A 228,585-nucleotide genomic window follows, 5' to 3' on the forward strand; every position below is an offset into this window, starting at 1 on the left:
AGATGTCTTGGCAGAGGGCGGTGATTCCTACCGGTTTGACGCCCAAGAACACGACGTCAGATTCTGCGGCGACCCGGGCGTTATGCTCTGGGTTTTCGCCGGTGACCACGACGTTGATGCCGAGCTCTTCAAGCTCTTGGCGACGAGTCTCGCTGCGCACGGTGGCGGTAATGTTCTGCGGATCATGTCCTGCGCCAAGAATGCCGCGCAGGATGGCGCCATTCATCGATCCGGCGCCAAGGAATGCTAATTTCAGGTTCTGTGTAGCGTCGCTCATAGGGCTATTGTGTCAAAGCCTGAGTGTCGGAGGTGACATTAAGGTACTTCCGGGCATAGTCCAAGGTCTTCGCCAGCCATTCCTCCTTATGCCCCATCTGCTTGGCTCGGCGCGTCGAAACTTCCACCGCGACCACGCCGTCAAAGTCGCTTTCGCGCAGGTAGGTCAGGGATTCGGCCACCGGCTGCGTGCCCAAACCCGGCACCAAGTGTTCGTCCTTGCCGTTATCCAAACCGTCGCAGAGGTGGACGTGGCTGAGCCTAGAACCGAGCTCTCGCATGGCGGCATGCGAGTCCATATTGGCAATCGCGGCATGTGAGAAATCCCAGGTCACGTGCTGGTAGTCCTGAGGTACCGGGTTCCAGTGCGGCAGATACATCTTGGCTTCGCGTCCCCGCGCCCGCCACGGATACATGTTCTCCACGGCGATCTTCATACCCGTGGATTCGGTGATCCGGCGGACGCCAACGGCGAATTCTTCGGCGTAGTTACCTTGCCAACGGAAGGGTGGGTGAGCCACCACCACGCTGGCCCCGACGGCTTTGGCCAGAATGACCGACCGCTCGATTTTGGCCCACGCCGAACCCCAGACCTGCTGCGTGAGCAACAGCGTTGGTGCGTGGATGGCCATGATCGGCAGTTCGTATTTGTCGCTTAACGCCGCGAGGGCCGTGGCCGACTGTGTGGCCTGGTTACCGGTGACCAGTACCTCCATACCGTCATAGCCAACGTCTTTGGCAATGGCGAAGGCGTCATGAACGGTCAACGGGTACACCGAGGCGCTCGAGAGTGTCACAGGGATTGCTGCGGCGCTGTCATTCTGATTCATACCTTGCACGCTCCTGCTCTCTTGTGGCCCGTGTGGGCTCTGCGGTGGTGCTATTCGCTTCCGGCCGGCAGCATTTGGCTGAATCCGGAACCGAGCGCAACCTCGCCTACTCCCACGCTACTACTAAGCGGTGTCGCAGAATCATAGATAACGTGATCAAAACGCCGCAACATCAGACCTTCACGCAATGCCCAGGGGCAGATGCGTACGGTCTTCAATTTCAGCGCGCTCATGGCTTCGGCCGCAACAATGGCGCCCGCGAGCAACTGCGGGGCACGGATCTCCGAGACCCCGGGCAGTTCGGCGCGTTCGGACCAACTCATGGCGGTGAGCCGATTGGTCCAGAGTTTCAACGCGTCGCGCTGTAGCACCCGTTTGACGTATGGCCCCTCAATACTGGGGGCGGCGCCGGTGATGCGGGCCAGCGAACGGAAAGTCTTCGAGGTGGCGGTGGCCAACGTGGGCTTTCCATATTGTCGAAGTTCCGTGGCCGGATCCTCCAACACATCACGCACGTAGGTGCGTAGCTCTTTGACCTGCTTGATACTGGGCAGGTCATCGGGTAACCACTCACGGGTCAACCGGCCGGCTCCCAACGGCACCGAAAAGGCCTTTTCCGGGAATTCGTCGGAGCCTCGTGCCAGTTCCAGCGAACCGCCGCCCATGTCCAAGTTGAGGATCGAGTCACTGGACCAGCCAAACCAGCGGCGCACCGCGTAGAAGGTCATTCCAGCTTCCTGCTCACCGGTGAGCTCCATGAGCACCACGCCGGTCTCCGCGTTGACGCGTTCCAGCACGGCGCTACCGTTCGAGGATTCGCGGATCGCCGAAGTACAGAAGGCCATGAAGTCCTCAACCTGATGGTTGCGGGCGAACTGCGAAGCCTCGTTGATGAAGCTGATCAGTTCGTTCTGGCCTTCTTCGGTGATCGCACCATATTCATTGAGATAACGCACCAACGATAGCGGTCGCTTATGCGAGGCGTAGGGTACCGGTCGAGCACCGGGGTAAGCGTCCACCAGCAAGAGGTGCACGGTGTTCGAACCGATATCCAGTACGCCAAGTCTCATGATGCGATCCTACTTGTCCGTTTTCTTTGCCGGAGCCTTCTTGGCGGTGGTTTTCTTCGCGGTTGTCTTCTTCGCCGGAGCCTTCTTCGTGGTGGCGGCGCTCCCCTTACGCTTCACCGGTCCACGAGCTCGTTTCTCGGCGAGCAGCTCGATCGCGCGCTCGCGGGTCAGCTCCTCGAGAGAGGTACCGCGTGGCACCGTGATGTTGGTGACTCCGTCGGTGATGTACGGGCCAAAACGGCCGTCCTTGACCACGATGTTCTTTTCGCTGGTCGGATCCACTCCGAACTCGGCCAGCGGCGGTACCGCGGCCCGGCGGCCACGCTGCTTGGGCTGCGCGTAGATCGCCAAGGCTTCCTCGAGCGTAATGGTAAAGATCTGCTCCTCGGATTCGATGGAGCGCGAATCGCTACCCTTCTTCAGGTACGGACCGAAGCGGCCGTTCTGCACGGTGATCTCTTCACCCTCGGCGTCCGTTCCCAGAACTCGCGGCAGGCTCATCAGCTTCAGCGCCTCTTCCAAGGTCACCGTCTCGATGCTCATGGATTTGAACAGCGAAGCGGTCCGCGGCTTGATCTTGGCCGGCTTCTTCGGGGGCTTCGGCTTACCGTTTTTGTAGTACTCCACCGGTTGCGCGGCGAGTTCTTCGGCGGTGGGTTCCTCGATGATCTCGGTGACGTAGGCACCGTAGCGGCCGTCCTTGGCCACGATCTGCCGCCCGGTTTCCGGATCGCGGCCCAGTTCGCGTTCGGAGACCTGGGCGTTGGCGAAGAGTTCTTCTGCCTTCGCTGCGGTCAGTTCGTCGGGAGCCAGTTCTTCTGGAACATTCGCTCGTTGCGGCTCGGTGCCCTCTTCGGCGTCGGCGGGCAGAGCGCGCTCCAAATACGGACCGAACTTGCCCACGCGGAGCGTGATGTCATCGGTGATCTTGATGGAGTTAATTGCACGCGCGTCAATGTCGCCGAGGTTATCCACCACATGCTTGAGGCCCTCGACCTCGCCAGCACCGAAGTAGAACAGGTTCAGCCAGTCGGTGCGGGCACGGTGTCCCTTGGCGATCTCATCGAGGTCGTCTTCGAGACGCGCGGTGAAGTCGTAATCCACGTACTGCGCAAAATGCTCCTCGAGCAAGCGCACCACCGAGAAGGCGATCCAGCTCGGAACCAGGGCCCCGCCCCGCTTGGTGACATAGCCACGGTCCATGATCGTGGAGATGGTCGGCGCATAGGTCGAGGGACGGCCAATTTCTCGGCGCTCCAGTTCCGCAACGATCGATGCTTCGGTGTACCGCGCCGGCGGGGTGGTTTCGTGGCCAAGGGCCTGCAGCTCATCACCGATCAACTGCTGTCCCACGCTGAGCTGCGGCAGACGCGTCTCGGAGTTCTGCTCGTTGCTTTCGGTTTCGGACTGGTCCTTGCCCTCCTCGTAGGCGGCCAGGAAGCCGCGGAAGGTGATAACCGTACCGGAGGCCGAGAACTCGGCCACGCGCTGGTCGCTGGCGGTGCCGGAGAGCTTGATGGTGGCGGTGAAACCCTTGGCATCGGCCATCTGGCTGGCAACGGTACGCTTCCAGATCAACTCGTAAAGGGTGTACTCATCCTTACCCAGCGACGAGCGGACGTCGGTGGGGCGACGGAACATGTCACCGGCGGGACGAATGGCTTCGTGCGCCTCCTGCGCGGCGTCGCTCTTCGCCTTGTACACGCGGGGTGCCGCCGGAACGGCATCCGCACCGTAGAGCTCAGTAGCCTGCTTGCGTGCGGCACTGACGGCTTCGTTCGAGAGGAACACCGAGTCGGTACGCATATAGGTGATGTAGCCGTTTTCATACAGGCGCTGGGCAACCTGCATGGTGACGCGCGAGCTCCAGCGCAGCTTGCGGCTGGCTTCCTGCTGCAGGGTCGAGGTGGTGAACGGTGCAGCCGGACGACGCGTGTAGGGCTTGTCCTCGACGCTGGTCACCGCAAAGTCGGCCTCGGCCAGATTGCTCACCAGCGATTCGGCGCCCTCACGGTCGAGGTGCACCAGCTTGGTGCGTGCCGACTTCAGTTGGCCCTTATCGTCAAAGTCGCGTCCCGAGGCCACACGAGCCCCGTCGACGGCGGAGAGCTTGGCGGCAAAGCCTTCACCCTCGGTGGTGGCGAAGTTGCCTTTAATATCCCAGTAACCGGCCGGGACGAAGGCCATGCGTTCGCGCTCACGCTCCACGACGAGTCGGGTGGCCACCGACTGCACACGGCCCGCCGATAAGCCTCGGGCGATCTTACGCCAGAGCACCGGTGAGATTTCATAGCCGTAGAGTCGGTCGAGCACTCGCCGGGTTTCCTGGGCATCGACCAGGTCGGTATCCAGCTCGCGCATATTACCCAGGGCGCGTTCGATACCTTCCTTGGTGATCTCGGTGAAGGCCAGACGGCGCACCGGCACCTTGGGCTTCAGAACCTGCAACAGGTGCCACGCGATGGCCTCGCCTTCGCGGTCCGCATCGGTGGCCAGGTAGAGTTCGTCGGCCTCTTTGAGCTTGGCCTTGAGTTCGGAGACCCGCTTCTTCTTATCCGGGTAGACCACGTAGTAGGGCTCGAAGTCGTTCTCGAGATCTACGGCGAATTTGCCCACGGAGGTCTTTTTCAGCTCGGTGGGTAGCTCGGAAGGCTGCGGCAAGTCGCGGATGTGCCCGACAGAGGCGTCCACGTCGAAGCCCTCGCCCAAGTACTTGGCGATTGACTTCACCTTGGCAGGAGACTCCACAATAACGAGTTTCTTACCGGTTGGTTCCTTAGCCTTTGCGGGCACAGCTCTCCTTCAACGTTGCTTCACCGCGTGCGAGGCGCGTGGCAGCTTGGGGTCTCGCGCAACGGCGCAATTCCCGATGATCTTACACCGTTCGCTGCCACGGCCCGTCGAAGGTTCCTACTGTTCTGTTTCGTTCGGGTACTCGGGCAGCAATGAGATTAAGTAGAACATACGCCGCGAGTCGATGCTGCGCTGCTCGTCGGTGGCCATGGCTTCATACTCATAGACCAAGTCCAACAACCGGCGGTTGAATTCCTTTTGCTTATCCTCCGGAAGGAACACCAGACCGGTGCTGAGCAGGGGTGGGCGATCCGGGTCAGGGACGATGCCGGCCTGGGCCTCGCGTTGGCGGCGTTCGACCTCGGTATTCAGCCGGGTGCGAAATGCGTTTAACTGCACATTCAGGTAGGCAGTTTTCGCATTGGCCGACCCTTCATGGGTATTTAGTTCTAGCCGTTCGCCTGCGGCCTTCCAGCGGCGCTCACGGGCATCGCCCTCGCTGGCGGCGCGCACTACGTACCCATATTTCTCCAGAGCTCGCAGGTGATAGCTCATGGCGCTGGGGGTCAGGTCGCATAGCGAGGCCAGCTCGGTGGCCGTACGGGTGGTCTGCGAAGCGAACAGTTCGTCCAGCACGATCAGTCGTGCATCGTGGGCCAAGGCACGGATGGCCTGCGGGTCCGTAATGGACACCAATGTGGGCGCGTCGGCAGACTGTTGCTCGTCTTCGGGCGACTGCGTCTCGGGTGTGCTGCGTGTCATACCGAAAAACTTTAGTCTTTGTTTCACACTTTGCGTAGTAGCCCGTGCACTATTAAGCGTTCAACGCCCGAATAGAGACGTTGCGTGAACTCCGGATCCCCCTCGCCGATCAGGGATTCGAGGGCTACGCCAAGTTGTCCCACGGACAATTCACCGTCGCATGCGGAAACAAATCCGGCCAGAGCCGAGTCGAGTAATTCGGTGCGCCGCAGGCCTGCACCTTGGCGCAACAGGATCACCCCAGGATGCTCGGCTCCGGGGCGCTGGTGGCGTTCCTCCGTCACGTCCTCGGCTACTTCCAAGTGCCAGTCGGTGATGTCCGCTTGGTCTAGTTCATCGACCGTGGCGATATCGCGCTGCAACGTCGGCCCCAACGGTTGTTGGACGGGGTGGGTAATCTCTTCAAAGCGGCGAAGCACCGGCTTACCGGCCAGTGGACGACGCACCCAGAGGTATCCGAATCCAACGGCCCCCACCTCGCGGGAGTCAAAGTCTTCCAAATAGGCGTCATAGGCAGCGGCGTAGGCCGACTGATCGCTGTGTTGCGAGGCGTCGCGCAACCAGGTTTCGGCATAGCTTGCCGGGCCGGTCTGCTCCCGCTGAATTGCCCAAACATCCAGTTCGGGGGCGAACCAGCTCGCAACGCGTTCGTCCCACGGACGCAACTCGCCCGAGGGCTCGCGGCGGATTTCCCAGTTCGCCAGCAGCTGCAGCGTGCCACCCGGGCTCAGGTAGTCCGCGGCCTGTGTCAGGAGCGTGCTCACCAGCTGGTCCCCGGCCATGCCACCATCGCGGTAGGTGAAGCGGTCACTGTCGCGTTCCAACGGCTTTCGCGGGGTAATCACGAACGGTGGGTTCGTGACGATAAGTTCGAATTGTTCGGCGGCGACCGGCTCGAATAGGCTACCTTGGCGCAAGCTGATCCGTTCGCCCAGGTTCTGCGGATCCAGGTCCAGAGCTCGATGGTTGAGCAACAGGTTGAAGCGCGTAAAAGCCAGGGCTCGTTCGGACAAGTCGGTTGCCGTGACATGTTGGGCGTGTCCGAGCAGATGGAAGACCTGCACCCCGCAGCCGGTACCCAGGTCCAGGGCCCGTTGCACCGGACGGCGAATCGTTACCTGGGCCAACGAAAGCGAGGCGTGTCCGATGCCCAATACGTGATCGGTCCGCAGCGTACCGGGGCGCTGATGCGCACCAAGGTCGTGTGCTACCCACAACCGACCCGCCACATCGGATTCGTGAATGGACAGCGCCACCCGTGCTCGAAAACCTTCGCCGTAGGATTCAATCAACCCCAGTCGGCGCAGGCCCTCGATGCGCGTGGCAGGGAAGGCGTTCGTCACGCCACCGGCACTGACCTTCAGACCCAGTTCGAAAAGCCGCACGGCGTCGGCCAGCGGACGTTGCGCTGGCTCTGCCCGATCGAGGGCGCGTAAAGCCGGACGGGTCTGATCACGACCCAACGCTTCCATGGCCTCGGTGCCGACTAGCTCGGCGAGCCGCTCGTTGCCATAATCCAGGGCGCTGAGATCCTCGTACAGGCGGTGCAGCAGCTCTAGATTGTCGCTGTGCGGGGCATCGGTAATGGTGGCAAATTCGGCGGCGTTCACGGAATTAGTCTATGTGAGTCAGCGGCCGGTTGCGTGCCTAGGATAGTGCCATGACCGATGTGACCGTCAGCTTTTTACAGCAGCTTTCCCCCGAGGATCTTCGTCCCAGCGCCAAGCGCCTGCCCGATGGGGCGCGTATCGAACTGGCCCGAAATATCAGCCCCGAGTTCTCTCGGTTTCTCTACCGGAGCGTCGGTAGCCACCTGAATTGGTCCGACCGGCTGACGCAGACGCGTCAGCAGTGGGACTCGGTCCTACGCAAGGAGGGGTCGGAGACCTATGTGCTCTACCGCGAGGGTTCGCCGGCGGGCTATGTGGAGTTATGCAGCGAGGCCGAAGCTGGGGGCACGGCCGTCGAAATTTTCTATTTTGGGCTCTTCCCCGAAGCCACCGGTCAAGGACTCGGCGGTGTGCTGCTCACCGAGGCCTTGCGCAAGGCGTGGAGCATGCACGAACGTTGGCCGAACCTCGCCGCGGTGAGTCGGGTGTGGCTCCACACCTGCGATTTAGACGGACCGGCCGCGCTGCCTAATTATCTGGCGCGCGGATTCCACGTCTACCGGACGGAAACCGAAGACAGCGTCGTGACCGACGCCTCGGTCGGACTCTGGCCCGAACCCGAGGCGCAGCACTAGCCGGTAAACCGCGTGTCGCGGTCGGGCGTTAGGCCGAGGCCACCTCGGCCTCGGTGCAGTCCGGGCAACGGCGCAGGGTCTCATCGGTGGCACAGTCTGCGCAGAACAGTCGCAAGTTCCGGCAAGAGAGGTTAGCGCAGTTCTCGAACTTGTTGGTCGGAGCCTGACAGCCCACGCAGGTTCCGACGGTGACGGCCTTGTCGGAGAACTCCATGTGCATGCGCTCATCGAAGACATACAGCGAGCCTTCCCAGAGTCCCTCGTCACCATAGGTTTCGCCGTAGCGGACGATGCCGCCCTGCATCTGGTACACCTCTTGGAAACCACGCTTGACCATGAGCGCGGATAGGACCTCGCAACGGATACCGCCGGTGCAGTAGGTGACCACCGGCTGGTCCTTGAGGTGGTCATACTTTCCCGAGTCCAGCTCGGCCACAAAGTCACGGGTGGTTTCCACCTCGGGAACAATGGCGTTCTTGAAGCGGCCGATCTGCGCCTCAAAGGCGTTGCGCCCGTCGAAGAAGTGCACCTGGGTGCCCTCTTTTTCCTTGGTTTCCACTAGTTCGTGGACTTCTTCCGGACGCAGGTGGGTTCCGCCACCGACAACACCGTTAGCATCGACTTCCAGTTCACCCGGAGCGCCGAAGGTCACGATTTCCTCGCGCACCTTCACGGAAATACGTGGGAAGTCTTCGGCAGAACCCTCGGACCATTTGATGTCCATCTTGCGGAAAGCAGGGTATTCACGCGTGGCCTTCACGTAACGTTTCACCGCGCTAATTTCGCCGCCGACGGTACCGTTGATGCCGTCCTTGGAGATGATGATGCGTCCGCGCAAGCCCCAGCGTTCGAGCAACGAGCGCTGCCAGAGACGAATCGCTTCGGGGTCGGGAAGCGGAGTGAACGCGTAATACAAGACGATGCGATGAATAGCCACCCAACTAGGGTAGTGCGTTTCACTGGTTCACGGTCCGTAGAACGATGAAAATCACAGGATTCGCCGTCAATGATTTCCGTGACTTCTAATTCTGCGTAGAGTTTCAACTAGGCAACGAATAGCCAAAGTCAGGCATTCCACAGCGATTTCAAGGTAGGGTCAAAGACATGGCATCTCAAGCAAGCGATGAACTGATTGGCACCTGGGTCAACGGCTGGGCCGGTGCACGCGGCTACGAAACCCGCCACGAGGGACGCGTCCACGCGGCCCTGCGTCACGACACCACCGATGACTGGGAATACGTGATCTTCGAGCCAACCAACGAGGAACTGGCGGCCGTTGCCGAGACGCTGAAGAAGCACCCAGACCGTCGGCTCACCGCATTCAACCACACTCCGGGCTCGTTGCTCTCCACCGCCACCGAAGTGGGGCTACAGACGGTCAGCGACGATGAGGCCCTGATGGTCACCGATATGACCGTGCACGATGTCGAGGTGCCGCTACCCCCGGATGGCTTCGTCTTCCAGATCGAACGCGATGGAACCCACGCTTACGTCTCCTTGCACCCAGAGGAGAATCAAGAGATTGTCGCCGCCTCCGGCCACGTATCGGCCGTTGAAGGGTACGCAATTTTCGATCGCATCATCACCGGTCCTGACTTCCGCCGTCGCGGTTTGGGCACTTTAGTTATGCGAGCACTGGCCTCTCTGGCACAGGAGCATTTCGTCGACGAAGGTCTGCTCATTGCTTCCTACGACGGTCAGCAGCTCTACGCCTCCCTAGGGTGGACCTCGCTTGGCCAAGTGTACGTATTCAAGGCCTAGCTCTTTTCCGACCATCCACTCACGGCACCTTCGCCGCGCATCGACCCCATGGGCCGTTGCGCGGCGATTGCTAGGTTAAGCCACGAAAGGAGCACGCCTTGACTCGCACGGTTCGCGCCTTGCTCGATCCCTATGACCGCAGCAACGACCCCGAGGCGCTGGTTCACCGCAGGGTTGTCCCGGCCAAGGATGCCATCACCGCGCCCTGGCCAGAGTGGATCGATCCGATGGTGCGCCAGGTGTTCGTGAATCAGGGCATCGATCGTCCCTGGCTGCATCAGGTTCAGGCCGCAAACCTCGTGCACGAAGGGCAGCACGTTATCCTCTCGACCGGCACCGCCTCGGGCAAGTCATTGGGCTATCTCCTGCCCGGGCTGGATCTGCTGGTGCGCACTCGCGAGGCGGACGCGAATGACGCTCAACAGCAGGGCACGATCTTGTACTTCTGCCCCACCAAGGCCCTCGCGGCCGATCAGCTGGCCGCCGTGACCGAATTGGATCTGCCCGGGGTTCGCGCAGCCAGTTATGACGGCGATACGGATGTGGCCTCGCGCCCCTGGATTCGGAATCATGCCAATTTCGTGTTTACCAATCCGGATATGTTGCACCGAGGCATTTTGCCGAATCATCCTGGCTGGGCACGTTTCCTCAAGCGTTTGCGCTATGTCGTGGTGGACGAGGCCCATTCGTACCGCGGTGTGTTCGGTGCACATGTGGCCAACCTCTTGCGCCGTCTGCGCCGGGTCTGTGCCCAATACGGTAGCGACCCGGTGTTTATCGGTGCCTCGGCAACCAGCGCCGATCCGGCGTCGTCGTTCTCCCGCCTGATCGGCGCCGACGCTACCGCCGTCGAACATGATTTCTCGGCCTCGGGCAACCTCGTGATCGGGCTCTGGGAGCCGCCGCTGGGTGAACGCCGTGGCGAAAACGGTGCCCCGCTACGTCGCACCGCGATCGCCGAGAGCGCCTCGATCCTGACAGACTTGATGGCCGATCACGTGCGGTCGATCGTGTTCATCAAGTCTCGGCGCGGTGCCGAAACCATTGCCACGCTCACCCGCAAGCACCTTGAGCAGTTCGCTCCAGAACTCTCCGTGCGTCTGGCCGCCTACCGCTCTGGATATCTGCCGCAGGAACGCCGCGAAGTAGAGCAGGCTCTGCGCGAGGGCAAGCTGTTGGCCGTCACGTCGACTTCCGCCCTCGAGTTGGGCATCGATATTGCGGGATTGGATGCGGTGATCGTGGCCGGATGGCCGGGCACACGCGCCTCCTTCTTCCAGCAGATCGGCCGCGCCGGGCGCTCTGGCCAAGATGCGCTGGCCATCTTTGTGGCGGCCGAAGACCCACTGGATACGTATCTCGCACATCATCCCGAAGCGATTTTCGAGCTGGGCGTGGAGGCAACCGTCTTTGACCCCACGAATAAATACGTGCTCAGCGGGCATCTGTGCGCCGCGGCCCAAGAATCGCCGTTGCGCCCTGAAGAAGTCGATCTTTTCGGACCGCAGACCCCCGCGTTGCTCGAATCGTTGGTTGAGCGCGGATACCTGCGTCGACGCCCTGCGGGATGGTTCTGGACCCATCCGCAGCATGCCGCAGCGATGTTCTCCATACGTGAGGATGGTGGTGGTCCAGTCGACATTATCGATGCCGACACCGGAGCACTTCTGGGCACGATGGATTCGCCGCAGACGCACTATCAGGCGCATCCCGGGGCGATCTATGTTCACCAGTCCGAAAGTTATTTCGTGGAGGAACTCGACGAAGAGAATCACGTCGTGCTGGTTACCCGCGTCAACCCGGATTACTACACCACGGCACGAGATCTAACGACCATCGCCATCACCGAGACCGAACGCAATTCGGTGCATCGCGAACTGAGCATCAGCTTCGGAGAGGTTATCGTCACCACTCAGGTGGTCTCCTACCAGCGCAAGTCCATCGCCAGCAACGAGGTCCTCTCCGAGGAGCCCTTGGAGTTGGAGGCTCGCGACCTGCACACCAAGTCGGTGTTCTTCACTCTCACCCCCGAGGTGCTGGTGCGCGCCGGGTTGAGCACCGACCAGTTCCCCGGCGCGCTCCACGCGGCGGAACACGCCATGATCGGGCTGCTTCCGCTCGTGGCGACCTCTGATCGTTGGGACATCGGCGGCGTCTCCACGGCCTTGCATATGGATACCGGGCTCCCGACGATCTTCGTCTACGACGCCCAGCCCGGCGGCGCCGGCTTCGCCGAGCGTGGCTACGAGCGCTTCGTAGATTGGGTGCGTGCCACCCGGGACGCCATCACGGCCTGCGAATGTGCCCACGGATGCCCCAGCTGCGTGCAGTCCCCCAAATGCGGTAACCGGAATAATCCGTTGGATAAAGCCGGGGCCATAACCCTGTTATCCACGGTGCTCGAGCTGATCGAGCCGGCACACCGACGTTAGTTCATTAGAGTCAGTCACTGCAGCGGCGGCGGACCTGCATGAGCTCGGCCGGTGGCATGGTGCACCACGAACTGCGGAGACAAGATCGTGACCGGCACACTCACCACAACTTTCGCGTGACGACCATCGCCGATGATCAGGCACTGCTGTAGCGTTCCTCCATTGGCTTGGGCGACCTGTGCTGCTTGTTGGCAGGGTTGGCCGTGCCGGAGTCCACGCGCCGTGTCGGCGGCCGCCAGAGCCGCAAGATCTGCAGCCCCGGCGGCCCGCACCGCACCGTAGGACACCGCCAACCAGGCCAGTAAGGCGCCGAGGAGGAAAAGTCCGGCGGTCACCAAACCCACCGTCGTTACCGTACTGGCACCGGAGGATGCGGATAGCCGTACGGAGCAACTCATTGTTCGCCCGCCACGCTGGCATGGCCACGCACCGGTAAGCTGCCCAGAACCGGCAAACTCACCGTCGAAGTGACAGTCACGGTATTGAGCTCGCCGGTGCTGTTCAGCGAAATACTGGCCTCGGTTCCTGCCAGTCGGGAGCCTGCGGCCCGTGCCACCGAAGGGTCGCTTCCACGGGCCAGTTCTCGTGCCACGGCCGCGGCTGCCTGTTGGACTCTGATCTGTTGCGCACCTAGTGCTCCACAACCGAGCACGAGACCCAGCACGAGGGCAATGATCGGGAGCAGCACCGCGAACTCGGCGGTGCTGCTCCCGGACTCGTCACGGAGATTCATGAGCTCAGAGCGAGAGAGCCTTGGTGATCAGGCCCATCAGCATCCCTCGCACGTCTCCGCTGGATAGGATGCTGATCAAGAGCCCGGCAAAAGCCACCGCTGCCAGGGTGACCATTGCGAATTCGGCGGTTGTCGATCCCTCGTCATCGAGTACCGCGGTTCGTAGGGTTCCGGATGGTTGAATACTCATGATGTATTCCTTTCTGTACTGATTCCCGATAGACCCGCGCATGCTACGCGGGTGGTGTTTCCACTTTCTGCCCGTTGCCCCAAAGGTCCCGCGTAGCGCTAACGGACTGGGGATTATCGGCGCTAAAGGCTCGGCAACAGGGCAATAATCAGCGGCACCACGCCTAAGGCAATGAATGAGGGTAGGGCGCAGACGCCTAACGGCAAGACCAGCTTGGTAGCGAATTGAGCTCCAAGTTCGCTCACCGCCGCCAGCCTCTCACCGCGCCGTAGTTGGGCCTGATGATGTAGCAGCGAGCCCGCCGGAGCCCCGGTGCGTTGTGCGAAGTGCAAGGCCTTCGCCAGCGGTTGAAGCCATGGTTCGACCGGTTCCCAGCAACGCTCCCAGTCCATGCCCAGCTCAATGCACCGCGCCACGGTACTCAACGCGCGGCACGGGCCAATGCTGCGTCCAAGGTGGTCGAGTACTTCGGTGACCGGCAGACCTGCGGCCAGCAAACTGGCGGCAAGGTCCAGCACCAGCTCGATGGGTACCCGCGACGCCTCGCGATTCGCGCCTTGGGCCGCTTTGGGCTTTGTCTCGGCTTGTGGTGTACTAGCGCTCCACAGCCCAACTGCTAGAGCGAGCACCGCCAGCGAAAGCCAGATCATTGTTCGGCCTTACGTCGGGTGGCTGCCAGCAAACGTGCGCACCACCAACGATTCAGCGCCCAGAGTGCGAGTCCGAGCAACACGCTGACCTGTGCGGCGGTCGAACCGCCAAGCACCGGGAACACATCGATTCCAAAAAGTAGGCCGACGGTCAGCCCGGCCAGAGGTAACCAGGTCAACAGGCGCGCGGTGGCCCGTGTTCCGGCCATGGCTGCCTCAAATCCACGACGCGCGGTCAAGGTGGCCTCCAAATCATCGGCGAGATGCTCGAGCACCTGCGCTAAGGCGGCGCCGCTTTCGGCGCAAAGCGTCAGACACCACGCCAGTCGTTGGACGCCTAGCGACCCCGTGACCACCGGCGGAGCCTGGACGCTCTCTGCGCCCAACGGCTGCTGGGCGTGTAGCGTTCGCAAATACCGTGTGACCGGGGATGCCGGTGGGCTGGCTTCGAGCAGCAATTCAATGGCCGGGTAGAGCGTAAGTCCACTGCGCAGGAGCGCTGCCAGCTCTCGGACCACATGGGCATCTTCGCTCAACGGGTCAGACCTGTTGCCGGTTCGACGCCTCGGCCACCTGCTGGGGCGCTCCACGGTTACCTTGCTGCTAGCCGGGATGGTAACCCGCGGGAAGTACAGCCAGAGCGCGAGGGCTAGTAACCCGGCGATGAGCATTGGGATCACTCCCTTCTGAGTTCAGCTGGCAGGGCGGCAGCTGCGGCGGCACCGAGTTTGTCCGCCACCGCACTACGATCGAGGACCGGTGTCGGAGTTTGCAGGTCGATGAGCCGCTGGACTCTCATGCGCGCCGATTCATCGACACTTATGGTCGCGAGCGCTACCGGCGAGCGTCGCCCATCGTGCCCACGACTGACGTGGATGATGAGATCCAGTGCGCTGGCCGCTTGAAGTGCGGTGGCCTGTAACGTCCACCCGGCAACCGCGCCCAAGGCGGCCAGTCGGGCCGGGACCGCATCGGGATTGTTCGCATGCAGCGTCCCCGCCGCACCCTGATGACCGGTGTTCATCGCGGATAGAAAGTCACGAATTTCGGCTCCGCGGCACTCGCCGACCACCAGCCGGTTCGGTCGCATGCGCAAGGCCTGCACGACAAGCTGCTGCAGTTCGATTCGGCCTTCGTTCTCCACGTTGGCACCACGTGTTTGTAGCCCAACCACATGTGGATGATCGATCGCCAGTTCTTGGGAGTCTTCGACCACCACCACGCGTTGCTGCGGATCGACCAGGCCCAGCATGGCCTGAAGTAGGGTGGTCTTGCCGCTGCCGGTTCCACCGGTGATCAAGAAGTTCAATTCGCGCTCCACAATGGCACGCAGTACCGGTTCCCAATACTCGGCATGGGGTCCTAGTAGCTCGGCAAGCGGGCGATGGCGCCGTTCCTTGACGCGTACCGAGATCAGTGGCCCCTCGGTCGCGATCGGCGGAAGTACGGCATGTACCCGATAATTTTTCAGGCTCACGTCCACAAAGGGAGCGGAGGCGTCCAAACGCCGACCGGCCATCGTCGCTAGGTGCACTGCCAGTGAACGAACTTCATCGGGGCCGGAAAAGGAGTACCCGGTGTTCTGGAGTCCCGCGGATGAATCCACCCAGACCTGTCCGTGACCGTCCACCAACACATCGGTCACTCCGGGTTGCCGGGCGAACCGTTCGAGGACCGATAGGCCCGAGACTTCATCATGCAGTGCGCGCAGCGACTCGGCCGCTCCCGATGCTCCGAGGGTCTCGCCGGAGTCGTGAACCGCACCAGCTAGCTCCACGGCGTCGAGTCGTCCTCCGGTGGCTAGTGCCCGGGCCCGGACCGAGTCCAAGATGCGCTCATCCACGCGCCGTTCGAGCCGTTGGGTCGGTTCGTGTTCGCGGTGCCGTCCCGGGCTCATGGTGCACTCCGTGCGGTCAGCGGAAGTAGCTGATAATCGGCGATTCGTTGGCGAAGCGTGCGGGAACGGAGCGCGTCAAAGACCACTCCCCGTGCCAAGGCTCGGGGCACTCGCGCAGAGGCGGAGAAATGTCCGAGCTGACCCGGTATCGGTTCTCTGGGAGCCTGACCGCACCGTATGTGCTCGGCGCCGCAGGGGTCGATCCCTGCAGGACAGGTCAGCACGGTGCGATCCACGAAGTGCCCCAGTTGCCCTTCGAGTCGGTCGCATAGGCGGCCGGTGTCCAACACCAGGAGGTCAAAGCCTTTGCGGGCGGCGGCGAGCAATCGGCCGATCAGCTGCTCGGGCAGCGGCTGGGCCGCGCCCTGCCAGGACAGTATCGAGGTTCCGGAGAGCGACGGCAGACTTTGCACGAGCTGATGGGACGAGAGGCTGCCGCCGGACCGCAACAGTTGCTCCCAGCCCAGGCCCGGTACGCTGCCCGACGCCAAACGCGGCCAGAGCGATTGCGAGTGCGGGTCCAGGTCAATCACGAGACTTCGCAACCCGCTGAGTGTGCCGGCCTGTCCCAGCAACCCGCAAAGGGTGCTGGTGCCGATACCGCCGCCTAATCCGGCGAGCGCTAGGGTGTGGCCTTGTCCGGACTGCATCCCCCAGAGTCCGAGGTACTCCCCTAGCCACCGATTGGCGCTGGGGAGCACCGCGACTCGTGCCGAGGGCCAGCGGCTGGCGACCTGCCACAGGTCGACGGACGTGGCCTCCGTGCCCAGTAGCACCTCGCAGCGTGGATGCTCGTCCACCCATTGGCGTGCCAGATCAATTCCCCAAAGCACCGGGCCCTGGCCGAAGTCTTCTGGGCTCGGTGGCCGGGTGAAGTGCCGAATCCGCACCGAGGCACCGAGCGCAATGCCAGCGCAGAGTTCAAGCAGTTGCTCATCCGTGCTGAGCACCGTGCAGTACAGTTCCTCACCCGGCTCGTCGATCGCGTGGCGAGCCGCGGACAGGGAGAACTTTTCCGGCGAGGCCGCGAACGATTGCGCGCGTTCGCTGACCGGTGTGGCCGGGTTCGATATCTGGGGCTGGGCGACAAATCGACCGTCTGTCGTTGGCGGTTGCTGATCGCGCCGAAATCGATCGGGGATGTTCATACCCCTAGGCTCACCGCGTGCGCCAGAACCACCGCCGGGAAACCTGCCAACTGGGGATATTCTCCTCCCACACGGCACAATAGGTTTATGAGCGCACGGAAGAACAGTGTGTTGGCTTTTCTGGCCACCACCACAGAGGGAACGCCGTGCCTTGAGTTACGCGATGGACACAGCGCCGAGCCCCTCGCGGCACGTCGGCTCATCGCCGAAGACCAGCTCGCGCAGACCGTGGCCCAGGTGGAGCGCGAGTACCGCCCCCGCTGGGTGATCGTGCGCGCCTCGCGCTGGATACCGCAACTCCTAGACGCCGGGGTTCGCCTCTCGACCGCCTATGTGCTGGATCTGGCCGCGCGCATTTTGCACCGCAGCCCCTTTGCCTCCGCAGAGATCCCCGACGCACCGGCCGATCTTCCGCGCCCGGCGACCGAGGCACACAATTTGCAAGATGCGCTCTTTGCCGAGCCGGCCAGCGCCGAGGAAACCATGGAGTATCTGCTCCAGGGATACCGGGAACAGCGGGCGGCCATGCCACATGACCAGCTAAGGGCCCAGCGCCTACGCATTCTGCTCAATGCCGAATCCACCGGCGCACTGATCGCCTGCGAAATGGAACAAGCAGGTTTGCCCTGGGATGAGCGGGCGCACCGTGCGCTACTGCGTGAACAACTGGGCGAACGGGTGCCCGAGGGGGTCCGCCCACCACGGCTGGCAACCCTGGCCGAAGAGCTCGGTCGCGAGCTGCAATCCCCGGGATTGAACCCGGACTCCCCGCAGGAATTATTGCGGGCGCTGCATCGGCGCGGGATCAACGTCGCGAGCGTGCGGGCGTGGGAGTTGGAACGGGTCGGTGGCCCGGTGGTGGAAAAGATCCTGCACTATAAGAAGCTGGCGCGGCTGGCCAGTGCCCACGGGGATCAATGGCTCGACGCCTGGGTGCAGGATGGGCGTTTTCACCCGCACTACGTTTTGGGCACGGTGGCTTCGGGCCGCTGGGCGGCGGCCGGCGGCGGGGCCTTGCAGCTGCCGCACAGCATCCGCTCAGTGGTCCGCGCCGGTGCGGGACGGGTTTTGGTGGTCGCCGATGGGCGACAACTCGAACCGCGGATTCTGGCCGCGATCTCCCACGATGAACGGCTACTGGCCGCCGGTGAACAGGATGATCTTTACCAGTGGCTGATCGACCAGCGGCTCGTGCCGGATCGGCAACAGGCCAAGCTGGGTATGCTGTCGGTGATCTACGGCGGCGGGGGTGGCGGTTCCGGACAGGTGCTGGCCGCTTTACGTGCCGGATTCCCCAAGGCCATGGCCTTTGTCGACGCCGCGGCTGAGGCCGGCGAGCGCGGGGAGGGTGTGCACAGCTTTCTGGGGCGCGGTTGCCCACCGGCCGATGCCGACTGGCTACGCGCGCAACGAGGCACCTCCGACGCGGCCGGGCAGGCGGCCGCCGATGCCGCGGCTCGGGCCCGGGGCCGCTTCACCCGGAACTTCGTGGTTCAAGCCACCGCCGCCGAGTGGGCGCTGGCCTTCATGGGCCACGCCCGTCATTTGGTTCATTCGGCGGGCTGGGATCAGCAGGTACGCCAGGTCTTCTTCGTCCATGACGAGGTGGTCTTCGACGCTCCGCAGGAATTGGCCACGCAGTTGGGACAGTTGCTGCGTCACGCGGCCGTATTGGCTGGGCGTAGCCTCTTCGGAGATTCCAGTCCGAACTTCCCGTTGAGTATCGCCGCCGTGCAAAGCTACGCGGAAGCGAAGTAGCGCCGCTAGCGCAACACCAGTTCGCGATCCGCGTTCCACGGACGCGTCCAACCCAGCTCATTGAAGAGCCGATCCAGCACGATGGCCGTGAAGCCCCAGATAAGTTTGCCGTCGTAGTCGAAGGCCGGGGAGGCGAAGCGTTCCGACCCGCGGTGTACCACCGCCGAAAGCCGACGCCGCGGATCGAGTAGCTGGGCGACCGGCGCACGGAAAACCTCGGCCGATTCGGCCTCGTCCACCGCGTGCACCGGGCTTTCGCTCTTCCACCAGCCAATCACGGGGGTGACCAAAAAATTGGTGATCGGCAGCTCGGCGTCCATAAGCTGTCCGAGTACTTCGATTCCCTCGGTGTCCACTCCGGTCTCCTCCACGGCCTCGCGTAGCGCGGCGGCCGCCGGCGAGTCATCGCCGGGGTCGATCCCACCACCGGGAAAGCCGATCTGACCGGCGTGCTTTCGCAGCGTCTCGGCGCGCCGGACAAAGAGCAGATCCAGGTCTGACGGGGAGCTGTGCCCATCGACGGTGTGCCCGCCGGCGCCGCCGAAGAGGATCAACACCGCGGCACGACGGACCGAATTCGCGTCGATCTGGTTAAAGACCCACGTCTCGGGCATGCTTTGCGCGGCACCGGCCTTGCGCCGGTGGGCCGCCAGCACGTGGCGTAGTTCCTTCAGTGCGCTCATGCGTCCAGCCCATAGCCTTGGGCGCGCAATTCACGGCGCGTGGCCCCGGCCTGCATTTTCGCCAGTAGGTCCTCGCGCCCGGGCGCGAGCTCGTACTTTAGCAACTTCGCCGCCTTGGCCGGGATCTCTTCGCCCACCCCGAAGGAGGGGCACAGATCCGCGACCACGCAAACACCGCAGGCCGGCTTGCGCGCATGGCACACCCGGCGGCCATGGAACACCACCCGGTGGCTGAGCATCGTCCAGTCCTTCTTTTCAAAGAGCTCCCCCACCGCGTGCTCCACCTTGACCGGGTCGGTTTCCATGGTCCATCCAAAACGGTTGGCCAGCCGCCCGAAGTGAGTGTCGACGGTGATCCCGGGTACACCGAAGGCGTTACCCAGCACCACATTGGCGGTTTTCCTCCCCACTCCCGGTAGCTTCACCAGATCGGCGAGCCGCCCCGGCACCTGCCCGTTGTGCTGGTCGACCAGTGCGGTGGCCAAGCCGAGCAGCGAATTCGCCTTGGCCCGGAAGAAACCGGTGGGTCGGATCAGCTCTTCGAGTTCGCTGCGTTCGGCCTGACTCATCGCCAGCGCGTCCGGGTAGCGGGCGAACAGCGCCGGGGTGATCGCATTGACGCGCACGTCCGTGGTCTGGGCCGAGAGCACGGTAGCTACCAGCAGCTCGAAGGGGTTCTCGAAATCCAACTCGGCGACCGCATAGGGGTAGGCCTCGGCCAGTCGCCGGTTGATCTTACGGGCCCGGCGCTTGCGCCCAAGTTCGGTCTCGGTTGTTTTGTTCACTGCCACGTGTTGATCGTGCCATGAGCGGGGTCGAAAATCACCCTCGAGACCATCGCCCGGCGCATCCGGCATGCCGTTCAACGCATTAAATATGCCTCTGACACGGCTGGGCGTGACATAAATCGGCGCCGCCCCGGCACGGCGTGTAACTTTAGTCACAGAGCACTTTGAGCGACGAAGCGGAAGGATGCGATCACCGGTGAGTGAAGCAAAAACCCTAGACAACCTGTCGAATGAGACCCGTTCGTTCCCCCCGAGCGACGAGTTCCGCGCCCAGGCGGTGGCCGGCGAGGACACCTATGCCAAGGCCTCGGCCGACCGCCTCGGGTACTGGGCCGAACAGGCCCGTAGCGTACTGACCTGGGACAAGGATTTCAGCGAAACCTTGGACTGGTCCGGCGCCCCGGTGGCCAAGTGGTTCGTCGGTGGCGAATTGAACGCCGCCTATAACGCCCTGGACCGGCACGTCGAAAACGGTCTGGGTGACCGGGTGGCCATTTACTTCGAGGGCGAGCCCGGGGACACCGCCAGCTACACCTACGCCCAGCTCACCGAGCAGGTCAAGCGCGCCGCCAATGCCTTCGAGGAGCTCGGCGTGGGCAAGGGTGACCGCGTGGCGGTGTACCTGCCGATGATCCCCGAAGCCGTCATCACCATGCTGGCCTGCGCCCGCATCGGTGCCATTCACTCGGTGGTCTTCGGTGGGTTCTCCGCCGACGCCCTGCGCAGCCGCATCGATGACGCAGAGGCCAAGCTCGTGGTCACCTCCGACGGCACCTACCGCCGCGGCAAGCCCAGCCCGCTGAAGCCGGCCGTCGACGAGGCACTGGCCGCCGAGGGGCACAGCGTCCAGAACGTGCTGGTCGTCAAGCGCAACGGCGAAGAGGTCGCCTGGAACGAGAAGCTGGATAAGTGGTGGCATGAGGTCGTGCCCGCCGCTTCGGCCGAGCACACCGCGGTGCCGCACGACTCCGAGCACCCGCTGTTCGTGCTCTACACCTCGGGCACCACCGGTAAGCCCAAGGGCATCGTGCACACCACCGGTGGCTACCTCACCCAGACCGCGGTCACCCACCGCGACACCTTCGACCTGCACCCCGAGAGCGATGTCTACTGGTGCACCGCCGATATTGGCTGGGTGACCGGCCACTCCTACGTCACCTACGCCCCGCTGATCAATGGTGCCACCCAGCTGATGTATGAAGGCACCCCGGACACCCCGCACCAGGGCCGCTGGTGGGAACTGGTGCAGAAGTACAAGGTCTCCATCCTGTACACCGCCCCCACCGCCATCCGCACCTTCATGAAGTGGGGACGCGAAATTCCCGATGGCTACGACCTCTCCTCGCTGCGCGTGCTGGGCTCGGTGGGCGAACCGATCAACCCCGAAGCATGGATGTGGTACCGCGAGGTGATCGGCTCGAATAACGGAGCCAACGGCCAGAAGAAGGAACACCCCACCCCGATCGTGGACACCTGGTGGCAGACCGAAACCGGCGGGCATATGATCGCCCCGCTACCCGGCGTGACGGCCACCAAGCCCGGTTCCGCCCAGGTCGCGGTGCCCGGCATTAGCGTGGATGTGGTCGACGATGAGGGCAAGCCGGTCGCCAATGGCGAAGGTGGCCTGCTGGTCATCCGCGAGCCATGGCCCTCGATGCTGCGCGGCATCTGGGGCGATATGGAACGCTACAAGGACACCTACTGGTCCCGCTTCGAGAACATGTACTTCGCCGGCGACGGTGCCAAGAAAGACGACGACGGCGACATTTGGCTCCTCGGCCGAGTGGATGACGTGATGAACGTATCCGGTCACCGCCTGTCCACCACCGAGATCGAATCCTCGTTGGTCGCCCACGAGTACGTGGCGGAGGCCGCGGTGGTCGGTGCCAAGGATGACACCACCGGAGAGGCCGTGGTGGCCTTCGTGATCCTGCGGACCGAACCGGCCGAGGGCGAAGATGTGGTGGCCACCTTGCGCAACCATGTGGGCAAAGACATCGGCCCGATCGCCAAGCCGAAGCACGTGCTGGTGGTCCCCGAACTGCCCAAGACGCGTTCGGGCAAGATCATGCGCCGCCTGCTCAAGGACGTGGCCGAGGGCCGCGAGGTCGGGGATGCCACCACGCTCTCGGACTCGACGGTTATGACGCAGATCGCCGACACCCTGCGCAAGTAACACGTTTCTACCGCGACCGAGCCCCCGCCAGAGATCTCCGGCGGGGGCTCGGTCGCGTGGTGCGCTAGTATCCTTCCACGCGGTCAGTTTAAAGCGAGCAGGCTTTTGCGAGAGCCGTGCACTCTCCAAGCAGTGGGCCGTTATTGATGGGCTTGTAGCGCCACATCACAGGTAGATGTTCCAGAGATCTCGCGGTAGCTTGGCGAAGATCGCGCCGGCAGTCGCCTCGGCCAATCGACTACCCGACCACCCGGTAGCGCAGGGCAACCAACTGCGAGTCAACCAGTTTCTCAACGGCAAGCAGCTCGAACCGATGCGCATGATCGGCCGGGAAGACACGCAAACCGTTGCCCAGCGATCCGGGGCCGATGAGCAGATGGATTTCATCGACCAGCTCGGCGTTCAACAATGCGTGCCAGAGCGTGAAACTACCGAAGACCAGAACCGTTCCGGCACCGGTTGCTCGTAGTTCGGCGACCGCCGACACTGCGTCGGCCCGACCGATCACCTGCGTGCTGTTCTCCCACGGTGCGGCGTCGGCAGGCGCAAGATGGTCGGAGACGACAAGTTTAGGCAACCGATCATAGAGCGCGGCGATCTCCCGTTCCTCCGTCGGAGCCGCCGCGTCAATCGCTACCGAGGGCCAATACTTCCGCGCGCCACCGAAAGTTCGCGCGCCCAATAGTAAGGTGCTCGCCTGGCGCATACGTTCGAGGTTGTACCGATCGAACCCGAAATCGAGCGGCATTTCAAAAACATTTCCGTCTTTCCCGGCCGCAAATCCATCCACCGTTGATGCGGCCACCACGATGAGTTGTCCCATCGGTCTTCTCCATTCCTGGGCGCCGCGGGGCTTTCCAATTGGCCGTCATGCAACAGGCGGGACCGCGATACTACGCTCACATAGTCCGGTTGGGTACGCGACAGCCTAGCAAGGCCCAAGTGGAGACAACACCCATGGACGAATGCTCGTCCTAGAACGGCGCGCGTCACGATGCACACGCAACAACTCACGGCACAGTAGATTTATCCCATGAGCGATTCACCGAGCATCCTGCTACTCAATGGGCCGAACCTGAACCTACTGGGAACCCGTGAACCGGACATCTACGGGGCCAGCACCCTAGATGACGTGGAACATCTGGTCACCGAAACGGCCGCGGCGGCTGGCTACGGTGTGAACGCGCTGCAGTCCAATCATGAAGGTGTGCTGATTGACGCCATCCATGAGGCCCGAAACACTTCCCGCGGCATCATTATTAACCCCGGCGCTTACACGCACACGTCCTTGGCAATTGCCGATGCGTTAGCAGCGGTGAATTTGCCGGTGATCGAGGTGCATATCTCCAACGTGCATCGCCGCGAAGCGGTGCGCCACCATTCCTTCGTCTCCCCCGTGGCCTCGAGCATCATCATCGGTGCCGGCATCAATGGGTACCGGCTAGCCACGCTCCAATTGATTGACCTGCTCAGCGAGGCCTCACCGCGCGCTTAGTCGCTGATGCACCCACCGGTGTTGATGGCGCGCGTGCGTTGCGCGCCCGCGTCCAGAGCCTCCTCGAGCTCCTCTAGGCTCAAGGCGAAGCCGGTCTCAGCGTCATTGCGCGACTTTGCGAAAATCATTCCGACGGCTTGTCCCTGTTTGTTGACTAGGGGGCCACCGGAATTTCCCTGCTGAATTTCGGCGGTCAGCTGGTAGATCGAAATTGCGCGCGGATTCTCACCGTAGATATCGGCCAGACTAACCTTCGCCTGCGAGGCTACGACCGCTCCACCCATCTGGAATGGACCACCGGCGGGGTGACCGAGGAAGGCCGCGGAATCTCCGCGCTCCAAGTCTTCTTGGGCGATAGGTAGCGCCGGAGCTTCGAGCCCTTCGACACGGAGCAAGGCAATATCGGTTTCCGGATCGAAGTACACCACATAACCGCGGTGGATACGACGATCTTCGGTTTCTACCGTCGCGCTGCTCAAGCCGGCGACAACGTGGGCATTGGTCATCACCAATTGGTTCCCCACCACGAACCCGGAACCGGTCTGGTTTACGCCACACTGAATCGCGGTACCGGAAATCTTCGTTGAGGAGTCTTTAGCCGCCAACTGCGCGTCGGTGGCTTTCCACTGTCCCTCCGGAACTGGCTGTACCGGAGGGGCGAAGGGTTCGAGAATAGTGGGAATGGTCTCAGCCAAGACCGCCGAACGAGCGTTGGAGATCGCGCGATTCACGGCATCCGGGGTGGCCTTGCGAATCATGTCGATCATCCGTGAGTCGCCGATCTCTGCAGAGAGTCGAGGCATACCCATGCTGGAGACCGAGAAGGCTAGTGCACCGATCACGGTGGCGGTAATAAGCACGGAGATAATTCCACCGGCCAGACCGTCCACCGCCCGCAAGATGTCGAAGTTGAGCCAGCGTCGGATGGCCGTGGCGATGACGCGGCCGAACCACTGCCCCAGCAGAATCAATACCGCGGCCGTACCGATCATTAATCCGACACGCCACCACGGATTCTCGGCAAAAGTCGAAACAATCGGGATGGCGAAAAAAGCCGCCACACCACCGGCGATCAGGCCAAGCATATCTCCGAGGGTCCGGATGAAACCACGGCGAACACCGGCAATGAAAAACCCAAGCAGTACGACAAAGATGACGGCGTCCAGCCAGCTAAAAACTACGGGCACCCAAACTCCATCTCGATTGATATGCTTCCTAAAATCCACGGTACAGTGACAGGCTGACGGAATACTGAGTCACGCGGAGCAATCCCGTGGTTTTTGAGTGATTCGCAACATTTGCCTAGAAAAACCGTGTGGAAACTGTCACATTGTTACTTGATACGGCACAATGAAGTGAGCGCTTACTACATGTTGACAGGAGATTTAATTGGATATCGAGGTTCTGCGCCGTGCACCGCTCTTCGCGTCGCTGGGTGATGAAGTTTTTGCCACGCTGACCGAAGAACTGACCGAGGTTGACCTTTCCCGCGGCGCCTCTGTGTTCCGCGAGGGTGACCAGGGCGACCGTCTCTATTTCATCGTCTCCGGCAAGATCAAGCTGGGCCGCACCTCCGCCGATGGTCGCGAGAACCTGATCGCCGTTCTCGGCCCGGGTGAGCTCTTCGGCGAAATGGCTCTGTTTGACCCACACCCGCGCAACGCTACGGCCACCGCCGTATCGGAAACTCGCTTGGCTGGTCTGAGCCACGAGAACATGCGCAAGGCCATCGTTAACTCCCCAGAGGTTTCGATCCAGCTCTTGCAGGCACTGGCAGCCCGCCTGCGCCGCACCAATGAGTCGCTGGCCGATCTGGTCTTCTCCGACGTTCCCGGTCGTGTGGCCAAGGCACTGTTGGACTTGGCAGACCGCTTCGGTCGTCCGGCTACCGACGGCATCTTGGTTGCCCACGAGCTGACCCAGGAAGAACTGGCTCAGCTAGTTGGCGCTTCCCGCGAAACCGTGAACAAGGCACTGGCCGAGTTCGTACAGCGTGGCTGGCTCCGACTGGAAGCCCGCGCCGTGGTCATCCTCGACATCCAGCGTCTGCGCCAGCGCTCGCGCTAGGTAGCGGCACTTCACTGTCAAAGAAGGGAGCTACGGGCTTTGGCCCGTAGCTCCCTTCTTTTCATGTCGTCACGCCTCTAGATTGGCCTGAGCGACTCGCTGTTCGAAGACAGCGTCAGATCTAGAAGATACTTCCCTTCACGAACCACCAGACCCGGATGATTCAGGTCGAGGGCTCGAACACGGGATAGATAGGCGATAACACCGTTTGCATCGGCCATTTTCTCCAGCATGATCTCTACTGCCGGATTGCTGATCTGGCTTAGATTCAGTCCCTTGGTGTCTTCCTGATTGACCTCGTCACCCAAGGTGGACTGTGTGCGCTGCGCCAGGACCTCCTGGGCGTTACACCAGCGCGCCCAACGGCCCTTGGCGCGCAATAGGCTCGGCTCCTGGCGCAACGGGACGGTGGCCGCAAAATACCAGGTGTCAAAACGCCGAATAGCAAAGTTGGGGCTCAACCAGTGACCAATGGGACGTAGCAAATCGGTACGCAAACCGAGTCCACGCCGAGCCAGAAAATCGTCAAAGGTCAGGTCCTGCACCGCGATCGCTTCGCGGGACTCCATCCATTCTTCCGGGTCGGTCATTTCGATGACGCTCTGGTCATCGGTGCCGGCCAGTAAGACCCCGGTCTCCTCGAAGAGTTCACGGATTGCACAGACAAGGTGGGCTCGAACCACCTGCTGATCCAACACGCGCAGGCGTTTGGACCACTGTGAGAGGGTCGGACCGAACCAGGTGTAGTCCGCCGATTGATCGCTGGCCTCGAAGCTTCCTCCGGGAAAAGCCACCGAACCCAATGGAGAGGCGCCCGGGCGATAGCCGAGGTAGGTCTCCACGCCAGTGGTTCCGTCGCGGACCAACGCCACGGAGGATGCGCGGCGGACCGCACGCGGAGTCCGATCCCCGAAGGCAAACCAATTCTCCGCCGCAGCCATCTGCTGCGGCGGCAATTCAAAGTACCGTCTGGTTAGCCCAGCGCGCGGGCTACGAATCGCACCCCGCGCGCCGGACGGACCGAAAGTGCTACGCAAACTCGACGATGACCTCAACCTCGACGGCAGCGTCTAGCGGCAGCACCGATACTCCGACGGCGGAGCGCGAGTGCTGACCGGCTTCACCGAAAAGTTCGCCGAAGAATTCGGAAGCACCGTTGATTACGCCCGGCTGCCCGGTGAAGCTCGGATCCGATGAAACGAACCCGACGACTTTCACGATGCGCTGGATGCGATCGAGGTCGCCGATTTCGGCCTTAATCGCGGCCAAAGCGTTCAGGGCGCAGGTGCGTGCCTGGGCCTTGGCGTCTTCCGCCGTAACCTCGGCGCCGACCTTTCCTACGGCTGGGAGTTCACCATTAATCAGCGGAAGCTGACCTGAAGTGTAGACGTAGTTCCCGGTCACAATGGCCGGCTGGTAAGCAGCGACCGGCTTAGCAACCGGAGGAAGGCTTAAACCAAGCTCCGCTAGACGGCCTTCGATCCGCGAAGAAGTGGCTTCTTGCATGGAGTTTCTCCTTAAGTAGTGTTAGTCCTTGGGGCGCTTAAAGAAGGCGAGCAGGGCACCGGATTCGGCCTTGGTAATGACCGAAACAAGCTCCCATCCGTCTTCTCCAAAGTTGTTCAGCGCTAGGCCTTCATTGTGCAGTGGCAGGGGTGCAACTCTGTATTCCCAGTTAGTCATAACCGATACGTTATCGCGTCCTTGTAAACTGGTGGGTATGGCAGCCAAGAAGTCACCCTTTTTTGATACCGCCACCACCATGGGGAAAGTCGTTGCGTTCTTTGGAATCAGCGCCCTATGTGGTGTGCTCGCCGCCGGCATGCTTGTGCCCGTGGCAGCGATCGCGAAAACCGGTTTGACCACCGGTTCGAACATTTTTTCGGCGCTCCCGTCGGACTTTGAGAAACTTCCTATCTCTCAGCCCTCCGAGGTGCTAGACCGAAAAGGTAGGGTCATTGCATCCTTCTATGACCAGAACCGTGAACCGGTCAAGCTCAAAGATATTTCGCCCTACATGCGCAAGGCAATTGTGTCGGTGGAAGACGAACGATTCTACGAGCACAGCGGCATCGACCCGCGAGGTATCGCCCGTGCCCTCGTAAGCAACTTAATGTCGTCTTCGCGTCAAGGCGCTTCGACCCTGACTCAGCAGTACGTCAACAACCTCTTGATCAACAATGACGAAATGCGGGGGGAAGAGGCCGATACCGTCTCCGGCGATAAGTCCTATGCAGCCAAGATTCGTGAGTTGAAGTATGCGGTAGCCATCGAGAAGGAAATGTCTAAAGACGAGATCCTCGAAGGGTACTTGAACCTCGTATTGTTCTCCGGCCGAGAATATGGCGTGCAGGCTGCCGCTCAACGCTTCTTCTCGGTCGACGCTAAGGATCTAAACCTGCAGCAGTCGGCCATGTTGGCTGGCATGGTGCAGCTTCCAACTGTTTACAACCCGCTCACGAATCCAGAGCGCGCGCTAGATCGCCGCAATAAGGTGCTGGCAAATATGTACCGCACCGGTGCGATCGACAAGAAGGAATACGAGAAGGCCGTCAAGTCGGATCTGGGCACTAAGCCAAGTGTTTCGCGTTCCGGTTGCATGGCTGCCAAGGAAAACGCCTACTTCTGCGATTACGTCTCCGCTTTGATTTTGCAGGACAAGGAATACGGCAAGACTCTGGCTGACCGTCGTAACTTGCTCTACCGCGGTGGCCTTCAGATCAAGACCACTTTGGACGCGAAGCTGAACAAGAAGGCACACAAGGACGCGAAGAAGGCCATCGACCCCACCGCTAAGTCCAACGACGATGTGTACGCCTCCATCGTTTCCGTGGAACCGGGCACCGGAAATATTCTCGCCATGGCGCAGAACACCAACTACGATCCGGACGCAAAGCGTGGAAACACCACCTACAACCTCAACGTTGAGGCCTCCAAGGGTGGCGCTGGTGGCTTCCAGGGTGGTTCGACTATGAAGCCGTACACGACGCTGGCGTGGCTGAAGGAAGGCCACAGCATGTACGACAAGATTAATGCGAAAAAGCAGACCTTCATGCCGGGTTACAAGTTCAAGGCGTCCTGCCTGCCGGGCGGCACAGCGACCGTCGGCAGCAAGTGGACACCAAAGAATGCTTCATATGGTTTCTACAAAACCATGCCCGTGAACACCGGCCTGTTCTGGTCAATCAACTCGGCTACGGTGCAGGAAGCCACCAAGCTGGACCTGTGCAATATCGCTGGCTACACCGAAGCTGTGGGACTGCGTGACGAAAAGGGTAAAAAGAACGAGGATGGCACCTACACGCCGACTCCGATTAGCCCGACCAACCCGTCCTTCATTATTGGCTCGGCCAGCATTACCCCGCTGCGCCAGTCGGCCGCTTTTGCTGCTTTCGCAAATAAGGGCGAATACTGCGAACCGCGCGCACTGACCTCGGTCAAGGACTCTAAGGGCAACTCCTACAAGATCAAGAAGGAGACCTGCTCGCAGGCAGTCGAAGAGCAGTACGTTGCCGACCTAAACGGAACGTTGCAGAAGATCGCTAAGCAGCGTGTGTCCAAGGGTCGCGTTCCAGGCACCATCGCCGGTAAGACCGGTACCAACAACGGTGCGACCTCGACCTGGTTCGTGGGTTACACCACCGGTATTTCCACCGCTGCTTGGGTGGGCCGCCTGAAGGGTCAGAACGAGACCGAAGAGAATGCGATGCACGGCACGATGATCAACGACAAGCGTGCTCCACGCATGGTTGACTCCTCGACCTATGCCGCTCCACTGTGGGTGGACTTCATGGAAGAGGCCGTGGGTCAGTTCGAGCAGAAGTCCTTCGGCAGTGCCCGGTCGGCACCGAAGCCAAAGCCCGCTCCGAAGACCGATGAGGACGACGATAAGTCGTCATCGAGCGACAGCAAGAAGGAATCCTCGGACGATAAAAAGGAATCCTCTAAGTCCGACAACAAGAGCGAAAAGAAGTCCTCGACTTCGGAGACTAAGAGCGAGAAGAAGAAGTCCGCGAGCGCTGGGAACAACGGCAATCAGGACTCCTCCGGCACCAACGGCTGGCAGGCAAATCACAATAACTCGGGTGGCGCCCAAGGATCTCAACGAGAATCTGACGGCTAACTCACTTGTTTGAAGGCCGCGCCCGATATTTCTCTCGGGTGCGGCCTTTGGCATAGATTGGCAGTGGCACCTGGCTTAGGGTGACGGCTCTTGAAAGGACGATGACGGTAAAGTCATGGCAGCACACGCGAACTTCCTCAACACGTTGCGCGAAGCTACCGGCAAGGGATTGCTCGTGGCCTCGGGCGCGGCCGCAGTCGGCGGTGCGCTCTTTGGATACGGCATGCACGAGGCATCGCGTTTCGAACTACGTCGCGAGACTCTGCCGATCCTCCCCCGCGGCAGCGCCGATCTTCGGATCCTGCACCTTTCGGACATTCACATGGTGCCCGGTCAGCAGCTGAAACACGACTGGCTACAGTCGCTGGCGGCCGAGGAACCAGATCTGGTGATCAACACCGGCGACAACCTCAGCCACCATGACGGTGTTTCCGCCCTGCTCGATGCCCTCGAACCCTTGATGCAGTTCCCCGGACTGTTCGTTCCGGGGTCGAATTGCTACTTCGCACCCAAGCTCAAGAACCCGCTGCGGTACCTTGCCCGCTCCAAGGGCACCCCGAGTCCTAGCGAACGTGATTCATTGGATTTCACTCGGATGCACCGCGCATTCGGTGCCGCCGGCTGGATCGATATGAGCAACCGCAACTACGCCACCGTCTTCCAAGGAATGCGACTGGAATTCTCCGGGGTCGACGACCCGCACATCGACCGCGACCACTTCGCGGGGTGGCCCGCCGGGTCCTCGACAAGCCACGAGGCCCCACATGTGCGTATCGCCCTGACCCACGCCCCCTACCAGCGAGTGCTTGATGAGTTCACCGAGTCGGGCGCCCACATCATCTTCGCCGGGCACACACACGGCGGCCAGGTCTGCATTCCCGGCTACGGGGCGCTGGTTTCAAATTGTGACCTGCCAACCTGGCGTGCCCGAGGACTGACGTACTGGGAATACGCCGGACGGGAAGTCCCACTGGAAGTTTCCGCGGGAATCGGCACCTCCCGCTTTGCACCGGTTCGCATTGCCTGTCGCCCCGAGGCGGCACTGTTGACGCTGACCGCGCGTAGCTGAGGACCAGCAACCCTATTTGTCGATTGAACTTTCTCAACTACTCCGGATAATCTAGTTGTCGATCAAAGAATTCGGTATCGACAAGGGGTTGTATTGTGCCGCGGGTAGAAACGACAAGAACTAGCTCCCCGGCAACGCTCCGCGTTACCTTGCGGCGTCTGGCCCCCTTCGTCAAGCCAGTACTCCCCCGGCTGTTCGGTGGTTTCCTCTGTGCACTAGGTGCCGGTATCGTCGCGTTGGTCATTCCTCAGGTGTTGTCCTGGTTGGTCAACGAGGTGCTCCAAGTCGGCGGGGCAAGCCAGCAGGTCTGGATCGCCGTGGCCATCGTCGCGGGTTTGGGGTTGCTCGAAGCCTTCTTCATTTACATGCGTCGGCAATTTGTGCTCAACCCGGCCGCACGAGTAGAAACTACTCTCCGTACGCGTTTCTATCAGCACCTGCAGCGCTTGCCGGTCGCATTCCACGAACGCTGGGGCTCCGGGCAGCTGCTCTCCCGATCCATGTCGGATCTCTCGCTGCTACGACGCTGGTTGGCCTTTGGCGCGATCATGCTCATCGTGGAAACGGTCACCGTGATCACCGGCCTGACGCTCATGTTCTTCCACTCCTGGCAGTTGGGCCTGCTGTACTTGCTGGGCGCGATCCCCATCACCGTCAAGGCCTTTCGCTTCCGTAATGACTACCGGGCGGCCAGTCGCCTGAGCCAGGATCAGGCCGGTGACCTAGCGACCGCGGTTGAAGAATCCGTGCATGGGATCCGCGTGATCAAGGCCTTTGGCCGTGGTCGTCATTTGTATGAAGGATTCAGCTCGCAGGCCCAAACGCTTCGCGAAACCGAACTGACAAAGGCCAAAACCCTAGCCGGCTTCTTGGGCATAGTTGTCACCGTGCCACAGGTCGTCCTCGGCATCGGTCTGGTTCTGGGACTTTGGCTATGCGCTCGAGACGAAATTTCCGTGGGCTCGCTCGTAGCATTCTTTGCCACCGCGGCCGTATTGGCGCGACCGGTGGAAGGCATGGGCATGCTGCTGGGCATGACGCTCACCACGAAGACTGCGCTGGACCGCCACTTCGAGGTGATGGACGCCCACAATGACATCACCTCCCCAGAGAATCCGCGCACGCCGGAGAAGCTCGAGGGTCGCGTTAGTTTCGAGCATGTGCGCTTTGGCTACCCGGACGAGGCGGGTCTAGCCCGCCCCATTCTGCAAGACGTCGACTTTTCGATCCGTCCGGGCGAGACCATGGCTCTGGTCGGTATCACCGGTTCGGGCAAGACCACATTGCTGAATCTGGTGCCGCGGCTTCACGATGTCAGCGCCGGCAGCGTACTGATCGACGGGCTTGATGTCCGCGAATGGGATCTCGATGCGCTTCGCACCCACATCGCGGTGGCCTTCGAGGACACCACGCTCTTCTCCTCCTCCATCCGCGAGAACGTGCTCATGGGTGTCGAGGATGGGTTAGATGAGACCGCAGCCCAGCAACGCCTCGACGAGGCCTTGGACGTCGCACAAGCGGGTTTCGCCCGTGAACTGCCCGAAGGAGTGGACTCCGTCATTGGCGAGGAAGGACTCTCGCTCTCCGGCGGCCAACGGCAACGCATTGCTCTGGCCCGCGCCATCGCCGCCAAGCCGCGCGTCCTCGTGATGGATGATCCGCTCTCGGCCCTCGATGTGCGGACCGAGGAAGCGGTTAGTGCACGGTTGCGTGAGGTGCTAGAGGGCACCACCACGATAGTGGTCGCCCACCGTCCCTCCACCGTGATGCTCGCCGACCGGGTGGCAGTTCTGCGTGACGGTCGAATCGATGCGGTCGGTAGCCACGCGCATCTGATGAGCACCAATGAACATTACCGCTACGTGATCGCCAGCCTGGACGAGAACGATTCGAGCATGGAAGTGAAGGTCTAAGCAGATGCAACACACCGGAGTTTCCAACGAAGATGCCATCACGCTCAGCCGCGAACAGCGTAAAAGCGTGCGTCGCCGTTCCTTCCATTTGCTCGGCAAGCTCGCGGCACCACAGAAGCGGCTGCTGACGCTCACGGTCACGCTGGTGTTGCTTTCCAACGCCGCACGCGTGGCGCTGCCGATGCTCATCGCCTATGCCATCGACCACGCCCTCCCCGCCCTACGCCAAGGCGACTTTGCGGCCCTTGGTTTAGCCGGCGGGGCTTACATCCTCTGCGCCATCCTCGGTGGCGTCCTTCTGGGCTGGTACATCAACTGTGCCGCTAAGATGTCGCAGGCGATGCTCCTAGATCTACGGTTGCGCGTCTTTAGGCATACCCAGCGGTTGAGCCTGGAGTTTCACGAGAACTACACCTCGGGACGCATCATTTCGCGGCAGACCTCAGATGTGGAGACACTACGCGAGCTGCTCGATCAGGGTGTCTCCGAACTGGCCTCGTCCTGCGTGTTCATCCTCTTCACGCTAGCCTCGATCTTCATTCTTGATTGGCGCAGCGGGCTGGTGATTTGCGTGGCCGTGATTCCCCTGGTGCTGCTTTTCCGCTGGTACCAGAAGAACTCCGAAGTGCTCTACCGTGAATCGCGTGTGGTCTCGGCGAGGGTGATCTCCACCTTCGTGGAAACCATGACCGGAATCCGCGCGGTGAAGGCCTTCCGCCGGGAGAAGAGCAACGACGAAAAATACACGACCATCGCCGAGGCCTACCGCGAAAACTCGGTGCGTTCCTTCAACCTCTTCGGCATCCTGCAACCGGGGTTGATGCTGATCGGCAACCTAGCGGTGGCCTCGGTCTTGGCCTACGGTGGATTCCGGATCCTGGAAGGCAGCATGGCCGTGGGTGTGCTCGTGGCCTTGCTGCTAGCCTCTAAGCGCGTCTTCCAGCCCGTGGAAGGCATCGCCATGTTCTACTCCTCGCTCCAGTCGGCAACGGCAGCGTTGGAGAAAGTTTCCGGCCTTTTGGAAGAGGAACCGACCGTGGTTGAGCCGGAGCATCCCAAGTCCATCGAGACCGTCGCCGGCCACCTCGAATTCAAGGACGCCGTGTTCGGGTACGGTGACGGCCCGGTAATCATGGATCGCTTCAGCCTCGACATCCCGGCCGGGCAGACCGTGGCGGTCGTGGGTCAAACCGGCGCGGGAAAGTCGACGCTCGCGAAACTTATCGCACGCTTCTATGACCTACGCTCCGGAACGCTGAGCCTGGACGGGGTGGCCATCGAGCAACTGTCCAATGCCGAGCTTCGCCGCCACGTGGTTATGGTGACGCAGGAGGCGTTCCTGTTTTCCGGTTCGGTGGCCGAAAATATCGCTTTGGGTCGCCCCGGGGCGAGCCTCGCCGATATCGAGGCTGCCGCGCGGGCGGTGGGCGCCCATGAGTTCATCACCGAGCTTCCCGAAGGCTACGACACGGATGTGAACAAACGCGGTGGACGCGTCTCCGCCGGACAACGCCAGCTCATTTCCTTCGCACGAGCCTTCCTTGCAGATCCGGCCGTACTCATTCTCGATGAGGCCACCAGCTCACTGGATATCCCCTCCGAGCGTGCCGTGCAGCGGGGTCTGCAAACCTTGCTTGGAAACCGTACGGCGCTGATCATTGCCCACCGTCTGTCCACGGTGCAGATTGCCGATCGCGTGCTTGTGGTCCATGACGGGCAAATCGTCGAGGACGGAACCCCTGAGGAATTGATCGGGGCCGAGGGGCGTTTCGCCGCGCTACACAAAGCCTGGCGCGACTCGCTGGTCTAGGAGCCCCGATTTGGATAACAACTTCCCGGATTTCACCCCGGCCCCGAACCAGGGTGGTGACCCGGCACTCTACGAGCTGGAGAACGCCGCGATTGATCCGGAGGGCGTGCTGTGGGAGCGCCTGCGCGGGCTTGCGGATTGGACCGGACAGAGCATTCTGGATTTGGGCTGTGGGAGCGGTTTTTGGCTTGAACGTTACTCCGCGCGGGCCGCGACGGTCTTTGGCGTAGAGCCGGATCCGAGGCTGCTACCGCTCGCTCGGGCGCGTACCGGGGACTCGATCGTGCAGGCCGGCTCCGCCGAACATATCCCCCTGCCCGACGCCAGCGTAGAAATTGTCCACGCCCGCTTCGCGTACTTCTTCCCCAGTACCAGCAATGACTGCTCCGCCGGGCTCGCGGAAGTGCTACGCGTGCTGAAGCCCGGCGGAAGTCTCGTCGTCATCGACAACGACCACCACAACGGCGACTTCGCCCATCTGCTGGCCGCAAGCCACTGGGCCACCTCGCAAGGCGAGGAGAGCTACATTCGAGACTGGTGGGCGCAGCACGGCGCGCAACGCCACGAGGTGCTCAGTGCTTGGCGCTTCGACTCGGCCGCCGACTGTGAATCCGTCCTGCGTCTGGAGTTCCCGGCGGCCGTGGTCGATAACTGGGTGCGGCAGCATCCTGAGCGACGGGAGCTGAGCTACGGATACGTCTTGTACCACCTGCGCCGTCCCCAAGCGGAGACCGGATCCTAAGAGCCTCAAGGCAAAACAAAGGTCCCGTCTCGTTGGGCACCCATTGGGTGCTCAACGAGACGGGACCTTGTTTAGTGAGCGCGACTTAGCGGTCGGAAGCCGGCTGCGGGGTGCGCTCCCGCTCCTCGTCGGCTCGTTGCTCCCAGAAGGTCGCCCCGACGATATTCAGCGGACGTGGATCGAACTGCGGATCCAGGCCCTTCTTCTTCTGGCGCTCGTAGTCACGTAGCACCTTGAAGGCCGGCTGCTGCAGGATCAGGATGCCGATGATGTTCAACCAGGCCATCAGGCCCACACCGATATCGCCCAAGGTCCACGCCTCGGTGGCGGTACGGACCGCGCCGAGCGCCACGGCCACCAGGATCAGCATCTGCAGTGCGAGGGTGGACAGGCGACCCAGGCTGGTTTTGATGCCCGGAATCATGAATGTCGCGCCCTTGCCCAACAGGAAGCGCAGGTTGGTCTCGGCCATGTAGTAGTAGGCGATGATGGTCGTCAGGCAGAAGAACATCAGCGAGACCGCGATGAAGGATGCGCCGAACCCGGCAAAGGTACCGTCGAAACCCGCTTGGACAAAGGTCGGACCCACGGCAATGTCGGAAGGCAGCAGGCCGCCTTCGCCCAAAATGCCACTGTCCTCGGTGCCGCCACGGAAGACCCGGTAAGCGCCGGTGGAGAGGATCAGGAAGCCGGTGGCCGAGCAAACGAAGAGGGTGTCGACGTACACGGCGAAGGCCTGCACCAGACCCTGCTTACCCGGGTGCGATACCTCGGCGGCAGCTGCGGCGTGCGGGCCGGTGCCCTGACCGGCTTCGTTGGAGTACACGCCGCGCTTCACGCCCCACATGACGGCCAAGCCGAGCACCGAACCGAAGGCCGCGTCCATGCCGAAGGCGCTGGCGAAAACCATCTTGATAACGCCAGGCAGTGCCTCGGCGTTAGCGAAGACCACGATCAGGGCCAGCAGGATGTAGGCCACGGCCATGAACGGCACCACGAAGGTAGCGAAACCGGCGATGCGCTTCACGCCACCGATGATCACGAAGGCCAGCACGATCACGGCGCCGATGGCGACAACCCACGGGTTGACGGCCCAGGCACCTTCGATGGCCACGGCCATCGAGTTGGACTGCACGCCAGGCAGCATCAGGCCACAGGCCAGCACGGTCACGGCGGCGAAGATGTACGCATACACGTTGAAGAAGGCCTTGCCGCGGGTGTGTGCCAGCGCCTGCTTCAGGTAGTAGGCCGGGCCACCGCGGTATTCGCCGGTGAGCTGGTCGCGGGACTTGTAGACCTGACCCAGCGCGGATTCGACGAAGGAGGTCGAGGCGCCCAAGAAGGCCACGGTCCACATCCAGAACAAGGCGCCCGGGCCGCCGAAGGCGATGGCGGTAGCCACGCCTGCGATGTTACCGGTACCCACACGGCCAGAGAGTGACAGGGCCAGTGCCTGGAAGGAAGAAACGCCAGAAGGTGAACGCTCGCCGCGGAAGAGCAGGCGGATCATTTCCTTGAAGTGACGTACCTGCAGGAACCGGGAACGGATCGAGAAGTACACCCCCGTTGCCAAACAGAGATACACCAGAGCGTCGCTCCAGATCACCCCATTGATTTCGTCTAGAACTGCTTGCACGTTGGTCCTTCCTTAGTGCTGCCAGTTCGCCGGATCCGGCCCCTGACAGTGCGTTCGCGAGTGTTGTGTGATGAACAGCACATAAGTGTAGCGTGAAACGAGTGCGTATCATATTCGGGCTGCTGACATGACAAAACGCCCGTGCACTCGGCGGAGGAACCACTAAGTGCACGGGCGTTTTCACGATCGCTACGAGGCGCTAAAGCTACGTCCCGTCAGACGCTCGTAAGCCTCGATGTACCGGGCGCGCGTTTTCGCCACGATGTCTTCCGGCAGCTGCGGCGGCTGCTCGCCGGAGTTCTTGTCCCAGCCCGATGCATCGCTGGAGAGCCAGTCGCGCACGAACTGCTTGTCGAAGCTGGCCTGCGGCTGGCCTGGGGCGTAGCTGGCGGCATCCCAGAAGCGCGAAGAGTCCGGGGTCAGCACCTCGTCGCCTAGGGTCAAGGTTCCGGTGGCCGGATCGGCACCGAATTCGACCTTGGTGTCGGCCAGAATAATGCCACGCTCGCGGGCGATGCGTTCGGCCTGCGAATACAGGGCCACGGTCTGCTCACGCAGCTGCTCGGCCACTTCGGCACCGACCTTTTCGACGGTCTGGGCGTACGAGATATTCTCGTCGTGCTCCCCTACCTCGGCCTTCGCAGAGGGAGTGAACAGTGCCGGTTCGAGGCGCGAGCCATCCACCAGCCCTTCGGGCAACGGCAATTCGCAGACGGTGCGGGACTGCTTGTACTCTGCCAAGCCGGAGCCGGTCAGGTACCCACGCGCAATGCATTCGATCGGATACATATCCAGCTTCTTGCAAACCATGGCCCGGCCGGCCACGGCTGCTGGAACGTCGGTGGAGATCACGTGGTTCGGGAACTGTTCGAGCTGCTCAAACCACCACAGGCTCAGCTGAGTCAGTACCTTGCCCTTGTCCGGGATTTCGCTGGTCAAGACATAGTCGTAGGCGCTGATGCGGTCCGAGGCGACCACCAGCACACGATCGGTCTGCTCGAAGCTGCTGCCTGCCGGAATATACAGGTCACGCACCTTGCCGGAGTAGAAGTGGTCCCAGCCCTCGAGGACGGGCACGTCGGTCTGATATCCGCTCATTTACTGGCCCTCCGTTGCGACGCTGATTTCACCGTTGGCGGCCTTCAGGGCAATATCGCTACGCGACTGCGCCCCGGGCCAGGAAATCTCCGCGACACCGGCGTAGGCCTTTTCGCGTGCTGCGGCGAGATCGTCGCCGAGTCCGACAACTGCCAAGACGCGGCCACCGGCGACCGTAATGTCGCCCTCCTCGTTGATGCTGGTCCCGGCGTGCATCACGTGTACGCCATCGAGTGCGTTGGCCGCGTCGAGGCCGGCGATCGCCGAGCCCTTCACCGGGGTGTCCGGGTAGTTTTCGGCGGCAATCACCACGTCCACGGCGGTCTGTGGCGACCAGCGGAGCTGCTCGGCGTCGTCCAGCTGGCCCTTCGCGGCGGCCAGCAGAACCCCGCCCAGCGGGGTCTTCAAGCGAGCGAGCACGGCCTGGGTTTCCGGATCACCGAAGCGTGCGTTGAACTCGATCACGCGGATGCCCCGGCGGGTGACGGCCAGACCGCAGTACAGCACGCCGGTAAAGGGGGTGCCGCGGCGTTCCATTTCGCGCAGGGTCGGGTAGGCCACGCGCTCCATCACTTCATCCACGAAACCGTCCGGGAGCCATTCCAGCGGGCTGTAGGCACCCATGCCACCGGTGTTCGGGCCCTGATCGTTGTCGAAGATGCGCTTAAAGTCTTGGGCCGGGGCCAGAGGCACGGCATGTTTGCCATCGCAGATCACGAAAAGAGAAACTTCGGGGCCGTCGAGGAACTCCTCGATGACGACGCTGCCGCCGAGGGCGAAGCAGGCCTCTGCGTGCTCAAGGGCAGCCGCGCGATCTTCGGTGACGACAACGCCCTTGCCCGCGGCCAGGCCATCGTCCTTCACCACATAGGGTGCGCCAAAGCTGTCCAGGGCGGCTGCGGCCTCGTCTGCGTTGACCGCGACCTTAGCCATGGCGGTGGGGACCTGTGCTTCGGCCATCACATCCTTGGCGAACGCCTTGGAGGCTTCAAGTTGCGCGGCGGCACGGGTGGGTCCAAAGACCGGGATATTCGCTTCCAGCAGCGCATCGGCCACACCGGCGGCCAAGGGCGCCTCGGGACCGATGACCACAAGGTCGCTGTCCAGGTCGCGAGCCAGCTTGAGCACGGCCTCGGGATTCTGCGCGTCGAGCGCGTGAACCGTTACATCTTGCGCGATACCGGCGTTTCCGGGGGCACAATGAACCTGTTCAACATAGGGATCTGCACTAAGTGCGCGGACAATTGCATGTTCACGGCCGCCTGGGCCAATAACCAGTACCTTCACAGGCCCCAAGTTTACCGGAGGGCCGGGCTACGACCATCGTCGATGACCCGCCGCCTCACGGCTGGATAGACTGCACCCTATGTCCGAAGAAATAACGCTCGCCGACTGCCAGGAACTCGTGCGTGTCACCCGCAACGGCCACGTGGAATCACGGCATCTGGGGATCGCGGTGGTCCTCGCCCCCGACGGTACGACAAAGTTCGCCCTGGGCAATCCCGACGCATGGATCTTTCCGCGCTCCGCGCTCAAACCCTTCCAAGCGCTCGGGTCGCTGAGCAGCGGCGCCGAGCTCACCGCCGAACAGCTCGCGATCGCCTGTGCCAGCCATAGCGGCACCGACGCTCATCAGGCGCTGGCCGAGCAGATTCTCGCTGCGGCCGGGCTGTCCCCAGCGGCATTGGGGTGCCCGGCGGCTTGGCCGGCGGATTCGGCCACGCGCAGTGCGCTCACCGTCCGCGGTGGTGCGCCCAGCTCGCTGGCCTTCAATTGCTCGGGTAAGCACGCCGCTTTCTTGGCCGCGGCGGTTGCCCTTGATGAACCCACCGCAGGATATTTGGATCCCGAACACCCGGTCCAGCGGGCCGCATTGGCCGCGATCGAACGATGGTGCGGGCCGCTGGGCGCCATCGGCGTCGATGGTTGCGGGGCACCGGCTCCCATGCTGCAACTGATCTCGCTGGCCCGCGGCTTCAGCGCCTTGTCCTCCGATGAGGATCCCCAACTGGTGGTGGTGCGCGAAGCCATGCTGAGCCATCCGTGGGCTGTTCAGGGCGAGCATCGGGCCAACAGCGTGGTGATGCGTGAGACCGGGGTTCTGGCCAAACTCGGCGCCGAAGGTGTGCTGGCGATGGCGGCCCCCGACGGCACGAGCGTGGCGCTGAAAATGCTGGACGGTTCGCAGCGCGGCACCGACGAGCTGGCGCTGTCGCTACTCGTCCAAGCCGGTGCCTTGGAGCCCGCGGCCCTCGAACGTCTGCGGCCGCTGCTGCGTCCGGAGGCCAAGACTGCAGGAGCGCGGGCCGCCGGGCTGGAGTTCGCGACGGTGGATTTCTAGTGCGTTCCGCTCGTTAAAAGCAGAGATTCGAGGGGTACACCACATTTGTGGTGTACCCCTCGAGTCTCTAGCTGCGAGTGTCGCCTAGTGCTTGGTGCGGCGACGCATGATCAGGCTTACTGCACCGCCGAGCATCAGCAGCCCGGCACCCACGGCCAATACGCCGGTAGCGGTGGAGGCACCGGTCTCGGCCAGCACATCGTCTTCTTTCTTGCTCGGGGCCGGGGCCTTGCTCGAGGAGGAAGGCGCTGGCGTCTGCGACTCGCTTGGTTCGTCGCTTGCGCTCGGCTCGGTGGACTCGCTCGGTTCCGGCGAGACGGACGGCTCCTCGGAGGCACTTGGCTCAGGTGATTCAGATGGCTCAGGTGACTGGCTCGGCTCTTCGGACGCGGTCGGTTCTGGAGTCTCGGAAGGCTCCGGCGACTGGCTCGGCTCCGGGGTTTCGGAGGGCTCAGGTGACTGGCTCGGCTCCTCGGACTCGGTTGGTTCCGGGGTTTCCGATGGGCTCGGTTCGGTGCCCGGGTCCTGCTCCACCACGACGGTCACCGTGGTCGGCTCCGATTCCTTGGATCCATCGGACACCTTGTAGGTGAAGGTCACCTCGCCGGTGAATCCTTCGGCCGGCGTGAACTCGACCTTGTCGCCGTTGATCTCGCCCAAAGTGCCCTCAGAGGCGTCCGGGCCCTCGACTACGGAGTAGGTCAGTTCATCACCATCGGGGTCGCTGCCTAGCAGCGTGATGGTCTTCGCCGTATCGATCGGCGTCGAGGTCGTGATTTCCTCGGCCACCGGCGCTGCGTTGGACTTGAAGCTTCCGGCCGCGATCACCACGGCGGAATCCAACATCAAATCAGAAGTATCGGCAATGGCCAACTTGATGTGGTTGACCTGACCTTCTTTAACCGGCGCTTCAAACTTCAGCACGGTAGTGAACCCATCGAGCTCAACGTTAAACTTCGGGTCAGCATCCGAGTTATCCCGGTAGAAACCGCTATTTAGCTCATCGTTAATCGTGTTCACGGTGATCGGCTGAGCGCCGTCGGCCGTGGAAATCAGAGCGTGGTTGGTGCCGTTGACGAAAAATCCGAATACATCGTTGTATTCGGTGCCAACAAATTCGGTGTATTCCTCGGAACCGAACACATAACTGAAGGTAACGGTCTTTGCATCCGGCACGAAGTCGAATTCAAGGACGGCCGCATCGCCGGTCGAGTTTGGGTCCACGATGGCATCCAGATCGGCGTCGCCAGCGGCCCCGACAAATACCGACGTACCGTCGTCGTCATTAGGGCCGAGCAAGATACTGTCCTCGCCGGAGACGGCGCCACTCGTTAAGACCACGCCCTCGTCGATACCCAAGTCTGCGCCAAAACCCTGCACCGTGCCGGCGCTGATCGGGTCACCGGTGTACTTGACGTTGGAGATTTCGGTGTTGTCTCCAACGAGCGACTCGGCAAGCTTCTGCGCGGAAAGCACGGACGGGTCGGAAAGGTCGGTGACCTTCTGCTCGGCTGCCAGGGCGGCCGGAGCCACAAGGCTCGTCACGGTCAAAGCGGCAGCGCCAAGGCTTGCGCCCAAGGTACGTCGTAACGTCATGAAGTGTCCTTCGCGTGTGATGTTCGCAACGGTTAATGGTGATGATCCACACTCCAGATTACCGGACCTTGGTGTTACCGAACAGAAACCTGCGAAAATTCTCAACGCTAATTTCCGCGCAATTCCGCGCAATTCCGCGCTTTTTCGCTTCGGTGAGCCTTCAGCAAACTATCCACTTTGTCGATTAATCGACCTCTGGCAAGGCCATTGATAAGCAGCGTGGCCACCGGCACCGACCCAGAATAAGGTGGTCTGCGGGGCCCAACGAACGGCCGTAACATTCCCTCACCGAGTGAGTGCTCTACGGTCTTAGCCCACAGTGCGGACGAACGAAAGGATGCTGATTGCCTATGGCTATCAAACGGCGCATCGATGAAGCGGCAGGTCGCACGGCGCTCCGCGAATGGGTTGATGCAACAGCCGCTGGAGAAAAGCTCCCCCGCGCGCAGCTGGCCACCGCCGTGCGCTTTGCTCTTGAGGAGCTCGCCTCGCGTGCCGAAGGCAACTCCGTCGAGGTGCGCGTCCCGCCCTTTGGTGTCACCCAATGCATTGCCGGACCTCGACATACCCGTGGCACCCCACCCAATGTGGTCGAGCTACCTGCCGATCTCTGGCTGGCCCTTGTCACCGGGCGCACCCACTGGCAGGAAGCCCTCGCCTCAGGGCATTTGCATGCCTCCGGTCTTAGGGCAGACTTGGCGGCGCACTTGCCACTGATTGAGTACCCTTAACGGTATGGAGCAAGCCAATAACAGTCCCGCGGCACAGAACGATTCGATCCCCGTTGTGGTGCATCGAGTTCCGCGGTTTTGGCCAGTCATTCTCACCTTTACCGCGTTGGGCGTGGTAGCCGGTGCGATCACTGGTCTCATTGGTCTCCCCTCGAGCGAGTACACCCGCGCTGCTGCGATGGGTTTCTTCGCAATGTTCTTCGGAGGACTGGGCGCCGGAATCGGCGCCGTGGTTTACGTGGTGATTGACTGGCTCGCGGCCCGCAAGGGCTCCAAGGGTCAAGCCGTCGCCATGGCCGAAAACACCGACAGCGGGCAACCGGAGAGCTAGGGCTACTTCCGCATGTTCACCGGGCCGCATCCCACCACACAAACGGTCGGCAACGACCAACAATCGTGAAAGAATAAAGACATGGCGCGTGGCGATGGAATGCTTAATCATGACCTGCTCCCGGACGAGAAGGGACCGCAGGACGAGTGCGGTGTTTTCGGCGTTTGGGCACCTGGCGAAGAAGTCGCCAAGCTGACCTACTACGGACTGTATGCCTTGCAGCACCGTGGACAGGAATCCGCCGGCATCGCCACGAGCGACGGGGCGCGCATCAATGTCTACAAGGACATGGGGCTGGTCTCTCAGGTCTTTGAAGAGACCACCTTGAACTCCATGAAGGGCCACCTGGCCATTGGCCACTGCCGCTACTCCACCACCGGAGCCAGCCACTGGGCCAACGCCCAGCCCACCTTGGGCCCAACCCCTAACGGTACCGTCGCCCTTGCGCACAACGGCAACCTCACCAATTCCGCGGACTTGGCGGATATGGTGCGCGGCAAGATCGAGGCCGATGGTGGCAAGGTCCGCGGCGAAATCGCGCAGGGCAACACCACCGACACCGCGCTGGTCACCAATCTTCTGAACGGTGACCCCGGCCAGACTCTGGAGCAGACCGCGCTGGAACTGCTGCCAAAGGTCGAGGGCGCATTCTGCTTTGTCTTCATGGACGAAGACACCCTGTACGCCGCGCGCGATCCACATGGCGTTCGCCCACTCGTGCTTGGACGCCTTGACCGCGGCTGGGTAGTTGCCTCCGAGCAGCCGGCACTGGCCACCGTGGGTGCCTCCTTTATCCGCGAGATCGAACCCGGCGAGCTGATCGCCATCGACTCCAACGGTGTACGTTCCACCCATTTCGCCGAAGCCACCCCCAAGGGCTGCGTCTTCGAGTACGTCTACCTCGCCCGTCCCGACGCCGCCATTGCCGGCCGCTCGGTGTACGAGTCCCGCGTGGAAATGGGCCGTGTGCTGGCCCGCGAAAACCAGGCCGAAGCCGACATCGTCATCCCGGTGCCCGAGTCCGGTACGCCTGCGGCCATCGGCTATGCCGAAGAGTCCGGCATCCCCTTCACCCACGGCTTCGTAAAGAACGCCTATGTGGGGCGCACGTTCATCCAGCCCAGCCAGACGCTGCGCCAGCTGGGTATCAAGCTCAAGCTCAATGCCTTGGAAACGGTGCTCAAGGGCAAGCGCGTGGTGGTCGTGGACGACTCGATCGTCCGTGGCAACACCCAGCGCGCCGTGGTGCGCATGTTGCGTGAGGCCGGCGCCTCCGAAGTACACGTGAAGATCTCCTCGCCACCGGTGAAGTGGCCCTGCTTCTACGGCATCGACTTCGCCACCCGCGCCGAGCTCATCGCCAACGGTGCCGCCGTGGACGAGATCGCCGCCTCCATCGGAGCCGACTCGCTGGCCTACATTTCCGAAGACGGCATGATCGATGCCACGCGTCAGCCACGCGAGCGCCTGTGCACCGCCTGCTTCACCGGCGACTACCCCATTGCCCTGCCCGATGACAGCCGCCGCGGCAAGAACCTGTTGGAGAAGGCGAACCAGCCAGGCTGTGAGCCGGGCCCCGATGCCGACCTGCAGTCCGTGCTCTAACCCACGAAACGAAAAGGACCGAAAGATCCATGAGCGAAACCCCAGCGCAGCCAACCTCCATCACCTACGCCGGAGCCGGCGTGGACGTCGAGGCCGGCGATCGCGCCGTTGAGCTGATGAAGGACGCCATCAAGGCCACCCACAACTCCTCCGTGATCGGCGGAGTAGGCGGCTTTGCCGGGCTGTTCGACGTTTCCTTCCTGACCGGGTACCGCAAGCCGTACCTGGCCACCTCCACCGACGGCGTGGGCACCAAGGTCGCCATCGCGCAGAAGCTCGATGTGCACCACACCATCGGTCAGGATCTGGTCGGCATGGTCGTGGATGACATTGTCGTCGTGGGTGCCAAGCCGCTGTTCATGACCGACTACATTGCCTGCGGCAAGGTTGTTCCGGAGCGTATCGCGGACATTGTGCGCGGTATCGCCACCGGCTGTGAACTGGCCGGGACCGCACTGGTCGGCGGCGAGACCGCCGAGCACCCAGGGTTGCTGGGGGTCGACGAGTACGATGTGGCCGGTGCCGCCACCGGCGTGATCGAGGCCGACGCCCTGCTGGGCCCGGACCGCGTCAAGGCCGGCGACGTGGTGATCGGCATGGCGTCCTCGGGTATTCACTCCAACGGCTACTCGCTGGTGCGCCGCGTCATCGCTCACGCTGGTTGGGAACTGGACCGTGAGGTCGCCGAATTCGGACGTACCCTCGGCGAGGAGTTGCTCGAACCGACCCGCATCTACACCTCGGCCTGCCTCGAGCTGGTCGATTCGCTCAACGCGGGCGACACCTTCGGGGTCCACGGTTTCAGTCACGTCACCGGCGGTGGCTTGGCCGCAAACCTGGCCCGCGTGCTGCCACAGGGTCTGATGGCCCGCATCGATCGTTCCACGTGGTCGCTGCCGGCGATCTTCGCAACCATCGGCCAGTTGGGCAACGTGCCGCAGGCTGACCTGGAACGCACCCTGAACCTGGGTGTGGGCATGGTAGCCGTGGTCGATCAGGCCGTCGCCGATCGTGCCGTGGAACTTCTCAATGCCGCCGGTATGGGTGCTTGGGTGATGGGCTCGGTTGAAGAGCTCACCGACCAGGCCACCGGAGCCGGTGCCGACTTCGTGCAGGGCGCCAAGGGTGTCGATGGCGGCGCGGTGCTGCTGACTGGCGAATACGCCAAGTAGATTCGCGCCATTTCTTTGGCTCACTTCGATGTGCCGCGCCGCGAGGGCGCGGCACATCGCTCGTTAACCGCCGCGCACCGGCGCACAACACGTCGCACGGCCTCGGCTAGGGCTGGCCTCTCTGGCCTTCCACCGGGCGTGATCGCGCGGAAAGCTACGCCGACCTAGCTCAGTCGGGCGAGGGCCGTCTCGAGCGGCTCACGCCAACGCCACGTAGCCTTCTGTTCGCCGCGCACGTGCCCGTTGGTGACCAACGCGACCGGGAGTTCTCGTTTCACGAAATTCAGCAGGATCTTGTAGCCGCTCATCACCGCCAGCGAGGACCCCAGGACGAGCAGGCTGTCGCTGCGCTCTTCGAGTAGCTCAATCTGCCGCTTCCGTTCGCTGGGTACGTTCTCCCCGAAGTACACCACATCGGGCTTGAGCGCATAGGAGCCGCAGTTCAGGCAGGGCACCATCACGAACTTGTCCACGAGATACTGCGGCAACTCCACGTCGCCATCGGGGTTCACCGCCGTGGGATCGAGATCGACCTGTTGCAGGTAGCCGATATTTGCCGCTTCGAGCCGCGCGTCGAGGGCCGTACGCTCCTCGCTGGCGTGGCAATCGAGACAGCGGACGATTCCAAGATCCCCATGTACCGAGATCACATGCCGCGACCCGGCCTGCTGATGCAGCCCGTCGACATTCTGGGTGATGATGCCGCTGATTTTTCCGTCATCTTCCCAGCGCGCGAGGGTGCGGTGGATGTTGTTGGGTCGTGCCGAGTCCATATGCCGCCACCCCACGAACCCGCGGGCCCAATAGCGGTGGCGAGCTTCCGGCCGGTACTTGAACTCTTGATAGGTCATCGGTCGGTGGCGCTGCAGGGAACCGTTGGGACCTCGGTAATCGGGAATTCCCGAATCCGTAGAGACTCCGGCCCCGGTCAATACCAGAACCCTACCGGCCTCGAGTAAGCCCTGCACCGCAGCGGCCGCCTGAATCGGATCGTGCGCTGGGGCTTGTTCGGCGACCACCCGCTGCATGGACCGGATAGCCGACTGATGTGCCATCCGGATCGAGAGTTCCTCTTGGGGGTTCATCCGCAGACCTTTCGCACCGGTTATTTAGGGACGACAAAGACCGCAACGACCCTTGCTGAATTCAGCGTAGTCGTTGCGGCTTGTCGTGAAGGTGAAGGAAGAGCTGAACTTCCGCTAGCCCGGTATGGAGACCTTAGTCTTCCTCGGGGTCGCTGGAATACTTCTTGGCCAGCTCATCGTAATCCGAGTACTCCTCGTCATCATACGATGTCTCGGCAGGTTCTACCCCCTGCGCGTGCGGATCGGGCCGCACGCCGAGTTCGCGCTCGAGTGCGGAGAGATCTGTCGCCGGCGAGTAGTACTTAATGTCTCGCGCCTGGCGTTGTGCTTTAGCCTTTTGACGGCCGCGCCCCATGGCGTGACCCCCTCTTTTCAGTAGAGTCGGGAGGTGGTCTACCTAAATGGTAGAGGCCCCCGAATATGTGATCAGTTCTTTCGTAATTAAAGGTTAACACGATTCAGCGACGTCCGCTGAACGCAACACGTGACGTAGCGGCTAGACTTGGTATTAGTCCACTGACTATGTTTTGTATGTGACTTAGCTCGCTCGACAACTATGAAGGAGCCGACCCGGTGGCCGAAGAGAACCTGCCAGAGCCCAAGGCGGCGCTGCCGGCGCTCCAGCCCGGGCCGCCCGAACAGGAGCGCCCCAATCGTCGCATCGGACAGTGGTTTCTTTTAGTCGTCGCCGTGGTAGCTCTCAGTGCCGCTTTGGTCTATGTGATCCTTCAGTTCCTCACCCCGGCCGAAGACCCCGGGGTCCGAGAAGTACCCCGCAATGAGCGGCCCGGCCTCGACGGTGTCATTGCCACCGAGATGCCGCCCGAGCAGTTAATCGTCGGGGACTGTCTGCGTGGGTTCACCGGCCCCTTGAATCTGCAGACCGTGGTGACCTGTGACAGCTCGCATAACGCTCAGCTGATCGGCACCTTCACCTTGGAACATGACAGCTTCCCCGGAGCCGACGCGCTGCTCACCGAATCCGAAGACCTGTGCAAGTCGGTGGCCATCGACCCGTCCGCGGGCCTGGATTCCACGTGGACCTACCATTTTTCGCGTCCTTCGCAGAGCACCTGGTCCGAAGGTGACCGCCTCGTCTCCTGTTTCCTGAGCCTGGATTCCGGAACCGTACGCAGTTCGTTGTTGCCGGAGGCGGAGCAGAGCTAATGCCCTGCCCCGCCTAAACGAGTGAGAACCCGCTACGCCTTGGCGACGGTGAGCTGATCGCCGGCCTCGTTGAGGCGCACCTTGACGGTATCGCCGTCCACCACCGTGCCGGAGAGCAGTTCCTTGGCCAACCGGTCCCCGATTTCGCGCTGGACCAGTCGACGCAACGGACGAGCTCCGTATGCCGGGTCATACCCGGTCAACGCGAGCCATTCGCGGGCCGCATCATCCACGTCCAGCTCCAAGCGACGCTCCGAGAGTCGCGCGGACAGTGCGTCGATCTGCAACTGCACGATCGATCCCAGCTCCTCCAGGCTCAGCGGGTCAAACATGATGACCTCATCAAGCCGGTTCAGGAACTCTGGCTTGAAGGACGCGTTGACCACGTTCATCACCGCTTCCTTCTTGGCCGCCTCTTCCAAGGCCGGATCCACCAGGAACTGCGAGCCGAGGTTCGAGGTGAGGATCAGGATGGTGTTCCTGAAGTCCACGGTGCGCCCCTGTCCATCGGTCAGGCGCCCATCGTCCAGTACCTGCAGCAGGATGTCGAAGACCTCAGGGTGGGCCTTCTCCACCTCGTCGAGCAGCACCACCGAGTACGGCCGGCGGCGCACAGCCTCGGTCAGCTGTCCGCCTTCTTCGTAGCCGACGTAGCCCGGAGGGGCACCGACCAGTCGCGCCACGGCGTGCTTCTCCGAGTACTCCGACATGTCGATGCGCACCATCGCTCGCGGATCGTCGAAGAGGAAGTCCGCTAGTGATTTGGCCAGCTCGGTCTTACCCACACCGGTGGGACCCAAGAACAGGAAGGAACCGGTGGGACGGTCCGGATCGGCAATGCCTGCCCGCGAACGCCGCACCGCATCGGCCACGGCGCCAACGGCCTGCTGCTGCCCGATCATCCGCTGTCCGATGACCTGCTCCATCTGCAACAACTTCTGGCTTTCCCCTTGAAGCATCCGGCCGGCCGGAATACCGGTCCAGGACGAGATGACCTCGGCGATGTCATCGGCGGTTACCTCGTCGGCGACCATCGCTTCCTCACGGTTCTGATCGGCCTCCGCGGCGGCGGCCTGTTCGAGTTCGCGCTGCAGGGTCGGAATATCCCCGTAGAGCAATCGGGAGGCCTTTTCGAGGTCTCCTTCGCGCTGGTGCTTCTCTGCCTGCGAGCGCATCTCATCGAGCTGTGCCTTGAGGTCACCGACTCGGTTAAGCCCCGCCTTTTCCGCTTCCCAGCGGGAATTCAGGGCATCAAGCCGTTCCTTCTTATCGGCCATGTCGCGGCGCAGCGCCTCCAGGCGCTGCATCGAGGCCGGGTCGGTCTCATCACTCAGCGCCAGCTCTTCCATGGTCAGTCGGTCGACCTCGCGACGCAGCTGGTCGATTTCCTCAGGGGCGGAGTCGATTTCCATGCGCAAGCGGCTAGCGGCCTCGTCGACAAGGTCGATGGCCTTATCCGGTAGCTGGCGGCCGGTGATGTACCGGTTGGACAGCGCTGCCGCGGCTACGAGGGCACTATCGGAGATCGTGACCTTGTGGTGCGCCTCGTAGCGTTCCTTCAAACCACGCAGAATGGCGATGGAGTCATCCACGCTGGGCTCGCCGACGTAGACCTGAGCGAAGCGGCGCTCGAGAGCCGGGTCTTTTTCGATGTTTTCCCGGTACTCGTCGAGGGTCGTCGCACCGATCAGGCGCAGTTCTCCGCGGGCGAGCATGGGCTTGAGCATATTGCCTGCGTCCATGGCACCTTCGGAGGCTCCGGCGCCGACCACGGTGTGAATCTCGTCGATGAAGGTCACAATCTGCCCGTCGGAGGCTTTGATCTCCTCGAGCACGGCCTTCAGCCGCTCCTCGAACTCGCCGCGATACTTGGCTCCGGCCACCATGGCGCCTAGATCAAGCGAAATCAGCGTCTTGCCGCGCAAGGATTCGGGCACATCCCCAGCGACCATGCGCTGGGCAAGACCTTCGACCACCGCGGTTTTACCGACACCCGGTTCACCGATCAACACCGGATTGTTCTTCGTGCGGCGCGATAGTACCTGCACCACGCGGCGAATTTCTTTGTCGCGTCCGATGACCGGGTCGAGCTTGCCGCTGCGCGCCAGTTCGGTCATGTCGGTGCCGAACTTCTCCAGCGACTGGAAGGTTCCCTCCGGGTCCGGGTTATCGACCTTGCGATCGCCGCGAATGGCCGGAAGAGTTGCCGCCAGCAGTTCGCGGGTGGCCCCCGCCTCGCGCATGGCTTCGCCGGCCTTGGTGACATCGCTGGCCAAGGCCATGAGCAGGTGCTCGGTGGAGACATAGCTGTCCCCTAGTTCATTGGCGGTTTCCTGAGCGGTGCTGACAACCTGCAGCAGCTGGCGAGAAAACTGTGCTTGCGCGACCGAGCTTCCCGATCCGGCTGGCAGGTTCTTAATGATGGAGCTGGCCTTGACGGAGAGCGAGTCCACGTCGATGCCGGCGCTCTTGAGCAAGGCAACGGCGACCGAGTCACGCTGGTCGAGCAGTGCCTTCAGTAGGTGAGCCGGTTCGATTTGCGGGTTGCCGGCGGTTGAAGCATTCATCCCCGATGCCGACAGGGCCTCTTGGCTCTTGGTGGTGAGTTTGGTGTCCACGCGCATCCTTTCCTTAGTGGGGTGAACCCATAAACTTGAGTCTACTTAACTCAACTCTGCGATTCGTGTCTATATTCCCATGGGACGCAAACTTAATCGCGGCGACACGGCCTGCCGGATCTAGGTCTCATCCCCCACCGGTGAACTATCGAGAATTTCAACCGTCCCGTGTGTGCCATCGATACTGAGCATGTCGCCGGTAGCGATTCTGTGCGTGGCATCCGTAATGCCAATGACCGCCGGAATGCCGTATTCGCGAGCGACCGTGGGCCCATGGGCCATCGGTGATCCGGTTTCGGAAACTAACCCGGCGGCAGTCATAAACAGCGGCGTCCACCCGGGATCGGTGGTTGGCGCGACCAGAATTTCTCCCGGCAGCACGCGGGCCGTTCTGGGGTCGGTGACCACGCGTGCTGGCCCAGTGACGCGTCCTGGCGCAGCGGCACGTCCTCGAATCGTTGCTCCGGTCGTCTCGGGAGTCGATTCCGGGGTGCTACCGTCGCTCAGCAACACGGCGGGGACCCTGACCCGGCGCATTTCACGCTCATAGGTCGCGCGGGCGCTAGCCACCGCTTCCATCTGGGGTTCACCGGCCACGGCACGCCGGGCCTGGTCGAGCTCTAGGTAAAAAATGTCCTCGGCCGCTTCGAGCACACCACGTTGAACAAGACGTTCCCCCAGTTCCAGCAGATAGTTCCGCGCCTGCTCGATGGACTGCACCCAGGCGAATTTCGGCCACTCACGGAGCCCCGCCAACCGCCGGCTTCGCCGAAGCAACCATGTGGCCGCGATCCCGCGCAGGGTTCTACCATGTAAGCGAGCACGGCGCGCGAGCTCATCGATCGTCGACTCAGCAACGGCTGCGGCCCGGGCAAAACGTGCATCGGGAGCCTGGGTCAAGTCCTGCAGCTGCAGATAGCCGGTAATGGCAGCGAATACCGGCGCCGGATCCTCACGCCAGCGCGCAATACCAGCATCCACTTCCTGTGCGCACCGGTGCCCGAAACGCGCTAAGAAGTCCTCCATGCCGATGGCTGGCAATGTGCCGTGACGCCACTGTGACGCCAGGTCCTCGGGCTCACGATCAGCGAAGAGATCTTCATGCGCCCTGGCACGCTGCGCCAGCTGCCACAGTTGAAGATCCATACCGGTGGTGGGGTTGTGCGGCATGCCGCCCTTGGTCAGGTCTACTTCTCCGGGCTCGGCGATGCCGCGAAGCAAGAATTCGGCGAGGGCCGCGGCCGCTAGCCCACCGTAAAGCGCAGGTAGCATCTGCCACATCCCGCGGCGCATCACCAGGTCTTGGGCCTGCTCGGCCGCATTGAGCACATCTTCTAGGCTCTCGCCGTGCGGCGCATCCGAAAGAATCGGCGCCTGGAAAGCTCTTCGCCGTCCCCATTCGGGTTGCAACAGCGCGCGGATAACTCCGGTCAGCGTGCTCGGTGCGAGCGCCACGAGACGCAATATCAAGGGAACGGCCCGAAGCCTTGCGCGCAAGGGTGCGCGGCGAGCCTGCAGTTCGGGGTGCTCCATGAGCTGCTCAGCGACGCGAGGATCCGAACCGTAGATCTCGAAAAGTTGCGGGAGATTCTGACGCATCCGATCGCTACGGAACATGAAGGTCATGTCGAGGTACATCCGGCCACCGGCGAAGACCATCATGCGCTCAAGCACATCGGAGAACGCTCCGCCCATGGCGGCTACTGCCCTACTGAGCAGTTCGGCCCCCATGGGGGTGACCGGGTTACGCAAACCCTGCATGTGCCCGACCTCGAGATACACATGCAACTGACCATCATCGGTGGCGGGCAAGGGGTAAAGGGTCGTAATGGCCCGCGACTGCAAAAACCACAGTGTGCCCTCACGGTCGAAGGCAAACTCAATATCCTGTTCGCTACCGAGTGCGGCTTCGATACGGCGTCCTGCACGTTGTAGCTCTGCTAGATGCGTGGTGCTCAGGCATCCGATCGGCTGGGACACCTGATCATCATCTAGGGTCGCGTGGTCGGCTTCCACAGTGCCCTGTACGACCGCGTCGCCAAGTCCGGCGACGGCGTCGACCACCTGTCGGCTACGTAATCCGGTGAGCGGATCAGCCGTAAAAAGCACGCCAGCCACCGAAGCGTCCACCATCTGCTGCACCACAACTGCCATCATCGGTGGCGGTGCCCCCGGACGCATGCGCTCGCGGTAGGCGCTGGCACGTTCACTGGTCAACGAGCTCCAGCAGTTACGTATGGCCTCCAGTAGCTCGTCCGGTTCACGAACCCCCAAGGTGGTGTCCTGCAGCCCGGCAAAGCTTGCATCATCGAGATCTTCGGCCGTCGCCGAGGACCGTACCGCGACCGGCTGACCACCACAATGCGTGGCCCACCATTGCAGAATCTGCGCTTCGGGCAGTTCATCGCGCTGGTAGGCCCGCGTGGTAATCACAAACCCCGCCGGGACCTTTTCTCCCGCGGCAATGAGCGCGGCAAGCCCGGTGGCCTTGCCACCGACCAGCGACATATCGGTGGCATTCTCCAGTTCGATCAAATCCATGCTCAGCCTCCTAGCCTAACTAGCACTAGTCTGTCGCCTGAGCGCCGTACTGGCTAGCGTGGAGTTTTGAGCCGGATTTCCTTAGCGGCGCAAGCTACCAATGTAGTAGTCGGAGGGCACGATGACCTTACCCAGGGGCATCAAGGACACCGGAATCATCTTGAGATTTGCGATCCCCAGCGGAATGCCGATGATCGAGATAAACATCGGGATCGCTGTGACCACGTGGCTGATGGCGATCCAAATCCCGGCGAAGATCACCCAGATGACGTTTCCCAACGTCGAGAATGCCCCCACCGGTCCCCGATCCACGACGGTGCGCCCGAAAGGCCAGAGGGCATAGCCGGCAATCCGGAACGAAGCAATGCCAAAGGGAATGGTCACGATCAATAGGCAACAGATGACACCGGCCAGCATGTAGCCCAAGGCCAACCACAAGCCGCCGAAGAGCAGCCAAATAACGTTCAGGATTCCCCGCACTAAATCAGTCATGAATTCATTCTTCCAGCCGCTGAACCTGACGTCTATCAGTGACCACCCCCACTAATCCCTGACCTTTTGATAACGTCTCGTTAACGATTGATCGTGTCAGGCCGTTTCGGTTCGGGAAGAGCCATGCAGCGGTTGACACTGGAATACATGCCTTCCGTTTCTCAGGCAATGCCGCGCGCCCTTGCGCTGCTCACCGCCGCCTGCCTCACCCTGTCCAGCTGTGCCTCCGCAACCCGGTCGCCTGCCGAGGGACAGGACCTGCCCAGCACCTCCGCCAGCTCCACCGCCGACAACTCAGGGGCACCGCTAGCGGGCCTGAATCGGGTCTCGAACACCAACGAGGCCTTGCACCTCTACACATCGCACATTGAGTTGGCCGAGCACCCGGGTATTACCGACGCATCGCGTAGCGCGGTTGAAGCTCAAATGCGCGCCTACGTGAATGAGCACCGGGACTCTGCGGTCCGCGGCACGGACTTCGCCGGAGAACTCAACGTCAGCGCGAAGGTGACCGCCGCGAGCAAGGCCATCCTGGGTGTTTCACGGGATACCTATGAATTCGCCGGTGCCTCGGGCAGCGAAAGCTTTGCTACCCAGTGGTTCTCCGTGCCTGAGGATCGTCGGATTGACACCGAGGAGCTTTTTTCGAGTTCTGAAGCTTGGGATCATGTGAAGGCCATGCTGGCCGAGGAAGCCACCCGGACGAAGAACACCACGATCCTGCCTCATGATCAGCTTCCCGAGGAAGTGCTCGATGACCTTCGGTTCGGCGCAAATGGTGATCTTATTGTGCGGGCCGATGAATACTCCATCGCTCCGGGATCCGTCGGCAGTGTCACGCTGACCTTGCCTTCCAGCCGCATCAAGGCGTTGCTCTCGGACTATGGACGTCAGGCCCAACAGGCTATCCTCAACGACGACTCGCCGCAGGAAGACGATCCCGAGGAGCAAGAGCCCACCGAAAGCGCCTCACCCTCTGAGGCATCCTCGGAACCGGCAGTGGATTGCCGCCGCACCAAATGCGTTGCGTTGACCTTCGATGACGGACCCGGCCCGAAGACCGGGGTGCTCCTAGATACCTTGAAGGACGCGCAGGTTCCGGCCACCTTCTTCGTCGTCGGTCCAAACGCCAAGACGCGGCCGAAGTTCCTCAAACGCATGGCGGCCGAAGGGCATCAGATCGGCAACCATACCTATACCCACCGTTCGCTCAGCGGGCTGAGCAAGGAGCAGGTCTCCAAGGAGCTGCAGTCCACCGATGCGGCCATCTCGGACGCCACCGGCGCCTCGTCTGCCGTGATGCGTCCACCCTATGGAGCACACAATGCGCAGGTCGACCGGCTGAGTACGACACCGCTCATCATCTGGGATGTAGACACCGAAGACTGGCACCATCGTAATTCAAAGAAGACCGTGAAAAACGCGATGGCACAGGTCAAGCCGGGGTCTGTGATCCTGATGCACGACATTCACGAAAGTACCGTCAAGGCCGTGCCGGAATTGATCAAGAAGCTTAAGGCCGCTGGATACACTCCGGTGCGCATTGACACGCTGTTCGCTCATTCCAAGCTCACCGCCGGTAAGGCGTACTTTCGCGGTGAACACCCGAAGTCCTAGCCGCGGCTCCGATAGGATTAACGCATCATGACTGAACCCATCGACCCCGAACTGTACCGTTCCGAACCGGTCTCCTTTGTCCGCCGCGGCAACCGCCTGCAGGGCCGTCGCGCCAAGGCTTGGGAACGCAACGCCGAGCAGTACGTCATCGAGCCCCCACGCAAAATCGCCGACACCTCCGTCGCCGAAGATTTCCGCTTGGACGCTACGCAAACCTTTGGCCGCGAGGCCAAGCTCATCGTTGAGATCGGAAGCGGTCTGGGCGAGTGCATTGCCAATGCCGCCAAGGAAGACCCGGAGAGTAATTACCTGGCCGTCGAGGTGTATCGTCCCGGGCTGGCACAGCTCATGTTGAAGGTCGAGGCCTTTGAACTCGAAAATGTTCGTGCGATTCAGGCCAATGCCCCGGAAGTACTCGAAACCGTGCTCGAGCCGGCAAGTGCCGATGAAATCTGGATCTTCTTCTCCGACCCATGGCACAAACCGCGACACCACAAGCGCCGCCTGATCAAGGAGTCCTTCCTTGATAAGGTCGCCCGGGTACTCAAGCCCGGCGGCACCCTGCGCCTTGCCACCGACTGGTCGAATTACGCGGAGCAGATGCGTGAGGTTCTCGAGGCGCACCCGGCCTTCGAGAATCAATTTCCAGGACATCAGGCAGGACTGGAGAGCAGTCTGACCACGGTGTACCGCCAGGGTCTGGAGAACCGCGAAGCCGATCCGGCGTTCTTGGACGAGCAGGGCGGGTGGGCCCCGCGCTTCGAACGCCGTGTGCTGACCAGTTTTGAGGGCAAGGCGCTCAAGGCCGGTCGGTTGATCTTCGATCTGGCTTACACCAGGAGTTAGCCCACCCAGGTAACGACGCCCGACGGCGGCCGCGCACAGCACACCCTGCTGTGCGCGGCCGCCGTTTGCGCGTGGGTGCCTTGGCCCAACGCTGGGCGGGTTTCACCCCTCGTACGCGGCTAGATGCTCCGTAGTTCTTGATGGGTGGCCCCTCGACATTAGCCTGCGCAACCGTCGCTCTCTGGCCAATCGCTCGACGCGGGCGCCAAGCATGGTCGCGATCACCACCAGCACAATGCCCAGCCCCTGTATACCTGTCACGTGTTCTCCGCCGAGGCTTAGTCCAATGGCTACCGCCCATACCGGCTCCGTGCCCATCAGCAGACTAGCGCGGGCCGCCGAACTTCGCCGCACGGCCCACGCCTGCACCAGAAATGCGAAGACGCTACAGGCCAAGCCCAAGAAAATGGCGTTGAGCCAAGATTCGGCCCCGAGCCTCGGAAGAGTAGTGGCAAGCCGTGGAGTAGCCAACGCTAAAAAGAGTAGAAAGCCGGCAAGGATCTGCAGGGTCACGATCTGTGGGAGATCATCGTTGGCACGCAGCAACTTGGCCGTCGCTGTCACATGCAGCGCCCGGACCACCGCCGCCATGAGCACCAGCAGATCCCCAATTCCGGGGGCACGCAGTGCCGCACCGCTGGATAGGAGCATGGCCCCGACCACGGCCATTAGGGCCAGAAGATAGAAACGGCCAGGCAAGGCACGGCGCAACACCATCACTTCCAACAGTGGGGTGAAAATCAGACTCAGGCTAATCAATAGTCCCGCGTTCGTGGCACTGGTTAGGCCGACACCCGCGGTTTCCAACCAGAGGATCGCCGCTTGGCTCAGCCCTAAACCGCCGCCAATAAGTGCGGTGCGCCGCGAGATGCGCCATGCACCGCGACGCCACGCGATATAGCCCAGCATGCCGGCAAAGGCCATGGCATAGCGCAGAGTCAGCGCCGTCTCCACGTCGGTGGCGGCCACGAGGTGCTTGGCCGCGAGATAGCTTCCTCCCCAGATCATGGCCACGCCGATCAAAAGAAGATCCGGGATCAGCGCCCGGTGCTGCAGTTGCTGTTTCACACTTTCAAGTGTTCCGAGCCGCTGGATAAAGAACAATCTTCACTTACTGAAGAAACACTTTAGAATCATCTTATGCAACTGTATGAGCTGCGAATTCTGCGCGAACTCGGTGAACGCGGCAGTGTCGCCGCCGTGGCCGAGGCACTCTACGTCACGCCTTCGGCGGTATCGCAACAACTCGCCGCACTCCAAAGAGGCTTCAACACTCCGCTGACGAGGCGCCGGGGGCGACATTTAGAACTCACCGAGGCCGGGTGGGCGCTAGCCGCCGCCGGTACCAAGGTTGCCTCGGCCATGGCCGACGCGGCATCTGCGGTGGATGCATTTCTCGACGACTCCTTGGCACCGGTGAGCCTCTCGGCCTTTCATAGCGCCGGACTAGCATGGTTCGCTCCGCTCCTGGATGCCAGCGCCGGCCGTGCTCAGCTCAAACTCTCCGATGAGGATGTTCCGCGTGCGGATTTCCCCGCGTTGACCTTGGAACATGACATTGTCATCGCACATCGCTTGCCGCATGATAATCCGTGGCCGCAGGGGCGCGTGGTGGTTACCGAACTACTCACAGAGCCTCTGGACGTGGCGGTCTCGGCGCACCACCCATTGGCCTCGTCCGGCAGTCTCAGCGCCCGCGACCTAACCAATGAACGCTGGATTTCAGTACATGAGGGCTTCCCGCTGGCCGAGCTCCTAGCCCCGATCGCGGTTCATCACGGGCAACCGTTGGACATTGCCCATCGGGTTAACGAGTTCTTCGTCGCCGCCACGATCGTGCGCACGGGCCAGGCCATCGGTCTGATGCCGCGCTACACCATGCAGGCCGACAGTCTTGACGGGGTGGTGCTACTGCCCTTGCGGGATCTTCCGCTAGCACGACAGATCGACGCACTCTCGCGTCCCGAGGCCCTTCACCGCCGCGCAGTCCGCGAAGTCCTAGCAATTCTGACCGAGCTATGCGCTGGAATACCCCCACGCGGCTAAGCCCTACCGGCCACCTTTCCGGCACGGTACATGGCGGGGTGCACGCGAAAAAGCTCCGGGGACCGGTCCATTGGGACCGACCCCCGGAGCTTTAGACCCGCCGCCGTCTGTTGCGTGCCCGAACAGGCGGTAGCCGCAAATTAGCGGCCGATCGCCCGACGCGCCGCAAAGAAGGTGACGGTGGGTTCACGTCGCCCGGGACGGGCGCCGCGGGCCATGGACACCACATCTCCGGCGGTTGTGCCGGCCGCAAAGATCCGGCTCTGCGATTCGCGTAGCTCCTGTAGTTCGCGGCCGAGGTAGTCCACCTGGGCGCGAAGCCTTTCGACTTCGGCCTCCAGGTTCAGGATCCTGCGGATCCCCTCCAGCGATACCCCGTCCTTACTCAGCGCTTGCACCTGCCGGAGCAACGCCACATCGCGTAGCGAATAGCGGCGTTGCTTTCCCGCCTGGCGGCTGGGTGAAACCAGACCCAGACGGTCGTACTGGCGCAGGGTCTGCGGGTGCATATCGGCCAGTTGGGCCGCGACCGAAATGACAAATACCGGTTGCAGGTAATCCCCGTTCACGCTGCGTCTCCTTTCCTCTCCGGCAAGGCCTGAGCTGTTCTATGATCCTCTAGAGCTTCGCCTTGTTGAGCAGATCGGCGCGTGGGTCCTCGCCCTCGGTGGCGGCGGCGAACTCTTCGATGGCCTTGCGGGCCTCATCGGAGAGATTCTGCGGAACCACCACATCCAAGACGATGAGCAGGTCACCGGTGGCCTTGGAGGTTTTCACTCCCTTGCCTTTCAGGCGCAGGGTGCGTCCGGAGTTAGAACCGGCCGGAACCTTCACCGACACATGACCGCCGTCGAGGGTCGGCACCGAGAGCTTGGTGCCCAGAGCCGCCTCGGCGAAGGTCACCGGCACGTGGATCCGGATGTTGTTCTCTTCGCGTTTGAAGAAGGGGTGTTCGGCCACCTTCACCTTCACGATGAGATCCCCGTTGCCTGCCGGGCCGGGTTGCCCGCGACCACGCACGCGCACCGACTGGCCATCTTTGATGCCGGCCGGAACCCGCACGTCGATGACCTCGCCATTGGATTCACGCAGACCGATGGTGGTCCCGTTGATCGACCCGGCGAAGGAAATCGAGGTCGTCGCGGTGCGATCGGCACCCTTGCGTGGCGGGGCCTGCTGGCCAAAGCCGCCGAAGCCGCCCTGCCCAAAGCCTCCGCCGCCCCCAAAGAGGTTGGAGAAGTCCGGTTGCCCGGCCGACTGCGGGCCGCCGAAGAGGTTCGAGAAAATATCCTCGAATCCGGCCTGACCACCGGCACCGCCGGGCCCACCGGAGGTGAACCGGGCGCCGGAGCCCATGGCACGAATAGCGTCGTACTGCTGGCGCTGCTCCGGATCCGAGAGCACCGAATTAGCTTCGGAGACGTCCTTGAACTTCTGCTCGGCAACGTCGTCGCCCGGGTTGGTATCCGGGTGATACTTGCGGGCCAACTTGCGGTAGGCCTTCTTAATATCCGCCTCGCTGGCGTCCTTGGCGACGCCCAGGATGGCGTAAAAGTCTTTTTCGATCCAGTCCTGACTTGCCATCAGGGCATCATCCTTTCATCGACCGATCCAAAACTGCCCACTGGCGTTGTACGACAGTGGGCAGTTTCGATGGGTTATATCTCGGTAGGCTGGCTATTCTCCGGTGGAGACCAGCACCTGCGCGGCACGTAGCACGCGCTCCCCCTTGCGGTAACCGATGCGCAGCACCTGGCCCACATGGTCGGCGGCGATATTCTCGACCGGCTGACGCAGCAGGGCCTCGTGCACGTTCGGGTCGAACTCCACACCCGCCTCGGCGATGCGCTCCAGCCCCAGAGACTCGAGTACCGAGTTCAGCTTGCCGGCGATGGCCGCAAACGGGCCATTGTCCAGGTCACCGTGCTGACGGGCAGCTTCGATATCATCGAGCACCGGCAGCAGGCTGCTGAGCACCGACTGGACCGCGTTCTCGCGCACAACCTCACGGTCACGCTCCACGCGCTTGCGGTAGTTCACATACTCGGCTTGCAGGCGCAGCAGGTCGTTGCGTAGTTCGGCTTCGACCTCGCTGGGCTGAAGCGTCTGAGCGTCAACCTCGGCCGCCGCATCATTCAGAATCGCTTCGGCCTGTCCCAGCGCGTCGGCGTTTTCTTGAACCTCGGACGCAGGCTGCTGCTCGGACTCCGACTCGGAGTTCGGGTTCGGGTTCTGATCCTCTGCCTCGGACATTGCGTCTACGACTCCCTACTTCTTGGCGTTTTCGTCGTCTTCGTCGATAACCTCGGCGTCGACGATGTCTTCCTCGGCGTTCGGGGCCTCGGCGGAATCGGCGGCTGCGGCATCGGCCTGGGCGTTGGCGTAGATTGCCTCACCCAGCTTGGTCTGCGAAGCCTGCAGCTTCTCAAACGCGGCCTTGACCTCGTCGTCGTTATCCTGCTTCTCAAGGGCGGCCTTCAGCGCGTCGACGTCGGCCTGAACCTCGGTCTTGACCTCTTCGGGCAGCTTGTCCTCGTTGTCCTTGATCAGCTTGTCCACGGAGTAGGCAGCCTGCTCGGCGGCGTTGCGGGTTTCGGCAGCCTCACGGCGCTTCTTGTCCTCTTCCGCGTGAGCCTCGGCGTCCTGCACCATGCGCTCGATGTCTTCCTTCGACAGCGAGGAGCCGCCGGTGATGGTCATCGACTGCTCGGTGCCGGTGCCCTTGTCCTTGGCGGAGACGTGCACGATGCCGTTGGCGTCGATGTCGAAGGTGACCTCGACCTGCGGGATGCCACGCGGTGCCGGAGCGATACCGGTCAGCTCGAAGGTACCCAGTGCCTTGTTATCGCGGGTGAACTCGCGCTCGCCCTGGAAGACCTGGATGGAAACCGAAGGCTGGTTGTCCTCGGCGGTGGTGAAGGTCTCCGAACGCTTGGTCGGGATCGCGGTGTTGCGCTCGATGAGCTTGGTCATCACGCCACCCTTGGTCTCGATACCGAGGCTCAGCGGGGTCACGTCGATGAGCAGCACGTCCTTGCGCTCACCCTTGAGCACGCCGGCCTGCAGGGCAGCGCCCACGGCCACGACCTCATCCGGGTTCACGCCCTTGTTAGCTTCCTTGCCGGAGAGCTCCTTGACCAGTTCGGCCACGGCCGGCATACGGGTGGAGCCGCCAACGAGGATCACGTGGGCGATGTCCGAGACCTTGATGCCGGCTTCGGCGATCACGTCGTGGAACGGCTTCTTGGTGCGATCCAGCAGGTCCTTGGTCAGGTCCTGGAACTTGGCACGCGAGAGGTGCTCGTCCAGGTGAACCGGGCCTTCGGGGGTCACCGAGAGGTACTGCAGCGAGATGTTGGTGCTGGTGGCGCTGGACAATTCCTTCTTGGCCTGCTCGGCAGCTTCCTTCAGACGCTGCAGGGCGATCTTGTCGTTGGACAGGTCCGCACCCTTGGCCTTGGCCTGAGCCAGCAGCCAGTCAACGATGCGCTGGTCCCAGTCGTCGCCGCCGAGGCGGTTGTCACCGGCGGTGGCGCGCACCTGAATGGTGGAGAAGCCGTCGTCATCCTTGCCAACTTCCAGCAGGGACACGTCGAAGGTACCGCCACCGAGGTCGAAGACCAGGATGAGTTCGTCTTCCTGGCCCTTGTCCAGGCCGTAGGCCAGTGCGGCTGCGGTCGGCTCGTTGACGATACGCAGCACGTTCAGGCCTGCGATCTCGCCGGCTTCCTTGGTGGCCTGACGCTCGGCGTCGTTGAAGTAGGCCGGGACGGTCACGACGGCGTCGGTGACCTTTTCACCCAGGTAGGCTTCGGCGTCGTTCTTCAGCTTCATCAGCGTACGAGCCGAGATTTCCTGCGCGGTGTACTTCTTGTCATCGATGTCGATGCTCCAGTCGGTGCCCATGTGGCGCTTGACCGATGCGATGGTGCGATCGATGTTGTTGACTGCCTGGCGCTTGGCGATGTCACCGACGAGCACCTCGCCGCTCTTCGAGAAGGCGACGATGGACGGGGTGGTGCGGTTACCCTCCGCGTTGGCGATAACGGTGGGCTCACCACCTTCGAGCACGGATACGACGGAGTTGGTGGTTCCGAGGTCGATACCTACGGCACGCGACATTATGGCTCTCCTTTGCCTTGGTTGCTAAGTCCTAACGCTCGGGGCCGCTGCCCCAGTTGAGCGTTCTGCACTCAAGTCTACTCAGCCGTAAATGGCTGTCAAATTAACTTGAGCGAACCTGACTCAACTTTGCGTTCTGCCATAGTCAACGAGGCAGACCACGGAATCATTCCCGGATCCGCAAAATATTTTCAACGCCCTCGGATACGACCACGGGGCCGCTGGCCGGGAGCTTTCGCTCCCGGCCAGCGGCCCCGTTACGTGGCACTTTAGTTCGCCGAATCCTCCGCCTCGACCAGTACCGCCGCGGTGCGCGCCGGAATGGTCAGGGTTGCGGACTCAAGGTCCCAACTAGTGGATTTGACCACCGGATCGGAGCCCTTGGCCAGCGCGTCGGCGAGCCGATAGTCATGCCCCACGAGCTCGTCGAGCTGCTGCGTGCTCTCCTGCGGCGACGCATTGAAGACCACCAGCGCACCGTCGTGCTCCGGATCCGCGTCGTCACCGGCGCGGTCATCGATCCGCATGACGATCACCCCGGCCGTGGCCTGCGGGCCATTGAGCGGGAAGGAGACCTTCTGCTCAATCAGCTCGGCAGACCCCAAACGCAGCAGGTCCACTTCCCCGCGGGTCCGCAGCAGATCCAGTGCCGCACCTTCCGCCGCGGCCATATCCTCGGCCTGCGGCTTCAGCGACGGATCTTCCAGCAGCGGCGCCATAATCTTCCACTTGGATCCGTTATCGGCCTCGGGCGGTAGCCCCGAGCCGAAGGTATTGTGCGTGCCGGTGAAATCGATGCGGTTGAACCAGTCACCGGAGTTGTAGCTATTGCGGTCCAAAGACTTCGAGCGCAACAGTTCGGTGCCGGCATGCCAGAACGGAACGGCCTGCGAATACATCACCGTGGCTTGGGCCAAGGTGTTCATCCGCACCCGGTCGGCCATAGCGGTCTCCCGGGGCAACTTGAGCACGGTCAAGTCGTAGAGCGTCTCATTGTCATGCGCATCAACGTAGTTGATCACTTCCCCGGGCTGCGAAGCATAACCAGCCGGTGAGCCACGATAGTCCAGTGCGTCGCCGCGTTGCACGGAACCGTCGGATGCCACGAACTCGAAATCGGCGAGGTTGCCGGCTAGTCCCAGACGGACCAGATCGCTCTCGTGCGCCAGATCGGCGAGCGCCTGGTCCTCGGTACCGTTGACCGGATCCCCGTTGGGGTCGGTGCCCAGACCAGTACCAAAACCCTGTCGGAAGGTGGAGGAGGAATCCACCGGACTTCCTCCGTGCACCGCGTCACGCAACCGGTCGTTGAAGGTACCAATGCCGGTGCCGTTCAGCTGCCCCTGTGTCGCTTGGTAGAACCGTGCGTTATCGGCCACCTCACCGAAGTTCCAGCCTTCACCGTAGAGGTAGATCGAAGACCCATCGACGCCATCGCGGTCCATGGTCAGTTCATCCAAGGCCGCGCGTACCGCTTCCATGGTCTGCCGGGAGTGATGCCCCATCAAATCGAAGCGGAAGCCGTCGACCTTGTAATCGCGGGCCCAGAGCACCACCGAATCGACCATCAGCTTTTCGGCAGCAGCGTGTTCGGTGGCCAGATTCTGGCAGCAGGTGGAGGTCTCTACCTTGCCGCCGGCATCGAGCCGATGGTAATAGCCGGGCACGATCTTATCGAAGACGCTTTGCTCGGCTTGACCCGAGGCGGCCGTGTGGTTGAAGACCTGATCCAGCACGACCTCCAGGCCCATCCCGTGCAGCGCTCCGACCATGGTGCGGAACTCTTCAACGCGTGCCGCCCCGTTGGGGTGGTGCGCGTAGGAGCCTTCCGGCGCCATGAAGTGGAAGGGGTCATACCCCCAGTTGAATCCGTCGCGATCGGCTACGGCGCTCACACAGGCCTGCTGCTCCTTGCCCGCCGGCCCGTAGGAATCCAGGTCGCATTCGGGTTCGCGGCGCTGCGCGGGATCTTCCTCGATGCTTGCTATATCGAAGCTCGGCAACAGGTGCACCGTGGTCAAGCCGGCCTCGGCCAGTTGCCTGAGCTGCTCACTACCGGCGCCCGAGGCGGCGAAGGCGCCATAGCGTCCGCGCAACGGCTCGGGCACGCTGTCATCGGCGATGGAGAAGTCTCGAATGTGCAGCTCGTAGATCGACCGGTCCACGTCCTTGTCCACCGGCTTGGCAGCGGCCTTGCGCCACTGCTTGGGCTGGTGCTTGGGCGAGTCCAGGCTCACGGCCACCGAGGTGGTGGAATTGGTGCTCAGCGCCACCGAGTATGGGTCGGTGACGATATTGGTTTCGACCTTCCCGGTCTCGGGCACGTAGACACGCACCTCCCAGCGGTATTCCGCGCCGTCGAGTTGCGGCTTGCCCTTCACCGACCAGACGCCGGTGGCTGCATCGCGGCGCGCCTCATAACGCGTTGGGGTGCTGCCAGCTTCCCCGATCAGCAGGGTTGCTTGCTGCGCCGTCGGCGCCCAGAGGCGGAACGTTGGGCGTTTACCGGTGTATTCCACACCCAGCGTCACCTTGCTCAACGCCTTGGCATAGAGCTCATCGATAACTCCGGGGCTCTGCACCCCGGTGAAAACCGTGGGACGTGATATCTGCTCATCGGTTTCGAAGCGGGCCAGTACCAACTGACCGCGCAGTGCTTCGGCAATGTCCTCGCGCGGGAGGTCAACTCGAAGCGCCCGGTAGTTAGCCAAGTGCGGGAAGCTCTCCCGCTGCGCCTGACTCAACCCGCCGTCAACCAGCGACAGCTCAATTGGGTCGGCGCCGGTGACGGAGCCATCTTCCAGCTTCACCTGGCCCTCGGGTGAGGCGTACAAAGCGTAGCTATCTCCGCTACCAAGGTCCGCTGGGACGGCTAAGGTATCGGCGGAGATCCACTGGGCCCGCAGCTCACCGAGGCCAGCGACCTTGGGGCCTTCGGCACCGATCTGCAACACGTGGGTGTCCAGGTCGTAGCTGAAGCTCACCGGCTGGCCGTCGTCGACCGAGAGGCTGTAATTCGCTCCCCCGGCGGCTCCATCCACCCCGTAGTTCTCGGCCCAACCCAGCGCATGGGCCACCTTGAGTTCATAGCTGCCAGCCGGAATCCGGTCGGTGGTGAATTCATAGGTGCCATCGCCGTCCGCGTCGGACATGAGCGTGGCCAGACAGGCCGGATCCCAGTCGCTCGCGCAACCTAGTTCGTCCTGGAAGCTACCGGGCAAGGTGATAATTGGGCCCTGCGCGTCGCTCTGCACGATGTTGGTGCGCGGATCGAAGTAGAAGCTGACCTTTCCACCGTCATGCGTGTACTTAAGGTTGGCCCCTCCGGGCTGCCCTTCGGCACCGTAATTCACATCCCAGGTGCCGTTGAGCGCCACCTTATATTCGTAGTCACCGGCCGGAACGTCGAAGCTTCCGGTGTAAACCCCTCCGCTGGCTTTGCTCAGCTTGGCCGCTTCACAGGCCGGGTCCCAGTCCGTTACGCAACCCATTTCGGTGTTGTGGCTACCCGGTACCGTCACCAGCGAAATCTCCGGCTCCGGTTCCTGCTCGTCGACAGCACCGGAAACGTCATTGCCCACCGATGCGTAGCTCGATGCTGCCTGACGCTCGCCGGCGGCATTGACGCTCACCGCGCGGTACTCGATCAGGGTGCCATCGGAAAGCTCCGAGACGTCGTGGAAAACCCGCGGTGTAGCGTCCTCGGCGGTACCCAGTGATTGCCACTGCTCCGAGCCAACCACGCGCCACGCGAAGCTGGTTTCGGCCCAAGCGCCGGCACCGAGATCGGCCGCAACCGGCGAGACCCCGCTGAGACCGGCCCCGGGAGCCGGTAGCTTCAGCTCCGGGTTCAGGCTACGTGCATCCACCGGGCGGTCCGCGGCGTAAACAACGGCCGAAAGCGCCGGTACGCTAATGCTCGCCTTGGCCTCGGCGTTGCTCGTGACCTGAGCATCGGCCCCGTACAGCGGACGGTACGATGCCGAAGCGGTCAGGGTGGGCACTTCCAGCTGCTGCTCGGTCTCGGCGTTGTTCACCGCCACCAAGTATTCGGTCTTTTCCTCCCGGTCTACGCGGGAGAATGCATAAATACCCGGCCCGTCCTGCGCATAGAGTTCAACCTGGGCGCCGCTACGTAGCGCCGCATGCTCCCCACGCAGCTTCGACAGTTCGGCAATGTGGGTATAGAGCGGTGCGTTGGTGTCGTAGTGATCCGTCTCGCCCAGCGTCTGACCGGTGATCAGTGGCTGGTTTTGATAGTCACTGACCTGTGAGGCGAAGAGCGACTGGCGTGAGTCCTTATCGCCGCCGGTCCCGGCGAATCCTTGTTCATCGCCGTAGTAGACCACGGGCTGGCCGCGGGTCAGGAACATCAGTTCATGCGCCAGTTCGTCGCGCTGCAGCGGCTGCTCGCGGTTCTCCAAGAAGTAACCGATGCGGCCCATGTCATGGTTGCCCAAGAAGGTCGGCAGCGCATCGGCCGAGGTCTGAGCCGTGGTGTAGTAGTCGTCACCGGCAAAAAGTGCTGCGAGGGTTTTGGCAGAGTTGCCGCCCGCATATCCGGTTGCGGCCGACTGGAAAGAGAAGTCCAGCACGGAAGCCATGTCCGTCTCACGCACGTAGGGGGACAGCTTCTTCGGGTCGGCGTCATACACCTCGCCGAACATGAAGAAATCGTCCTTGCCCTTGGACTGGGCGTACTGCTGAATCTGAGCGCTCCACTGCTCCCAGAATTCGAAGTTCACATGCTTGGCGGTATCGATGCGGAACCCGTCGATGCCCAGATCCACCCAGCTTCGGTAAATATCGGCGAAGCCGTCAACGACCTTTGGGTTCTCGGTCATCAGATCGTCGAGCCCGACAAAGTCGCCATAGGTCACCGATTCCCCTTCCCAGGTGGAATCTCCGCGGTTGTGATAGAGCGTGGGGTCATTGAGCCACTCGGGCACCTTGACCTCGGGGTCGCGTACCACCGGAGTGTAGGGGAAGGAAGATTCGGCATCCATCGCCGGGAACGTATCGGTGCCGGCATAGTCGGCCGGGTCGAAGGCGTTGCCCTCGGCGTCACGGTACGGTTTCGTGGACTGATCCACGTAGTCGTACTTCTGCTCCGCGTAGTCGATCACGTCGGCGGTGTGGTTCACGATGATGTCGAAGTAGACCTTGATACCGCGCTGGTGCGCATCGGCGATCAGCTCGGAAAGCTCTTCATTGGTGCCAAGGTGCGGGTCGATCTGCGTGAAGTCGGTGACCCAGTAGCCGTGGTATCCAGCGCTAGCCTGATCCCCGGTGCCCTGTACGGGCATATTTTTAAAGCTCGGCGTCAACCAGATGGCGCTGGTGCCCAAACCCTGAATGTAATCAAGTTTCGAGCGCAATCCGGCGAGGTCACCGCCGTTGAAAAATCCCTTGTCGCTGGGGTCGAAACCGGTGCTGAGCCGATCCCCCTCGAGGCCGCCGGTGTCATTGTCCGTCGAGCCGTTGGCGAAGCGGTCGGTCATCACAAAGTAGAACTGTTCGCCGGAACCGGGTTGGCGCGCCGGAGCGGCGACCAATTCGTCATCGGCCTCGGCGTAGTCGCCGCGTAGCTCAACGGGGGTCACCTGGGTGCGCCCGGTATTGGTGTCGAAGGTGAAACGCAGCCGGCTCTCGCCGCCGATGGTCAACGGGATGTTCTGCTCGCCACCGTCGAGGCCATAGGAGGTATCGAAGCTGCCGTCGAGTGCAACCTTGTATTCATAGGTTCCTGCCGGGATCGTCAGCTCTGCGCTGTAGCGCCCTTCGCCGTCGGATTGGCTGAGCTCGGTGGCGGCACAGTCCGGTTGCCAGTTCTCCGTGCACCCGAGCTGTTGCTGGAAGGACCCGGCGAGGGTCACCGTAGGTTCTGCGGCCCCGGCCGGCGCTACCGCCGCGGGTGCTAGCGGCGCGAACAACACGGCGGGTGTCATGGTCACGGCGGTGAGCCAACGCCGCCAGTGGCGCCGGGGCGTATCGGGTGGTGAATGAGGACTGCTGGCGGCAGCGAAGGCGCTGAGGCTACTCACGAGTTGCTCCGTTGGATGTCATGGTGCGGATGGCGCGCCAAGAGAAAGGCGAGCCAGTGATCTCGACCACATTACACAGTCCAGAGACACCCCTGCAATCGTTTACAGAATTTACAGTGAAACTGAAAATCCTATGAAAAAGATTCCCGTATCTACAGGAATTAGCCTAACGGAAACGCTTGCATAGTGATTGAAGTTCTCGCCCATCCCGGCGATCCTCCGCGTGGGGCCGCGGAGTGCAAACCCGCTCATTAAACGGCCCCGGGGGCCGATCCTTAGCAAAGGATCGGCCCCCGGGGAAGGGCTTGAACTGAAGGCTTAGCGGCCGCTACGCGTGGTGGGGCTGGTCGCCCGACGCGGTCCGCGTCCGGTCGTTGCAGCACCTGACGAACGACCACCCTGGCGGGAGCCGCGACCGGCAGCGCCGGCGCGTTCGGTACTTGATGCACCCTGACCGGCGCGCGCAGGTCGCTCGGACCCTGCGCTACGTGGCGGACGGGCGCTTCGCTCTTGACGGCGACCACCTTCGGAGCGACGAGCCTCATCGGAGACCGGACGGCCGCTACGAGCTCCGCGGCCCGCACGCTGGCTCCGGCCGGAACCGGACTTGCCCGCTTCGCTCGATTTACGAGGTGACTGACGCTGCGGCTGCTTGACCGGGGCTACATAGGGCACAAGTTCGGCGACTTCGCCAACCACATCGAGCACGGCCTTCGAATCCAGGCCGACCTTCTCGAAAGGAACCTTCAAACCGGCCTGCTTAAGCAACGTTGCCACATCCCCCTGCTGATCCGGGGTGCAAATCGTGACCACGGTGCCATCCGAGCCGGCGCGTGCGGTGCGTCCCGAACGGTGCAAATATGCCTTGTGCTCGGCGGGCGGATCGATGTGCACCACCAGTTCCACGCCATCGACGTGGACGCCGCGGGCGGCAACGTCGGTAGCCACCAGCACCTTGGCCTCACCGGAGGAGAATGCGGCCAGGTTGCGATCGCGAGCATTCTGCGACAGGTTGCCGTGTAGATCTACCGCGGGAACCCCGGCCTTGGACAAGGCCAGGGCCATCTTCTTGGCATGGTGCTTGGTGCGCATGAACATGATGCGGCGACCGGTGCCCTGCGCCAAGACACGCACCAGTTCCTTCTTATCGTCATTCGGGATCACGAATACGTGATGCTCCATGGTGTTCACCGCTGCCTTGGGGGCATCCACCGAATGCACGGTCGGGTTGCTCAAGTAGCGCTTGACCAGCTTGTCCACGCCGTTATCCAAGGTGGCGGAGAAGAGCATGTGCTGAATGCCGGTGGGCATCCGGTCCATGATGCGGCGCACCACGGGAAGGAAGCCCATATCGGCCATGTGATCGGCCTCGTCCAATACCGAGATTTCCAGCTGCGAGAGATCCACGATCTTCTGCTGGATCAAATCGTCTAGGCGTCCCGGGCAGGCGATCACGATGTCGACGCCCTCGGCCATGGCCTTTTCCTGCCGCGACTGGGCGACGCCACCGTAGATGACGGTGGTGCGCAGCGAAGCGGCATGAGCCAGGGGGTCCACGGTTTTGGCGATCTGCGTCGCCAACTCACGGGTGGGGGCCATGATCAGCGCGCGGGGGAAGCGTGCCTTGCGTCGCTTCGGGGCCTGCGACAGGCGGGCCACCATCGGCAGCGAGAACGCTAGGGTTTTGCCCGAACCGGTCTGGCCGCGTCCGAGCACGTCACCGCCGGCCAAGGTGGAGGGAAGCGTCGCCTCCTGAATCGGGAAGGGCTGCTCGATGCCGCGAGCGGCTAGCACTTCACTCAGTTCTGCGGGCACGCCAAGGGCGCTAAAAGTTGTACTCATAGTCCAGACTTTCTGTTCGTATCTGCACACCGACATATCGGTGTCGATCAATCGCCGATACATCAAAAAGTCCACTACTGCGGTACATCTAAGCTGTCGACGCATGCCCTGCGATGCAGGAGCACAAGGTATAAGTCTACGTCCTAGGGCCGGTTATCCGCTGTGATGCAGCGGATACTCTGGCCCTAGAAACGGAGATCTTAGACACGCCGCATCAATTTGGAGGGCCACCAGATAGCGCTGCCGACCTGATGCACCAGCGCCGGGACCAGCAACGAGCGCACGATCAAGGTATCGAGTAGCACGCCGAAGGCCACAATGAACCCCAGCTGCACCAAGAACATGATCGGGATGACCCCTAGCGCCGCAAAGGTCGCCGCGAGCACCACGCCGGCTGAGGTAATGACCCCACCGGTGGCACGCAGACCACGGCTCATCCCCTCGGTGGTGCCATGCTGCAAGGTTTCCTCACGCACCCGTGTCATGAGGAAGATGTTGTAATCAACCCCGAGTGCCACCAGGAAGACGAACCCAAAGAGCGGCACCGACGGATCCGCCCCGGGGAACTTGAAAACGTGATTGAAGACCAGTGCGCTCACCCCCATCGCGGTGCCGTAGGACAGCACCGTGGTGACGATCAACAGCACCGGGGCGAGGATCGAGCGCAGGAGCAGCATCAGGATCAGAAGAATCGCCGCCAATGTCAGCGGAATGATCTTCACCAGATCCTCTTCGGCGGTCTGGGCCGTATCGAGCATGGTGGCGGTACTGCCGCCGACGAGAATCTGCGGGTCTAGCTCATGCAGCGTCTCTCGCAACCCCAGCACGGTTTCCTTGGCGGCCTCCGAGTCGGCGGCATCGCTCAAGGTAATAGACCCCAGGACCATACCGTCAATGACCTGCGGCTGGGCACCTGGCCGACTACCCACCGGCGCGCCGCCTTCGGCCTGCAGAGTCACCGAATCAACACCGGCTACACCGTCAATGAGTTCCAGCGCCGACTGCGCCTGCGCTTCGGGTAGCACCACGCTGGCCGGAGAGCCCGAACCGGCCGGGAAATGTTCGCCAAGCACCTGCTGCCCGGTACGCGCCTGAGATTCACCGAGTACCAGTTCACTCTGCGCCACACCATGAGCCCGCAAGCCGGTGATGCCTGCGGCACCGATCAGCAGCACCGCGCAGCAGCTGATCCACACCGTTCGATTACGCCGACGGACCAGTCGGGCCACCCAAGCCCACAGGCCGCGGTCGGCCGCCGCATGGTGGGCCGATGAGGGCTTAGGCAGTAAGGGCCAGTAGGCCGAACGACCCACCAGGCCGAGCGCCGCCGGCAGGAAAGTCAGGGCCGCGATCACCGAGAACACGATGCCGCTGGCCCCGATCGGACCTAGTGCGCGGTTGGAGTTCAAGTCGGAGAACAACAGGCAGAGCAGCCCCACCGTCACGGTGCCGCCGGAGGCCAGCACCGGCTCAAGGCAGCCGCGCCAGGCCTGAGTAACCGCCTGCCAGCGCCCCGCTCCTTCACTCAGTGCCTCGCGGTGTCGTGCAACGAACAGCAGGCTGTAGTCGGTTGCCGCGCCGATCACCAAAATGGACAGGATGCCTTGAGATTGCCCATCAAGCCGAATCCACCCGGCGAGCGCCATGAAGTACACGGCCAAGATCGCCGCACACAATGCCATCACGGAGGTGCTAAGAACGATGAGCGGTAGCAGCACCGAGCGGTAAACCAGTAACAAGATCACGAAGACCGCGGCTAGGGCCACGCCGAGAAGTACCCCGTCGATCCCCGAGAAGGCTTCCTTGAGGTCGGCGCTAAAACCCGCCGGGCCGGTAACATAGGCGCTCGCAGAGGCCGGAAGTTCTTCCTCGAGTAGCGCGCGCACCTCATCCACCGCCGCAGCCGTATCCGCCTGCGGGTCGAGGGGCACAATGATTTCAAGGGCCTTGCCGTCTTCCGACGGGATGGGGCCGATGACCTCACCTTCCAGCGCATCGAGCGTATCGAGGCTTCCAAGCGCGTCGGGGACGTCCTTCGGGGAGATTCCGGCCTCGTCGGCAATCACCACCACGGCCGGGATGGCCTCGCTATCTCGGAACTTTTCCTGCCAATCCAAGGCCTTGGTGGCCTCTGCACTGGCGGGCAGGAAACTCGCCTGATCGTTGCTCTGCACCTCGGAGAGCTTGCCAAAGGTTGGGCCACCGACGCCGGCGATGGCAAACCAGACAATCACCGCCACCAGGTACAGTGCGATGCGCCAGAGCACGGCCCGGGGTTTCGCCGTGGAACGAGTGCGGTCTTCCATGCGGATCTTTTCTCCCTAGAACTCAAGGTTAGGTTGCCTGCCAGTTATAGTTTACTCATAAAGTTACTCTATGATGGAACTACTTTCTGGCAGATAAGATGTCACCCATGGAAAATGCGGCGCGCAGCGGGTTGGTCCTCCAGCTCCAGGAATTCACCCAAGCTACCGAGCGCTACGTGGAATCCACGTCACGCCATTACGGAACGCATCGCACGGATATGCACGCACTGGGCGTCATCATGCAGTACCAGCGACGCGGCCAGCTACCGGCACCGCGCGACCTTAGCCGCGAATTGAAGCTCAGTTCCCCAGCCACCACGGCCATGCTGGACCGGCTCGAGCGCCTCGGCTATATCCAACGCCAACGCAGCGACAGCGACCGTCGAATCGTACGCATAGCGCTGACCCCCTTGGCTCGCGAACACGGACAACTCATGTTCCGTCCGCTGGCGGAGTCCATCGGTGAAATTTTGCAGGATTACAGCGCAGAGCAGCTGGCCTTGATTTCCGGATTCATTACCGAGGCGACGGCCGCCACCGAGCGAGCCGCGAAACACGCCTCGTCACAGCCGGACCAGCAGTAGCTCAACGAGGCGCGGCCTCAGTAGGCTAGCGAAGTGAGTTTTACCTTATGGCTCTCCCTCTTAGGAGCCAGTACGCTAATCAGTTTCACTCCCGGCGCCGGGGCCATCAACACGATGACCAACGCGATGCGTCAAGGGTACCGACGGTCCATTTGGGGCATTCTGGGCCAGCAGATCGCCCTGCTGATCCATGTAGTGATCGTCGCCGCCGGAGTGGGCCTCCTGGTCGCCAACTCCCCCACCGCGTTTAATCTCATTCGTTACGCCGGGGCGGCGTACCTGGTGTATCTGGGCGTGCGCATGATGCTCTCCGTACCCGACGTTGCTTCTCCCGGCCACGGCAGCGGCCACGCGCTCACCCGCTGGCAAATGATCCGCCGCGGGATCCTGGTCAACCTGCTCAACCCCAAGGCCATCATTTTCTTTCTGGCCTTCACCCCGCAGTTCATCGATCCAGCGCAACCGTTGCTGGGACAGTACCTGGTGTTCATCGGCACGATTGTGACCGTTGATGTCTTAGTAATGTTTTTCTTTTTTGCCGCCACGGCGCGAAGCTTTCAACGCTTCACGGCCACCCAGCGCGGGGCCAAAGCGCTGAACATCCTCTTTGGGATCTTGTTCATCGTGGTCGCCGCAATGCTGGTTTTCGTCCACCAGTGAACGAGCCGTGGATCTTCTCCAAATTGTTGCAGTGAAGTGAGCATTAACACTTAGACTGGTGCCATGTTCCAGATCATGACCGTCTGCACCGGAAACATTTGCCGCTCCCCAATGGCCGAGTACATGTTGCGTCACGCACTGCAGGAGGCTGGAGTGGAACAAGTGGCCGTTATTTCCCGCGCCGTCACCGACGGAGAGATCGGCAACCGCATCGATCCGCGCGCCGCCGCACTGTTGACCGTGGCCGGCATCGACGCCTCGGCACACCGTGCAACGGGCCTACGCGCCGAAGAATTGGCCGGCATGGATCTGGTGCTCGCCATGGATATAGACCACTTCGAAACTCTCGTTCCGTACCTGGCCGAGCTGGACCCCGAACAGCGCCCGCAGCTGCGCATGGTGCGTTCCTTCGACCCAGAAGCCGCGGCACAACCGCATCAAGAGCAGGGCATCTACGACCCGTGGTACGGCGACGCCGCCGACTTCCAGCAGACATATTCGATGATTGAACAGGCCCTGCCTGCACTTGTGAACTACGTGCGGAGTAACATCTCCTCTCGTGGAAACCGCTAAACCCTTCATCATCGCTCTGGACGGTCGCTCCGGAGCGGGCAAGACCTCGCTGGCCGCCGACCTGTCCAGCTTCCTTGCCTCCTACCTGCCCACCAGCATCCTGCACCTCGAGGATTTCTACCCTGGGTGGGACGGTCTCCACGAGGCCATCGAACGCTATGCCCAGGTGCTTCCGCGCCTTGCCCAAGGCCAAAGCATTCACTGGCCGCGCTGGGATTGGGAACGCTCGGCGCCCGGCGAGCTGGCGAGCTACTTCCCCACCTCGATCGTCATCGTCGAGGGGGTGGGCGCTGCGGCCGCCGCGGTCCGTGACCAGCTGGACCTGACCATTTGGGTGGGGGCCGACGAAACACTGCGCAAGCGTCGCGCGATCGCACGTGATGGCGATACCTACCTGCCTTATTGGGAACGCTGGGCCGCCCAGGAAGAACGCTATATGGACAGCGACCAGCCGGCCGACGCCGCCGACCTCGTGATCGATAACGGGTCGATCGCCAGCGGCTTCGCGCAGTTGCGCGAACTGCTGCATCTGCTCCCGGCGACCCGACGCGGGAACCTGCCGATCACCAGCCCCGAAGCCTTGCCGGCGGCCAGCACGCTCGTCCCGGCACCGGTTGACGCCGCCGCCCTGTTCGAGCAGCTCGCGCAAGGGTGTACCTATGCGGCGCTCCTCGAATCCACGAGTCATCACCTCTCCGACCCGTTGGGGCGTAACCGCTACACCTTGCTGGCCCTCAGCCGCGGCGAACACCCCACGGTGCTTCAGGCCACCGCCGCCGGCACGGAGCTACGTTACGGCCCGGGTCGGTTACGCCTGGGAGCGGAATTTTTCGAGGCCCTCGGAGAGATTTGGCCGGGACCCGAGGCCGCTTTCACCGTCAATAGCGACGACGGGCCAAACCCACAGTGGGTCGGCTACCTCGGCTACGAACTCAAACGCGAGCTCGGCGCCGCGAACCTGCAGGCGCGGCTTGCCGATGGGCAGATACGTCCCGATGCGGTCTTTTTCAAGCCCGACACCATTCTGGTCGTCGATCACCAGCAGCAGAGCCTGCGGGTCACCGCCCCGCAGGAGCACCTCGATCAGGTGCTGGCCATGGTGCGTACCGCAACGCCGGGCCCCCGCGCCGAATTACCGACTCTGGACTTTCGGTGCGCCGATGACGCCGCCGGCTACATGGACAAGGTTCGACGCGCACAATACGAAATCGCCGAGGGCAACAGCTACGAGGTTTGTCTCACCACCCGACTCAGCGCCACCGTCTCCGGCACGGACTTTTCACCCTTCGCGGCCTACCAGAGCATGCGTGAGACATCCCCGGCGCCTTTCGCGCATTTCCTGCGCCTCGGTGCCTTCGAGGTAGCCAGCATCTCCCCGGAACGCTTCCTCTCCCTGGACTCCAATGGCCGGCTTCGGGCCGAACCGATCAAGGGCACCCGGCCCCGCGGTGCGACCCAGGAAGAAGACCAAGCGCTTGCCCACGATCTGGCCACCCACCCCAAGGACCGGGCCGAGAACATCATGATCGTAGACCTGTTGCGCAATGACCTCTCGCATCACGCGGTACCGGGCTCGGTCGGAGTGCGCCGGTTATGTGCCGTGGAAAGCTACGCCACGGTGCACCAGATGGTGTCGACCATCGATGCCCAGCTCTCGGCCCCGCAGCTAGCGGCGGCCGCGCTGCGCGAGGCCTTCCCTCCGGGCTCGATGACCGGGGCCCCGAAACTCTCGACCATGGCGATCCTCGACGAGCTGGAGGACGGGCGCGCCCGCGGGTTGTATTCCGGGGCCGTGGGCTATCTCGGGGCCGATGCGGCCGCCGACTTTAGCGTGGTGATCCGCACGCTGACCTGCGACAGGCTCAGCGACGGGCGCTGGTCCCTCGAACTGGGTCTGGGCGGGGCGATTACCGCCGACTCGGATCCGCAGGCCGAATGGGATGAGGTCATTACCAAGTCGCGTGGCGTGCTCGGGGCCTTAGGCACCAGTTTCCCGGCCTAACTTCGGGGCGGTTACTGCAAGGTGGCGCTGAGCCGAGCCACGTTATCGATCCAGCGTTGGAAGCGTGGGCGGCGGCGCCAAGCCGCGAGGCTCAGTTCGGTCGAAATCTCCCGGTACTGATCGTGGACGGCGTTGACCTTATCGACCATCTCCTTGCCCAAGAGCATGACCGAAATTTCCATGTTCAGGCTAAAGGAACGCATATCCATATTGGAGGAACCGACCACGGCCACCTCATCGTCGACAGTGAAGCACTTGGTGTGCAGCACCATCGGCGCCGGATACAGGTGAATCCGCACCCCGGCGGACAGCAGCATCTGGTAGTAGGACTGCTGTGCGTGATGGACGAAGAACTGATCGCCCTCGGCACAGACGAAGAGATCCACCTCGACCCCACGCTGTGCCGCGGTGGTGATCGCGTAGAGCATCGAGTCGTCCGGGACGAAATACGGGCTGGTGATCTGCAGCCGGTCCGAGGCCGAGTAGATCAGCGTGTTGAACAGCCGGAGATTGTTTTCCGATTCATAACCGGGCCCGCTGGGCACCACCTGGGCCATCGTGGTACCGGGCTGGTCGTTCGGTGACAGCGGGTGACTGGTTTCGGCCAGATCGCTGAGCACTTGGTCGGAGTCGTCTTCCTGCCACCAGTCGGTGGCAAAAATAACGTCGAGGCTACGCGCCAGCGGGCCTTCGACACGGATCATCAATTCGACCCATTCGCGGCCCACCTTATGTGCTGATTCGCGCTTATAGCCCGGCTCGATCAGGTTCTGGCTTCCGGTGAAGGCGACCTCGCCATCGACCACGAGGATCTTGCGGTGGTTGCGCAGATCCGGGCGACGCCAGCGTCGCTTGAACAGGTCGATCGGCAGCATCCGACGCCAGGTGATCCCGCCGCGGGTCAGCCGCTTGGTGAGCTGGCGATACCCCTTCACCCGCAAGGTGCCTAGGTGGTCGAAGAGCAAACGCACGGTCACCCCACGCTGCACCGCCCGTTCAAGGGCCTCGAGCACCGGGGAAACATATTCGGGGTCATCGCCCATGATGTAGAACTGGATGTGAACGTAGCGTTCGGCCTTCTCGATCTCCTCGCACATGGCTTGCAAGGATTCGCGGTAATCGGAGATGACCTCGATGGTGTTACCGCCTTCCAACGGCATCGCACCGAGTTTGCGGTTTAGTTCCACCGCATCCTCCACCCATTCTTCGGTGGAGTGAAATTCTTCGGGGAGCTTCATATGCTCGGTGCCCGCCAGAATGGCCTCGTTGGCGCGCCGTTGCTTTTGCAGCCGGCGGCGGGAGAGCCGTGGATTGGCGAAGAGCAGGTAGGCCAACAGGCCGATGACCGGAATGAAAAAGATGGCAAGTAGCCAGGCCATGGCCGTGGTGGGTCGCCGGTTGCCCGGCACAATGCCGATCATCAGCACGCGCACGATGACGTCGATAGCGACCGCGATCGGATACAGGAAAGGACCGGCCTGCCACACGAACTCTAGGCTAGGTATCACGCAGCTCCTCCCGACCGGACCGTCCATATCCCGAACCGTCTCACCGTGGGCGCCCAGGTCGCCCTTTGTCATTGTGCATAGACTATCCAATCCCGGCACTTACCGCCCGTTGCGTGACCAGCTGAAATGAAGAGATCGCGAATTCTTCGATAATCTATCCTCTATGAGCTCTCTGGTATTCCTCGACCCCGCTTATCCCGCCGGTCGCATTGCCGACATTGACGCACCGCATCTTCCGGTCACGCTGCAAGGCGTCAACCGCGGTGACGGGGTTTTTGAGTCTCTGCTGTACACCCGCAACACCGTACGTAAGCTCGATGCCCACCTAGCGCGCCTGCAGGAATCTGCCGCAGCCTGCGCCCTGACGATCCCCGACGAGCTGAGTTGGCGGGCGGCCATCGACACCGCCATTGCGGACTTCGACGCCGACGGTGGCGCCGATGAAGCGGTGGTCAAGCTGGTCGCCGCACGCGGCGTCGCCGACAGCGACCCGGCCTGGTGCTGGATCAGCGTCAGCCCGGCGCCGGCGCTCGGCCGCGAACAGCGTGCTTCGGGCATCGACGTGCTGTTGCTTGACCGCGGCTATGACTCAAAATTGGCTGACCGAGCACCTTGGCTCCTGATGGGTGCCAAGACGCTGTCCTATGCGGTGAATATGGCAGCGCTACGTTACGCGCACCAGCATGGTGCACACGACGTCATCTTCACCTCGGCCGACGGCATGGTGCTCGAGGGCCCCACCTCAACCGTCCTGGTGGCGCAGCGTGATGGCGACACCAAGCGGCTGATCACCCCCTTGCTCGAAACCGGCATCCTGCCCGGAACCACGCAGGCCGCCATCTTTGCCGCGGCGGAACAGGCTGGCTGGGAATTGGGCTATGGACCCTTGCAGCCCTCGGATCTGTACCAGTCTTATGGCGTCTGGTTAGTGTCCTCGGTCCGTCTGCTGACCCCGGTACGTTCGTTGGATGCCAAGCCTCTGCATTTCGATGCCGAGCTGCATGAAGAACTGAGCGAACTGAGCCAGTCGATTCGCTAATTTCCTCCAGCCAGCACGTTGAACGTTGGCGGATAACCCGGCGGGCACTTCCGTGTCCGCCGGCCGCTGACCTAGGCTGGCGCTATGGAGATCATCAATTCACTCGCCCTGTCCGTGGTGGCCGCCGCCATCTTTTTCTACCTGCTGTATACCGTGATTCGCGCGGCCGTGCGCCGCGCCCTGTTGGATGTGGCCGAACAACGCGAAAAGAGTTCGCCCACCAATCAGATAAAAGCCAGTGAGATCGAGTAGGATGTAGTTAATCGACCCTAGGCAAAGAAGAGGCAGGGCTTGAGTAAACTACACCGCGTGTACCCAGCGCTCGCCGCCACGGCGGCGCTGACCTTCTCACTTGGAGGATGCACACCCGCACCGCAGGCCCAAGCACCCGAACCGACGGAAATGCACACCGGCACCATCAAGCTCGATGCCGAGGTCGATAAATTAGATCACCTGCTTGACGACGGCGCCGAACACCTCGTTGCCAGTGTTGCCCACCCCACCGCCACGGGGAGCACAGCCGAACCGCGGACCATCCCGCTCATCAACCAGGATGCTTCCACCTGGTCACCGGGGAAGTATGAGTTGGTGGTGCGGTGCGTAGGCAGTGGGCAGATCTACCCGGTTTTGACCATCGGGTCGCAGACCATAGCCGGAGAGATCGCCTCCTGCGCCGAACCCGGTGGGGAACAACAGCTGAACCTCACCCTTGAACAATCGGCCGAGAATTCACGAGTGACAATCATTCCCGTTGGCGATACCCGCGCCGCGGTGGGATATGTGATCGATCGCCGCTAGCCCGCCAGCTACCCGAGCCTAGTCGCGCGTTTCGCGGTGGATCCTCTCCAACCCTTCGGCATGGCTAGTGACCGCGAAGTCGGGGAACCGGGCGCGGAATTTGGAATCGTCGAAGAGATTGTCGGCCGCGTAGCGCGGCAATAGCTCGCGAATCTCGCGTGCCTGCGGATTGATAAGCCCCGCGGCGTTCAGGGCCCAGCGGGGCACCACGGCATAGCGGCTACTGACCCCAAAAACGGTGGCGGCAAGCTCAACAAACTCACCATAGGTGGGGTGCACATCGCTAACCGGCAGATGCCAGGTCTGGCCGTAGGCGTCTGGAGTGGTACCCAGCCTCGCCAGCGCACGACTGGCGTCCGGGGTCCAGATCAGCGTGCGCCGCCGATCGGCACGCACGGGCACCAGTGCCCGCTTTCCGGCTTTCATCCGCTCAATCACAAGCGAGTTGGTAAATCCTTGGGTACGACCCGGCCCACAGAATTCCGGAGCCCGGGCGATCAGCACGGGAATCTCGCCGCGTTGCATTTCCTCGAGCACCAGCTGCGCCATCCGCGCACGCACCTGGCCCTTGCGCCCCACCGGTTCGAAGGGAGTCTGTTCTGTCTGGATCCGATGATCCTGCGGGTACATGTAGGTGTTATCGAAATACGCGAACCGTGCCCCGGCGGCGCGCGTCGCATCGAGCGCGTTGCGGAGCATCGTGGGAAATTCGGCTTCCCAGCGTTCGGTATCTGCAGGCAGCCCGGCGGTGAAGTAGACGATGTCACTGCCGGCGACGGCCTGGTGAGTCTGCACGGCATCCAATAGATCGGCGCGGTGCAGGGTGTCACTGTCGTTGACCTTGCGCGGGTTACGGCTGACCAGTCGTAGCGGCCCGGCCTGGATGCGCTGTAGTTCGCGGGCGAGCTCGGTGGCAATCTGTCCACTGGCTCCGAGGATGGTCTGCATGGTGTAGGTTCTCCCGGTCGGATGCTTGATCGCTGGGTCGCCATGCAAAGTAGCGTGGCGTGTACTGCACCTCGCGCTCGCTAAGGGGTGGGCGAGCCTCGACTCCAAGGCTCCCGTGCGGCCACTGCCCCAGCGGGCTAGCTAACCATCACGATCGGCATGACTTCCCCAAGCACATGCGGTATGTTTGCAGTGCTCACATTTGAGCGTAGACGGGAAGGTTAGCAGTGTCAACATTGAAGAGTTCGTACCACCATGGGGATCTACGTACCGCGCTCATTAGCGCGGCGGTCGACATACTCGAGTCGGGCGAGCCTTACTCGCTTCGCGCCGTCGCGCGACGAGCCGGAGTCTCCCCCACCGCGCCCTACCGTCATTTCACGGATCGAGAAGCGTTGGATTCCGCCGTGGCCGTCGAAGGATTCAAGGACCTGCGCGAGCAGCTAGCACAGACACTGGCCTCGCACACCAACGTGACTGCAGCACCTGAAGCACTGGCCGAGCTCGGGGTCGCCTATGTGAACTTTGCCTTGCGTCGCCCCGCGGTCTTCCGACTCATGTTCGGCAACGAATGCGATCAAAGCGATAGCGCGCGCGTCCAAGCCTCTCAGGCACTCCACACGGTCCTCAACGAGGCACTTGAGCGCATGCTGCCGGCGAAGGCCTCAGCGGAACTGGCCACCGCCCTCTGGGGTTTAGCGCACGGGCTGGCGTTCCTCCACCTCGACGGGAAGTATCGCCCTGCCCCGACCGAGGAGGTGGCCGCTCGGGTGCGAGATGCAGTACTGGCGATCCTTGCGCTGGGCCAGCCTTAGCGAGCCGAGTAGTGCAGGACGCAAGGTGTTGACAGCGCTCACATCCATTCGTAGTCTGCCGATACGCACTGCAAATTTCTTCGGGACGCCTCGTGCCACCGTTGGCTGTGCCCGCCTTGCGAGTTATCGAGACACCTAGCAACTTGCCCCTCAAACGAGTTACTGTCCACCCATCGCCGCATCATCCGGTTCTGCACCAACGCCACCCCACGATCATCGAAACGAGATCCTCATGACCAAACGCATTCTGCACGTCGTCACGAACGTTGCACACTACGACGATGAGTCGCACCCGACCGGGCTCTGGCTCTCGGAGCTCGCTCACGCCTGGGAAGTCTTTGCCGGGCATGGTTTCGCGCAGGATATCGTCAGCCCGCTGGGCGGAGCCTCGCCGCTAGAACCGCGGTCGTTGAAATTTCCGAGCTATGACAAGGCCACCAAGGCTTGGCACCACGATCCGCAACGCATGGCGCTACTAGAAAACACGCTGCGCCCCGAGCAGATCGACTCCTCAGCCTATGACGCGATCTACTTCACCGGGGGCCACGCCGTCATGTTTGACTTCCCGGATAGCGAGGGATTGCAGCGCATCACCCGCGAGATGTGGGAGCAAGGTAAAGTCGTCTCCTCGGTCTGCCATGGATACTGCGGGCTGCTCAACACGACGCTTTCCGATGGTTCCTTGCTCGTAGCCGACCGCAAGGTCACCGGCTTCGCGTGGACAGAAGAAGTGCTGGCCCGGGTCGATAAGCTCGTGCCGTATAACGCCGAGGAAGAAATGAAGAAGCGCGGCGCGCTCTACGAGAAGGCGACGCTGCCCTTCGTCTCCTACGCCGTAACCGACGGTCGGCTGGTCACCGGCCAAAACCCCAGCTCCGCCAAGGAGACCGCGCAGAAGGTCACCGCACTGCTCGAAACACCGGCCAGCGTATAAAGACACAAAAATGCGGCACCCGAGCCTTTTGAGGTACCGGGTGCCGCATTAGTTGTCTGTCATTGCTCCGAGCGCATCGCTGGATTAACTCCACACCAGGTGGAAGGTCCCAGCGCCCAACGCCGCGGCAATGGCTCCGGCGCCGAGCACCACTCCGGCCACGATCACCAGAAGATCTCGCAGCCCAAAGTGCACGCTACGAATCCAGGTGCGTTCCCCGGTACCGAAGCCCTTGGCTTCCATGGTGACCGCCAGCCGCGAGGCACGCCGTACCGCCTGCACCAATAGCGCCAGACACTGACCCAATTGAGCTCGTAGGCGTTGCCGCGGCGAACCGAAGTTCCCGACACCTCGGGCCCGCCGGGCCAAGGCCAGCGTGGTGAATTCCTCGGTGAGCAGGCCCAGTAAGCGCATCCCTGCCAGCGCGCCCAACACGAAACGGTGCGGCACTCGCAGTTGTTGAGATAGCGCCCCGCCGAGATCACTCGGATTGGTGCTGGCCACGAGTAGCACCATGGGAATCGCCAAGCCGATAGCTCGCAGCCCGGTCGCCGCACCGGCGGCCACCGAGCCCTCGGTCACCGTGAACACCCCAAGATGCAACAGGATTCGGCCGGCGTCCTCGCCCACCAGCGCCACACCCCAGCCGGCCACCGCGCCAGCGGCCAGTAGCGGCCACGCCCGGCGCAGGAACGAGAGCAGGCGCAGTCCGGCCAGCGGGAGTGCCACCAGGGTCGCCACAATAATCACAGAGGCAGAGACCCAGTCCATGGTGGACACCAACGGCAGGGTGGCGGCAGCCACCGCGGCAAGCTTCGCCAGCGGATTGATACCGGCCAACCATGACTCCCCCAACGGCGCATCGAGCATTGGGCCCGGCCGTCCGGTGGCCTCAGAAGTTTCACGTGGCGCCGGCAACTGCAATTCTTGGGAGGCTAGGGCCGCGGAGAACTGCTCATCGTGGGTTACCGCAATGACCGCGGTGCCGGCTTCGAGAGCCTCGATGAGTAGCTGCACCAGTTCTCGCCAAGTATTGGCGTCCTGTCCAAAGGTGGGCTCATCGAGGATCAGCACCTGCGGGTCGGCGGCCAGCACGGTGGCAACCGACAGCCGACGTTTCTCCCCACCGGAGAGGGTGAAGGGATTCGCCTCCGCGAGGTCTTCGAGGCGCAAGCGGCGCAGCAACTGATCAACTCGGGCGGCGATCCGCTCTTCGTCGAAGGCCGGCGCCGCGGGATCGGCGGCGTGGGCCCGGCGCGGGGCAAACTCCAGCTCTTCACGCACGCTCTGCGTGACGAACTGGTGCTCGGGCTCTTGGAACACCGTTCCAATGCGCGCAATGAGCTTTCCGGCCTTCCAACTAAAGGGTTGCTCGGAAAGTTCCCCGGCAAGGTCCTCGCTGGCTCGCAAGGTGCCGCTGGAAGGCTCGAGCAGCCCTCCGAGGGTCAGCGCCAGGGTGGATTTCCCGGCTCCGTTGGCTCCTCGAATACAGTAGGCAGCTCCGGCCCGAATCTGCAGATCCACTGCGGCGGTCTTCGGTGCCTGCGCCGAGCGTGCGGCAACGAGATCTTGCGCATGCAATAGCTCCACCCCCGGGGTGCCGGCAAACACGGTGGTCTCCGGGACGATGCCCGGCACCCAGAGGCCGGCAGCGCTCAGCTCGGCGCGCAACTGCCGGTCGCTGAACAGTGCCTGCGGGTCAACATCGTGGGCAACGCCGCCTCCGGGGGCCAGCACCACCACGCGGTCTACCGCATCGGCCCAAGCCTCGAGCCGATGCTCCACCACGATCAACGTAGCGCCGGTACTCTCGGCGGCCGAAAGTACCGCATCGCGTAGGGCGGGCACACCCTCGGGGTCGATATTGGCCGTGGGTTCGTCCAGCAGCATCAACCCCGGCTCCATGGCCAAGATCCCGGCGAGCGCTAGGCGCTGTTTTTGTCCACCGGAGAGGTGCGCGGTGCGGTGCTCCCCGTCGAGGGCGCCCAGGCCCACGGCCTGCAGCGCCGGGGTGATCCGTTCGCGAATGAGTTCCGGGTCCATGCCAAGATTCTCGGCGCCGAACGCAACATCGTCGACAACCCGAGATTGCACAATCTGCGTTTCCGGGTCCTGCTGCATGAGCCCGACCGGTTGCTTGGCGCTAAAGACATCCTGGCCTCCCACCCGTAAGGACCCAGTGGCTTCGCTCAGTTCATCGACTTCGAGGATGCCGGCCAGAGCATAGAGCAGCGTGGACTTTCCGGCCCCCGAGGGCCCGAGCAGCAGCACCTTCTGCCCTGCGGGAATACGAAGGTTGAGGCCTTGAAGTGCGGGCTGCTCACGTTCGGCATGACGCCACCCGAAGTTCTCGGCAGAGACGGCCAAGGCTTGGGTGCGCACCGTCGCAGGACGCTGTTCCCCCAGCCCGGCACTCATCGACTCTGTCCCCGCCAGGCCCCTTCAAGGTGGGCTCGACGACTAGCTAGCGCACCCAACGCACCGGTGCGGGCCAAGCCACGCGTGGCCAGCCATGGCAATAGTCCAGCGATGATCATGCCGGAGATCGACATGGCCAGTACGTGGAAGAACTTCATGAACGGGGTGTAGGCCTCGTAGTAGGCCAGTACGTAGGCCTCGGTGAACCCTCCAAAGAATCCGGACATCAACCCGGCAATAAGTGCCACGGGCAGGGCGAATTTCCGGTAGCGCACGGCCGCGAAGACTACTTCGGCGCCCAGACCCTGTACGAGCCCGGAGAGCAGGACGGTCAGTCCCCATTGGGAACCCAGCAAGGCCGAGATGATTGCGGCCAGCATTTCACAGTACAAAGCGGCACCGGGCTTGCGGATAATCAAGGCGCCCAGGGCTGCCGGGAAAAGCCACATGCCCGAAACGAAGGCGGCGGCTGGCGGGAAGGCGACGAAGCCTAGGGATACAAAGCCGTAGCTCGCGTTCCACGCCCAAAAAACCACACCGGAGGCCACTGCGATGGCCGAGGCGATGACGATATCTACCACGCGCCAACTGGCACGGGGCTTAATTGCTGAAGTACTCATGATGGTCTCCTCCTGAGATAAGGAGGGGGGATGTACGCAAACCGCGCGTCCTATTAAATGGGCCGAAACGGGTTTCCGCATCCGAGATGCTCGACTTCCTTCGCCGGTATTAGCCGGAGCAGGTTCGAGGGTCTGCGATCTATCGCACTCTCAGCGCCTTTGGTCCTTGTTAAAGGACATGGCGCTCCCCTGTCGGAATGGTTCTGCGCCCCAAGCTTAGCGCAGGTAAGCTGGAGACGGGTAAGCAGAGGACCGGATATGAACAAGAGGGAGCACGATGAACGCCGTTTCTAAAATCGTCACCATGTTGGTTTCACTCGGTGCCGGTGCACTGGCCACGAAGCTGGTGGATCGCACCTGGAAGGGTTTCACCGGCAACGATGCCCCACGCGGAAAGGATGCGCAGGCCGAGGCCACGATGCGTCAGGCAATCTCCTTTGCCGTATTCTCCGCAGCGGTGGCCGCAGTCATTCAGGTGATCGCCGACCGCGGCGCAAATAAGGCGCTGTCGAAGCTCACGAAGAAGTAGTTTTTACGTAGCCTAAGGCCCGTCACTGCTGTTCCGGTGGCGGGCCTTGGTCATGCCGCTGTTCGGCTTCAACCGCGCGGATCGCTGCGGCGAGCTCATCACTATAGATCGACTTGTGACTCACGTGCTTCGTGCGGTAGCCCGAGCGGCCGATCATATGGGCGGAGACCGGTGCGGTCAGCAACTGCATCCCCCAGGCCAAGGCCAGCACGGGCACCACGGCCCAAGAGCGTAGGTGGATGGCCAGGGCAATGAAGATCAGCAGAAACCCCAGTACCTGTGGTTTGGTCGCGGCATGCAAGCGGGTGAGCAAGTCGGGGAAGGTCATTAAACCGATACCAGCCACCAAAGACAGCAGACAACCAATGATTAGGAAGACGGCAGCGAGCACATCCAGAAAGGCGTCCATCAGGCGTTCCTCTGATCGGTTACATAGCGTGAGACGGTCACCGAACCGATGAAGCCCACCGTGCACGCGACCACGACGAAAAGCACGTTATCCAGGTGCCGGTTGTAATACATTTCCAGGCAGACCGCGGCCGAAACGATCAAAAGCATCACGTCCAAGGCCAACACTCGGTCGAGGATCGAGGGGCCTTTCGCCACGCGAATGACGCATAGGATCAAGGCGACCGATAACACCGAGCCGCATACCCACATCACTATCTCGGTCATCATTGTGCCTTCCTCGCCGAAAACTTCGGTCCGCACTCGGCTTTGATTGCCTCGTACTCGCTCTTACTGCCTATGGCCATGATCAATCGGCGTTCGATATCGCGAATCTGGGTTCGCGCCCGCTCCACGGCCTGCTCATCCTCGGTATCCGCGTAGTGCAGATACAACGTGGAGCTGCGTCGGTCCACGTCAACGACGAAGGACCCGGGGATCAGGGTGAGCACATGCCCCACGGTCATCACGATCAGATCCGACTCGGTGCGCAGCGGTACCGCGATCAACGAGCTACGAGTCGCCCGCCCCTTGAACAGGGCCAGGTACGCAACATGGACGCTGGCGGCTACCACTTCACCAATGAACCACACGAACAGTTTGAGGCAGTACCAAAGGTTCAAGCGTCCCGGCAGCACCACCGGGGGCAAGGGGAAGAGCGTGGTGATCAGCACCGCGATAAGCGCACCGAAGAGCAGATTCCCCGGCGAAAAATCTCGCCAGAGAGCACCCCACACCAACACCAGCAGGATCAGTAGCGGCCATTCTTCGCGCAGGGTGGCACGGTGACGTATGCCAACGGGATCGAGCGCATCATCGATGCGTTGATCTTTGCTATTTGGAGTCTCCATGGTTCCCACTCCCTTCCTACTGCCCGGTCAAGATCGAGGTGATGTACGGTTCACGTGCCAGCAGTTCTGCGGCGACGCGCTGGCAGAATGCGAAAACCTGTGAGGCGAAAACCGTCAGGGCCAATCCCGCGACCACCAGTGAGGCAGTTGCCCAACGCATTCCCCACGGCAGGGCGTTGGCTTCGACTTCCCGCGCCTTGGTCGAGCCCAACTGTGGGCGCTCGGCGCCACCCTGGAAGGTCAGGTCGCTGATCTCCTTGGCTTCGGCCACCAGTGACTCGGTGGGCTCCTCGGCATCGGCGGCACGTCGCCAGAACACACGGGCCCACACGCGAATAATGGCCAGTAGGGTCAGCAGGCTGGTGAGCAAACCAGCGGCGATCACCAGCCAGTTCAGCGCTCCCCCGGTCTCCACCGCGGCATGCAGAAGTCCAAGCTTCCCAAGGAAGCCCGACAATGGTGGAATGCCGCCGAGGTTGATCGCCGGGATGAAGAACAAGACGGTCAACGCCGGAGAAATCTTCGCCAGCGAACCCAGCTTGCGCACGTTGGCGCTGCCGGCACGACGTTCAATCAGCCCCGCCACCATGAACAGTGAGGTCTGCACAATGATGTGGTGCCCGACGTAGTAGATCGTTGCGGCGACGGCCAATTCGGTGCCCACCGCAACACCAAAAATCAAATAACCAATGTGGCTGGTCAGGGTGAAGGACAACATACGTTTGAAGTCCGTCTGCGCCAGGGCACCGAGGATACCGACCACCATGGTCAAGGCGGCGACCACCAGTAGCGCCTGATTCAGCGCCCCTCCCGGGAATAGGAGCGTTTCGCAACGCACAATCGCGTAGACGCCGACCTTGGTCAGCAATCCGGCGAATACCGCGGTTACCGGCGCCGGGGCGGTCGGGTAGGAGTCAGGTAGCCACAAGGAGAGCGGGAAAACCGCCGCCTTAATGCCGAAAGCGATCAGCAGCAAAGAGTGCAGGATCAGCCGCGGACCTTCGTCTAGTTCGGGCAGTTTCACCGCCAAATCAGCCAGGTTCACCGTACCGGTTGCCGCATAGACCATGGCGATGGCCGTGAGGAACAAAACCGAGGAAACGACCGATACCACCACGTAGGTGACACCGGCACGGATTCGCTCGGCGGTGCCCCCAAGGGTCAACAACACATAGCTGGCGGTCAGCAGGATCTCGAAGCCAACATAGAGGTTGAACAGATCCCCGGCCATGAAGGCATTCGACACCCCCGCCAGCAGGATCAGGTAGGTCGGGTGAAAGATCGACACCGGCCCTTGCTCGTCACCATCGGCGATACCCTGGCTCGTGGCGTAGAGGAGCACCGCCATGGACACCAGCGTGGACACCAAGAGCATGAAGCTTGAGAAGCCATCGACCATCAGGGCGATGCCGAAGGGAGCGTCCCATCCTCCAATATGCACCGCATAGGTTTCGCCATTCCAGGTGGCGGCCAGCATCCCGGCCTCCAGAAGCATGGTGACGGCGAGGATGCCGATGGTGATGGCGCGCTGTTGGCGAATCTTCCGGCGCACCAAGAAGGCGGCACCGGCGCCGAAGATCGGTAGCACGACGGCCAGCGGGGCGAGCTGTGCAACGTTCACTATTCTTCTCCCTCACGGACCGGACGACCCTCTTCGTCAACGAATTCGGTGGTGTCCGCGGCGACCGGGGCATCTTCCTCTTCGTCGTAGGCGCTGGAGAGCGAGACCTTAATATCTTCGGTGTCATCGGCCACCACATCGGCCTGGTTCAGCATCCATGAGCGATAGATCATGGCTAGCAAGAATGCGGTGACGGCGAAGGTGATGACGATCGCGGTCAAAATCAAGGCCTGCGGCAACGGGTCGGCATAGACGTTCGGGTCGAGCCCCGCTTCAAAGAGTGGTGCTTTGCCTAGCCGTCCGGCGGTGGTGAGGATCAGCAGATTCACCCCGTTGCCGAGCAACATGATGCCCAGCAACACTCGGGTCAGGGTGCGTTCGAGCACGAGGTAGAAGCCTGCGGCCAGTAGCACCCCGGTAATAGCCAGGAAGGTGATGTTCACGCTCATCGGCCGACTCCCGTCTGTGAAGAGGCCACGACATCGTGTGGCTCGACCGGTGAACGCCCTTCGGAGAGCATATCGATTTCGCTACCCAGCGACCGCAGGACATCCTGTACCAACCCGAGAACCACGAGGAACACTCCAATGTCGAAGATGGTCGAGGTGACGAACTTGTGCTCGCCGAAGATCGGCAACCAGAATTCCCACGCGTAGGTGGTAAAGATTGCGTCGCCCGCTAGCAGCGGAATGATGCCGGATATGCCCGCCAGTACCAAGCCACCACCGATCAGTAGACCCGGGGCGACTCGCATGGATTCGGCCAGCTCCACGCGTCCACCGGCCAGGTAGCGAATCGTCAGTGCCAAACCGGCGATGAGCCCACCGGCGAAACCGCCGCCGGGCGTATTATGCCCGGTGAGCAGGGCGTACACGCTGAGCATCAGTACCGAGTGGAACATCAGGCGGGTAACCACCTCGAAGATGATCGAGCGTCGTTCGGCGACGAGCGTACTACCGGCCATCAACCAGTCACGGTTGGCGGAACGGCCGAATTGGCGGGCCACATGCAGGCCAAGCTCTCGCTCGGCACCCCGACTGCCAATCGGTTCGGATCCGTGATCGATCGACCCGGGTTGAACCTCGTGAGCACGTAGGCGCTTCGCACCGAAGCTGCGGGTCACGAAGATCAGCGAGGCCACGCCGGTGGCCGCCGCGGCGAGCACGGTGATTTCTCCGAAGGTGTCCCACACACGGATATCCACCAGGGCGACATTCACGATGTTCTTGCCGTACCCCTCGTGATACGCCAAATCCGGATAGGCCAAGGAAATGGGGGCCTCGGTACGTGCGGCCATCATGCCGATAGCGATGTACACAACCATCACCGCCAGGCTGATGGCAATCGCCGCGCGACCCCAATGAATCTTGGTCAACCCGACCCAGAGACGCCGCGGCAGGGCACGCAAGGCCAGCACAAAGGAGACCAAGACAATGGTTTCGACCAGAAGCTGAGTCAACGCCAGATCCGGTGCCCCCTGTAGGGCAAAGATGGCCACCATCCCGTAGCCACTGACCGAGGCCATCAGCACGGCCATGAAGCGTTTCGGGGCCACGATGGCAATCAGTGCCCCGGCCATAATGATTGCTCCGATAACGGCCTGTGCCGGATGGTCGAATAGCACCCACTCGGTCGGCCAAGGGGTGGCCACCAGTAGTGCGATACCGAGCGGCACCACGAGCGCCACCAGCAGAATCACACCCAGGTAGAAGGACAGCGAACCACGTTGCGTGCGACCGGTGACCCAAATCGCGACCTTGTCCAGCAGGTTTACGCTACCGCGATACAGTTCCTCGGCGGATACCACCAGTCGACGCAGCGGCGCTCCGGTATCACTACGCTGCCGAAGCCAGAAGAACAGCACGCCCACGGCGACGCTGACTACGCTGAGTGCCAAGGCGGTGTTGAATCCGGAGAAGGCAGCCAGATGGACTTCCACCGGCCCGCCGTATGCCCCCGCAGCGCTGTGCACCAGGTGCTCGACCGGAGCCGGGAAGAGGCCCAGCACGATCGTCGCGGCCGCCAGCACAAATAGCGGGGCGAGGAAGATCAGGGTGGGTCGTTTGCAAGCGGTGGGCGTTTTCTGCCGTTTCGACGGGCCGAAGGCCCCGATGATGAAACGTAGCGAATACGCCATGGTCAGCGCCGATCCCAGCACAATCACCGGTAGCACCCATAGTCGTAGCGTGGCGTCGAGGTGCAGCGCCGCCTCATACACCGATTCCTTGGCCACAAACCCGAGCATGAGCGGCAGCCCAGCCATCGAAGCCGTGGCAATGCCCGCGGTCACGGTCAAAACCGGCATGCTCTTGGCCAGACCGGAAAGCTGGCGGATGTCGCGCGTACCGGTGTTGTGGTCGATGATGCCAACGGCAAGGAACAGCGTGGCCTTGAATAGGCCATGAGCGAGTGTCAACGCGAGCGCAGCGAATCCGGCATCCGGGGTCCCCAAGCCAAATATGGCAATAATAAACCCGAGCTGCGAGACGGTTCCGAAAGCAAGAATCAGTTTGAGGTCGTACTGACGAAGAGCCCGGTAACCGCCCACCAGCATGGTGACCAAGCCCAGTCCCACGGTCAGCGGCAACCAGAAGGTGGTCTCCGCGAATCCAGGGGCCAAGCGAGCCACCAGATATACGCCGGCTTTGACCATGGCCGCTGCGTGTAGATAGGCCGAGACGGGGGTGGGCGCGGCCATGGCCCCCGGTAGCCAGAAATGGAAGGGTACCAGTGCCGACTTGGACAACGCGCCCAACAAGATCAGCGCCACCGCTACGTCGATGTAACCGCCCTCGGCCACCAGCTGACTCGATACGGCCAGGATTTCGGAGAGTTGGTAACTTCCGGCTTGGGCTCCAAGCATGAGTAACCCAGCAAGCATGGCGAGGCCGCCGAAGGTTGTCACGACCAGTGCGCTCAACGCGGAGCGGCGCGCGCTGATCAGTGACTGGCTGAAGCCGATAAGCAGGTAGGACAGCACCGAGGTGATTTCCCAGAAGATGAACATGATCATCACGTCATCGGCGGTGACAAGTCCGGTCATGGCGCCGGCAAAGGCTACGAGTTTTGCGGCGAAGGAACCGATCTGCGGATCGTCATTTTTGAAGTAGCGCCCGCAGTAGATCAGCACGAGGGTGCCAACACCAAGAATCAGCAGCAAAAGCACCGCGGAAAGGGTGTCTAGGCGGAAGTTAAAGCCGATGTTGAGGGCCACAATCCAGTCGATGCTGATCGACGGTGGTGCGTTCGGGGCTGCATGTCCGGCGCTCGGGTCGGACGCCAGAACTTTCGGAAGCTGGGTGAGCAACCAGATAAATCCCGCGGCCGGAACCACTGCCACCATGTAGAACGCGTTACGCTTGGCGAGACGGAAAATCAACGGGCTCAACAAGGCGCACGCGAAAAGGGCTGTCAGTAGCAGAAGCATGCGTCTCCTCTGTCGACGGTGAGCGGGGTCAGAGTCCAACGTCCGGAGTGCTCCGGATTATCTATTTTATCAGCCAGATGGGCAAGTTTTCCGCTGCGACTGGGAGTTACGGGTCCCAGCCTTGTTCGGGTGCGTCACAATTCGACCGAAAATAGCCCGGCCACTCCACCGCTGCGGCCCGCTAGCCCTACGCAGATGAGTCTCACTAGGTTAGGCTCCCAGAAGATAGGTACCGCACCCAGTACGTCGGTGCGCTGGCGGACGCTCACGATCCGCCACGGACGAATCGCAGGCTAGCCGAACACAACATCAGCAAAGGATGGACCCATGACCGCTAATCACGGCACCTCGGATGGCCGTTTACGTTGGGGCATCCTGGGCACAGGGCTCATTGCAGGACTACAAACTCAGGATTTGCTCGAGAACGGGTTTAGCGTTCAGGCCGTCGGTTCCCGAACCAAGGACGCAAGTGAGCGTTTTAGCCAGACATTCGGCATTCCCACCGCGCATGAAAGCTATGCACAGCTCGTGGCAGACCCCTCGGTCGACATCATCTACGTAGCCACACCACATCCTTTTCACCACGAGCACGCACTCCTCGCCTTGAACGCAGGGAAGCATGTTTTGGTGGAGAAACCTTTCACCATGAACGCGCGCGAAGCCCGGGAGGTTATCGGCCTAGCCCAGCAGCGCAGCCTCGTGGCACTGGAGGCCATGTGGACTCGCTTCCTGCCACATATGGCGCGCATTCGGCAGATCGTGGCCGACGGCATGATTGGCCAGCTACGTAAGGTCGTCGCTAGCCACAACCAGAGTTTGCCCACCGATCCAACGCATCGGCTCAACGCGCTGGAGCTTGGTGGCGGCGCACTGCTCGATCTAGGAATTTACCCGGTCTCGTTCGCGGTGGACTTGTTGGGTACTCCCAGTTCGATTCAGGCCAGTAGCGCGATGACCGTCACCGGAGTTGACCGCCAAACCGCGACGATCTTCCAGTACCCCACGGGCGAACAAGCGATGCTCGACTGCGAACTCGATGCGCCCGGGGCGAACCGGGCCGTGGTCATCGGCACCGAGGGATGGATCGACATCGAATCCGTGTGGTACACGCCGACCTCGTTCACGGTCTACGACCGGATGGACAATGTTCTCGAGCGCTTCGAACAGTCAGTCACCGGCCGGGGCATGCAATTCCAGGCGGCCGAACTCGAACAACTCATTCAGACCGGACGCACCCAGAGTGACTTGCTGCCGTCCGCCCAAAGCATCGCCATCATGGAACTCCTCGATGAGATTCGCCGGCAGATTGACTTGCGCTATGCCGCGGACCGAAGCTAGGACTCACCGGCTCGAGCATGCGAGGGTACCGGCGGACACCCGACAGGCACCGGCTATTCACCATCCCGACGCTTCTAGCCGGTAGCATTCGTCCATGGATAATCGGATGACCGCAGCACCCACCCCAAGCCCCACAGCAGGTTGGATGAACCGCGTGACGTGGGCCTGGGCTAGCTGGGACTGGGGCCAAGCAGCCATCAACGCGGTCATGACGACGTTTGTCTTTACCGTCTACCTGACCAGCAACGCCTTCGGCGGTAGCGATCATGCAACGTACGTCCTGTTTCAAGCCATGACCTTGGCAGGGATCTGCATAGTGTTGCTCGTGCCGGTCACCGGCATGCGTTCCGATGCGGCTGGCAGCCGCAATCGGTGGCTGATCATTAATTCGATTCTGGCAGTTGCCGCCTGTGCTGCCTGCTTCTTTGTACTTCCCGATGAGCGCTTCCTGTGGCTGGGCGCGGCGCTGATCGCCCTCATGTCGCTATTCTCTGAATTTGCGACGGTTAACTACAACGCGGTACTCAACCAGATTTCCACACCGAACACCGTTGGCAAGGTTTCGGGTTTCGGATGGGCGATGGGTTATGTCGGCGGGATATTGGCCCTGACAATCGTGCTTTTTGGTTTCGTGAAACCACTCTTCGATTGGCCCGGCGCAGACACCGAGGCCTCCTTGAATATCCGTTTGGTAGCGCTCTTTAGCGCTGGCTGGTTCCTGTTGTTCGCGTTGCCATTGTTCTTTATCATCCCGAAAACCTCAGCCACGCACAGCGAGAGGATCCCGCTCTCCCGCTCCTACTCAGTGCTTTTCGGCAAAATCCGCGATCTTTGGCGCGAAGACCGCAACGCCGTATTTTTCCTTGGATCCTCGGCGGTATTTCGCGATGGGTTGGCAGTGATATTCACTTTCGGTGGGGTCCTAGCTTCAGGCACCTTCGGGTTCAAACCGGAAGAGGTGATCATCTTCGCGATTATCGGCAACGTGATCGCAGCCGCAGGCGCACTCATCGGCGGCTGGTTGGATGACCTCATCGGCCCTAAGGCGGTCATCACCGGTTCGCTCATCGGGCTGCTCATCGCCGGGCTTGGTGTCTTTTTCTCCCCCGGCCCCGCCGGATTCTGGATCTTCGGGCTACTACTTACCTTCTTCGTGGGACCTGCACAGTCCTCTTCGCGTGCCTTCTTAGCACGCTTAGCTCCGGCAGGACGTGAGGGCGAACTTTTCGGCCTCTATGCCACAACGGGGCGGGCCGTATCGTTTTTAGGGCCGGGACTTCTGGCCTTGGCGATTGGGTGGGCGAGCAGTGTCGTCGCCCCGGGCCATGCACAGCGCTACGGGATCCTCGGGATTCTGACAGTACTGCTCCTTGGCCTCGTACTGTTGCTCCCGATACGTTCCCCGCAGCGCGCTGCGGCCTAGTTTTCCAGTGTGGTCAGGTGGAAGTTCAGATGACTACGCGAAGCCGTGGGGCCACGCTGTCCCTGATAACGGTTGCCGTAAGCCCCCGAGCCGTAAGGGTGCTCGGCATCTGAGGTGAGCCGGAAGAAGCAGAGCTGGCCGATCTTTGAACCGGGCCATAGCTTAATGGGCAGCGTCGCCATATTGGATAGCTCCAAGGTGACGTGACCGGAGAATCCCGGATCAATGAAGCCTGCGGTGGAGTGCGTGAGCAAGCCGAGGCGACCTAGCGAGCTCTTACCCTCCAAGCGTGCGGCCACGCCATTTCCCAGGGTCACCACCTCGTAGGTGGAGCCGAGCACGAATTCGCCGGGGTGCAGAATGAAGGGCTCGTCCGGATCGACCTCGACCAAGCGAGTCAGCTCGGGCTGGTCGGTGGCCGGGTCGATGTGTGCGTACTTGTGGTTATCGAAGAGCCTGAAATAGCGGTCTAGGCGCACATCCACGGACGCCGGCTGGACCATCGCCGGGTCATAGGGTTCGAGCCCAATATGACCGGCGGAAATTTCTCGTTTAATGTCACCATCTGAATACAGCACGCTCTAAATTTACCTGCCGATGGGGCTTTCTAGGTAACAGAGTCGTCGCTGGTCGGCACCGGCGACCCTTACGGCCAAAATTTGTTCACCCGATCCCAAGGTTTGCCCGGTATTCTAGGCCTGCACATCACCGCGCTGAGTCACCTAGGAATATAACAACGATGCGATTGAAGTCCACGGCTGCCGCCACTCTTACCAGCGTCGCCCTGCTCTTGGGTTCGGCGAGCTTGGCGCAGGCCGCACCAACAGACTTACCTAGCGTTGGACAGTCCGATTTCAGCGACCCGTCGAGTCTGATCGCGCTGATCAACCCCACCACGCAGCTGTCCCCGGAAGATTACGTCCCGGAGAATCTGGTCACGGTCCCGGGTTCCAGCGACAAACTTCGTGCCGACGCCGCCAAAGCCGTTGAGCAACTCATCGCCGACGCGCGTGCTGCAGGTCATCCCATCAAGCTCATCAGCGCCTACCGCTCCTACAACCGTCAAGCGACGCTCTTCGCGAAGTACCAGAATCAGTACGGCACCGCTTACGCCGAGCGCATCTCGGCCCGCCCCGGCACGAGCGAGCACCAGCTCGGCCTCGCCGCAGATGTTGGATACAGCAGCGGGAAGTGCCAGCTTCACGCCTGCTTTGGGGATACCGCCGCCGGCCTCTGGGTTGCAACGCATGCCATCGACTATGGGCTGATCATCCGTTACCCAGAAGGTGAAGAAGCTACCACCGGTTATAAGTACGAGCCGTGGCACGTCCGATACATCGGTACCGAGCACGCCCAGGCGATGGAAGCTAGCAAGGTGTCAACCTTCGAGGAATATATCGATCTGCTCAAGGGGCAGGCGAAGGAAGATACGTCGGCCAAAGACGCCGAAAAAGCGGGCGAGAAGTCCGAATCCTCGAAACCAGCCGAGCCAAAGAACGAGAAGGACGAGCAGGAGGAGTCCACCACCGCGCGGCAGAAGTCATCCGAGAACTCCTCCATCGACGATCTGCTCGTTCTGCGTTTCTTGCCGCCCTTCCGTGACTGGAGCTTCGGCTTCTAAAGGTAGCGACAGATTCTTCTATGTCTGTCAAGGCGTAACTGGAGCTTGGTCAAATGTTGCTGAAACACTGAAGATCTTGAAAATTCGACGGACGAGATAGCGTTTGATGCATCGGCGGATCTCCCGATCAGTTTTCCCCTGAGCCTGACGCTTCTCGACATAGATACGTGTCTCTTCGTCATGAGTCATACGTGTCACCGCCGCCAAGTGTAGGGCAGCATTCAACGACCGATCACCGCCTCGATTAAGTCGGTGCCTGATCGTATTCCCGGACGATGCAGGAATCGGATTTACTCCTGCCAAACAGGCAAATGCCGCTTCATTGCGCACCCGCCCTTCATGGGACCACGCGACGAAGCATTTCGCTACGGTGATTGCCTTGAACCCGATTTCATTTAGTAAGGGTGCTGCTTCGCTGGCTTTGACCAGCTCGTCTAGTTGCTGCTCATTGGTCGCTAGGTGCTGGTCCAAGTCCATGACATGTTTGGCCAGGCGTACTGCTTCAGACCGTGCAATCCGCAGCGACAGCTCTTCTTCCCGCTCTCTCCAGCGGCTGATCTCAGTGATCTGGCTGCCGGTGAGCTTCTTGCGGGCATCAATCCCCAACTCGTTGCTGCGTACCAGGGCGTTTAGAGCGTTCATGGCCCTGGTACGGTCTTTCGCCATCGAGCTGCGTGCCGTGACGAGGATCCGTAATCCTTGGCGGATCCCTTCAATCAGCCGTGGATGGCGTAGCTTCTCTACCGGTAACGGCAGGGAAGCTGCCGCCATTCGGTGGGCGTCTAAAGCATCAGTTTTTCCCACGCCACGGTTCTGTTTCTTGCTCATGCGCGGTGCCTCGGTGACGGGGAATCCATGGGCGGCGACCGTGCCGGCAAGGATTGCCCCGTAGGTGGCGGTCCCTTCGATCACCCACAGGGTGTCTGCGTTGCCTTCGGTTCGTCGCGCGACCCAGGCGATGGCCCGGTTAATCCCAGTACTGGTCACTGGAAATGACTGCGTATCGAGCAACGCACCGTTGCTTGCGTTGATGATGGCGTAGACATGGTTGCGTGCGTGAGTGTCGACACCCACGACAAATGGATAAGAATGAGCGACGATAGGTTGTGCGGTCACCGTACTTTCCTTTCCTGGATTTTCATGGTCGGCCGTGAACGGCCGGTACCAGTCCGGGTAAGGGTCACTACGGAACAGCACTGTGATGGGTCACGCCCCTAGAAAGGGGTGGACAATCTTCTGATCAAGTCACCGTGGTGGGCCGGATTGGTTCCGGCCGACCCACCCCGATCAGATGGACAGATCCATCGGATGACACCTTTCGGGTCAGCGTTTTAATGAGTCACATCCTCGGGGTGGGGCGGCTGGTTCTTATCCTGCCAGCTAGTCCCAGACCAGCTACCTCCATACTCACAGCGTTTTAACAGCGAAGGGGTACCCAAACCATCTGGTTTGGGTACCCCTTCGTTGTTTACCGCCTACTTGGCACGCACCGGAATTCCAGTGAAAGTGGGCTTGCTGGTGGCTTCAAAGAAGTCATTGCCCTTGTCATCCACCACGATGAACGCCGGGAAGTCCTCGACCTCAATGCGCCACACGGCTTCCATGCCGAGTTCTTCGTACTCGATGACTTCGACCTTCTTGATGCAGTCCTGCGCCAAGCGTGCGGCCGGACCACCGATCGAACCGAGGTAGAACCCGCCGTGGGAGTTGCAGGCGTCGGTCACTTGCTTTGAACGGTTGCCCTTGGCCAGCATGACCTTCGAACCACCGGCGGCCTGGAACTGCTCCACGTAGGAGTCCATGCGCCCTGCGGTGGTTGGTCCGAAGGAGCCAGAAGCCATGCCGTCTGGGGTCTTTGCCGGACCCGCGTAGTAGACCGGGTGGTCCTTCAAATATTGCGGCATCTCTTCACCCGCATCCAGCCGCTCCTTGATCTTTGCGTGCGCGATATCGCGGGCAACAACCAAGGGACCGGTCAGCGACAAGCGGGTCTTGACCGGGAACTGGGTCAGGAGCTCGAGAATCTGATCCATCGGCTGGTTCAGGTCAACCTTTACCACCGAGGATCCTCCGGTACCGGTGACACCGTCGGTGGCATCATCGTGCTCTGCCACGGCCGGGTGCGAGGCCTCGGGCATGAAGCGCGCCGGGTCGGTTTCCAGCTGCTCGACGAAGAGGCCTTCCTCCGTGACCTTGGCGAGCATCTGCCGGTCGGCCGAGCACGAAACGGCAATGGCTACCGGCAGCGAAGCGCCGTGGCGCGGCAAACGCACCACGCGGACGTCATGGCAGAAGTACTTGCCGCCAAACTGAGCGCCGATGCCAAAGTTGCGGGTCAGTTCGAGAACCTTCTCCTCCAGCTCGGTATCGCGGAAGCCGCGTCCGGTCATGGCACCTTCGGTAGGCAAGTTGTCCAGGTACTTGGCCGAACCGTATTTTGCGGTCTTCAACGCCATTTCGGCGCTGGTGCCGCCGATCACGATCGACAGGTGGTAGGGCGGGCAGGCCGCGGTACCCAGCGACCGAAGCTTCTCATCGAGGAACTTCAGCATGGCATTCTCGTTGAGAATGGCCTTGGTCTCCTGATACAGGAAGGACTTGTTGGCGCTTCCGCCGCCCTTGGCCATGAACAGGAACTTGTAGCTGGTGTCGTGACCGACCTTGGTGTCGGCATACAGATCGATCTGCGCGGGCAGGTTGTTACCCGTCTGCTTCTCCTCCCACGTCGTCAGCGGAGCCAACTGGGAGTAACGCAGATTCAGTTTCGTGTAGGCGTTGTAAATGCCGCGGGAGAGGGAAATCTCGTCCTGCTCCTGGGTCAATACTCGCTGACCGCGCTTGCCCATCACGATGGCGGTACCGGTGTCCTGGCACATAGGCAAGATGCCGCCGGCGGCAATATTTGCGTTCTTCAGCAGGTCTAGGGCCACAAACTTGTCGTTTGCACTGGCTTCCTCGTCATCGAGGATGTTGCGCAGTTGCTGCAGGTGCGCCGAGCGCAGGTAGTGCGAGATGTCGTGCAGGGCGGTTTCTGCCAACAGTTCGAGCGCCTCGGGAGACACCTGCAGGAAGTTCTTACCGTCCGGTCCGGCGACGACGCTGACGCCCTCGGAGGAAATCTTGCGGTATTCGGTCTGATCTTCGCCGATCGGCAAAAGATCCTCATAACGGAATTCAGGCATGCTCAGTCCTTGAAATGAATATGAATGCTCATCGTCCAGTCTAGCGATTCACCCGTCGTTTCCTTAGTTGGCGTTTGCGTCGCTGGTCACGTACGCGACATGCTGGGGGTTATGAGCACCGAGCATAACGACGCCGACGCGGCACAAGACAGCGACCAGCAGCCTCCCACGGAGCAGGATCGTTCCAAGGCAGCCACGCACTTCGAAATGATGATTCAGGCCGGGCAGAACAAGCCTGAGCTTTCCGGTTCGGTGATGAGCGCATTCATGACCGCTGAGGTGTACTTCCTCAGCCGTGAGCCGGTAACGGGCGAGAACAAGAACGCTCAGCCCATGGTGGTGACGAACCCTGCCGGCGAAAGTCTCGTCGTGGTATTCACCTCCCCCGAGCGCATCCCCGACGCCTACATTGACGAATGCCCCTATGGGGTGAAGATTCAGGGGGCGAATATCGTCAAGTCCCTTGATTCGGTGGGATTCGTGGTCAACCCCGGTGACAGCCTCAGCTTCGAAGTGCCCGCTAGGGGTGTCCAGGCGCTGAAGGAGCGCTTCTTCAACCCACCTACGGCCTAACCGAACTCCAGGATCTACGCTCGCGCTTTTCCTAGTGTGAACCCAGCGTGAAGCGACGTTAACCAATGGATGAACGGAGGATTTCGCCGACCGCGAACCTTGGGTTATCCTAAAGTTGCCTGGACCGCCATTAGGCCGTCCGGTGCCTTGCAGGCGGGAACCGAATAGGTTCCCGCCTGCTCCTCATTAAGGCGCCACATAGCCTTGTGAATTTGCGCGCCACCTACCGATCGACTAGTGTTTTCGATGTTGCCTCAGGAAACGATAGGCGGCATGTGCGGGCGTAGCTCAATGGTAGAGCGCTAGCTTCCCAAGCTCGATACGCGGGTTCGATTCCCGTCGCCCGCTCGCATACTAGATGCCGGAACCGCCAAGGTTCCGGCATTTTTTTGGTTTCGGCTGGTCGATAGCGTCCAGGCCGCCCGTTCGAGAGGAGCGGTGCATGACCGGGGTGTTATCCGGCTTTTCCATTATTTGGATTGTGATCGCCGTTGGCTATCTTGTGGGCCGCACCGGGGTGCTGGGCGATCAAGGTCGCTGGGTCTTGAATCGCCTGACCTTCTTCGTGGCCAGCCCCGCCCTGCTGTTCCTGACCTTGGCGGAGTCCGACCCGGTCGCAGTGCTCGGCCCGCTGCTATGGATTGCGACACTGTCCGCCTTCGCCACTGCTGCGGTTTTCCATCTGATCACCGCCAAGTGGCTCAAACGTAGTGCCAGTGAACGCATTGTCGCGGCCATGGCCTCGTCCACCGTGAACTCCGCCAATCTGGGGCTACCCATTGCGCTCTACGTGCTTGGCGACGCGGCGCAGGCTGCACCCATCATTCTCTTTCAGCTGGCGCTCTACCAGCCGATCAATCTGGCGATGCTCGATGCTACGACCAGTAAAAGACGGACTACCGTCTTGGCCATGATCGCCTCGACGGCCCGTAACCCGATGATCATTGGTTCCCTGCTGGGGCTCATTGTGGCGTTGACCAACATACAGCTACCCAAACAGATCCTGCAACCGATCGAACTGATCTCTGGAGCCTCTATTCCCGCCATGCTGCTGGCCTTCGGCATCTCGCTCGTGGGTTCGAAACCATTGGAGAAGGCGCAGGGTCGACGGGCCGATGTCTTGATCGGCACCCTCTGTAAATTGCTGATCCAGCCGGCGATCGCGTGGGTTCTTGCCACGCTCGTCTTCGGGCTACCGATGCCGCTGGTTGTTGCCGCTGTCATCATGGCCGGTCTGCCGACTGCGCAGAATATCTTCGTGACGGCATCCCGCTACGAACGGGGCGTGGTGATCGCGAAGGATACCGTACTGCTGACCACGGTCTGCGCCATCCCAATGATGATGCTTTTGGCGTGGTGGCTAGGCATCTAGCCGCTTAGCGGCAGATAGCCGACGAGCTCATATTGAGAAATATGACGTCATCTTTGCCCTAGTGGGGTGCGACAGAGGAATCTTGCGGAATACTGGCGACGGCTTGACCGTTCTCAGCGGTACACCTTTGATTCATTTACGACACTGCGAGGCACCTAATGAAGCGCACCCTTTCCCTGATCGCATCGGCGGCCACCTTGGCCTTGGCCCTGACCGCTTGCGGTTCTTCGACAGGCGAAGGTAACTCGGCATCGCCAGGAACCAACTCGTTGGAGCAGGTCAAAGAGTCGGGCGTGCTCACCGTCGGCACCGAAGGCACCTACCGCCCTTTTAGCTACCACGAGGGCGATAAGCTCACCGGTTACGACGTTGAGGTGATGCAGGCGGTGGGTGAGAAGCTCGGCGTCAAGGTGGATTTCAAGGAAACTCAATGGGATGCGGTGTTCACCGGCCTGGAAGCAAAGCGTTTTGATGCCATTGCCAACCAGGTCACCATCAACGAAAAGCGCCAAGAGAGCTACCTGTTCAGCGAGCCCTACTCGGTGACCACCGGCGTCGTGGTCACCGCCTCGGATAACACGGAGATCAAGTCCTTCGAGGATCTCAAGGGCAAGCGCACCGCCCAGTCGCAAACCAGCAACTGGTACGAAGCGGCCAAGGAACTTGGCGCCACAGTGGAACCGGTCGAAGGCTGGGCACAGTCCCTGACCCTGCTCAAGCAGGGCCGTGTCGACGCCACCATCAACGACAAGCTCTCCTACTTGGACTCGCAGAAGCAGCAGCCGGATGAGTCCATCAAGATTGCTGCGGAAGCCCCGGAGAAGAACAAGGCGGGCGTGGCCCTGCGTAAGGACTCTGCCGAGCTCCGCGATGCCATCGATGACGCTCTCGATGAGCTTCGCTCCGAGGGCACCTTGGCAAAGATTTCCGAGAAGTACTTCGGCGAAGACATCAGCAAGTAACAGCGCACGATCTAACGCGGCGCACTACACTGGCCCCACGGACTCGATCCTGGGGCCAGTGGCACGTGCACCTGAATTTTGAGGAGATACATGGACTCCATTGGGCAGCTTGCGCTTGATTCCTTGTGGCCGCTGCTGCGCGGGGCACTGATCGGCACTATTCCGCTAACCCTGCTGAGCTTCACGCTGGGCATGGTGCTGGCACTGATCATCGCCCTCATGCGCATGAGCTCCAACGCGGTGCTTTCCGGTATTGCTAGGGCCTTCATTTCAGCGGTTCGCGGCACCCCGCTGCTCGTGCAGCTCTTCGTGATTTTCTATGGCCTTCCCTCGCTCGGTGCAACCATCGACCCGTGGCCTAGCGCCATCATTGCCTTCAGCATCAATGTCGCCGGTTACGCCGCTGAAATCATTCGCGCGGCGATCTTGTCGGTACCCCGCGGGCAGTGGGAGGCGGGCTACACCATCGGCATGTCGCATACCCGCACGCTGTTTCGGCTGATCCTCCCCCAAGCCCTGCGCGTGGCGACTCCGCCACTGTCGAACACCTTCATTTCACTGGTCAAAGACACCTCGCTGGCCTCGTTGATCCTCGTTACCGAGATGTTCCGCAAGGCCCAGGAAATCGCGGCCAGCACCCTACAATTCATGGTCCTCTACATGGAGGCGGCAGTAATCTACTGGGTTATCTGCCTGCTGCTGTCCATGTACCAGAACCGTCTCGAAGGCCGATTGGAAAAGTATGTCGCCCACTAGCCCGCTGCTGTTCGTCGAGAACATTCACAAGTCCTTTGGCGCAAATGAGGTGTTACGCGGCATCTCCTTTAGCGTCGGTTCCGGTGAGGTCGTGGCCCTCATCGGCCCCTCTGGTTCCGGGAAGACCACCGCGCTTAGATGCCTCAACGGTCTGGAACGCCCGGATCAAGGCACCGTGGGGTTTACCGGCGGGCCAGAGGTCACCTTCGGCGCCAAAACCACAGCCAAGCAGGCCACGGTGCTGCGTCAACGTTCGGCCATGGTGTTTCAGGGCCATCACCTCTTCCCCCACCTCACGGTGCTGCAAAATATCACCATCGGTCCTCTTGAGGTGCAGCAGCGCCCCAAGGACGAGGTGATGAACGAAGCCCAAGCGCTTCTCAATCGGGTGGGACTGGCCGAGAAGGCCAATGAGTACCCTTCATCGCTGTCCGGCGGACAGCAGCAGCGCGTCGGTATTGTGCGTGCGCTTATGCTCAAGCCCGATTTGTTGCTCTTCGATGAGCCCACCAGTGCGTTGGATCCAGAGCTCGTTGGCGAAGTGTTGCGCGTGATCAAGGAACTTGCCGCGGAAGGGTGGTCCATGGTGCTGGTCACCCACGAGCTGGCCTTCGCCCGCGATGTCGCCGACCGTGTGGTCTTCATGGACCAGGGTGTCGTCGTCGAGGAGGGGCCCGCGGCACAGGTGCTGACCGAGCCGCGTCAAGAGCGTACTCGAAACTTCATTCAACGCCTGCTCAACCCGTTTTAATAGCGCGTTGGCTTAGCACACGCCGGGCAAATGCGTAAGCTATGTCACATGAGCGAGAATGTTCCGGCACACGCAGCCGAGTCGTTGAAGCAAAGCTTTTCCTTTACCGACCCAGCCCTTTTTCTTGGCGCCGCCCTACTCGACGGTCAGCCCGACCCGAAGGCAGGCATCCGGCTGCCCTTGCGCATGCTCAACCGGCACGGGTTGATCGCCGGGGCTACCGGTACGGGAAAGACCGTGACCCTGCAGGTGATCGCCGAGCAGCTCAGCACCGCCGGGATTCCTGCCTTCCTCGCGGATATTAAAGGGGATCTCGGCGGCTTAGCCCAGGCGGCCAAACAGAGCGAAAAACTCACGGCCCGGCTCTCCTCGATTGGTGTCCAGTTCGAAGCTCGCGCTAACCCGGTGCAGTTCCTTTCGCTGGCCGGTTCCGGCAACGGTGCGCCGATTCGGGCCTCGCTCGATTCCTTTGGACCGATTTTGCTCTCGCGTGTGATGGAACTGAACGACACGCAAGAACAATGCCTGCAATTGGTATTTCACTTCGCAAACCAGCGCGACTTGCCACTGGACGATCTCAAAGACCTCAAGGCCGTTATCGCTCACTTGCTTTCGGACGAGGGAGAAGCGGACCTACGCGAATTAGGAGGGTTACCGGCCTCAACCGCCGGGGTCCTGTTGCGCGGCGTGACCATGCTTCAAGCGCAGGGGTTGGAGCAATTCTTCGGGCAACCGGAATTCGATGTGCACGACCTGATCTCGCTGACCGATGACGGGCTCGGGGTGCTGAACATCCTGGAAGTTGACTCGCTACGATCCAAGCCTCTGGTCTTCTCAAGCTTCATGATCTGGCTGCTCGCCGAGCTCTTCGAAGAACTCCCCGAAGCCGGAGATCTTGAAAAACCGAAACTCGTGTTCTTTATCGATGAAGCACATCTCGTGTTCGAAAATGCCTCGAAGGCATTCATGGACGCAATTACCTCCACGGTGCGGCTCATCCGGTCCAAGTCGGTGGGACTCTTCTTTATTTCACAATCTTCCAGCGACATCCCCCAAGAGGTTCTGGGGCAGCTCGGCCATCGCATCCAGCATGCGGTGCGTGTATTTACGCCCAAGGATGCGCAAGACCTCAAGGCCGTGGTCTCCACCTTCCCCACCGGGCCCCTAGACCTTTCCCGTGCCTTACGCGAGGCCTCGGTCGGCGAAGCGGTCATCTCGGTTTTAGACCCACGTGGCGTGCCAACACCCAGTGCGCTGACTCGGCTAAGTTCGCCGGGCTCACGTATCGGGGTACCCGATGCCGGGCTCAAGACCGAGCTCATTGCATCCTCGGCGCTCACCGCACGTTACGCTGCAGTGCAAGACCGTGACTCTGCCCATGAATTACTCTCCGGCACCCGGGTAACACCAGCGTCCCCAACCGCGCCACCCGAAAGCGAGCCGGCGGCCCCGAACGGGAGCGGTGGTGCCGGATCCATCGACGAGGAAGCTCAACGTATCGCCGAATCGATCCTGGGCCGCCGTGTGTCTATTCCCCCGGCCGGCGAAATCCCTAATGATGCGCACAGCGCGCCGGAACGAGCTGGCAACACCACCGAGCAACGTCCGCGTCCACCCGCTCAGGGAAAGCCTCAGGAGCAGGGCAATCCCATCATGGACTTTGCCATGGACGCGGCCAACACCCTCGGTCGCGAACTATTGCGCGGTATGTTCGGCACCCGCCGCCGGCGCCGGCGGCGCTGGTAATTGCGATGCGTGACCCGGCCGTTTAGCAACTCGGACGCACAAACCGTTAGCCTAAGAGGTAATGAAGACTCGAAATTCCGTGCCCAGTCTTGCCCTGCGCTGGGTTATTGTCCTGGTTGCGATCTTGGTGTTGGCCATTGCCGGCATCCTCATCGCAAACCGCACAATATTTTCTGCACAGCATCAGGTCAAGGTCTTGCAGCAGCATATGGCCGCCGGTGAAGGCGGCAAGGCGCTGGGACTGCTACGTGCCTCCGTGCCGGAGGGCAATGCGGTCGCCCTCAATGGCGACGTGCTCAAACATACGCAGGAGGGCATTACCGATTTCTCGGTAGAACCGGCCGTCACCGACGAGCATGACTCGGATCTGGTCGAGGTCAAGGCCACCTACCAAGCCGAAGGCACCGAGCACTCTTCGACCTACCGGTTGCACCGCGCTGGCAAGTCCTGGTTGTTCTTTGACCAGTGGGAGTTCGTCCCCGATAGCTTGCCAACCATTCAGGTGCGGGCCAATACGGTGAACGAGGTCAGCCTGAACAAGGAAAAGATCCCGCTGGATCAGGGCATCAGCACCATTCCGGTCTTCTATCCTGCGGTGATCAACGCGAGTTTCGAAACGAAGAACTTCAAGGCCGATACACGTGGAGTGGTGGTCACCGGTCCAACTAAGGACCCGGTTCCGGTGAAGCTGACGACCGAACCAACCAAGGCATTCCTCTCGGCGATCAATAAGAAGCTCAAGACATATGTCGATGGCTGCGCGTCGCAGAAGGTGTTGATGCCGGCTGGATGCCCCATGGCGTATCACACCTCGGCACGCGTGAATTCGCAGAGCATCAACTGGACGATCACTGACTATCCCAAGGCGAAGGTCAGTTACTACAACGGCGCGTGGGTCCTAGCGCCCCTGGAATTCGAGGCACAGCTGCAGCTGACCGAACAGGATCTGCGCACCGGTGCCACGGAGAAGAAAACCGTCAAGGAAACCTATAACTTCACCGCCCAGTTGACCACCAGCACCACGAAGGTCTCGGTGGTTCCGGTCGCCGCGGTCGAGAATGCGGCGAACTAGCTGCGGGTAAATATTTCTCGAAAATGTGCACGTAGCGGCGGGGCGTCGCTACGGTACTTTTGCCACAGCACGAGGGCCGCCGTACTGACCACGAGCGACGCAATCGCGCCAATTGCGACTGCCGCGCGCACGCCCATGAGCTCGGCCATCCAACCCACTAACGGTGCCCCGAGTGGGGTTCCGCCCTGCACCACCATTAGGTACAGCGCCAACACTCTGGCCCGGTACTGGCCGGGGACGGTGGTTTGCACCATGGTGTTGCAGGAATTCAGGAAAGTCAGCGCACTCAGGCCGACGCCGATCAGGCTGAGCGCAAAAAGCCACACGGTGGGCATCAGGGCCGACAGTAGCGCGCACAGTCCAAAGGCGATGCCGCCACCGATCACATAGCGCCAGCGTGGTCTGGAGCGTCGTGCGGCCCACATGGCCCCGGCGAAGGTTCCGACGGCCATCACCGTGCCTAGGAAACCGTATTCGCTGGCGCCCAAGCCGAACTCTTCGGCCGCCATCATCGCGTTGGTGAGCTGGAAGTTCAGGCCGAAGGTGCCAATGACAAAGGCCATGGCAAAGAGAAGCAACAGATCTCGCCGCGAGGTGAGGTAGGTGATGCCCGCCCGCACCTGACCACGACCGCGTTGGGCCCGGGGCGCATGGCTGATCGCGGAGTCCTTCATCAGGGTCAGCGAGCCCAATACGGCCAGGAAGGATAGCCCGTTGATCAGGAAGGCCGGCCCGGTCCCAACCAAGGCGATCACCACTCCGGCGATCGCTGGTCCGGCGAGCCGGGCCAGATTGAAGTTAGCGCTGTTCAAAGCCACCGCATTGCTCAGATGGCTCGAGGGCACGATTTCGGAGACAAAAGCTTGGCGTGCCGGGGCATCGAAGGCGGAGCCGATGCCCAGCAGGGTTGCCAATACGTACACGTGCCAGAGTTGGGCTCCCCCGGCCACGACCAGCCCGCCGAGAACTAGCGCGCATAGCCCCATAAAGCTTTGGGTAATGAGCAGGACCTTGCGCTTGTCGTAGCGGTCGGCGATAAGTCCGGCGTAGGGTCCGAGCAGAAGGACCGGAAGAAACTGCAGGCCGGTGGTGATGCCGGTAGCGGTGCCATCGTGGTGGGTCAGTTCGGTCAATACCAGCCAGTCTTGGGCCACACGCTGCATCCATGTGCCGATATTGGAGACCAGGGCACCGAGCACCCAGTACCGATAGTTGGGAATCTCTAACGCTTTAAATGTTTTGCTGGCCACTACATTGTCACCGGCCCCGAGGAGCCGGTACCTCCCATCCTCGACCAGTCTAAACCCTTGAGGAATCTCCGGTTAATAACTCGTCACTCGAATGTAGGGCGAAGTCCCGTGTGCCGATACACCACGAAGGCCCGTGTCGTGGGCGCAAAGCGCGCCCTCGACACGGGCCGTTCATGGCGGAAGGATCCGCCGACTTAGTTCAGGCCGCGCAGGTCAAGTACCAGTTCGTTATCGCCGCTAGCGTCGAGCACAACCGGGATTCCCCAGTCCTGCTGGTACAGGTGGCAGGCTGCGTGATCGGGGATCTCGCCGCCGGGCTCACCATCACATGCCGCAGCACGGGCGGTCAGGTGCAGCACGCCCTCGGAAACCTCGGGGTTGATGACGAGCGTGCGGGTCAGCCCGAGTGAGGTTCCGGCGCCCTCGAGCAGCAGGTTCTCCGGGCTGGCGGAGATCTTCAGCTGCGTTGGGTCACCCCAGCGGTCATCGAGCTTCTGCCCCTTCGGCGCGCTGAAGCGTACGGTGATCGCGTGCTCGCCGGGCTGGATCTTGGTCTTCGGGCGCTGCGTCTGGCTGGCGCCCTCGTCGACGACCAGTGCCTCGGCGGGCACCGGGATGCGCACCAGCTGGTGGGCGTTGGTTTCCACGACCAGTAGCACCGGGTCCCCGTCAACGCTCTCGTCGAGGAGCACATCTGCTGGCTCCTTCAACCCCTGTGCCAGCGTGGAGACGGTATTGCTGTTCGGGTCGAAGCGGCGCACCGCACCGTTGTACGAGTCGGCAATAGCCACCGACCCATCGGGCAGCGCGGCAACACCCAGCGGGTGCTGCAGGCGTGCCTCGGCGGCCGGGCCATCGCGGAACCCGAAGTCGAACAGGCCGGTACCAATAGCGGTGTGCACCGCCACGGCCTGGCCCTGCTCATCGGTTTCGATCCGCCGTAGCGCGCTGGTCTCCGAGTCGGCGATCCATACGTCGTGGTTCGCGTCGATGCTCAACCCCGAGGACTGGGCGAACCAGGCTTCGTTCGGGGCTCCGTCGGTCAGGCCTTCCAGCCCGGTACCGGCGTAGACGGCGACCGCGTGGGTCAACGGGTCGTAGCTGAAAATCTGGTGGGTACCGGCCATGGCGATCAGGACCTTGCCACTGGGGTGGTAGATGACATCCCATGGAGAGGACAACGACAGGTTCAGTGCGTCGGTCCCCAACTCGGTCGGTTGAGCTTCGTTTCGGGCCGACTCGGCGTCCAGTAGGCGCTGCACACCGTTTCCGGCCAGGGTGCCGACCTCCCCGGTGCTCAGGTTCACCGAACGCAAGCGGTGGTTAACCGTGTCGGCCACGATCACGTCGTAGCCCAGCTTTTCGGCCAACTCCTGCGGCAAGGCGGTTAGCCCCTGCAGCTCGTTGAACTTGGCGCTCTGCGCGTCGCCATCGGCGTAACCCTTGACCCCGGAGCCGATGGTACGTACCACGGTGCTCAGGTCCGCTCCGAGTTCGAGCAGACGGTGGTGGCCCGAGTCGGCGACGAGGAACGTGCCACCCGGCAGCGGGACGACCTTGCCCGGGAAACGCAGGTCTCCCTCGCGTGCCTCCGGTGCGACATAGGGGCCGTCACCGCGGTGCAGCGTGCCCTTGGCCTCATGTTCGGCGATCAGCTCTTCGATCAGCGAGCCCAGACCCTGAGCGTGTCCTTCACCGGAAAGGTGGGCGACGATGTAGCCCTCGGGATCGAGCACCACGAGGGTCGGCCAAGCGCGTGCGGAGTAGGCCTGCCAGGTGACCAGCTCCGGGTCATCGAGCACCGGGTGATGAATTTCGTAGCGCTCCACGGCGGCCGCCAGCGCCTCCGGGTCGGCCTCATGCTCGAACTTCGGAGAGTGCACGCCGACGGTGACCAGCACATCGGAGTATTTCTCCTCGAGCGGACGCAGCTCGTCGAGCACGTGGAGGCAGTTGATGCAGCAGAAGGTCCAAAAATCTAGGAGCACAATCTTGCCGCGCAGTGCCTGCAAATTCAGCTGTTCGCCGCCGGTATTCAACCAGTTGCGGCCCGTCAGCTCGCTGGCGCGCACCTTGTAGTCGGCGCGCAACGAGTCGGAAGATGCACTCATAAATTGTCCCTTTCCAGCTTTAGATACCGCCTTGATCACCGGGGATGGCGGTTCGATCCATTATCGCGCAGGGCCCGGCGCTCACTCCAACGCTATGAAGCGCCGCGACACAATTAGAACTGGGCTGTCACCGCGTCCATAACCTGCTTGGCCACCGTGGAAAACTGCTTATCGTTCAGCGATCCTGCGGAGATGAAGGAGACCATCGCCACATAGTCTCCGGCGGTGTCCAGCAGCACCAAGGAGTCCTGTGGCGACTGCGGGTCACCCGTGCGTGAATAGTACAACTGCGATTCGACCCCATCGATTCCCGGATCGGTGAACTTCACAGTTTCCATGGCATTCGGTCCGTTGAGTTTCACGCTTTTGCAGTCGGTGCGCATCCGAAGCACCGTCTTATAGTGCTCCTCTAGAACGTTGCGGTCCTCCACCCGGGCTACCTCAACCGAACCGGTGACGGTGCCGCTCTCGGTGGTGAAGTCCGTGCGGGCAACCTCGGTGCCCAGCTGGGCCGGGGACCAGTTCAGATCCTCGAGTGGCCCGGCGCACTGACCGGGCAACACCACATATCCATCGAGGGTGTCGCTTGGCTTAATCGCCAGCTGCTTCAGCTCTTCGGCGGTAACCTTCCGCGACCGGTCAAAACCGAGCTTAGCGGCCATCACCGCACCGGCGGTGACCCCGATTTCGGCGGTGCTCATCGTGGAGTCATCGCCCTTGGCCGAAGCGCTGGGGCTGGGTGCGGCGCTAGCAGCCTGCTTATGGGTGTCATCCTGCGGAATCTGTGCCTCGGGTGAGCCCCCGGCGCAGCCGCTGAGTAGCAGGGCCAGGCTCAAGGCCGTGGCCGCCAGCGTGCGCGGCTTAGCGTTCATGATTGTGCTGCGTAGCATCCTGTTCCTTGAGCTTGGCGAACATTTGGTTGTAGGCGGCCAACTCCGCGTCTCCATCGCGGTCGGCTTGCCGGTCGTATCGCTTGGTTTCCCGTTTGTCTTGGCGCATCCACGAGACCATCACGAACATGGCGATCACCAAGGTTGGGATCTCACCGATACCCCACATGGCTCCGGCGCCGACCACTTGGTCTTCGAGAGCACTACCGCCCCAGGTGCGGCCCATATTGCCGAACCAGTCTGGGGCCAAGAGCGTGGTGGTACCCATGAGGGCCACACCGAAGAATGCGTGGAAGGCAACGGTGGCCAGCAGAACCAGCAGGCGCATCGGATAGGGGTAGCGTTTAGGGACCGGGTCGGCATCGATCAGGCTCAACGCAAAGAGGTAACCGGTGATCAGGAAGTGGAAGTTCATGATCTCGTGACCGGCGTGATACTTCATGGCCGGTTCCAGAACCGGGCTGAAGTAGAAGACAATAATCGATCCGGCGAACATCACCGCGGTGAAAATCGGGTGCGTCACGACCGCCGAGTATTTCGAATGCACCAGCCAGAGGATCCATTCACGGGCGCCCCGGGTGCCGTCGGTGCGGGTCGGAAGCACCTGCAGGGCGAGGCTGACCGGGGTGCCGAGCACCAAGAAGATCGGCACGATCATGGTCAGCGACATGTGATCGACCATATGTACCGAGAATTGCACCATGCCGTAGACAGAGATGGCACCGCTGGTGACGTAGAACAGGGCGATAATGCCCACGATCCAGCTAACGAGGCGGGCCACATTGGGTTTGTCGCCGCGGCGCCGCAGGGTGATAAATGCCCACAGGTAGAAGGCCAGCAAAAAGACGCAGATAGCCGCCCACAGCCAATCCACCCGCCACACGGTGAGCCAGCTCCCGGTGGTCGGCGGGGCCGGTAGGTCATAGCCGGTCAAAAGTCGGGCCGGGCTCATCTCGGCCGGCGGATCATCGCTGGTGGGTGGGGCCGTACGGGCCAGCACCGTGGCCACCGACATGACCGCGCCCATGAGCACCACCTCGGCCAGCACCACGCGCCAGGCTGCGGCAAGGGCGGTAAGTTCTCCAGCCAGGAGCCGCGGGATTACCCGGCGCCGATGTAGCAGACCCAAGTACCCCAGAAGCAGGGTCAGCACGACCTTGAGCACGACGAGGGCCCCGTACTGGGTGAACCACTGTGCGGGCTCGGTAATGCGGATCAGGGCCGAAACCAGTCCCGAGCCGGCCACCAGAATGATCGCGGTGGTCGCCAGGGTGGAGAAGCGGCGCAGTACCGTGCCGGCAAGCACCGGACGTTGCTCATAACGTCCCGGGGCCGGGACGCTCAAGGTGGAAGCCAAGAGGGCCAACACGATGATGCCTCCGAACCAAATGACCACGGCCAACAGGTGTAGCCCGATGGCATTGACCGCCGTGTAATGGTCGTCGCCGCCGGCCGCGTGGCCGATAAAAGCTAGCGGCACAATTCCCGTGAGCGAGAAGGCGGCCAGCAGACCTACGCCATTCTGAGAGCGAACCGCTAATGCCAGGGTGGTCACCAGTGCGGAGATCACGACCATCCAGGCCCATGCGCGCCCCGTGGTGATCTGCAGAATGTAGTCGAGGATCGCCGTGGTGTAGCTCGGCTGCAGATTCATCGGCACACCCGCCAGATCCCAGAAGGTCAGCAGCATGACGCCGGCCGCGGACATCGTCCACACCACGCCGGCCACGGCCGCTACGTTCATGGCTCGGGCGAAGGAAGGGTGTTCATCACCCACCTCAACCCGGGGATCATCGGCACTGCCGCGCCGCACCTTGGTGGAACGCGGTAGGAGTGCCGCCGCGAAGATCAGCGAGGCGATGGTAATCGACATTGCGGTGTGGTGGGTACCGCGCATCGCCGGGAGGGCCCAGCGCACGAAGGCACCGGGATCGGCGAGTTCGGCCGGGACCGCGATCCCGCTGTAGAGCACGGCCGCGATGAAAACCACGACCATGGACACCACGCCGGGAAGGATCAATCGTCGGGTCAGCGCCGACGCCGGTTGCAGCGTCGAAGGGGTGGGCTTGGGGGTATCTGTGACCATAACCTTTCCATCATCTCACTGCGAACCGGCGCTACGCACCGTTTGCTGGCACACACCGTGCGCTAGGACTGTGACTTCTCTTGCCCAGCGCACGGTATGCCCCAAACCGCTCTCGGTTTACTCGGCAAAGAGCACGGCGCCGAGCTGGGCTTCCTGGCTCATTCCCGGCAAGATTCCATAGATGCCGGAACCGGTATGGGTAATCCACTGGTTCATCGCATCCGAGGCCGCAAGCCGCCGTTGCACCGGAACGAAGGCCGTGCGTGCATCACGCTGGAAACAGGCGAAGAGCAACCCCGACTCACCACCGTCGGTGTAGCTAAAGCCGCGTCGCCACATGGTTTCAGCTGCCTGCACCGGCTTCGCCAGCGCCACATGTGCGTTGCCCGCAATGGCCGGCAGCCCAAGCTCGGTGGTGGCCGACAGGTCTACCGGGTCATCGGGGTGCTGCCCCGAGAGCGGTGACCCGTCGGACTGTCGCCGTCCGAGCGCAAAGTCGCGTCCGGGACGATCAACCTCGTCCCAGCGCTCCAGGTCCATGCGGATTCGGCGCAACACCAGCACGGTTCCACCGGGTAGCCAGCTCTGCTCATCGCCGTGCCCGAACACCGCACCCTCGCGGGCCGTCGTGCGCGGGTTGGCGATTCCATCGAGCTGCCCAAAGAGGTTCCGAAAGGCATGCGGGTGCTCGGCCTGACCCGGCGGCGTAGTAAATCCGTGCTGCTCGAAACGTACCGTGGCCAGTCCCGTGAGATTCTTCCGCACCGCGCGCAGTGCATGCGCCAGTGCGGTTGGATCATCGCCACAGAACTGGACGAGCAGATCGGCCTGGCCAAAGCGTGGCTCGAGCTTGTCACCGGAGAATTCCGGAAGCGGCTCGAGCATCGACAGATCCGCCGTTGACTTAGCCTGCGCCGCGGCATCCCGGGAGAGCCCCACCGTGATACTCAGACGCCCACGGGCGCTAGCCATCTCGGGTTCGCTGTCGGCCAGCACCCCATCTCCGGACATCAACCGAGCGGCATCTTCTCCCAGCATGCGCAGCAGCGAACGCAGGCGGTCGCGGCGCTCGTCTTTTGCCTTTGGCCACCGAATATCCAGGCCAAGAAAGATGCCATGGGTCTGAGGTTCCTCGAGAATCCCGCGTTGATACGCCCCATAAGGGCTGAGTGCCGCTGCCTCGGCCGGCTCTTGACCGGGCTCGGCGGCCGACGCCGGTGCGTCCAGCCGTCCGGCACCGAACCCCACAAGGGCCCCGGAAAGCGCCGCGGCCGCCGAACCGCCCAGCACAAGGCGTCGGCTTGGCACGGTCGGCTGTTGCTCAGCCATTGCTAGTGACCTCCGTGCTCGCCGTTGCCGTGCTTGTCCTCCATACCCGCGTGATCCTCGTAGCGTTCCTTAGCGCCACTGTAGTTACGGATCGGGAAGTCCACGGCCTTACTCGAACCGTCGGCAAAGTGCAGAGTCAACGTGGAGGTTTCGGAAGCGACCAGGGGTTTAGCGAGGTCCATGTACATGAAGTGCATGCCGCCGGGCATCAATTCCACCTCGGCTCCGGGCTTAATCTCCACCGGGCCCTGATGTTCCTTCATGGTCATCTCGGTACCACTGCCGGTCATTTCGTGAAGCTGCACCGGGCTGCGGTGTTGTTCCTCGGTGACCTTGACCAGCTCTACGGGCTGCTGCCCGGTGTTGCGTAGCGTACCGAAGGCGGCGCTCATGCCCTTGTCGGCCGCTTTTGCCCAAGGGTCGTTGATCTGCAGGCTCGCGGCCTGAGTTGTGTCCTGCTGTTCGGTGCTGGGAGCGCTTGCCTGCTCGGGGCCGTTGGTGGAGCAGCCGCTCAACAGCAGGCTCCCGGTGAGCAGGCCGGCGGTCAACAACGGAAGGGTCTTGGAAAACTTGTTCATGATCTGTGCTTTCAGCGTTGGGCGCGCGAAATTCGACGGCGCGACGAGCCGAGCCCGGCTAGGGGTGGGCACGCCAATGAGCGCGCTGTCTCGCGCGAGAGAAAAATGTTTAGTGGCGGCGCGAACTTGCCGCGATGTGTCTGGCTACTTCGTGTTGCGCGTGAAGCGAATAAGCACGGTGGCCAGGATCGCCAGCAGGGCTAGGCCAACGATAATCCAGCCTGCCGGTCCGAAGGCCGAGAGGATATTCTGTTCCGGCTGCTCGCTGGGGGTCTCGCTAGCCGGCGCACTTTCCTTTGGCGTGGGGCTTGCGCTCACCGGTGCCGAGGCCGCTGCCCCTTCGAGGGTGAACTTCACGGAATTCTCCACCGGGTGACCATCGGAGGACACGACGCGAATAGCCAGCGTGTAGTCACCCGGTTCCAGCTCGCTGTCCGGCGTAACGGTGACGGTGCGTTCCTTGGTTTCGAAGCTGGTGGCCACCTCTTGCCCATCACGGGTGAGCTTCACGACGGTGGATGAGCCTCCGGGCAGTTCCTGAAGCACACCGGAATACTCCAAGGTGAGTTCTTTCGGCGCTTCCTTCAGAGTGGCGCCGGCCTTCGGGGTCGAGGCCACAAGCTCATCGTGGGCGTGGGCCGGGCTCAGACTCAGGAAGAGCGCTGCCAGGGCCACGACGGCGACGGCCGCCACGCGTAGGGCGGGACGTAGGGTGCGTAGTGCGGTGGTCATAATGGTCCTTTCGCTCCGGGATTCAGCGTGTAAATACCGGATGCTGGGTTGTAGTTGAGGATTAGTGACTAACTACAACGGACGGTGGACCACGACGCAGCGGCAGACGTAGGGCCGTGCGATCTTGCAGCGGCTGGTGTGTGACTTCACTGCTGGAGGTGCGTGGCCAGCCGCGAAACTCTAGGGCTCTGGCCCAGAGTAGGAGCCGTGCGGCGCCTAGGCCCAGCAAATGAATCAGTTCGCCGACAAGAGTTTCACCCTGGCGCAACACCACAATGCTGATGAGCGCCGCCAAGATGTGGGCGTAAAGCATATTGGGTTCGGTACTCGCCGATGCTGTACCGGCGGATACGCTCAACGCCGTGACGTGGTGGTGCGTGCCATCCGTTACGCCACTGACCGTGCCGGAGCCATCATGACTCATCACCGAGAAGGCTAGGTGATAGAGGCCTTGGCTCAGTAACACCGCGATGGAGGTTGCCAGCAGTGAGAACCGCCGCCCGACCAAGAACATGGCCACCACCGCGCTGAGGCAGGTAATCAGGGCCATCACGACCAGTGACAGCGCGCTCGGCGCTGCGTGGGCGTGGGCGGCGAACGCCGTGAAGGTGCAGATCCCGGCCGCCAACCAGCCACGAAGGACGCGGGTGGCGAGGGGTGTGGAAGGCACAGGATGTCCTCGTGTCGACGGGTCTGCTAAACAGCTCTGATTCTACGCCAAGTAGAAGTTTGGGAACAATCAGCCCAAACGACACTGGCGCCCGCTCTCGCATGGTGGAGAGTGGGCGCCAGTGAAAGCTTCTGGAAGCCTTACTTCTTGGCGACAGCGGCCTTCAGCTTGGAACCAGCGGTCAGCTTCACCGAGTGGCCAGCGGCGATCTCGATCGGCTCACCGGTCTGCGGGTTGCGGCCGGTACGGGCAGCGCGGTCGGTGCGCTCAACAGCCAACCAGCCCGGGATCGAAACCTTTTCACCCTTCGAGACCTGATCAACGAATACCTCGAACACGGCATCCAGAACAGCGTTCACGGCAACCTGGGAGTTCTCGGTCTTTGCTGCCACTGCAGCAACAAGTTCGCTACGGTTCATAGCCAATGTATTGTCCTCCTGGACTAGTTCTCCCTGGCCGGATCAACCAAGGACGCCGCGCGGTCGCGCGGACTTATCAGTGAGAACCTATCAAATCTTTTAGCCCGCAACGCCCGAAAACGAGCGAATTCAAGGGATTTTTTTCAAGTTCACAGTGATTCTGAGCCGAATGGCACCCTCCGGACGCTCTACGGAGGTAGATATTTGCCTCCTGCGGGGATCGAGACCTAAAATATCCGGCCCCTTAGCGCGGTACCGCTAGTTTGCCGCCAGAGGATCAACGCCACCGTTGGCGGCAACAAACATGTCCCAGACCGGATCCAGCAGCTTTTTCTGTCTCGTCAGGCGCGCCGGGGCTGCCAACTGGCAGGCACCCTTGGAGATGTACCGTGGCCCGAGATAGGGTGCGCGCGCGGCCTCGAGCAACGCAGGATTCAACGCAGCCTCCACGATATTGACCGCCCCTTGGTGTTTGCCCTGCGCAAACCCAGACTGCAGATGACCGGCCCACCGCTTGGCCAATGACGGTTCGTTGATCCCGGGCACCTGGACGGTCAGCCCCGAAATCGAATAGCCCGGGTGGACCGTAATCGAACGTGCCGCGGCATCGATTTGCCGGAGCCGATGATCCAGCCCCAGGCCGAAGCTTTGCAAGGCCGCCTTGGATTGCACATAGGCGCGGTAAGGGTGGTAGCTATGCTCCAAGGTCAGGTTTGCCGGATCGCTCGGCAGCATTAATGTCGACATGGAACCCACGCCGATAAAGCGAAGTGCACGGGTGCGGAAACTTTCGGCCAGTGCTCCGACCAGCCGTGCGTGGCTCAGGAAATTCGTGGTCATCGTCAGGTCGTAGCCGAGTTCACCGGGTACTCGTTGCTGCGGGGTGTGAATTATTCCGGCATTGGCGATGACCGCATCCAGCGGCTCGTCCGCGACCTGCTCGGCAAGGCGCTGCGCCGAGACGAGCGATGCGGCATCGAACATTTCAATACGGAGCTCGGCCTGCGGGACATACTGGTAAATCCGTTTGGCGGCACGCTCGGCCCGTTCCCGGTTGCGGCAGGCCATGATCACTCGGGCCCCACTGGCGGCTAGGCCCAGTGCGCTGAAAAAGCCCAGCCCGGCATTGGCTCCGGTCAACAGGATCGTTTGGCCCGGTGCCCAGGCCTCCCAGCGCTCCACCGAGGCGTAGATATCGCCCGCAGGCGAGCGAGAACCAAGCTGGTCAAGACTGCCACGGCGGATCACTGAAGTCATGGCAACCACGCTACTATGACCGCTGGACTTCGCCGGGGATTTGCGTGGATCTTGAACCCTGACGCAGCCAGTGGAAGCATGGGGGTATGAGCCCTGACCCTCACCGCGAAGCAAAGGATGCCGCACTGCATGCGGCCCGCTACCGCGCCGAACGCGCTACCGAGGAACCGCTACCGGTGGACGAATATGCCCAACGTACCGGCGCGAAGCCGGTGGAGCGTCAGCCTCGCACGCCCTTGCAGTTTCATGCGCACGAGGAGGCCTGGGAGGTGGCCAATTCGGCGATCGATGAGGCTTTCGCCCGGGGAGACTTCGACAATCTGTCGCTGGCTGGCAAGAACATCGATCACATTGCCGGTAGCACCGATCCGGACTGGTGGGTCAAGTCGCTGATGCAACGCGAACAGATATCGGGGATGGGCCCACCGGCGTTGACGCTGCGCGTGGAAGACGCAGGACTACTCGAAACCTTGGACGCCTTACCGTCGGCGGGAAAGGTTCGGGAACATCTAGAGGATTTCAACCGGCGAATCATTGAGGCACGTCGACAGCTTCAGGGTGGACCGCCGGTAATTACCGCGCTACGCGACGTTGATCAGGAGCTGGAGGCCTGGGAAGAGCGACGACGGAATCGCGCGGCTGCGAAGCAAGCCGAGCAGCAGCCCAGCGAGTTGCCTAAACGTCGCTGGTTTGGCCGGGGTAGGAATAAACCGGAAGCTTAACGACGAAAACCCCCGCCGAGGCGGGGGTTTCGTTTCAGCAATTTACAGCGTGAACGCCGCAGGGATTACCAAGAGGACTTGGTGATGCCCGGCAGTTCGCCACGGTGAGCCATGTCGCGGAAGCGGACACGGGAGATGCCGAACTTCTGGAAGGTACCGCGCGGACGGCCGTCGATGGCGTCGCGGTTGCGCACGCGCACCGGGGAGGCGTCGCGGGGCAGCTTCTGCAGGCCCAGACGAGCGGCCTCGCGGGCCTCGTCGGTGGCGTTCGGGTCAATCAGGGTCTTCTTCAGCTCGAGGCGCTTCTCAGCGTAACGCTCGACAATGACCTTGCGCTGTTCGTTCTTGGCGATCTTGGACTTCTTGGCCATGTCTTAGCGCTCCTCTCGGAATTCTACGTGCTTGCGGACAACCGGGTCGTACTTCTTCAGGACCATGCGGTCCGGATCGTTGCGACGGTTCTTGCGGGTCACGTAGGTGAAACCGGTACCGGCGGTCGACTTCAGCTTGATGATCGGACGTACGTCCTTATCCTTCTTTGCCATTTTAGAGCTTCACACCCTTCGCAAGCAGGTCAGCAACGACGGCGTCGATGCCACGAACATCGATAACCTTGATGCCCTTGGTGGACAAGGTCAGGGTTACGTTACGGCGCAGGGAAGGAACCCAGTAGCGCTTCTTCTGAATGTTCGGGTCGAAACGACGCTTGTTGCGACGGTGCGAGTGGGAGATGCTATGTCCGAAGGCCGGCACAGTCCCAGTCACCTGGCATACAGCTGCCATGATCACTCCTCAGATAGTTAGTAGTAAATTTCGGCGGTACTCGCGCGCAGCACCCCTGCACAAGGCAGCGGAACCGCTAATGCGTTAGTGAGTCCCGCCAACCAGTGAAACACCGTTATTACTGCACACTATGAAGGTAACCAGCTGGGTGAGAACCAACCGAAGAGCCTTAAAGCATGTAAGACGGTGAACTTCGCAATCGGTCGAGCATTTTCCCCGTACTCGGTTGACTGCGATATTCGGTATTACGGGCAACGCGCAGTTACCGTACAACCTTGCGGCGGCATGACAACATGCGCGATTAACGCCTTGCCATCTTATCGAGTCTGGCGCGGACTTCCAAATCTTCAGGCGTCCGCGTTCAGTATCCAATGATCGTTGTCGAGGGCCTTGACGAGCTTCCGGGCCACCCGACCCAGATCGCTAACGTCCTTGTCATCAAGGCAATCAAGGACAAGAGCCCGCACCGTGCCTACATGGTGTGGGGCGATGCGATGCACCGCGTCCCATCCGGAAGGGGTTAATGAGGCCATTTTCACACGGGCATCGCCGTTATATGTGGTGCGTTCCACCCAACCGCGCTGCTCAAGTTTCTTCACAACATGCGATAGCCGCGAGGGTGAGGAGGTGCTGAGCTGGGCCAGCTCGGTCATGCTGACTTGTCCATCCTCATTTTCCGAGAGCATCGCCAGCATGTGGTAGTCAAACAGGGTAATTCCTTCGAGGCCTTGCAGATCCGTGTCCAGCGTTGCAGGCAACAGGGTCATGACGGTATGCAACGCCAGCCACGTGCGTCGTTCATCCTGATTCAACCATTGCACCGAATCCTGCGATGCTTCCCCCACAGTGATCCTCCCCCTTGATAACCGTTCCCAACCGGTGACTTGCTGCCGATAATCGCGCTTCAGTCTATACCGGCAAGTGTAAAGCCGCCCGCGACGTGCACGCGGGCGGCTTGACCGTTTCATTTCTCGACAGTGTTATTGGGCTTGTTCCAGCGCCTTACGCTTACGGTGGGCCATCACCTGGCCGATGATCACCACGATCAGCGCCAACAGGAACATCGCTGAGCCAATCACGTTGGCCTGCGCCGGGATACCACGGGTGGCCGCCACATAGATGAACTTCGGGAAGGTCTGGTAGTTACCGGAGTTGAAGTTCGTGATGATGAAATCGTCAAAGCTCATCGCGAAGGAGAGCAGGGCGGCTGCGACGATGCCGGGAATCAACAGCGGGAAGGTGACCTTCCAGAAGGTTGTACGCGGTGAGGCATACAAATCCGCGGCGGCTTCCTCGAGACGTGGATCCAGGGAGGAAACGCGCGCCCTAACCGTGACGATAACGAAGGACATACAGAACACCACGTGGGAGATCACAATGGTTCCGTAACCGAGTTCCCAACCCAAGTTCAGGAACTGCGCCAACAACGAGGCACCGAGAACGACCTCGGGAGTGGCGAGGGGCAAAATGATCAGCACGTCGGTGAGGTTACGGAAGCGGAAGCGATAGCGCACCAAGCCGATCGCGATGCAGGTACCGAGTGCGGTAGCGAACACGGTGGCCACCACACCGACCTGGATGGAGTTTGCAAGCGATTCACAGACCGCCGGAGCACCGCAGGGGTTCGCCCAGTTATCCCAGGTAAAACCGCGCCATTCGAGGTTCGTACGGCCGGCGTCATTAAAGGAAAAGGCAAAGATGTAGGCAATGGGGACCAGCAGGTAGACGAAGGCAAGCCCACCTACGACCGGGATCAGCCAGCGACCAAGTTTTTGTTTCATCATCTGCTCCTACATCAAATCCTTGGTGCCGAACTTCCGGATATACACCGTCACCAGAATCAGAATCGAGACCATGAGAACAAAGCTCAGGGCTGCGGCTCCCGGGTAGTCGATGACTCGGAAGAAGCGCGAGTCGATGACTTGACCGATCATGGTGGTGTTTCTGTTGTTACCCAGCAGGGCGGCATTGACATAGTCGCCGGCCGCCGGGATGAAGGTCAGCAAGGTACCGGCGAAGACACCCGGCGCCGACAGCGGCAAAGTGACTTTCCGGAAGGTCGTCAACGGACTGGCGTAGAGGTCTCCGGCCGCCTCGAGTAAACGGGTATCAAGGCGTTCGAGGTTAGCGTAAATGGGTAGCACCATAAAGGGCAGGAAATTGTAGGTCAGACCGGCAACCACCGCGAACGCGGTGGCGGTCAGATGCCCGTCGGAGGCAAGCAGGCCCACGGCTTTGAGCGTTTGTGCGACAAAGCCCTCGTCCGCGAGGATCTGCTTCCATGACTGGGTACGCAGAATAAAGCTGGAAAAGAATGGGGCAATGAGCAGAACCAGCAGCATGCCCTGCAACAACTTACGTTCGCGCAGTCGGACCGCAACTAGATAAGCCATCGGGTAGCCAATGATCAGCGCAAGCGTGGTGGCGATCAGCGCAAACCCGAAGGACCGCATCAGGTCGGGCCAGTAGGCTCCCAGAACCGTGGCGTAGTTGCTGAATTGCAGGGCCGGCACGAATTGGCCGATCTCCGCGCCCGGTGGGCGCGTGTAGAGCGACATCGCCAAGAGCACCACAACGGGTAGTGCGAAGAACAGCAACAGCACGAGCAGACCGGGGAGCACCAAATACACCCCGGTGCGACCCTTGCGACGTTCGGCCCGGATTTCTTCCTTGCTGCGCAGGTCCCTGACCTTGCCCTTTCTGGTCATTACCGGCGAACTCATGTGGCATTCACCCCCGCGGCGACTTGTTCATCTCCGGCGAGCCCAAAGCTGTGGGAGGTATCCCAGCTCAAGTAGACCTTGTCCCCTACGTCGGCGGGCTGGTCCCCACGGTTCTGCGCGAAGGTGCCGATCCGTCCCACCCCGGGAACGTCAACGAGGTATTCGGTTGTGGTGCCGGTAAAGGAAGCGTCGATGACGGTTCCGCTGAGCTCATTGCTGTGCGTGGGTTCGTCGCCGGCGGTCCGCGAGAGATGGATCTTCTCCGGACGCACCCCCACGACGATTTCGCCCTCCTGAGTTACCGTTCGTTGGGCCAGTACATGAACCTCGGTTCCGGCAACCTCGACATCCAGTACCCCGTTGTGGCTGGCTTTCACCACGCCACGCATCAGATTGGATTTGCCGAGGAAGTTCGCCACGAAGGCGGTTCGCGGAAGCTCATAGAGTTCGCGCGGTGGGCCCATTTGTTCAATGCGTCCGCCGTTCATCACGGCCACGATGTCGGCCATGGTCATGGCCTCTTCCTGATCGTGGGTCACGTGGATGAAGGTCAGCCCCACCTCCGTTTGGATTCCCTTGAGCTCCATCTGCATCTGGCGACGCAATTTCATGTCGAGGGCTCCCAGAGGCTCATCGAGCAGGAGCACTTGGGGGCGATTGACCAGCGCCCTAGCCAACGCCACACGCTGTTGTTGACCACCGGAGAGCTGCGCGGGTTTCCGGCTGGCGAGGTGCCCGAGTTCAACCATCTCGAGTCCCTGTCGGGCCTTTTCCATGGCCTTGCGGTCCTTCTTGCGTTTGAGACCAAAGGCCACGTTTTCCAGCACGGTCATATGTGGGAACAGTGCATAGGACTGGAACACGGTGTTGACCGGCCGTTGGTGACTGGGCAGTCCGGTCACATCCTGGCCGCCGATGGAGATGCTGCCCGAGCTGGGCGCTTCGAGGCCAGCGATCATCCGAAGGGTCGTGGACTTACCGCAGCCAGAGGGGCCGAGCAAGGCAAAGAAGGTGCCCGAGGGGATGGTCAGCGACAACTCCTGCACGGCGTGAAACTCGGCAAATCGCTTGGTGATTTTGTTCAGGTGCAGGTCGGCGCCTTCGCTGGTGCGGCCATTGCCTGCTTGGGTGGGTTCGGAAGCGAGAGAAGTGCTCATCACTGGCTTACTCCTTCGTGATGGGGTCGCTGCGCAGCGGGTCAAAGCGGCGACGCGGCAGGGTCGGCAAATGCAGCGGCGGCGCGAGTCACCGCGCCGCCGCCGTTGAAAACATTCGGTACTAGACGCCGATGGCGCTCTGGAATTCCGAGCTGAAGTTCATTTCTTCGTCGGCATCCAGGGTGCGAATGACATGGGCCTTGGTCAGATCCTCTTCGCTCGGGAAGATCAGGTGGTTATCCACCAGCTCCGGATCGATCTTTTCCATTTCTTCGCGGGCGCCTGCCACCGGGCAGATGTAGTTCACGTAGGCTGCCACCTCGGCGGCAATGGCCGGATCGTAGTAGAAGTTCATCAACTTCTCGGCATTGGTTTTATGCTTGGCAGCCACTGGGACCATGAGGTTATCGCTCCAGAGCGTGCCTCCGGCCTCCGGGAGCACGAACTCCCACTGGTCGTCGTTCTCGAAGTTCAGCTGCGTCAGGTCACCGGACCAGACGATACCGGCGATCGCGTCTCCAGAGATGAAGTCCTCCTTATAGGAGTTGCCTTTCACCTGACGGATCTGACCGTTGTCGATGTTATCGCGCAGCACATCCAGTGCCGCGCCAAACTCGTTATCGCCCCAGGAACCGGCAATGTCCACGCCATTATCGAGCATCAGCAGGCCCATGGTGTCGCGCATTTCGTCCAGCACGGTCACGCGGCCCTTGAGCGCCGGATCCCAGAGATCGGAGACATTCCTCAGCCCCTTGGGGAACTTCTTTTTATTCCAGGCGATACCGGCGTAACCGGACTGCCAGGTCAGCGAGTGCTTGCGTCCCGGATCGAAATCAACGTTCTGCAGGTTGGGTAGCAGGTTGGAAATGTTGGGAATGTTGGCGTGATCCAATTCCTGGGTGTAACCCTGTCGGATCATACGCGAGGCCATCCAGTCGGTCAGCGTGAAGATGTCCTTCCCGATGTCCTGCCCCGCCGAGAGCTGGCCTTGAACCTTGCCATAATAGGTGTCGTTGCCGTCGATATCTTCCGAGTAGGAGACCTTTATGCCGGTTTCCTTGGTGAACTTCTGCAACGTGGGATAGTTCTTCTTGGCGTCGTCGTAATCCAAGTACAGGGTCCAGTTTGCCCAGTTGACGGTTTTCTCGCTCTCCGACAGGTCCTCGACGCTGGGGGCCGGGGCTTTTGAACCGCCGGTGCCGGTGCCGCCGGTACCGCAGGCGGCCAAGAGTCCGGTTAAGCCCAACGCGCCTGCCGCGCCGAGCATCGAACGGCGTGACATCGAGCGGGAGCTCATCATGTTGACCAGGGCGCGGATCTGCGGGTCTTCGGGAAGTCGCCGGTGCGAGTTGGACATAATCCCATTCCTTACCTGTTGTGCACTTGGTGCCGCGACTGTGATACACGACACATCATTGCTGCGCACAATCCTGTCAGAAGCTGCGGGTCCACACAACCCTTTTCACGCATGAATCCATAAATGAACCTCGATCAGGACAATGAAAAGCTTTTTACATCGGGCCCTTTCGCAACTGAATCAGTAGCTGTAAGGTCATTGCCAAGCCCACCTGTAACGCGGCTCACAGTTCCGCGTTAGCAACCCCAGGGAGATTGATAAACGATGACACTGCCGTCCAACGGAACGCCCGGGCACACCATTGACGACGTGTCCAAAGAAATCATTGAACAGCTGCAAGAAGATGGACGCCGTTCCTACGCGGCCATTGGCAAGGCCGTCGGCCTCAGCGAAGCCGCCGTCCGGCAACGCGTCCAGAAACTCATTGACGGCCGCATCATGCAGATTGTCGCGGTAACCGACCCCCTGGAACTTGGCTTCACCCGCCAAGCCATGATCGGTGTGGTGACCGACAGCGATATCAACGACACTGCCGAGCGCATCGCCGAACTGCCCGAAGTCGACTACTGCGTGGTTACCGCGGGACCGGCGGATATTTTGGCGGAAGTCATTTGCGCCGACGACGCCGACATCCTGCGGGTGACCAGCAAGATCCGCGCCATCAAAGGTGTCAAAAGCACCGACACTTACATGTACCTCTCACTGAAAAAACAGGAATACAACTGGGGAACCCGATGAGCACAACACCTCGCGGCACCGACCGCCAGCAAGCCGCCCGTGACCACCTCTGGATGCATATGGCCCGCCATTCCGGGCTCTGCGAGGGTGGCACCGTTCCAATCATTACCCGCGGCGAAGGCCATAAGATCTTTGACGATGCCGGCAAGGAATATATCGACGGCCTAGCTGGCCTGTTTGTCGTCAACGCGGGCCACGGTCGCGCCGAACTGGCCGAAGTGGCCGCCAAGCAAGCAGAACAACTGGCCTTCATGCCGCTGTGGTCCTACGCCCACGAGCCGGCCATCGATCTGGCCGAACGCCTCGCCCACTACGCCCCGGGCGACCTGAACCGCGTCTTCTTCACCACCGGCGGTGGTGAAGCGGTGGAATCGGCCTTCAAGCTGGCCAAGCAACACTTCAAGATGAAGGGGCAGCCGGGTAAGACCAAGGTCATCTCTCGCGCGTTGGCCTACCACGGCACCCCGCAGGGCGCCCTGGCGATCACCTCCCTGCCAGGCATGAAAACCCCCTTTGAGCCGCTGGTCCCGGGCACCTTCCGCGTGCCGAACACCAACTTCTACCGGGCCCCGGAGATGTACTCGGATAACGAGAAGGACTTTGGACTCTGGGCCGCCGAGCGGATCCGCGAGGCCATCGAGTTCGAGGGCGCCGAATCGGTCGCCGCGGTCTTTCTCGAGCCCGTGCAAAACTCGGGCGGCTGCTTCCCGCCACCACCGGGCTACTTCGAACGAGTGCGCGAAATCTGCGACGAATACGACGTGCTGCTGGTCTCCGACGAAACGATCTGCGCCTTCGGCCGCATCGGCTCGATGTTCGCCTGCAATGACTTCAACTACGTTCCCGACATCATCACCAGTGCAAAGGCGCTGACCAGCGGGTACGTCCCCTTGGGCGTCATGGTGGTTTCGGACCGGCTCTTCGAACCCTTCAGCAAGGGCGATACCACCTTCTACCACGGTTACACCTTCGGCGGGCACCCGGTGGCCGCCTCGGTAGCCATGGCGAATCTCGATATCTTCGAGCGCGAAGGACTGAACGAGAACGTCAAGAACAACGCCGCGAACTTCAAGGCCACCCTGGAAAAACTCAAGGACCTCGAAATCGTCGGCGACGTGCGCGGTGCCGGCTACTTCTACGGCATCGAACTGGTCAAGGACAAGAGCACCAAGGAAACCTTCAACGACGACGAGTCGGAGCGGTTGCTACGGCAATACCTCTCCCCTGCCTTGTGGGAGGCGGGACTCTACTGCCGCGCCGATGATCGCGGGGACCCGGTCATTCAGCTGGCACCACCGCTAACCATTGGCCAGCCCGAGTTCGACCAGATCGAGTCGATTTTGCGTACGGTGCTCTCGGAGGCCGCAAACAAGATCTAACCGCCGAACTGGCTGGAACCGCCGACGCGACGATCGCATCCCGATCGTCACGTCGGCGGTGTTCGTTAAACCAGTTGGCCTCTATGTACGCCCCGGGCCAAGCGCCCCGGAACCTAGGCACCGAGGGAGAGTCCGGCCTCCCGGCGCTGCTGTCCTAGGGACACGGCTTGCGCGAGTTGCGCTAGGGCACGCTCGCTGGCTTCGAATCCCATGCAGGCATCGGTGATGGACACCCCGGGAACCAGCGCGCTCGGCTCATCGACACCCGGTGTGAACTTCTGTGCGCCGGCTTCCAAGAAGCTTTCGGCCATCACTCCGGCGATCGGTGCCTCACCCGAGGCGATCTCGGTGGCCAACTCCTCGAGCACCACGGCCTGACGCACATGATCCTTGCCCGAGTTCGCATGCGAAGCATCCACGATCACCCGCCCGTTGGCCCCTGCCGCGCGCATGGCTGCGGAGGCCTGCTCGATCTGCGCCCGCGAGTAGTTGGGGCCGCTGGCTCCCCCACGCAGGATCAGGTGAGTGGCGGAGTTGCCCTCGGTGCTGCGCTGGCTGATGCGGCCGTGCTCGTCCACACCCACGAAACTTTGCGCGGCCGCGCTGGCCTGGCAGGCATCGATGGCCACCTGGAAGCCGCCGTCGGTACCGTTCTTGAAACCCACGGGCATCGGCAATTCCGCAACGAGCTGCCGGTGCACCTGGCTTTCGGTGGTGCGCGCACCGATCGCGCCCCAGGAGACGAAGTCCGAGAGGTACTGTGCGGTCAGCGGCTCGAGGAACTCGGTGGCGGTGGGCAATCCAAGCTCGGCCACGTCACGCAGGAACCGGCGAGCTACCTGCAGGCCGCGGGCCATATCGTGGCTGCCGTCTAGCGCCGGATCGTTGATCAGTCCCTTCCACCCTACGGTGGTGCGCGGCTTCTCAAAGTAGCTGCGCATCACGATCAGCAAGTGCTCACGGTGCTGCTGCGCGAGTCGGGCCAGGTTCCGTGCGTACTCCAGCCCCTGCTTGGGGTCGTGAATTGAGCAGGGGCCTACGATCACCAGCAGACGCGTATCGACACCGTCAAGAATGGCCCGAATTTCCTGACGAGCCCGCTGCACCCGGTAGCGTGCCACCTCATCGAGCGGAAGCTGAGCGCTCAGCTCGGCCGGGGTGGGCAGGACGGTACTGGTAGTGGACGCGGTAGCGGCGATGGTGTTCATTGCGAGGGGGCCTTTCGACATGGTCAGGCTCCACCGCGGGGACCAGCAGAGCCTTGGGTAAACAAAAGGACCGTGGGCAGTTGCCCCGGTCCTATCGGCTCTGAAGGTAAGTTGGATGCGCTAAATAGACGCGGGCCCCTCCAGAGCCGACGCAAAATAGCTATACCAACGATTGATCATGGCGACTACGGTACTCGTGCGAGGCGAGATTTCCAAAGTTGCCCGGCTCAACAGTGCGTCATGTAAAACTAAACCTCAGGTGAAAGCCGCAATCTCGGATAGAACTACGATTCCCTTGGTCACCCGTGGACCCACCGGTATCGGTGTTCCGGGCGTCCGGCCGAACCATAGCGCGGGCGCAGTTCCACCTGCCCGCGACGCTGTAGCAGATCCAGATACCGGCGCGCACTGACCCGCGAAACACCACAGGCGTCGGCGACCTCGGCTGCGGAAATATCGTGCTCGGTGCCACGCACGGATTCGGCGATGAGATCCAAGGTGGCCTGGGCATAACCCTTGGGCAGGGACTGGGGTGGGGCTTCCGGAGCTTGCGCGGGTGCCGCCTCTGGGCTCGCTTGCAGTAGGGCATCGATTTCGGACTGCGCCAGCCGTTCGGGCTGGGCGAGGCGGGACTGGCGGAACAGTTGCAAGCGCTGCCGGAAGTCCTCCACCGAGAAGGGTTTGACCAGATATCCGTCGACCCCTTGCCCAATGGCCGAGCGCACCGTGGGGGCATCGGCGGCCGCGGTGATCATGATGACCCCCACCTGGCTGAAGCGGGCGCGAATTTCGGTGAGCACCGCAACCCCATTGCCATCGGGAAGGTGCACGTCAAGCAGGATCAGGTCGGTCTGCGGATGTTCCTCTAAATAGGACAGCGCTTCGGCGGCCCGTGCGGCGGTACCGGCCACGGCGAAGCCCTCGGTGGACTGCACGAACAGTTCGTGCATGGCCAGCACGTCCGGGTCGTCATCAACGATCAGCGTCTGGAACTCAGTCAATGCTCGGCTCCCCCTTTCGGTCCGTCAGTGGCCATTGCACGGCAAATTGCGCCCCGCCTAATGATGAGTCGGTGACCTCTATTCTTCCACCCCGTCGCCCGACGATCCGCTGCACCAGCGCCAGTCCGATTCCATGGGCCTGTTCACTTTGATCTTTGCTGCTCACCCCGCGTTTGAAGATGCGATCCACCTGATCTGGCGGGACGCCCGGGCCACTGTCTTCCACGACCAGCCGCAGCTGAGTGTGCTCAAGTTGCACCAGTACGCGCACCCGTCCCCCGTCACCGGCCGCCTCGATCGCATTGCTCAGCAGGTTACCTAAAACGGTCAACAGATCCTCATCCGCCGTTGCGCCCTCGGCGACGGCCGATTCGCTGGCGAGTTCGACACTCACCCCGGCCTCCCGGGCCACCGCGGCGTTCGCGGAGAGCACCCCGGCTAGCCCCGGATCCGGTAGTTCGGCCACGCCACGATCCAGCGGACCGGCGATACGGGCAATATATTCTTGCGCCTTCTCGTGCGCCCCGACCGAAAGATAACCGGAGAGCACATGCAAACGGTTGGCGAATTCGTGGGTTTGCGCGCGGAGCGCGTCGGCCAGTCCACGCTGTCCGGCGAGCTCACGCAGGGAGGTCTCCAGCGCGGTCCGATCTCGCAGCGTGAGGGTGTAACCGGCATCCTGCTGCGTGGCACCGGCGACCGCATTACGTCGCGACACCACCAGCACGCGTTCACCGACCAAGACCTGGCGGGAGCCTTCCTCCGGCATCGGGCCCAGCAGCGGATCGAGCACCTCCTCGGCCGGTTTGCCCACCACCGAGTCGCGCAAGCCAAGCAGGGTTTCGGCCTCACCGTTACACAGCGTGATGCGACCGGCCGGGCCTACGCCCAGCACCCCATCGCTGACCGCATACAGCAGCGCGTTTTGCGATTGCAGCAGACCGGAGACTTCTTCTGGCTCCACGCCGAAAATCCGCCGTCGGATGGCCCGTGCGGCGGAAAGGCTCAGGAGCGTGCCGAGCCCCGCCGCACCCAAGATCCACGGCGCGAAGCCGGCCACGATGCCGTTGAGCTGTGCGCGCACTTCACTTTGGAGGATGCCCACCGAAATGGTGCCGATAATCGTCTCACCATCGTAAATCGGTTGTTTGACGCGCAGGGTGGGGCCCAACGTGCCGGACTCGACCCCGAGGAAGGTTTCGCCCTGGCGTACCAGCGAATGGTCGGTGGACACCGGCTGGCCGATGCGCTCAGGGTCCGGGTGTGAAACACGGATATTATCCAGCCCCACGACCACCACGTAATCCACCCCCGAAACCTCCCGGGCCAGCTGGGCGATCGGGGCGATCACGGAGACCGCGTCCTTGGTGTTCAGCGCCTCGATCACTTCGGGTTCATTGGCGACATTGGTCGCGACCGTACTGGCCCGCCCGTAGGCCTGCTCTTGGACTCGATGGTCTTCCTCGAGCATCACAATCACGGCGACCACCAGCACCACGGCCAGCACGATAAGCACTTGTAAACCGGCCAATTGCAGGCGCAATCGATGACGCCGTGGCGGCGTGCCGACCGTGGATTTCATCTGCTGCCCCTCGGCGTTAACTTTATTTTTCTTATGGTACCTATGACCCAAACCGCGAATCCCGTAGTGGCGCGCATCACTTCATGCGAAGGTATCTAGGACGACTCCGGGAGACCGGAACCCATTCATCACTCGAACCCTACGGATAGCTATGAGCAAGCACAAAACAAAGAACGTGATCTTTTTGGTCGCCAGCGTTCTGATCACCGCGCTAGCGCTGGTGACCTCGGCCGCCTCCGGCGGTGAGAGCACCGTACGCTCGAAACTCGTGATCATGGCCCCGGCCTCCCCGGGCGGCGGCTGGGACGGCTTCGCCCGCGAGGCCCAGGCGGCCATCAAGTCCGACGGCATCAGCAATAACGTCCAGGTGGTCAACGTCCCCGGAGCTGGCGGCACCATCGGCCTGAGCCAGTTTGCCCAGATGCATGGCCGCTCGGACATGCTGATGGTCACCGGCGGCGTGATGATCGGCGCGATCGAACTCGCCGATTCCGGTACCTCTCTCGACGACGTCACCCCGATCGCTCGCCTGGCCGATGACTATGCGGTCATCGTGGTCCCCGGCGACTCGGAACTGAAGACTCTGGACGACTTCGTGCAGGCCTGGAAGAAAAACCCCGGCGGCACCTCGATCGCCGGCGGTTCGCTCGGCGGCATCGACCATCTGCTGATGGGTATGGCCGCCCGAGAGGTGGGCCTCGACCCGCAGAAGATGAACTACATCCCCTACTCCGGCGGTGGCGAGGCCATCACCTCGGTGCTCTCGGGAACCACCACGGCCGCCGTCTCCGGCTATAACGAACTAGCCGATCAGATCGAAACCGGAAGCCTTCGCGCGTTGGCCATTAGCTCCGAAGAACGCCTTCCCGGTGTTGACGTACCCACCTTCAAGGAGGGCGGCGTCGACGCCTCCATGGCGAACTGGCGTGGCTATGTTGCAGCCCCCGGCATCACCGCGGAGCAAAAGGCCGAACTTGAGCAGATTGTGGCCGAGTTCCATGCCACCGACCAGTGGAAGGACGCCGTCGCCCGCAACAACTGGACCGACAGCTACATGGTCGGCGAGGAACTCGACGAATTCCTGACTCAGGAAATCGCCACCACCAAGGAACTCGTGGAAGGACTGGGACTGTGAGCACCACGCAGAGCACCTCAACCTCGGCCGATACGGTACGGATCACCGGGTTCTTCTCCGGCCGCAGCGAACTGGTGGTGACCGCCCTGCTGCTGGTATTGGCCACCGCGCTGTCCATCGGCACCGCCACCATGAACGTTATGGGCGACACGGTTCCCGGTCCCCAGTTCTTCCCCGCCATCGTGTGCGTCCTGCTGTACGCGTTGGCCGTAGCCCACGGCATATCCGTGCTACGCACCCGGCGCTTCCCGCAGGGCGCGGACAGCAGCAACCCGGATTTCTCGGCCGAGATGCTGGCCGAAATGGGCGACACCGAGCGTGCCGAGGTGTTCGGTTCCAGCTCCGAACGCCCTCGTCGCACGGGCCGAGTACGCATGTACTCCGACTGGAAGACCATCGGCTGGATCGTCGGCGGCATCGCCGCATTTATTCTCATGCTGCCGGTCCTCGGCTGGATCATCTCGGCCGCCGGATTGTTCTGGGTGATCTGCAAGGCCTTCGGTAGCGCCCGACCACTGTTCGACCTCGGGGTCTCGTTCACCGTGTCCTCGATCAGCTACCTGGCCTTCGGTGTCGGGTTGGGGCTCAGCCTGCCCACCGGCTTTCTAGGAGGTTTGCTCTAAGATGGATCAGCTCAATCATCTAATGGAAGGCTTTGCCGGGGCGCTGACCCTCGCAAACCTGATGTGGGTACTGATCGGTGCCCTCTTGGGCACCGCGGTAGGTGTCCTGCCCGGCCTCGGATCGTCCATGGCGGTCGCGCTGTTGCTGCCGGTGACCTTCAGCCTGGATCCCACGGCCGCGTTCATCATGTTCGCCGGCATCTATTTCGGTGGCATGTTCGGTGACTCGACCGCCGGCATTCTGCTCAATACCCCCGGTGCGTCCTCGGCGATCGCCACCACCTTTGAAGGCCACAAGATGGCCAAAAGCGGCCAGGCGGCCCGTGCTCTGGCCACCGCCGCCATGGGCGCCTTTATCGGCGGGCTGATCGCCACCACGCTCGTGGTGTTCTTCGCCCCTTCGTTGGTCAAGCTCGCCACCGCCTTCGGGCCGGCCGAATACTTCGCATTGGCGATCTTTGCCTTCGTGGCGATTTCCTCGGTGGTTTCCGAGTCGATCATTAAGGGTCTCAGTGCCCTGGCCATCGGTTTGGTACTGGCCCTGATCGGCGTGGATGGCATCTCCGGTACCGTGCGCTACACCAGCGGCCTGCCGCAGCTCTTCGACGGCCTATCCATTGTGGTGATCACCGTGGGTCTCTTGGCCCTCGGCGAGGTGCTGCATGTGGCCTCGCGTGTGCACCGCGATCCAAGCGCCATGCGCATCCCCTCCAGTGGACGCATTCGACTCAGCGGCGCCGACTTCCGCAAGGCGCTACCGGCCTGGCTGCGTGGCACCGCCTTCGGCTTGCCCTTCGGTGTCATTCCGGCCGGCGGCGCCGAAATCCCTACCTTCTTGGCCTACGGCACGGAGAAGCGTTTGGCCGCCAAGCGCAAGGACCCGGAATTCGGCACCACCGGGTCCATCAATGGCGTGGCCGCCCCGGAAGCCGCCGGCAACGCCACCGCCGGCATGGCCATGGGTGCACTGCTGGCGCTGGGACTTCCCGTGTCGGCCACCGCCGCGCTGATGATTGCCGCCTTCCAGCAGTACGGCATGCAGCCGGGCCCGCTGTTGTTCGAACGCTCGGGCGACATGGTCTGGACCCTCTTGGCCTCGCTGTTCGTCGGCCTTGTGATGCTGTTGATCATCAATATGCAGTTCGCCGGACTGTGGGCCAAGCTGCTTCTGGTTCCACGCCACTACCTCTATGCCGGTATCACCGTACTGTCGATGCTCGGTGTCTACGCGGTCAGCTCCTCGCTGATCGACCTGTGGTTCCTGTTGGCCATCGGACTGCTCGGGTTCATGATGCGCCGCTACCACTTCCCGGTCGCCCCGGTGCTGATCGCCGTAATCCTCGGCCCCTTGGCCGAAACCTCCCTGCGTCGCGCACTGACGGTCTCCGAAGGTAGCTTGGCCTACCTGGTCTCCTCGCCGGCGACGATCATCATGTATCTGCTGCTGGCCGCCGCCGTGGTGCTGACCTTGATCAAGCATGCGGCGAGCCGACGCAAGCTCCGCGCCGAGGCGCAGGTATTGCAGGATTCCTAAGCTCGCTTGAGCACCATGCCCGTGGGCCGGGCCGACCACCATCTGGTCGGTTCTGGCCCACGGGCATTTTTATGCCTGATTCCACGGCGCTGGTGGCACGGGCGCAAGCACCGGCCAATCGGTGCCGTAGCCCTAGCGTCGATGAGCCCATGCGACCGCATTTCTCAAAGGATTTTCCAGACTCCCGCAGAACTCTTCCCAGCCCGGTGCCGGAGGGCTAGGCTGGGGCCATTGAACCGGTCAGGCGATCTGTCCTGCGCGGCGTATCGCCGGCGAGCGCTAAGGATCCGTTATGGCCACAGAGCAGAATCAACCATCGGCAACCGTCGATGCCGCCACGGCCCGCGAGGTCGCGGAGGCTTCCCGCGAACAGGGCTGGGAACGCCCAAGCTTTGCCAAGGGCATCTACATGGGCGAGGTGGACTTCTCGCTGGTCGACCCGACGCCGGTGCCCGATCCCGAAGCGTCCGCGCGCGGTGCGGAGTTTCTGGTTCGGCTCGATGAACTGCTCGAGGCGCTGGATCCCCAGATCATTGAGCGCGAGGGACGCATTCCCGATGAGGCCATAGCCGGTTTGCGCCGTATCGGGGCCTTCGGCATGAAGATTCCTCGCGAGTACGGCGGCCTGGGTTTAAGCCTGCTCGACTACGGCCGGGCGTTGATGAAGGTTGGAGCCGTCAGCCCCGCCATTGGCGCTCTCCTCTCGGCACACCAATCGATCGGCGTGCCCGAGCCGGTCAAGAGCTTCGGTAGCCCGGAGCAAAAGCAACGCTACCTTCCGCGCTGTGCGGCCGGAGCCATCTCGGCCTTTCTGCTCACCGAAAACGACGTAGGCTCCGATCCGGCACGGCTAGGCACCAAGGCTCGGCTCAGCGCCGACGGTACGCACTATGTGCTCGACGGGGCGAAATTGTGGACCACCAACGGGGTGGTCGCCGAACTCCTGGTGGTGATGGCCGCAGTGGAATCGCATGAGGCGCTCGGGGATCAGCCAGCCTCACGCGGCGGGATCACCGCGTTCATCGTTCAGGCCGACGCTCCGGGGATCACCGTGGAGAACCGCAACGAGTTCATGGGATTGCGCGGTATCGAAAATGGGGTGACCCGCTTCCGTCAGGTTAAGGTGCCGGTGGCCGACCGGCTCGGTGCCGAAGGTAGCGGCCTGAAGATTGCCTTGAGCACGCTGAACACCGGGCGACTATCTATCCCGGCGATGTGTGCCGGAGCGGGCAAGTGGGCCACCAAGATCGCCCGCGAATGGTCCGCCGCCCGAGTCCAATGGGGGCACCCCATCGGTGAACATCAGGCGGTGGCGAGCAAGTTAGCTCGTATTGCAGCCAGCACCTACGCACTAGAGGCAATCTTCGAGTTAAGTGCCTCGCTCGCCGATGCCGGGATGAAGGATGTGCGCATCGAGGCGGCGCTGGCCAAGCTTTACAGCTCGGAACTGACCTGTACGATCGTCGATGACCTGTTGCAGATACGTGGCGGTCGCGGTTTCGAAACCGCCGCCTCGCAGCGTGCCCGCGGTGAACGGGCGGTGCCGGTGGAACAGCTGTGGCGCGATTTGCGTATCAACCGGATCTTCGAGGGTTCCACCGAAATCATGCACCTGCTGATCGCCCGGGAAGCCGTCGACGCGCACCTGCAGGCGGCCGGCGACCTAGCCAAAGCCGATGCGACTGGTCAGGAAAAGCTCAAGGCCGCGGTGGAGGCCGGCGGGTTCTATGCGCGCTGGTTGCCAAAGCTAGCCGTGGGTCGCGGTACCGTCCCTACCAGTTACCTCGGCTACGGCCCGCTGGCCCGGCATCTGCGATATATCGAGCGTTCCGCGCGGCGGCTAGCACGGCAAACCTTTGTCGGGATGGCTCGCTGGCAGGCTGGACTGGAGAAAGAGCAGGTCTTCCTGGGGCATATTGTCGACATTGGCGCCGAACTTTTCGCGATGACGGCGAGCATCGCCAAAACCAACCAGCTGATTCATGACGGGGCCGAACACCGGTTCGCCGCCGAGGCGTTAGCCGGTGCCTTCTGTGAGCAGGCCCGACTTCGCTGCGAGCAGCACTTCGAGCAACTCTTTAACAACAGCACCGCCAGCGATGACGAGCTCAGCCGGCAACTGCTCGACGGGGATTTCCGCTGGCTCGAAGAGGGCGTGCGCGATGTTTCCGAGGGCACCGGGGCGTGGATCGCGCCGTGGAGCGAAGCACCGCAAGAGGATCGTCGCCGCCCGTATGCCGACGGATCGGAGTCCTAGGCCTTGTAGCGTTTGTAGAGTGTATCGACCAGCAAGGCCAGGGTCTCCCCCATGGAGCTATAGCGGGCATCGGATAGGTACTGTAATTGCAGCCCATCTAACGCCCCGATCAGGAGCCGCGCGATTTCCTCCGCCGGTGCGTCGGCGCGCAGCTCCCCGGCGTCAATTGCTTCTTGGCAGGACTGCACCATCATGCGGCGGGCATTCTCGTGGTGATCCAATAGCCATTGCCGGGCGGGGTGTTCCGGGTTGGTCGCCTCGGCCGCCATCGTGGTGTAGAGCCGCAGCATCCGTGGTTGCCGCTCATTATGCCGCGCCAATTCCACGAGCCAGCGGAAATGGCCCCAACCGGTGGCCACCTTGTACTCGGAGACCAGATTCACATTTTGCATATCCAGCTCATCACGCCGATGCAGGATCGCCTCCAGGAGCTGATCCTTGGTGGCGAAGTAGTGGGCAAGGCCGGTGGGACTCAACGAGCAGGCCCGGGCCACCATCGACATGGTCACCCCGTAGTAGCCGTGCTCGATAAATAGTTCGGTGCTATCCGCGAGGATCTGCTCGCGCCGGGCTTCCGAGTCCGCCCCCTTCGGGCGTCCACTTTTCACTCGACCCCGCGTCCGCTCTGCTGCCACCGATTGCCTCCTGCCCGAAGTTTCCCGCCCTATAGTCCTTAATAGCCTAAGGGTGGCCGGCGTCGAACGACGCACCGGCCACCCTTAACGTGCGTACGGACTATCGGCGCAGTTCGGCCCGGATGTCGGCCAACGAACGGGCCACCAAGTAGCTGCCCTGCCCCACCGGCTCAAAGTGACCGGCCGTCTCATCCCAACGGCGCAACATCCGCTGGTCGATCCGCACCCGTACGCTAGCGCTTTCACCGGCGGCGACGACAACGCCCTGATAACCCACCAACCGCACCGGCTGGCTCTGATCATCGGGCCGGAAGTACAGCTGGACGGTTTCCCGGCTGGTCCGCGTCCCGGTGTTGGTCAACTCCACCTGCACCGCCTCCTCGTCCAAGGTTGCCGCGGTGTACTGCCACTGCCCATACCCCAACCCGTGGCCGAAGTAGAACAGAGGCTCGGCGGCATGACCCGCGGCGTATCCGCGGTAGCCGATGAACGAGCCATCGGTGTAGTCCAGACGCAGCTGCTCATCGGGTTCGGTCCCCCAGGCGGGGGCGGCCCCGTCGGCACTTGGGTAACTGGTCACCAGACGACCGGTGGGTTCTGCCACGCCGGTGAGCACCTCGGCCACCGCGTGACCGCCCTCTTGGCCGGGCAGCCCCACCACCAGCACCGCATCGACCTCATCGAGCCACGGCATCAGGACCGGGGTGGCGGCGTTGAGCACCACCACGGTGCGCGGTGCCACCGCGGCCACCGCGCTGACCAACGCGTCCTGGGCACCGGGTAGCGCAAGTGTCTGCTTATCGGCGGCCTCGGTCTCATCTTCCTCGGTCAGCCCGACCACGACCACCGCGGTTTCGGCCGCTGCGGCCTGCTGGGCCGCCTCGGCAATCAACTGCTCATCGCTGGCGTGAATTGGGGTTGCCACGAGGGCAAACTTGCCGAAGGAGCTGAACCCAGCCATATGGGACTCGGGAACAATGTTGAACCGCGGGTCCTCGAGTAGGCGGTTGGTGCGCTCCGAGTCCTGAAGCTCGACGCTGGCGCTGACCACGCTGCCCGGCGCGACCTCGACAACCTGCTCGAACGCTGGCGGGCGCAACACGGCCTCCCCTGGATCGTCGGTGACGAAATCGCTCTGGCTACCTAGCCGGCCGGGTGCGCCATCGCTTCCGAGGTATTCCACAGTCCAGTTCCCCGCGCCAATGCCGCCAAGGCGCAGGGACTGCGTCTGCTCGCCAACCTTGGCCCGGAAGGTCACCCGCGCCGGAATTTGCTCCATCTCATCGTCCCAACCCACCGAGATCTCAGGGACGGTCGAGTGCACCGAAGAAATCAGGGTACCGTCGGCGGCGTAGTAGCTGACCTCGAGGCCCGGGGCCCCGGTTTCGGGGTGGCTCACTCTCAGCGGATCCACGGCCAGCGGGCGACGCCGGGTCCACGGGCCACTGGCTACGCTCAGCCGTTCACCGATGCGTTCGCTCAGCCCCTGGGCGATGCCGACCTGATATGGCGGGGTCACAATGGCCGAGCCGCCGCCCATCAGCTGGGTGTCGGTGGCCGGGCGGCCGCTCAATGCCACGGTTCCCGATTCGAGCGGCAGCACCTGTCCTTCATTCTTCAGTACCACCATGCCGCGCGTGGCGATTCGCTTAAGCTGCTCGGCCCGGGCCGGGTCGGAGGCGGTAGGCAGGTCGGTCGGGAAACTCCGATGGCCACGTCCGTCAGTATCAAGCGCACCGGTGCGTTCGGCGAGCAACAGCAGGCGCGCGACATGTTCATCAATGGTCTGTTCGCTAACTTCGCCGCGTTCCACGGCCGCCACCAGATGCTCGCCCCAAGGCCCTCCCTGCGGCATGATCAGATCCAGCCCGCCGTTGGCAGACTCGGCGGTGTGCTTGGTGGCGAACCAGTCGGACATGATCAATCCATCCCAGCCCCATTCGCCCTTGACGATCTGATTTTGCACGTGGTCCTGCTCGGTGGCCGGCACGCCGTTCACGTCGTTGTAGGCGGCCATCATCGAGTACGGGTGGGCGTCCTGCACCGCAATTTCAAACGGGGTTAAGTAGACCTCGCGAAGCGTCGCTTCGGAGAGCCGTGAGTCCATGAAGTTGCGCATGATCTCGGATTCGTTGGCCACAAGGTGCTTAAGGCACGCCCCGGTGCCGCCAGCCTGCATCCCCTTCACATAGCCGGCGGCGGTACGCCCGGTCAGGTAGGGGTCTTCGGAGTAGGCTTCGAACAACCGGCCGCCCAAGGGGGTGCGGTGCAGGTTGATCGTGGGCCCAAGCACGACGTGGATCTGCTGGCGGGCCGCTTCCTCGGAGAGCAGTTCTCCGACTTCATAGGCGATCTCATCGTCCCACGATCCGGCGATCAAGGTGGCGTTGGGCACCAGCGCCACAGCTTCGCCGCCGTAGAACTTCAAACCGCGCACCCCGGTGGGACCGTCGGAGAAGGCCATTTCCGCCAGGCCGATGGAGTCGTTTCCCGGAAGCGTGAACGCCGTTTCGCCGGTGAGCAGGCGCACCTTTTCGGCAAGCTCCAACCGGTTGAGCAGGCCCCGGTAGTTATCCACGAGACTTGCGGTGCTGTTATGAGTGGTGACGGTCATGGAACTTCACTTCACTTTCTTGATCGGAAGAATAATCAGGGCGCCGATAATCGAGGCGACGGCCGCCACGGTGAGCAGCAGGCCGTAGTTGGCGGCACCGGCCGGGGCGGCGGTGGCCAGCAAAAAGCCACCGAGGTACGGGGCGAGCGACTGCGGGCCGGCGTTAGCCATATTGAAGACGCCCAGATCCTTGGCGGCGTCCTTCGGGTTCGGTAGCACGGAGAGCACAATGGCCATATCCACGCCCATGTAGATGCCCATGGCCGCACCGAGTAGGGCCTCGACGATGAAGAAGTGCCCGACGCTTTCGACGTGGAAAAGCAGGTAGGTGCCGATGCCGAAAAGCGCCACGGAAACGATGACGGGCAGTTTGCGGTGTCCGGTCTTATCGGAGATCCAGCCGACCAGGTAACCAACCGGCACCAGTGCAATGGTGTAGATCAGCACGCCCTGAGCCATAACGGCCGCGCCGGTGGCCTCATCCAAAGACAAGCGCTCCATCAGGAAGGGCAGGCGGAAGGTGGTGAAGAGGAACGAGGCCAGAATGACCAGGAAGCGTTGCCACCAGACCAGCGCGAACTCCGGGTGCTTGCGCGGGCTCACCCAGAAGGTCCGCAGGATCTCGAGCACATCGAACTTCGGTGGCTGTTCGGTGAGCACCGGGTCGGGCAGCACCGCCGCGTACAGCACCACGGCCAGCACGCCGATAAGGCCCGGGACCAGGAACAGGGCGCTCATATTGGCGGTGAACAGGGTGGCGATCCAGACCGCGCCGAGAATTCCGACGTTCTGCATAATGCCCACCACGGCAGAGACCCGCGCGTACTGCTTTTCCGGTAGTTGGTCGGCCAGCGTGGCCATGAAGGCACTCAGTGCGGCGTTGGCACCGAGCTGGGTGACAAACCAGCCGATGGTCAGGCTCAGTATCCCGGTGCCGACCGAAATCAGCCAAAGACCCAACAACATCACCAAGGCCCCGCCCACCAACCAGGGCCGGCGGCGGCCGAAGCGTGAACGAGTGCGGTCGGAAAGCCGACCGAAAAAGACGTTACCGAAGGCCGCGGCGATGGCGCCGGTACCGAGGATGATACCGATCATCGAGGTCGCCGGCATGCTGGGGTTCTCGAGGCTCCCGACCTTCAGCGCCATCGAGACCATCACCGGTCCGAGCAATGCGACAAAGATTCCAAATTGGGCAAGTGCCAGCAAGGCAACAAACCAGACTGGCTTGGATTCGGTGGGGCGCTCCCCCACCGGAGGCGGGGCGATGCGGCTCATCCCGATCCGCGGAGCCATGGTTTTGTGGTTGGGAATCGACATTGATCCAAAACCCTTCATGAGGTGCAAGCGAGTGCTTTTATAGTGAATAGTTGCCAATAACTATTACATGAGTTCAAAGGGCTCACAAGAGGATGTTGCAAGCAAATTTGACGATCACCGGGTGGAGAAAAGTGGGCCATGTCACCGACCACATATGGTTGATTGGCAGAGGAAAATTTTCGCGCGGCCAGGGCCGGGCTCGACCACCAGCGGCCGTTGAAAAGTCGATCGGCGCCGGTGGCAGTAAAGCCTTCCGACGCCGACACGTAGCTCACCCGGCGAGGGGCCAGAGCATGAGGAGCCTTAGGACGGCTGCCTACAGGCAGCTGTCCAGTGGCAATGATTCGCTATATCTGGGCGCGGGAGAACTCCGAAGCCTCACGCACCTGTTCATCGCTCAGGGCAATGCCGGTGTAGCGTTCGAATTGACGAGCAGCCTGCAACGCGACCACCTCGGCACCGGTAATCACCGGCACCTGCTGTGCGCGCGCCTCACGGATCAGCGGGGTTTCGGCCGGGAAGGCCACCACATCGAACACCGTCGTCGCTTGGGCGATGTGCTCGACTCCGAAAGACAGTTCATCCGACTGGTCCCCGGTCATCCCCAGCGGGGTCACGTTCACCAAGACCTGGTGCCCCGGCTCCGGGTCTGCGCCCACCCAGCTATACCCGTACTTCTCGGCAAGGGCACGTCCGGCTGCTTCATTGCGGGCCAACACTGTAAGGTCCTCGAAGCCGGCGCCGCGGAAGGCCGCCACCACAGCCTTAGCCATCCCACCCGAGCCGCGCACCAGCACGCTGGAAGCCGGGTCCACCTTATGCGTTTCAAGTAGCGATGCCACGGCTTCGTAGTCGGTATTGGAGGCGGTGAGCACCCCGTTGTCGTTCACGATGGTATTGACCGATTCGATCGCGCGTGCCGATTCTTCGAGCTCATCCACCAGCTCGATCACCGCCTCTTTGAACGGCATGGACACCGAGCACCCGCGAATCCCCAGCCCGCGCACGCCAGCGATCGCCGCGGCGATATCCTCGGTACTAAAGGCCTTGTAAATGAAGTTCAGCCCCAACTGCTCATAGAGGTAGTTGTGAAATCGGGTCCCCAAATTGGACGGCCGTCCGGAGAGTGAGATGCACAGGGTCATGTCCTTATTCAGAATTGGCATGCCCTTATCATCTCAGTCTTGCCACGCGCGGGCTATTGCATGGCCCTGATGCTTTGACTGCGCACCTGAACGCATCGGCCCTACCCGTGAAGGCGATGCCACATCAAGGCCACATGAAGGCTCGTACGAGATTCGGCGCTTTGCAGCGACAACCCGAGCCGTTCCTCGAGCCGCGCGAGTCGGGCATACAGCGTAGGTCTCGAAAAATACCCGGCCTTGGCTAGTGCCGACTTGTTTCCGCCATGCTCTAGGTAGCGTTCGAGAAGTTCCAATGCCTCGTTATCGCCGGATTCGAGCAGCGGCCCCAATTCGGCGCGCACCAGCGCACGCATCCGCCCGTCGCCGCCCATGGCAGCAAGTACACCTCGTAACCTGAGGTCCGCAAAGCGGTAATAGGGTCTACTGCGAGTCGGCAGTGCCGTGACGATCTGCGCCACTTGCGCCGCTTCCTCCAGCTGGTGGGCGCAACCACTGATGCTCCGGCGTTCCTCAGCAACTCCAATCGCAATACTGGTCGATGCTTCTCCGTCCAGCTCTCGACAAAGCCTTTGCAGCTGAGTGGGGAGCTGCCCGAGCTCTGCGACCGGCCAAAGGGCCGCGATGAGACCGGCGCGAAACGAACCGGTGAGTGCGCCGACTCCCATGCGTTCGGCGACGCGGTCCAAAGCCTGAAGTACCCCGCGTTCGCGCAATTGAATCCGGGTAGGGGTCAGCTCCGCTCCTGGGCCGATAGCCACCACGATCGGAACATACCACTCCGCTTGATCCAGCCCAAGAGACGCGGCACGTACCTGCACCTCAGACTCGGCGAGCGAATGGGCCTGACCCAGCTCATGAAGTAGCGAGGTTCGCGCCTGAAACAGTAACTCTTGCTCGTCGCGGCCTGCCAGCCGCGAGATAGTCAAAGTTTGCCCCGCGCGTTCGAGAACCAGCGAGGCATTGGCGTCGTCATCAAGCTGTTGCGGCACCACGAGCCGACCCCATCGGCGGTGCGTGGCGCCCACGGGTGTCTGCAACCAGCGTTCCACGCCGCGGCTGCGACCCGTGCGCTCCGGGTAGGGCACAAACCTTGAGCGGCTTGTCCACTGGGCCAGCAGATCTTCGGGACTATCGCTTCCCGCGTGAGCCAGTACCCGATGACTCACATCCTCAAGCACCACAGGTGCACTCAGTAATTGTGCGGTGCGCGAGACGATTGTCCGCTCATCGGCCTCGTTCAGCGATAGTTCGGTATAGATTTCGTGCACCTTGCGGGAAAACTCCACGGCACGCAGTTGCTCGGCCATTAGGAGTTGGTGAATCACCTCGGTGATTCGCACGAACCGCACTCGTCGGCGCAACCAGACCACCGGAAAATCTAGGCCACCGCCCCAGCGCTGCAATAGTCGCGCCAGATCATCGGCACGTTCAGACATACCCGGAAGTATCTCGATCATCACGCCCACGGCCCCGGCCTGACGCAGTCCCTCGATGAACTGTCGCACGCTAGCTTCGTCGGCGGGCACATTGCGCAGGGTGGTCAACACCAACTCGCCACCGACAAGGAGCTCGATGGTGTCGGCCGCCTCGGTCATATGAACCCAGCGCACCTCGGCACCTAGTGCCGCCTGGCCACTAAGTATCACGGGGTCGGCGGATTCAACCTCGCTCAATGCCAACACGTCGCGCACTCGCAACTCGCCCAATACCGCCAGCCCCTTTACACAACGTCACGGATCTCTAAGAAATCATGACATAGTGCCAGTGTTCTACAACACATTTGTGGCGCAGGATGGGAGAAGAACACGACCCCAACGAAGGACATGATCATGACCATCACCCTGACCGACACCCTCCAGCACTGGGTCAACAACGCACCTTTCAGCGGCGATGGCGAGAGTCGAACCGGTAAGGTTTACAACCCTGCCACCGGCCAGGTCGCCCGTCAGGTTGCCTTCGCTTCGAAGGCCACCACAGAGGCGGCCATCGCAGCTGCCCACACCGCCGCCAAGGGATGGGCGGCCACCTCGCTGACACGACGCACCGCCATCATGTTCCGTTTCCGCGAACTCCTGGCCTCGCGCAAGAATGAGCTAGCTGCCATCATCACCGCCGAACATGGCAAGGTACTCGATGATGCCCTGGGCGAGGTCAACCGCGGGCTCGAGGTCGTTGAACTGGCATGCAACGCCGCCTACATGCTCAAGGGCGACTACACCGAGAGTGCATCGACCAACCTGAATGTGCACTCCTTGCGCCAGCCCGTGGGCGTCTCGGTCATCATCTCGCCGTTCAATTTCCCCGCCATGGTGCCACTCTGGTTCTTCCCGGTCGCCATTGCCTCGGGCAACGCCGTGGTGCTCAAGCCCAGCGAAAAGGACCCGAGCAGTTCGCAGTGGCTCGCCGAACTCATGAAGGAAGCCGGGCTACCCGACGGGGTGCTCAACGTGGTGCACGGAGATAAAGAAGCGGTCGATACGCTCTTGACCGATCCGCGTGTTTCCTCGGTATCCTTCGTCGGATCCACCCCGATCGCGCAGTACGTCTACTCCACCGGCACGGCCCACGGTAAGCGCGTCCAGGCCTTCGGTGGCGCGAAGAACCACATGCTTGTGCTACCCGACGCCGACCTTGATCTGGCGGCAGACATGGCCATCAACGCTGGCTACGGGGCAGCTGGCGAGCGCTGCATGGCAATCTCCGTGGTCGTGGCCGTTGAGCCCATCGCAGACGAACTCGTTGCGAAGATCGCCGAACGCTCGAAGAAATTGCGCGTTGGAGACGGTACCCGCGGCTGCGATATGGGCCCGCTCATCACCGGCGAGCACCGCGACAAGGTCGCCGGCTACATTGACGCGGGGGTCGACTCCGGGGCCGAACTGGTCGTCGATGGGCGCGGTGGGAACGTCGACGCGGACGGCGAAGGGTTCTTCTTGAATCCCACGCTCTTCGACAAAGTCACCCCCGATATGTCGATCTACACCGACGAGATCTTCGGTCCGGTGCTTTCAGTCGTACGCGTCGACAGCTTCGACGAAGGCATCGATCTGATCAATTCCAGCCCCTACGGCAACGGCACCGCGATCTTCACCAACGACGGTGGTGCGGCCCGGCGTTTCGAGAACGAAATTCAGGTCGGCATGGTCGGGATCAATGTTCCCATTCCAGTTCCGGTGGGTTACCACTCCTTCGGCGGCTGGAAAGCTTCGCTCTTCGGCGACCAGCACGCCTACGGACCGGAGGCCTTCAAGTTCTTCACGCGTAACAAGGTCGTCACCTCACGCTGGCTCGATCCGAGCCACGGGGGCATCAACCTCGGCTTCCCACAGAACGACTAACCACCACCGGATGATTTCGTACCAAGCGAAAGGGCATCGTCGATGACCGACCAACTAGCCGAGCAGGCCGCCGTCACCCAGGCAGAGATCGCCGAGGGCCGACGGGCCTATGAGCTGGACCGTGAGCATGTCTTCCACTCGTGGGTGGCCCAAGGGCCGTTTTCACCGATGACGGTGCTCAAAACCGAGGGTTCCAAGGTGTGGGACGGGGAAGGTAAGGAATTTATCGACCTTTCCAGCCAGATGGTCAACACCAATATCGGCCACCAGCATCCGACGGTGATTACCGCCATTGCGGAGCAGGCCGCGCGTCTATGCACGATCGCTCCGGCGCATGTGAATACCGCCAGGTCTGAGGCCGCCCGGCTCATTGCCGAACGCACCCCGGGCGAGCTCAACAAGATCTTCTTCACCAATGGTGGAGCCGACGCAAATGAGCACGCGATCCGGATGGCACGCCTGCACACCGGGCGGCATAAGGTGCTCTCCGCCTATCGGTCCTACCACGGCGGAACCCACTTGGCCGTGAACGTCACCGGCGACCCACGGCGCTTTGCCTCGGATCATGCCAGCGACGGGATCGTGCACTTCCGACCGGCCTACCCGTACCGTTCGTACTTCCACTCCAGCAGCGAAGCCGAAGAAACTGAGCGCGCGCTGCAGCACTTGGAAGAAACCATTGTGCTCGAGGGTCCGCAGACTATTGCGGCGCTCATCCTGGAGTCCATTCCGGGCACCGCCGGTATCTACCTGCCACCGGCCGGCTACATGGAGGGCGTGCGCGAGCTGACCCGCAAGTACGGCATTGTGTACATCGCCGACGAGGTGATGTCGGGCTTTGGCCGGGCTGGCGAATGGTTCGCGGTCGATACCTGGGGTGTGGTTCCGGATCTACTCACCTTTGCCAAGGGAGTGAACTCCGGATACGTCCCCCTCGGCGGGGTGGCGATCTCCCCGGAGATCTTCGAAACCTTCCGGGAGCGTCCGTACCCGGGCGGACTGACCTATTCGGGTCACCCCTTGGCCTGTGCCGCCGCGGTCGCCACCATCAACGCGATGGAGGACGAGCAGCTGGTGTCCAACGCCAAGCGACTAGGCGAGGACATCATTGGTCCGACGCTGCGTGAGTTCGCCCAGCGTCACCCGTCCATTGGTGAGGTGCGCGGTCAGGGCGTGTTCTGGGCAATCGAACTAGTCAAAAACCGTCAGACGCGCGAACCCATGGCGGCGTACGGTGGTTCGTCCCCGGAAATGAACGAAATCATCGCCGCGGCTAAGGCCGAGGGACTATTGCCCTTCGCGAACTTCAACCGCATCCACGTAGTGCCGGCCATGAATATCGACGACGACCTGCTCATCAAGGCGCTCGGCCGTCTCGAGAAGGCACTAGATGTCGCCGACGGATTCGTCACCGCCTAAAGCGCTTCGGCGCACGCATACTGGCGTGGAACCCACCGCGGGTTCCACGCCAGTTCTGCTTTTTGGTCCCACCGTTGCCGTGCAGGGTCGCCCCTAATCCCGTTGCGTCCACCCGTCGGGAGGGATTGAGGTGGTGCACTATGACCTGCCAAGGAAAATTCCGCCCTGGCTAATGATGTGCGGCCCACTCGGTACTTCGCCGTTGCCAGATCATGCTCTACCCGTACCTGGTTCAGGTTCTTGCCAGCATGCCACCACCCCCATAGGATGAGACTAATTTTTCTACTGACCCGAATTTATTTGTTGAGGGGACACCAGCCTTGGATCAACAGCTCGACTTCAGTACGCCGTTGATCCTGTTCTGCGTGGCGCTGGTCTTGTTGCTTGTTGCAGCACCACTTCTGATACACGGGCTATTTCGTCGCCATCGTTTCCCGGCGTTGGCCCAAAAGTTTCAAACCTACGCAAATCGCGCCAATATCCGGGCCGAACTTATCGTGGGCGGATGCCTCATGGTCGGAGTCATCCTGTGTGCCGTGGGATCCGCCGTACTTTACGGTCAGGCCACCGAAGCTCTCGAGTACAACCTCGCGGTGAAGTACCCCATGGTCACTTTCGATCTGGGATATTGGAACGGAAGCTGGATGAACGCTCAGGCCACCCTGGCCGACGGCACGCAAATATCCAACGTCCAGATCGTGCTTGATGACTTCGGTGAGCCCTTCGCCACGGGCATCGACGAACTCATCTACGACGACCTACCCGAATAACGGACGTCCAGCAAAGCCACAAAGGTGCGCAGCCAAGCCTCTTGGCCCTATGCTGATCAGAGATTTTCGCAACGGAAAGGCCAAGAGAACTATGACCTCACCCGCTGGTGGAGACGCCCTCAAACCGCACCTGTTGTGGGGCGTCAAAAGCTCCTTCGTCGGCTACATTTCGTCCCTACCCGATGGGCGCATCGAAGCTCACGACGGCGTCTGGCAGCAAGGCCGCGCGCTGGCCTTCCCGCAGGACTATGTCACCGAGGTGCCCGAGGGTGAGTATTGGTTCCGGGGCAAGCTCAGCTTCGCTGGCCACGGCGGGATGATGAAACTCGACATCGCCAAGCCGCGGATCGTCCATGGACCGGCTGGATTGCAACTGAGCATCGATACAGATGACGCGCGCGTGGCGATCGCTGATCTTCAGCAAACCGACAGTGGTGAGGCCTTCGGCATGAAGCGCATCGGCTACACCGTGACGCTCACGGACGCCGGTTCCGCTCTCTTCAATGGCCAGTACCCGGCCGGTAGCGAGATGGACCCCATTAACATCACGCTGCTCAACCACTAGGTGCACTGCACGACGCGCACTTATCCCCCACACAGCTACGCCGCATAGGCTAACGGCGGCTCGCCCACGCGGGCTTCAACCACGGCAAAGACAGGAGTGGCCATGACCGGCATGTACGCGGCGCGTTACGCGCCACGCATGCTCATGGCCTTATTGCTGGTGGCACTTCCGGTATTGGCGGGCGTGCTGTGTGTGGGGATGACGCAACATTCGCCGGAGGCTCCGAGCCACCACTCGACGCAGTTGACCTCGGTGGACAGCGCAGACTGCACGGCCGATGACAGTTGCCCGGTACTCGATCGGGCGGCGGACAATGAACCACCGCTACAGGGCGCTGGCCCCACCCCTGCAGATCTACCCGCTAGGGACAGCATCCGGTTGCAGGTGGTCAGCGCGCAACCCGTCATTCCATCTCTCCACCCGCAGCGCACCCCGCGGGTGAGTGTGCAAGACCTTGGGATCAGCAGGACTTAGAGACACCTCACCGGAAACATTTCGGTCGCCACTTTCGTCCGCCCGGTGCCGTAGGGCCCGGGACCCATGCTTGTCCTACCCAAGGAATCTCACCATGCCACGCAAAGTTCTGCCCTTAATCGCCCTCGCAGTTCTTCTCTCTGCCACGCTCAGCGCCTGTAGCACTACCGATCCTGCTGCCCAGACCCCCGCCGAGTCTTCTTCCTCCCCCAGCACCTCTACCTCTAGCGAACCCAGCGCACCGGCGCGAGCCGATACCTTCCCGCAAACCCATATCCACGGCATCAGCGTTCGCCCCGACCAAAGCCAAGTGCTCCTCGCCACCCACCATGGCATATTCGATGTGACCGACGGCCAAGTCACCAAGCTCGGGCCAACCAATGACTACATGGGGTTCACCGCAGCGGGAACCGAGGGGACCTTCTATGCGTCAGGGCACCCGGGCGAGGGATCCGACCTGCCCAATCCAATGGGCCTGCTACGTAGCGATGACAGCGGACGCACCTGGACCACGCTCTCCCGCGAAGGTCAATCGGACTTCCACGCGCTCACCCTAAGCCAGGGTGGGCTCATAGGATTCGACGGGCAGCTGCTGTTGAGTACCGACGGAAAGAAGTGGGACAAGAGCCAAACCCAGTTCGCCCCGGCGGTCCTCGCGGGGCATCCCGAAGGCAAGGTCGTCTTGGGCACCACGGAGGCCGGAATACAGCGCTCCGAAGACAACGGAAAAACCTGGCAGCTGGTGGAGCCCAGCCCCATCGTGCAATACGTTTCCTTCGCCACTCCCAAAGACGCGGCGGGCATAGCCCCGGACGGGCGCGTCTACATCTCCGCTGACGCGGGTTTGACGTGGAAAGAAAGTGGCCGGGTATCCGAACCGATGCAGCAAATGAACTACGCGTCGAACGCCGAAGGCGAGAATGTGCTGTGGGTTGCGACCGCGCGAGCGCTCATTAGCTCGACCGATAACGGAGCAAACTTCAGCGACTACTTCGTGTACTAACGAGCCCGTGCTCGCGTGTAGCGCAGCGCCAGCACAGCGATCCGGCCGGCAAGCGCGAGGAAGGTCAAACCCACCAGAATAACGCCGGGCTGGCTTGGAAATTCGGCCTGCGACGCCAACGACATCGCCAAGCAAAAGACGACAACGTAACCCAGAGTTACGGCCTTGTGAGACATAAACACCTGTTTCACTCGTGGCTTTTTATTCACGCTAGCAGAATTGCCGAGTGCGCGCGAGACAGCACAGCGCCGGGCGACGAAACCTCGTCGCCCGGCGCTGTCTCCGGCGGATTAGGCCTTGATGATCTGTGGCTGTGCCAGCGCCTTCAGTCCGTCTAGCCCGAATTCGAGTCCGTAACCCGACTGCTTGGCGCCGCCGAAAGGCACCCGCGGGTCGATGGTGCCGTGTGAGTTCACCCAGACGGTACCGGCCTTGATCTGCGCGGCCACCTCGGTGGCCTTGGCCTTATCGCTGCTCCACACCGAGGCGCCAAGCCCCACCGGCAGAGAGTTGGCTAGTTCAATGGCTTCCTCGACATCCTTGACCTTCACGATGGGAAGCGCCGGGCCGAACTGCTCCTCGACAACCAGTGGGTTCTGCGGGTCGATGTCGGCAATCAAGGTGGTTGGGTAGAAGTATCCGGCCGCCTCGGTATCTGGGTTGGCACCGAGCAGCACCCGGGCGCCGGAGGACACCGCATCCTGCACCAGGCCGGAGACGATCTCGTACTGCGCCTTGTTCTGCAGCGGGCCGAGCACATTGTTTTCGTCGAGCCCCACGCCCATAGGCATGGCACCGGCTACCTCGGACAGCGCCTGGCAGACCTGGTCGTAGATGGATTCGGGCACATACAGGCGCTTTAGTGCCGCGCAGGTCTGGCCGGTGTTGATAAACGCACCCCAGAACAGATCTTGGGCGATGGCCTGCGGATCGGCATCTTCCAGAACGATGCCTGGGTCGTTACCGCCCAGCTCCAGGGTCAGCCGCTTCACGGTATCGGCCGAGGAGCGGATGATCGCCTTGCCGGTGGGCGTGGAACCGGTGAACATGATCTTGTCGATCTCCGGGTGGCCGGACAGCGATTCACCCACGTCACGGCCGCCGGGCACGATGTGCAACACGTCGGCCGGTAGCACCTGGTTCAGCACATGCCCCAGCGCCAGTACCGACAGCGGGGTGTTCTCGCTGGGCTTGAGCACCACGGTGTTGCCCATGCGCAGGCTCGGGGCGATCTGCCAGATGGAGATCATCATCGGCCAGTTCCACGGGCCAATAGCTCCGACGACACCCAGCGGGCGGTAGTGCTTCACCGCGTAGGTTTCCCCGTCGTCCACGACCACCTCGGGTTCGACGTCATAGGCCGTGGCGGCACGTAGCCAAGCCACCGAGCCACCGACCTCAAAGCGGGCGTTCGGGCCGTTGAGCGGTTTGCCCTGTTCACGCGAAAGGAGCTCGGCCAGCGCCTCGGCGTTCTCCTCGATGGCATCGGCGGCCGCGTTCAGGAGCGCGCAACGCTCCTCATGTCCGCGTGCGTCCCAGGCCGGTTGCGCGGCCCGCGCCGCGGCCACGGCGTCGTTCAGCTCGTCCACCGTGCGATTGCGCACGGCGCCGACCGGTGCTCCGGTGGCCGGATCCAGCACCTGCTGGTCGGCTCCCGGTTCGGTGATAGCGGCCAGAAGTTCAGTGGCATTGGCGTAGCCCATGGTGTTCTCCCTAATGTCTCGGTAATTAGTGGTTGGTCGATTGGACGGTGTCATCCGCGGGCACGGCGTGACGTTCGGTGCGCACCCACTGGGCAATGAGGAACGCGATCACCCCGGGCAGGATCACGATGCCCTGCAAGACCCACGGCAGCGCGCCGGGCTCCTCGAGCCCGATGAGCACATCGAAGTTCACGACGATCTGGATGAAGATGTAGCCGAGCATCAGTCCGGCGGCCAAGGGGGCGATGACCCGGGTGATCAGCGAGTCCCCGGTGCGGCGCTTGGCGAAGTAGCCCAGGACGGCGAAGGAGGTCAGCGCCATCAGCAGCACCAGCCCGTAGGCACCGGCGTTGGTCATCCAGGTGAACATGGTCAGCACGATGAACAGCGGTTCCTTCCCGGTCGAGACGACCGCGAAGATGATAATGACCAGCAGCGCCAACACGGACTGCGTCATCGAACCGGCGATGGGCGAGTGGCTGCGCCGCGAGGTGCGTGCCAGGAAACTCGGGAGCGCCCCGCCGCGTCCCATGGCGTAAAAATAACGGGCCACCACATTGTGGAAAGCCAGCAACGCGGCAAACAGGCTCGTGATGAACATCAGGTTGGCCACGTCCACGAACCAGGTCGGGGCGAATTTACCGAGGAACACGAAGATCAGGTCGGGCCCGAATTCGCCGGCGGCGGCCACCACATTCGAGGAGCCCTCCCCCATGGCCACGGACCAGGCGGAGAAGGCATAGAACACGGCGATAATGCTCACCGCAATGAGCGTGGCCCAGCGGGCCGTGCGCTTGGGATCCTTCACCTCTTCGTTGTAGATGGTGCCGGATTCAAAGCCCATGAAGGCCGCGATGCTAAAGGCGAGCACGGCACCGAGTCCCGGGGCGAAAAGTTCGGTCGGCGTGAAGCCGCTGGCATCCAGGCCCTCGGGTGCCTGGGCGATGGCAATGATGTCGTACACGGTGACGATCACGAATTCGAGGGCCACCACAATTCCGAGCAGCTTGGCGGAGAAGTCCACCCGGTTCAGGCCGAGCACCCCCACCACGAGCCAACCGGCCAAGGCACCGACCCACCATGGGATGTCCCAGCCCAAGAGGCTACCGGCGAAGGAGGCCGAAGCGAAGCCGAAAAGCCCGTAGATGCCGATCTGCATCAGGTTGTAGCTGACGACAGCGACCATCGCGGCACCCACGCCGCTGGCCTTGCCCAGCCCCTCGGCGATGTAGGCGTAGAAGGCACCGGCGTTCGAAATCTGCCGGCTCATCGCGGTGTATCCGAGGCTGAAGATCAGTAGCACCACACCGAGCACGACGAAGGATAGCGGCACCCCGAGCATGCCCGTGACGGCGAAGTTCGTGCTCACTCCTCCGGCGACCACCGTCAGTGGTGCGCTGGCGGCGATGATCATCACCACGAGCGCGGGAATCCCGATCGTGCGTTGGCCCAGTCCCATGCCTACTCCTTGACCTTTGATTCAGTATTGCCTCTAAGGATCTGTGAGGGGCACCTCGATTGCCTTGGCAATCTGCGCAGGGTCCTTGACGATCTGTGCATTGCGTTACGACACGGTCAGATGCTCACGTCGGTAGGCCGTGGGCGATATCCGGTGCGCGCGGGTAAAGGCCCGGCTGAAGCCCGAGGCGTCGGTGAAGCCCACCCGAGCGCCGATGGACTGCACCGGCACCGTGGCCAATAGCGGGTCGATCAACAATTCCGCGGCTCGTTGCATGCGCAGCGCGGCAATATGGGCCGCCACGGTGCGCGGCTGATCGGCAAACAGAGCGTGCAGGGTGCGGACCGAAATGAAATTCGCTTCGGCCACAAAGTGCGCGTTCAGCCGCGGATCGGCCAGGTGCCGCTCGATAAATTGCAGGATGCCGCGACGTTGACGTTCCCGGGCGCTGCCCTGAACGGTGCTGCCCAGAATGGATGACATCGCGGTGCCCAGCAGGTCCACCGCATTATGTGCCAGTGCCGCACCGCCGTAGGTATCCCAGTGCGGCAAATGCTCCCCCAAATGACTCAGCAGGGGCGCGACGGTGCCGGTCAGCGGGTGTCCGGCATCGAGTTTGGTGGCGGTAATCTGCGCCACCTCGGCGCGGGTGAGCCTGAAGTTATCCTGCGGGATCATCACGACCATCACCTTGGCCGGGGCGTCGAAGACCAGTGAGTAGGGGCGCTGGGTGTCGTAGATGGCCAGTTCACCCGGGGCCAGGGTGACTTCCCGGCCGTCTTGGATCAGCATCCCGTGCCCGGTGACCTGGAGCGAAACCTTGAAGTAGGCCCCGTCGCCGGCCGCGGCCAGCGCGTCGGTGCGCAGCACCGCATGTGGTTTGGAAGCGATGCGCATCAACCCGATGTCGTCGAGCATATTCACCGCCAGCGAGGCCGAGAAATGACCGGAGGCGACCTGTTCCGATTCCAAGGGCACGAAGGCCTGCGAAATGAGCCGCGACCACGCGGCAAAGGAATCCACCTGTTGAGTTTGATACATAAGTCCTCCGCGGCGCGCGGTAGTACAGCCCGATGAGGCGCGCCTCACAGATGAATGTACGGCAGATCGTCGCGGGCCGCTAGCCCCGCCGCTCGACCGCGAGCCGCTGCAGGGTCTGCACGATGAACTCGAGCTGCTCTTGCAGGCTCGTGGCGGTGTTGACCTGCGGGTCGAGCACCGCGGCGGACTGGGTTCCCATGAGGAAGTTCATCAGTCCATCGCGCGCGGCGCGCACCTGATCCTCGGGTAGTTCTTGGCCCAACCAGCGATCGAGCCGGTGCCGCCAGTCATCCATGGAGCGAGCGTTGAGCTCTCCAAAGGTGCGGTGTTGCAAGGCCATATGCCAGAAGTGCACCACCACGCGCGCCTCGTCGCGACGCCGCTCATCCAGTGGCATCACTTCACGGGCGAAGGCTCGCACCGCGGGGAATCCTTCGAGTCCCTGGGTCTCTTTTTCGATCCTCCGGTTGGTCGAGTCAAAGACGAACTGGAAGGTGGCCACCAGGATGTCATCCCGCGTGGCGAAGTAGGTTTTCAGCCCGCCGTTGGCATACCCCGCGGCGGCCGCCAGATCCCGCAGATTCAATTTGTCGTAGCCGTGTTGGGCGATGAAGCGCCACGTGATCTCGATAATCTCGCGGCGTTTTGAGTCGTGGTCGATAATCCGGGGCATGGCTCAATCCTAGGTGCGTAGACCAGAAGTTTGTCGCAACCTCTTGTCTTCGAGTCTACTCAGCGATTATTCTCTACACTCAGAGAGAAACACGTGACCCACCCAACACCGCACACAGGAGTCTCCAATGACCGTCCAGACCGCTAACTACCAGCTGCTGTCCGCCGACGAGGTGCACCAGGCCCGCGAGCTACTGTCCGCCAACTCCCTCTTCGGGAGCGACACCCGCGTCGCCTACCTGGGACTCGAGGACCCCAGCGTGCAGCACCCGCAGCAACGCCGCGTGCGTGTGATGACGCTGGATGTGAAGCTGAACGAGCCCAAGGACATCGTGCTGAACCTGAGCGAGGGTAGCGTCGAGTCGGTCACCGAGCTCGACCCGGGCGCCACCGGGCAGCTGCCGGTACTCGCCGAAGACTTCGGAAGCGTCGAAGAAATCGTCAACGCCGACCCGCGCTGGGTCGAGGCCTTGGCCAAACGCGGACTGAGCACCGAACAGGTGCGCGTGGCCCCGCTCTCCGCCGGCGTCTTCGAATATCCCGAGGAGGTCGGCCGCCGCATGCTGCGCGGCCTGGCTTTCCGCCAGGACCACCCCACCGACTCTGCCTGGGCCCACCCCATCGACGGGCTGGTGGTCTACGTGGACACCATCGCGAAGCAGGTCGACCAGATCCTGGATTTCGGTGTCGTCGACATCCCGGCCGAGCATGGCAACTACACCGACCCCTCGCTGACCGGAGAGCTGCGCACCAGCCAGAAGCCCATCGAGATCACCCAGCCCGAGGGCCCGAGCTTCAGCGTCAGCGACAGCAACCACGTCGAATGGGAAAAGTGGTCGCTGGATGTCGGCTTCGACATGCGCGAGGGCCTGGTGCTCTACAACATCGCCTTCGACGATAAGGACAAGGGCGCGCGCCGCACCATTTTGAACCGAGCCTCCATCGCCGAAATGCTCGTCCCCTACGGCGACCCGTCCCCGGTGCGCAGCTGGCAGAACTACTTCGACACCGGCGAGTACCTCATCGGCTCCTGCGCCAACTCCCTGGAACTCGGCTGCGACTGCCTGGGCGAAATCCACTACATCTCCCCGGTGATCGCCGACAACCAGGGCAACCCACGCACCATCCTCAACGGCATCTGCATGCACGAAGAGGACGCCTCGATCCTGGCCAAGCACTCCGACGACTGGTCCGGGGTCAAATACACGCGCCGCAACCGCCGCCTGGTGATCTCCTTCTTCACCACCGTGGGCAACTACGACTACGGCTTCTACTGGTACCTCTACCTCGATGGCACCATCGAATTCGAGGCCAAGGCCACCGGCATCGTCTTCACCTCGGCCATGCGCGACGAACGCTTCGCCTCCGAGCTGGCCCCCGGGCTCGGCGCCCCCTTCCACCAGCACATCTTCGGCGCGCGATTGGACTTCGCGCTGGACGACGGTCCCAGCCGCGTCATCGAAGAAGAAGCCGTGCGCCTGCCCTTCAGCGAGGAGAACCCGCGCGGCAACGCCTTCACCCGTAGCCACCGGGTGCTGGCCACCGAACAGGAAGCGGCCCGCGATACCCGAATGGAAGCCGGACGCAGCTGGATCGTGACCAACCCGCAGTCGACGAACCGATTGGGTCACCCGGTGGGCTACAAGCTGCTGCCGCAGGGTAACCCCACCATGTTGGCCGCCGAGGGTTCGAGCGTGAACAAGCGGGCCAGCTTCGCCACCAAGTCGCTCTGGGTGACCAAGCGCGACGCTGCGCAGCGTTACCCCACCGGCGACTTCGTCAACCAGAACCCGGGCGTGAGCGGCATGGCCGACTGGGTCAAGGCCAACCACAACGTGGACACCGAACAGATCAGCCTGTGGCACAGCTTCGCGCTTACCCACTTCCCGCGCACCGAGGATTGGCCGATCATGCCGGTAGACACCGTGGGCTTCACGTTGCGTCCCGAGGGGTTCTTCGACCGTTCCCCGGTGCTCGACGTCCCCGAGCCGGCCAAGCACGGTTGCTGCGCGAGCGACTCGAATGGCGACTCGGGCTGCTGCGCGGGCGAGAAGTAGCATGAGCGGCCTGACCACGCGGGTGATCGCCATGCTGTCCGCGCTGCTGGCGTTCGCCCACGTGGTCATGGCCATCGCTGGCCACCACGGCGCCTACTGGTCGGTGGCCCTCGTGGCCATGGCCGGGCTCTGCGGCAAATGCGCGCTGGAGACATGGCGCGGCGGGGCGCTAGGCGGCCTGATGCTGATGAGCGGGCTCATGGTTATCGTTCATGCCCTGCTGATCCTCGGTCTTCCATGGGTCCATCAGCATGGGGCCGGCCACTCCGGGCACGCCACGGCGAGCGCCTCCATGGCGTGGATGGCGGTGGCCGAATTCGCGGTGATGCTGCTCTGCGCGATGCACCTGCGGCGCACCCGAACCCAGGTCCGGGCACCGCGAGCCACGCTACGGCGACTAAACTCGGTGGCATGAGCCAGGCAGTTGAGGTACGCGGGGTGCAGATGGATGCGCAGACCCGCTGCGCGCACTATCACACCGCCCTCGATGTCATCGCCATCAAATTCATCTGCTGCGGCTACTACTACCCCTGCCATCTGTGCCATGCCGAGCTCGCGGATCACCCGGCCCAGCCGTGGCCGGTGGAGCGCCGCGCGGAACCGGTGGTGCTCTGCGGGGTGTGCCGCCACGAGCTGAGCGTTACCAGTTACTTGGCCAGCGAGCAGTGTCCGCACTGCGCCGCACGGTTCAATCCGGGCTGCAAACTCCACAGCGATCTCTACTTTGCGCCGGAACCGTCCAACCCCGGCCATTGACGGCCCACCCCCACCTCACGTATACATGATATGAATCACATTCATTCGAGGCTTGTTTGAGAAGAGGGATACCGTGGCTAGCGCCTGGAATCCTGCCCTCACCTGCCCTTGCTCCCCGACTCCCGGCAACGCTTGGAGCGCGGAAGCACCCTTACCCTGGGACCCTGGTCGTCGCGTCATGCCCACCCGTTAGGAGCATCGACCGACCCACCGAGGACCCATCATGGCACCACAGACCGAAACCACCTTTGACCGGCACGAGCGCCGCATCTCCCCCGCGGCCATCGACCACGCCTTAGCCGGCGCCAGCCACACCCCCTATTGGCTCGATAGCGACCGCCGCCCCGCCGCGGCCGGCGCGCTGAACACCGAGATACAGGCCGACCTGCTGATCGTCGGCGGCGGCTACACCGGGCTGTGGACCGCGCTGCAGGCGAAGGAACGCGACCCGGGGCGCAACGTCGTCCTGCTTGAGGCCCAACGCATCGGCTGGGCTGCCTCCGGACGCAACGGCGGCTTCTGCGAGGCCTCGCTGGTGCACGGCGAATCCAACGGCCAAGCCCACCTGCCCACCGAGAACGCCCGGCTGACCGAATTGGGCTTCGCCAACCTCGCCGAACTGATCGACACCATTAAGCGGTACTCGATGGACGTCGATCTCGTCGAGCAGGGCGTGCTCTCGGTGGCCACCGAGGCGCATCAGGTGGCGTGGCTCCGCGAAGAAGCCCAAGAGCATGCACAGGTTGACTTCCTGGATGCCGCGGCCACCCGGGCGATGATCGACTCACCGGACTTCTTGGCCGGCAGTTGGGACCGCACCGGCACCGTGCTGGTGCACCCGGCCAAGCTGGCCTGGGAACTGGCCCGCGTCTGCCGTGAGCTGGGGGTGCGCATCTTTGAGCACAGCCGCGCCGAGGATCTCACCGAGTCCTCCGGCCGGCTCCGCGTGGGCACCGCGGACGGCGCGGTGTATGCCGCCCGCGTCGCCCTGGCCACCAACGCCTTCCCCTCATTGCTCGCCCGGCACCGGCTACACACCATCCCGGTCTACGACTACGCCCTGATGACCGAGCCGCTGACCGAACAACAGCGCGAGGCCATTGGCTGGGAGAAACTCACCGGCCTGGCGGATTTGAACAACCGCTTTCACTACGCCCGGCCCACCCTCGATGAGCAGGGAAAATTCCGGATCCTCTACGGCGGCTACGATGCGCTCTACCACTTCGGCGGGCGGGTGCGCTCGCGCTACGACACCAACCCCGCCACCTTCCGCAAACTCGCGGCACATTTCCTCGGCTCCTTCCCACAGCTGAGCGAGGTGCGGTTCTCCCACGCCTGGGGTGGAGCGATCGACACCTGCTCACGTTTCTTCGCCTTCTTCGACACCGCCTACGACGGACGAGTCGCCTACTGCGCCGGCTTCACCGGGCTCGGCGTGGGCGCCACCCGCTTCGGGGCCAAGGTCATGCTGGACCTGCTCTCCGGGAAACGCACCGAACTGACGCAATTGCAGATGGTCCGCGACAAACCCCTGCCCTTCCCACCCGAACCGGCCGCCTGGCTCGGGGTGAAACTCATGACCCATGAGCTGATCCGCGCCGACCGGAACCGGGGCCGCCGCTCCGCCTTCCTCAAGGCCATGGACGCCCTCGGCATGGGATTCGATTCCTGATGCGCCCGGCCGCCACCGCCCACAACGCGCTAGACCTACCGCTGACCCACCACCGGGTGGAACCACCCCAATGCCTCGGCGAGGAACCCACCACGACCGCACTCTACGAACTACCCGACGCACCGGCAGGCGCCGCGGGCCTCTGGGAGATGTCTGTCGGCACCATGCAGGATGTGGAGGACGACGAATACTTCCTGGTCATCGCCGGCACCGCCACGTTGAAGGTGCTGGCTTCGAACGGCTTCGCGGCCCAAGAACTCGCGCTGGTCCCCGGAAGCCTGATCCGCCTGCACGCCGGGATGCACACCCACTGGCAGGTCCACAGCACCCTGCGCAAACTCTATCTTTCCCGCTAACCACCCATCCAAGGAGCTCTCATGGCCAGCACCGACTTCCCGCACGGACACCAGTACTTCGCCGGGGCCTATCACCGGGGCAGTGGTGAGACGATCACCCGCATTAACCCGGCCACCGGCGAACCACTGCTTGAGATCGACACCGCCAGCCCAGAACAGGTCGACGCCGCGGTCAACGCGGCGGCCGCCGCCTTCGGCCCGTGGAGCAAACTGACCCCCGCCGAACGCTCCGGCCACTTGCTGGCCCTGGCCGACGAACTCGAGGCCCGCGCCGCGCAGTTCGCCGCACTGGAAACCGCCCAGACCGGTAAGAGCATCCGGATGTCCACCGAATTCGACATTCCCGGCACCATCGATAACGTCCGCTTCTTCGCCGGTGCCGCCCGCAATCTCCGGGGCCTGGCCGCCGGCGACTATCTGGGCAATTCCACCTCGATGATCCGCCGCGAACCCATCGGCGTCATCGGCTCCATCGCCCCGTGGAACTACCCGCTGCAGATGGCGGCCTGGAAAATTCTGCCGGCCATCGCCGCGGGCAACACCATCGTGCTCAAACCCAGCGAAATGACCCCGGGCACCTCGCTCCTCTTCGCCGAGGCCGCCCACGCCGCCGGGCTCCCGGACGGGGTGATCAATATCGTGGTCGGCACCGGACCGGTGGTGGGAGAAGCCCTCGTCCGCCACGAACTGGTGCGCATGACCTCCTTCACCGGGTCCACCGCGGTAGGTCGACACATTATGGCGCTGGCCGCCGAAAGCGGCACCCGGGTGCACCTGGAATTAGGCGGCAAGGCCCCCTTCGTGGTGTTCGCCGACGCCGACCTGAACGCCGCCGCCCACGGTGCGGTGGCGGCCTGCACCATTAATGGCGGTCAGGACTGCACCGCCGCAACCCGCGCCTATGTGCACCGCTCACGCTTCGATGAGTTCGTCGCCCGGGTCGCCGAGCTGATGGAGGTCATGGTCGTCGGCGACCCCACCGACCCGGGAACCGACATGGGAGCGCTGATCAGCCAGGCGCACCTGGACAAGGTGGATTCCATGGTTCAGGCCGCCGTGCGCGACGGGGCCCAGGTGGTCGCCGGCGGACGCCGCGAACCGCGCCCGGGCAACTTCTACCGCCCCACCCTGATCACCGCGGCGGCACAAGACTCGGCCATCGTGCAGGACGAGGTCTTCGGCCCGGTACTGACCGTGCTGCCCTTCGACGAGGTCGACCAGGCCCTGGAACTGGCCAATGACACCCCCTACGGGCTGGCGGCCAGCGCCTGGACCAAGGACCTGGATTTGGCCCTGCGGGCCGCGGCGGAAATACAGGCCGGGTGCGTCTGGATCAACGAGCACATTCCGATCATTTCGGATATGCCGCACGGCGGGTACAAGGCCTCGGGCATGGGCAAGGATATGAGCCAGTACTCCTTCGACGAGTACACCAACATCAAGCACGTGCTCATCTCACACGATACGGCCGCGCACCGCGACTGGCAGGATACGGTCTTCCGGGCGCGTTAGTGACCGAGGCTCAGCTGGACGCCGCCGGCTTCGGCCCGAAGCCGCGCGTTGCCCCCGATGGGCAGGGTGAACATCGGGCTGGTGTGCCCGAAGTCGAGGTTCGCCACCACCGGAAGCTGCGCCAGTTGCGGGTGCTTGGCCACCACCGCTTCGAGCAGCGCCCGGTCGATGCCGCTTGCCCGTTGGAACCGTCCGATCGCAATCCCCGCCAACCGTTGCCCGGCCGCGCTGTGAAGCAGTGCGGCGAACTGACGGGCGAATTCGTGCACATCCCCGGCGGCGTCATCTTCGACAAACAGCACCGCCCCGTCGAGCCGCGGCATCCATTCGGTGCCCTGCAACAGGTTCAGCGTGCACAGATTCCCGCCGATCACGCGTCCCTGCGCGGCCCCTTCGTGTAGCACCCAGGGTCCGTCGGTGGCATGCACGGTGCGCGCATCTTGGTCCATGAACCACGGGTCGTCGGTGTATTCACTGGCGTGCTCGATCTGCCAGTCGTGCCCAAACAGGGCGTCGTGGAACCACTGGCCGGTGGGTTCGAAGTGATCGCGCATCCCGAAGCTGGACCAGTGCGCCCCCACATAGGTCACCAGCCCGGTCTTGGCGTGCATGGCGTTGGCTAGCACCGTGATATCGGAGTAGCCGCAGAAGACCTTCGGGTGCTCGGCGATGAGGTCGAAGTCCAGGTAGGGCAGCAACTCATTGGCGTTGTACCCACCGATGACGCTGAGCACCCCGTTGACCGTCTCGTCGGCGAACGCGGCGTGCAGATCCGCCACGCGGTGCGCGATGCTGCTGGAATCGAATTCGTCGCGCTCATCCACATGCGCCCCGAAGCTCTGCTGCAGACCCAGCGCGGTGAAACGCTCGTCGATCCACCGCGTATTGTCGTACTCCATCACGAAACTCCGTGAGCAGGAGGGCGCGATCACGCGCACGGTGTCACCGGCTCGCAGCCGCGGGGCAATAATCTTCTGCGTCATTGTTTAGAGCCTTTCGAGTAGTTCGTGTAGCAGCTCGGTGCCCCGCCCCTTCTCGGTGCTGGCGAAGAAGTAGCTGGCGAGTTCGGCCTGCTGCGCGCTCACTCCGGCCTCGGCCAGCGTCCGCACGGTGGCGGCCACCGGCGCTTGAGCGGAAAGCAGCTGCTGCGCGGGCAGGCGACGACGCAACTGGCAGTCACGCTCCCCGACGAGCAGCAACGGAATATTCAGCGCCAACGCGTCGTAGGCCATCGCGGAAATATCGCAGATCGCCACATCGGCGTCATTGAGCAGGACCCCGGGGTCGCTCTGCTCGTCGAGCACGTCGGCGAACTCCTTACGCAGCTGGGTAATTTCGCGCCGCACCGCGCCGCTGACATCCCCGGTTTTCGGATGCGGACGGAAAATCAGTTCGATGCCCGCCACGCCGCTGAGTTCCTCGAGGATCGCCCGTCCGTGAGTCGGGATCGACGAGTAGGCCATGGCCTGTGAGTCGCCCTCCCAGGTGGGGGCGTAGAGCACCCGGAGTTTCGACCCGCGAGCGGGGCGTGCGGGCAAGGCATCGAGCTGCGGGCGGCCGATGGCCACCGCATGAGAGAGCTCGAAGCGCGGGATATTCTGCGCAATGCGTTCGATGGCCGCGGTACCGGTCACCGCGGCCACGTCATAGGCTTTGAGCTGGTTGGAGACCATCGAGGCCTTTTCGCTTTCCCCGTGGTTCAGGTGCACGTGGGCCGAGCCCGTCCAGCGCAGCATGGTGAAGTTCGCCTGCGCATTATTCACGTAGCAGATCACCCGGGTACCGTCCTGCTCCAGGCGCTGCTCGATGCTCTGCATGGAACGCGAAAAATAGACCGGCAAGCTTGAGCGGGACATCGCCTCACGGGCGCTGAGCGCATCCATGAGGATCAGCCCCACGCGCACACCACGTTCGGCGAGCCGCTCGAACACCGGCAACCACACGCCCAGCTGGTAGAACTGGCCGACCGGTTCGGCGAAGAAGATCACTACCTCGGCCCCGCGAGCATCGCGGCCGGAAACTTCGATCGCCGAACGCACGCGGCGTTCGGCGATCAGGGAACGCGCACGGCTAAGCGTGCGACGTAGTACGACGTCGACTCCTGGCATGGGCACCAGTCTACGTCGAGGCCAAGGCTATCCGGCGGCTTCGACGAGTTTGTCGATGTTCGCGCCCATCCACGTCAGGTAGCTGGAATCGTCGGTGATGGTCTCGGTCAGCTCCACCACCGGCACCTTGGCCGCCTCGGCCGCGGCGCGCAGCTTCTTGGTTTCCGGCCCCTCGGTTTGCACGTTGTAGGCCAGTACCGCGATCTTGCCCGAGGCCAGATCCTCTTCGGCCTGCTTGAGCGCGAGCGGCGAAATGTCCTCGCCCTCTTCGACGGCTTCGCTCAGGCCCTCGACGGTGGCATCGTGCATACCCGCGGCGGTGAGCAGGTGGTAGGGCACCGGCTCGGTCATCGCGAAGTCTTTACCCTTCAGCCCGCTCTCGGTCAGCTTCTGCTTCAGCGCTTCAAGTTCCTTGCCGAAAGCCTGTGCGTTCTGCTCGTAGCTTTGCGCATTCGCGGCGTCCTCGGCGGAGAACTTCTCGGCCAGCTTCTGCCCGAGTAGCTCCATGCTCTCTAGGTCATACCAGACATGCTCGTTGTACCCGGCGTGGGCATGGCCCTCGTGGCCCTTGTCCTCGTCGGCGTGCTCTTCGTCGGCGTGCGCGGCATGCTCCTCGGCACTCTCACCCTCGTGGCCTGACTCCTCGGCATGCTCATCTTCGACGGCGACCGGCGAACCGTCGACCGCGTGAATCAGCTCTAACTGGTCATGGTTCGGCAACGACTCGACCAGCGAATCAACGAATTGGTCGTAACCACCACCGTTAGCCAGCACAATGTCGGCCTTGGAGATCGCCAGCTTGTCCTGCGCGGTGGGTTCGTAAGAGTGCGGATCCTGGGCGGCCGAGGAAATGATCTCGTTGACCTCGACGTGCTCACCGCCAATCTGACGGGCAATGTCGCCATAGACGTTGGTGGTGGCAACGACGGTCAGAGCTTGCTCCCCGGCGGCGGCCTCCGGCGTTTTACTACCGCACCCGGTCAATGCCACGGCCACCAATGGCGCTACGGCCACCGCAATTGCCAATCCCCGACGCTTCATCGACGCGTCCCACCTTTCAGTCAAAATCTTTATCGAGAATCATTCTACCTATAGTTGAGAATCAATCGCAATTGGAGTAGGTGTAGCGCGTGCGCTGCGACGTCCATGCGCCCCGCCGGTACCGGTAGCCTTCACCACGATCACCGCAATCGCGGTGGTCACGGGGATGGCGAGCACCAGGCCGATGGAGCCAATCAGAATGCGGATCACCTCTTCGGCCATGCCGCCGGTACCCAGCGTCGTGCCGAAACTCTGATCGCTCAACGCCGCAATGGCCAAAACCGGCAGGGCCGCACCCGCGTAGGCAAAGGCAATGGTGTAGACGGTCGAGGCAATATGGTCCCGCCCAATGCGCATCCCCTTAAGGAACAATTCGGAGGCCTTGGCGTGCGGGGCAGTTTCGGCCAACTCCCACACCGTGGCCGACTGCGTAATGGTCACGTCGTTCAGCACACCCATGCCACCGATCAACAGTCCACAAATCAGCAGGCCCGGAAGTGAAACTTGGGGCGCCACGGTAGATAGCGTCATGGCATGTTCGTCATTGGCTCCGGTCAGCGCCGCCGCGTCGGTCAACCACACCGCCAGCCCGGCCGTCACCGCCAACCCGAAAAGCGTCCCGAGTAGCGCCGTCGAAGTTTTCGCGTTGAGCCCATGGGCGAAATACAGGGCAACGAACATGATCGTCGTCGACCCCGTCAATGCGATCAGCACCGGGTTGCCGCCCTCCAGCAACGCCGGCACCATATAGGCCACCATGAACACCAGGCCACCGACCAACCCGATCATCGCGCGCGTCCCACGCCAACCGGCCACCAGCACCACGACCAGTGCGTAGGCCAGCGCCAGCAGAATCATCGGCAGCGTGCGCACATAGTCGACGAACACATAGGGGGCGCCCGAGGTGGTGTCCACCGCCGAAAGGTCCAAATAGCGCAATTCATCGCCGGCCCGCGGTTGCCGGGCCTGCAACTGCTCGGCCGGAATCTCCAGTTGAATCTCCGCCCCACCATCGGAGGGCATCACGTAGGTGACCGTGCAACTCAGGGTTTTGCCCCCAACCTCCTCCAGGCCCTGACTCGAGGGGCAATCCTGCTCCAGCGAGCGAGTCACCGTACCGGTCTGCATGGAGGCTCCCCCGGCAACATCCATCGAACCATTCAGCGCGAAACGGTCATAGCTGCCCTGCGGCCACAACACGATCACCATCACCAGCGCCAACGCGCCGATGGGCGCGAGTAGCGCCCACAAGATAATCGAGGCGCGTCGGCGCCGGGCCGGGTCGATGAGGATCGCTTGATCGTGACTGTGGCTGTGGCCCACTACTGCCGCGCTCCTTGCTTGAGACAAAAGGGAAAGTACCTGCCAAGTGTAGCCATTTAGGATGAGCCCACATATCCTCCGTAAGAGTCATGCACGGCGTGCCGCGCACAGGAAAGAATAGAGCCATGCACGAGCACGATGCGCCTTTGGCCTACCACCGACTCCTTCGCCGCGACCACCGCTTCCGGTGGTGGCGTCCGCTGGCCCTGGGCGGCACCACTCTGGGCTTCTACCTGGTCCTGCTCATCGCGGCCTTCCTGGTCGTCTTCATTTCGGCCATGTTCAACCCGGCCTTCTGGATGGAGACCGACGCTCCGAGCACCCCGTTCGACAGCATCGACATGGGCAGCCCGCCCGTTTTCATCTTCACGATGGTCTCGCTGATCGCGCTCATACCGGCGGTACTGCTGGCCTACGTCTTGCTCGGCCCGAAACCCTGGGGCGTTTTGCTCTCCGTGGCCGGAAAACTACGCACCCGCTGGCTGTTGGTGGCCCTGGGCCTCTGCCTGGCCAGCTATGTGCCCTATCTAGCCCTGGTGCTGGGGATCGAGGCGATCGGCGCGGGCACTCTGGCCCCGCAGTTCGAACCTCCCGCCGCTCCGCTGACGCTGGCGCTGCTGATCATTCTGCTCGTGCCTTTTCAGGCGGCCGCCGAAGAGCTGGTCTTCCGTGGCCTGCTCATGCAGGCCGTCGGTAGCTGGCTGCGCCATCCGGCCTTCGCCATCCTCTTGCCGATCCCACTATTCACCTTCGGGCACCTCTACGACATCTACGGCATGCTCGACGTCACCTTCTTTGCCGTGGCCGCCGGCTACCTCACCTGGCGCACCGGCGGACTGGAAGCAGCCATTGCCTTGCACGTGGTGAACAACGTGAGCCTGTTCCTGCTGGGCACTGTGGGCTACGCGGACCTGAATCAAACCGAAGGCACCCTCGAAAGCCTGCTCATTTCCGTAGGTTTCATGGCGATCATGACCTACATCCTCGTGAAGGCCGCGACCCGGCTCGGGATCCAGCGCACCGCCGATCCGCTGCCTCCGTTGCCACCACGCCCACCGATGGATCCGCGTGGACCGTTCGGGGCGCCGGCACCGACCTGGCCAGGGGTGCCGAATCCCTACGCTCGCCCCACCCCGCCACCGGCCACCGGAGACGGTGAACCGGGGGCGCCACTGCCACCGACCCAGCACTAAGCAACGCGAAGGGCCGCAACTCTCACATGAGAATTGCGGCCCTTACGTCTACCGCGTAGCTACCGTGCTAGCTCACCCGCGGCCACCGCAGCAGTGCGGCAATGCCCGCCCCGTCGGGCAACACTTCATCCGGCACATAACGAATGGTCGCATCGGTCAACGCCGTGGCCCGCAACAGCACCTCGGGTGCCGGCCAGGAACCGAGCACCAACTCGGCGTGATCATCCGAATCCTCACAGGCCAGCCAAGGTTCGGAGCTCAGCGCACGCAAGGTGTGCTCATCCTGATAGCGTCCCACCAGCACCGTGTCGGCCTGCGCCAACTGCAACGCCCCCACCACCTCGTCGATGCCCACGGCCAGCTGGGCGCGGCCGTTTGCATCGCGTTCGGCTAGCTTCTGCTGCAGCTCCTTGACGGAGGCCTCATTGACCGACTCCACCAGCTCGGCGATGCGTGCATCCACCTGGCGCGGGTCGGCACCACCGGTGCGCGTATGCGCGTCGATGACCTCAACCAGCGGGCGTAGCGCCACCGGTAGCATCCCGGCCACCGTTTCCCGCGATTTCACATCGCCCGAGAGCACAATGAGACGCACATAGTTATCGGTGGCCATCTGCGTAATCAGCTCGGCCACTTCCTCTGCGTTGCGTCGGGACATCTCATCGGCCGCGGCCTGTGCCTTGGGCTGGTCGTAGGCCCCGGGAACCTTACGGGCCCGGTGCGTATCCTCCGGGTCGCCGACGATTCCGCCGGAATCCAGTCGGTGCGGGGCGGCGGTGTTATACAGGTGCACCTCGCCGCCGTCACGACCGACCTCGGCCACCAGATAGGAAAATGCGCCACCGCGGGCGCGGGCCAGGGCCACAAAGTTCGGGAACTGCCCGCAGTCCACCTCCGGTGCGTCCACAGACAGCCCCGGAATCACCTCATCGAGTTCCACCTGCCCGTCGCGCACGGCAACGAATCGGGCCACCGGGGCACGCAACCCCGGTGCCGGACGAAGGGCTTGGGTCACCGCCTGGATGTCTCGCGGATCCGCCTGCTGGCTCGTCAAAATTTTTGCTACCTTCTCGGGTAGCTGGTCGGCGGCTTCCTGCGCCGCGGTAGTGCCCAAAGAGACGTCCGCCAAGACGGTGCACCAGGGGCCGGATTTCCGATAGAGCGAGGCGTCAATTCCATTAGAATCCGCGCGCAATGCCATGCTGACTCCCTTCAAGGCGCGGCAGCAAGCCGCGCCGCGACTAGATCCGTGTGACTAACCTAACACCCCGTTCGCGGCTTTTGAAGAGTTGCGCCCAGCGCCGTTTTCCCCCGGCCGCCGATGCGCCCATTCCACCGGGCACACCGGCTTTCGCCGGTAGCTAAACGCCGAGAACCAGCGTCGCGATCCCGAGGTAGATCAGCAGGCCCATCGCGTCGACCAGCGTGGAAATAAAGGGGTTGGAGAACACCGCCGGATCGACCTTCAACGCCTTGCCGATCATCGGCATGACCCCGCCGACGCTCGCGGCCAGGGTGCACAGCGCCAACAGCGTCAGCCCAATGACCGCGCCGATCGACCAGCCAAAGAGCACCCCCGTGAGCAGGCAGCCCAAGGTGCCCAGCACCGCCCCCAAGCACAGTCCCACCAGCGCCTCGCGCACCAGCACCTTAACCACGTCGCGCACCCGCACATCCCCCATGGCCAGTGCCCGGGTGACCGTGGTCGCGGCCTGATTCCCGGTATTCCCGCCGATGCCCACCAGCAGCGGGACGAAGAGGCTGAGCACCACCATGCTCTGAAGAACCTGCTCGAAACCCGAGAGCACCTGCACGGTGAGCGTGGCGCCAATCGCCAGCACGAAGAGCCAGACGATGCGTGAGCGCACCAGGGCGCGCACCGGAGTGTTCAGGTAGGCGCGGCGCAGCGGTTCACTACCGGAGCCGCGCGCGGTGCGTTGCGCTTCGGACTGCTCGCGCAGCGCCACCGCGTCGTCCAGGCTGAGCACGCCGACCACCCGCTGCTGGGTGTCCAGCACCGGCACGAGGAGCATTTTCTGTTCGACGGTACGCCGCGCGGCGTCGTCGGCCGGCTCGCTGGCCTGCACCGCATAGGCCTCGGTGAGCAGCTCGGAGATCAGCGTCGACTCGGCAGCGCCAAGCAGTTCGCGCAGCGAGACCACTCCGGCGATACGTCGCTGCTCGTCGGTCACCACCAGCGTGTATACGCTCTCGGCCGTATCGAGTCCGGCGCGCACCCGCTCCATCGTCTCGGCCACACTCAGCCACGGATGGGTCACCACGAAATTTGGGCTCATCATATGTCCGACGACACCCGGCTCATAGCCGAGCAGCACCTTGGTTTTGGCGCGTTCGCTCTCCCCCAGCCCTTGGAGCAGGCGCGCGGCGATGCCGGCGGGCAGCTCGTCGAGCAACGCCACGCGTTCCTCGACATCCAGCGCGGCAAAGACGGCGGCTACGTCGGAGTCTTGGAGCCCCTGAAACAGGTCCGCGCGCAGCGCCGGTTCGAGATGTTCAAAGAGTTCGACGGCGCGGGCCCGGTCCAGCAGTCGAAACACGATGGCGGCGCGCTCGGAGGGCAGTCGGCGAATGAGCTCGCGGACCGCGTAGGCGCTCAGCGGAGCCAGCCAGTCGGCCAGTTCGCGCAGTGCGGCGGCATCGAGTTCAGCCTCCAGCAGCGACTCGATGGGTGAAAAGTCGACCATTACTTCTTGCGTCATGACACACACTCACTTGGGATTATGCGCGCCAAAGGTCACTCGGCAGAGTAACGCGGGGCAGAATCGCCCCGATTGAAATGGTGGACTTATCCACCGTTATCACTGAGTGTCAGCTCTTGCGCGCGGCATAACTATTCGGAGGCGCGAGCGCAGATCAACGTCGCTAGTGGCTCAGAGAGAGGCCAGCGGAAGGTGAAATGGGCATCGCGCGTAGCTAGATCGACTGCGACTGTCGTCCATATTCATTCACCTCCCGTACTTTGTGGGCACCACAGATCGGCACCAAAACTAGGTCTATCACAGACCGGAGCAGAAACTCCATGCTACATGAGGCAGATCACGCCCCATTAACAAATGCGGCCTCTGGTCCGCGGTGCGAGGCAGGTGCCATGCTGGGGGCATGAGCGTTACCTACTTGCTCGTGCACAGCCCCTTGGTCGGCCCCGCAACCTGGGACGCGCTGGCCGCGGACCTGCGCGCGGACGGTCACAGGGTCACCATCCCCGACCTGCGCAATACGCTGGAGGGCGGGCCGCCGTACTGCGCCCGGCAGGTCGCTGCGGCGGCTGCCGCGGCCGATCATGAACGGCCGGTCCTCGTGGGCCACAGCGGGGCGGGCCCACTATTGCCGGCAATCGGTAGTGCGTTGGGGTCCGTCGCGGGATATGTCTTCGTCGACGCCGGCCTGCCCACTCCCGGTCGAAGCTGGGCGGATGAGGCTCCGCCCGAACTCGTCCGGCAGCTGCGGAATATGGCCACCGAGGGCTGGTTGCCGCGCTGGTCGCGGTGGTGGGATTCCGAGACCCTCGCGCAGCTAGTGCCCGACGCCGAACTGCGCGCACGCTTCGATGCGGACTGTCCACGACTGCCGATGGCCATGTTCGAGGAGAGCCGGCCGGTCGTGCCCGGCTGGCCCGATGCGCCCTGCGCGTACCTGCAACTTAGCGAGGCCTACCGGGAGCAGGCCGAGCGCGGCGCCACCTTGGGCTGGCCGGTGACGACCCTGGCCAGCGATCACCTGGCCCTGCTCACCGATCCGCACCCCGCACGCGTGGCCCTCCTCGAGCTGACCCGTCGCATCTCGGACTGAGCTCCTGCGCTCTTCCCGCGCGGCTCGTACCCGGGGCCGCGACGGCCTACGCTCATTAATAAGCCGCAGGCTTCCATTAACGACGAACGCGGCCCACCCGCCAAGCGAGTGGGCCGCGCCAAACTGTTACCGAGCTAGCATTCGACGACGTTCACGGCGAGGCCGCCCATCGCCGTCTCCTTGTACTTATCGCTCATGTCCTTGCCGGTTTCGCGCATCGTAATGATGACCTCGTCGAGGCTCACGTGGTGCTCACCGTCGCCCATCAGCGCCATCTTAGCCGCGTTCACGGCCTTCGAGGCGGCAATGGCGTTACGTTCGATGCACGGAATCTGCACCAGGCCACCGATCGGGTCACAAGTCAGGCCCAAGTTATGTTCCATGGCGATCTCCGCGGCGTTCTCCACCTGTGCCGGGGTGCCACCGAGCACCTCGGCCAAGCCGCCGGCGGCCATAGACGAGGCCGAGCCCACCTCGCCCTGGCAACCAACCTCGGCGCCGGAAATGGAAGCCTGCTCCTTATAGAGCACGCCCACGGCACCGGCGGTGAGCAAGAAGCGAATCACCGCATCGTGCTTCTCTTCTTCATTCCAAAACTTGGCACCCGGGGCATAATGGGTCGCGTAGAACAGCACCGCCGGGATGATTCCGGCCGCGCCGTTGGTCGGAGCGGTCACCACGCGGCCACCGGTGGCGTTCTCCTCGTTGACCGCCAGGGCCACCAGGTTGATCCACTCCTGCCAGTAGACCGGGTCGCGGTCCTTATCTTCCTTGCGCAACCGCTCATGCCATTCCGGAGCGCGACGACGCACGTTCAAGCCACCTGGCAGCACGCCGGTGCGTTCCAGGGCCGAATCCTTGCACTCTTCCATGACGTTGAAGATGTGAATCAGTCCGGCGCGGATTTCCTCGCGGCTGCGGAAGGTCTCCTCGTTGGCCATCATGATCTCGGCAATGCTCTTGCCGGTGTCGGCCACATGTTTCAGCAGCTGCGCGGCCGTCGAAAACGGGTAGGGTTGCTCCGAGATTTTCGCTTCGAGGTTCGCCTCGAGGCGTTCCTCGGCTCCCTCGCGCACAATGAAGCCGCCACCGACGGAGAAGTAGGTTTCGTTCGCCAGCTCATTGCCGTCCGCGTCCAGCGCGATGAACTTGACCCCGTTGGTATGCCGCGGCAGCACCGTGAGCGGGTGCTGGATCATATCCGGAATGCCGTAGCTAATGTCTTTGCGGGCGCCGAGCTGCTCGGCCAGGCGCAGCGTGCCGGTGCTTTCCATATCGGTCAGGCGTTCGTCGACCTGGGCCGGAAGAATAGTCTCGGGTTCGAAGCCCTCGAGCCCGAGCATAATCGCAGTGAAGGTGCCGTGCCCCCTACCGGTGGCGGCCAATGAACCGTAAACGTCGATACGCAACGAGTCGAGCTGGGCTAGCTTCTCCTCGCGATGAACCTGCGATATAAACGCGTGCGCAGCACGCATTGGGCCCACCGTGTGGCTCGACGAGGGGCCAATTCCGACCGAGAACAGATCGAAAACACTGATCGCCATGACGGCACTTCCTTAGAACTATGTGTGGTTAGCTCCATGCTCATTTTGAGCATGGAGGTAGCTCAAGGGCCCGGGCAGTTGTTGTTTACTGCTCCGGGCCCTTGCAACGTTTTAGGCCGAAGCTATTCGGATACCTTTGTCAGTTCTGGGTACAGCGGATGCGCAGCAGCCAAAGCCTCCACACGCTCACGCAACCCCACCAACACCGACTCATCACCCTCAGCACCAGCAATCAACGCCTGCGCAATCACCTCAGCAACCTCCGCAAACGCCTCCTGGGAGAACCCACGCGTCGCCAACGCCGGCGTACCAATCCGCAACCCCGAAGTCACCATCGGCGGACGCGGATCATTCGGCACCGCATTACGATTCACCGTAATCTCCACCCGCGCCAACAAATCCTCAGCCTGCTGACCATCCAACTCAGACTCACGCAAATCCACCAACACCAAATGCACATCAGTACCACCGGAGAGCACACTAATACCCTTCGCCGCCACATCAGCCTGCATCAAACGATCCGCCAAAATCCGAGCCCCAGCCAACGTCCGCTCCTGACGCTCCCTAAACTCCGGCGAACCAGCAATCTTAAACGCAACCGCCTTACCAGCAATCACATGCTCCAACGGACCACCCTGCTGACCAGGGAACACCGCCGAATTCAACTTCTTCGCAATCTCCGCATCATTCGAGAGAATAATCCCCCCACGCGGACCAGCCAACGTCTTATGCGTCGTCGAGGTCACCACATGCGCATGCGGCACCGGCGAAGGATGCAACCCCGCCGCCACCAAACCAGCAAAGTGCGCCATATCAACCCACAAATACGCGCCGACCTTATCCGCAATCGCACGGAACCGCTCGAAATCCAACTGCCGCGGATACGCCGACCAACCAGCCACAATCATCTTCGGCTGATGCTCCACCGCCAAACGCTCAACCTCGTCCATGTCCACCACACCGGTATGCTCATCCACACCGTAGGCCACCATGTCGAACAAACGACCCGAGAAGTTCAACTTCATCCCATGCGTCAAGTGACCACCATGCGCCAGGTTCAACCCCAACACCGTATCCCCGGGACGCACCAACGCGTGATACACCGACGCATTCGCCTGAGCCCCCGAATGCGGCTGCACATTAGCAAACGCCGCACCAAACAACTCCTTCAAACGATCAATCGCAAGAGTCTCGATCACATCGACCTCTTCACAACCACCGTAATACCGGCGACCCGGATACCCCTCGGCATACTTATTCGTCAACACCGAACCCTGCGCCTGCATCACAGCCTGCGCCGTATGGTTCTCCGAGGCGATCATCTCCAGACCACGCTGCTGACGTGCCAACTCCGCATCAATACGAGCCGCCACCTCCGGATCCAACTCCGCCAAGGACTGCGTCAACGACGCCGGGGCAAGAGATTCAAAAGTCTTGTTGCTCATTACTCTACGTTTCCACCGTTCGCGCTTGCGTAGTCGACTGCCGAAAGCAGCGGGCCTTCCTCGGATACCTCAACGGTGAACAGCCAGCCGGCACCGTAGGGGTCTTCGTTCAGCAGGGCCGGGTTGTCGATGGCTTCCTGGTTGATCTCCACCACGGTGCCGGAGACCGGCGAGTACAGGTCGGAAACCGACTTGGTGGACTCGACCTCACCGCAGGTGTCACCGGCGGTAACCTCGCTACCAACTTCCGGAAGGTCGACGTACACGACGTCGCCCAGGGCGTCGGCAGCAATCTGGGTGATGCCGATCTTGGCCGGGGAAGCAGCGTCGACCCACTCGTGCTCTACCGAGTAGCGCAATGACGAAAGAACTTTACTCACGATGTATTCCTCTCCCAAGGGAATTTGCAGGATGCATCAGCATCCCGTCTTCATTAACGTTACTTGGAGCGCGTGTAGAACGGCAGTTCGACAACGACAAATGGCAGCGTCTTACCGCGCAGCTCGACCTCGAGCTGCGTGCCGACCTCGGCAAATTCGGCGTCGACGTAGGCCAGGGCCACCGGGTAGCCCAGGGTCGGCGAGGGCTGACCGCTGGTGATCTCACCAATGACCGAACCTTCGTGCACCACCGGGTACCCGCCGCGGCCGGCACGCTTGCCCAGACCCTTCAGGCCCACCAACTTGCGGGACGGAGTCTGCTCGCGCAGCGGCTCCAGCGCCTGGCGTCCGACGAAGTCTTCCTCCTTCTTGAAGGAAACTACCGGACCAAAGCCGGCGTCGAAAGGGGTGCGCTCCTCGGAAAGTTCATTGCCGTACAACGGCATCCCCGCCTCCAGGCGCAGCGAGTCACGGCAGGCCAGACCGCAGGGCAAGAGCTCGTGCTCGGCACCGGCGGCGCTCAGCTTCTCCCAGAGGGATTCGGCCAGCTCGTTCGGCACGATCAGCTCGAAGCCGTCCTCACCGGTGTATCCGGTGCGGGCCAGGGTCACCGGCAGTCCGCCAAGGGTCAACTCGACGGCCGCGTAATATTTCAGGTCACGAACGGCGGTGGCGGTCGCCTCGTCGGCGGCCAGCTCGCGCACGATGGCCTCGGCCTTCGGGCCCTGCACGGCGATCATCGAGGTGCGCGCCGAGGCGTCGTCCACCTCCACATCGAAACCCGCGCAACGTTCGGCCAGCGCGGTGGCAACACGCACGGCGTTCCCCGCGTTGGGCACCACCAGGTAGCGTTCCTCGCCGAGGCGGTACACGATCAGGTCGTCGACGATGGTGCCACGCTCGTTGAGGATCAGCGAGTACTTGGCCTTGCCGACCTTCATCGGCGCGAAATTACCGGCCAGCGCGGTGTTCAACGCGGTGGCGGCCTGCGGGCCACTGACGTACACCTCGCCCATATGCGAGAGGTCGAAAATGCCCGCGGTGCTGCGCACGGCCTTGTGCTCGGCCAGCTCCGAACCATACTTCAGCGGCATATCCCAGCCGCCAAAGTCGGTGAAGGAGGCGCCCAGTTCTGCGTGCTTGGCATGCAGCGCGGTGTGCTTAATCTCGGTCATGGCGTTTCCTAGTCTTCGAAGGCTTCGGGGGCCGGGCAGGAGCAGATCAGGTTGCGGTCACCGGCGGCACCGTCGATGCGGCCAACCGGCGGGAAGTACTTATCCTGACGTAGCGCAGGGACCGGGAAGACGGCCTGCTCCACCGAGTACTTGCGGTCCCAGTTGCTCGAAACCACCGCGGCGGCGGTGTGCGGGGCACGGCGCAGCGGCGACTCGGAGGCCTCGTACACCCCGGCGAGCACCTCTTCCATTTCCTGGCGGATGGTGATCATCGCCTCGATGAAACGTTCGATCTCCCCCAGGTCCTCGGACTCGGTCGGCTCGACCATCAGGGTGCCGGGCACCGGGAAGGCCAGCGTCGGGGCGTGGAACCCGAAGTCCATCAGGCGCTTGGTCACGTCCTCGGCGGTGATCCCGGTCTTCGCGGTTAGTTCGCGCAGGTCAAGAATGCACTCGTGGGCGACGAGCTCCTGGTTGCCCGTGAACAGCACCGGGAAGTGCTCATTCAGGCGGCGGGCGATGTAGTTCGCGTTCAAAATGGCATGCTTGGTGGCCTCGGTCAGCCCCTCGCCACCCATCATCGCAATGTAGGCCCACGAAATCGGCAGCACACCGGCCGAACCGAACATGGTCGACACCACCGGCACACCATCGCGCATGCTGTACTGACCGTTGGGGTCGCCGGGCAGGAACGGCACCAGGTGCTCGGCCACGGCCACCGGGCCAACACCCGGGCCACCGCCACCGTGCGGGATGCAGAAGGTCTTGTGCAGGTTCAGGTGGCTGACGTCGCCGCCGAACTTACCGGGCTGAGCCAGGCCGACCAGCGCGTTCATATTCGCACCGTCGATGTACACCTGGCCGCCGGCGGCGTGCACCTTGTCGCACACCTCGCGCACGTCGGTGTCGAACACCCCGTGGGTGGAAGGGTAGGTGATCATGATCGCGGCCAGATCGTCGCTGTGCTCGGCGATTTTCGCATCCAGGTCAGCGGCGTCAATGGTGCCATCCGCTGCGGTTTTGACGACGACGACCTTCAGGCCGGCCAGCACCGCGCTGGCGGCGTTGGTGCCGTGCGCAGAGGCCGGGATCAGGCAGACATTGCGCTGGCCCTGGCCGTTGGCCTCGTGGTAGGCGGCGATGGCGTGCAACCCGGCGTATTCGCCCTGCGAACCGGCGTTGGGCTGGATGGAAACCCCGGCGTACCCGGTGATGGTAGTCAACCGGTTTTCCAGATCGGCGATCAGTTCACGCCAGCCGCTGGTCTGCTCGGCCGGGGCGTAGGGGTGAATGGAGGCGAACTCCGGCCAGGTGATGGATTCCATCTCGGCGGTGGCGTTCAGCTTCATGGTGCACGAACCCAGCGGGATCATGGTGCGATCCAGGGCCAGGTCGCGGTCGGCCAGCTTGCGCAGGTAGCGCAGCATCTGGGTTTCCGAACGCATGCTGTTGAAGATCGGGTGGGTCAGGTAATCGCTGGTACGCACCAGCGCTTCCGGGATCTCGAAACCCTCCGGGGCACTGAGCTCCACCCCGAAGACCTCCAGCAGGGTGCGCACGGTGGCGGCGGTGGTGGTCTCGTCGGTGGAGATGCCCACGCGCTGGGCGTCCACGGCGCGCAGGTTGATCCCGGCGTCCGCGGCGGCGGCGATCAGCTCGGCGGCGCGCTCGGTGCGCACCACCACGGTGTCGAAGAAGGACTCGGCGGCCAGCTCGTAGCCACCGGCGGCCAGCGAGGCGGCCAGCACGCGGGCGTGCTCGTGGGTGCGGCTGGCGATCTGCTTCAGGCCGGCCGGGCCGTGGTACACCGCGTACATCGAAGCGCACACGGCCAGCAGGGCCTGGGCGGTGCAGATGTTGCTGGTGGCCTTCTCGCGGCGAATGTGCTGCTCGCGGGTCTGCAGGGCTAGGCGGTACGCCGGAGCACCGGCGTCGTCGGTGGAAACACCCACCACGCGCCCGGGCATGGAACGCTCCAGCCCCTGACGCACCGCAATGTAGGCGGCGTGCGGGCCACCGAAGAACAGCGGCACACCGAAACGCTGGGTGTTGCCCACCGCAATATCGGCCCCCTGCTCGCCCGGGGCGGTGATCATGGTCAGCGAGAGCAGGTCGGCGACGACGGTCACCATCGCCCCGGCCTCCTTGGCGGCGGCGATCACACCGGAGTGGTCGCTCAGCGCGCCGTCGTTCCCGGGCTGCTGCAGCACGATCCCGGAAATATCTTCGGCCGGCAGCGGCTCGGTGCTCAGATCCAGCACCCGGTATTCGAAGCCCAGCGCCTCGGCGCGGCCCTCGATCACCTGCAGGGTCTGCGGGAACAGGTTGGCATCCAGCACGGTCACGCCATTGGCCTTCTTCTTGTTGGCGCGGCGCATCAACAGCACGGCCTCGGCGGCGGCCGAGGATTCATCCAACAGCGAGGCGTTGGCGATCGGCAGCGCGGTCAGGTCCATGATCATGGTCTGGAAGTTCAGCAGCGCCTCCAAACGGCCCTGCGAAATCTCCGGCTGGTAGGGGGTGTAGGCGGTGTACCAGGCCGGGTTCTCCACGATGTTGCGGCGGATCACCGGCGGGGTGATGGTGTCGTAGAACCCCTGACCGATCATCTGGGTCTTCATCACGTTCTTCGAGGCCAGCTCGCGCAAATGCGCCAACGCCTCGGTTTCGCTCAGAGCCGGCGGCAAGTCCAGCGCGGACTCCTGGCGAATGTCGGCCGGCACGGCGGTGTCCACCAGCTCGTCCAGTGAGCCGTAGCCCAAGGTCGAAAGCATGGTGGCGACGTCATGGCCGCGCGGGCCAATATGGCGGGAGGCAAATTCGTCGGCGCGTAGGCCGGCGGTAACCGTTGATGTGGTCATGGTGGCGAAAAACTCCGGTGGATCGGTCATGGCATATGCCAAAGGAAGGTCTTTCCCTCCCCACCCTGTTGCACAACCTGAGAGTTTTACGTACCCGGTAGACGATACCGGCCACTTGCACCTTCGGTGAGCCGGGGCAAACCGGCTACTTTCCAGAGTTGCCTCGTGATGGCGGTACGGGGGCCTGAGAGTTTCCCTGGGGAGGAAATTGCTCCTTCGGCGCCCATCCATGGCGTGAACGGGACTCTCCCGCCATCCGTCGAAGGCGTCGCGGCGCTCCCATGGGGCGCGCCACCAACAGCTATGATACCGCTCACCGCACCCGCACGCCAAGCACGGGTTTCGCTATCCGGACAGGCGCACATACTCCGGGTAGCGGGCGCTGAGCCGGTCCCCCGAGGAGGTCCCGCGCAGCCGCCGCTGCACCCACGGCACCAGGTGTTCGCGCGCCCAGCCCAGGTCCTCGCGCAACCGTTGCCCGCGGGTATTCACCGGCAGCTCGGCCAGCTGAGGCGGCTGAATCCGCCCGGGCAGCTCGGGGGCGACGATCCCGGCCTGCGCCAACACCCCCAGCACCTTCTGCGCCATTAACGTATGCCCGGCCTCGTTCATATGCAGCCGATCCACCGCCCAGTAGCGCAGGTCCGAAAATTCGCGCCAGCGCCAGTAATCCGCCAGCAGCGCCCCATATTCGTCGGCCATCGCGCGCACCAGCTCGTTGTACACCGCGGTGCGCGGCCGGGTCTTCGAGAACAGCGGCGAATCAACCGTGTCGAACCCGGTAAACAGCACCACCTGCGCCCCGCTGGCGCGCAACCGGCGCACCATCCCGCCGTAGCCACCGAGCAACGAATCCATATCCACGCTCGGGCGCAGGATATCGTTGCCTCCGGCATACAGCGTCACCAAATCCGGGCGTAACGCCAACGCCGCGTCGAGCTGCTGGTTGATCACCTGGCCGATCTTCTTCCCGCGCACCGCCAGATTCGCGTACTGCCAGTCGCCCTCGGCGCAGAGCACCTCGGCCACCCGGTCCGCCCACCCGCGCACCTGATTCGGCCGCTCGAGGTCGACGTCCCCCACGCCCTCGGTGAACGAATCGCCCAGCGCCACAAACTTCTGTACCACCTGTACCTGCTTCCTGTTGAGAACGAACCAAAGCCCTTAGGCGCGGGCGCTCAGCACCGCCGCACGCGCCAACTTCGAGAGCACCACCCCGGTCGAGACCGGGCGCTGCGACTCGGTGTACGCCGGCAGGTAGGCGAAGCCCAGCCGGTGCACCGGGTCGGCAAAAGATAACGACGAGTTCGCCCCGGCGTGCCCATAGGCAAACACCGAACCAAAATCGTCCTGCGCATGGGGCTTAGCAAAACCCAGCGCGAAGGATTTCGTCAACCCATTGCAGCGGTCCGGTCCATAGGACTGCTCCCGCGAAACCTGCGTCCAGGTGTCCTCGGTGAACAACGGCACCCGCACCCCCAACTCGGGCACCGGGCCGAAGGAGGCGGCATACACCCCGGCCAGCCCGCGCGCGGTACCCACCGCACCCATCGAGGTCGGCGCCGCGGCCCGCACCCGCGGGGAATTGGCGATCTGCTCCCAACTGAACACCCGCCCGGTCTCCACCTCGAAACCGGAGGCCGAATTCACCGCGAGCCCGGCGGGCGCAAAGGGGTCGACGAACCCGTCCAGCTCGGTGAACCCGGGCGTCGGCTGCGCGGGCAACACCTCGCGGTAACGTCCCTGCGGCTCATTGCCCAGGTAGACATCCACCCCGAGCGGGCGACGGATCCGCCGCTCATAAACCTCGGCCAGCTCCTGACCGGTCACCCGGCGCACCAGCTCCTCCATGAGCACACCCATGGTGATCGCGTGATAGCCCAGCGTGCCCTGCCCCAGCGGCCACAACGGCGGCAGCTCGGCCAGGATTTTGGCATGCGCCGCCGAATCCAGCAGCGTCTGAGTCGGCAACCCACCGGGCACCCCGAGCAGCCCGGCCTGATGGCTAAGCACCTGCCCGACGCTCAACGACCCCTTCCCGGCGGCGGCAAACTCCGGCCAGTAATTACTCATCGGCGCCTGCGGGTCGATCAGCCCGTCCTGCACCAGCAACCCGATCACCAGCGCACCGATCCCCTTGGTGCAGGAAAACACGCAAGTCATCCCGTCTCCGGCGAGGTGCTCGCCGACGCTGGTGTCCACCATCAGCTCCCCGCGGTAGTACACGGCCAGCTGCGCGGAATAGCCCGGCTCCTCGGCGGCGCGCTGCTGCAGTAACTGGGTCAGCGCGGAAAAATCTGGGGCACTCATTAATGGGCGTCCTTCACGGTGAGAGATTCAACGGTTTCTTGGCGGAAGCGTAGCTTCCAGCCCGCGGCGGTGCGCTGCCACCAGGAGGAGACCACCAGCACCTGCTCGGTCCCGGTCGGCCGCATCCGGTAGGCCACCAGCACGGTATCGGCCGCCGGTTCCTGCAGCGCGAGCAACTGGATCTGGCCGACCGCCGGCAGTTGTCCCCCGCCGGCTAGGTGTCCGCGCAAGGTGGCGACATCCAGCAGCGAGCCGTCCCGGCTGATTTCCTGGTAGCCCGGATGCAAAAAGGCCAGCAGTTCCTCGGTCTTCGCCCGCACCTGTTCGTCGAGCATCGCCAGCTCAAGTTCATACACGATCGCCGTCGCCTCGGCCGAGGGCGCGGGCTGCCCCGCGGCCACCGGACCCGGTTCCTCCGCCACGGCGTCCACCTCCCGCGCCGGTTCGCCGCTCGCCTCTTCGCCGCCGCGAAACCCCGGCCCGGGCTCCGGGGCGACCCCCAACTGGTGCGCGGTGGCCGCCGCGCGCGCCCGCTCGTCGGCCGCCTCGTTCAGTTCATGCCCGGCATGGCCCTTCACCCACTCGAAGCTGTAGTCGCGCCCGACCAGCGCCGCATCCAGCTCCCGCAAAATGTCCTGGTTCAGCACCGGCTTGCCGTCGGCCTTCTTCCACCCGCGCTTCTTCCAGCCCGGCATCCACTTGGTGATGCAATTAATGGCGTACTGCGAGTCGCAGAGAATACGCAGCGGCTGCTCCGGCTGGCGCGCGGTGGCCCGCAGGAGTTCCAGCACCGCCTTCAGCTCACCCATATTGTTCGTCCCGTGGTCCCAGCCACCGGCGCCCCAATTGTCATCGTCGATGTACCAGGCCCAGCCTGCGGGGCCGGGGTTGCCCAGCGCCGATCCATCCGCCGCAGCAATAATCGTCATGTTTTTATCCTGCCACGTCGCGCGCTTGTCCACAGATCGCGCAACGCGTGCCCACCCGCGCCAACGGCGGCGCACACTACCGGCATGCACTCATCGCGTAGCACCGCCATCCTCTCCGCGGCGGCGAACCTGACACCCCACCCCGGGGACGACGAGGTCACCGCCCAGCTGCGGCTACTCGGTGCGCTACAGGCGGCCACCAGTGCGCTACTCGATGAGTTCGACGACGCCCACCTCGAGGCGCTCACCGCCACCGTGCTGCTGAAGCTCGGCGAGGATCTATCCCGCAACGCCCTGCGCGCCAAGGTTCGCGCCGCCGGTGCTATGGACCGGCACGATGCCCACCGGCTACGCGCCGAGGCCCTGGAAAGCCTGTCCACGCTCCATGGCGCACAGCTGGCCGACGGATTGCCCTTGCCCGACGCCCGGCCAATCGCCAGCACCGCCAAACCGCGCTTCCGCGGCCCCGTCGAGCTCATTTCCTCCCTCTGCGATATCACTGACCATGAGGCGAAAACACTGGTGCGCGGGCACCGCCAGCTCGTCGGCGACAGCGACCATCCGGCCAGTTTCGGCGAACTCGGCCAGCGCTTCGCCACCCCGGAGGCGCACAACCCCGCCACGCTGCTCAAAGCCGCCGCCAAACTAGAGCGCCTCCAGCTGCAGCCCACCGCCCGCCGCGCGGCGGAGGAAAAGGTGGCGCAGACCCTGCCCCAAGGGCAGGGCGCGGTGAACTCTCAGCTCAAGGCGATCGCCCAGGACCTGAGCACGCCCAACCTTCCCGAACGCGAGGCCGTGCACGAGCGTTGCGCCGGCCTGCGCTATCGCGGGCTCGGCCCCTACGGCCATGTGTGGGAGCTGACCTGCACCACCATCGACCACGAATTCCTCTGCACGCTCGCCGACCGGCTCGTCAACCCGGCGCTCACCGCCAACCGAGAGGGCAACTGCAGCTCCGGCGCCGCCGACCCCTTCAATGATCTCTCCGGAGCCGACGAGCGGGACCGAGACCCGGCAGCCGAGCGCGCCCGCCGCCTGCTACGCACGGTCATGCACATCGTGCGGCGCCGCTTCAGTAGCGAGGCACCGTCGGACGACACCGCGCCAACCGCCTCCATCAACCCCGCAGCTCCGGCCAGCACCGATGGCACCGTCGAGCCGGAGCTTCCACTTCCGGGCATGATCGATCTAATCGTCACCATCGATTACGACGCGTTGCGCGCCCGCACCGATCAGGCCGGGCTCACCGCCCACGGCCAACGCATTTCGGCCACGGAATTGCGCCGGAGCGCCGCCCTCGGCGGAATTATCCCGATGATACTAGGATCCAAGGGCGAGGTATTGGATATGGGCCGACGACGAAGGCTCTTCACCAAGGCGCAAACGCGCGCGGTGGTCGCCCGAGACGGCGGCTGCATCCGCCCCGGTTGCACCATGCCCGCCCACCGTTGCGAGGTCAACCATCGCACACCCTGGATCGAAGGTGGCCAGACCAACGTGTCCAACGCAACCCTAAATTGCAAAGGTGACCACACCGGTTATCACGCCGGGCACTATCGAATCCGATATTTCGACGGCATCCCGTATGTGCTTGAATCACCCGAACGCGACCCGGAGCAACACTGGCGACGCAACTGGGTGTGGCACCCCAACGCGCCCAGCTATCCCGCCAGCGAATACCCGCCCGAGGACTCGGACCTGCCGGCCCTCACCGATGAAGACGCACCGCCGGATGAAGAACCGCCCTTTTAGCGCTGCGCCCCTTTACCCCTGCAGCGGGTACAGCGGATTGTGACCGGCGGCCACCCGCTCGGCTTCACGCACGGGCTCGGGTGCGCTACCGGCTCCAAACGGCGATCCATCGGCCAGCTCGGCACGGTCATGAGCCTCGAGCCACTGACTCAGGTCCGGGCCCTTCGGCACAATCTGCGTCGGATTAATGTCCTCATGGACCATGTAGTAATGCTGCTTAATCTGCTCAAAATCGATGGTGTCGCCAAACCCCGGGGTCTGGAAGAGATCTCGCGCGTAGCCCCAAAGGTTAGGCATTTCGATCAGCTTGTTGCGGTTGGTTTTGAAGTGGCCGTGGTAGACCGGGTCGAAACGCACCAGCGTCGTAAATAGCCGCACGTCGGCCTCGCTGATCGCGTCCCCCATGAGGTACCGCCGCGTAGACAGCCGCTCCTCCAGCACGTCCAGCGCCGTAAAGAGCCGGTCATAGGCCTGATCGTAGGCCTCTTGACTGCCTGCAAACCCTGCCCGATACACTCCGTTATTGACCTCGGTGAAGATCATCTTGATCAGCGGCAGCATCTCATCCAAGGTCTCGCGCTGAATCAGATCCGGCGCGCCTGCTCGATGAAACTCTCGCCACTGTGTCGACATATCCCAGGTGATCTGCGGGTAGTCGTTGGTCACCACGGCGCCGCTCGGAATGTCGATGAAGGCCGGAACGGTAATCCCTCGAGGGTAGTCGGCGAAGCGCTTGAAGTAGTTCTCTTGCAGTCGTTCGGTCCCCAGCATCGGGTCCCGTCCATCCGGGTCCAGGTCGAATGTCCAACTACGGGCATCGTGCGTCGGACCCGGCAGTCCGAGGGAAATTGCATCCTCCAACCCCAGCAAACGTCGCACAATCAGCGTGCGGTTAGCCCACGGGCAGGCGCGAGCGGCCACTAGTCGATAACGCCCGGCCTCCACCGGCCACGCCCGTGCGTCGGGAGCCATCTTCGCATCCGGATGGCCAATCGAGCCTTCCACTGGCCCGCTGGCCGCTGCCATCTCATCGGGAACGGCAACGATCCTGTCTTGGATATAATTTGTATCTCGAGTGAATTCTCCACCCGTTACATAGCTACCCTTGGTTGAATACTGTTCACCCATGTGATGCCTCCCGCGTAGCGCGCTCAGACGCGCCGGAATTCATGACGCGTCAACGAAGTTGTGGACCTCAGTATGTCAAGATATAATTGATGCGTCAACAAATAGGTGAGATTCACTCACCCAGCGTGCATCGTGAAACCGAGGATACTGAACAATGGCCCAGGAAGAAACCAGATGGCTCGACGACGACGAGCAGCGCCTTTGGCGACTGCTGCGTGAGTTCCTCTGGCGGTTCCCCAGCGCCATGGACCGTCAACTCATGCGCGATTCCAACATGCAGTCCGGCGAGTATTCAGTACTGGCCACACTGTCAGAATCGCCAGACGCCCCTCAGCGACCAGGTGACATCGCCCGCACATTGGAATGGGACCGGTCACGGCTGTCGCACTTGTTGCGCAGGATGGAGACCAAAGGCCTTATCGACCGTCATTCCGACACCCGGGACGGCCGAGGCGCCCTCGTCTCGCTCTCGGAAACTGGTTGGCAGGTGCTGCGGGAGGCGGCTCCTCCGCATGTCACCTTCGTGCGAGAAGCACTTTTCGACAACTTGCCCGCCGATGAGCGCGTAACTCTAGAGAACGCCCTCAAGCGAATCCTCCCGGGCCTCGGTGGCACCGACCCCTGCAAATAAACGACAAACTGTGCTGCGCGAGCGCACCTCGCGCAGCACCTCAAGCCGCCGTCGTTACACGTTTGGGTCAACTAGCTGCTTCTTAGTTCGCCAGATATCCATTGGGGACTGGTCACTAGGAACCGCGGCCTGTCCAGGAATAGGCTCCCAGGGACCATTTTCAACTCGAAACTCGCCGCGGTACATGGTCGTAACCTTCACTTGGAATAGGCCCGTGTCCTGAAACTGATGGCTCGTTGGTGTGGCTTCACTCAATGACCGGTCGTCTACAGGACCGCCGGGGTCTGAAAACCTAGCGGTAGTACCGTCTCCGTAATCCCACAACCATTCCACTGGGATTGCCCTTACATCGACGTTCTTTCCGGACATCACCGTATGAAACTCCTGCGCACCTCCCTCGGCCCAGAAGTGCGTGTATGCGCGTATCAGCGAAACGCCGTCAGGATCGCTATGCACGGAAAACGACTTGATCGGAAACTTACGAAACTCGGCCGGAGTAACGACAATCTCTTCCTCAACGACCAAATTTCCCTCCGGCGAAACTTTTGGTTCCGGGTCCTCCGGGCAATATAGGCCCGATTGGATAACCTCACCTTCACGCGGGCCTTCTAGCACCGTTACATAGCGGTATTTAGGACGTGTACCGTCTATACAAATAGGAGAGTCAGGATTGCTGTCGCACCCATCAAAATACTCCAACCCTATTCGGCAAGAGTCATCATAATCGACTCGGACTTTTGTTTTGCGCTTAATTTTGCGTCGTTCATGTTTCTTATCATCGTAGAATTGTCTGATTTGATCATTAGGACAAGTTTCGACACCCAACGATTGACCATACGTATTTGATTCGCATACAACAGCTACTTCAAGTAGCGGCCCAACAGGGTTTGCATGAGCTGCTCCACCGAACAGGAGTACGGCCGCGACGGTACAACATAGTCCGACACGAAAAGATCTACTGTTCATCGCTGTCTTCAAACTCCATGGTGCGTATAGACCACGAATCTTCGAATTCCAAGGTCGCTGCCCCGAACAAGGCCTTTTCCAGCGGCTTGTTCACTTCAATCACATGCCCCGGCCGGTCATATATTTTTGATTCAGTATCTTTGAATAGAAAGTAGACTCTAGCCGACCCGTTCGAACTCTTCTTATAGTTGGTGATTGAAACGCTGTACCGAACTCCGACTTCCCATAACCCCTCGTCTTGCGCCCGCCAAATCGGCTCGATTATTCCGTTTCCGCATGGTTTACACGTCTCTTTCGTGTACTTTTCGAGTTCGGTAGTATCACGCATTTCAATCGAGTAGGTAGCTAGGTCAAAGTAGAACTCTACGAATGCGGCGGCGCCCTCCTCCGTGTGCTCCTTAGCGGCGTCGGGCAGTTTGGGGACGGGCATATTCTCGCCTGGGCCATTCTCATCGGCGTGCTTGGGCGTCGGGCTAGGTGAGGCCGAAGGGGTGGGGCTGGATGGCGGAGCGCTGGAGGATGGTGGCGGCGCCGATGATTCGCCCGGCGAGGTGGCTCCCTGACAAGCGGTCAGCACAGCGCTCGCGACGACAAGCGCACCAATGACGGACATTCGGCCATTGCGCATGATCGAATCCTCACCTTCGGGAACCTTGCAGGCCATCTTATGTGGCGCACGTCGGGCTTGGGGAGGGTCGCGACGAAATATGTGGATATCTCGTTAACGTAGCGAACGGCACTCGAGGTTCGCTCGAGTGCCGTTCGTCGGGATGGAATTCACCGCCGGGCGGGGCCTGTGCGTGAGTCGGTGCGGCTAGTTTTCGCTGCGCCCGGCGCGCCAGTAGCCCATGAAGGCGACCTGTTTGCGATCCAGGCCGGCGTCGCGCACGAGGTAACGGCGCAGTTCCTTGACGGTTCCGGCCTCACCGGCGATCCATGCGTAGAACGGGCCGGAGGAGCCTTCGCCGGTTTCCCAGAGGAGCTGGGTGTCGACGTCGACGTCTTCGGGTTCCGCGGTGGTTTGCACGGCGCCGGCCGCCGGGATGGCCACGATCTGGCGCAGTGCGGTGGACAGCAGGGTGCCGTGGGCGTTGGTGCCGCGCGGCAGCCACTGCACGGAGACGCCCGAGCGGGTGGTGGTGCCCAGAATGTCCGTCGAGTCCGGGACCTCGATCAACGCGTGGCCGGTGACCGTGGAGGGCAGCGACTCGAGGATGGAGCAGATGGCCGGGGCCGCGGTTTCGTCGCCGGCGAGCAGCACGCGGGTCGCGTTGCCGGGGCGGAATTCGATGCCGCCGTAGTCGGCGTCGTTGAGCTGGTTGTTCGGGCCGAGGATGAGCACGTCGTCGCCGGCGGCGGCGTTGACACAGAATTCGGTGGCCGGGCCGCCGCGGAAGACGCCGTCGACCTTGTGACCGTGGACCACGAAGTCAATGTCGAGTTCCGGGGTGGTGCCGGAGTTTTGGGCATGCCCGGCGGGACGGAAATCGCGCACCGTGTAGGTGCGCATGTAGCCGCGCTCGGCGTCGGGTAATTCGCGCCACTGCAGGAACCAGCGGCCCTGCGTTTCGGGGTCGGTGCTGGCCTCTGGGCGCAGCTGCTGGACGAGGGCAGGCAGTTGACCGCCGGCCGGCGGCAGCATCAGCTTGATGCGCATATCCAGCGGGTGGCTGTTGGTGCCGAAATGCTCCAGGTCCGAGCCGGTGAGGGTGATGCGGCGGAAGTTCGGGGTGAGCTGTTCGCAGCGCAGCACCGTGGTCGCGAAGGCCAGGGTGGATTGGTGTTCGAGGTTCGGTCGCACGCCGCCGGCGGCGGGGGCCGGCTCGAAGGTGCTCGCCGTGCCGGTGCCGGCGGAGGAACCTGTGCTGCTAACGGCTACGCCGGCGGCGACCAATTCCTCTTCTTCGGCGACGACGGTGGCCCCGTTCTGCTCGGCGCGGTAGATGCCCCGGGCGGCAAGCACCGTCTCGGTGCGCAGTACGCGGTGGCGGCCGATGGGCAGCACCAGTGGGGTGCCGGCCACCGGATCGGGGATGACCCGGGAGGGCATGCCGAAGACCGACTTCACGGTCTGCTCGGTGACCACCTCGGTGGGGTGCCCGGCCGCGTAGATCTTTCCGTCCTTGAGCGCGACCAGGTGGTCGGCGTAGCGGGCGGCGAGGTTCAGGTCGTGCAGCACGATCACCACGGTGATCCCGCGGGTGCGGTTCAGCTCGGAGATCACGTCGAGCACTTCGAGCTGGTGGGCGACGTCGAGATAGGTGGTGGGCTCGTCGAGCAGCAGTAGCTCGGTTTCCTGGGCCAGGGCCATGGCGATCCAGACGCGCTGGCGCTGGCCGCCGGAGAGTTCGTCGACGGCACGCTCGGCCAGTTCGGTGGTGCCGGTCATCTCCATGGCGCGGGCCACGGCGGCCTCGTCGTCGGCGGAGAAACGCTTGAACAGGCCCTGGTGCGGGTACCGGCCGCGGCCGATGAGTTCGCGCACGGTGATGCCGTCGGGGGCGTTGGGGGTCTGCGGCAGCAGCCCGAGCTGGCGGGCCACCTCCTTGGCGGGGCGGCTGTGGATGTCCGCGCCGTTGAGCAGCACCTGGCCGCCGGCGGGTTTCAGGAGCCGGGAGAGCGCGCGCAGCAGCGTGGATTTGCCGCAGCCGTTGGCCCCGACGATGATCGAGACTTCGCCGGTGGGAATTTCCAGCGACAGCTCGTCGACGATGGTGACCTTGTCGTACGCCAGGGTCAGCGAATCGGCCTGGAGTTGGGCCATGGTTATCCCCCGTTTCCTCGTGAGTTGGCGCGCACCAGCACCCAGAGCAGGAAGGGTGCGCCGAAGATGCCGGTGACGACGCCCACCGGCAGGGCGACGCCGCTAAATAGATTAGCAGCGATGAAATTGGCGCCGAGGACCAGTACCGCGCCGATCAGCGCGGCCAGCGGTACCCGGATTACTCCTCGGGTGAGCCCGGCGGAGAGCGGGCCGGCCAGGAAGGCCACGAAGGCCAGCGGGCCGGTGACGGCCACCGGGATCGCGGTGAGCGTGACCGCGGTGAAGACCAGCAGCATGCGGCTGGCCGGGACGTTGAGCCCCAGCGCGCTGGCCGCGTCGTCGCCCAACTCCATAATTTTCAGCCGCTTGAGCACCAGCGGCACGAGCAGCGCGACCAGCGCCAGGCCGATGGCCATCACCGCGGCGCGCTCCCAGGTGGAGGGGGCCAGCGAGCCGGTCAGCCAGCGCAACGCCTCGCCGGCGGTGCGCACGTCGGTGCGGGTGAGCAGGTATTGGATGAGCGATTGCAGCATGCCGCCGATGGCCAGACCGGCGAGGATCAGTTTGGCGCCGGCGTGCTTGCCGCCGGCCGAGAGCCAGTAGATCAGCCCGGCGACGCCCAGGCCGCCGAGCATGGCGGTGAGCGTGAGCATCGGGCCCTGGGCCTGGAAGTAGACCATGGCGATGATCGCGGCGGCCGAGGCGCCGTAGCCGACGCCGATGACGTCGGGGCTGGCCAGCGGGTTGCCGAGCCAGCGTTGGAAGAGCGCACCGGAGGCGCCGAAGCCGGCCCCGGCCAGCGCGCCGACGACGAGCCGTGGGGCGCGGTCTTCGAGCAGGATGAAGCTGGTGCCGGGCACGGTTTCGCCGCGGAGCACCGCGGCGACCTCGTCCAGCGGTAGCGGTTCGCGTCCGGCAAGCACATAGAGCACGGCCAGGGTGGCCCCGAGGAGGATCAGCGCGGCCCAGATCAGCGCGTCGCGGCGGGTGCGCGCCCGGGCGCCGGTGCGCGGGGCGGGGCGGGTCGTCGTCGTACTCATAGCGACACCGTCTTCAGTCCGCGGCGCATCAACACGATGAACAGTGGCCCGCCGATCAGCGCGCACATCACCCCGACCTGCACCTCGGCCGGCGGGGCGATGATCCGCCCGATGATGTCGGTGCCCAGCAGCAGCACGGGGCCGGCGAGCGCGGAGGCCGGCAGCAGCCAGCGGTAGTCGGAGCCGATGAGCGCGCGCATGGCGTGCGGCACGATGAGCCCGACGAAGGCGATGGGGCCGGCCAGGGCGGTGGCGGTGCCGGCGAGCAGCACCACCCCGATGCCGCCGACGATACGGGCCCGGGTGACGTTGAAGCCGAGCCCGGCGGCGGAGTCGTCGCCCATGGCCATGGCGTTGGCGACGTTGGCGCAGGCGGCGACCAGCAGCACGCCCGCCGCGAGCGGGATGATCCCCACCATGAGTTCGGGCACGCTGCGCGCGGTGAGCACCCCGACCTGCCAGAAACGGTATTCGTCGAGCGCGCTGCGCGACACCATGAGCAGCGCGTTGGTGATGGAGGCCAGCCCGACGGCCAGCGCCGCGCCGGCGAGCGCGAGCTTGATCGGGGTGGCGCCCTCGCGTCCCAGCGAGGCGATGATGTAGACCAGCAGGATGGTCACCGCCGCGCCGAGGAAGGCGGCGAGCATCATCAGCGGTAGCGCGGCGGCGGTGCCGAGGGTGAAGAGCAGGAGCACCACGCCCAGTGAGGCGCCGGCGTTGATGCCGAGGATGCCGGGTTCGGCCAGCGGGTTGCGGGTCAGCGCCTGCATCAGCGCACCGGCCAGGCCCAGGGCCAGCCCGATGAGGACCCCGGCGACGGTGCGTGGGATGCGGGAGGCGACGACGATGCTGTCGGGGTCTTGAGCCGCGGGGTGGGATAGCGCGTAGAACACCGCGGAGGGGCTGAGCGTGCGGGCCCCGATGAACAGGGAGCACAGCAGTGCGACGGCGAGCAGCGCGGTGAGCACGAGCAGGATCGCCGCTCGTCGTCGCGCCAGTGGTAGTGAACTCATATTTCTTCCTGTGCGGGCCGCTGCGGCGGTCCGGTCACGATCCTCGGCCCATTAACGGGGTGCGTTCGGGCCCCTACACTGGGGGTATGTTCCAGCAGCTCAGTGATACCACCGCGGTGCTCCGGGCACCGAATCCCTCGCCGATGACCCTGACGGGTACCAATAGCTATCTGCTCGGTGAGCACGGGCCGCGTCCCGCCGCTCCGGTGGTGGTGATCGATCCGGGCCCCGAGCAGCTTGAGCATCTGCAGGCGCTGGCGGCCTATGACATTCGGCTGGTGTTGGTCACGCACCGGCATGCCGATCACACCGCGGGTATCGACACGCTGCACGATCTGACCGGCACCCCGGTGGCCGCCGCCGACGCCAGCTATTGCCGGCATCATGCGCCGCTGCGTGACGGGCAGCTGATCACCCAGGCCGGGGTGCGGCTGCGGGTTGTGGCCACGCCCGGGCATACGGCCGATTCGCTGTGTTTTGTTAATGAGACGCCCGGGGCGCCGGCCGAGCTGTTTAGCGGCGATACGCTGCTTGGCGAGGGAACCACGGTGTTGGATTATCCCGATGGGACGCTGGGTGATTATTTGGCCAGTCTGGCGCGGCTGGCGGCCTTGCCCGAGGCGGCGTTGCGCCCGGGGCATGGCTCGCAGCATGCACGGATGCATCCGGTGATTGAGCAGTATCGGCTGCACCGTGAGCAGCGGCTGGAGGCTTTGCGGCAGGCGATCGAGTGGTTGCGCACGAACGGGCAGGACCCGAGCCGCGAGAATTTGCTGGCTCGGGTCTACCCGGAGGTTCCCGCTCACCTGTTGGGTGCGGCGGAAAAATCGTTGGATGCGCAACTGCACTATTTGGATCGCGCCTAGTTACTTCTTGGCCTCGGCCACCTTGTTGGCGGCGTCGCCGAGCTTGGGCACTACCTTGTCCAGGACCCATGGCAGCGACAGCGGGGAGGCGGCGGAGATCGCCAGCAGCTGCATGTCGGAGTCCAGGGCGACGAATCCGCCGGTCTTGGCGGCCGGGATCTGGCCGAAGAGCTTGTTTTCGGCGATGACGTCCTGCGCGGTGCTACCGGCCGGAACCCAGGTGAAGAAGATGTCGGCTTCGAGTTCGCTGGCGCGCTCGGCGGCGAAGTTGTAGTAGAACTCGCCTTCCTTGGCGTTCTTGTCCACGACCTCGGCCTGGGTCATGCCCAGCTGCGAGAGGAAGCGCGGGCGGGTGTCGCCGGTGGCGTAGATGTTGATGCCGCCGGCGGCCGGCTCCAGGTTGCCGGCGATGAAGGTGGTGTCCTTGAAGATCGGGTACTTGCTGGCGGCGTCGGCGATCTGCTGGTTGACGGAGTCGACCAGGGTCTTGGCCTCGTCCTGCTTGTGCAGCATCTTGCCGGCGGCCTCGGTGGCGTCCTGCCAGCTGGTGGTGTAGTTCGGCTCGATGGGGCCGACGACCGGGGCGATCTTGCTGAGCTTGTCGTACTCTTCCTTGGTCAGGCCGGAGTAGGCGGCGAAGATGGCGTCCGGCTTGGCCTCGGCGATCTGGGTGTAGTTGATGCCGTCGGTGGCGTCGAACTGCACCGGGGCGTTCTCGCTGCCGATGCCGGCGCCGAGCTCTTCGAGCTTCTCGTCCTTCCAGTCGGTCGACCCGTTGTCGTTGTTACCCCAGGTGTCCTTGTCCATGCCCACCGGGACGGTGCCCAGGGCGAGCAGGGTGTCGGCGTTGACCCACGAGATGGTGGCCACTCGCTCGGGGGCCTGCTCGAAGGTGGTGGTGCCGTAGCTGTGGGTGATGCTCACCGCGGCGCTGTCGGGGCTGCCGCTGGCGGATGGCTCGCTGCTTGCGGTGCCACCGCAGGCGGTGAGGGTCAGCGCGGCGGCGGTTGCCGCGGCGAGCAGAGCGGATCGACGTGAGAATTTCATACGAGTGAACCTTTGCGGGTGTAGACGGAACACGGCCGCGAAGGCAGGTTAGGCGAACCAAACTTTCCGGCCGAATGAAAGACTACGCGGGTGGCTCGTAAATACGCAACATCGGCCCACTGTAATGCCCGTCACGTTAGCGCGTGAGCATCCGGCTCGGCGCCGCCAACTGCACCGCCAGGCGCACCAGCACCAATCCGGCCACGCAGGTGCCCAACACCAGGGCCAGACTCAGCGGGGCCATCACCATGGCGATCCCCACCAACGGCAGAAGTAAAACCCCGCTGGCCACGGCGAAGGTCAGCGCCGCTCCCAGGGCCGGAATCATCACCGCCTGCACTCGCGCGCGGTTCATCGTTGCCCGATCCAGCCCCATTTTGCTCAGGCCTTGATAGAGCTCGGCGGCATCCAGCGTGCCCGCGGCCTGGGTGATCGCCGTTGCGGCGGCCACGCAGGCAAAGATGATCGCCAGGGTCAATATGACGCCGGTGCGCAGATCCACCCCGATGTAATCCTCCCAACCGCCGGTGGGGTCCACGGCGCTCTGGCTCATCAGCGCGGCCCCCGAACCGCCGACGACGGCGACGAAGGCGGCCATCGCCAACGGGGCCACCTGACGCCATAGCGCCTTGGGCGACTCCAGAATCATGCGTGCGGCCAGCAACTGCTCCGGGCGTTCGGCTTTGGCGAGCTTCCGTCGTCCAATCACCGCGATCAGCCACGGGCCGATCAGGTTCAGCACCAGCAACCCGATACCCAGGCCAAAGAGCAGCACCAGGGTGATCGTCGCCAGGCTCTGCGCGAAAGCGCCCAGATTGGCGAAGACCATGTAGATAAGGCCCACTCCGCCGACGGCGATGGCCGCGCGCACCCAACTCGGACGTGGCACGTTGACCCGCTGGCGCACCGCCAACGGAGAGATCACCAGCTTGCGCAGGCCCGCCAGCGAGGAGCCGGCGGCCAGCAGCAGCACCGCGGCGAGCACCGCCAAGAGCACCGGCAGCGGGGCGAAAATCCCGGCGCCAATCGGGGCGCCCTGGAAGTTCACCAACGCCACCAATGGTGCGCAGGCCAGATAGAGCAGCACCCCGCCCAGTGCCCCGAGCGCGGCGGTCCCCACCGCCTGCAGCACGGAGATCGCACGCACCTGCCCGCCGGTGGCCCCGAGCAGTCGCAGCGTCGAGAGCGTGCGGTCTTGGCTACGCGCCGAGAGGCGTGCCGCGGAGGCGCCAACGAGCACCAACGGCACGATCAGCAGCACCACGGCGATGCCGGCCAGCGGCAGGTAGAAGGCTGCGGTTTCCTGCGGCAGCCGGGTGAAGCTCAACGCCCCAGCCACCACGATCAGCACCAGCGCGCTGACCACCGCATAGGCCCCGAGGGTCAGGGCGCGCACACGGCGTTGCCCACCGCCGGCGCGGGTGAGCATCCAGGCCAATTGCAGGGTGTTCATGAGCGCTCCCCCTGGTTGCTGCGTTCGTCGGCGACGATCCGACCGTCGCGCAAACGCACAATCCGGTCGCAGCGCGCGGCCACCGACTCGTCGTGCGTGACCATCACCAGGGATTTGCCCTGTCGGATGGTGCTACCGAGCAGCGCGTCGAGCACCTCGCTGCCGGTGACCGAGTCCAGCGCCCCGGTGGGTTCGTCGGCGAAAATCACCGCGGCCGAGCCGATTTGCGCGCGGGCGATGGCCACGCGTTGCGCCTGCCCGCCGGAGAGCTGGCCGATGCGCCGTTCCTCCATGCCGCCCAGCCCCAGTTGGCCCAGGGCTTGCACGGCCCGCGGCAGCGCCGCGGCGCGCGGCACCCCGTTGATCATCAGCGCCATGGCGACGTTTTCCTGTGCGGTCAGTTCCGGAATCAGCAGCCCGTCCTGGAAGACGAACCCGAAACTTTCGCGGCGCAGGGCGCTGCGTGCGGTATCGGACAGGGTGGTGATATCCACCGGGGTGCGGCCGGGCAGTTGCAACATCACCGAGCCGGCGTCGGGCGTTTCAATCCCGGCCAGCGCGTGCAACAGGGTGGACTTGCCGGAGCCGGAGGGGCCCATAATGGCCAGGGCCTCGCCGGGGGCGACGGACAGGTCGACCGCGTCCAGGGCGATGGTGGTGCCGAAGCTGCGGCGCAGCTGTTGTGCCTCGAGCACATTGGGCAAAGCGTGGTGTGCAAAGTTCATGCTTTAAGTCTTCCGCCGCGGCCCCCGAACCGGCGTCGGCGCCGGGAGTGAATGTGCCCGGCGGCGCCTCATCCCCCGGGTGGAGCCGCGGCGCGGCGCGTATCGTAGGTGGGGATGGAGATCGAACTTTTCACTCAGCCTTTTTGCGCACCCTGCCGCAGCGCCAAGCTGGTGGTGCAACGGGTGCTTGAGCAGCATCCCGGGGTGCCGGTGCGCACCATCGACGTGGTGGCCGACCCGGCCGCCGGGGCGCGGGCGCGGATCGCCTCCACCCCGACCGTGCGGGTGCTGCAGGCCGGCCGAGAGGCGTTGCGCATCGTCGGGGTACCGCGCCCGGCCGCGCTCGCCCAGGCCCTGGACGAGCTGAGCTGATTTCTGCCCGGCCGCCGGGTGAGAGAGAATAGCCGGGTGAGTTTATTTACCGGGACCGATCACGAATGCTTCCAGCGGGTGCTGGCGGATTCCACCAACCGCATCGAATGGTTGCGGGCCCGGGCTCAAGGTATCACCGCGACCGACGTCGCCAAGCTCTCCACCGAGCGGTCGATCCGTTCGGCGGTGATCGACAAGCTTCACGGTTCGGGCTTCTCCGGGAACCCGTACACCGACCACGGGCGCAAGCGCGAGCCGGTCATCGCCGCCTGGGTGCAGGAGAATTTCAACATCTTCCCCTCCTCGCAGCTCTTTCACGCGCGCGACACCCGGCTGCATCTAGCCACCCCGGATGGCCTGGGTTTCGACGCCTCCGGCGTCCCGGTGCTCTCGGAAATCAAGACCACCAACAAGCCCTTCGCCCGCGTGCCGAAGAACTATCTGCGCCAGATCATGTGGCAGCAGTATGTGCTCGGCGCGCAACGCACCCTGTTCGTCTGGGAGCAGCACGAGAACTTCGTGCCGGTGAGCGTGGTGCCGGAGTTCCGCTGGATTGAACGCGACGACGCGCTCATTGCGGATCTGATCGCGAAGGCCAATCTGCTGATCGAACAGTTGCGCGAGGCAACGTTGCGCCAGCAGCGGCTCGACGACTACGGCCCGGCGGCGTTGCGCTACTAAGCTCCGGGCAGCAGCTTGGGATCGGGCAGGCAGTCGGGCTGGCTTTCGAGCAGTTCGGCCAGCAGCTTCTCGCGCAACATGGTGCGCAGCTCCCACAAGTCCCCGGCGTTGCGCGCCGATACATAAATGGTTACGGTTTGCAGCCCGCCGACCGCATCGGTCACGAGTAGGGAGTTGGTGCGCCCATCCCACAGATCGCTGGCCTCGAGTAGTTCGGTGGTGCGCTCGCGCAGCTGCGCGACCGGCGCGTTCCACTTCAGCTGCAGCACCACGGTGCCATCGATTTCGCTCGTGGTGCGCGACCAGTTCTCGAAGGGCGTGGTGGTGAAGTAGGTCGAGGGCAGGATCATCCGGCGCCCGTCGAGCAGCTTGACCACCACATAGGTCAGCGTGATCTCTTCGACATTGCCGCGTTCCTGTTCGACGACGACCACGTCGTCCACGCGCACCGAGTCGGTGAAGGCGATCTGCAGCCCGGCGAAGAGGTTGGCCAGCGAGGATTGCACGGCCAGACCGAGGACCACCGAGGCCAGACCGGCGGAGGCCAAAATACCGGCACCAAGCGTCCTGACTTGGTCAATGGTCAGCAGTACGGCCGCGACGGCCAGTACGCAGAGCACCGCAACCAGCACTCGGCGCAGCAGTCCGACCTGGGTCTGCACCTTGGCCATGCGGCGCCCGGGCCCAAAGCGTGCGGCGAACTGCCCCAGCACTACGTCCTCGACGATGCGCACCACCCGGATGATGAACCAGGTCAGGAACGAGACCATCAGGATCAGCAGGATGAACTGGGCGGCGTCGTACCAGGGTTGATGCTGTTGGAAGGCCACCAGCATGATCTTCAAGCTCATGCTGGATAGCGTGCCGAAGAACGGGATCCGGCTTGATTTCACATCCGCCGCGGCGCCCTCGAAGCGGCGCAAAATGCGGCTTGCGATCCGGCTGAGCACCAGCGTGAGTAGGAACGCAATCGCAATACCGGAGGCGGTGAGGACCCAAAATTGCAACGATACGGGTAGGAAACTCGAGGCCTGAATAACATCTTCCACGGTCTGATCGACCGGCGCGGTAGGACTTGGTTGCATCGTTAAAGCATGTCACACACCGATGGGCCAAAGCTTGGGGCAGGCTTGAGAATTGGTGAAACGACGCGGATCACACTCCGTGTGGATCACGATTGTGCGGCAGTTGGATTCCGGTTCCCACCAGCTATTTACAGTGCCACGACGGCGCGCTGTAGTGAGGGCATGGGGATAAAACCCCACGCTTGGAAGGAGCCAATTATGGGCACAATGCATCGTGCAATAGTAGCGATGGTGGCCGCCGTCGGACTTGCGGCGAGCACGGCCCCGGCCGTGGCCACGGTACCGGCCCCCACGGGCGGGTGCTCCACCGTGTACTGGGGTTCGCTGCCGAAAACCTCGACGGCCGTGGGTTATAGCCGGCTCACCGATCTGCGCACCGGTTCGCATAGTTGTTTCGACCGCCTGGTGCTGGATCTGAGCGGAAGCACCGAGGGGTATTCGGTGCGCTACGTCAATCAGCTCACCGGCATCGGTTCTGGCCTGCCCGTCGAGACCATCGGCGGGGCACAGATCGAAATCCGTGTCGACGCCCCGGCCAGCTGGTCGCTGGATGTGGATCCGGCGGTGCAGCGACTGTACTATCACACCTTCCGACAGCTGGTGTGGTTGGGCAGCTTCGAGGGCCAGAGCAAGGTGGGTCTGTCGGTTCGGGCACGCCTACCGATGCGCGTGTTCACCCTCGACGGACCGGGTGATGGCTCACGGCTGGTCATCGACGTCGCTAGAAACTGGTAGTCACGCGGCTAACTTCGGGAAGGAGGCGGGCGGCGATGTCATGCGCGCCGCGCAGTGCGTAACACCGCCGCCAATACTCAGCTTGATATGCCACGATGCTGTTTATGAGCCGCTCTTTTGACTACGCCCAGGTCGACGTGTTCGCGCCGTCGGCCTTCAATGGCAATGGTTTGGCCTTGGTCTATGCTGCCGACGACTTGAGCACCGCGCAGATGCAACACTTTGCGCAGTGGATGAACCTGTCCGAAACCGTGTTTTTCCGCACGCCCAGCAGTGCGGAAGCGGACTACGCGATACGAATTTTCACCCCGAGCACCGAGTTGCCCTTTGCCGGGCACCCCACCTTGGGGGCCGCTCACGCCTTTTTGGAGGAACACCCCGAACTGGCCGGTGCCGGAATGCTGACCCAGGAGTGCGGGGCCGGGCTGGTGCCGGTACGCGTCGAGCGCGACGCCACCGCCGAGTATCCGCGTCGGCTGGCCTTCAAGGCCCCGCCGCTTCGGCGCAGTGGCCCGCTGGAACCGGATGTGTTGCAGTGGGCCATCTCCGGCCTCGGGCTCACCGCCGAGGATGTGCTCGATCATCAGTGGCTGGTCAACGGGCCGCATCACGCCGGACTGTTACTGCGCGACGCCGACCTGGTACTGGGCATTGAACCGGATTTCCAGGCCCTGCAGGGTCTGGAGGTCGGGGTGATTGGACCGTATACCGCCGCCAGTGTCTCGCAGGGCAATTGGCAGCCGCATGATTCGGTGCTCCCCCGGCTCACCGGGACGCGGGAGGAACTGCGCCCGCTGGATGCCTCGGATCGCACGCGCTCGGAGGAACGCTTTGGCTCCGTCGTGCTGCAACCCCCGGCGGATTTCGAGGCGCGGGCCTTCGTTCCCGGGGAGGCCATTCAGGAGGATCCGGCCACCGGCTCGCTCAATGCCGGCTTCGGGCTCTGGCTAACCGAGGCCGGTCACGCGCCGCAGCGCTACACGGTGCGGCAGGGAACGCAGGTGGGACGCGCGGCGATCTTGCATGTGGAGGCCGACGAGCAGGGCGTCTGGGTGTCCGGCGATGTGACCACGCGGATCAGCGGTCGGGTGGATTTCGACTAGGCTGTGACGGTGAGTTCACCGTCAACGCAACATCAAGATTTTAATAAGCGAGCCGCGTGGCGGGCCCTGTGGGCACTGGTCATCGGCTTCTTTATGATTCTGCTCGATACCACGATCGTGTCGACCGCTATGCCGGCGATGATGCAGGCCCTGCAGACCGATATCACCGGCATCCTGTGGGTCAATAGCGCCTATCTGCTCACCTTTGCGGTGCCGTTGCTGGTCACCGGGCGACTCGGCGACCGGGTCGGTCCGCATAAGATCTACCTGCTCGGGCTCGTCATTTTTACGCTCGCCTCGCTGTGGTGCGGCCTCGCCGGTTCGCTGGCCTCGTTGGTCATCGCCCGCGCGGTTCAAGGGTTGGGTGCGGCGCTGATCTCCCCGCAATCGATGACCTTGATCACCCGTATCTTCCCCTACCAGCATCGCGGGGCCGCGATGGGCCTGTGGGGCGCGGTGGCCGGCATTGCCTCGCTCACCGGTCCAATCCTCGGTGGGTTGCTGGTCGATTCCATCGGCTGGCAGTGGATCTTCTTTATTAATGTTCCGCTGGGCATCCTGAGCTTCGCGATGGTGCTGAAGTTCGTCCCGCGCCTGCAGGCCCATGCCCACACCTTCGATCTGGTGGGCGTGCTGCTCAGCGCGCTGGCCATGTTCTGCCTGGTGTTCGGAATCCAGGAGGGCGATTCGACGAACTGGCAGCCCTTCATTGGGCCGCTGGGCTCCTGGCATCTGATCGGGCTGGGGATCGTGTTGCTGGCCGTCTTTATTTGGTGGCAGTCGCATACCCGCAAGGAACCGTTGGTGCCGCTTCGCCTCTTTGCGGTCCGGAACTTTTCCTTGGCCAATGTAGCCATCGTGGCCATGGGCCTGACGGTGGCCACGATGACCTTGCCGATGCTGTTTTATCTGCAGCAGGTGCGCGAACTGACCCCCACGCAGTCGGCTCTGATGATTTCGCCGATGGCGCTGGTCTCTGCGGCGATCGCCCCATTAATGGGTGCGGCGGTGAACCGTTATTCCTCGCGCTCGTTGGCGCTGCCCGGATTTGCGCTCTATGGCGGCTCGATGCTGGTTTACGCCCTGCTGATGCACGCCGAGACGCCGTTGTGGGCGCTGTTGATCCCACCGTTTGTGCAGGGTGTGGGTGCCGCCATGATTTGGCCCTCGCTCTCGCTGGCGGCAACGCGGGACCTCACCGCCCAGGATGCCGGGGCAGGCTCGGGGATCTATAACACCACCCGGCAGATCGGCTCGGTGCTCGGGTCGGCGCTGATTGCAGTGCTGATGGAGTCGCGCGTGGCCGCTCAGATCGAGCACAGTGCCACCGGTAGCGAACGTAGCGTCGCGGAGGCCATGAGCTTGGGCTTGGGTCAAGCCTTGCTCTTGCCGGCCGGGGTGGCCTTGGCCGCGGTACTGGTGGTGGGTTTCTTGACCCCAGCCCGTGAACAGAGCGTGGCCGCGAAAGACTAGTTCGGTGTTGGCCGCGGTTCGCTCGAGTCGGCTCGGCGAACCGCGACCGCGCCGGTGGCCTAGGCTTGATCTTCGGTTTCCTCGACGGGAGTCTCGCCAGCCTCGTCGCCGCCCTTGAGATCGTCGACGACGTCGCCGATCTTATCCTGCGCGTCGGCGGCAAATTCCTTCACGTTCTCCGTGGCGTCCGAGGCGAACTCCTTGACGTTCTCGGTCGCATCGGCCGCGAATTCTTTAACATTCTCGGTGGCGTCGGAGGCGAACTCCTTGACGTTATCGACTGCTTCGCTCAGTTTCTGCTTTGCGTTGTCGAAGAAACCCATGTCTACTCCCGGTTTATCGTGATTCTTGAAGTGGACTACCTAAACTGCCGCAGTCTCATTCACCAACTTACGTTGAGCGGTTGCCCGGCTCAAGAGTGGCGTCGTATTTTTTCCGTGGCGACTACCAATAATGCGAGCTCCGGGGTGCAGTGCGGCTCGCGTGCTAGATTCGTAGATCATGATCGCTTCATCTGCCGTACCGCCGGCCGCCCTCGACCTGCTGATTAACCAGGGTTTCGACGCCACCAGCGTCGACGAATTGGCTGCCGCGGCCGGCATTTCCCGCTCCACCTTTTTCCGCCGCTTCGGGTCGAAGGAAAATATGGTCTTCGCGGACCAGGAAATGATCATCACGCATGTGCAGACCACGCTGGCGGCCTCGTCGGTGTCGGTCACCCAGGCGCTGTTGGATGCGGCCCATGTGGTGTTCGATCAGTACACCGCCAACCCGGAGGCCGCGCGGCTGCGCCATAAACTGCTCTCCTCGGTGGCCGCGCTGCGAGAGCGCGAGCTGGTTTCCACGCACAGCTATGAGCGGGCCTTTAACGATTTTCTCAAAGCCCGGGGGTTGTGCGAGACCCCGGCGAACCGTTCGCTGTGCTTGGGGCTCAGCGCCGGGCTGGTGGCCATCCACAACGATCACCTGCGACTGTGGTTGCGCGATGCTCAGGCCACCAACCGCGACCGGCTGGCTAGGGACGTGCGGCTCTTTCTGGACCGTTTCGCGGATCTGCTCGAGCCGGACGAGGCCGGCGCGGCGCGGGGCCGCTCGGTGAATGTGGTGGTTTCGGTGCTCGATCCCGGCGCGGATGAGCAGGAAGTATTGGCGGCGGTCAGCGAGGCGCTGCGGCAATCACAGGATTGATACTTAGTTTCTTGACTTGAAACTAAGTTCCATTACTCTTGAGTAGGAAACCAGATGATCCGAACTCAGGAGCGTTGCCCATGTCCACCACCACCGAATTCGACTTCCCGACCGGCGTCGTGGAACCCGAGTATGACCTTTGGGCCGACGAGGTCGATATCGACCCGACGCGCATCTTCGCCAACCTTTCCGAGGCCGACAGCCAGTGGCGTCAGCGCGCCCGCGATTTTGTTGTCTCCGAGGTCAAGCCGGTGGCGCACGACCTGTGGGAACGCGCCGAATACCCGTTGGAACTGGTGCGCTCCATGGGCAGCGCCGGGCTGCTGCGCGATGGACTGAACTTCGGGGAGCACCCCGAGATGAGCATGCTGGCCGCAGGGCTGGTCAACATGGAAATGGCCCGCGGCGACGGCTCGGTCGCCACCATCCTCGGCGTGCAGGCCGGGTTGGCCCTGCGATCGGTGCTGATGTGCGGCAGCGAGGAGCAGATCGCGCGCTACGCCGAACCGATGAGCGCCGGCACCCTGCCCGGCGCCTTCGCGCTGACCGAACCCACGCACGGTTCGGACTCGGTCAGCCTCGAGACCCGCGCGCACCGCGTCGCCGACGGCTATGTGCTCAACGGCGAGAAGAAGTGGATCGGCAACGGCTCGGTCGGCGGGCTGACCGTCGTCTGGGCACGCGACGACGAGGGGCAGGTCCGCGGTTTCCTGGTGGAGCAGGACTCCCCCGGCTACCAAGCCACCACCATCGGCAATAAGCTTTCGCTGCGCGCGATTTGGCAGGCGCACATTCGCCTCGAGAACGTCTTCGTGCCGGACAGCCAGGTGATGCCCGGGGCACGTAGCTTCAAGGACACCTCCAAGGTCTTATTCGCCACCCGGCTCGGGGTGGCGTGGGCCGCCGTCGGACATGCCACCGCCTGCTATGAGTCGGCGGTGCTGTACGCCAAGGCCCGCACCCAGTTTGGTCGACCGCTCGCCGCCAGCCAGATCATCCAGGAGCGTCTGGCCCGCATGCAGTCCGAGCTGGCCACCATCCAGCTGCTGGTGATGCAGTGCGGTCAGCTCGAGGCCGCGGGAGACCTGACCGGGGCGCAGGCCTCGCTGGCGAAGTTCACCGCGACGCGCACCGCACGCACCATCGCGGCCAATGCCCGCGACCTGCTCGGCGGCAACGGCATCCTGACCAATAATCGCGTGGCGCGGCACTTCGCCGACCTCGAGGCGATTCACACCTATGAGGGCACCGAAACCGTGCAGGCGTTGCTGATTGGGCGCTCGATCACCGGAATTTCGGCCTTCGCCTAAGCACTAATTACGACGATGGGCCCGCGCCTTACGGCACGGGCCCATCGCCAGCAGGTGCGCCACTTGGGGGATTGCGCACCCGCCGGATGTCCACGATCTTGGGGGACTCGTGGCCATCCCCGATTCGTCTGCGACATTGGGGGATTCGCAGGCGGATCGGACCCTTGGCTCCCGGCGCGAACGTCGAAAACCAAGAATTCTTCGCTGGGGTTCTCGCGGTGCCCAAGATCACCACAACCCACTGGTATACCGTATCGCATAATTGGCCGATTGACGAAAACGTCCCTGCCCACATCCGCGTCACGGTGCCGGCGACAAAGTTTGTCACGATCGCGTCATATCCCGCAGACGCTACCTATGGCGGGCTCTAGGGTGTTGACTAGGACGCGCAAGCCAGCAGACGAGGAGTTTGACGATGACCGAACCGTTGGGCGTAGCCCTGGTGCAATACCCGCCAAATCCCGTGCTCGGCGATCTTCTGGCCTTCCTCCGCGCGCAGGTGCCGCTGAAGCCGCATATGCGCCTGTGGGTCTTCCCCGAACTCCACCTGGGCCCGCGCGTCGAGCAGGCACCGCATCAGGCCGCACGCGCCCTGACGGATCCGGAACTCGGGCAGCTGGGCCAGGTGGCCGCCGAACTAGGGATCTGGCTGATCCCCGGCAGCATCTACGAGCGCGGGGCCAACGGGACCGTCTATAACACCGCGCTGGTGTATGCACCCGATGGTACCCGGGTCAGCAGCTACCGAAAGATCTTCCCGTGGCGGCCTCTGGAAACCTCCGTCCCGGGCACCGAATTTGAGGTGTTCGAGATCCCCGGGCACGGCACCATCGGCCTCTCGATCTGCTACGACATCTGGTTCCCGGAACACACCCGACAGCTAGCCTGGCTCGGGGCCGATATGGTCATCAACATGGTGCAGACCGGAACCTCGGAGCGCAGCCAAGAACAGGCCATCGTGACCGGCAATGCGGTGATGAACCAGCTCTGGGTGGCCTCGGTTAATACCGCGTCCCCGGTGGGCCGCGGCCGGTCGCTGATCGTCGACCCGGAAGGGGTACGACGGGCCGAACTGCCCGGGGCCGAACCTGGAATCCTGACCTGCATGGTGGATCTGGGGCAGACGCGCACGGTGCGCAACTACGGCACCGCGGGTGTGTCCAGCCCCTTCAAGCAGTTCTATGCCAACGATGTGCCGATCCACCTGCCGATGTACGACGGCTATCTCACCGGCGCCTCCATGGCCGCGGCCCTGGGCGAGCCGACCCCGCCGGCGGCACCCGGCCCGCAGACCGCCGCGGAGGCACAGTCCATGGCCATTTTCGGGGCGCCGGCCGCCGCGGCCGATCCCACCGTCTCCGAACTACCGCTGGAAGGCCCCGAGGACGGAGACTTCCTGGCCGATTACTCCCCCACCCCGAGCGGTGAACCGGGCTCTGGTCTGCCGCTGGTACCCGAGGCGGGTGCCTAGGAGCGCAGCCGGCGGTTGGTGAGTTTGGTCGGTTCGTGACTCATGGGGTCCTCGGGCCACGGATGCTTGGGATAGCGTCCACGCATTTCGGCGCGCACCTGACGGTACGGACCGGAGAAAAAGCTCGGCACGTCCTCGGTCACCGCCAGGGGACGCCCGGCCGGTGATAACAGGTGGAACTGCACCGGTAGCTGCCCGCGGACGAGCCGAACCGGCTCGGTCATCGAAAAGCATTCCTGCAGCTTGACCGCCACCACCGCCGGCCCCTGCTCGTCGACCGGCGGGTAGCTAATTTGAATGCGCGAGCCGGAGGGCACCTGCAGCTCGGTGGGCACCAACTCGTCGAAATCGTGGGCGTGTTCCCAAGGAATCAGCGCGCGCAGGGCCTCGCGCAGATCGACGTTGCCCGCCGGGGTGCCACCGGCCACCGCCTCAAGCACACCGCCGAGCCACTGGTCTGCGGCCGCGATCAACGACGACTCGTCCATCGGCCGGAAAGGCTCACCCAATAGGCGGTGAGCCACGGCCAGCCGACGACGCAAGGCCTCAAACTGCGGCTGCTCCCCGAAGAGTCCGAGCCGCTGCTCCGCCAACGCCGCCTGCACCGCCGGTACGGCCAGCTCCTTGGTCACCGGCACCGGGTGGCTGGCCAGTTCGATGGCCCCAAAACGCTCGATGCGCCGGGCGCTGAGCTTTCCGGCGCGGAAGGTGGCCGTTTCGGCGCGGGTGTGCAGTTGTGGTTCGAGGTGCAGCACCTGTTCGAGGTCGGTGGCCGCGGCGAGCCGGATCAGGGTGCGCGGCCCGCTGCGCTGGACTTCGCCGATGGCGAGGTACTCGTGTTGCTGCAGCGGGCTGCCGGGCGGAAGCTGGGCCCGGGTGCCAGAGGCCAAGAGGTACTCCCCCGGTGCCATCCGGCGGGCGACCCACTGCGGGTACGCCAGAATCATCACCGTTGCCAGCGCCTCGTTCAGCGAGCCAGCGTGGGTGGATTCGGCCGACCCCGGGGAAGATGCCGGGCCATGGGACGCGTTGAGCAAGGCTTCGAAACGGCGTACGTCGGCGGCGTAGCTTTTCTTCTCGCGATGTTCTCCACGCTCGAGGGCCTGCGCGAGCGCCAACGCGTCCGCGCCCTCGGCCCGGTACCCTCCGGTCAGCACGGCGGTGGCCCGCGCGATCCGGTCCGCGCTGCAGTGTGCTGCCCCGTCGAGCAAGGCCCGCGCCGTGCGTGGATCGGCCGGAATCTGCAGCATTCGCCGACCGGCGGCGGTGATCTTGCCTTCTGCGTCTACGGCTCCCAGGGAACGCAGCACCTGCTCGTCGCCGCGCATGGCCTCGGCCGGGGGCTGTTGCCACAGTTCAAGACCCTCGCCGCGCGGGGTCCCCCACGCGGCCAGATAGAGCCCGGCCTGCACGAGGTCCGCGGTGCGGATCTCGGCGGTGGTCGCCGGGTCGGCGGCGGCGAAGGAGCGTTCATCGAGGGTACGCACCACGGTGCCGGGCACCAGACGTCCGGCACGCCCGGCGCGTTGCGTAGCCGCCGCCCGGCTGGCCACGACGGTCATTAGCCCGCTCACCCCACGCACCGTGTCGCGGCGCGGTTCGCGGGCATAACCTGCGTCGATTACTAGGTTCACGCGCGGAACGGTCAGCGACGATTCGGCGATAGACGTGGCCACGATGATCCGCGGCGGCGTGCCAACCGCGGGCACACTGAGAATCTCATCTTGGGCGCGGGGCGGAATTTGGCCGTGGAGCACCAGCGCCTGACCGCCCAAGGTGCCGATGCGACCGGCGACGGTTTCGGCTTCGCGCACCCCGGGCACAAATACGAGGGTGTCATAGACATCGTCCTGCGCATTATTGGCCCGTGTTTCCTGCACCGCGACCTTCGCTACGTGCTCTAGGTAGTCGGTGCGCAACCCATAGTCATTGGTTCTGGCACCACTGAAGCTCTCGAAGCGTTCTTGGACCGGGTGCTGGGCCGTATGCCCGTGCACCTCACGCACCGGACCGGCCGCTTGGAGCAGTCGCCGAAGATCACCCGCCTCGAGCGTCGCGCTCATCACCACGAGGGTGAGGTCGCCGCGCAGTTCGGCCACCTGGACAAGCATGGCCAGCAGCAGATCCGTGTCGATCGAGCGCTCATGCACCTCATCGAGCACCACGGCCGATACCCCGCTCATTTCCGGGTCTGCGAGCAGTCGGCGCAAGAGCAGTCCCGCGGTGACAAACTCGATGCGCGTCTCGCCCGAGACTTTCCGTTCCCCGCGCACCGCGTACCCCACACGCTGGCCGAGCGGCTCACCGATCAGCGAGCTGAGCCGCCGGGCCGCGGCTCGGGCGGCCACCCGGCGCGGCTGGGTCACGATCACTTTGCCCGCACCCACCGCATTGGCGGTCACCGGCGGCACGATGGTGGTCTTGCCCGAGCCCGGTGGGGCCTGCACAATTACCGGTGCCCCCGGCCGCTGGCTCAGGTAGTCGGCAAGCTCTTCGCGGCTGCCACCAAAAGCCAGCGCGGCGGCGATCGGTTCGAGATCGAAGTCTTCGCTCATGCCCTCGAGCTCCAGAAATTCGTGACGGCCTCGACCACCGGCTCAATGGGAAAGAGCGTCGACCCATGGGTACGTCCGGGCAGCGCGACCAGTCGGGCCTGCGGCATGATGCGGGCCATGGTTTTGTTGTGCTCGAAGCGCGGCATGTCGCGGGTGCCGACCATGAGCAAGGTCGGGACCTGGATGCGCGCGAGGTCGGCCTCGTCCAGATTCTGCAATCCCTCGGCCGCTTCATAGTAGGCGGCGAGCGCCAGCGGGTCGTTGTGCATGAAGGCCAACCGTGTGGCCGGGTCGAGCCGCCCGTTGCGTACTTGCCCCCGCACGAAACCTTCGATATCACCATCGCGCAGCACCTGCAGGTACCCGGGGAAGAACAGCTGGTCGATCTCCCCTTCTTCGATGCGATAGGTGCCGCCGAGCATGATCAGGCTGAGTAGGCGCTCGGGGTGCACGCTGGCCAAATGTAGACCGGCCCGCGCACCGAAGGAGTACCCCATGAGATGTACCCGCTCGAGCTGTAGGTGATCGAGCACCGCGCGGATATCGGATCCGACCTTGGCCATGGTGTAGTCGTCGACGCTGTGCAATTTTCCCGAACGGCCGTGGCCACGCAGGTCTAGGCGAATATTGCGGTGCCCCGCCCCAAGTGTTTTGGTGTAGCCCAGACCGCGCCAGATGGAACGCGACAGGGCCGAACCATGGAGGTACAGAATGGGCTCGCCTGTGGCTTCGTCGTCGTCGAAGAAGATTTCGGTGCCATCGTGGGGATTGACGATCTGGGGCATGGAACGATTATTTCGCGTGGGGTCACGGATGCCGAAATCCGCGAGTGCTCGACAAAGCTCGAGGACCCGGGCAGACTGAAACTACGGGCCTGCCGGGCTCACTGCATCTATGGAAGGGAGCGGTCATGAGCGAACAACCCGAACATGGCGAAGCCACCGAAGAAGAGATCGCCGAAGCCAAGCAACATCAGCATGACGATGAGAAGGTCGATGAGTGGGAGGAAGAATCCTTCCCCGCCTCTGACCCTCCGGCTAACTACTAAAAGCACGGATATCATGCACGTAGCTTCCAGCTAATCATCAGACTCGACTCTTAGAGTGGAACTACCTTCTCAAGGTGCGAGTGATCTAGAAAACCGGTCCCGCAGGCGTTACCTCCTTGGCCCTGCGAGACCGGTTTTTCAATGCCCGGCGGCGGGGGTCACCAGCGCGAGCGGTAGCCCGGTCAGCACGTTGATATCCACCCGCTGCTGCGTGCCATCGGGATTCGGCAGCTGATGCCCGTGCAGGTTTTCGCCCTCCCAGCCGCGCACCAACCGGGCGCCACAGGCTAGTTGGGCGCTGGCCGAGGCCAGCACCTTGCCATGCGCGTTGATGACCGTCGCCCGCGGGTTGATCTGCGCAAGCACCCGTGACATCGGCTCTTCAAAGTCGGCCACGAGCAAGTCAAAGCCGACCACGCCCACGACCTGCCCAGCGATTTCCACCGGCGCGGTGAAGGTCAATGTGAAGTCATCGGTACATAGGAAGTCAACGTAGGGTCCGGCGATGTGCACCCGGTGCTCGGTGATGGGAATCGAGAACCATTCACGGCGGGTGTAAATATCGCCCGCGGTTTCCATGGCCACAAGCAGGCGTCGGGCCAACTCGGGCCCTTGCCACCACGCCATATGCCAGCGGGCGTCCGCTAGATAATCTTCGACGGCCACGAATCCGGCACCGCTGAGGGGCAGTCGAATACGCTGGCGTAGTTGTTGAATACTCTCCTGCACCAGCTCATCGAGGGGCTCCGACTCAGGATGTTCGCCCAGCGCAGGCAAGTGCCCCTCGAGACGGCCACGGAGCGTTTCGAGGTGCTCAAGGAGTTCGCCAAAATATGATTCGACGGCGCGTTGCTCATTCGAGCCGGGCGCCGACGCGGTGCTCTGATTCATGGAAGGCCCTTCGTGGATAGCGAGTGCGATGATGAACTTCCCGAGGCATGGTAGTCGACCAGCCAGGCCACCGCGGCGCGCACATAGCGCATCACTGCGGCCCGCGCGGCCTCGGCATCCGCAGCGCGCAACGCGGCCAGTAGTTCGGCACAGCGACGCAGCCCCTCGTCATCGAAGGCGGCGTCCTCGTGGGCCAGGGACATCAACGCTCCGAAACCGCTATGCAGCCTGACGTACTCACGGGTCAGTGCCGCCGACTGGCTGAGCGCCGCCACTTCGAGCAGGAAGTTGGCCACCTTGGCCCCGGGAAGTTGGGTCGAAGTGCTCTCTTCGTCGAGCAGGCGTTGCAGAATGTCGATTTCCTCGTCGTCGGCCCCCTCGGCGGCCAGTTCGGCGGCGGCTGCAAGGATCGCGGCATAGTGGATGCCGAGGTCTCGTAGTTGCACGCGGGAGAGTGCGGCGAGTTTTTCTCGTAACAGCTGGCGGCGTCCACCCACCGGCAAGGTCAGGAAGGTGCCCCCTTCGCGCCCCCTGCGCGTGGCCACTAGCCCCATGCCGCGTAACTGCGAGAGCGCGTCACGACAGGTCATGGTGGACGCTCCCATGCTGGCCGCCATTTCGGCTTCGCTGGGTAGCCGGTCACCGTCGGTAAGCACGCCCATGCTGATACCGGAAAGAATGCGCTCCATCACTTGTTCGGCGCGGGTGGCGTCGTTCAGAGGGGCAAAGACGCTACTGAGTTGGCGTTGATGGGCCGCAGGGTTTCGTGCCATAACTTTCATCTTGCCTCCTTTCCCGACATATTGCCGCTTTAGACCAGCCCACTCGAGCAATTTTTTTCGGCCCGACTCTAGCTATAACCTCTAACATCTGTTTTCATATGTTAAGCGAAAACAAAGTTGTTGGCTAGATCACACTTCGGCGAGAGGACGTGCAGCACCATGACCGGCACACGCAGCCAAACCCTAGAACCGCCCGAGCAGTCGCTACAGGCGCGACCCGCCATCTCGTTGCGCGGTATCGAAAAATCTTTCGGCACCTTCACCGCCGTACGGAACTTAGACCTCGACATCGCCAGCGGAGAATTCTTCTCCCTCCTGGGCCCCTCCGGCTCCGGGAAGACCACGGTGCTACGCATGATCGCAGGCTTTGAACGCCCCACCGCCGGCAGTATCGAGCTTGACGGCGAAATGGTGACCGACAAGGCCCCCTTCGAACGCAAGGTCAACACCGTCTTTCAGGACTACGCGCTCTTCCCGCACCTGAACGTGGCGCAGAATGTGGAATACGGGCTGAAACTACGCAAGGTCCCCCGGGCACAGCGCCAGCAGATGGTCAACGAGGCGCTGGAAATGATTCGGCTCCCCCAGGTAGCCCGGCGCCTGCCCTCCCAGTTATCTGGTGGTCAACGCCAACGAGTGGCCTTAGCCCGCGCGCTGATCCTCAAGCCGCAGGTGCTCCTGCTCGACGAACCGCTCGGGGCGCTGGATAAGCAACTGCGTGAGCAAATGCAGATTGAACTCAAACAGATTCAACGAGAGGTCGGCATCACCTTCGTCTTCGTCACCCACGATCAGGAAGAGGCCCTTTCGCTCTCCGACCGCGTCGCGGTATTCAACGACGGTCGCATCGACCAGGTAGGCTCCCCCGCCGACCTCTACGAACGTCCGGCAACCCGTTTTGTGGCCTCCTTCTTGGGACACACCAACCTCATCGAAGGCGACCTGGCCCGCCAACTGCTTGGCGCCCCAGGTCCCTTCTCGCTACGACCCGAGCATGTGCGCGTGGCCCCCTCCGCACGCGCGGCACACGACCAGCAGGCAACTTTGACCGCAACCATTCGCGAAGTGGTCTACACCGGTTCCTGCACCCGTTTCGTCGCTTCCACCCCCAGCGGCGCAGACATCATCTTCCAAGAACTCAACGGTGCATCCACGCAGCCACCGCAGCGCGGCGCCGAGGTAGTCCTCGAGTTCGACCGGCGCCATGCCGTCGCCATCTAATCATCAGCACTCAATCCGAAAGGTCTCCATCATGAAACGCACGAAACGACTCTCCCTGGCTGCCGCGGGCGCCAGCCTCGCCCTGGTTCTCGCGGGCTGTGGAAGCTCCGGCGGCGATGCCGGCGCCCAGTCCTCGGGTATCGAGGTTCCCGATTTCCCCGTGGCCGAAAGCGTCGGAGACTCCGAAGGCCAGGTCAACATCGTTGCTTGGGCCGGATTCGTCGAGGACGGTTCGACCAACCCCGACGCGGATTGGGTCACCGACTTTGAGCAACAGACCAAATGTCAGGTCAACCGCAAAGTGGGCGCCACCAGCGACGAGATGGTGCAACTGATGCGCACCGGTGAGTACGACGTGGTCTCAGCATCCGGCGATGCGTCGCTACGGCTGATCGCAGGCGGCGATGTGCAACCCCTGAACACGGACCTGATCCCCAACTTTGGCAACTTGGTCGAGGGACTCAAGGGCCAGCTCTACGACAACCTCAACGGCAAGACCTACGGTGTCCCAATCGGCCGTGGCGCCAACGTGCTGATGTATAACACCGAGAGCGTGAAGCAGGCGCCAGATTCTTGGGCCGACACATGGGAGTCCGACAGTCCCTTCAAGGGGAAGATCATGGCGTACGATTCCCCGATTTTCATTGCCGACGCGGCGTTATACCTGATGAGCACGCGGCCAGAGCTTGGCATCACCAATCCCTACGCGCTCGATGAATCTCAGCTGGCCGCCGCGGTCGAGCTGTTGAAGCAACAGAATGAAATTGCCGGCGAATACTGGAACGATGCGCTCAAGGCCGTATCGTCGATCTCGACCGGCACCGCCTCGCTTGGCACCGGCTGGCAGGTAGTGGTCAATCTGGCCACGGCGGATGGCGGCAAAGTTGCTTCGGTGCTACCCAAGGAAGGTGCCACCGGCTGGTCCGATACCTGGATGATCTCGTCGAAAACCAAGAACCAGAACTGTGCCTACAAGTGGATCGACTGGGCTTCGTCGGCTGAAGTCAACGCGCAGATCGCGCAAAACTTCGGCATGGCTCCGGCAAACAAGGAAGCCTGCGAAGGGACTAAAGAAAACGAAGCACACTGCGAGACGTTCCACGCCACAGACGAGGAGTACTACAAGCAGGTGTGGATGTGGACTACCCCGGTTGAGCAGTGCATCGACGGCCGCACTGACGTGAAGTGCACCAACTACCAGCAGTGGACCAAGGCCTGGACCGAGGTCAAGGGCTGACGCACCGTCAACGGCTGTGGCGTGGGCGGCGTTCCGCCCGCGCCACAGCCCTCGAGCCATCGCGAAGGAGGCAGCGGATCGCTCCGCGACTTAGACCCATGACTACCATCGACCAACGCCCAGCACCCACGGCAGCCCCACCGGATCCGACTCGATCGAATACGGCAACCAACCGTATTTCGCGCTACCTATATCTGCATCCGAAGGTCCGCCTAGCAAGCCTCTTGAGCCTGCCCATGGCGTGGCTCGGCGTACTGTATATCGGTTCACTGCTCCTGCTATTCGCCACCGCGTTCTGGCACACAGACCCTTTCACATCCAAGGTCATCCCCGGATTTACGCTGGAGAATTTTCAAGAGCTGGTTCTCCAAGAGGCGTATCGCAACACCGCCGTGCGCACCATTGGCATCGCGTTGGCGGTCACGATACTCTGCGCCGCGCTCGCGCTGCCGCTGGGGTTGTTCATGGCGAAGGTCGCTGGCCCGAAGCTGCGTGCCATACTCGCCATCGGAATCACCCTGCCACTGTGGGCCGGGTACCTGGTCAAGGTATTTTCCTGGCGCATCACCTTTTCACAGGGCGGGCCGTTGGACTGGTTACTGGCCCCGTTGGGCGTGGACGGAATGGGCTATGGGCAGCCGGCCGTGGTCATCACCCTCGCCTATCTCTGGTTCCCCTATATGGCAGTACCGGTGTACACGGCATTCCGGCAGATTCCGGACAATCTTTTCAATGCCTCTGCCGACCTTGGCGCGAAATCTTGGGGCACGATCCGAACCGTGGCGCTTCCCCTGTTGAAACCGGCACTGATCGCTGGATCGATTTTTACGTTCTCGTTGTCGCTCGGTGACTATATCGCGGCGCAGTTCGTGGGCGGCAAGACCCAAATGATCGGCACGGTCATCGCGCAGAACATCAACCTGAATCCGCCTCTGGCCGCCGCCTTTGGTCTCGTGCCGATCCTGGTGGTGGTTGCGTATCTGTTCTTGGCCCGCAAGTCCGGGGCTCTGGACGCCCTTTAAATTTTCAGGAGCACATCATGCAGCTTTCACGCACCGCCAAATTCTCGCTGGGCGCCTTCGCCATTGTGGCAATGGCCGGAATCTACCTGCCATTGCTCTTGGTAATCACCAACTCCTTCAACGCCACGACTTCGGGCGCTTTCCCGATTCAGGACTGGACCACCAAATGGTGGGTCGCAGCCTGGCATAACGAGGGCGTGCGCGAGGCGTTATGGACCTCGATCAAGGTCGCCTCGATCGCCACCGTCATCGCCCTAGTGCTCGGCACGATGATCTCCTTCGCGCTGGCCCGCTATGAATTCTTCGGCAAGCACACGGTTAACTTGCTGGTCGTGCTGCCCATCGCCTTACCGGGCATTGTCACAGGTGTGGCCTTTTCGAATACCTTCAAGCATGTCTTTGAGCCCCTGGGGATCGGACTTGGCATGCTCTCGGTGATCGTCGGTCATGCCACCTTCTGCGTGGTGATGGTGTTCAACAATGTTCAAGCCCGTCTTGGCCGGGTAAATCGCGGCCTTGAGGAAGCCGCCATGGATATGGGCGCCAACCTGTTTACGACGTTCTCTCAGGTGACCTTTCCCGCGATCCGCTCCGCGCTGATCGCGGGTGGGCTGCTGGCCTTTGCGCTGAGTTTCGACGAGATTGTGGTGACCACCTTTACCACCGCCCCGGGCACCGAAACCCTGCCTATCTGGATCTTCAACAACATGTCCCGCCCGAATCAAGCACCGGTGGTCAATGTGATCGCCGCTGTGCTGATCGTGTTCTCGATGATTCCGGTATACCTAAGCCAAAAATTGACCGGTGATGATCGAGACTAGGCATGTCGACGCCGATCCTTACTCAGCTGGCATAGGCTGGATGTAGCACGTTAGAAGCAATCGCAGAAAGGCCATTCGTGGACTACGAGCGCGTCAATTCTCTTCCCGAACTGCATCGACCATATACGGCGGCAGGCGACCGCTATGAGCACTTTGGCTATCGCCGCGTAGGAAACTCCGGACTGTTACTACCTCCGCTGTCGCTGGGCCTGTGGTGGAACTTTGGGGACAACCGTCCGTTCGATGCACAGCGCGAAGTACTACGTCACGCTTTCGACAGCGGTATCAACCATTTCGACTTGGCCAATAACTACGGTCCGCCGGCCGGCTCGGCAGAAGAGAACTTTGGGCGCATGATGCGCAAGGACTTCAAGGGCTACCGAAACGAGCTCGTGATCTCCTCAAAGGCCGGTTACGACATGTGGCCGGGCCCGTTCGGTAGCTTTGGCTCGCGCAAGTACCTGATTTCCTCGGCCGAGGCCTCCTTGCAGAAACTCGGCGTGGACTACGTGGATATCTTCTACTCGCACCGCTTCGATCCGAAGACTCCGCTGGAAGAAACCATCGGCGCACTGGACACCTTGGTGCGTCAAGGTAAGGCGCTCTACGCCGGTATTTCTTCGTACTCCGCGGAGCGCACCGCCCAAGCGGCGCAGATCGCGCGTGATTTGGGCACCCCACTGGTGATTCATCAGCCGTCGTACAACATCCTCAACCCTTGGGTTGAGCACGGCCTGCTAGACACTCTGCGTGACGAGCAGATGGGCGCCATCGCTTTCACCCCGTTGGCCCAAGGCTTGCTCACCGACAAGTACCTAAACACCACCGAGGTTCAGCGTCAGGGCGGACGTCGCTCGCTCGAGGCTCATCTGACCGAGGAGAACTTGACCAAGGTCCGCCGGTTGAACGAGGTTGCCCAGTCCCGTGGGCAGTCGTTGGCTCAAATGTCCATCGCCTGGCTGTTGCGTGACGGTGCCGCTACCTCGGTACTCATCGGTGCCTCCTCCACGGCTCAGCTCGATGAAAACCTCGGTGCACTACAAAACCTGGAATTTAGCTCGGAAGAACTTGCGCAGATCGCTGAGATTGCGCAAGGTGATGCCGGGATCGACTGGTGGAAAGCCTCAGCGATTGGCTAAAGACTTGCCCCTTGATGAAGTTACATGGTGAGCACCTTAAACTTCATCAACCACGGCCGGTTTCGGGACTCACAAACAACGTTGTATGGGGGCTCCGGACGCCGGCTTTTGCAGGAAATAGCTTCCAAGGCAGCGAGTCGGGATACTGGTTAGCTTAGGGAGCAAAGTGACGGTATGCTCATACAAGGCATTCCGTGAAGTGATTCACATTCATTTTATGGTTTCGTCGGCTACTATCTACGGATAAAGCCCACGGATACGTTAATTACAGACTCAAATAGGAGCATTGATGAGCGCCCCAACCTATAAGGTTCTGAATCCGGCCACCGGCGAGGTCGTCGAAGAGTTTGCCACGGCCACCGACGCCCAGATCGAAGAAGCGCTGGCCGGAGCCCAGAGCTCGTTCGAAGCATGGCGCGAGGTCGACATCAACGAACGTGCAAAGATCGTGAACCGCGTCGCCGAATTGTTCGCCGAGCGCGCCCAAGAGCTCGGCGAGATCATGACCATCGAAATGGGCAAGCCGCTGTCTGAGGCTATCGGCGAAGCCGAATACTGCAAGGACATCTTCGCCTACTTCGCCACCGAAGGACCGGAACTCGCAGCCGACCGCGAGATCAAGTCCTTCTCGGGCGGCAAGGCCTTTGTGCAGCACCTGCCGGTTGGCCCGTTGCTGGGCATCATGCCGTGGAACTTCCCGCTGTACCAGGTGGCACGTTTCGCCGCGCCGAACCTGATGCTGGGCAACACCATCGTGCTCAAGCACGCCGAGTCCTGCCCTCGCTCGGCTCTGGCCATCCAGTCCATCATGGACGAAGCTGGCGTGCCGGCCGGTGTCTACAACAATGTCTTCGCTACTCACGATCAGATTTCGACGATCATCGCCGATCCTCGCATTCAGGGTGTGTCCCTTACCGGTTCCGAGCGTGCCGGCGCCATCATCGGCGAGCAGGCTGGCCGCAACCTCAAGAAGGCCGTGCTGGAGCTTGGCGGTTCGGATCCGTTCGTTGTCTTGGACTCGGACAATGTTGCCGAGATCGCGCAGACCGCGTGGGGTTTCCGCATCGACAACACCGGTCAGGCTTGCAACTCCAACAAGCGCATGATCGTCATGGACAATATCTTCGACGAGTTCGTCGCTGAACTGACGAAGAAGGCCGAGGGTCTCGTACCGGGCAACCCGCTGGAAGAACAAGAAGGCACCTTCGCCCCGATGTCTTCGCGCCGCGCAGCCGAAGACCTGCACGCGCAGGTACAGGACGCAGTTTCGAAGGGTGCTACCTTGCACGCCGGCGGCGTCCTGCACGACGGCCCGTCGGCCTACTACGCACCGGCCGTACTCTCCGGCGTGACTAAGGAAATGCGCGCGTACTACGAAGAACTGTTCGGGCCGGTTGCCGTGGTCTACAAGGTCTCGAGCGATGAAGAAGCTCTCGCACTGGCCAACGACACCATCTACGGTTTGGGTGGCTCGGTCCACTCCACCGATGTGGATCGTGCCGGAAAGGTCGCGGCCGGGCTGAACGTCGGCATGGCCAACGTCAACACTGTCGCGGCTGAGGGCGCTGAAATGCCGTTTGGTGGCGTCAAGCGTTCGGGCTTCGGCCGTGAGCTCGGCCCGCTGGGCATGGACGAGTTCGTGAACAAGCGTCTGTACTACGTAGCCGACTAACGGCACGTTATAACTACAAAAAGGTCGGGCTGCTCTTCCAGCGAAGAGCAGCCCGACCTTTTTGTAGTCGTACGAGGGTGGCTAGTGGTTTATGAGGGTCACTGTTTCCTCGCTCGTACGCGGGCGATTGGGCGGTGACGGATTTCCGCGCTTACCAAACTTAGCGACGAGAGCGTCCCAACAGCCTTTCAACCAACGTTGAATCACGAGCCACGTGGCCCCGGATACAAGCACCGCATCAGCTGAGGCCATGATGCCGGAGAAGAAGGGCAACCCCATGACGATGGCAATGCCTAGATGCATCCCCAAAATAGTAATCAGAGCGATGCGGCGCGTGACGCGGTGGAACAACATAAACGGGAAAGCGATCTGCGCTATGACTGTCACGTAGGTGATCAGCACAACAACCCAGGAATTGTAGCTAATCAGCTCGCTAAGCCACGGAAATACCCCGTAGTACTCGGAAGAAATGGGGTAGTACATCGCGGTGCCGGCCTGCCAAAGCGAACCCTGCACCTTGTACATACCCGCCTCGAAGTAGACGAGGCACAGTTGAGCGACCACAAGACAGAGTGCCACGTTATGCAATACGGTAACGATCTCGAATTGCCGACGCACATGCCCCTTACGGTTGCGCCACCACGCATCAATCGACCAGACGCGGGAAAGGTCGGCAAAGATCAAATAGATCAGCATGATTCTAATGAAATAGTTGCCACCGTCCGACACAGGCGTGTTCTGAGCATTAATGGCTGTATAGAAAACGAAAAGCAGCGGTGTGACGAATCGGGTTTTCCAGCCCACGGTGAACAGTATTGCCAGCAAGATAGCAACTACATACCAAAATACGAAGAAAGCCGTCCCCGTACCTTCGAGAACATTTAGTGGCCACTTGTATCCGAGTACACTCCTGTACGGCTCGAGATAGGCGGAGCCTGGTCCCCAAATCTTGTCCGCGACTGGCGCATTGAACACTAGCCAGCCTAAAATCAGCAAACCTGAAGCCATGCGCATAACGGCTAGCCCATATATAGCGTGCCGCTCTATGGTGAACCAATCGTAGAGACTGGACGCGTACTGTTGCGGAAGGCCGCTGAGATTCTTGAGCCATCGACGCACTGACGGAGCCGTTTGTAATTCGTTCTTTAGCTCCATGATGCCACCGTGTCCTCACCGAATGCCTTGACGTCTCGCCATCCAATCAGGCGCTCCGAGCTGCTCCGTTCCTTTTCTGGTTTGTGCCGCTGGGCAAACGGAGTCACGGCGTCACGGCGCAACTTCAGTTGGACCATACTCGCAGATCCCCACTGTTCTTTGGCATACAAAGTGGCAAAACCTACGGCCACGTCTTCCATTCGCTTATAGCTTCGCATGTCTTGCAGTTCAGAGGCCGGGATAGACTCCGCTGCCTCTTTCGAATCCAGGTCGTAGCCGAAGACGGGGTTCCCGAGAACGAACGGCTTAGCGATCTCATTGGCATGCTCATCGCTAAGATCATTAATCGTTGGCCATAAACGTCCATGAATGACCTTCGACTGTTTGGATCCTCGGTTGGCAAAGATGTTCCCCGACAGATGAAGCATCTCTTCCTCAGTTACATTGCGCCACTCCGAGAACTTGGCACCGCCCTTCGAACCTTTGGCGCACACGTCTGCTGTAGATAGGCAAGCTTGCACCAACAAGTATTCATCTTGCGAATAGGGACCCGGAGCAAAAAGACTCCATCCTTGGTCCAGCGGCCCCAAAAAGTAGTTACTTAATTGCGGCTCGAGAGAAGTTTTGATTGGGGTGGACGGACCGGTGAAAACAAGCGTTGCAAAAATGTGAACTGCCGCAAGCACGCCAGAAATTAAGAGCACTGCGACCGTCAAAGGTCTTGCACTCTTTCGTGATCTACTCATGAGTCTTCCTTAAAACACTGACAACACATGCTGGCTGACAATGGTGTCCTTAAATCGAAGGATGAGGGGCACCACGAAAAGTGGTGCCCCTCTCCCTAACGCAAACGCGTGTCGTTAGCTGACGCGACGCTTACGTGCAACCAACGCGCTGGCAATACCGGCTGCGATCAACAAGATCGCGCCGATTCCGATCACCATCGCACCGTTGCTACCAGTTTCGGCCAGCGAGTTTGGCTTCTTACTGCCGTTCGCGCCGTTATTGGCAGAACCATCCGAACCATTTGCACCGTTGTTCGAATTGGTGTTGTCACCAGTGTTCGCGTCGGTGTTATCGCCCGAGTTATCAGCGGTGTTCGCGTCAGTGTTCTCTGCAGTGTTCACGTCAGTGTTCTCCGCCGAGTTATCAGCAGTGTTCACATCGGTGTTCTCCGCCGAGTTATCAGCAGTGTTCTCGTCAGTATTCTCTGCAGTGTTCACATCGGTGTTCTCCGCCGAGTTATCAGCAGTGTTCTCGTCAGTATTCTCTGCAGTGTTTACATCGGTGTTCTCCGCAGTGTTCACGTCGGTGTTCTCCGCAGTGTTCACGTCGGTGTTATCACCAGTGTTCACATCGGTGTTATCACCAGTGTTCTCAGCCGAGTTATCAGCAGTGTTCACATCGGTGTTATCACCAGTGTTCTCAGCCGAGTTATCAGCAGTGTTCACATCGGTGTTATCACCAGTGTTCTCAGCCGAGTTATCAGCAGTGTTCTCAGCCGTGTTGTCTGCGGTCGAGTCTTCCTTCGCAACGACGGTGAAAGTGGTGAAGTCGTAGTCACCCGACTGATCTGTCGCAACGACGATGTAGTTGCCAAGCTCGAGATCAGTCGAGTCAACTTCAAAGCTGATCTCACCGTCACCATTGGCACTGACAGAGGCAGGAATGCCCTGGGCAGCAACCTGTGCGTCATTTGACGGCTGCGCGCCCAAGTACGTCATGGAAATTTGAACTTCACTATCTGCAGTGAATTTCTTTCCGGTTACAACGCCAACCTCACCCTTTACTAGACGGTTTGGGGTGATATCAATTGCAACGTGACGCTTGGTAGCTTCCTTCTTGACCTCGAAGTACTCAGTGAACGTCTTGCCGGTCTCGTTGTCGGTTACTTCTACAACGTAGATACCTTCGTCTAGACCGTCAGTCTTGATGACTTCCTTGAAGTGTCCGTTCTCGTCCACAACAACTTCGAAGCTCGGCACCTTTTCTTCGCCATCTGAGTTCTTCACCACGACTTCGACCGTGCCGTTTGGAGTGAACTTGTCACCGATTACATTGACGTCTTCGCCTGGCTCGACGCTACCGGGGACGACGGTCACCTGAGGATGTGCCGAATTATCTGCAGTATTGTCTGCAGAGTTATCAGCAGTGTTCACCTCGGTGTTGTCACCGGTGTTCACATCAGTGTTGTCCGCAGTGTTCGCTTCGGTGTTCTCAGCCGAGTTTTCAGCAGTGTTCTCAGCCGAGTTATCAGCAGTGTTCACGTCAGTATTGTCCGCAGTGTTCACGTCAGTGTTCTCTGCCGAGTTATCAGCGGTGTTCACCTCAGTGTTGTCACCGGTGTTGTCTGCAGTGTTCACATCAGTGTTTACATCGGTGTTGTCACCGGTGTTCACATCAGTGTTTACATCGGTGTTGTCACCGGTGTTCACATCGGTGTTGTCACCGGTGTTCACATCGGTGTTGTCCGCAGTGTTCACATCGGTGTTGTCCGCAGTGTTCACATCAGTGTTCTCTGCCGAGTTATCAGCGGTGTTCACCTCAGTGTTGTCACCGGTGTTGTCTGCAGTGTTCACATCAGTGTTTACATCGGTGTTGTCACCGGTGTTCACATCGGTGTTGTCCGCAGTGTTCACATCGGTGTTGTCCGCAGTGTTCACATCAGTGTTCTCTGCCGAGTTATCAGCGGTGTTCACCTCAGTGTTGTCACCGGTGTTGTCTGCAGTGTTCACATCAGTGTTTACATCGGTGTTGTCACCGGTGTTTACATCGGTGTTGTCACCGGTGTTTACATCGGTGTTGTCACCGGTGTTTACATCGGTGTTGTCACCGGTGTTCACATCGGTGTTGTCCGCAGTGTTCACGTCAGTGTTCTCTGCCGAGTTATCAGCGGTGTTCACCTCAGTGTTGTCACCGGTGTTCTCTGCAGTGTTCACATCAGTGTTCACATCGGTGTTGTCCGCAGTGTTCACATCGGTGTTCTCTGCCGAGTTATCAGCAGTGTTCACATCGGTGTTCTCTGCCGAGTTATCAGCGGTGTTCACATCGGTGTTCACCTCAGTGTTGTCACCGGTGTTCTCTGCAGTATTGTCCGCAGTGTTCACATCGGTGTTCACCTCGGTGTTATCACCGGTGTTGTCGGCAGTGTTCACATCGGTGTTATCACCGGTGTTGTCGGCAGTGTTCACATCGGTGTTGTCAGCAGTGTTGTCCGCGGTGCTTTCATCGGCCACCGTGAAGTTCACTTCATCGGACGTATTACCGTCCGTTGCGGTGACGGTGTGTGGGCCTGGTGCCACGTCGACAAACTCGGTGCTCCACTTGCCTTCTCCGTCTACCTGGACGGTCTGCGGCGTACCACCGTCGATTGACACCTCAATTTCGGTGTTGGGCTCGGCGGTGCCTGTTACAGGAACAGTGCTGCCGATTACCTCTTCACCCTCACCTGGAGTCAGGATATCCACTGGTGCAATGACTGGATCTTCATCCAATGCACGTACTGCCGACGTTGCTAGCGAGATCTTTGCCGCCTGCGCCGAAGGCAACAAGGTCAGAGTCAGTGCTGAGACATAAACTCCCTCGGTGCCGGAAAGATCCTTCGCACCTTGCTCGTTCAAGGTAATCGAAAGCAACTGCGCAATGACATCATCGAGCACCGGCGCCAGCGGAGTGACCACCGAAGTCACAATGCCATCGACCGCAGGCTTCACCGCTCCAACAGCATCAGTCAGTAGCGTCCCTACAACCGGGCGCACAATATCCACTACTGCGCTAAGCAATGGTGCAACCAACGAACCGAGCCCGGATCCAATTACCTGTGGCGAGTTGCCACTGGTTCCCGCGAAATCACCCAAGCTACCCACAACCTGGACGCCAACATTGCCAACCAAGAGGCTGACATCCAAGTCAATAACCAGTTGAACCTCGTTAATGGCAGCAACCAGTTTGTCATTCAGGTCTGTTGCAACGTTGCTCAATACGGTCGTTAGCTCGGTGGTGATAGCTTCGATCATCGGCTGGCTCAGTAGCTGTGTATTCGGTGCTTGACCATTGAGGTCTCCACCCACGAGCTTGGCTAGGTCGACCGTCACCTCACCTGTTCCCAGATCCACGGAGACCAAACCGGTGTCCGAGGTAATGACTCCCTGCAGAACTTCGGTCTTGACGACATTCAAAGCGTCATTCAAACCATCGATATGGATCTGCGCGGTGTCTACACCGAGGCCGAGGAGACTAATATTCTCAAGCGAACCAATCAACGAGCTAAGGACGCCACCATCGCCAACTGCGGCATTAAGAGTGGTGCCAGCAACATCAACAACGTTGCCGAGTTCTGTGGTCAATTCGCCCACAGCCGGACTGGTCAAGTTAAGCTTTGCATCGGCAATCGTGTAGTCCCGCGTAACGGTCGTACCGTTCTTTTCGGCGCGCGATGCGAGAGCGCCGAGCTCCAAGTTGGCTTCGCTCAGGATCTGATCGGTCAGACCACTTACGTTCAGCTGATCGAAAAGCTGCGTCAGATCCACACGAGCTGGACCGTTTCCGGAGTCCGGGCTGACGCTGATCGCACCATCCTCAGCAACCGCGCCCGCAGAGCCAATAGCATTAGTCGCGCTTGGAGTGCTCGCGAAACTATGTGCGACACCAAGCTCACCCAGTTCCAGCAGGCCACCGTTTCCAGCGTCGCTGATCAACGGCAGGTTAAGTCCTCCCCCAAGGTCAAGACTCACCGACGAATCAAGCAAGGAGAGATTCAGTGGGTTGCGAACGGGACCCGTCGCGCTCGGGTTGCCTGCCGTGCTCGAAGCAGCATCGGCGAGGTCGATATTAAGCAAGTTAGCGTCAAGGATCTGCCCAAGTGCTTCCGAGTTATCCGTAGGCGCTGCGTTTGCAGCACCTACCACGGGCAAGGCGAAGAGACTTGTTGCCAACGCACCAGCAAGCACGCGCGCGCCGCGCCGTCTCTTTCTGACCTTCACAGGTGATGTATCTACATGCACCGCTACCTCCAGAGTTCGAGTTAAAGAAGAGATTTGGGCAGATTTCGCAAAATCACCCAACCCTAGTTTATTGACACCAGACACTCGTTCACAGGTTTCTTTCAGCCAATTACTCAGGATTCAGGCCAACTTTTTTAGCCGATCGGCTAGTTTGTTTAGTCGAATAGATACTTTCGAGCTATTGCCAAGGCCCAGGTTCCTTGAAACATTGATCAAACCGCGCCGCTTGCGACGTTGCTCAATTGTTATGTCTTAATTTCCAGAAAACTCTATGTTTGGACGAAATCGTCACTCAGTGCGACATAAACTACCTATATAGGGCTGGCCATCTCGTCTCTCGATTCCATCCGCCCACATGTAATCACCCACAGATCGGCGAAGAGATAAGGAAGTAACAGTTCATGGTTCGAGTCGTTCTCGCTGACAGCGACCACTTTTCGCTGGCCGCGATCAACGGATTCCTCGAGTCTGCCCTAGATATCGAGATTATCGAAACTTGTCAGACTGTAGCTGACGCAAGTAAGAGCACTGTAAAGCATAAGCCGGAGATCCTTTTGGTTGAGGCCACCATCCTCGAACCCGATAGCGCCGACGCTTTAGAGTTAGTTCGGCATTCTTCACCAGAAACTAAAACGGTGCTTTTAACCTCTGAAGACGTTCGCACCCTCGCTTTTAGGGCCTTCCATGCGGGCTTTTCTGGCCTTTTATCGAAACGAACCATCAGCAAAGAACTCCCGGGTGCGCTTCGCGTGATTGCAGCTGGATACAAAATCTATGCGCAACCACAAGACGCGCAGGGGCCGACGCCGCGTGCACAGCACCGGACGATTCATAATAATTACTTCGATGCATTAGCCGAGCGCGACCGGCAATTGGTGACCGCGGTTGCTTCGGGATTAACAAATTCGCAGGTCGCCCGCTCATTGCACATTAGTGAAGGTCTCGTGAAGCTCAAGCTGGCTACGATCATGGATCAACTAAAAATCACGAATCGTGTACAGCTCGCGGTCATCGCGACCGAATACGGTCTCGTCACGTCAGCTGAGCTCCGCTCTCGCTGACGTGGATTCTTGGACTTCTAGTACACCGTACGTAGTTGGCTAGCTGGCACCCACATCGTCTCCCCAGATCTTTCTATCTGGCGCCAAGCCCCTTGGCGAGCAATGACCACGACTGCGGTGTCTGCTTGAAGGATTCGAATCAACGAATGATGATCCCCGGGTCCCCGTCGGGCATTGAGTCGAATTGTTGTCAGGGCCCGTTGGTTTGGGATGGGTATCAAGTCACCCGCTACCGGCCGTTTGGGTAACTCGAGGAGATACGTGCTGGCAACCCAGCCTAGCCGTTGCCCAACCTGGACCTTGGTCCAAGCGCCATCCTGCTCTAGCAGCTTCACACCGGTCCCCTGTTCAAGGTGACACAGCACCTGGTGGGCCGTGCCTCGCCCACTGCGAAGCTTCAGGCGTGCCGTCGTCTGGTGTGTGGGTTGTTGCTGGACGAATCGTGAAGACGGTGCAACCGGGCGTTTCGCCGTTGCTTCCTCAGTCTCTGCTTCTTCAACAGCCTTAGTCGGTAACGGTTCGAGGTAAATTGCTACGACCCACCCAAGGCGTCCGTCCACGTTTACATGCGCCCAGGAACCACGAACCTCGAGTAAGACAAGTCCCTGATGCATTTCCAGCGTCGTTTGCACGAGATAGTGCGAACCGGCACCCTTGCGAAGCTTCAGTGGGGCGGTGGTGCGGTGCGTATGCGACGCTACGGAACCATCGTTCCTTGCTGGCCGCTGCCTTGCCCGATACACATCCACCTCTGACATACGAAAACTTGGAGAAGCGGTTCACCGCTTCTCCAAGTTTATTTCATATTCCGTTTACGATTCTCCGCAGTGTCGCTAGGCTTCCTGCGACTGACGAGCACCGAGCTCAGCGTCAAGACGCAGCAAGCCGGCACCGTTGTCACCGATCATGCGTACGCGGTCGAGAATCTCTCCCACGGTTGCTTCTTCTTCGACCTGCTCATCGATGAACCAGTGCAGCAATGGCATCGAGTCGATGTCGCTCTCGGTCTGTGCCAGTCGGTACAGTTCGCGGATGGCTTCGGAGACTTTTTGCTCATGGGCCAAGGAAGCCTCGAAGGCATCTGCCACGGACTTCACGTTGAGTGCCGGGGCCTGCTGCTCGCCAATCCGAGGATGCGCCGCCCGGTCCGTCATATGGTTCATGAACTTCTCGGCGTGTACGATCTCTTCGGCGGCCTGCGCCCGGAACCAACCGGCAATGCCCGGTAGGCTCTGGACATCCATCTCAACGGCCAGCTGACGGTAGACCGTCGCAGCGCTCAGTTCGAGGGTTACCTGATTATTGAAGGCTTCTGCCAACTTTCCTGTAAGTTCCATGTACTTACAGTACGACCGATCTAACACCTTGTCATCCAAGTTTGCCCATACTTAGCACGCCAAATATTAGCCGACACTAAGGCGCTGACAAGGCCTTAGTAAAGCCGATACTTACTTTGGTTAGGGTAACCGACCTACCGGCTAGCCCAGCCCGGCACGCTTGAGCGCCTCAGCCATCGCGGTGTTCGCGGTGCCTTCGCGCCGTGGCGCTTTGGGCCGGGATCGGCCGGATTTATCTGCTCCGGACCCCGTCCGTTCGCGCATTGGACGGCCGGTGCCTGTAGCGGAACGTGTAGGGGTCTCGGTGCCGGGCAGTTCGTCGTCCAAGCGCAGGGTGAGGGAAATGCGTTTGCGCACCGGGTCAACTTCGAGCACTTTGACCTTTACGATCTGCCCCGAGGTCACCACCTCGCGCGGATCTGAGATGAACTTCCTGCTCATCGCCGAGACATGGATTAGCCCATCCTGATGCACCCCGAGGTCTACGAAGGCACCGAATGCCGCCACGTTGGACACCGTGCCTTCCATGATCATCCCCGGTTTCACATCTGCGAGGGTTTCCACACCGTCCTTGAGCGTAGCGGTGACGAATTCGCCGCGTGGGTCTCGTCCTGGGCGCTGCAACTCGGCAATGACGTCCCGGATCGTGGGCTCGCCAAAATTATCGGTAATGAACTCGCGTGGGTCCAACTCGTCGAGCCGTCGTCCAGAATCCGCCGAAGCATGCTGGAGCTGCTTGGCTAGCGTGTAGGCCTCGGGGTGCACGGCGGAAGCATCCAGTGGTTCGCTACCACCGGTGATGCGCAAGAATCCCGCGCACTGCTCGAATGCCTTGGCGCCAAGCCGTGGAACTTTGAGCAGGTCCTTGCGGCAAGCGAATCGCCCGTGCGCGTTGCGGTGCTCAACGATATTCCGCGACAGGAGCGGTCCTACGCCGGCGACACGGGAGAGCAAGGCTGCGGAGGCGGTGTTCACATCCACCCCCACCGCGTTGACGCAGTCTTCAACCACCGCGTCTAGCGCCCGGTCGAGCTTCGAACCCGTGACGTCGTGCTGGTACTGCCCCACTCCGATCGACTTCGGATCGATTTTCACGAGTTCAGCCAGCGGATCTTGGAGGCGTCGGGCAATCGATACCGCTCCGCGAAGGGAGACGTCGAGGTCGGGCAGTTCTTCGCTGGCGAGTTCGGAGGCTGAGTAGACCGAGGCCCCTGCCTCGGAAACGATCACCTTGCGTGCCGCTGCGCCGGTCAGGGCACGGATCACCTCTGCGGCCAAACGATCGGTTTCACGTCCGGCTGTTCCATTACCCACGGCAATGAGCTCAGTGCCATAGGTTGTGGCCAGACGCGTGAGTACCGCAATGGATTCGTCCCATTTACGAGCGGGTGCGTGCGGGTAGATGGTGGCAGTTTCCACGACCTTGCCGGTCGTATCGACCACGGCAACCTTAACGCCGGTACGTAGCCCCGGGTCCAGGCCGAGCACGGCCTTATTTCCGGCCGGCGCCGCGAGCAATACATCGCGTAGATTGGCTGCAAAAATCTTCACCGCCGCGTCTTCGGCAGCCTCGAATAAACGGGTTCGCAGGTCAGATTCGAGGCGAGTCAGCAAGCGTGCCTTCCACGCCACACGAATGGACTGGTTCAACCATTTGCCGGCTGGCTTGCTCGGATCTGCCGCCACGCCCAAGGCTGAGGCAATCGCCCGCTCGTAGCCAGCGCGGGCTTCGGCCACAGCAGCCTCATCGCGCGGATCGGCCTCAGCCAACTGCAAGTTCAGCACGCCTTCACGCTCACCGCGTAGCAGCGCCAGTACCCGGTGGGATGGAAGCGAATCGAGGTCCGCGGCATAGTCCAGGTAATCCGCGTACTTTCCTTGGCCCTCGGCCGTGGCGCCCGCGCTGGCGGTAGCCCCAATCTTTCCCGAAGTCCACAAACGCTCCCGGAGCTCTCCGGCGAGAGTTACATCTTGAGCTACACGCTCGGTGAGAATCGAACGCGCACCGGAGAGTGCATCCATCGTTGTTGCAAACCCGGCGTCGGCGTTCAAGTACTGGGCGGCCAGCTGCTCCGGGTCGAGGTTCTCATCGCCCAACAGACTATCGGTCAGTGGTTCGAGCCCGGCTTCGCGTGCAATCTGCGCCTTGGTGCGACGCTTGGATTTGAAGGGAAGGTAAAGGTCTTCCAGCTCGGCCTTGCTACCGGCGGCGGCAATGGAAGCCGCGAGGGTCTCGTCGAGTTTCCCTGCCTGTTCAATGGCCTGACGGATGGTGGCACGACGGTCCTCCAGCTCACGCAGGTAACGCAGCCGGTCCTCGAGCAAACGAAGCTGGCTATCGCTCAGTCCGCCGGTCACTTCCTTGCGATAGCGGGCGATAAAGGGCACGGTGGATCCGGAATCCAGAAGCTCTACGGCCGCGCTGACCTGCCAATGGGCCACTGGCGACTCGACGGACAGTTCCTCGGCTAGCTGCCGGATCATTCGTTGTTCTGCACTGCTCACCGCACCATTGTGCCCCACCGAGGCCGACGCATTCATGATCAACTCGGCCGATATACAGCACATCCCAAACCTCCAGTCGTAGACTTTATTGCCATGGGGAAACTACTTCGACGCACCTGTCTTACCGCGGGATGCGTGGTGACGCTGGGGATACTGGTCACGGGATGTTCTGTGGTGGAAGATACCGCCAGCTCGGCCGCGCAGCAGCTTTCGCAAGCCGCGAGCGAGGAGCTTTTACGACAGGCCTGCGCACCAATTCAAGACGGCACGATTGATGCTAACGAGCTGAAGGTTCTAGGATCGATCGTGCAAAGTGTCAATGGAGGCGGATTGCCCGAGCCGCTGGTCGACGTGCTCCGCGAACTGGCCGAACAGGGTGATCAGGCTCCGCGCGCCCTGCAAGATAAGCTCATCAATGCGTGCGCCGATGCGGGGGTCGGAAACGGAGAATAATGCAGGACATCCCCACTAGCGGCAAGATCCGCCTCGATGCGTGGCTCTGGGCAGTGCGCATCTACAAAACTCGCTCCGCTGCCACCACCGCGTGCCGTGCAGGACACGTCAAACTCAACGGCGCCCCGGTTAAGGCATCACAACCGGTCGTGGTCGGCGACCGGTTGCGTGTACGCAAGGACGGGTTCGATCGTGAGCTTGAAGTGACGGGACTACTCGCTAAACGTGTCGGTGCCTCGGTTGCCGTCCGTTGCTATCTGGACCATAGTGAACCGCGGCAGAAACCGATCATCCCCAATGTGCCGATACGTGAACGCGGCGCAGGACGACCCACCAAGAAAGACCGGCGCGAACTCGACCGGTTACGCGCCAGCTGGCAGGATTTGGAACTCTAGCTCCCGGTCAACGTCAGGCTCGGCACGTCGGCGTCGAACCCGAAAATCTGAGCATAGAAGGCCAGCGACGTCTCCAGCGCGGCAATGATGTTCTGTGCCTTGCGGAATCCGTGTTGT

201 protein-coding genes, 1 tRNA gene and 2 riboswitches (2 of these 204 only partly in view) are annotated in these 228,585 nt (G+C 62.4%); of the genes, 84 read left to right on the plus strand and 118 right to left on the minus strand.

From position 1 onward, the window contains the following. The 6 genes from proC to ACYU0X_RS12845 form a co-directional block, all read right to left on the minus strand. Window positions 1–277, minus strand: partial view of a pyrroline-5-carboxylate reductase gene (gene proC, locus ACYU0X_RS12820; protein WP_418907212.1) — the 5' end (the start) only. 566 nt of this gene lie to the left of the window's left edge; only the first 277 of its 843 coding nucleotides appear in the window; it begins with the start codon at window positions 275–277; its stop codon lies off the left edge, out of view. A 4-nt stretch (window positions 278–281) separates the two neighbouring features. Beyond that, a complete protein-coding gene (locus tag ACYU0X_RS12825; RefSeq protein ID WP_309405945.1) occupies window positions 282–1,106 on the minus strand; it encodes a sugar phosphate isomerase/epimerase family protein in 825 nt (274 codons plus the stop codon). A gap of 50 nt (window positions 1,107–1,156) precedes the next feature. Beyond that, the gene (locus ACYU0X_RS12830) at window positions 1,157–2,176 is read right to left on the minus strand and encodes a Ppx/GppA family phosphatase (protein WP_309405943.1); all 1,020 of its coding nucleotides are present in this window, start codon (window positions 2,174–2,176) and stop codon (window positions 1,157–1,159) included. 9 nt (window positions 2,177–2,185) lie between these two features. Further along, window positions 2,186–4,969 carry a type I DNA topoisomerase gene (gene topA, locus ACYU0X_RS12835; protein ID WP_461901082.1) on the minus strand — a complete coding sequence of 928 codons (2,784 nt, stop codon included), beginning with the start codon at window positions 4,967–4,969 and terminating at the stop codon, window positions 2,186–2,188. 117 nt (window positions 4,970–5,086) lie between these two features. Continuing rightward, entirely contained in the window at window positions 5,087–5,731 is a 645-nt protein-coding gene (locus ACYU0X_RS12840; protein WP_309405939.1) for an ArsR/SmtB family transcription factor, read from the minus strand. A 23-nt stretch (window positions 5,732–5,754) separates the two neighbouring features. Further along, window positions 5,755–7,341 (minus strand): DUF7059 domain-containing protein, encoded by a 1,587-nt coding sequence (locus tag ACYU0X_RS12845; protein WP_461901083.1) that lies wholly within the window; start codon window positions 7,339–7,341, stop codon window positions 5,755–5,757. 50 nt (window positions 7,342–7,391) lie between these two features. Between ACYU0X_RS12845 and ACYU0X_RS12850 the strand changes: the two genes are divergently transcribed. Then, complete coding sequence (locus ACYU0X_RS12850; RefSeq protein WP_461901085.1) at window positions 7,392–7,976, plus strand: GNAT family N-acetyltransferase; 585 nt, start codon at window positions 7,392–7,394, stop codon at window positions 7,974–7,976. Window positions 7,977–8,004: 28 nt separating this feature from the next. On the opposite strand, the gene trhO is transcribed toward ACYU0X_RS12850, so the two are convergent. Continuing rightward, window positions 8,005–8,913 carry an oxygen-dependent tRNA uridine(34) hydroxylase TrhO gene (trhO, locus tag ACYU0X_RS12855; protein ID WP_309405934.1) on the minus strand — a complete coding sequence of 303 codons (909 nt, stop codon included), beginning with the start codon at window positions 8,911–8,913 and terminating at the stop codon, window positions 8,005–8,007. 167 nt (window positions 8,914–9,080) lie between these two features. Between trhO and ACYU0X_RS12860 the strand changes: the two genes are divergently transcribed. Both ACYU0X_RS12860 and ACYU0X_RS12865 read left to right on the plus strand, forming a co-directional pair. Next, window positions 9,081–9,737 carry a GNAT family N-acetyltransferase gene (locus ACYU0X_RS12860; RefSeq protein ID WP_418907217.1) on the plus strand — a complete coding sequence of 219 codons (657 nt, stop codon included), beginning with the start codon at window positions 9,081–9,083 and terminating at the stop codon, window positions 9,735–9,737. 98 nt (window positions 9,738–9,835) lie between these two features. Next, window positions 9,836–12,169: a DEAD/DEAH box helicase gene (locus ACYU0X_RS12865; RefSeq protein WP_461901088.1), complete on the plus strand. Its 2,334-nt coding sequence runs from the start codon at window positions 9,836–9,838 to the stop codon at window positions 12,167–12,169. A gap of 14 nt (window positions 12,170–12,183) precedes the next feature. Here the strand turns inward: ACYU0X_RS12865 and ACYU0X_RS12870 are convergent, their stop codons facing one another. The 7 genes from ACYU0X_RS12870 to ACYU0X_RS12900 all read right to left on the minus strand — a co-directional run bounded on the left by ACYU0X_RS12870 (window position 12,184) and on the right by ACYU0X_RS12900 (window position 16,787). Then, entirely contained in the window at window positions 12,184–12,567 is a 384-nt protein-coding gene (locus ACYU0X_RS12870) for an Rv3654c family TadE-like protein (protein ID WP_461901090.1), read from the minus strand. Next, entirely contained in the window at window positions 12,564–12,902 is a 339-nt protein-coding gene (locus ACYU0X_RS12875; protein WP_461901091.1) for a TadE family type IV pilus minor pilin, read from the minus strand. The genes ACYU0X_RS12870 and ACYU0X_RS12875 overlap by 4 nt, the downstream gene beginning before the upstream one ends. A gap of 4 nt (window positions 12,903–12,906) precedes the next feature. Next, window positions 12,907–13,092 (minus strand): DUF4244 domain-containing protein, encoded by a 186-nt coding sequence (locus tag ACYU0X_RS12880; protein ID WP_309405923.1) that lies wholly within the window; start codon window positions 13,090–13,092, stop codon window positions 12,907–12,909. A 122-nt stretch (window positions 13,093–13,214) separates the two neighbouring features. After that, window positions 13,215–13,742, minus strand: a complete 528-nt coding sequence (locus ACYU0X_RS12885) for a type II secretion system F family protein (protein ID WP_461901093.1) — start codon at window positions 13,740–13,742, stop codon at window positions 13,215–13,217. After that, on the minus strand, window positions 13,739–14,278 hold the full coding sequence (locus ACYU0X_RS12890; protein ID WP_461901094.1) for a type II secretion system F family protein: 540 nt from the start codon (window positions 14,276–14,278) through the stop codon (window positions 13,739–13,741). Before ACYU0X_RS12890 ends, ACYU0X_RS12885 begins: the two co-directional genes overlap by 4 nt. Window positions 14,279–14,418: 140 nt before the next feature. Further along, window positions 14,419–15,639, minus strand: a complete 1,221-nt coding sequence (locus ACYU0X_RS12895) for a TadA family conjugal transfer-associated ATPase (RefSeq protein ID WP_461901096.1) — start codon at window positions 15,637–15,639, stop codon at window positions 14,419–14,421. Further along, entirely contained in the window at window positions 15,636–16,787 is a 1,152-nt protein-coding gene (locus tag ACYU0X_RS12900) for a CpaE-like family protein (protein WP_461901097.1), read from the minus strand. Before ACYU0X_RS12900 ends, ACYU0X_RS12895 begins: the two co-directional genes overlap by 4 nt. Window positions 16,788–16,874: 87 nt before the next feature. On the opposite strand from ACYU0X_RS12900, the gene ACYU0X_RS12905 reads away from it, so the two are divergent. Then, the gene (locus ACYU0X_RS12905) at window positions 16,875–18,545 is read left to right on the plus strand and encodes a bifunctional 3'-5' exonuclease/DNA polymerase (RefSeq protein WP_461901099.1); all 1,671 of its coding nucleotides are present in this window, start codon (window positions 16,875–16,877) and stop codon (window positions 18,543–18,545) included. A 5-nt stretch (window positions 18,546–18,550) separates the two neighbouring features. Here ACYU0X_RS12905 and ACYU0X_RS12910 read toward each other — a convergent pair whose 3' ends face one another. Further along, window positions 18,551–19,228 (minus strand): NUDIX hydrolase, encoded by a 678-nt coding sequence (locus ACYU0X_RS12910; protein ID WP_461901101.1) that lies wholly within the window; start codon window positions 19,226–19,228, stop codon window positions 18,551–18,553. Beyond that, window positions 19,225–20,019: an endonuclease III gene (gene nth, locus ACYU0X_RS12915; RefSeq protein WP_461901103.1), complete on the minus strand. Its 795-nt coding sequence runs from the start codon at window positions 20,017–20,019 to the stop codon at window positions 19,225–19,227. The genes ACYU0X_RS12910 and nth overlap by 4 nt, the downstream gene beginning before the upstream one ends. 193 nt (window positions 20,020–20,212) lie before the next feature. On the opposite strand from nth, the gene acs reads away from it, so the two are divergent. Further along, window positions 20,213–22,192 (plus strand): acetate--CoA ligase, encoded by a 1,980-nt coding sequence (gene acs / locus ACYU0X_RS12920; RefSeq protein WP_418907228.1) that lies wholly within the window; start codon window positions 20,213–20,215, stop codon window positions 22,190–22,192. 238 nt (window positions 22,193–22,430) lie between these two features. Here the strand turns inward: acs and ACYU0X_RS12925 are convergent, their stop codons facing one another. Then, window positions 22,431–23,015, minus strand: coding sequence for a dihydrofolate reductase family protein (locus ACYU0X_RS12925; protein ID WP_461901105.1), 585 nt, complete (start codon window positions 23,013–23,015; stop codon window positions 22,431–22,433). A 210-nt stretch (window positions 23,016–23,225) separates the two neighbouring features. Here ACYU0X_RS12925 and aroQ point away from each other — a divergent pair, with 210 nt between their 5' ends. After that, window positions 23,226–23,687 carry a type II 3-dehydroquinate dehydratase gene (gene aroQ, locus ACYU0X_RS12930; RefSeq protein WP_418907230.1) on the plus strand — a complete coding sequence of 154 codons (462 nt, stop codon included), beginning with the start codon at window positions 23,226–23,228 and terminating at the stop codon, window positions 23,685–23,687. Here aroQ and ACYU0X_RS12935 read toward each other — a convergent pair. After that, a complete protein-coding gene (locus ACYU0X_RS12935; RefSeq protein ID WP_461901107.1) occupies window positions 23,684–24,874 on the minus strand; it encodes a MarP family serine protease in 1,191 nt (396 codons plus the stop codon). The two genes, aroQ and ACYU0X_RS12935, sit on opposite strands and share 4 nt — an antisense overlap. A gap of 202 nt (window positions 24,875–25,076) precedes the next feature. Here ACYU0X_RS12935 and ACYU0X_RS12940 point away from each other — a divergent pair, with 202 nt between their 5' ends. Then, on the plus strand, window positions 25,077–25,754 hold the full coding sequence (locus ACYU0X_RS12940) for a Crp/Fnr family transcriptional regulator (RefSeq protein WP_309405903.1): 678 nt from the start codon (window positions 25,077–25,079) through the stop codon (window positions 25,752–25,754). A gap of 77 nt (window positions 25,755–25,831) precedes the next feature. Here the strand turns inward: ACYU0X_RS12940 and ACYU0X_RS12945 are convergent, their stop codons facing one another. From ACYU0X_RS12945 to ACYU0X_RS12955, 3 genes are all read right to left on the minus strand, one after another. Further along, the gene (locus tag ACYU0X_RS12945) at window positions 25,832–26,695 is read right to left on the minus strand and encodes an NUDIX hydrolase (protein ID WP_418909335.1); all 864 of its coding nucleotides are present in this window, start codon (window positions 26,693–26,695) and stop codon (window positions 25,832–25,834) included. An 88-nt stretch (window positions 26,696–26,783) separates the two neighbouring features. After that, window positions 26,784–27,260, minus strand: coding sequence for a RidA family protein (locus ACYU0X_RS12950; protein WP_418907231.1), 477 nt, complete (start codon window positions 27,258–27,260; stop codon window positions 26,784–26,786). 21 nt (window positions 27,261–27,281) lie between these two features. Further along, window positions 27,282–27,437 carry a DUF4177 domain-containing protein gene (locus ACYU0X_RS12955; protein WP_309405900.1) on the minus strand — a complete coding sequence of 52 codons (156 nt, stop codon included), beginning with the start codon at window positions 27,435–27,437 and terminating at the stop codon, window positions 27,282–27,284. A gap of 37 nt (window positions 27,438–27,474) precedes the next feature. Here ACYU0X_RS12955 and ACYU0X_RS12960 point away from each other — a divergent pair, with 37 nt between their 5' ends. The 5 genes from ACYU0X_RS12960 to ACYU0X_RS12980 all read left to right on the plus strand — a co-directional run bounded on the left by ACYU0X_RS12960 (window position 27,475) and on the right by ACYU0X_RS12980 (window position 35,411). Then, the gene (locus ACYU0X_RS12960) at window positions 27,475–29,877 is read left to right on the plus strand and encodes a transglycosylase domain-containing protein (RefSeq protein ID WP_418907232.1); all 2,403 of its coding nucleotides are present in this window, start codon (window positions 27,475–27,477) and stop codon (window positions 29,875–29,877) included. A 115-nt stretch (window positions 29,878–29,992) separates the two neighbouring features. Then, entirely contained in the window at window positions 29,993–30,946 is a 954-nt protein-coding gene (locus ACYU0X_RS12965; RefSeq protein WP_418907233.1) for a metallophosphoesterase, read from the plus strand. 95 nt (window positions 30,947–31,041) lie between these two features. Then, the gene (locus ACYU0X_RS12970; protein ID WP_418907234.1) at window positions 31,042–32,859 is read left to right on the plus strand and encodes an ABC transporter ATP-binding protein; all 1,818 of its coding nucleotides are present in this window, start codon (window positions 31,042–31,044) and stop codon (window positions 32,857–32,859) included. A gap of 4 nt (window positions 32,860–32,863) precedes the next feature. Further along, entirely contained in the window at window positions 32,864–34,669 is a 1,806-nt protein-coding gene (locus ACYU0X_RS12975; RefSeq protein ID WP_461901111.1) for an ABC transporter ATP-binding protein, read from the plus strand. 10 nt (window positions 34,670–34,679) lie between these two features. Next, on the plus strand, window positions 34,680–35,411 hold the full coding sequence (locus ACYU0X_RS12980) for a class I SAM-dependent methyltransferase (protein ID WP_418907236.1): 732 nt from the start codon (window positions 34,680–34,682) through the stop codon (window positions 35,409–35,411). 85 nt (window positions 35,412–35,496) lie between these two features. Here ACYU0X_RS12980 and ACYU0X_RS12985 read toward each other — a convergent pair whose 3' ends face one another. From ACYU0X_RS12985 to purD, 3 genes are all read right to left on the minus strand, one after another. Continuing rightward, window positions 35,497–37,047 (minus strand): alanine/glycine:cation symporter family protein, encoded by a 1,551-nt coding sequence (locus ACYU0X_RS12985; protein WP_461901113.1) that lies wholly within the window; start codon window positions 37,045–37,047, stop codon window positions 35,497–35,499. Between the two features lie 189 nt (window positions 37,048–37,236). Beyond that, complete coding sequence (locus ACYU0X_RS12990; protein ID WP_418907238.1) at window positions 37,237–38,145, minus strand: phosphoribosylaminoimidazolesuccinocarboxamide synthase; 909 nt, start codon at window positions 38,143–38,145, stop codon at window positions 37,237–37,239. Then, on the minus strand, window positions 38,146–39,432 hold the full coding sequence (gene purD, locus ACYU0X_RS12995; RefSeq protein WP_461901115.1) for a phosphoribosylamine--glycine ligase: 1,287 nt from the start codon (window positions 39,430–39,432) through the stop codon (window positions 38,146–38,148). It abuts the gene before it with no gap. 79 nt (window positions 39,433–39,511) lie between these two features. On the opposite strand from purD, the gene ACYU0X_RS13000 reads away from it, so the two are divergent. Then, entirely contained in the window at window positions 39,512–40,486 is a 975-nt protein-coding gene (locus ACYU0X_RS13000) for an asparaginase (RefSeq protein ID WP_418907240.1), read from the plus strand. A gap of 84 nt (window positions 40,487–40,570) precedes the next feature. Here ACYU0X_RS13000 and ACYU0X_RS13005 read toward each other — a convergent pair whose 3' ends face one another. Further along, window positions 40,571–42,082, minus strand: a complete 1,512-nt coding sequence (locus tag ACYU0X_RS13005) for a choice-of-anchor L domain-containing protein (protein ID WP_418907241.1) — start codon at window positions 42,080–42,082, stop codon at window positions 40,571–40,573. 350 nt (window positions 42,083–42,432) lie between these two features. Here ACYU0X_RS13005 and ACYU0X_RS13010 point away from each other — a divergent pair, with 350 nt between their 5' ends. The 4 genes from ACYU0X_RS13010 to purM all read left to right on the plus strand — a co-directional run bounded on the left by ACYU0X_RS13010 (window position 42,433) and on the right by purM (window position 45,921). Further along, window positions 42,433–42,813: a sterol carrier family protein gene (locus tag ACYU0X_RS13010; RefSeq protein ID WP_418907242.1), complete on the plus strand. Its 381-nt coding sequence runs from the start codon at window positions 42,433–42,435 to the stop codon at window positions 42,811–42,813. Between the two features lie 4 nt (window positions 42,814–42,817). Further along, complete coding sequence (locus ACYU0X_RS13015) at window positions 42,818–43,144, plus strand: hypothetical protein (protein ID WP_418907243.1); 327 nt, start codon at window positions 42,818–42,820, stop codon at window positions 43,142–43,144. Window positions 43,145–43,225: 81 nt separating this feature from the next. Then, entirely contained in the window at window positions 43,226–44,749 is a 1,524-nt protein-coding gene (gene purF / locus ACYU0X_RS13020) for an amidophosphoribosyltransferase (RefSeq protein ID WP_309405880.1), read from the plus strand. A 29-nt stretch (window positions 44,750–44,778) separates the two neighbouring features. Next, window positions 44,779–45,921: a phosphoribosylformylglycinamidine cyclo-ligase gene (purM, locus tag ACYU0X_RS13025; protein WP_461901118.1), complete on the plus strand. Its 1,143-nt coding sequence runs from the start codon at window positions 44,779–44,781 to the stop codon at window positions 45,919–45,921. A 164-nt stretch (window positions 45,922–46,085) separates the two neighbouring features. Here the strand turns inward: purM and ACYU0X_RS13030 are convergent, their stop codons facing one another. Both ACYU0X_RS13030 and ACYU0X_RS13035 read right to left on the minus strand, forming a co-directional pair. Then, on the minus strand, window positions 46,086–47,006 hold the full coding sequence (locus tag ACYU0X_RS13030; protein WP_461901119.1) for a Sir2 family NAD-dependent protein deacetylase: 921 nt from the start codon (window positions 47,004–47,006) through the stop codon (window positions 46,086–46,088). A gap of 133 nt (window positions 47,007–47,139) precedes the next feature. Continuing rightward, entirely contained in the window at window positions 47,140–47,361 is a 222-nt protein-coding gene (locus ACYU0X_RS13035; RefSeq protein WP_309405874.1) for a DUF3073 domain-containing protein, read from the minus strand. Between the two features lie 218 nt (window positions 47,362–47,579). Here ACYU0X_RS13035 and ACYU0X_RS13040 point away from each other — a divergent pair, with 218 nt between their 5' ends. Continuing rightward, window positions 47,580–48,173, plus strand: coding sequence for a septum formation family protein (locus ACYU0X_RS13040; protein ID WP_461901121.1), 594 nt, complete (start codon window positions 47,580–47,582; stop codon window positions 48,171–48,173). 32 nt (window positions 48,174–48,205) lie between these two features. On the opposite strand, the gene clpB is transcribed toward ACYU0X_RS13040, so the two are convergent. From clpB to ACYU0X_RS13055, 3 genes are all read right to left on the minus strand, one after another. Further along, window positions 48,206–50,791 carry an ATP-dependent chaperone ClpB gene (clpB, locus tag ACYU0X_RS13045; RefSeq protein WP_461901123.1) on the minus strand — a complete coding sequence of 862 codons (2,586 nt, stop codon included), beginning with the start codon at window positions 50,789–50,791 and terminating at the stop codon, window positions 48,206–48,208. Window positions 50,792–50,911: 120 nt separating this feature from the next. Beyond that, a complete protein-coding gene (locus ACYU0X_RS13050) occupies window positions 50,912–53,332 on the minus strand; it encodes a PEP/pyruvate-binding domain-containing protein (RefSeq protein ID WP_461901125.1) in 2,421 nt (806 codons plus the stop codon). Window positions 53,333–53,413: 81 nt separating this feature from the next. Next, window positions 53,414–53,824, minus strand: coding sequence for a YccF domain-containing protein (locus ACYU0X_RS13055; RefSeq protein WP_309405868.1), 411 nt, complete (start codon window positions 53,822–53,824; stop codon window positions 53,414–53,416). 147 nt (window positions 53,825–53,971) lie between these two features. Here ACYU0X_RS13055 and ACYU0X_RS13060 point away from each other — a divergent pair, with 147 nt between their 5' ends. After that, window positions 53,972–55,441 carry a polysaccharide deacetylase family protein gene (locus ACYU0X_RS13060; RefSeq protein WP_461901127.1) on the plus strand — a complete coding sequence of 490 codons (1,470 nt, stop codon included), beginning with the start codon at window positions 53,972–53,974 and terminating at the stop codon, window positions 55,439–55,441. Between the two features lie 27 nt (window positions 55,442–55,468). Continuing rightward, complete coding sequence (trmB, locus tag ACYU0X_RS13065; protein ID WP_461901129.1) at window positions 55,469–56,287, plus strand: tRNA (guanosine(46)-N7)-methyltransferase TrmB; 819 nt, start codon at window positions 55,469–55,471, stop codon at window positions 56,285–56,287. A gap of 102 nt (window positions 56,288–56,389) precedes the next feature. Here trmB and ACYU0X_RS13070 read toward each other — a convergent pair whose 3' ends face one another. Then, the gene (locus ACYU0X_RS13070; RefSeq protein WP_461901131.1) at window positions 56,390–57,355 is read right to left on the minus strand and encodes a DMT family transporter; all 966 of its coding nucleotides are present in this window, start codon (window positions 57,353–57,355) and stop codon (window positions 56,390–56,392) included. Window positions 57,356–57,427: 72 nt separating this feature from the next. Here ACYU0X_RS13070 and ACYU0X_RS13075 point away from each other — a divergent pair, with 72 nt between their 5' ends. Next, a complete protein-coding gene (locus tag ACYU0X_RS13075; RefSeq protein ID WP_461901133.1) occupies window positions 57,428–58,333 on the plus strand; it encodes a LysR family transcriptional regulator in 906 nt (301 codons plus the stop codon). Window positions 58,334–58,473: 140 nt separating this feature from the next. Here ACYU0X_RS13075 and ACYU0X_RS13080 read toward each other — a convergent pair whose 3' ends face one another. The 7 genes from ACYU0X_RS13080 to ACYU0X_RS13110 all read right to left on the minus strand — a co-directional run bounded on the left by ACYU0X_RS13080 (window position 58,474) and on the right by ACYU0X_RS13110 (window position 72,647). Next, the gene (locus tag ACYU0X_RS13080; RefSeq protein ID WP_309405859.1) at window positions 58,474–58,902 is read right to left on the minus strand and encodes a heat shock protein transcriptional repressor HspR; all 429 of its coding nucleotides are present in this window, start codon (window positions 58,900–58,902) and stop codon (window positions 58,474–58,476) included. Window positions 58,903–58,951: 49 nt separating this feature from the next. After that, window positions 58,952–59,917: a DnaJ C-terminal domain-containing protein gene (locus ACYU0X_RS13085; RefSeq protein ID WP_418907253.1), complete on the minus strand. Its 966-nt coding sequence runs from the start codon at window positions 59,915–59,917 to the stop codon at window positions 58,952–58,954. A 93-nt stretch (window positions 59,918–60,010) separates the two neighbouring features. After that, the gene (locus ACYU0X_RS13090; protein ID WP_461901135.1) at window positions 60,011–60,586 is read right to left on the minus strand and encodes a nucleotide exchange factor GrpE; all 576 of its coding nucleotides are present in this window, start codon (window positions 60,584–60,586) and stop codon (window positions 60,011–60,013) included. Between the two features lie 15 nt (window positions 60,587–60,601). After that, window positions 60,602–62,455 carry a molecular chaperone DnaK gene (gene dnaK / locus ACYU0X_RS13095; RefSeq protein WP_309405853.1) on the minus strand — a complete coding sequence of 618 codons (1,854 nt, stop codon included), beginning with the start codon at window positions 62,453–62,455 and terminating at the stop codon, window positions 60,602–60,604. Window positions 62,456–62,724: 269 nt separating this feature from the next. Beyond that, entirely contained in the window at window positions 62,725–68,403 is a 5,679-nt protein-coding gene (gene pulA / locus ACYU0X_RS13100) for a pullulanase-type alpha-1,6-glucosidase (protein WP_461902807.1), read from the minus strand. Between the two features lie 414 nt (window positions 68,404–68,817). Next, window positions 68,818–70,341 (minus strand): DEAD/DEAH box helicase, encoded by a 1,524-nt coding sequence (locus ACYU0X_RS13105; RefSeq protein ID WP_461901137.1) that lies wholly within the window; start codon window positions 70,339–70,341, stop codon window positions 68,818–68,820. Between the two features lie 200 nt (window positions 70,342–70,541). After that, entirely contained in the window at window positions 70,542–72,647 is a 2,106-nt protein-coding gene (locus ACYU0X_RS13110) for an MMPL family transporter (RefSeq protein WP_461901139.1), read from the minus strand. Between the two features lie 107 nt (window positions 72,648–72,754). Between ACYU0X_RS13110 and ACYU0X_RS13115 the strand changes: the two genes are divergently transcribed. The 4 genes from ACYU0X_RS13115 to ACYU0X_RS13130 all read left to right on the plus strand — a co-directional run bounded on the left by ACYU0X_RS13115 (window position 72,755) and on the right by ACYU0X_RS13130 (window position 76,466). Further along, window positions 72,755–73,231 (plus strand): MarR family winged helix-turn-helix transcriptional regulator, encoded by a 477-nt coding sequence (locus ACYU0X_RS13115; protein ID WP_418907258.1) that lies wholly within the window; start codon window positions 72,755–72,757, stop codon window positions 73,229–73,231. 33 nt (window positions 73,232–73,264) lie between these two features. After that, window positions 73,265–73,891 (plus strand): LysE family transporter, encoded by a 627-nt coding sequence (locus ACYU0X_RS13120; protein WP_418907259.1) that lies wholly within the window; start codon window positions 73,265–73,267, stop codon window positions 73,889–73,891. A 63-nt stretch (window positions 73,892–73,954) separates the two neighbouring features. Further along, window positions 73,955–74,464: a low molecular weight protein-tyrosine-phosphatase gene (locus ACYU0X_RS13125; RefSeq protein ID WP_461901142.1), complete on the plus strand. Its 510-nt coding sequence runs from the start codon at window positions 73,955–73,957 to the stop codon at window positions 74,462–74,464. Further along, on the plus strand, window positions 74,451–76,466 hold the full coding sequence (locus ACYU0X_RS13130) for a chorismate-binding protein (RefSeq protein WP_461901143.1): 2,016 nt from the start codon (window positions 74,451–74,453) through the stop codon (window positions 76,464–76,466). Before ACYU0X_RS13125 ends, ACYU0X_RS13130 begins: the two co-directional genes overlap by 14 nt. An 11-nt stretch (window positions 76,467–76,477) precedes the next feature. Here the strand turns inward: ACYU0X_RS13130 and cls are convergent, their stop codons facing one another. Beyond that, complete coding sequence (gene cls / locus ACYU0X_RS13135) at window positions 76,478–78,046, minus strand: cardiolipin synthase (RefSeq protein WP_461901144.1); 1,569 nt, start codon at window positions 78,044–78,046, stop codon at window positions 76,478–76,480. Window positions 78,047–78,137: 91 nt separating this feature from the next. Here cls and ACYU0X_RS13140 point away from each other — a divergent pair, with 91 nt between their 5' ends. The 3 genes from ACYU0X_RS13140 (at window position 78,138) to ACYU0X_RS13150 (ending at window position 79,811) form a co-directional block, all read left to right on the plus strand. Then, window positions 78,138–79,013 (plus strand): aminodeoxychorismate lyase, encoded by an 876-nt coding sequence (locus ACYU0X_RS13140; protein WP_461901146.1) that lies wholly within the window; start codon window positions 78,138–78,140, stop codon window positions 79,011–79,013. Window positions 79,014–79,097: 84 nt separating this feature from the next. Further along, complete coding sequence (locus ACYU0X_RS13145) at window positions 79,098–79,265, plus strand: hypothetical protein (protein WP_418907264.1); 168 nt, start codon at window positions 79,098–79,100, stop codon at window positions 79,263–79,265. A 39-nt stretch (window positions 79,266–79,304) separates the two neighbouring features. After that, on the plus strand, window positions 79,305–79,811 hold the full coding sequence (locus ACYU0X_RS13150) for a hypothetical protein (RefSeq protein WP_418907265.1): 507 nt from the start codon (window positions 79,305–79,307) through the stop codon (window positions 79,809–79,811). Between the two features lie 18 nt (window positions 79,812–79,829). On the opposite strand, the gene ACYU0X_RS13155 is transcribed toward ACYU0X_RS13150, so the two are convergent. Next, the gene (locus tag ACYU0X_RS13155; RefSeq protein WP_461901148.1) at window positions 79,830–80,759 is read right to left on the minus strand and encodes an NAD-dependent epimerase/dehydratase family protein; all 930 of its coding nucleotides are present in this window, start codon (window positions 80,757–80,759) and stop codon (window positions 79,830–79,832) included. 227 nt (window positions 80,760–80,986) lie between these two features. On the opposite strand from ACYU0X_RS13155, the gene ACYU0X_RS13160 reads away from it, so the two are divergent. Next, window positions 80,987–81,574, plus strand: a complete 588-nt coding sequence (locus ACYU0X_RS13160; protein ID WP_418907267.1) for a TetR/AcrR family transcriptional regulator — start codon at window positions 80,987–80,989, stop codon at window positions 81,572–81,574. Window positions 81,575–81,806: 232 nt separating this feature from the next. Continuing rightward, the gene (locus tag ACYU0X_RS13165) at window positions 81,807–82,508 is read left to right on the plus strand and encodes a type 1 glutamine amidotransferase domain-containing protein (protein ID WP_418907268.1); all 702 of its coding nucleotides are present in this window, start codon (window positions 81,807–81,809) and stop codon (window positions 82,506–82,508) included. Window positions 82,509–82,592: 84 nt separating this feature from the next. On the opposite strand, the gene ACYU0X_RS13170 is transcribed toward ACYU0X_RS13165, so the two are convergent. Further along, window positions 82,593–84,926, minus strand: coding sequence for an ATP-binding cassette domain-containing protein (locus tag ACYU0X_RS13170; protein ID WP_461901150.1), 2,334 nt, complete (start codon window positions 84,924–84,926; stop codon window positions 82,593–82,595). Next, window positions 84,923–85,546, minus strand: coding sequence for an ECF transporter S component (locus ACYU0X_RS13175; protein ID WP_461901151.1), 624 nt, complete (start codon window positions 85,544–85,546; stop codon window positions 84,923–84,925). The genes ACYU0X_RS13170 and ACYU0X_RS13175 overlap by 4 nt, the downstream gene beginning before the upstream one ends. 78 nt (window positions 85,547–85,624) lie before the next feature. Then, window positions 85,625–85,747: riboswitch (TPP riboswitch) on the minus strand. A 76-nt stretch (window positions 85,748–85,823) separates the two neighbouring features. Between ACYU0X_RS13175 and ACYU0X_RS13180 the strand changes: the two genes are divergently transcribed. After that, window positions 85,824–86,075, plus strand: coding sequence for a DUF4235 domain-containing protein (locus ACYU0X_RS13180; protein WP_309405824.1), 252 nt, complete (start codon window positions 85,824–85,826; stop codon window positions 86,073–86,075). 22 nt (window positions 86,076–86,097) lie between these two features. Here the strand turns inward: ACYU0X_RS13180 and mnhG are convergent, their stop codons facing one another. The 6 genes from mnhG to ACYU0X_RS13210 are packed head-to-tail and all read right to left on the minus strand — an operon-like array spanning window position 86,098 to window position 92,421. Then, window positions 86,098–86,484 carry a monovalent cation/H(+) antiporter subunit G gene (gene mnhG / locus ACYU0X_RS13185; protein WP_418907271.1) on the minus strand — a complete coding sequence of 129 codons (387 nt, stop codon included), beginning with the start codon at window positions 86,482–86,484 and terminating at the stop codon, window positions 86,098–86,100. Continuing rightward, on the minus strand, window positions 86,484–86,753 hold the full coding sequence (locus ACYU0X_RS13190; RefSeq protein ID WP_418907272.1) for a monovalent cation/H+ antiporter complex subunit F: 270 nt from the start codon (window positions 86,751–86,753) through the stop codon (window positions 86,484–86,486). The genes mnhG and ACYU0X_RS13190 overlap by 1 nt, the downstream gene beginning before the upstream one ends. After that, the gene (locus ACYU0X_RS13195) at window positions 86,750–87,373 is read right to left on the minus strand and encodes a Na+/H+ antiporter subunit E (RefSeq protein WP_418907273.1); all 624 of its coding nucleotides are present in this window, start codon (window positions 87,371–87,373) and stop codon (window positions 86,750–86,752) included. The genes ACYU0X_RS13190 and ACYU0X_RS13195 overlap by 4 nt, the downstream gene beginning before the upstream one ends. Window positions 87,374–87,389: 16 nt before the next feature. Beyond that, window positions 87,390–88,994: a Na+/H+ antiporter subunit D gene (locus tag ACYU0X_RS13200; RefSeq protein ID WP_461901153.1), complete on the minus strand. Its 1,605-nt coding sequence runs from the start codon at window positions 88,992–88,994 to the stop codon at window positions 87,390–87,392. Beyond that, window positions 88,994–89,443 (minus strand): Na(+)/H(+) antiporter subunit C, encoded by a 450-nt coding sequence (locus ACYU0X_RS13205; RefSeq protein ID WP_418907275.1) that lies wholly within the window; start codon window positions 89,441–89,443, stop codon window positions 88,994–88,996. The genes ACYU0X_RS13200 and ACYU0X_RS13205 overlap by 1 nt, the downstream gene beginning before the upstream one ends. Beyond that, window positions 89,440–92,421 (minus strand): Na+/H+ antiporter subunit A, encoded by a 2,982-nt coding sequence (locus tag ACYU0X_RS13210; protein WP_461901155.1) that lies wholly within the window; start codon window positions 92,419–92,421, stop codon window positions 89,440–89,442. Before ACYU0X_RS13210 ends, ACYU0X_RS13205 begins: the two co-directional genes overlap by 4 nt. A gap of 327 nt (window positions 92,422–92,748) precedes the next feature. Here ACYU0X_RS13210 and ACYU0X_RS13215 point away from each other — a divergent pair, with 327 nt between their 5' ends. Together ACYU0X_RS13215 and ACYU0X_RS13220 are read left to right on the plus strand one after the other, a co-directional pair. After that, complete coding sequence (locus tag ACYU0X_RS13215) at window positions 92,749–93,759, plus strand: Gfo/Idh/MocA family protein (protein WP_418907277.1); 1,011 nt, start codon at window positions 92,749–92,751, stop codon at window positions 93,757–93,759. A 106-nt stretch (window positions 93,760–93,865) separates the two neighbouring features. Continuing rightward, window positions 93,866–95,182 carry an MFS transporter gene (locus tag ACYU0X_RS13220; RefSeq protein ID WP_418907278.1) on the plus strand — a complete coding sequence of 439 codons (1,317 nt, stop codon included), beginning with the start codon at window positions 93,866–93,868 and terminating at the stop codon, window positions 95,180–95,182. Here the strand turns inward: ACYU0X_RS13220 and dcd are convergent. After that, the gene (gene dcd, locus ACYU0X_RS13225) at window positions 95,179–95,760 is read right to left on the minus strand and encodes a dCTP deaminase (protein WP_309405809.1); all 582 of its coding nucleotides are present in this window, start codon (window positions 95,758–95,760) and stop codon (window positions 95,179–95,181) included. The two genes, ACYU0X_RS13220 and dcd, sit on opposite strands and share 4 nt — an antisense overlap. A gap of 161 nt (window positions 95,761–95,921) precedes the next feature. On the opposite strand from dcd, the gene ACYU0X_RS13230 reads away from it, so the two are divergent. Next, window positions 95,922–96,803, plus strand: coding sequence for a M15 family metallopeptidase (locus tag ACYU0X_RS13230; RefSeq protein ID WP_418907279.1), 882 nt, complete (start codon window positions 95,922–95,924; stop codon window positions 96,801–96,803). Between the two features lie 27 nt (window positions 96,804–96,830). Here ACYU0X_RS13230 and ACYU0X_RS13235 read toward each other — a convergent pair whose 3' ends face one another. Continuing rightward, a complete protein-coding gene (locus tag ACYU0X_RS13235) occupies window positions 96,831–97,919 on the minus strand; it encodes an IS110 family RNA-guided transposase (RefSeq protein ID WP_461901157.1) in 1,089 nt (362 codons plus the stop codon). Window positions 97,920–98,278: 359 nt separating this feature from the next. Next, entirely contained in the window at window positions 98,279–99,985 is a 1,707-nt protein-coding gene (locus ACYU0X_RS13240; RefSeq protein ID WP_418907281.1) for a fumarate hydratase, read from the minus strand. 111 nt (window positions 99,986–100,096) lie between these two features. On the opposite strand from ACYU0X_RS13240, the gene ACYU0X_RS13245 reads away from it, so the two are divergent. The 8 genes from ACYU0X_RS13245 to ACYU0X_RS13280 all read left to right on the plus strand — a co-directional run bounded on the left by ACYU0X_RS13245 (window position 100,097) and on the right by ACYU0X_RS13280 (window position 107,217). Next, window positions 100,097–100,558: an SseB family protein gene (locus ACYU0X_RS13245; protein WP_418907282.1), complete on the plus strand. Its 462-nt coding sequence runs from the start codon at window positions 100,097–100,099 to the stop codon at window positions 100,556–100,558. Between the two features lie 277 nt (window positions 100,559–100,835). After that, window positions 100,836–100,906 (plus strand) — tRNA-Gly (locus ACYU0X_RS13250). 94 nt (window positions 100,907–101,000) lie between these two features. After that, the gene (locus ACYU0X_RS13255) at window positions 101,001–101,930 is read left to right on the plus strand and encodes an AEC family transporter (protein ID WP_418907283.1); all 930 of its coding nucleotides are present in this window, start codon (window positions 101,001–101,003) and stop codon (window positions 101,928–101,930) included. 158 nt (window positions 101,931–102,088) lie between these two features. Beyond that, window positions 102,089–102,892 (plus strand): amino acid ABC transporter substrate-binding protein, encoded by an 804-nt coding sequence (locus ACYU0X_RS13260; protein ID WP_418907284.1) that lies wholly within the window; start codon window positions 102,089–102,091, stop codon window positions 102,890–102,892. 90 nt (window positions 102,893–102,982) lie between these two features. Continuing rightward, the gene (locus ACYU0X_RS13265; RefSeq protein ID WP_309405800.1) at window positions 102,983–103,648 is read left to right on the plus strand and encodes an amino acid ABC transporter permease; all 666 of its coding nucleotides are present in this window, start codon (window positions 102,983–102,985) and stop codon (window positions 103,646–103,648) included. After that, on the plus strand, window positions 103,635–104,399 hold the full coding sequence (locus ACYU0X_RS13270) for an amino acid ABC transporter ATP-binding protein (RefSeq protein ID WP_418907285.1): 765 nt from the start codon (window positions 103,635–103,637) through the stop codon (window positions 104,397–104,399). Before ACYU0X_RS13265 ends, ACYU0X_RS13270 begins: the two co-directional genes overlap by 14 nt. 48 nt (window positions 104,400–104,447) lie before the next feature. Next, the gene (locus ACYU0X_RS13275; RefSeq protein WP_461901161.1) at window positions 104,448–106,145 is read left to right on the plus strand and encodes a helicase HerA-like domain-containing protein; all 1,698 of its coding nucleotides are present in this window, start codon (window positions 104,448–104,450) and stop codon (window positions 106,143–106,145) included. A 61-nt stretch (window positions 106,146–106,206) separates the two neighbouring features. Then, window positions 106,207–107,217 (plus strand): hypothetical protein, encoded by a 1,011-nt coding sequence (locus tag ACYU0X_RS13280; RefSeq protein WP_461901163.1) that lies wholly within the window; start codon window positions 106,207–106,209, stop codon window positions 107,215–107,217. Here the strand turns inward: ACYU0X_RS13280 and ACYU0X_RS13285 are convergent. The 10 genes from ACYU0X_RS13285 to ACYU0X_RS13330 form a co-directional block, all read right to left on the minus strand. Continuing rightward, window positions 107,214–108,467, minus strand: coding sequence for an MFS transporter (locus ACYU0X_RS13285; protein WP_461901165.1), 1,254 nt, complete (start codon window positions 108,465–108,467; stop codon window positions 107,214–107,216). The genes ACYU0X_RS13280 and ACYU0X_RS13285 overlap by 4 nt on opposite strands. 194 nt (window positions 108,468–108,661) lie before the next feature. After that, window positions 108,662–110,578 carry an NHL domain-containing thioredoxin family protein gene (locus tag ACYU0X_RS13290; RefSeq protein WP_461901167.1) on the minus strand — a complete coding sequence of 639 codons (1,917 nt, stop codon included), beginning with the start codon at window positions 110,576–110,578 and terminating at the stop codon, window positions 108,662–108,664. A gap of 113 nt (window positions 110,579–110,691) precedes the next feature. Then, a complete protein-coding gene (locus ACYU0X_RS13295; protein ID WP_461901169.1) occupies window positions 110,692–111,468 on the minus strand; it encodes a hypothetical protein in 777 nt (258 codons plus the stop codon). Further along, entirely contained in the window at window positions 111,440–113,554 is a 2,115-nt protein-coding gene (locus tag ACYU0X_RS13300; protein ID WP_461901171.1) for a cytochrome c oxidase assembly protein, read from the minus strand. The genes ACYU0X_RS13295 and ACYU0X_RS13300 overlap by 29 nt, the downstream gene beginning before the upstream one ends. A gap of 117 nt (window positions 113,555–113,671) precedes the next feature. Beyond that, on the minus strand, window positions 113,672–114,883 hold the full coding sequence (locus ACYU0X_RS13305) for a Dyp-type peroxidase (protein WP_461901173.1): 1,212 nt from the start codon (window positions 114,881–114,883) through the stop codon (window positions 113,672–113,674). 2 nt (window positions 114,884–114,885) lie between these two features. Continuing rightward, window positions 114,886–115,461 carry a copper chaperone PCu(A)C gene (locus ACYU0X_RS13310; protein ID WP_461901174.1) on the minus strand — a complete coding sequence of 192 codons (576 nt, stop codon included), beginning with the start codon at window positions 115,459–115,461 and terminating at the stop codon, window positions 114,886–114,888. 144 nt (window positions 115,462–115,605) lie between these two features. Further along, window positions 115,606–116,193 carry a copper resistance CopC family protein gene (locus tag ACYU0X_RS13315; protein WP_418907294.1) on the minus strand — a complete coding sequence of 196 codons (588 nt, stop codon included), beginning with the start codon at window positions 116,191–116,193 and terminating at the stop codon, window positions 115,606–115,608. 61 nt (window positions 116,194–116,254) lie between these two features. Then, entirely contained in the window at window positions 116,255–116,863 is a 609-nt protein-coding gene (locus tag ACYU0X_RS13320) for a hypothetical protein (RefSeq protein WP_461901176.1), read from the minus strand. Window positions 116,864–117,003: 140 nt separating this feature from the next. Continuing rightward, complete coding sequence (locus ACYU0X_RS13325; RefSeq protein WP_309405781.1) at window positions 117,004–117,288, minus strand: HU family DNA-binding protein; 285 nt, start codon at window positions 117,286–117,288, stop codon at window positions 117,004–117,006. Between the two features lie 252 nt (window positions 117,289–117,540). Further along, entirely contained in the window at window positions 117,541–118,539 is a 999-nt protein-coding gene (locus ACYU0X_RS13330; protein ID WP_418907296.1) for an SDR family NAD(P)-dependent oxidoreductase, read from the minus strand. Window positions 118,540–118,625: 86 nt separating this feature from the next. Here ACYU0X_RS13330 and ACYU0X_RS13335 point away from each other — a divergent pair, with 86 nt between their 5' ends. Next, on the plus strand, window positions 118,626–119,261 hold the full coding sequence (locus ACYU0X_RS13335) for a DnaJ family domain-containing protein (RefSeq protein ID WP_418907297.1): 636 nt from the start codon (window positions 118,626–118,628) through the stop codon (window positions 119,259–119,261). A 65-nt stretch (window positions 119,262–119,326) separates the two neighbouring features. On the opposite strand, the gene rpsN is transcribed toward ACYU0X_RS13335, so the two are convergent. The 8 genes from rpsN to ACYU0X_RS13375 form a co-directional block, all read right to left on the minus strand. After that, entirely contained in the window at window positions 119,327–119,632 is a 306-nt protein-coding gene (gene rpsN, locus ACYU0X_RS13340) for a 30S ribosomal protein S14 (protein ID WP_309405775.1), read from the minus strand. Window positions 119,633–119,635: 3 nt separating this feature from the next. Beyond that, window positions 119,636–119,806, minus strand: a complete 171-nt coding sequence (gene rpmG / locus ACYU0X_RS13345; protein WP_022874359.1) for a 50S ribosomal protein L33 — start codon at window positions 119,804–119,806, stop codon at window positions 119,636–119,638. A gap of 1 nt (window position 119,807) precedes the next feature. Beyond that, window positions 119,808–120,044 carry a 50S ribosomal protein L28 gene (rpmB, locus tag ACYU0X_RS13350; protein ID WP_309405763.1) on the minus strand — a complete coding sequence of 79 codons (237 nt, stop codon included), beginning with the start codon at window positions 120,042–120,044 and terminating at the stop codon, window positions 119,808–119,810. A 347-nt stretch (window positions 120,045–120,391) separates the two neighbouring features. Then, window positions 120,392–120,889: a MarR family winged helix-turn-helix transcriptional regulator gene (locus ACYU0X_RS13355; protein WP_309405761.1), complete on the minus strand. Its 498-nt coding sequence runs from the start codon at window positions 120,887–120,889 to the stop codon at window positions 120,392–120,394. A 135-nt stretch (window positions 120,890–121,024) separates the two neighbouring features. Next, window positions 121,025–121,825 carry an ABC transporter permease gene (locus ACYU0X_RS13360; protein ID WP_309405759.1) on the minus strand — a complete coding sequence of 267 codons (801 nt, stop codon included), beginning with the start codon at window positions 121,823–121,825 and terminating at the stop codon, window positions 121,025–121,027. A 9-nt stretch (window positions 121,826–121,834) separates the two neighbouring features. Beyond that, entirely contained in the window at window positions 121,835–122,767 is a 933-nt protein-coding gene (locus ACYU0X_RS13365; RefSeq protein ID WP_418907298.1) for an ABC transporter permease, read from the minus strand. After that, window positions 122,764–123,924, minus strand: coding sequence for an ABC transporter ATP-binding protein (locus ACYU0X_RS13370; RefSeq protein WP_418907299.1), 1,161 nt, complete (start codon window positions 123,922–123,924; stop codon window positions 122,764–122,766). Before ACYU0X_RS13370 ends, ACYU0X_RS13365 begins: the two co-directional genes overlap by 4 nt. Window positions 123,925–124,045: 121 nt before the next feature. Continuing rightward, window positions 124,046–125,281 (minus strand): polyamine ABC transporter substrate-binding protein, encoded by a 1,236-nt coding sequence (locus ACYU0X_RS13375; protein WP_418907300.1) that lies wholly within the window; start codon window positions 125,279–125,281, stop codon window positions 124,046–124,048. A gap of 264 nt (window positions 125,282–125,545) precedes the next feature. Here ACYU0X_RS13375 and ACYU0X_RS13380 point away from each other — a divergent pair, with 264 nt between their 5' ends. Both ACYU0X_RS13380 and ACYU0X_RS13385 read left to right on the plus strand, forming a co-directional pair. Then, window positions 125,546–126,019, plus strand: a complete 474-nt coding sequence (locus tag ACYU0X_RS13380) for an Lrp/AsnC family transcriptional regulator (RefSeq protein WP_309405752.1) — start codon at window positions 125,546–125,548, stop codon at window positions 126,017–126,019. Further along, window positions 126,016–127,398: an aspartate aminotransferase family protein gene (locus tag ACYU0X_RS13385; RefSeq protein WP_418907301.1), complete on the plus strand. Its 1,383-nt coding sequence runs from the start codon at window positions 126,016–126,018 to the stop codon at window positions 127,396–127,398. Before ACYU0X_RS13380 ends, ACYU0X_RS13385 begins: the two co-directional genes overlap by 4 nt. A gap of 113 nt (window positions 127,399–127,511) precedes the next feature. On the opposite strand, the gene ACYU0X_RS13390 is transcribed toward ACYU0X_RS13385, so the two are convergent. The 3 genes from ACYU0X_RS13390 to ACYU0X_RS13400 all read right to left on the minus strand — a co-directional run bounded on the left by ACYU0X_RS13390 (window position 127,512) and on the right by ACYU0X_RS13400 (window position 131,189). Then, the gene (locus tag ACYU0X_RS13390) at window positions 127,512–128,627 is read right to left on the minus strand and encodes a 3-deoxy-7-phosphoheptulonate synthase (protein WP_461901180.1); all 1,116 of its coding nucleotides are present in this window, start codon (window positions 128,625–128,627) and stop codon (window positions 127,512–127,514) included. Between the two features lie 278 nt (window positions 128,628–128,905). After that, a complete protein-coding gene (locus ACYU0X_RS13395) occupies window positions 128,906–129,607 on the minus strand; it encodes a response regulator (RefSeq protein ID WP_418907303.1) in 702 nt (233 codons plus the stop codon). Beyond that, entirely contained in the window at window positions 129,600–131,189 is a 1,590-nt protein-coding gene (locus ACYU0X_RS13400) for a sensor histidine kinase (RefSeq protein ID WP_418907304.1), read from the minus strand. Before ACYU0X_RS13400 ends, ACYU0X_RS13395 begins: the two co-directional genes overlap by 8 nt. Before the next feature lie 151 nt (window positions 131,190–131,340). On the opposite strand from ACYU0X_RS13400, the gene ACYU0X_RS13405 reads away from it, so the two are divergent. From ACYU0X_RS13405 to ACYU0X_RS13420, 4 genes are all read left to right on the plus strand, one after another. Beyond that, entirely contained in the window at window positions 131,341–132,324 is a 984-nt protein-coding gene (locus ACYU0X_RS13405; protein WP_461901183.1) for a Bug family tripartite tricarboxylate transporter substrate binding protein, read from the plus strand. Then, on the plus strand, window positions 132,321–132,947 hold the full coding sequence (locus tag ACYU0X_RS13410; protein ID WP_418907306.1) for a tripartite tricarboxylate transporter TctB family protein: 627 nt from the start codon (window positions 132,321–132,323) through the stop codon (window positions 132,945–132,947). Before ACYU0X_RS13405 ends, ACYU0X_RS13410 begins: the two co-directional genes overlap by 4 nt. 1 nt (window position 132,948) lies before the next feature. Then, on the plus strand, window positions 132,949–134,481 hold the full coding sequence (locus ACYU0X_RS13415) for a tripartite tricarboxylate transporter permease (protein WP_418907307.1): 1,533 nt from the start codon (window positions 132,949–132,951) through the stop codon (window positions 134,479–134,481). Window positions 134,482–134,773: 292 nt separating this feature from the next. Continuing rightward, the gene (locus tag ACYU0X_RS13420; protein WP_461901185.1) at window positions 134,774–136,738 is read left to right on the plus strand and encodes an acyl-CoA dehydrogenase family protein; all 1,965 of its coding nucleotides are present in this window, start codon (window positions 134,774–134,776) and stop codon (window positions 136,736–136,738) included. Here ACYU0X_RS13420 and ACYU0X_RS13425 read toward each other — a convergent pair. From ACYU0X_RS13425 to ACYU0X_RS13445, 5 genes are all read right to left on the minus strand, one after another. Further along, complete coding sequence (locus tag ACYU0X_RS13425; protein WP_461901186.1) at window positions 136,735–137,373, minus strand: TetR/AcrR family transcriptional regulator; 639 nt, start codon at window positions 137,371–137,373, stop codon at window positions 136,735–136,737. The genes ACYU0X_RS13420 and ACYU0X_RS13425 overlap by 4 nt on opposite strands. A 100-nt stretch (window positions 137,374–137,473) precedes the next feature. Then, the gene (locus ACYU0X_RS13430; RefSeq protein WP_418907310.1) at window positions 137,474–139,987 is read right to left on the minus strand and encodes a beta-glucosidase family protein; all 2,514 of its coding nucleotides are present in this window, start codon (window positions 139,985–139,987) and stop codon (window positions 137,474–137,476) included. Window positions 139,988–139,993: 6 nt separating this feature from the next. Beyond that, complete coding sequence (locus ACYU0X_RS13435; RefSeq protein ID WP_418907311.1) at window positions 139,994–141,307, minus strand: MFS transporter; 1,314 nt, start codon at window positions 141,305–141,307, stop codon at window positions 139,994–139,996. 347 nt (window positions 141,308–141,654) lie between these two features. Beyond that, window positions 141,655–142,473 (minus strand): shikimate 5-dehydrogenase, encoded by an 819-nt coding sequence (locus ACYU0X_RS13440; protein WP_418907312.1) that lies wholly within the window; start codon window positions 142,471–142,473, stop codon window positions 141,655–141,657. Window positions 142,474–142,553: 80 nt separating this feature from the next. Further along, entirely contained in the window at window positions 142,554–144,158 is a 1,605-nt protein-coding gene (locus tag ACYU0X_RS13445; protein ID WP_418907313.1) for a PucR family transcriptional regulator, read from the minus strand. 123 nt (window positions 144,159–144,281) lie between these two features. Here ACYU0X_RS13445 and ACYU0X_RS13450 point away from each other — a divergent pair, with 123 nt between their 5' ends. The 6 genes from ACYU0X_RS13450 to ACYU0X_RS13475 all read left to right on the plus strand — a co-directional run bounded on the left by ACYU0X_RS13450 (window position 144,282) and on the right by ACYU0X_RS13475 (window position 150,021). Then, a complete protein-coding gene (locus ACYU0X_RS13450) occupies window positions 144,282–145,790 on the plus strand; it encodes a CoA-acylating methylmalonate-semialdehyde dehydrogenase (RefSeq protein WP_418907314.1) in 1,509 nt (502 codons plus the stop codon). Window positions 145,791–145,832: 42 nt separating this feature from the next. After that, on the plus strand, window positions 145,833–147,209 hold the full coding sequence (locus tag ACYU0X_RS13455; RefSeq protein ID WP_418907315.1) for an aspartate aminotransferase family protein: 1,377 nt from the start codon (window positions 145,833–145,835) through the stop codon (window positions 147,207–147,209). A gap of 320 nt (window positions 147,210–147,529) precedes the next feature. Further along, on the plus strand, window positions 147,530–147,979 hold the full coding sequence (locus ACYU0X_RS13460; protein ID WP_418907316.1) for a hypothetical protein: 450 nt from the start codon (window positions 147,530–147,532) through the stop codon (window positions 147,977–147,979). Window positions 147,980–148,070: 91 nt separating this feature from the next. After that, a complete protein-coding gene (locus ACYU0X_RS13465) occupies window positions 148,071–148,544 on the plus strand; it encodes an HtaA domain-containing protein (RefSeq protein ID WP_309405726.1) in 474 nt (157 codons plus the stop codon). Between the two features lie 102 nt (window positions 148,545–148,646). Continuing rightward, a complete protein-coding gene (locus tag ACYU0X_RS13470; protein WP_461901189.1) occupies window positions 148,647–149,018 on the plus strand; it encodes a hypothetical protein in 372 nt (123 codons plus the stop codon). Between the two features lie 94 nt (window positions 149,019–149,112). Continuing rightward, window positions 149,113–150,021, plus strand: coding sequence for a F510_1955 family glycosylhydrolase (locus ACYU0X_RS13475; RefSeq protein ID WP_461901191.1), 909 nt, complete (start codon window positions 149,113–149,115; stop codon window positions 150,019–150,021). Here the strand turns inward: ACYU0X_RS13475 and ACYU0X_RS13480 are convergent. The 5 genes from ACYU0X_RS13480 to ACYU0X_RS13500 all read right to left on the minus strand — a co-directional run bounded on the left by ACYU0X_RS13480 (window position 150,018) and on the right by ACYU0X_RS13500 (window position 154,897). Beyond that, window positions 150,018–150,212, minus strand: coding sequence for a hypothetical protein (locus ACYU0X_RS13480; RefSeq protein ID WP_461901192.1), 195 nt, complete (start codon window positions 150,210–150,212; stop codon window positions 150,018–150,020). The two genes, ACYU0X_RS13475 and ACYU0X_RS13480, sit on opposite strands and share 4 nt — an antisense overlap. Before the next feature lie 99 nt (window positions 150,213–150,311). Next, window positions 150,312–151,724 (minus strand): aldehyde dehydrogenase family protein, encoded by a 1,413-nt coding sequence (locus tag ACYU0X_RS13485; protein ID WP_418907320.1) that lies wholly within the window; start codon window positions 151,722–151,724, stop codon window positions 150,312–150,314. Window positions 151,725–151,749: 25 nt separating this feature from the next. Then, window positions 151,750–153,183: an APC family permease gene (locus ACYU0X_RS13490; protein ID WP_461901194.1), complete on the minus strand. Its 1,434-nt coding sequence runs from the start codon at window positions 153,181–153,183 to the stop codon at window positions 151,750–151,752. Between the two features lie 105 nt (window positions 153,184–153,288). After that, the gene (locus tag ACYU0X_RS13495) at window positions 153,289–154,224 is read right to left on the minus strand and encodes an AraC-like ligand-binding domain-containing protein (protein ID WP_461901196.1); all 936 of its coding nucleotides are present in this window, start codon (window positions 154,222–154,224) and stop codon (window positions 153,289–153,291) included. A 79-nt stretch (window positions 154,225–154,303) separates the two neighbouring features. Continuing rightward, window positions 154,304–154,897 (minus strand): TetR/AcrR family transcriptional regulator, encoded by a 594-nt coding sequence (locus ACYU0X_RS13500; protein WP_461901198.1) that lies wholly within the window; start codon window positions 154,895–154,897, stop codon window positions 154,304–154,306. Between the two features lie 127 nt (window positions 154,898–155,024). Here ACYU0X_RS13500 and ACYU0X_RS13505 point away from each other — a divergent pair, with 127 nt between their 5' ends. From ACYU0X_RS13505 to ACYU0X_RS13530, 6 genes are all read left to right on the plus strand, one after another. Next, window positions 155,025–156,953, plus strand: a complete 1,929-nt coding sequence (locus ACYU0X_RS13505; RefSeq protein ID WP_461901200.1) for a primary-amine oxidase — start codon at window positions 155,025–155,027, stop codon at window positions 156,951–156,953. Between the two features lies 1 nt (window position 156,954). Continuing rightward, window positions 156,955–157,368: a hypothetical protein gene (locus ACYU0X_RS13510; RefSeq protein ID WP_418907325.1), complete on the plus strand. Its 414-nt coding sequence runs from the start codon at window positions 156,955–156,957 to the stop codon at window positions 157,366–157,368. After that, window positions 157,365–157,709, plus strand: a complete 345-nt coding sequence (locus ACYU0X_RS13515; RefSeq protein ID WP_418907326.1) for a CHY zinc finger protein — start codon at window positions 157,365–157,367, stop codon at window positions 157,707–157,709. Before ACYU0X_RS13510 ends, ACYU0X_RS13515 begins: the two co-directional genes overlap by 4 nt. A 223-nt stretch (window positions 157,710–157,932) precedes the next feature. Further along, complete coding sequence (locus tag ACYU0X_RS13520; protein WP_461901203.1) at window positions 157,933–159,381, plus strand: NAD(P)/FAD-dependent oxidoreductase; 1,449 nt, start codon at window positions 157,933–157,935, stop codon at window positions 159,379–159,381. Further along, window positions 159,381–159,737, plus strand: a complete 357-nt coding sequence (locus tag ACYU0X_RS13525; RefSeq protein WP_461901205.1) for a cupin domain-containing protein — start codon at window positions 159,381–159,383, stop codon at window positions 159,735–159,737. The genes ACYU0X_RS13520 and ACYU0X_RS13525 overlap by 1 nt, the downstream gene beginning before the upstream one ends. Window positions 159,738–159,758: 21 nt before the next feature. After that, window positions 159,759–161,249 carry a gamma-aminobutyraldehyde dehydrogenase gene (locus ACYU0X_RS13530; RefSeq protein WP_461901207.1) on the plus strand — a complete coding sequence of 497 codons (1,491 nt, stop codon included), beginning with the start codon at window positions 159,759–159,761 and terminating at the stop codon, window positions 161,247–161,249. On the opposite strand, the gene ACYU0X_RS13535 is transcribed toward ACYU0X_RS13530, so the two are convergent. Genes ACYU0X_RS13535 through ACYU0X_RS13550 form a run of 4 tightly spaced genes read right to left on the minus strand, consistent with a single transcriptional unit; the run spans window position 161,246 to window position 165,721 of the window. Continuing rightward, window positions 161,246–162,232, minus strand: a complete 987-nt coding sequence (locus tag ACYU0X_RS13535; RefSeq protein WP_461901209.1) for a S66 peptidase family protein — start codon at window positions 162,230–162,232, stop codon at window positions 161,246–161,248. The two genes, ACYU0X_RS13530 and ACYU0X_RS13535, sit on opposite strands and share 4 nt — an antisense overlap. A 3-nt stretch (window positions 162,233–162,235) precedes the next feature. Beyond that, complete coding sequence (locus ACYU0X_RS13540; RefSeq protein ID WP_461901211.1) at window positions 162,236–163,357, minus strand: CDP-glycerol glycerophosphotransferase family protein; 1,122 nt, start codon at window positions 163,355–163,357, stop codon at window positions 162,236–162,238. A 27-nt stretch (window positions 163,358–163,384) separates the two neighbouring features. Further along, the gene (locus ACYU0X_RS13545) at window positions 163,385–164,398 is read right to left on the minus strand and encodes a metal ABC transporter solute-binding protein, Zn/Mn family (protein WP_461901213.1); all 1,014 of its coding nucleotides are present in this window, start codon (window positions 164,396–164,398) and stop codon (window positions 163,385–163,387) included. Window positions 164,399–164,446: 48 nt separating this feature from the next. Next, window positions 164,447–165,721, minus strand: coding sequence for a YibE/F family protein (locus ACYU0X_RS13550; RefSeq protein ID WP_461901215.1), 1,275 nt, complete (start codon window positions 165,719–165,721; stop codon window positions 164,447–164,449). 125 nt (window positions 165,722–165,846) lie between these two features. Here ACYU0X_RS13550 and ACYU0X_RS13555 point away from each other — a divergent pair, with 125 nt between their 5' ends. Further along, entirely contained in the window at window positions 165,847–166,914 is a 1,068-nt protein-coding gene (locus tag ACYU0X_RS13555) for a lysostaphin resistance A-like protein (protein ID WP_461901217.1), read from the plus strand. 67 nt (window positions 166,915–166,981) lie between these two features. Here the strand turns inward: ACYU0X_RS13555 and ACYU0X_RS13560 are convergent, their stop codons facing one another. Both ACYU0X_RS13560 and mgtE read right to left on the minus strand, forming a co-directional pair. After that, the gene (locus ACYU0X_RS13560) at window positions 166,982–168,115 is read right to left on the minus strand and encodes a baeRF2 domain-containing protein (RefSeq protein WP_418907335.1); all 1,134 of its coding nucleotides are present in this window, start codon (window positions 168,113–168,115) and stop codon (window positions 166,982–166,984) included. A 160-nt stretch (window positions 168,116–168,275) separates the two neighbouring features. After that, window positions 168,276–169,634: a magnesium transporter gene (mgtE, locus tag ACYU0X_RS13565; RefSeq protein ID WP_461901219.1), complete on the minus strand. Its 1,359-nt coding sequence runs from the start codon at window positions 169,632–169,634 to the stop codon at window positions 168,276–168,278. Window positions 169,635–170,034: 400 nt separating this feature from the next. On the opposite strand from mgtE, the gene ACYU0X_RS13570 reads away from it, so the two are divergent. Beyond that, entirely contained in the window at window positions 170,035–170,724 is a 690-nt protein-coding gene (locus ACYU0X_RS13570; RefSeq protein ID WP_461901221.1) for an alpha/beta fold hydrolase, read from the plus strand. A 134-nt stretch (window positions 170,725–170,858) separates the two neighbouring features. Here ACYU0X_RS13570 and ACYU0X_RS13575 read toward each other — a convergent pair whose 3' ends face one another. The 8 genes from ACYU0X_RS13575 to ACYU0X_RS13610 form a co-directional block, all read right to left on the minus strand. Further along, window positions 170,859–172,268 (minus strand): L-serine ammonia-lyase, encoded by a 1,410-nt coding sequence (locus ACYU0X_RS13575; protein ID WP_461901222.1) that lies wholly within the window; start codon window positions 172,266–172,268, stop codon window positions 170,859–170,861. Window positions 172,269–172,390: 122 nt separating this feature from the next. Next, entirely contained in the window at window positions 172,391–173,713 is a 1,323-nt protein-coding gene (glyA, locus tag ACYU0X_RS13580) for a serine hydroxymethyltransferase (protein ID WP_461901224.1), read from the minus strand. Beyond that, window positions 173,713–174,093, minus strand: coding sequence for a glycine cleavage system protein GcvH (gene gcvH / locus ACYU0X_RS13585; RefSeq protein WP_418907341.1), 381 nt, complete (start codon window positions 174,091–174,093; stop codon window positions 173,713–173,715). The genes glyA and gcvH overlap by 1 nt, the downstream gene beginning before the upstream one ends. Window positions 174,094–174,152: 59 nt before the next feature. Next, window positions 174,153–175,268: a glycine cleavage system aminomethyltransferase GcvT gene (gene gcvT, locus ACYU0X_RS13590; RefSeq protein ID WP_461901226.1), complete on the minus strand. Its 1,116-nt coding sequence runs from the start codon at window positions 175,266–175,268 to the stop codon at window positions 174,153–174,155. Between the two features lie 8 nt (window positions 175,269–175,276). After that, window positions 175,277–178,129: an aminomethyl-transferring glycine dehydrogenase gene (gcvP, locus tag ACYU0X_RS13595; RefSeq protein WP_461902809.1), complete on the minus strand. Its 2,853-nt coding sequence runs from the start codon at window positions 178,127–178,129 to the stop codon at window positions 175,277–175,279. A gap of 162 nt (window positions 178,130–178,291) precedes the next feature. After that, window positions 178,292–178,391, minus strand: a riboswitch (glycine riboswitch). 83 nt (window positions 178,392–178,474) lie between these two features. Continuing rightward, entirely contained in the window at window positions 178,475–179,257 is a 783-nt protein-coding gene (locus ACYU0X_RS13600; protein WP_418907343.1) for an SGNH/GDSL hydrolase family protein, read from the minus strand. Window positions 179,258–179,293: 36 nt separating this feature from the next. After that, on the minus strand, window positions 179,294–180,439 hold the full coding sequence (locus tag ACYU0X_RS13605) for a serine hydrolase domain-containing protein (RefSeq protein WP_418907344.1): 1,146 nt from the start codon (window positions 180,437–180,439) through the stop codon (window positions 179,294–179,296). Beyond that, window positions 180,439–181,368: an RNase H family protein gene (locus tag ACYU0X_RS13610; RefSeq protein WP_461901229.1), complete on the minus strand. Its 930-nt coding sequence runs from the start codon at window positions 181,366–181,368 to the stop codon at window positions 180,439–180,441. The genes ACYU0X_RS13605 and ACYU0X_RS13610 overlap by 1 nt, the downstream gene beginning before the upstream one ends. A gap of 84 nt (window positions 181,369–181,452) precedes the next feature. Here ACYU0X_RS13610 and ACYU0X_RS13615 point away from each other — a divergent pair, with 84 nt between their 5' ends. Then, on the plus strand, window positions 181,453–183,120 hold the full coding sequence (locus tag ACYU0X_RS13615; RefSeq protein ID WP_461901231.1) for an HNH endonuclease signature motif containing protein: 1,668 nt from the start codon (window positions 181,453–181,455) through the stop codon (window positions 183,118–183,120). A gap of 12 nt (window positions 183,121–183,132) precedes the next feature. Here ACYU0X_RS13615 and ACYU0X_RS13620 read toward each other — a convergent pair whose 3' ends face one another. After that, on the minus strand, window positions 183,133–184,248 hold the full coding sequence (locus tag ACYU0X_RS13620; RefSeq protein WP_461901232.1) for a glutathione S-transferase C-terminal domain-containing protein: 1,116 nt from the start codon (window positions 184,246–184,248) through the stop codon (window positions 183,133–183,135). Between the two features lie 154 nt (window positions 184,249–184,402). On the opposite strand from ACYU0X_RS13620, the gene ACYU0X_RS13625 reads away from it, so the two are divergent. Next, entirely contained in the window at window positions 184,403–184,879 is a 477-nt protein-coding gene (locus ACYU0X_RS13625) for a MarR family winged helix-turn-helix transcriptional regulator (RefSeq protein ID WP_461901234.1), read from the plus strand. A gap of 54 nt (window positions 184,880–184,933) precedes the next feature. Here the strand turns inward: ACYU0X_RS13625 and ACYU0X_RS13630 are convergent, their stop codons facing one another. The 5 genes from ACYU0X_RS13630 to ACYU0X_RS13650 form a co-directional block, all read right to left on the minus strand. Next, window positions 184,934–185,704, minus strand: a complete 771-nt coding sequence (locus ACYU0X_RS13630; RefSeq protein WP_461901235.1) for a PKD domain-containing protein — start codon at window positions 185,702–185,704, stop codon at window positions 184,934–184,936. Between the two features lie 130 nt (window positions 185,705–185,834). Next, window positions 185,835–186,509, minus strand: a complete 675-nt coding sequence (locus tag ACYU0X_RS13635; RefSeq protein ID WP_461901237.1) for a DUF6318 family protein — start codon at window positions 186,507–186,509, stop codon at window positions 185,835–185,837. 150 nt (window positions 186,510–186,659) lie between these two features. Continuing rightward, complete coding sequence (locus ACYU0X_RS13640) at window positions 186,660–188,609, minus strand: SIP domain-containing protein (RefSeq protein WP_461901239.1); 1,950 nt, start codon at window positions 188,607–188,609, stop codon at window positions 186,660–186,662. 2 nt (window positions 188,610–188,611) lie between these two features. Continuing rightward, window positions 188,612–189,649 (minus strand): FecCD family ABC transporter permease, encoded by a 1,038-nt coding sequence (locus tag ACYU0X_RS13645; RefSeq protein WP_461901241.1) that lies wholly within the window; start codon window positions 189,647–189,649, stop codon window positions 188,612–188,614. After that, window positions 189,646–190,662, minus strand: coding sequence for a FecCD family ABC transporter permease (locus tag ACYU0X_RS13650; RefSeq protein ID WP_418907353.1), 1,017 nt, complete (start codon window positions 190,660–190,662; stop codon window positions 189,646–189,648). Before ACYU0X_RS13650 ends, ACYU0X_RS13645 begins: the two co-directional genes overlap by 4 nt. An 86-nt stretch (window positions 190,663–190,748) precedes the next feature. On the opposite strand from ACYU0X_RS13650, the gene ACYU0X_RS13655 reads away from it, so the two are divergent. Further along, window positions 190,749–191,528: an MBL fold metallo-hydrolase gene (locus tag ACYU0X_RS13655; protein WP_418907354.1), complete on the plus strand. Its 780-nt coding sequence runs from the start codon at window positions 190,749–190,751 to the stop codon at window positions 191,526–191,528. Here the strand turns inward: ACYU0X_RS13655 and ACYU0X_RS13660 are convergent, their stop codons facing one another. The 3 genes from ACYU0X_RS13660 to ACYU0X_RS13670 all read right to left on the minus strand — a co-directional run bounded on the left by ACYU0X_RS13660 (window position 191,529) and on the right by ACYU0X_RS13670 (window position 194,753). Beyond that, window positions 191,529–192,575 carry an ABC transporter substrate-binding protein gene (locus tag ACYU0X_RS13660; protein ID WP_418907355.1) on the minus strand — a complete coding sequence of 349 codons (1,047 nt, stop codon included), beginning with the start codon at window positions 192,573–192,575 and terminating at the stop codon, window positions 191,529–191,531. A 136-nt stretch (window positions 192,576–192,711) separates the two neighbouring features. Beyond that, window positions 192,712–194,028 (minus strand): FtsX-like permease family protein, encoded by a 1,317-nt coding sequence (locus ACYU0X_RS13665; protein ID WP_461901244.1) that lies wholly within the window; start codon window positions 194,026–194,028, stop codon window positions 192,712–192,714. Then, on the minus strand, window positions 194,025–194,753 hold the full coding sequence (locus ACYU0X_RS13670; protein ID WP_418907357.1) for an ABC transporter ATP-binding protein: 729 nt from the start codon (window positions 194,751–194,753) through the stop codon (window positions 194,025–194,027). Before ACYU0X_RS13670 ends, ACYU0X_RS13665 begins: the two co-directional genes overlap by 4 nt. Window positions 194,754–194,867: 114 nt before the next feature. Here ACYU0X_RS13670 and ACYU0X_RS13675 point away from each other — a divergent pair, with 114 nt between their 5' ends. Continuing rightward, entirely contained in the window at window positions 194,868–195,125 is a 258-nt protein-coding gene (locus tag ACYU0X_RS13675; protein ID WP_418907358.1) for a thioredoxin family protein, read from the plus strand. A gap of 36 nt (window positions 195,126–195,161) precedes the next feature. Then, complete coding sequence (locus tag ACYU0X_RS13680) at window positions 195,162–195,806, plus strand: YqaJ viral recombinase family protein (RefSeq protein WP_461901245.1); 645 nt, start codon at window positions 195,162–195,164, stop codon at window positions 195,804–195,806. Here ACYU0X_RS13680 and ACYU0X_RS13685 read toward each other — a convergent pair. Next, window positions 195,803–196,891: a mechanosensitive ion channel family protein gene (locus ACYU0X_RS13685; RefSeq protein WP_418907360.1), complete on the minus strand. Its 1,089-nt coding sequence runs from the start codon at window positions 196,889–196,891 to the stop codon at window positions 195,803–195,805. The two genes, ACYU0X_RS13680 and ACYU0X_RS13685, sit on opposite strands and share 4 nt — an antisense overlap. Window positions 196,892–197,098: 207 nt before the next feature. On the opposite strand from ACYU0X_RS13685, the gene ACYU0X_RS13690 reads away from it, so the two are divergent. The 3 genes from ACYU0X_RS13690 (at window position 197,099) to ACYU0X_RS13700 (ending at window position 200,202) form a co-directional block, all read left to right on the plus strand. Further along, a complete protein-coding gene (locus tag ACYU0X_RS13690; RefSeq protein WP_461902811.1) occupies window positions 197,099–197,626 on the plus strand; it encodes an AMIN-like domain-containing (lipo)protein in 528 nt (175 codons plus the stop codon). A gap of 95 nt (window positions 197,627–197,721) precedes the next feature. Next, the gene (locus ACYU0X_RS13695; RefSeq protein ID WP_461901246.1) at window positions 197,722–198,729 is read left to right on the plus strand and encodes a PhzF family phenazine biosynthesis protein; all 1,008 of its coding nucleotides are present in this window, start codon (window positions 197,722–197,724) and stop codon (window positions 198,727–198,729) included. Window positions 198,730–198,738: 9 nt separating this feature from the next. Continuing rightward, on the plus strand, window positions 198,739–200,202 hold the full coding sequence (locus ACYU0X_RS13700) for a DHA2 family efflux MFS transporter permease subunit (protein ID WP_418907363.1): 1,464 nt from the start codon (window positions 198,739–198,741) through the stop codon (window positions 200,200–200,202). A 59-nt stretch (window positions 200,203–200,261) separates the two neighbouring features. Here ACYU0X_RS13700 and ACYU0X_RS13705 read toward each other — a convergent pair whose 3' ends face one another. Next, window positions 200,262–200,525 carry a hypothetical protein gene (locus ACYU0X_RS13705; RefSeq protein ID WP_418907364.1) on the minus strand — a complete coding sequence of 88 codons (264 nt, stop codon included), beginning with the start codon at window positions 200,523–200,525 and terminating at the stop codon, window positions 200,262–200,264. Window positions 200,526–200,703: 178 nt separating this feature from the next. On the opposite strand from ACYU0X_RS13705, the gene ACYU0X_RS13710 reads away from it, so the two are divergent. The 3 genes from ACYU0X_RS13710 (at window position 200,704) to ACYU0X_RS13720 (ending at window position 204,171) form a co-directional block, all read left to right on the plus strand. After that, complete coding sequence (locus ACYU0X_RS13710; RefSeq protein ID WP_418907365.1) at window positions 200,704–201,390, plus strand: TetR family transcriptional regulator; 687 nt, start codon at window positions 200,704–200,706, stop codon at window positions 201,388–201,390. Window positions 201,391–201,470: 80 nt separating this feature from the next. Then, window positions 201,471–202,700, plus strand: a complete 1,230-nt coding sequence (locus ACYU0X_RS13715) for an acyl-CoA dehydrogenase family protein (RefSeq protein WP_418907366.1) — start codon at window positions 201,471–201,473, stop codon at window positions 202,698–202,700. Window positions 202,701–203,115: 415 nt separating this feature from the next. Next, window positions 203,116–204,171, plus strand: a complete 1,056-nt coding sequence (locus ACYU0X_RS13720; RefSeq protein ID WP_418907367.1) for a carbon-nitrogen hydrolase family protein — start codon at window positions 203,116–203,118, stop codon at window positions 204,169–204,171. On the opposite strand, the gene hrpB is transcribed toward ACYU0X_RS13720, so the two are convergent. Next, window positions 204,168–206,726, minus strand: coding sequence for an ATP-dependent helicase HrpB (hrpB, locus tag ACYU0X_RS13725; RefSeq protein WP_418907368.1), 2,559 nt, complete (start codon window positions 206,724–206,726; stop codon window positions 204,168–204,170). The two genes, ACYU0X_RS13720 and hrpB, sit on opposite strands and share 4 nt — an antisense overlap. After that, window positions 206,723–207,511, minus strand: coding sequence for an alpha/beta fold hydrolase (locus tag ACYU0X_RS13730; protein ID WP_418907369.1), 789 nt, complete (start codon window positions 207,509–207,511; stop codon window positions 206,723–206,725). The genes hrpB and ACYU0X_RS13730 overlap by 4 nt, the downstream gene beginning before the upstream one ends. A gap of 125 nt (window positions 207,512–207,636) precedes the next feature. Here ACYU0X_RS13730 and ACYU0X_RS13735 point away from each other — a divergent pair, with 125 nt between their 5' ends. Next, window positions 207,637–207,774 (plus strand): hypothetical protein, encoded by a 138-nt coding sequence (locus ACYU0X_RS13735; RefSeq protein ID WP_418907370.1) that lies wholly within the window; start codon window positions 207,637–207,639, stop codon window positions 207,772–207,774. Between the two features lie 138 nt (window positions 207,775–207,912). Here ACYU0X_RS13735 and ACYU0X_RS13740 read toward each other — a convergent pair whose 3' ends face one another. Further along, window positions 207,913–208,665 (minus strand): cache domain-containing protein, encoded by a 753-nt coding sequence (locus ACYU0X_RS13740; protein ID WP_418907371.1) that lies wholly within the window; start codon window positions 208,663–208,665, stop codon window positions 207,913–207,915. Next, window positions 208,662–209,438: a GntR family transcriptional regulator gene (locus ACYU0X_RS13745; RefSeq protein WP_418907372.1), complete on the minus strand. Its 777-nt coding sequence runs from the start codon at window positions 209,436–209,438 to the stop codon at window positions 208,662–208,664. The genes ACYU0X_RS13740 and ACYU0X_RS13745 overlap by 4 nt, the downstream gene beginning before the upstream one ends. 168 nt (window positions 209,439–209,606) lie before the next feature. Here ACYU0X_RS13745 and ACYU0X_RS13750 point away from each other — a divergent pair, with 168 nt between their 5' ends. From ACYU0X_RS13750 to ACYU0X_RS13775, 6 genes are all read left to right on the plus strand, one after another. Continuing rightward, entirely contained in the window at window positions 209,607–210,668 is a 1,062-nt protein-coding gene (locus ACYU0X_RS13750; RefSeq protein ID WP_418907373.1) for an ABC transporter ATP-binding protein, read from the plus strand. 31 nt (window positions 210,669–210,699) lie between these two features. After that, on the plus strand, window positions 210,700–211,905 hold the full coding sequence (locus ACYU0X_RS13755) for an extracellular solute-binding protein (RefSeq protein ID WP_418907374.1): 1,206 nt from the start codon (window positions 210,700–210,702) through the stop codon (window positions 211,903–211,905). A gap of 98 nt (window positions 211,906–212,003) precedes the next feature. Beyond that, entirely contained in the window at window positions 212,004–212,927 is a 924-nt protein-coding gene (locus ACYU0X_RS13760) for an ABC transporter permease (protein WP_418907375.1), read from the plus strand. 17 nt (window positions 212,928–212,944) lie between these two features. Then, window positions 212,945–213,748 carry an ABC transporter permease gene (locus ACYU0X_RS13765; RefSeq protein WP_309405660.1) on the plus strand — a complete coding sequence of 268 codons (804 nt, stop codon included), beginning with the start codon at window positions 212,945–212,947 and terminating at the stop codon, window positions 213,746–213,748. Between the two features lie 77 nt (window positions 213,749–213,825). After that, complete coding sequence (gene mgrA / locus ACYU0X_RS13770) at window positions 213,826–214,887, plus strand: L-glyceraldehyde 3-phosphate reductase (protein ID WP_461901251.1); 1,062 nt, start codon at window positions 213,826–213,828, stop codon at window positions 214,885–214,887. Between the two features lie 289 nt (window positions 214,888–215,176). After that, window positions 215,177–216,559 (plus strand): NAD-dependent succinate-semialdehyde dehydrogenase, encoded by a 1,383-nt coding sequence (locus ACYU0X_RS13775; RefSeq protein ID WP_309405656.1) that lies wholly within the window; start codon window positions 215,177–215,179, stop codon window positions 216,557–216,559. A gap of 81 nt (window positions 216,560–216,640) precedes the next feature. Here ACYU0X_RS13775 and ACYU0X_RS13780 read toward each other — a convergent pair whose 3' ends face one another. From ACYU0X_RS13780 to ACYU0X_RS13790, 3 genes are all read right to left on the minus strand, one after another. Then, window positions 216,641–217,714: an HTTM domain-containing protein gene (locus tag ACYU0X_RS13780; protein WP_461901253.1), complete on the minus strand. Its 1,074-nt coding sequence runs from the start codon at window positions 217,712–217,714 to the stop codon at window positions 216,641–216,643. Beyond that, the gene (locus ACYU0X_RS13785) at window positions 217,705–218,460 is read right to left on the minus strand and encodes a DUF5819 family protein (RefSeq protein ID WP_309405652.1); all 756 of its coding nucleotides are present in this window, start codon (window positions 218,458–218,460) and stop codon (window positions 217,705–217,707) included. Before ACYU0X_RS13785 ends, ACYU0X_RS13780 begins: the two co-directional genes overlap by 10 nt. Window positions 218,461–218,574: 114 nt before the next feature. Further along, complete coding sequence (locus ACYU0X_RS13790) at window positions 218,575–222,801, minus strand: choice-of-anchor G family protein (RefSeq protein ID WP_461901254.1); 4,227 nt, start codon at window positions 222,799–222,801, stop codon at window positions 218,575–218,577. A 317-nt stretch (window positions 222,802–223,118) separates the two neighbouring features. On the opposite strand from ACYU0X_RS13790, the gene ACYU0X_RS13795 reads away from it, so the two are divergent. After that, a complete protein-coding gene (locus tag ACYU0X_RS13795; RefSeq protein ID WP_461901256.1) occupies window positions 223,119–223,778 on the plus strand; it encodes a LuxR C-terminal-related transcriptional regulator in 660 nt (219 codons plus the stop codon). Between the two features lie 17 nt (window positions 223,779–223,795). On the opposite strand, the gene ACYU0X_RS13800 is transcribed toward ACYU0X_RS13795, so the two are convergent. From ACYU0X_RS13800 to ACYU0X_RS13810, 3 genes are all read right to left on the minus strand, one after another. Continuing rightward, a complete protein-coding gene (locus ACYU0X_RS13800) occupies window positions 223,796–224,536 on the minus strand; it encodes an SH3 domain-containing protein (RefSeq protein ID WP_461901257.1) in 741 nt (246 codons plus the stop codon). Window positions 224,537–224,611: 75 nt separating this feature from the next. Continuing rightward, entirely contained in the window at window positions 224,612–225,115 is a 504-nt protein-coding gene (locus ACYU0X_RS13805; RefSeq protein WP_418907383.1) for a ferritin, read from the minus strand. Between the two features lie 141 nt (window positions 225,116–225,256). Further along, window positions 225,257–227,656, minus strand: coding sequence for a Tex family protein (locus tag ACYU0X_RS13810; protein ID WP_461901258.1), 2,400 nt, complete (start codon window positions 227,654–227,656; stop codon window positions 225,257–225,259). A 57-nt stretch (window positions 227,657–227,713) separates the two neighbouring features. Between ACYU0X_RS13810 and ACYU0X_RS13815 the strand changes: the two genes are divergently transcribed. Beyond that, a complete protein-coding gene (locus ACYU0X_RS13815; RefSeq protein ID WP_309410519.1) occupies window positions 227,714–228,073 on the plus strand; it encodes a hypothetical protein in 360 nt (119 codons plus the stop codon). Continuing rightward, a complete protein-coding gene (locus ACYU0X_RS13820) occupies window positions 228,073–228,468 on the plus strand; it encodes an RNA-binding S4 domain-containing protein (RefSeq protein ID WP_309410518.1) in 396 nt (131 codons plus the stop codon). Before ACYU0X_RS13815 ends, ACYU0X_RS13820 begins: the two co-directional genes overlap by 1 nt. Here the strand turns inward: ACYU0X_RS13820 and ACYU0X_RS13825 are convergent. Next, window positions 228,465–228,585: the final stretch of a S9 family peptidase gene (locus ACYU0X_RS13825; RefSeq protein WP_461901261.1), read on the minus strand. Its footprint extends 1,835 nt past the window's final position; the window shows 121 of its 1,956 coding nt (coding positions 1,836–1,956); its start codon lies beyond the right edge, outside the window; it ends in the stop codon at window positions 228,465–228,467. The genes ACYU0X_RS13820 and ACYU0X_RS13825 overlap by 4 nt on opposite strands.

The organism is Glutamicibacter sp. X7, from assembly GCF_054889245.1.

What these genes read in the sequence shown, in the direction of transcription:
- ACYU0X_RS12825 (WP_309405945.1), bottom strand. Translation starts at nt 1,106, where the DNA reads ATGAATCAGAATGACAGCGCCGCAGCAATCCCTGTGACACTCTCGAGC.
- ACYU0X_RS12830 (WP_309405943.1), bottom strand. Translation starts at nt 2,176, where the DNA reads ATGAGACTTGGCGTACTGGATATCGGTTCGAACACCGTGCACCTCTTG.
- ACYU0X_RS12840 (WP_309405939.1), bottom strand. Translation starts at nt 5,731, where the DNA reads ATGACACGCAGCACACCCGAGACGCAGTCGCCCGAAGACGAGCAACAG.
- ACYU0X_RS12850 (WP_461901085.1), top strand. Translation starts at nt 7,392, where the DNA reads ATGACCGATGTGACCGTCAGCTTTTTACAGCAGCTTTCCCCCGAGGAT.
- ACYU0X_RS12860 (WP_418907217.1), top strand. Translation starts at nt 9,081, where the DNA reads ATGGCATCTCAAGCAAGCGATGAACTGATTGGCACCTGGGTCAACGGC.
- ACYU0X_RS12870 (WP_461901090.1), bottom strand. Translation starts at nt 12,567, where the DNA reads ATGAGTTGCTCCGTACGGCTATCCGCATCCTCCGGTGCCAGTACGGTA.
- ACYU0X_RS12875 (WP_461901091.1), bottom strand. Translation starts at nt 12,902, where the DNA reads ATGAATCTCCGTGACGAGTCCGGGAGCAGCACCGCCGAGTTCGCGGTG.
- ACYU0X_RS12880 (WP_309405923.1), bottom strand. Translation starts at nt 13,092, where the DNA reads ATGAGTATTCAACCATCCGGAACCCTACGAACCGCGGTACTCGATGAC.
- ACYU0X_RS12885 (WP_461901093.1), bottom strand. Translation starts at nt 13,742, where the DNA reads ATGATCTGGCTTTCGCTGGCGGTGCTCGCTCTAGCAGTTGGGCTGTGG.
- ACYU0X_RS12895 (WP_461901096.1), bottom strand. Translation starts at nt 15,639, where the DNA reads ATGAGCCCGGGACGGCACCGCGAACACGAACCGACCCAACGGCTCGAA.
- ACYU0X_RS12900 (WP_461901097.1), bottom strand. Translation starts at nt 16,787, where the DNA reads ATGAACATCCCCGATCGATTTCGGCGCGATCAGCAACCGCCAACGACA.
- ACYU0X_RS12905 (WP_461901099.1), top strand. Translation starts at nt 16,875, where the DNA reads ATGAGCGCACGGAAGAACAGTGTGTTGGCTTTTCTGGCCACCACCACA.
- ACYU0X_RS12910 (WP_461901101.1), bottom strand. Translation starts at nt 19,228, where the DNA reads ATGAGCGCACTGAAGGAACTACGCCACGTGCTGGCGGCCCACCGGCGC.
- ACYU0X_RS12925 (WP_461901105.1), bottom strand. Translation starts at nt 23,015, where the DNA reads ATGGGACAACTCATCGTGGTGGCCGCATCAACGGTGGATGGATTTGCG.
- aroQ (WP_418907230.1), top strand. Translation starts at nt 23,226, where the DNA reads ATGAGCGATTCACCGAGCATCCTGCTACTCAATGGGCCGAACCTGAAC.
- ACYU0X_RS12945 (WP_418909335.1), bottom strand. Translation starts at nt 26,695, where the DNA reads ATGGCTGCGGCGGAGAATTGGTTTGCCTTCGGGGATCGGACTCCGCGT.
- ACYU0X_RS12950 (WP_418907231.1), bottom strand. Translation starts at nt 27,260, where the DNA reads ATGCAAGAAGCCACTTCTTCGCGGATCGAAGGCCGTCTAGCGGAGCTT.
- ACYU0X_RS12955 (WP_309405900.1), bottom strand. Translation starts at nt 27,437, where the DNA reads ATGACTAACTGGGAATACAGAGTTGCACCCCTGCCACTGCACAATGAA.
- ACYU0X_RS12960 (WP_418907232.1), top strand. Translation starts at nt 27,475, where the DNA reads ATGGCAGCCAAGAAGTCACCCTTTTTTGATACCGCCACCACCATGGGG.
- ACYU0X_RS12965 (WP_418907233.1), top strand. Translation starts at nt 29,993, where the DNA reads ATGGCAGCACACGCGAACTTCCTCAACACGTTGCGCGAAGCTACCGGC.
- ACYU0X_RS12975 (WP_461901111.1), top strand. Translation starts at nt 32,864, where the DNA reads ATGCAACACACCGGAGTTTCCAACGAAGATGCCATCACGCTCAGCCGC.
- ACYU0X_RS12990 (WP_418907238.1), bottom strand. Translation starts at nt 38,145, where the DNA reads ATGAGCGGATATCAGACCGACGTGCCCGTCCTCGAGGGCTGGGACCAC.
- ACYU0X_RS13000 (WP_418907240.1), top strand. Translation starts at nt 39,512, where the DNA reads ATGTCCGAAGAAATAACGCTCGCCGACTGCCAGGAACTCGTGCGTGTC.
- ACYU0X_RS13005 (WP_418907241.1), bottom strand. Translation starts at nt 42,082, where the DNA reads ATGACGTTACGACGTACCTTGGGCGCAAGCCTTGGCGCTGCCGCTTTG.
- ACYU0X_RS13010 (WP_418907242.1), top strand. Translation starts at nt 42,433, where the DNA reads ATGGCTATCAAACGGCGCATCGATGAAGCGGCAGGTCGCACGGCGCTC.
- ACYU0X_RS13015 (WP_418907243.1), top strand. Translation starts at nt 42,818, where the DNA reads ATGGAGCAAGCCAATAACAGTCCCGCGGCACAGAACGATTCGATCCCC.
- purF (WP_309405880.1), top strand. Translation starts at nt 43,226, where the DNA reads ATGGCGCGTGGCGATGGAATGCTTAATCATGACCTGCTCCCGGACGAG.
- purM (WP_461901118.1), top strand. Translation starts at nt 44,779, where the DNA reads ATGAGCGAAACCCCAGCGCAGCCAACCTCCATCACCTACGCCGGAGCC.
- ACYU0X_RS13030 (WP_461901119.1), bottom strand. Translation starts at nt 47,006, where the DNA reads ATGAACCCCCAAGAGGAACTCTCGATCCGGATGGCACATCAGTCGGCT.
- ACYU0X_RS13035 (WP_309405874.1), bottom strand. Translation starts at nt 47,361, where the DNA reads ATGGGGCGCGGCCGTCAAAAGGCTAAAGCACAACGCCAGGCGCGAGAC.
- ACYU0X_RS13050 (WP_461901125.1), bottom strand. Translation starts at nt 53,332, where the DNA reads ATGGATTTGATCGAACTGGAGAATGCCACCGATATGTCGCTGGTCGGT.
- ACYU0X_RS13055 (WP_309405868.1), bottom strand. Translation starts at nt 53,824, where the DNA reads ATGACTGATTTAGTGCGGGGAATCCTGAACGTTATTTGGCTGCTCTTC.
- ACYU0X_RS13060 (WP_461901127.1), top strand. Translation starts at nt 53,972, where the DNA reads ATGCCTTCCGTTTCTCAGGCAATGCCGCGCGCCCTTGCGCTGCTCACC.
- trmB (WP_461901129.1), top strand. Translation starts at nt 55,469, where the DNA reads ATGACTGAACCCATCGACCCCGAACTGTACCGTTCCGAACCGGTCTCC.
- ACYU0X_RS13075 (WP_461901133.1), top strand. Translation starts at nt 57,428, where the DNA reads ATGCAACTGTATGAGCTGCGAATTCTGCGCGAACTCGGTGAACGCGGC.
- ACYU0X_RS13085 (WP_418907253.1), bottom strand. Translation starts at nt 59,917, where the DNA reads ATGGCAAGTCAGGACTGGATCGAAAAAGACTTTTACGCCATCCTGGGC.
- ACYU0X_RS13090 (WP_461901135.1), bottom strand. Translation starts at nt 60,586, where the DNA reads ATGTCCGAGGCAGAGGATCAGAACCCGAACCCGAACTCCGAGTCGGAG.
- dnaK (WP_309405853.1), bottom strand. Translation starts at nt 62,455, where the DNA reads ATGTCGCGTGCCGTAGGTATCGACCTCGGAACCACCAACTCCGTCGTA.
- pulA (WP_461902807.1), bottom strand. Translation starts at nt 68,403, where the DNA reads ATGACACCCGCCGTGTTGTTCGCGCCGCTAGCACCCGCGGCGGTAGCG.
- ACYU0X_RS13105 (WP_461901137.1), bottom strand. Translation starts at nt 70,341, where the DNA reads ATGAGTACAACTTTTAGCGCCCTTGGCGTGCCCGCAGAACTGAGTGAA.
- ACYU0X_RS13110 (WP_461901139.1), bottom strand. Translation starts at nt 72,647, where the DNA reads ATGGAAGACCGCACTCGTTCCACGGCGAAACCCCGGGCCGTGCTCTGG.
- ACYU0X_RS13115 (WP_418907258.1), top strand. Translation starts at nt 72,755, where the DNA reads ATGGAAAATGCGGCGCGCAGCGGGTTGGTCCTCCAGCTCCAGGAATTC.
- ACYU0X_RS13125 (WP_461901142.1), top strand. Translation starts at nt 73,955, where the DNA reads ATGTTCCAGATCATGACCGTCTGCACCGGAAACATTTGCCGCTCCCCA.
- cls (WP_461901144.1), bottom strand. Translation starts at nt 78,046, where the DNA reads ATGACAAAGGGCGACCTGGGCGCCCACGGTGAGACGGTTCGGGATATG.
- ACYU0X_RS13140 (WP_461901146.1), top strand. Translation starts at nt 78,138, where the DNA reads ATGAGCTCTCTGGTATTCCTCGACCCCGCTTATCCCGCCGGTCGCATT.
- ACYU0X_RS13145 (WP_418907264.1), top strand. Translation starts at nt 79,098, where the DNA reads ATGGAGATCATCAATTCACTCGCCCTGTCCGTGGTGGCCGCCGCCATC.
- ACYU0X_RS13155 (WP_461901148.1), bottom strand. Translation starts at nt 80,759, where the DNA reads ATGCAGACCATCCTCGGAGCCAGTGGACAGATTGCCACCGAGCTCGCC.
- ACYU0X_RS13165 (WP_418907268.1), top strand. Translation starts at nt 81,807, where the DNA reads ATGACCAAACGCATTCTGCACGTCGTCACGAACGTTGCACACTACGAC.
- ACYU0X_RS13170 (WP_461901150.1), bottom strand. Translation starts at nt 84,926, where the DNA reads ATGAGTGCCGGGCTGGGGGAACAGCGTCCTGCGACGGTGCGCACCCAA.
- ACYU0X_RS13175 (WP_461901151.1), bottom strand. Translation starts at nt 85,546, where the DNA reads ATGAGTACTTCAGCAATTAAGCCCCGTGCCAGTTGGCGCGTGGTAGAT.
- ACYU0X_RS13180 (WP_309405824.1), top strand. Translation starts at nt 85,824, where the DNA reads ATGAACGCCGTTTCTAAAATCGTCACCATGTTGGTTTCACTCGGTGCC.
- mnhG (WP_418907271.1), bottom strand. Translation starts at nt 86,484, where the DNA reads ATGGACGCCTTTCTGGATGTGCTCGCTGCCGTCTTCCTAATCATTGGT.
- ACYU0X_RS13190 (WP_418907272.1), bottom strand. Translation starts at nt 86,753, where the DNA reads ATGATGACCGAGATAGTGATGTGGGTATGCGGCTCGGTGTTATCGGTC.
- ACYU0X_RS13195 (WP_418907273.1), bottom strand. Translation starts at nt 87,373, where the DNA reads ATGGAGACTCCAAATAGCAAAGATCAACGCATCGATGATGCGCTCGAT.
- ACYU0X_RS13205 (WP_418907275.1), bottom strand. Translation starts at nt 89,443, where the DNA reads ATGAGCGTGAACATCACCTTCCTGGCTATTACCGGGGTGCTACTGGCC.
- ACYU0X_RS13210 (WP_461901155.1), bottom strand. Translation starts at nt 92,421, where the DNA reads ATGCTTCTGCTACTGACAGCCCTTTTCGCGTGCGCCTTGTTGAGCCCG.
- ACYU0X_RS13215 (WP_418907277.1), top strand. Translation starts at nt 92,749, where the DNA reads ATGACCGCTAATCACGGCACCTCGGATGGCCGTTTACGTTGGGGCATC.
- ACYU0X_RS13220 (WP_418907278.1), top strand. Translation starts at nt 93,866, where the DNA reads ATGACCGCAGCACCCACCCCAAGCCCCACAGCAGGTTGGATGAACCGC.
- ACYU0X_RS13230 (WP_418907279.1), top strand. Translation starts at nt 95,922, where the DNA reads ATGCGATTGAAGTCCACGGCTGCCGCCACTCTTACCAGCGTCGCCCTG.
- ACYU0X_RS13240 (WP_418907281.1), bottom strand. Translation starts at nt 99,985, where the DNA reads ATGCCTGAATTCCGTTATGAGGATCTTTTGCCGATCGGCGAAGATCAG.
- ACYU0X_RS13245 (WP_418907282.1), top strand. Translation starts at nt 100,097, where the DNA reads ATGAGCACCGAGCATAACGACGCCGACGCGGCACAAGACAGCGACCAG.
- ACYU0X_RS13255 (WP_418907283.1), top strand. Translation starts at nt 101,001, where the DNA reads ATGACCGGGGTGTTATCCGGCTTTTCCATTATTTGGATTGTGATCGCC.
- ACYU0X_RS13260 (WP_418907284.1), top strand. Translation starts at nt 102,089, where the DNA reads ATGAAGCGCACCCTTTCCCTGATCGCATCGGCGGCCACCTTGGCCTTG.
- ACYU0X_RS13265 (WP_309405800.1), top strand. Translation starts at nt 102,983, where the DNA reads ATGGACTCCATTGGGCAGCTTGCGCTTGATTCCTTGTGGCCGCTGCTG.
- ACYU0X_RS13270 (WP_418907285.1), top strand. Translation starts at nt 103,635, where the DNA reads ATGTCGCCCACTAGCCCGCTGCTGTTCGTCGAGAACATTCACAAGTCC.
- ACYU0X_RS13275 (WP_461901161.1), top strand. Translation starts at nt 104,448, where the DNA reads ATGAGCGAGAATGTTCCGGCACACGCAGCCGAGTCGTTGAAGCAAAGC.
- ACYU0X_RS13280 (WP_461901163.1), top strand. Translation starts at nt 106,207, where the DNA reads ATGAAGACTCGAAATTCCGTGCCCAGTCTTGCCCTGCGCTGGGTTATT.
- ACYU0X_RS13290 (WP_461901167.1), bottom strand. Translation starts at nt 110,578, where the DNA reads ATGAGTGCATCTTCCGACTCGTTGCGCGCCGACTACAAGGTGCGCGCC.
- ACYU0X_RS13295 (WP_461901169.1), bottom strand. Translation starts at nt 111,468, where the DNA reads ATGCTACGCAGCACAATCATGAACGCTAAGCCGCGCACGCTGGCGGCC.
- ACYU0X_RS13300 (WP_461901171.1), bottom strand. Translation starts at nt 113,554, where the DNA reads ATGGTCACAGATACCCCCAAGCCCACCCCTTCGACGCTGCAACCGGCG.
- ACYU0X_RS13305 (WP_461901173.1), bottom strand. Translation starts at nt 114,883, where the DNA reads ATGGCTGAGCAACAGCCGACCGTGCCAAGCCGACGCCTTGTGCTGGGC.
- ACYU0X_RS13310 (WP_461901174.1), bottom strand. Translation starts at nt 115,461, where the DNA reads ATGAACAAGTTTTCCAAGACCCTTCCGTTGTTGACCGCCGGCCTGCTC.
- ACYU0X_RS13315 (WP_418907294.1), bottom strand. Translation starts at nt 116,193, where the DNA reads ATGACCACCGCACTACGCACCCTACGTCCCGCCCTACGCGTGGCGGCC.
- ACYU0X_RS13330 (WP_418907296.1), bottom strand. Translation starts at nt 118,539, where the DNA reads ATGACTTCAGTGATCCGCCGTGGCAGTCTTGACCAGCTTGGTTCTCGC.
- ACYU0X_RS13335 (WP_418907297.1), top strand. Translation starts at nt 118,626, where the DNA reads ATGAGCCCTGACCCTCACCGCGAAGCAAAGGATGCCGCACTGCATGCG.
- rpsN (WP_309405775.1), bottom strand. Translation starts at nt 119,632, where the DNA reads ATGGCCAAGAAGTCCAAGATCGCCAAGAACGAACAGCGCAAGGTCATT.
- rpmG (WP_022874359.1), bottom strand. Translation starts at nt 119,806, where the DNA reads ATGGCAAAGAAGGATAAGGACGTACGTCCGATCATCAAGCTGAAGTCG.
- rpmB (WP_309405763.1), bottom strand. Translation starts at nt 120,044, where the DNA reads ATGGCAGCTGTATGCCAGGTGACTGGGACTGTGCCGGCCTTCGGACAT.
- ACYU0X_RS13360 (WP_309405759.1), bottom strand. Translation starts at nt 121,825, where the DNA reads ATGAAACAAAAACTTGGTCGCTGGCTGATCCCGGTCGTAGGTGGGCTT.
- ACYU0X_RS13365 (WP_418907298.1), bottom strand. Translation starts at nt 122,767, where the DNA reads ATGAGTTCGCCGGTAATGACCAGAAAGGGCAAGGTCAGGGACCTGCGC.
- ACYU0X_RS13370 (WP_418907299.1), bottom strand. Translation starts at nt 123,924, where the DNA reads ATGAGCACTTCTCTCGCTTCCGAACCCACCCAAGCAGGCAATGGCCGC.
- ACYU0X_RS13375 (WP_418907300.1), bottom strand. Translation starts at nt 125,281, where the DNA reads ATGTCCAACTCGCACCGGCGACTTCCCGAAGACCCGCAGATCCGCGCC.
- ACYU0X_RS13380 (WP_309405752.1), top strand. Translation starts at nt 125,546, where the DNA reads ATGACACTGCCGTCCAACGGAACGCCCGGGCACACCATTGACGACGTG.
- ACYU0X_RS13385 (WP_418907301.1), top strand. Translation starts at nt 126,016, where the DNA reads ATGAGCACAACACCTCGCGGCACCGACCGCCAGCAAGCCGCCCGTGAC.
- ACYU0X_RS13390 (WP_461901180.1), bottom strand. Translation starts at nt 128,627, where the DNA reads ATGTCGAAAGGCCCCCTCGCAATGAACACCATCGCCGCTACCGCGTCC.
- ACYU0X_RS13400 (WP_418907304.1), bottom strand. Translation starts at nt 131,189, where the DNA reads ATGAAATCCACGGTCGGCACGCCGCCACGGCGTCATCGATTGCGCCTG.
- ACYU0X_RS13405 (WP_461901183.1), top strand. Translation starts at nt 131,341, where the DNA reads ATGAGCAAGCACAAAACAAAGAACGTGATCTTTTTGGTCGCCAGCGTT.
- ACYU0X_RS13415 (WP_418907307.1), top strand. Translation starts at nt 132,949, where the DNA reads ATGGATCAGCTCAATCATCTAATGGAAGGCTTTGCCGGGGCGCTGACC.
- ACYU0X_RS13420 (WP_461901185.1), top strand. Translation starts at nt 134,774, where the DNA reads ATGGCCACAGAGCAGAATCAACCATCGGCAACCGTCGATGCCGCCACG.
- ACYU0X_RS13430 (WP_418907310.1), bottom strand. Translation starts at nt 139,987, where the DNA reads ATGACCGTCACCACTCATAACAGCACCGCAAGTCTCGTGGATAACTAC.
- ACYU0X_RS13435 (WP_418907311.1), bottom strand. Translation starts at nt 141,307, where the DNA reads ATGTCGATTCCCAACCACAAAACCATGGCTCCGCGGATCGGGATGAGC.
- ACYU0X_RS13440 (WP_418907312.1), bottom strand. Translation starts at nt 142,473, where the DNA reads ATGCCAATTCTGAATAAGGACATGACCCTGTGCATCTCACTCTCCGGA.
- ACYU0X_RS13450 (WP_418907314.1), top strand. Translation starts at nt 144,282, where the DNA reads ATGACCATCACCCTGACCGACACCCTCCAGCACTGGGTCAACAACGCA.
- ACYU0X_RS13455 (WP_418907315.1), top strand. Translation starts at nt 145,833, where the DNA reads ATGACCGACCAACTAGCCGAGCAGGCCGCCGTCACCCAGGCAGAGATC.
- ACYU0X_RS13465 (WP_309405726.1), top strand. Translation starts at nt 148,071, where the DNA reads ATGACCTCACCCGCTGGTGGAGACGCCCTCAAACCGCACCTGTTGTGG.
- ACYU0X_RS13470 (WP_461901189.1), top strand. Translation starts at nt 148,647, where the DNA reads ATGACCGGCATGTACGCGGCGCGTTACGCGCCACGCATGCTCATGGCC.
- ACYU0X_RS13475 (WP_461901191.1), top strand. Translation starts at nt 149,113, where the DNA reads ATGCCACGCAAAGTTCTGCCCTTAATCGCCCTCGCAGTTCTTCTCTCT.
- ACYU0X_RS13485 (WP_418907320.1), bottom strand. Translation starts at nt 151,724, where the DNA reads ATGGGCTACGCCAATGCCACTGAACTTCTGGCCGCTATCACCGAACCG.
- ACYU0X_RS13490 (WP_461901194.1), bottom strand. Translation starts at nt 153,183, where the DNA reads ATGGGACTGGGCCAACGCACGATCGGGATTCCCGCGCTCGTGGTGATG.
- ACYU0X_RS13495 (WP_461901196.1), bottom strand. Translation starts at nt 154,224, where the DNA reads ATGTATCAAACTCAACAGGTGGATTCCTTTGCCGCGTGGTCGCGGCTC.
- ACYU0X_RS13500 (WP_461901198.1), bottom strand. Translation starts at nt 154,897, where the DNA reads ATGCCCCGGATTATCGACCACGACTCAAAACGCCGCGAGATTATCGAG.
- ACYU0X_RS13505 (WP_461901200.1), top strand. Translation starts at nt 155,025, where the DNA reads ATGACCGTCCAGACCGCTAACTACCAGCTGCTGTCCGCCGACGAGGTG.
- ACYU0X_RS13510 (WP_418907325.1), top strand. Translation starts at nt 156,955, where the DNA reads ATGAGCGGCCTGACCACGCGGGTGATCGCCATGCTGTCCGCGCTGCTG.
- ACYU0X_RS13515 (WP_418907326.1), top strand. Translation starts at nt 157,365, where the DNA reads ATGAGCCAGGCAGTTGAGGTACGCGGGGTGCAGATGGATGCGCAGACC.
- ACYU0X_RS13520 (WP_461901203.1), top strand. Translation starts at nt 157,933, where the DNA reads ATGGCACCACAGACCGAAACCACCTTTGACCGGCACGAGCGCCGCATC.
- ACYU0X_RS13525 (WP_461901205.1), top strand. Translation starts at nt 159,381, where the DNA reads ATGCGCCCGGCCGCCACCGCCCACAACGCGCTAGACCTACCGCTGACC.
- ACYU0X_RS13530 (WP_461901207.1), top strand. Translation starts at nt 159,759, where the DNA reads ATGGCCAGCACCGACTTCCCGCACGGACACCAGTACTTCGCCGGGGCC.
- ACYU0X_RS13535 (WP_461901209.1), bottom strand. Translation starts at nt 162,232, where the DNA reads ATGACGCAGAAGATTATTGCCCCGCGGCTGCGAGCCGGTGACACCGTG.
- ACYU0X_RS13540 (WP_461901211.1), bottom strand. Translation starts at nt 163,357, where the DNA reads ATGCCAGGAGTCGACGTCGTACTACGTCGCACGCTTAGCCGTGCGCGT.
- ACYU0X_RS13545 (WP_461901213.1), bottom strand. Translation starts at nt 164,398, where the DNA reads ATGAAGCGTCGGGGATTGGCAATTGCGGTGGCCGTAGCGCCATTGGTG.
- ACYU0X_RS13555 (WP_461901217.1), top strand. Translation starts at nt 165,847, where the DNA reads ATGCACGAGCACGATGCGCCTTTGGCCTACCACCGACTCCTTCGCCGC.
- ACYU0X_RS13560 (WP_418907335.1), bottom strand. Translation starts at nt 168,115, where the DNA reads ATGGCATTGCGCGCGGATTCTAATGGAATTGACGCCTCGCTCTATCGG.
- mgtE (WP_461901219.1), bottom strand. Translation starts at nt 169,634, where the DNA reads ATGACGCAAGAAGTAATGGTCGACTTTTCACCCATCGAGTCGCTGCTG.
- ACYU0X_RS13570 (WP_461901221.1), top strand. Translation starts at nt 170,035, where the DNA reads ATGAGCGTTACCTACTTGCTCGTGCACAGCCCCTTGGTCGGCCCCGCA.
- ACYU0X_RS13575 (WP_461901222.1), bottom strand. Translation starts at nt 172,268, where the DNA reads ATGGCGATCAGTGTTTTCGATCTGTTCTCGGTCGGAATTGGCCCCTCG.
- glyA (WP_461901224.1), bottom strand. Translation starts at nt 173,713, where the DNA reads ATGAGCAACAAGACTTTTGAATCTCTTGCCCCGGCGTCGTTGACGCAG.
- gcvT (WP_461901226.1), bottom strand. Translation starts at nt 175,268, where the DNA reads ATGACCGAGATTAAGCACACCGCGCTGCATGCCAAGCACGCAGAACTG.
- gcvP (WP_461902809.1), bottom strand. Translation starts at nt 178,129, where the DNA reads ATGACCACATCAACGGTTACCGCCGGCCTACGCGCCGACGAATTTGCC.
- ACYU0X_RS13605 (WP_418907344.1), bottom strand. Translation starts at nt 180,439, where the DNA reads ATGAGTGCCCCAGATTTTTCCGCGCTGACCCAGTTACTGCAGCAGCGC.
- ACYU0X_RS13610 (WP_461901229.1), bottom strand. Translation starts at nt 181,368, where the DNA reads ATGACGATTATTGCTGCGGCGGATGGATCGGCGCTGGGCAACCCCGGC.
- ACYU0X_RS13615 (WP_461901231.1), top strand. Translation starts at nt 181,453, where the DNA reads ATGCACTCATCGCGTAGCACCGCCATCCTCTCCGCGGCGGCGAACCTG.
- ACYU0X_RS13620 (WP_461901232.1), bottom strand. Translation starts at nt 184,248, where the DNA reads ATGGGTGAACAGTATTCAACCAAGGGTAGCTATGTAACGGGTGGAGAA.
- ACYU0X_RS13625 (WP_461901234.1), top strand. Translation starts at nt 184,403, where the DNA reads ATGGCCCAGGAAGAAACCAGATGGCTCGACGACGACGAGCAGCGCCTT.
- ACYU0X_RS13635 (WP_461901237.1), bottom strand. Translation starts at nt 186,509, where the DNA reads ATGGCCTGCAAGGTTCCCGAAGGTGAGGATTCGATCATGCGCAATGGC.
- ACYU0X_RS13640 (WP_461901239.1), bottom strand. Translation starts at nt 188,609, where the DNA reads ATGGCCCAACTCCAGGCCGATTCGCTGACCCTGGCGTACGACAAGGTC.
- ACYU0X_RS13645 (WP_461901241.1), bottom strand. Translation starts at nt 189,649, where the DNA reads ATGAGTACGACGACGACCCGCCCCGCCCCGCGCACCGGCGCCCGGGCG.
- ACYU0X_RS13650 (WP_418907353.1), bottom strand. Translation starts at nt 190,662, where the DNA reads ATGAGTTCACTACCACTGGCGCGACGACGAGCGGCGATCCTGCTCGTG.
- ACYU0X_RS13655 (WP_418907354.1), top strand. Translation starts at nt 190,749, where the DNA reads ATGTTCCAGCAGCTCAGTGATACCACCGCGGTGCTCCGGGCACCGAAT.
- ACYU0X_RS13660 (WP_418907355.1), bottom strand. Translation starts at nt 192,575, where the DNA reads ATGAAATTCTCACGTCGATCCGCTCTGCTCGCCGCGGCAACCGCCGCC.
- ACYU0X_RS13665 (WP_461901244.1), bottom strand. Translation starts at nt 194,028, where the DNA reads ATGAACACCCTGCAATTGGCCTGGATGCTCACCCGCGCCGGCGGTGGG.
- ACYU0X_RS13670 (WP_418907357.1), bottom strand. Translation starts at nt 194,753, where the DNA reads ATGAACTTTGCACACCACGCTTTGCCCAATGTGCTCGAGGCACAACAG.
- ACYU0X_RS13675 (WP_418907358.1), top strand. Translation starts at nt 194,868, where the DNA reads ATGGAGATCGAACTTTTCACTCAGCCTTTTTGCGCACCCTGCCGCAGC.
- ACYU0X_RS13685 (WP_418907360.1), bottom strand. Translation starts at nt 196,891, where the DNA reads ATGCAACCAAGTCCTACCGCGCCGGTCGATCAGACCGTGGAAGATGTT.
- ACYU0X_RS13690 (WP_461902811.1), top strand. Translation starts at nt 197,099, where the DNA reads ATGCATCGTGCAATAGTAGCGATGGTGGCCGCCGTCGGACTTGCGGCG.
- ACYU0X_RS13695 (WP_461901246.1), top strand. Translation starts at nt 197,722, where the DNA reads ATGCTGTTTATGAGCCGCTCTTTTGACTACGCCCAGGTCGACGTGTTC.
- ACYU0X_RS13705 (WP_418907364.1), bottom strand. Translation starts at nt 200,525, where the DNA reads ATGGGTTTCTTCGACAACGCAAAGCAGAAACTGAGCGAAGCAGTCGAT.
- ACYU0X_RS13710 (WP_418907365.1), top strand. Translation starts at nt 200,704, where the DNA reads ATGATCGCTTCATCTGCCGTACCGCCGGCCGCCCTCGACCTGCTGATT.
- ACYU0X_RS13715 (WP_418907366.1), top strand. Translation starts at nt 201,471, where the DNA reads ATGTCCACCACCACCGAATTCGACTTCCCGACCGGCGTCGTGGAACCC.
- ACYU0X_RS13720 (WP_418907367.1), top strand. Translation starts at nt 203,116, where the DNA reads ATGACCGAACCGTTGGGCGTAGCCCTGGTGCAATACCCGCCAAATCCC.
- hrpB (WP_418907368.1), bottom strand. Translation starts at nt 206,726, where the DNA reads ATGAGCGAAGACTTCGATCTCGAACCGATCGCCGCCGCGCTGGCTTTT.
- ACYU0X_RS13730 (WP_418907369.1), bottom strand. Translation starts at nt 207,511, where the DNA reads ATGCCCCAGATCGTCAATCCCCACGATGGCACCGAAATCTTCTTCGAC.
- ACYU0X_RS13735 (WP_418907370.1), top strand. Translation starts at nt 207,637, where the DNA reads ATGAGCGAACAACCCGAACATGGCGAAGCCACCGAAGAAGAGATCGCC.
- ACYU0X_RS13740 (WP_418907371.1), bottom strand. Translation starts at nt 208,665, where the DNA reads ATGAATCAGAGCACCGCGTCGGCGCCCGGCTCGAATGAGCAACGCGCC.
- ACYU0X_RS13745 (WP_418907372.1), bottom strand. Translation starts at nt 209,438, where the DNA reads ATGGCACGAAACCCTGCGGCCCATCAACGCCAACTCAGTAGCGTCTTT.
- ACYU0X_RS13750 (WP_418907373.1), top strand. Translation starts at nt 209,607, where the DNA reads ATGACCGGCACACGCAGCCAAACCCTAGAACCGCCCGAGCAGTCGCTA.
- ACYU0X_RS13755 (WP_418907374.1), top strand. Translation starts at nt 210,700, where the DNA reads ATGAAACGCACGAAACGACTCTCCCTGGCTGCCGCGGGCGCCAGCCTC.
- ACYU0X_RS13760 (WP_418907375.1), top strand. Translation starts at nt 212,004, where the DNA reads ATGACTACCATCGACCAACGCCCAGCACCCACGGCAGCCCCACCGGAT.
- ACYU0X_RS13765 (WP_309405660.1), top strand. Translation starts at nt 212,945, where the DNA reads ATGCAGCTTTCACGCACCGCCAAATTCTCGCTGGGCGCCTTCGCCATT.
- ACYU0X_RS13775 (WP_309405656.1), top strand. Translation starts at nt 215,177, where the DNA reads ATGAGCGCCCCAACCTATAAGGTTCTGAATCCGGCCACCGGCGAGGTC.
- ACYU0X_RS13780 (WP_461901253.1), bottom strand. Translation starts at nt 217,714, where the DNA reads ATGGAGCTAAAGAACGAATTACAAACGGCTCCGTCAGTGCGTCGATGG.
- ACYU0X_RS13785 (WP_309405652.1), bottom strand. Translation starts at nt 218,460, where the DNA reads ATGAGTAGATCACGAAAGAGTGCAAGACCTTTGACGGTCGCAGTGCTC.
- ACYU0X_RS13795 (WP_461901256.1), top strand. Translation starts at nt 223,119, where the DNA reads ATGGTTCGAGTCGTTCTCGCTGACAGCGACCACTTTTCGCTGGCCGCG.
- ACYU0X_RS13800 (WP_461901257.1), bottom strand. Translation starts at nt 224,536, where the DNA reads ATGTCAGAGGTGGATGTGTATCGGGCAAGGCAGCGGCCAGCAAGGAAC.
- ACYU0X_RS13805 (WP_418907383.1), bottom strand. Translation starts at nt 225,115, where the DNA reads ATGGAACTTACAGGAAAGTTGGCAGAAGCCTTCAATAATCAGGTAACC.
- ACYU0X_RS13810 (WP_461901258.1), bottom strand. Translation starts at nt 227,656, where the DNA reads ATGAATGCGTCGGCCTCGGTGGGGCACAATGGTGCGGTGAGCAGTGCA.
- ACYU0X_RS13815 (WP_309410519.1), top strand. Translation starts at nt 227,714, where the DNA reads ATGGGGAAACTACTTCGACGCACCTGTCTTACCGCGGGATGCGTGGTG.
- ACYU0X_RS13820 (WP_309410518.1), top strand. Translation starts at nt 228,073, where the DNA reads ATGCAGGACATCCCCACTAGCGGCAAGATCCGCCTCGATGCGTGGCTC.